Raw genomic sequence first — 229,167 nt, 5'->3', positions numbered from 1 at the left:
CTCTCCGGCCAGCACGTCGCGGATAATCCCGCCAAAGGTTGCCGTCAGCACGCCCATGACCACGGCGGACACAGGCGCGACGCCGAGGTTAAGCGCCTTGGCCGCCCCCACCACCGCATAGGCCGCCAGCCCCATGGCGTCCAGCCACAGCATGGCCAGCATCCGCTTTCCGGGCTTGCCATCCGGACCCGGTGAGGCATGGCGCGGAGCCAGTATCCACACGGCCAGCCCGGCCAGCGCGCAGATCAGGATGTAGTCCGGCCTTTGGACCCAGAACACCGGTGCTCCGATCAGGAGGTCACGCAGTGTCCCGCCGCCAACGCCCGTAATGGCGGCGAAAAAGGTGAAGGTAATGATGTCCTGCCGTCCGCGCGCCGCGGCTATGGCGCCAGAGGCCCCGAACAGGGCCACGGCGGCGTAGTCCAGCCAGAAGAGGGCGGTGTTGAGGGCACTGACGGCAGGGTCGGGGACGGTCATGTGCCTTGCTTACTGTATTTTACCCGACGATGCGATTCCCACTCGCGTCAATCATCAATTCGCCGTCCTCCTTGCGGAAGGGCCCGTCCGGCCAGCGTTCCAGCAGATCAAGCACCTTTTCCGAAGGCCGGCACAGCCGCGTGCCTTTCGGTGTCACGACGAAGGGTCGATTGACCAGTATCGGATGGGCCAGCATGGCCTCGATCAGGTCTTCATCACTGACGCCGGGCTCCAGCAGGCCCAGTTCGGCCGCCGGTGACTTGTGTTCGCGCAGGGCCTGACGCGGCGTCAGACCGGCTTCAGCAAACAGGGTCAGCAACGGTTCGCGCTGCCAGCCGACGCTGAGATAGGGAATGACGTGAGGTGTATAGCCCGCCGCTTCGATGACGGCGAGGACGTTGCGCGACGTGCCGCAGTCGGGATTGTGATAGATGGTGACGGTCATGAGGCCATCCTCTCTGGGGTGGTTTTGCTCTCTTGGGAAATCTGGGCTGGGGACGACTTTAGCAACCAGCCAAAACCGAGGATGGCCATAGCGGCGCCTGCGCTTTGAGCCGCGATAAAACCGGGCACGGAGGCGAGGGCGATGCCCGCGAAGCTGTCGGTCAGGCTGCGCGCCACCGTCACGGCGGGGTTAGCAAATGAGGTAGAGCTTGTGAACCAGTAGGCTGAGGTGATGTAAAGGCCTATGGCGGGGGGGGTAAAATCGGGCCTAAAGCGCAGGCAGCCGAAAATTGTACCGATCAGGCCAAAGGTGGCTACGGCTTCAGACAGCATAAGGCCGGAACCGTCGCGCAGTCGGGTCGCCGACTGTATCAGGGCCTCGCCGAACATGGCGTGGGCGATCCCGACGCCGATGACCGCTCCGGCGAATTGCGCGACCATATAGGCTGCTGCCAGAGCCGGTTTGATGTCGCCGCGAATCATAAAAGCCAACGTCACCAGCGGGTTGAAGTGCGCGCCGGACAGCGGCCCGAACAGGCTGATCAGTACGATCAGGCCTGCCCCCGTTGCCAGCGCATTCGCCATAAGTGCCAGGGCAGAGTTGCCGCCTGACAAAGCCTCGCCCATGAGGCCCGACCCGACCACAATCGCCAGTAGCCAGGCGGTGCCCAGTGCCTCAGCCGCTAATTTGCGTAAAGCCATCTCCATGCGTCGCCCCTCAGCACGCACAGGTGAGTTTGGCGATCACAGGCTGACACAGTTCGGGCGCGCCGCCGCAACAGTTTTCCATCAGAAACCCCAAAAGCCCGCTGACGCCATCCATATCGGCGAAGTAGCGAATACTGCGTCCCTCGCGCACGCTGTGGATCAGGCCCGCCTGAGTCAATATGGCCAGATTGGCAGACATGGTGTTCTGACGTACCTCCAGACGGTCGCCGATTTCACCTGCGGGCAGGCCCTGACGCCCCACCTGCACCAGCAGACGGAAGACATCGAGGCGTGTTTCCTGACTGAGCGCGGCAAGGGCATCGAGGGTTTGCTTTTTATCCATATATCATGATTATTTGATATATTTGACAGAGTCAAGAGAGACGATGGTGCTGCCTCAGATACAAAAAGAGCGCCCGATGCGGCGCTCTTCATCTTTTATTTGCCGTCACCCGGCTTTTCGGAGAAGTATTTCTCGAACTTACCGGTTTCGCGCTCGAAATCCTCGCGGTCAGCGGGCGGCGTGCCCTTGACCGAGATGTTGGGCCAGACGCGGGCGTATTTGGAGTTGACCTCCAGCCACTTGCCATCCGGCTCATCCTCGGTATCCGGCTTGATGGCGTCCACGGGGCATTCCGGCTCACAGACGCCGCAGTCGATGCACTCATCCGGATTGATAACCAGGAAGTTTTCACCCTCATAGAAGCAGTCCACCGGACAGACTTCGACGCAGTCCATAAACTTGCACTTAACGCAGGGATCGGTGACGATATAGGTCATGGAACTCAGGTGCCTTTAGTGGGGATAGGTGCCACAAAACAGGGTCTGTAAAGTGTTTGGGGGTCATGACTTTTGCGGCGCGCACTGTCAAGGCTTTAGCCGCACACCAACCGCGATTTTTACTAAACCGCCCAAGGGCTTTGGCTTAAGCCTATGCTTTGCGCCTGAGAGTGAAACCTATTCGCAGGGTTCATAGAGGCCCTGCGCTTCGCTGGCCGGGCCGCGACGTTCCCCCATGTCGAGCACGTGCACATCAACCAGCCGCGCCCCGATGGCGAATGTCAGCCGGTCGCCAATTCGGACTGTGTGGCTGGCCTTCTGAATGCGAGCGGTCTGGCCGAAGCGTTCCAGCCGCAAAAGGCCGCTTTCGGCGAACTTCGCCGACAGGGCGCGCGTCTTGAAAAAGCGGGCGCGCCACAGCCAGACATCAATACGGCAGGTTTCAGAGGCAGAATCCATCCCCCATTCTAACCCTGCGATTGCAAAAAGCATTGCATATTTTGCGCCGATGTCGCAGGTCAGCAATCGATTGTTTTACGCTCAACACCAGGGGATTCGTTGTGACAAGCCTGTTGAAGTCAGAAGGTAATCTGCTGATCGCGCTGATCGTGGCGGCGATTGCCATTCCGCTGGAACACAGCCTTGTCGGCTCCGGTCAGAGCGTGGCCCTGATCGCGTCTATCGCCCTGATCGGGGTGATCATTCTGGTGTCGTTGCGCGTGGCGCACCACGCCGAGGTGCTGGCCGAAAAGGTCGGCGAACCCTATGGCACCATGATCCTCACCCTGTCGGCCGTATTGGTTGAGGTGGTCATCCTCGCCATCATGCTGGGCCACTCACACAACCCAACGCTGGCGCGTGACACCATCTATTCGGCGGTGATGCTCGACATCAACGGCATTATCGGTGTGGCGGCCATTCTGGGTGGCCTCAAACACGGTGAGCAGCCCTATAATGATGCCTCGGGCAAGACCTATATCGTCATGATCATGACCGGTATGGGCGTCTCCATGCTGGTGCCCGAATTTATCCCGGTGGCGCACTGGAAGGCCTATTCGGTGTTTTCCATCGGCATCATGGTCTTCCTCTACGCCATGTTTCTGCGCCTTCAGACCACGAAGCACAGCTATTTCTTCAGCTATACCTATGCCGGGACAGGCGATGAACACCATACGCACGGTGGCAAGACGGCCTATTCGGCGGCCATCCTCGTCGTGGGTCTGGTGCTGATTGGCGTACTGGCCGAGGTCATGTCGAAGACTCTCGGCACCGGCCTCGAAGGCACCGGCATCCCGCCGGTCTTTCCGGCGCTGGTGGTGGCGGCCATTTCGGCCAGTCCTGAAATCCTGACGGCCTTGCGCGCTGCGCTGGCCAACCGCATGCAGCCGGTGATCAATATCGCGCTGGGGGCCTCGCTCTCGACCGTGGTCCTGACCGTGCCCGTGATCGAGTTGATCTCGCTGTTCAACGATCAGAAGATCCACATGGCCCTGACACCGACACAGAGCATCATGACGGCCCTGACCCTGCTGGTGGCAGCGATCAACCTCAATGACGGTCAGACCAACGCCATTGAGGGCACCACACATTTTGTGCTGTTCTGTGCCTTTATCATGCTGTCGTTTCTGGGGCTGTGATCAGAGGTCGAATTCGTTCCAGTCTTCCGAAGCGTGCCGGACACGCACGATGAGCAGCCCCTCCCCCTCAACCTGATAGAAGATGACATGCGACCTGAAAGGAAGCGTGCGCATCGGTGGGCTCAGCTCTTTTCTCAAGCGTCCCATGCCCGGATAGTCCGCCAGCAGGCCGAAAGTGTAGTTGAGATCGGCATAATAGGACTCCGCTTGCTGAAAGCCGAACCGCTCGCGACCGAACAGATATAGCTGGATCAGGTCCATTTCAGCGGCGGACGTCAGCCGGTAAGTCACGGCTTATCGAACCCGAGGTCCGCCGCCCGTTTGCGGGCCCTGTCGAGAATATCGTCAACTGTGTGGGGACTGATACCGCTGGACAGGCCTTCGTCGATCTTTGCCTGCAAGGCGGCGATCTTTTCGGCCCGCTCCTGATCCCGGCGAATGAGGTCGCGCACATAGTCGCTGGTGTTGGCATAACGACCGGTGTCCGCCTGCGATTCCGCCCATGATTTCATCTGTTCGGGCAGGGATATGTTCATGGTCGCCATGGCTGCACTCCTTGGGCAGGAGGGTGCGGCCTATGGCAAGGTTTGTCAACCGCCGCGCAGCACCGCAAAGGGTGAATAGGGGTTGACGAAGGGCGCCTGTTCTTTGGCTTTTTTGGGCGTGCCGGATTTGCTGCGCCAGCCCTGATAATCCGCGGCAGCGTCCCCTTCGCCGAAGCGATGCGTCCCGGCCTTGGCAAAGCCCAGCGCGGCCATCAGTTTATCATTAAGCCCCTCGGTGGCGCCGGGCTTGAGATAGATCACCCCCTTGTGCCACACGCCTTCGCTCAGGGCCTTGTCCAGCGCATCCAGCGTCTTGAGTCGGACAGGTTTATGCCCGGCAATGGCCACCAGCCCCTTGAGGCTGAGGGCGCGTTGCGGATGGTCCTTCGCCCCACCAAAAGCCTGCATCAACCGTGGTGATAACTTCGGCAAACGCCAGACGAAGCGATTGCCGTGTATGCCCAGCCCTTTCAGCAATTTGCGCTCATCCGCCGTCAGCTTGTCTTCCCCACGCAAGGTCACGCCGCCGTTTTCATAGATCTGCCATGCCACGGCACGCACGGCGGCGGGGGTCGCTTCATTGTGGGCGGCTTCATAGACCCGGTGCAGGGGTTTCAACTGATGCAGAGCCTGCTGCCGCACAAAATCGGTCAGCCGTTTGCGCGCGCGGTCTTCCAGCGCCGCCTGATCGGACTGACATTCCAGACGGATGACCGGGTTGAAGTAATCTGACGGGGCGATATGACCGACCGTTTCGCCCTGCCACAGAACCTGCTTGCCTTTGAGGCGCAGGGCCTTGGACGGTGTCTGTGCCAGGGCGTGCAGCCGCTCGCGGATCAGGGGCGTCACCGCGCGGTGCGCTGCCTGACGGATCGTCTTGTCCTCAATCAGGCTTTCACCGGTCGCCTGCACGAAGTTCAACCCCTTAAGCTGTCCCACGCGCTGGCCTTCGAGTAAGACGTCGCCATTGTCCATAATCTCCGGCTTAGGGGCTTCAAAGGCATTGAGCGCCTTCAACAGCGCACTGGTGCGCTGATCGACGAAGCGCTGCATCAGGGCTTCATGCAGCCGGTCGGAGAGGCGTGCCTCCAAATCGCGCGTCGCTTCGCGCCAATGCTCCGCCGCCTTCAGCCAGCCGGTGCGATTGGCGATGTAGGACAGGGTGCGTACCCCCGACAACCGCCCCGACAGGGTGTCGATATCGCCATCCATGCGGTCGAGGTGGCTCAACTGCTCATCGAACCAGTCGTGCGGCACAAACCCGTCAGGGCGGTGGCGCGACCAGAAGAGGAAACCGACCGTCTTGAGGTGTTCGTCCAGCGATACCTTGCGGAAATCAGGAAGCTGACACACCTCCCACAGGATGCGGAGACTGACCGGATTGCGTACCTTTTGCGCGATGTCCTCTTCGGCACTCAGATGGCGCAGCACCTTCTCATCCAGCGCTTCGCGTGCCAATTGCAATGCCGGGGCGGGCGAAGGCCGCGTCAGGCTGCGCAGCAGGTTGCAGAGCGACGAAAAATCCAGTTCGTGATTGCGCCATTGCGCCGCCGTCAGGCTAAGGAAGCGGTGGTTTTCAATGGCCGCGATCAGGTCGTCGTCCATCTCATCGGCATCACCGGTGACCCCAAACGTGCCTTCTCGGCGGTTGCGTCCGGCGCGCCCGGCGATCTGTGCGGCCTCCTGCGCCGTCAGGGCCCGCGTGCGCCGGCCATCGAATTTCGACAGGCCCGCAAAGGCCACATGGTCGATATCCATGTTGAGCCCCATGCCGATGGCGTCGGTGGCGACCAGAAAATCGACTTCGCCGCGCTGGAACAGATCGACCTGGGCGTTGCGCGTCTTGGGGCTCAGGCTGCCCATCACTACGGCCGCCCCACCGCGTTGACGCCGGATCAGCTCGGCAATGGCATAGACCTGCTCGGTCGAAAAGGCGACGATGGCCGTGCGCTTGGGCAGGCGGGTCAGCTTCTTTGACCCGGCATAGCTCAGTTGCGACAGGCGCTCACGGAACTGCACCTCGGCATGGGGAAACAGCGAACGGAACAGGGGCGCAAAGGTTGCCGCCCCCATGAACAGCGTCTCGTAGCGCCCGCGCGCATGCAAAAGCCGGTCGGTGAAGACGTGGCCGCGCTCGGTATCGGCGCATAGCTGGATCTCATCGACGGCCAGAAAATCGACGCGCCGCTCCAGCGGCATGGCCTCGACCGTGCAGATGAAGTAGGAGGGCAGGCGCGGGATGATCTTCTCTTCGCCGGTGATCAGGGCCACGGCATTGACGCCCTTTTCCTTCACCACGCGGTCATAGACTTCCCGCGCCAGAAGCCGCAGGGGCAGGCCGATCATGCCGGTGGCATGGGCCAGCATCCGTTCAAGGGCATAATGGGTCTTGCCGGTATTGGTCGGCCCTAAAACGGCCACCAGCCGCGAGTCCGCGTTTGGGTCGGTGAAGGTGGTAATGGGGGGAGAACGATCGGGCACGCAGCCGTTTTAGACGCTTAAAGCGCCCTTGGAAAGGCACAAGACGGTGTCGAAAGCGCGTAAATTCAGAGGTTAACGGCTGGAGTCCAACGCCGTGAACACCATGAAAACGAATCATGACCGAATCAGTGACATCGCGCGATGCCTGATTTGTTCTATACCAGATATGGTAGCCCAATAGCGCATTAACCATATCTAACTCGCTGAATGCGCTGAGTCGCGCTTTGAGTCGAGTCGGTTGCGTTCTCACACAGGTTTTTAGGCCAGGCAGGGTTTGAAACGGCTTCTCAAAGGCGCGGGCTGCGTGCTAAACCCGACGCGCGTGGCCCCTTAGCTCAGCCGGATAGAGCAAGGCTTTCCTAAAGCAGAGGTCGCAGGTTCGAGTCCTGCAGGGGTCACCATTTCTGTGCTGACACATTTCAGCATAGTGTCCGGACACTGCGACGTATCTAAACGGACACTCATTTTTAAAATTTACATTTTCCCAGTAAAACAGATTAACATTTTGCTGACCACACGGTAAGTCCCGGTAATCCGTTCGTCGTTATGCCAATGATTACCTCCGTCTCGTCTCCTGTGCACCCGGACATGCCCTACCTGACGGTTTGTGGCGCGGCGGTTCTCGTCTTTATTTTAGGGACGGTCGAGAAGCTGATGCGCCTGCGCAAGGCCACGCGGGGTACGGACGACTTTTTCGCGCGCTATGAGCGTCTGGGGCTGGGCATGGCCTTTCTGACCGAAGGTCTGGCCGTGGCGGCTATCATTACGGGCTGGGCCCTGCTGCCGGCGGTTGTGGGGCTGGTTGGTTATATTGTGGTTGTGGCGGCCTATAGTCTGAACGATGAGGGTGAGGACCGCGTTTCGCTGTTTTCGGTGGAGACGCTGCGGACGGACCTGGCGCTGGTCGGCTTGCTGGTCATTCTGCTGACAACCGCCTATTCGCTGCGACTGGCGCACGGAAGCGCATGAACCTTCGGCAATCCCAGTCTGTGATCCTGCTGTACCGGCTGCGACTGCGTGCGCGCCGCCTTAGGGACGTCAACCAAAAGGCCGGAAATGCCTCGGTTGCGCAGATTTACGCGAAGATTGATCACTGGCTGGAAGGGCAGATGGCGCACGCCATGGCCGCGAAGCGATAGGCGATACGCCGCCGTGTGGATTGCTTCGCACGCTTTTTTGGCAAAATCCGGGGATAATGCGCATTTGCCGCTTCACAAAGCCGCCAAGGCTTGCTAAGTGGCGCGCCTCCTGATGCGTGCGGTCGTGGCGGAATTGGTAGACGCGCAGCGTTGAGGTCGCTGTGCCGCAAGGCGTGGAAGTTCGAGTCTTCTCGACCGCACCATCCGGGTCAAAAAAAGGTTTTGAGGCGCAAACCTCAAGACCTTTTTTTGTGTCTGATTGCCGGCGAAACTGGTTGCAATCCCTAGGGATTCGGCCCAGTGTCTGGCTCCGTGAAAAGATGTATGCCCAAGGGGATATCGCGATGAACAGGGAGGGGGAGAGTTGTCACAAAAGCCCGAACCTGAACTCGATACCCTGGCGACGCCGCCCGATGAGTTACGCGGGTCGCTGAAGGCGCTGGCCGACGCCGTGGCGCGCGAAACGGCGGAGGCGGATGAGCGTCCCGAACTGATCACTCCGGAACAGATCGAAGACTTCGCGCTTCAAGACGATTACGCCCTTAATCCGGAATATATTCAGCTCGTTATCGACGCTGCCGATCGCAATGACGGTCTGCGTCTGCGTGATCTTCTGGACGCCCTGCACCCGGCCGATGTCGCCGATCTGCTGGGCTTCCTGTCCGAAGATTACCGCGAACAGGTCATTCCCTGGATTCCCGCTGATGCCCTGCCGGAGGTGCTGCCGGAACTGGATGACGGTATCCGTGAGGAGATCGTCGAGAACCTGCGTCCGGTCGATCTGGCCGAAGTGCTTCAGGAACTTGATTCTGACGATGCGGCGGCCGTGTTCGAAGACATGGAGGCCGAGCAGCAGCAGGCGGTTCTGGCGGCCATGGACCCCGAAGACCGTGAGGCCATGGTCACGTCTCTGGCCTTCGAGGAAGAGACCGCCGGTCGCCTGATGCAGCGTGAAGTCGTGGCGGCGCCCGACTTCTGGAATGTCGGCGACGCCATTGATCATATGCGCGCACACGGGGCGGACCTGCCGGAACTCTTCTTTGATGTCTATGTGATTTCGCCGACGCATAAGCCTATCGGCGCGCTGCCTGTGTCGCTGCTGATGCGCACGCCGCGCGAAGTTCGTCTGTCGGCCATTATGGAACCGATCACCGAGATCGAGGTCCATATGGATCAGGAAGAGGTGGCCTATATCTTTGAAAAATATCACCTGATTTCGGCCCCGGTCGTCGATCAGGGCGGGCGGCTGGTCGGTCAGATCACCGTCGATGACATCGTGAACATCATTCAGGAAGAAAACCGCGAAGACATTCTGGCTCTGGCCGGTGTGTCCGATGAGGAGGGGCGTGACTCCACGGTGTTTGAGGTGGTGCGTTCACGCCTGCCGTGGTTGTGTGTCAACCTGTTGACGGCCTTTGTCGCCTCGTCGCTGATCGGCATGTTCCAGAGCGAAATCGAAAAGCTGGTGGCGCTGGCCGTGCTGATGCCCATGGTGGCCTCTATCGGCGGCAATTCCGGCACGCAGGCCCTGACCGTCTCCGTGCGGGCCCTGTCGGCGCGCGAACTGACCACGGCCAACGCCTTGCGCACCGTCTGGCGTGAGGTGCGGGTGGGGTGGTTCAATGGCGCGGTGATCGCCTGCATTCTGGGCTGTGTCGCCGGAACGGTGTGGCAGAACCCCATGCTGGGGGTAACCATCGCTCTGGCGGTGCTGATCAACCTAACCGCGGCGGCGCTGGCCGGGACGCTGGTGCCGCTCACCTTGTCGAGGCTGGACCGTGATCCGGCGGTGGCGTCGCCCATTTTTGTGACCATGGTCACCGACTGCATCGGATTTTTTAGTTTCCTGGGGCTGGCGGCGATAATTCTGTTGTAAAAACGTAAGAGCCTATGGATAGCTACTCAGGCGGAATTAACCTTTTTTCTTAATCCTGTCGGGGGCGCAAGCGTCCGAATCGGTTGAAAAAATGGTTCGGGGGTGTTCGCAGCGGCGCGATGCTTGCTGGGCCCTTTACCTACCTGCGTAAGTGTACCGTTTTGGTTCAGGAAAAGTGATGAGAGCGCGCCATAAAATCTCCCGCGCCGGAGTCGAGCTGATCAAGAGTTTCGAAGGTCTGCGCCAGCAGGCTTCGCAGTTGCCCGACGGGCGCTGGATGATCGGCTATGGCCATACCTTTTCTGCCCGCGAAGGGGCGCGCGTCACCGCTGAAGACGCCGACGCTCTGCTGCGCTTTGACCTTTTGCCGATCGTTGAGGCGGTCAATAATCTCGTCCACACGCCGCTGACGCAGAATCAGTTCGACGCGCTGGTGTCGTTCTGCTTCAACATCGGTATCGAGGCGTTTGGCCAATCGGACGTGCTGCGTCGCGTCAACGAAGGCCGTGTCACCGAAGCCGCACAGGCGATGGACAACTGGACCAGCGCCGAATTCAACGGCCAAACCTATGTGCTGGCCCCGCTGATCCGCCGACGTGCCTCCGAAAAGAGCCTGTTCCTGACCCCCGATATGGAGGGGATGGAGCTTGATCCGCAGCTGATGACGCCGGGCATGGTCATCCGCCCGGCCGAAGCGCCGGCGGCACCGCAACCCGCGCCCGCCGCACCGGCCCCCAAGCCCGTCATCACGCGCGTCGCCGATATTGCCGAAACACCGACGGCTCCAGCCCCGACGTCGCCGTCGATGGATGTTCAGGCCGCCTTGCTAAAGGCCGAGCAGGAGGCGCGGATTCAGGCCGAGTTCCGCCGTCTGGAGCAGGTGCGCCTCGAAGAGACGCAGCGCCGGGAGGCTGAGCGGGCTGCCGCCGAGGAGGCCCGTCAGCGCGAGGCCGAACGAGCCGAAGATGCGCGTCGCGCTGAGGCGGCGCGTCAGGCCGAAGCCCGCCGTCTGGCCGACGAAGCGCGTGCCCGCGAAGACGAGCGCCTACGCGAGGAAGCCCGCCGTCTGGAGGCCATTCGTCTGGCCGAAGAAACCCGCGTTCGTGAGGAAGCGCGCCTGCGCGAAGAGGCGCGGTTACGCGAAGAAGCCCGCCTGCGTGAGGAGTTGCGTCAGCGCGAAGAAGCGCGTCTGCGCGAAGAGGCCAAGCTGCGCGAAGAAATCCGCCTGCGTGAAGAGGCGCGCTTCCGCGAAGACACCCTACGTCAGGAGGCCATGCGTCAGGCTCAGGCTCTGGCGGCGGCCCGCGTCGCCGAAGAGGCGCGTCTGAGCGAACTGCGCCGTTTGGAGGACGCGCGGCTTGAACAGCAACGTCTGGAACGCCAGCGGCTTGAGGAAGAGGCGCGCCTGCGTGAAGAGGCGGCGCGTCTGGAGCGCGAGCGTCTGGAACAGGCTCGCCTGGAGCAGATGCGCCTCGAACAGGCCCGTTTGGAACAGGCGCGTCTGGAACAAGAACGCTTGGAGCGCGAACGCCTCGAGCGCGAGCGTCTGGAGCGTGAACGCGCCGAACGTGAGGCGCAGGCCAAACTTGAGCAAGCTCGTCTTGAACAAGACAGACTCGAACAAGAGCGCCTGGAACAGGAACGCCTTGAGCGGGAACGTCTGGAACGCGAACGCCTGGAGCGTGAGCAGGCGGAAGCTGCCGCCCGCGCCGAACGTGAACGCGCGGCGGAGGCGCAAAAAAACGCGGATCAAACCCCCAAGCCCGCCGTCGATCCCGATGCCGAGGCTGTGCGCAAGGCGGAAGCGGCAGCGGCGCTGATGCGCCTTTATTCGCCGTATGCGACTATGGCCGGGCCATTGGCCAAGCCTAAAGCGGCACCTGCTACACCTGCGCCAGCACCCGTTCAGGCACCGGTTCAGGCCCCGCCGCACAATCCGCCGCCTGCGGTCGCCGCACCGACGTCTGCCCCGGCCGCGTTTGACATATCTTCGCGCCGTGACCCGGAACCTGCACCTGTTACAGCTCAGGAAGCGGACGATGAGGCAGAGGATGCGCCGCTGGTGATGCGACTGCATAGCAAGGTTGAACCGGGGGTGCGTCCCAACCCGTCGCTGATCGCGCCGCCCACGGTTGTGGCGTCTCCGGTCAGTGTCCAAACCGATGCGGCCGCCGCTTCGGCTCCTGCTCCGGCTCCGGTAGCCCCGCAGCCTCAGCTCGTGCCTGAGCCACCCAGAGAAACACCCAAAGACACACCGATGCATTGGCGCGAGCAGTTGCAACACCCGGCAACGGGCGTGGCCACGGCTGCGGCCGCCGTGCAAAGCGACGCCCTGAGCTTCAATAGCCACGCAGCGCCGCAGACCTATGTCCATGCCGAAGAGGTGGTGGAAGACGACGAATGGCTGGCCGAAGATGGCCGCATCGCGGTTTCGACCGAAGAGGCAGAGGCCAATGAGCGTAGCCTGTGGCAGATGATCGCCTCGACCCTACAATGGATCTTCATTTCGGTGATCGGTCTGGCCGCACTCGGCGGCGCGGCGGGGGCCTATCAGAAGGCCATTAATCTCGAAATGACCGAACCCGGCAATGCCGACGTCTTCACCACCATGTCGATTACGCTGGCGGTCGTGGGTATTGTCTGCGTCTGCGTCTCGGTGTGGTTGATCTTCCGCCGCTTGGGTGGGTTGAAAGACTGAAGTCTTAACTACGGTTAGACACGGATGCGGCCTGAAGGCCGCCACACGGACACTCGCAAAGGTTTTACTATCTGTGCGTCAGCCATAAGCTAAAACAGAAAAGGCCCTGCCGAACCGGCAGGGCCTATATTCTTGCGCGATAGCCGTGTCTTACGACAGGCGGGTCGCCACCTGCGTGATGGCCTGATCGACCAGCGGATCGCTCTTCAGGCCGTCAACACGGCTGATGAGGATGTTTTCCGCAATCTGCGTCGCCAGATCGGCGGCCGCGGCCTTGACCTCAGACGCGGCCTTGGCCTCGGCCTGAGCGATCTTGGCTTCGGCCTGCGCCTGACGGCGCTTGATCGACTCGTCGAGCTTCGTCTTGGCCTCGGCGGTGAGGCGCTGGGCCTCTTCCTCGGCAAAGGCAATCAGTTCCTTGGCCTTTTGCTCGGCCTCAAGGCGCTCGGCCTTGATCTGGTTGAGCAGGGCCTGCGCTTCCTGACGGATACGCACAGCCTCATCCAGTTCGGCGCGGACGGCATTGCCGGTGTCGGCCAGAGAGGCCCACAGCTTTTGCGGCACCTTCATGACGATCAGCAGCAGGAAGAAGCAGCCCAGACCGATACGGACCCAGGTTTCCGGATTGGCCCAGAAGGACGGTTCAGCGTGTTCCATCGGGTGCTCCTCAGCTCTTCTTCAGGGCGGCAGTCAAGGCGGTCTTGGTCGGGGCCTTGCCCGTCAGCTTTTCGACCAGTGCCGACGCGGTGTCGGTGGCGATCTCGGTGACGTGGGCCAGGGCTTCGTCGCGCTTGGCGCGGATCGAGGCCTCGGCTTCGGCCAGAATGCCGTTCAGACGGGCGTCTTCCTTGGCCTGAGCCGCAGCCATTTCAGCCGTCGCTTTCGCCTTGGCATCGGCAGCCAGCTTGCGGGCAGCGGCATGGGCCGCCGCGGTTTCAGCGGCCGCGTCCTTGGCTTGAGCTTCGGCCTCGTCGCGGATGGCGCGGGCATTGGCCAGATCTTCGGCGATCGTCGCGCCGCGCGTGTCGATGACGTTGCGCAGGCGAGGGGCGAACACCTTGGCGATCAGGATGAACAGGACGGTGAAGATAACGACCAGCCACACCATCTGACCCGCCCAGTGTTCCGTCTGGAACTGCGGCAGGCCGCCGGAAGCGTGGTCTTCGCCGTGGCCGGTAGAGGTGGTGTGGGCGTCGCCGTGAGCCGCTTCGGCAGAAGCGGTGGCTTCGGCGATGGGCTCAAGCGTGGCCACCGTGGTCACGGGTGCCTCGGCACTCGTCTCGCTGGCCGCGGGGCTTGCGGTTACGCTCATGATTTGATCCTTTTGATCCGGGCCACAGGCACGGACTATGGGTCTGTTTTGACGGGCGCGCAGCGTTTGAAGATGCGCGTAAAGACGAACGGATCAGACTGTGACGCCAGCCTGATCCGTCGAAAGTCCGGTCTTCGTCGGGCGAACGCCTGCGGCGATCCTGCCCGCGAAAGCAGGATTAGCCGTTCAGGATCATGATGGCGATAACGAACGCCAGAATGCCGAGGGCTTCGGTCAGGGCCATACCGATGAAGAGGTTGGTCTGTTGCGACTTGGCCGCCGACGGGTTGCGCAGCGCGCCCTGGAAGAAGTTGCCGAACAGCAGACCGAGACCGATACCGGCACCGATCATACCCAGCATGGCCAGACCCGCGCCGAGGAACTTGTAAGCAGAAGCGTCCATAGACTTTAACTCCGTAGGAAGAAGAGGATAAACGTAAGGTAAGGTGATGACTTAGTGGTGATGCAGGTTCACCACGTCATTGAGGTACACGCAGGCCAGCACCGCGAAGACGAAGGCTTGCAGATAGGCCACCAGGAATTCCAGCGCCGTCAGGGCCACGACCGCCGTCAGCGATACGAAACCGCCGAGATAGCCGAGCGCACCCGCCGAGGCCAGAGCCACGATGAAGCCCGCGAACACCTTCATCACGATGTGACCGCCGACCATGTTGCCGAACAGACGCAGCGTCAGGGTGATGGGGCGCATCAGGAAGGAGATGATTTCGATAGGGATAAGGATCGGCAGGATCAGCAGCGGCACGCCCGAAGGCATGAACAGCTTGAAGAAGCCGAAACCGTTCTTGATGAAACCGACGACGATGACCGTACCGATGGTAAGGATGGCCAGCATGGCGGTGACCGCCAGTTGCGACGTCGCGGTGAAATAGGTGGTCATCCCCACAAGGTTACAGCTCAGGATAAACAGAAAGAGCGTGAACACGAACGGGAAGAAAGCGCGGCCTTCGTGGCCGATGATGGACTCCGACAGGTCGTCGATCAGGCCAAATAGGCCTTCGGCCATAACCTGAAAACGGCCCGGAATGATCGAGGCGCGCGCCGTGGTCAGGGCGAAGAACAGCACCACGCAGCCCACACCGATCAGCATGGCCAGCACGGAATTGGTGATCGACAGGTCAACGGGGACACCAGCGACGTCGATGGTCGGCAGTTCGACGACCTTCTGGATCTGAAACTGGTGCAACGGATCGGCCATAAGCCCTACCTCATCAATTCAAATAGCGATGGGCCAAAGGGCCCTGAAAATCTCAACGACGTCCGCTGCGGGCGACGGCATAGACCCCGGCAACCAGACCGACAATCGCGCCGACAATAATGCCGAAAGGGCGCGTATGCAGGTATTCGTCACTCAGCCAGCCAGCCCCCAGTCCGATGAAAATGCCACCGAGAAGTTCGCCCAGAGCCTGATAGCCCTTTCCGGCGCCCGCTTCGCTTTCGGCGTGGTCGGTCTCTTTGCGGCGCTTCTTCTGCTCAATGGCATTAAGCCGCCGTTCGAGGTCGTCCAGCTTCGACGAAGTCTCATGATCGGGGTCATTATTCATATTCGGACCTTTCGGAAGGACATTCGCACACAGACAAATATCCCCCTTCGGACGGCGCGGAACCTAATCGGACAGACCGCAAAGGTCAAGCAAGCCGATGACATAAAGTTGATCTAATTGCCCCGTGCAAACACTACAGGGCATCACTATTTGCGAAAATTCGTTTCCCGTGCGGGGCCTTATCGCGGCAAACCCTTGTAACAATGGTTTGCAAGCCCCCTTCCGGCGGGGCTTAAGACTTTGGTCGGTTGCCTCAGGCGACCAGCGCCTCGGCGGCCTTCAGATCGACGCTGACCAGTTGTGAGACGCCGCGTTCGGCCATGGTCACGCCAAACAGGCGGTCCATGCGCGCCATAGTCACCGGATTGTGGGTGATGGCGATAAAGCGCGTCTGGGTACGGGTGCGCATTTCATCGAGCAGCCGGCAATAGCGATCCACATTGGCGTCATCGAGCGGCGCATCGACTTCGTCCAGCACGCAAACCGGGGCCGGGTTGGCCAGAAACACGCCAAAAATCAACGCGGTCGCGGTCAAGGCCTGCTCGCCGCCTGACATCAGGCTCATGGTCGAAAGGCGCTTGCCGGGCGGGCAGGCATAGATTTCCAGCCCGGCCTCCAGCGGATCGTCTGATTCGACCAGCCGCAGTTCCGCCGAGCCGCCCCCAAACAGGGCAACAAACAGAGTCTTGAAGTGTTCATTGATCACGTCAAACGCCGCCAGCAGACGTTCACGGCCTTCGGCGTTCAGTTCGTCGATCCCGTCGCGCAGCTTACCAATGGCTGTGGTCAGGTCGAGCCGTTCGCGGCTGATGCCTTCCAGCCGTTCCTGATACTCGGTCGCCTCTTCTTCGGCGCGCAGATTGACCGCGCCCAGAAGATCACGCTCCTTTTCCAGCCCCGACAGCAAGGCTTCGGCACCGGCGGCATCCGAGGGCGTGGCGATGGCCTCTTCTTTCAGGCGCTGGCCCAGCGCTTCTGGAGTGTCCTGCGTCTGATCGAGGATTTGCGCTTCGATCTCGGCCTTGCGGGCGGTCGCGGCCTCCAGTCGGGCCAGCGCCCCGGCGCGGTGTTCGCGCGCCTGCGCCGCCGCCTGTTCGCGCGCCTTTTCTTCGGCATCGGCCTCGCGTTTGGCGGTTTCGGCCAAGGCCAGCGCATCGCGCGCCTCGGACAGGCGCTTTTCGGCGGAGGCGAGCGAATCGAGCAGGCTGAGACGACGGGTTTCAAACGTCGCGGGCGCGGCCTCGGCTATGGCCAGCGCCGCTAGAGTCATTTCCTGTTCGCGCGTCAGCTTTTCGACGCGGCTGCCCGATTCGCCGTGGCGTCGCGTCCAGTCGCTGAGGTCGCGGCTCAGATTGCGTTCGCGCGATTCGCGTTGCTGCCGGTTGCGCGCGTCGTCGTCCAGCGCCGACCGTGCCGCCAGCACGGCCTGACGCCGGCTATTGGCGAGGTTGCGCGCCTCAACCAGAGCGTCGTTCAGGGCGTCCAGCGTTTCCGGCGTAGATTGCGCGTCGGCCAGCGCCTCATAGGCGGTCTTGGCCTCGCCCAGATCGCTGCGCAGACGTTTGATACTGCCGTCCAGCGCCTCCATGCGCGTTTCGTACTGCGTCTGGCGACGGCCCAGCTCATCGGCCTGAGCTGTTTTGGTGCGCAGATCGCGTTCCAGTTCGGGCAGGCGGGTGCGCGCCTGACGAAGACGATCTTCAAAGCGGCGTTGCGCGTCGGCGGCGCTTTTCAGCGCGGTTTGCGCGGCCTCAAGCTCCGGCTTGAGCGCGTCGATTTCGGCCTCCAGTTCGTCGAAGCGGGTGCGTTGGGCCAGACGCACAGCGGCGGGCTTTGGGGCCTTGGCGCGCACGATCAGCCCATCCCAGCGCCACAGATCGCCCTCTTTCGACACCAGCCGCGCGCCCACGGGCAGGTGTGCCTGAAGGCGGTCGCCCTCGGCCTGATCGACCACGCCAATGGTTGACAGGCGCAAGGACAGGGCGGGCGGGGCATTGACGTATCGCGTCAGCGGTGTGACCCCCAGCGCCGACAGATCGCTCATCACGGCCTGCGAATCGAAATCCTCAGCCCAGAAGGCCAGCGCGTCGAGCGCCCCGCGCTTCGACAGGCCGAGATTGAGATCGTCGCCCAGGGCCGCCGCCAGCGCCAGTTCATAGCCTTTTTCGGCGCGCACGGCGTCCAGTACCGGGCTTTTACCCTTGGCGGTATTGGCGTTCAGAATCTGCGCCAGACCCCGTGATTCGGACGTCAGTCGCCCCAGCCGGTCTTCGAGGTCGCGCGCACTTTTGCGCGCCTGAGCCTCTGCATTGACTACCGTTACCCGCTCGCTTTCCAGCGCTTCGGCCTCGGCACGCGCGGCGTCCAGCGTTTGTTGCGCGGTGTCCGCTGCCTGTCGCGCCGTCTCCAGCGCCGCGTGATCAAACACACCCAGCGCCTGCTTTTCGCGCTCGGCCTGATTGGTCTGGGCCAGCAGGCGCTCAAAGCGGGTCTGCGCCTCTTTCAGGCGCGTGGCCTCCAGCCTTTGCCGCTCGGTGAGGGCGGCCAGTTCGGCCGCCAGTTCCTCAATGCGCTGATCGGCCTCGACGCGCTCGCCCTCGGCCATCAGCACGGCGGCCTTCAGTTCCGGTTCGCGCGATGGGGCGTCTTTGATCTCTTCGCGCACGCGCGCCAGCATGTCGGTCAGGCGTTCAATCTGCGCATGACCGTCGCGCGCCAGCTCCAGCTCACGCGCATGGTCGGCCTGCTGACGGCGCAGGTCGTTTTTCAGCCGCTCTATCTCGGCTTGCGCCTGCTGGGCTTCGAGGTCGAGGCGTTCTTTCTCGATGCTCAGACGGTGGTTGACCGTCGCCGCAATGGCTTCTTCTTCGCGCAGCGGCGGAATGGCCTCGGCGGCCTTCAGGGCCTGAACCTGAGCGGCGGCGGCTTCGCGCGTCGTCCCTTCGACGGCCTGCGACAGGGTGTGCATTTCGCCCGTCGTGGACTGAAACACAGCCAGCGCCTCCAGCCATCGGGCGTGCAGAATGGCCTTTTGCAGGGCGCGGATTTCGGCGGAAATCTTCTTGTACTTGTCGGCCTGCCGCGCTTCGCGTTTCAGGCGTGACAGCGCGCTGTCCAGTTCGCGCGAAATATCGTCCAGCCGCGCCAGATTGGCCTCGGCGGCGCGCAGGCGCAGTTCGGCCTCATGACGGCGGGTGTGCAGGCCCGATACGCCCCCGGCTTCTTCGAGGACGCGGCGGCGGTTTTGCGGTTTGGCGGCGATCAGCTCGGAAATCTGCCCCTGACGCACCAGGGCCGGGGAGTTGGCCCCGGTCGAAGCATCGGCAAACAGAAGCTGCACGTCGCGCGCACGCACCTCCTTGCCATTGACCTTGTAGGTCGAACCCTGACCACGATCAATGCGACGGGCGATATCGAGCACGGGCTGATCGGTGAAGGGCTGAGGGGCGAGGCGGGCCGAATTGTCGATGGTGAGTGTGACTTCGGCCCAGTTGCGCGCCGGGCGTTTGTCCGATCCGGCAAAGATCACGTCCTCCATGCCGGCGCCGCGCATGGCCTTGGCCGAGGTCGCCCCCATCACCCAGCGCAGCGCCTCCAGCAGGTTCGACTTGCCGCAGCCATTGGGGCCAACAATGCCCGTCAGTCCGGGTTCGATGCGAAATTCAGACGCATCGACGAAGGACTTGAAGCCGGAAAGTTTCAGCCGTTGGAATTGCAAGCAGGGACCGGAGGAATAGCGAATCAGACGAGATGTAAAGGTTAATGGGCTTTAACGCTTTTGCCTAAAGGCTTCTTATTAGAGCGAGGGTGGGGAGACCCGAAAGGGGCGCAATCCCTCTGTCCCTTGCCCTATTTTCGCCCTTCCGCCAACCTACCACCGATAGATGCAAGGGATGGAGGGGATGATGAAGACGAAAATCCTGTTGACGCTGGCTTTTGTGGTTCTCGGTCCGATCACGGCGTGGGCACAGGACGATGCTATCTGGAGCACGACCGATGTCACGGTGGTCAAACGCCTGCCCGGACCCGCCCTGTGGAAGGTGGTGCGCGACGATAAGGTGGTGTGGATCATCGGCTCCGCCCAAATTGAGGGTAAGGCGGGCTGGGACAGCACGCGCATCGAGAACATACTGACCGGGGCCGAAACCCTGTACACGCCGCCGACGGCGAGCGGGGGCGTGTCGCTTATTTTTCGTCTGATGAAGGACAAGGATTTACCGGGGCGCACGACGTTAAAAGACCTGCTGCCCGAAGCTGAATATGCGCGGTTTCAGGCTACGGCCCGGCGTTATGGCATCAAAACGAACGATATAGAGAAGGACAAGCCGCTGTGGGCCGGGATGCGTCTGTCCATGAAGATCAACCAGAAATACGGCTATTCATCTTCGGCGGTGGTGGATCGCCTGAGCAAGGTGGCCAAAAAGAAGAAGGTGAAGGTGCGCGCGGTGGCCAGCTATGAAGCCAAGCCATTGCTGAACCAGATTGCAGCCATTGATGCCGAGGAGAGCCGTCGCTGTCTGACGATGACGCTCGACTCCCTCGATTACGATATTCCCAATGTGCCGATGGTCACAAAGGCCTGGGCCTCTGGCGATGTGGCGCGGCTCAAACCGATCTGGCGCAATGGCCCGAAGGGCGACTGTCTTCAGGGACTGGGCGCGGACCTGTCGGCGCGGGTCAGTGGCGACACGATCGCGGTGATCGAAAAGGCGATGAGCGGTTCGAAGCGGAGCGTGCTGATCCTGCCTATGGGTATGTTGATCAATGACGACCGGCTCGTGTCCGGCTTGCGGGCCCGCGGCTATCAGGTGCGCGAGCCCCTTTGAGCCCGCTTACTTCACGGCCTTGATGGCGGCTTCGATGGCGGCATAGTCGCTTTCGACGCGCTTACCATTGACGAAGAATGTAGGGGTCGATTCGACGCCGTCCCTTGTCATATTGGTTTCCATGCGAGCGGAGATCGCCTTGAACAGGTCCTCGTTTTTCAGGCAGTTGTCGGCTTCGCTCTGGTTCAGGCCCGCCTTGGCCGCCAGCGAGCGGAAGACCGGTTCGGCTTCACCCGTTTCGTAGATTTTCGACTGAGCGGCGAAGAAGCCGTCGATGACGGTGAAATAGGCCTTTGTGCCGCCCTTCTGACCCAGCCAGTTGGGCTTATCCGCCGCGCAATGGCCCAGCATATAGACGCCAAAGGCCATCTGAGCCGGATTGGTGGCGACTTCGCGATAGACGTACTTTACCTTGCCCGTCTTGATGTAGTCGCGCTCGAACTTGGGCCAGTTGGTGGTGTACCAGTGGGCGCAGTGGGTGCAGGTAACCGAGCCATATTCGACCACGGTCACACGGGCATTGGCCGCGCCCTTGGTCATCTCTTTCAGAGGGGCGACCTTGGCTTTTCCCGTGCTCTGGGCGTCGGCGGCCACGCTGAACAGGGCGGTGGTGAGCACCGCCAGCAGGAAGACCGCCACGGCCTGCTGCCAGAAGGGCGCGCGGCGGGCACGATCATAAAGGCGACGAACGGTGGCGGTCATGGCTGGGTCCTTTGGTCCGGTAACGGATTGGATATCGCTTCATCTATGGCGGCGGCTACGGCGTCGAAGTCAGTCGAGTCGCCGGTAAACAGCACACCATTTATGAAGAGATAGGGCATGTTAATATCTGCGGGCATTTCAGATAGGTGGGTTTCCGCTGCGGTCATACGTTTGAGAGACGTAGGGTCATTAATGCAGGTTTCGAAATTGTGATCGGAAAGACCAGACTGGCGTGCAATGCGACGAACAATGACGATGGGGTTTTCTGCGGCAAGGATTTCACTCCGTGAATTCATCAACCGCGCGAGGGTTTTGAAATACCTGTCTTTGCCCGTGCAGCGCGCCATCATCATTCCGGCAGCCGATATATCACTGGGAGGGGTAAGATATTCTCTGAAAATATACTCTACTTGGCCCTGCCGGATGTACGCTTTGTCCAGCTCCGGGAAAACCTCTCTGTAAAACTGAGCGAAGTGAGCGCTGGTTATCGAACCATAGACGATCAAAGTTACGGGTGTGTTCAAACGCCCAAGGCTCATATCTTCCGGACTGATCGCGGGTATTTGCGGCTTAGCCAGAAGAGGAGTGGGGAAAAACAGTATCGTTCCAACGCACAATCTAGCGAAGCCTTTGCGCCGTATTCTGGCGAAAAGGCTATTCGCGGGATTGGGGCCAGATGGCACGGGCATGTTTACTTCTTGGCGGCAGGGGCTTTGTCAAGCGCGGCCGTGAAGGCTTCGACGCTGGTGTAGTCGCCCTCAAACTTCTGACCATTGATGATCAAGGTCGGGGTGCCGGTGATATTGTCGGCCTTGGCGTACTTTTCCATATTGGCCTGGATGCGTTCCAGACCCTTAGGGTCGTTGACGCACTTGGCAAAGGCCTCGTCGGACAGGCCGGCCGAATTGGCCACGCGCTTGAGGATGCCCTTGGCGTCGCCCGTGGTGAACAGTTCCTGCTGCGAACGCATGATGGCGTCGATCACCTCGAAATACTTGTCCTGGCCGGCGCAGCGCGCCACCAGAACGCCCGCTGCCGAGACGTCCGCCGGAGGGGTGAGGAATTCGCGGTAGATGTACTTCACCTTGCCGGTGTCGATATATTTGGCCTTCACCGTCGGGAAGACTTTTTCGTTGAAGGTGGCGCAGTGGGTGCAGGTCACCGAGGCGTATTCGACAAGTGTGATGGGGGCGTCGGCCTTGCCCAGAACCATGTCGTCGGCCCCGGCGTTCGTCTGGCTGCCGCCACAGGCGGCGAGGGCGAGTGTACCGAAAGCAGCGGCAGCCAAAAGCGCGCCGCGAACGAGGGTGTGACGGGTCAGGTGCATGGATCGGGCCCTTATGTGAGAATCTGGATCAGGCGTCTGTTGGCCTTATCCCGACTTCCTACGGCGAGAGCGTGGCCTTTGGCAAGTTACTTCCGTCGGGCACGGTCCTTGAGCAGCACCGAACGGCCCAGTCGCAGCAGTTCGCGCCTTAGCTTTTCATCCACTACGGGCTTCACGCTTTCCTGCAAGGCCAGTTCTTCGGCGGCGCTCAGGGGTTTGGGGGCGGGCGGCGGCACCGGACGCGCGAGCTTCTGCACCGGCCCCTGAATGAGGCGCAGGCGTTCGACCGTCCCCGCCCCCAGGAACAGATTGACGCGATCGAGAATGACGCGGCTCTGATGCTGAATGACCGAAGCAAACGACCCTTCGACGCGCAGATCGAGCGTGCCGCCCGCCCTAGCGCCGGGTCGGGCACGGATGACCTTCACCGGTTCGGTAATGCGCGCCACCGTATCGCCGACAATCTCCGGCCAGCGGCTTTTGAGACGGCCCGCCCCGGTGTCATAGGCTTCAAATCGTTCATTGAGTGCCTTCATCATCGGCGCTATCTGTCGGTTGACGGGCGGCGTCGGCTGCGGCGCACGGCGCGTCCGCGTGGTCCGCAGGATGCGCACGGCTTCTTCATAGGACGGCAGGTCACGTTTCATGGTGTTGAGTATAAAGCGCATCCCAAAAAGTGTGCAGCGGTTTTTGGAATCAGATGCGCGACAGGGAGAGTATACTGAGGCCGATGTCTCGCCTGGGCGTCAGAGAGTGCTGGACTGGTACGACCGCAATGCGCGCGTTTTGCCTTGGCGCGAAGGGCCGGGGGCCGCGCTTAAGGCCGATCCGTACCGGGTGTGGATGTCGGAGGTGATGCTTCAGCAAACCACAGTCCCGCACGCCACGCCCTATTTTGAAAAATTCACCACCCTGTGGCCAAGCGTGGTCGATCTGGCCGCCGCGCCCGATGAGCGGGTGATGGCCGAATGGGCGGGGCTGGGCTACTATTCGCGGGCGCGCAACCTGCTAAAATGCGCACGGGCCGTGGTCAGCGAACATGGCGGCGTTTTTCCGGCGGATGAGGCGGCCTTGCTGAAACTGCCGGGTTTCGGCCCCTATACGGCGGCAGCGGTGATGGCCTTTGCGTTTGGAAAGGCCGCCAATGTGGTCGATGGCAATATCGAGCGGGTGATGAGCCGCCTCAATGCCGTCAAAACACCTGTGCCGCAGGCGCGGCCTCTGTTGCGCGAACTGGCGGCGCTTTGGGTGCGCGAAGACCGCGCGCGCGACTGGCCACAGGCGCTTATGGACCTGTCGGCCAGTGTCTGTCGCCCCAAATCGCCGTCCTGCCTGATCTGCCCGTTGCGTGAGGATTGCGCCGCCTTTGCCGAAGGCCAGCCGGAGGTCTATCCCCTAAAGGCCGCCAAGGCCCCGAAACCCGTGCGGCACGGCGTGGCCTTTCTGATCACGTCAGAAGACGGGTTTGTGGTCGAGCGTCGCCCGGACAAGGGCTTGCTGGGCGGGATGCTGGGCCTGCCGCATCTGGAGTGGCGTTCAGAGGTGTGGAGTGAGGGGGAAATCGTCTTCCCATCCGTCCACCACGGAAATGAGGCGTGGGAAAATCTCGGCAGCTACGCGCACGTTTTTACGCACTTTGCCTTGAATCAACAGGTTTGGCGGATCGAACTGACCCCGGACGAAATGGCGGCCTTTCTGCGCCAACATAATGTCTCCCAGCGCTTGAGTTGGGCTGAGGCGAAATCGCTGCCCACTGTTTTTGCCAAGGCGTTGAAGCTCAGATAAAAAATGCCCCGCCGGTGAGGGCGGGGCAAGGGGAGGGTTCACGAGGTACGCTTACTAGAGCGCATTCCGAAAAGTGTGCAACGGTTTTCGGAATCAAATGCGCGACAAAACAAAATGTTAGAGCGGAATTTCGATTCAGGCTGAACGAAATCCGCTCTAAAACCGGAGCGGTTATCCCGCGGTGTTGCTGCCATTGCCGGCGATCGTGCACTTTTCAGGCACGCCGGGATTGGTGGCGGCGACATGGCAGGGCACGGCGGGATTGAGGGCCGTGCGGGCCTTGTTGAGGACGGCAATATAGCCGCGCTTGTTGGTACAGGCGATTTCCAGCACCACCTGCCCGTTGTTTTCAAAGGCGTAGCGCGCGTCGCCGATCACGCAGTCGGCCTTGATAGACTTATGATTGGCGCTGAGGGTTTGCAGGTGCGCCTTGAGCTGATCACGGCTCATATAGGCGCAGTCGGTCTTTTGTACGGCAGCCCCGAAGCAGTCGAAGGTTTCGAGCTTACCTTCCGTACCCGCATCGAGGATCAGGGCGATCAGCCCGGTCTTGGCTTCCGGGCATTTGAATTCGGCAAGGTCGCGGTTGGTGGCTGGGTCGCGGCCGATACGGCGGAAGTCTTCGATGGTGCAGGCAATACCGGCTGCGCTCAGCGCCTGCGCATAGGCGTCCTTATATTTGGCCTTGGCCTCGTCCTGTTTGGCCTTACCGGCAGCGGCCAGAGCGGCGGCGTCGGTAAACTTGCAACCGCCGATATTGGCCGCCTTGTCACAGCCGACCTTGCCCTTGAACTGGGTGTCGAGATCGGTGACCAGCACGAAGCCGGGCTTACCTTCACAGCCCACTTCGTAATATTCGGCGTCCTTGGTGGCGCCGATAAACCGCGCATTGTTCAACGTGCAGTCCGGGGCATTCTTGCGCACCAGCGAGCCGACGGTTTGCGGCAACAGCTCCGGCGTCGTCAGTTCGCATTTCAGCGCCGTGTCGGCGGTTTTCAGGCAGTTGAGGAAACCCACCGTCTGGTCGCTGGCCTTCCAGGTCGGCACCGTGAAAATGCCCCCTGCCGTGTTTTTACAGCCAATTTCATAGGTTTCGCTGTTTTTCGCAGCGTCGGCACGGATAAAGCGCGCGCCTGCGATCTGACAGGTCGGAATCTTCGACTTGGCGGTGTCGGTCAGCCAGTAATGGGCCACGCGATTGCCGCGTAGCTTGCACACCGGACTGCCGGGGGATGTCTTGGCTATGGCGGCGGCTTCAAGGCAGCCCATCGGATCGCCAAACGGCGCCTTTTTGGCCATGTAAAGAAGGTAACCGCGCTGGTCCCTACAGGCGACTTCAAAGTTTTCGATGGCGACTCTCTTGCCATCGACCGTGGCTTCGGCGGCAGCGGGGACCGTGGCTTCGGTCACTTCGCAGGGCAGGCCAAAGGTCTGCACCAGCTTGCTGACGGTCTTGACGTTTTCGGCAGCGGCTTCGGCGGCCAGCATTTCCTTGCGGCTTTGCTGCGCATTGGCCGATGAGGCGATCAGCCCCAGACCGGCGCAGACAGTCAAGGCCACCGCCCATCGGCGAAGAGTGTGCGTAATCATCCTGACGTTCCCGTGGTTACGGCTTTGCGCCGTTTATTTGTCAGATGATTAAACGCGCAGATTATTTCAAAATCAAGCGGAAACGATCAATATTGCGACTTTAGAGCGAAATGATTTTAGGTGGAAGCGTCATTTCGCTCTAAGTTTCTGTTTTGTCGCGATGTTTTTGCGGAAAACCGCTTACACTTTTCCGCACATCGCTCTAGTCGCAAAATAGACAAAACCCGGCCTTTCGACCGGGTTCTGCTGGTGATTGTAAAGGACGATCCCGCCTGCCGCGCTACGTTCTGGTTCTAGGGGCTTGCCCCTAGTGACCCTGCCGGATGCGGGCGCGCAGATCGTCGATGGGTTTGAACCCGGCATCGGTCTTGAAGCGCCAGTATGTCCAGCCATTGCAGGACGGAGCCTGTTCCAGCATGGCCCCGACCTTGTGGATCGAGCCGGTCAGTTCGCCGTGCACCAGCGAGCCGTCGGCGCGGACCCGGGCGGTGCGCTGACCCTTGGGGCAGTAGAGGGTGTCGCCGGGTTGCAGCAGGCCGGCCTCGACCAGCGCGCCGAAGGGGACGCGCGGTTCGGCCTTTTTGGAGCCCATGGTGGCGAGGTCGGACTCATTGGCGCGCTGCACGCGGGCAATGCGCTCACGCGCGTGCTTGGCATAGGTTTCGTCGCGCTCGATGCCGATGAAGTGGCGCCCCAGACGCTTGGCGGCCGCGCCGGTGGTGCCGGTGCCAAAGAAGGGATCAAGCACCACATGGCCGGGCTTGGAGCAGGCCAGCAGGACGCGGTAGAGCAGGCTTTCGGGCTTCTGAGTCGGATGGACCTTGTTGCCGTCCGCGTCCTTCAGGCGTTCTTCACCGGTGCACAGCGGGATGGCCCAGTCGGAGCGCATCTGCGTGTCTTCGTTGAAGGCCTTGAGGGCGTCATAGTTAAACGTGTAGCGCTTCTGGCCCTTGGCCTTGGTGGCCCAGATCAGGGTTTCGTGGGCATTGGTGAAGCGCGTACCCTTGAAATTGGGCATGGGATTGGCCTTGCGCCAGATGACGTCGTTCATTACCCAGAAGCCCAGATCCTGAAGCGCCACGCCCAGACGGAAGACGTTGTGATAGGAGCCGATGACCCAGATGGCTCCGTCGTCTTTCAGCACGCGCTGGCATTCGCGCATCCATTCGCGGGTGAACCGGTCATAGGCTTCGAAGCTGGCGAACTGATCCCACTCGTCGTCCACCGCATCGACCTTGGAATTGTCCGGGCGGTGCAGATCCCCGCCCAGTTGCAGATTATAGGGCGGGTCGGCGAAGACCAGATCAACGGACTTGTCCGGCAGGGATTTCAGTATGTCCACGCACTCACCGACATGGATGGTGTCCAGTTCCAGCGCGGTGCGCTGCATGATGGCTTTTTGCGGCATGTGGCGTGTCATGGCTTAACCCCGGATCGTGGCGGCCCGCTTCTCTGGGCCGGTAAGAAAAGACAGGTTAGAATCCTGTGGGGTTAATAAAAAGTTACAACTTGACTCGCGGCGAATCGGGCGAGTCTAATTTGACTCAATTTTCTGGGGGTGAGTCTTTTAGGACTCAGTTTTGGATTCGTTTTGTTCTCTCAGGCGTCCACAACGGCCGTTTCAGACGCGGCAGACAGGACCGAGCGTACCGTGGCCCAACTCAGGCGATGGATAGGCGAGGGGCCATGCAGGCGGATGGCGGTGATATGGGCTTCGGCCTGATAGCCCTTGTGCGATTTGAAGCCATAGGCGGGATAGAGGGCATCCATCTCGATCATGATGCGGTCGCGCGCCGTCTTGGCGAGGATCGAAGCGGCCGCGATGGACAGGGATTTGTCGTCGCCCTTGACCACCGCCGTGGCGGGTATGGCCAGCGGCGGGCAGCGATTGCCGTCGATCAGGGCATGGATGGGCTGCGGGCTGAGGGCTTCGACGGCCTGCGTCATGCCCATCATCGTCGCCTTAAGAATGTTGTGGCAGTCGATATCGGCGGCGGAAATCTCGATCACCGACCACGCCAGAGCGGCCGCCTTGATGTCGGGCTCCAGCGCGAAGCGCTGCTTTTCGCTGAGCTTTTTGGAATCGGCAATGCCCGCCGGGACGCGCGCCGGATCAAGGATGACGGCGGCCACGCACAGGGGCCCGGCGCAGGGGCCGCGTCCGGCCTCATCGACCCCACAGACCAGACCGTCAAACTGAGACTCAAACGTGAAATCGGGCATGGATGGCTCCATACCCGATTCCGCTGAGGCTTAGAAGGTGGCGGCCACGCTTTCGGTAACGCCCCGCCCCTTGGGGTCCGGGCCAAAGCGGTTGGCGTTGGGCGTACCATCCTGCACATGGAACCACAGGGTCACCAGACTGGCCAGCCAGGTGGGCAGAAGCACATAGAGCGCGATGGGGGCCATAGCGCTGTAAACGGCCATATTGGCCTGCGCGTCGCCCGATTCGAGGCTTGAAGGATCAAGGTTCTGAAAGTTTTGCCCCATCTGGGCCACGGCATCCGCGGCAAACACAAGGGTGAGGATCAGCGACACGATCATGACCGCCGGATAAAACAGAATCCACAGGCCGGTGCGGTTTGTATCGTGGAAGCGGCGCACACCCACGGCGATGGAGGGGATAAGAACGCCTAGTCCGAAAATCAGGGCCAGACCGGCGGCAAGACCCGCGACCAGCCCGCCCGACATCTGCACGATGTTCAGGAAGAGGCTGACCACAACCTGAAACAGATAAAACAACCAGTATTCCGAACGACGGGCGCGGCCCTGAAAATCGAAATAGCGCTTCAGCGGTTGAAACATCAGATCGAAACTGAACATGGGTGTCCCTTTGGCCGTGAGTGGTGTCTGACGATAACCGCAGCCGCACGGGCTGGCAAATGAAACCCGTGTCAGGTTTCAGCCGCTTTGAGATACGGGGCCAGCCAGTCGGGGACGGAGAGGCTGACCGTTTCGCTTTCGCAGGCCAGATCACCGTCCAGCCGGTCGAGCCGCATCAGGGCCAGCGACTTGCCATTGGCGGAGGCCAGAATCTCCCCGGCGCGACGCTCGCCCAACAGGACTTCGCTGCCGAAAGCGAAGGCACCGGTATGGCTCAGGGGGATCAGGCGGTTCTTGATCGTGCCGCGCCGCTTCATCCGTGACGTCGTTTCCTGACCGACAAAGCAGCCTTTTTTGAAGTCGATGGCCTTGATCAGGTCCATATTGATGTCGATGGGGTAGAGGTAGTCTTTGGGGAAGTCGAGCCCCGGTTCGGCCACGCCCTGTGTTAGACGAAACTCCGTGTAGGTCGTGAGGTCTCCCGTCGCCTCAAACGTCCCGTAGGCGCGATAAAGCCCCGGTGCGCGGGGGTCGGGCAATCCCTCGGACACAGAGGCATAGACCTGCGCCTCGGGTTTGGACAGGGTGACCTTCGCCCGCAGCTTGAACATATTCAGCCGGGTGAACAGTTCGTCGCGCACCCCCGCATCGACATCTATCCATACGGTATCCGAATCCCGTGGACAGATGAACACATCGGCGCTCAGCTTGCCTTGCGGGGTCAGGAACGCGCCATAATATAAGGGCTTGTTCTCTCCGGCGGCGACGGCGTCGAAGATGGTTTCCACGTCAATGGTCGTCTGGCCATTGAGGAACTTTCCCCAGTCGGGGCCGCTCAGGGCGATCAGGGCACGATGCGAAAGAGCAATAAGGTCGGTCATGTTTGCTGTGAGCCATAGATTCGGGATAGGGTATGTAGCATGAGCCGTCCGTTTCCGATCCTGATCGTCGCGCTTGAGGAACCGAAAAGGGCTCTGGCTCTAGGTGGGGTTCTGGCGCGCCTGCTGCAAGAAGTGCCGAACGCGGCCGTGACCCTGATCACGCGCAGCGACAGCGCCGCCCTGTTTGCCGATTTCAGCCATATCGAGGCGATCATCCCTTTTGATTGGGCAGTTGTCTCCATGGCGGGGCTGAAACTGTGGTGGCAACTGCGGCAGCGCCAATGGGGGCTGCTGCTCGATACGGGGCCGACCCTGTGGTCGCGTTTTCTCAATGCAAAGACCCGTGCCGTCGCGCCGGATCAGCACACAGACGAACACCCGGTGATCACCGCGTCGCGTCTCCTTAAGCTGGAAAAGCCCGAACTGCCGTGGCTGCATGTGGCCGAAGCGCGGGCCGTGGGGGCGGAATTTTTTCTCGATGACACACCCGGTGAGGAGGGGCCTTTGCTGGCCATCGCCCCCGGTGCGCGCTGGCAGGGCGCGCAATGGCCGGCGGAGCGCTTTTCGGTGCTGGCGACGCGCCTGATGAACGAAGACGGCCCTCTGAAAGGGGCGCGTCTGCTGATACTGGGGCACGAAAGCGACCGCGAAGCCGCAACGGCCCTGCGCATGGCCGCACCCAAGGCCCGTGTGATTGAACTGACGGGTAAGCTCGACCCGCTGACCGCCTATGCCTGCCTGCGTCAGGCCGATGTGTTTATTGGCAATGATGATATCTGGCTGCATCTGGCGGCGGCCGCCAATGTTCTGAGTTTCGGGCTCTACGGCCCCTCAGATGATCGGGTTGAGGCGCCGCTGGGCCAGAATGTGCATATTCTGCGCACGCCGCGGCATTTCGAAGAAATTCGCGCCCAAGACCCGAATCTCGATCAGGCGCTGTGTCATATGCTCGACCTCAGCGTCAACCGGGTGTATGAGGCCGTTCAGACCACATTGACGGTATCTCATCAGGCTCCCCGTCTCCCCTGAGGGAGAGGGCTGGGGTAAGGTGGAGCCGTTGTTTCCCCCTCATCCGGCCTTTCAGGCCACCTTCGCCCGCTAGGGAGAAGCGAAACGGAGACGCCCCATGCCGACCTATGACCTGATCATCCGCAACGCTGACATCATCAACCACGCCGGTCGCGGGCAGGGCGATATCGGGATCACCGCCGGCAAGTTCGTGGCCTTTGGCGACCTGTCTCAGGCCTCGGCAAGCGAAGTGTTCGATGCGACAGGCCTTCTGGCCATGCCGGGCGTCATCGACACGCAGGTGCACTTCCGGGAGCCGGGGCTGGAGTGGAAGGAGGACCTCGAAACCGGTTCGCAGGCTGCGGTCATGGGCGGGGTCGTGGCCGTGTTCGAAATGCCGAACACCAACCCGAACACCACCGATCCGGTGACCTTTGAGGACAAGCTGAAGCGCGCGCATCACCGTATGCACTGCGACCACGCCTTCTATGTTGGCGGCACGCACGAAAACGCCGCCCATCTGGGCGAGCTTGAGCGCATGAAGGGCTGCTGCGGCGTGAAGGTGTTCATGGGGGCTTCGACTGGCACCCTTTTGATTGCCGATGACGAGGGCGTGGCCAAGGTGCTGGCCAGCGTCAACCGCCGCGCCACCTTCCATTCCGAGGACGAATACCGTCTGGCCGAACGTCGCGCCCTGGCCCGCGAAGGCGACTGGACCAGCCATGACTTCGTGCGGGATGCCCAGTCGGCTATCCAGTCCACCCACCGTCTGGTGCGTCTGGCGCGCGAGGCGGGCAAGCGTATTCACGTCCTGCACGTCACCACCGCCGAAGAGATCGAGTTCCTCTCGCACAATAAGGACATAGCCACGGTCGAGATCACACCGCAGCACCTGACGCTGGTGGCACCCGAAGCCTATCAGCGCCTGAAAGGTTATGCCCAGATGAACCCGCCGATTCGCGATCAGTACCACGTCGATGGCCTGTGGCGTGGCATCAGCGACGGCGTTGCCGACGTGCTGGGCTCTGACCACGCGCCGCACACCATCGAAGAGAAGCAAAAGCCCTATCCGGCCTCGCCGTCAGGGATGCCCGGCGTGCAGACCCTGTTGCCGGTCATGTTGACCCACGTCGCCAATGGCAAGCTGTCGCTGGAGCGGCTGGTGGACCTGACTTCCGCCGGGGCGCAGCGCGTCTTCGGCGTGGCCGGCAAGGGGCGGATGGCCGAAGGCTATGATGCCGACGTGACGCTAGTCGATCTGAACCACAAGCGGGTCATCACCCACGATCAGATGCGGTCGCGCTGTGGCTGGACGCCGTTTGACGGCTTCGAAGCCCACGGCTGGCCTAAGGCCACCATCATCCGCGGTAAGGTGGTCATGCGCGATGACGAGATCATCCGGCCGTCGCAAGGCGAGGCCTGCCGCTTCATGGAGATATTGTAAATCGCCATCCTTGGCCGACTAGTACGCAGTCTGCGCTTGCAGGTACTTTTGTACCTGCGGCGCTTGCCGGCTATTATTCGACTCAAGGCTGACAATTTACGTATGGACGTCTATTGAATGCAAAAAGCCCCGCCGGGTGATCGGCGGGGCTTTTCGTTGGGCGTTAAAACACCGATCAGTCGTTGGAACCACCCGCCGGAGGCACGTAGGTGCCGTTGCCGGGGATTTCACACTGGATCGGGTATTTGCGGCTCTTGGCGATGTTACAGGAGACGACTTCCTCGAACCCCGTGCGGGCCTTCACGACGGCACCCACATAGCCACGCTTATTGGTGCAGGCGATTTCGACCAGAGCGGCGTCATCGTCACCACGGCCCAGATAGGTAACCTGCTGAACGTCGCAATCCTTCTTCGCCGCCTTGATCAGGACGTCCAGATGCTTGTCCAGCGTGGCGCGCGGCACGAAACCACATTCTTTACGGCGTGAGATCATGGTGAAGCAGTCCATGGCTTCGAACTTGGCCGTCGAGCCGGTGTTCGGGATAAAGGCCGCCAGACCAAACTTCTGCTCAGGGCATTTGAATTCGATCAGGTCGCGCTTGGTGGCGGTTTCCGTGCCGATCAGGTTGTATTCGGCAACCGTGCAGGTGATACCTGCCGCCTTCAGCTTTTCACCGTAGGCGGTGCGCGCCTCGGCCGTCAGGCTGGCGGCGTCCGTGTATTGGCAGGGGCCAAGCGTACCGGCACGGTCACAGCCGACACTGGCGATGTACTTCATCGTCGTCGTCGTCTGCAAAACGAAGCCAGGCTTGCCGGCGCAGCCGATTTCATAGAAGTCCTGACCTTCGCTGGTGACGCGACCGATCCAGCGGGCCTTTTCCACCGTGCACGACGGCTGCGCTTGTTTGACGGGCGCTTGCAGGGACTGCATGGCCTGCGCCTCAGTGGTGTACTGACAGGCCGAGTTGCCCTTGGTCATCAGGCAGTTCGAAAAGCTCAGCTTGGCGCTGGTGGCCGTAAAGGGCACGTCCATCACGAAGCCAGGGCGGCCGTCACAGGCCACTTCATAGCGGTCAAAGCCATGATCCGTGACCGCACCCATCCAGCGGGCATTGCTGACGGTACAGGCCTCGTCATACTGCTGCGCCAGAGGCGTCATCCACGCATAGTGCTTTTCATTGCCCGGCAACACGCACTTGGCCTGCTTGTTGTTGGCAGCGTTTTGCGAAAAGGCCTGGGTACAGTTGAACTTATCGACCTTGTTCGTCGTGGTGTCCTTGCTGAGCAGGTAGCCCCCTCCGGCCTTACAGGACACTTCGGTGACCTGAAGCTTGACCGGCTTGCCATCGGCCCCCTTGCTGCTGGACTCGCCGACATAGTAGGCATCGGCCGGTTCGCAGGGCACGCCCGCCGCCTGAATCAGGGCCGGGGCATCCGCCACGCCCTTGGCGCGTTGCTTATCGTTAAGCTTGACCGCTTCGGCAGCCGAGGCCGCGCTGCACCCCAGCGCGAGGGCGGCTACGGCCATAGCCGCGCCTCTGAGGAAGGTGGAAAGAGACATCGGTTGCGTTTTCCTTGAATGCGAACCTGTGAATGAGACGACGGCCGGATTTTAGCGGCTCTTTATAACAGGATTGTCTCTACAGGATGTGGCGGCTTGAAGGCAATGCCGGGAACGCGTGGCAAACGGCACTCGGCATAAAAAAACGCTCCGATTTTGAGGCTTGCCTGACCCAGCGGCAGACGTGCCATATAGGGGCGGGTTTATAACACAATAAGGGAACGAAACGGCATGTCGGTAAAGGTGACAGACGCGGCGGGCATCCGGCGCATCAGGCTCGATCGGGCCGCCAAGAAAAACGCCCTCGATCACCCGATGTACACCACGCTGTCCGAAGCGATAGAGGGGGCGCCGGGCGTTGTCCTGCTCGAAGCCGAGGGCGCTGACTTTTGCGCCGGTAATGACATTGTCGATTTCATTTCGCTGGCTTCGCACGAGGGCGCGGTCGAAGTCCTGCCGGTCTTTCGTTTCCTCAAAGCCCTGACCTATGCGCGCATGCCGATTGTGGCGGCGGTGCAGGGGCGGGCCGTAGGGGTGGGGACCACCCTGCTGCTGCATTGCGATCAGGTGCTGTTGTCCGAAGACGCACGCCTCAGCCTGCCCTTCCTCAAGCTGGGCCTGACACCCGAAGGCGGTTCCAGCCTGCTGCTAACCCAGCGAATCGGCCATGCGCGGGCCTTTGAGTGGCTTAGCTCCGGGCGGGTCATCCCGGCGGCCGAAGCCCTGAGCACCGGTGTCGCCAATCGCGTGGTAACCCGTGAGGCTTTGGAAGCCGAATCTCTGAGCGTTGCTGAAAAACTGGCCGCCCTGCCTCTGGAGGCGCTCATTCAGGCCAAGGCCCTGATGCGGCAGCCTGACGTCATCTGGGACCAGATCGTGCGCGAGGGGGACATTTTTCTGGCGCGCCTGAGGAGCCCGGAAGCGGCCGCGGCCTTTGCAGCGTTTCTCAAAAAAGGCTGAGTTGTAACAATCGCCTAACCTTGTTTATTTGACGGGGCATGGGTTTAGGACTAAAGGGTGCGACCGTTTTTGCCGCATTGTGGCATAGGTTGCATATAAGTCAGGTCTGGCCGTGGATAGCTATGCCTTTGATCGTCTGATTACCGTGGAGGCGCTGGCTGAGCGTGAGGCCGCTGATGCGCTGGTCAACCGCGTGTTCGGACCCGGTCGCTACGCCAAGACAGCGGAACGCCTGCGCGAAGGCAATCAGCCCATCCCGGGCCTGTCGTTCGTCATGCACCGGATCGAACAGGGCGGGCAGAGCGAAACCGCGATTATCGGTTCGGTGCGTCTGTGGCCGGTCAAGGTGCGCGATGACAATCAGGCGCTCAAAGGCGACATGGCCTTTCTGGGGCCGATCGCCGTTGACGAAGATCACCAAAGCCTGGGTATCGGACGCGCGCTGATCCGTACCGCTATCAAGGCGGCCTTTGACGCGGGCGTGACCGCCATCCTGCTGGTCGGGACGCCGGCCTATTTTCAGAGCTTTGGCTTCACGAAGGCCGAAGGGCTGAGCCTGCCGGGCCCGGTCGATTTGCGCCGCCTGATGGTCCTCTATAACCCCGCCTATAAGGGCGAACCTCTGACGGGTGCAGTGGACAAATGAACGGCTGGCTGACCGAGGCCGCGCGTTTTCCTGATAAAGACTATCCCGTTGAGTCGTGGCAGCCGTCCCTGTGCGGGGCCATGGATATCCTTATCCGCCGCGATGGCGTCTGGCTGCACGAAGGCCGGCCCATTGCCCGCCCGGCGCTCGTGCGGCTGTTTTCAAAACTGCTGCGCCGTGACGCAGAGGGCTATGTGCTGGTCACGCCCGTTGAGAAGCTGGCCATCCGGGTTGAGGATTTGCCGTTTCGCATCGTCGATTTCGAAGGCAGGGTTTTCCGCAGCGATCAGGACGACCCGCTGCCCCTGTCGGACGCGCATCCGCTGGTCATTGATGTGCAGGGCGAAGAGTGGCAGCCGCGGATGCGGGTGCGCGGCGATCTTTGGGGGCGACTGACGCGCGCCTGCGCGGCCCGTCTGTTCGAGACGGCGGCACTTGACGGCGATAAGGTGCGGCTGGCGCTGGACGGACAGAGATTTGAAATCCCGGTGGTTTCAGCATAGGTTCCGGAGTCCGTAACAGAAATAAGGCTGTCCCGGTGCACATCGCGCTCCCTCCGGAAATGACCGCGCCTGCGGTTCAGCAGGTCTTTGCCGCGCTCGAAGCGGCAGGGGGGGCGGGCTGTGTGCGTTTTGTCGGCGGCTGCGTGCGTGACGTGGTCATGGGCCGCACGCCGGGCGATCTCGACCTTTCGACGCAACTGACGCCGGACGCCACCGAGGTGGCGTTGTCAGCGGCGGGTATCCGCCATGTGCCGACCGGCAAGGCCTTTGGCACGATTACCGCGGTGATCGAGGGCCAGCCGTTCGAAATCACCTCCCTGCGCGAAGACGTCGAAACCGATGGCCGCCGCGCCGTGGTCAGCTATACGACGGACTGGAGCCGTGACGCGCAACGCCGTGATTTCTACCTCAACGCCCTCTATGCCGATATCCGCGGCGAGGTGTTCGATCCGACGGGGCAGGGGCTTGAGGATGCGCAGGCCGGGCGTGTGCGCCTTATCGGAGACGCAGAGACAAGACTTCGTGAAGACTATCTGAGAATATTGCGTTTTTTCCGTTTTAGCGCCAGTCATGGGCGGGGCTTGGATGAGGCGTCCTTAAACGCCTGCGTGGCCTTGCGGGAAGGGATAGACAGCCTGTCGGGTGAGCGTATCCAGCAGGAATTGTCCAAGCTGCTCAGTATTTCCGACCCGGTAAACGTCGTACAGCGCATGATCGAAACCGGGGTCATGGCGCACGTTGTGCCGGGTGCCCCCGTGAATGCCGAGCGCGTGGTGGCAGGTTTCCCTCTGACCTCAGATGCGATTCAACGATTGATTATCTTGATCGGAGGTCACGGATGGGCTGAGGTGCTAAACGCCTTAATCCAGCGTCTGCGCCTGCCCAACCGGGTGGCCGACCGTCTCAGCGCGGCCGCTGCCGCCTATGCGGAGGCCGATGTCAGGGCGTCACTGGCGGCTCTGAGGCGCGGGCTCTATCGCCATGGCCCGCAGGCGCTGAGCGACGCGCTTATGCTGCGGGGGGCCGAAGCGCGGGTGAGTCTAGAGACGTGGCAAGCCCTCGATCAAAACCTCAAACAGATCGACGTGCCGGTTTTTCCGCTGAAGTCGGTGCGGCTGATCTCTGTGGGCCTTGCGCCCGGCCCGGAACTGGGGCAGGCGCTGCGCCGCATTGAGGACGACTGGATCGCACACGATTTCTCACCAATCGTGATTGAGGACGCCATTGACGCCATAGCCAAACAGGCAAACATAAGAGGCCAGTAAAACCCCGTTGCTGTTTGCCTTATGTCCTACGTTGCTATCCTTGAAACCGGTGTGCCGCCTGAAAATCTCAGCGAAACCTACGGCACCTATGCCGACATGTTTCGCACGCATCTGGCCGCGCCGGAGCGCCAGTTTCGCGTGTTCCGCACCATGGAAGGCGAATTGCCGGGACCCGATGACAAACTCGCCGGCGTGGTGATCACCGGCTCGCCCGCCGGGGTCTATGAAGATCATGCGTGGATTTCGGACCTCATCGGCTGGTTGAGAGGGCTGGATGCGCAGGTGCCGGTGGTCGGAATTTGCTTCGGTCATCAGGTGATGGCGCAGGCCTGGGGCGGCCACGTTGAAAAATCAGATAAGGGCTGGGGCGTCGGCCTGCACGAATATACCATCCATGACAATATCTTATGGCGCGAACTGGCCACAACAAACCTGTCGTCGATCTGCGTCGCGGTCAGCCATCAGGATCAGGTGGTCAGAAAGCCCGACACGGCAGTGGTGCTGGCCGGGTCGGACTTCACGCCCTATGGCGCGCTCGCCTATACCGACCGCAAGGCGATTTCGTTCCAGTGCCATCCGGAATTCTGTGAAAACTTCGCTGGCGATCTGTGGATGAGCCGCCGCGGCTGGCGCATTTCCGAGCATCTGGTCGATCAGGCGATGGACAGCCTAAAGGCCGGCACGACGCGCGACCATGTGTTGGCAGCGATTTCACGGTTTCTGGCGGCGTGAAACCATATTTTGAAGCCTGTGCAGCTCTGCAATACATTTACCTGGAAGACAGCTATGTCATTGGGATTGCTGAGCAGGATCCCGATCTGATCTTCCTGTTGGATGCGGTCCTGACCGAAAACCATCCGGCCTATCAGGTGCCGCCTTCTGAAATATACTACTGCTTCAAGCGTTTAGCCCTTCGATTTGAAGATGTTTCAGATGTAGATTGGAAGGCTCTGCGCTTGAAAAATGCCCTCTCTACGGATGCCGATGGCGAAGTCGATTACGGCAACATCGACACGCTTCTTTTAACAGGCAACAGGGCTCATATCGAAGGCTGTTGGGGACAGGTTGAACTTACCTTTTCCCGGATTACGGTCGATTATCTGGAGCCGTAAGACTTCTCAATTGTCTGCCATTGCCCCACTTACGGCCACTTCACTGCTGGTGGCATGGACGACAGGATGGACTCAACATTGCCGCCGGTTTTCAGGCCGAACAGCGTCCCGCGATCATAGAGCAGGTTGAATTCAACATAGCGGCCGCGCTGTATCAACTGTTGATCACGCTCGTCTTCTGTCCAGCTTTGCTCTAAGCGTTCACTCACAAGTCGCGGATAGATATCGAGAAACGTCTCGCCCACTGCGCGGGTGAAGGCAAAATCCGCCTCATGATCGCCGGTGTTGAGGTGGTCATAGAAGATACCGCCAATGCCGCGCGGTTCGTTGCGGTGAGGCAGGAAGAAGTATTCATCACACCATTTTTTGAAACGCGCATAATAGTCCGGCGCGAAGTGATCGCAGGTCGCTTCGAACGCCGCGTGGAAGGCTTTGGCCTGCGTGGCGTCTTCGCGACGATCGGCGGCCAGAAGCGGCGTCAGGTCGGCGCCGCCGCCGAACCAGCTCTGTGTCGTGGTGATAAAGCGCGTATTCATATGCACCGCCGGGACGTGCGGGTTCCACATGTGCGCGATCAGGCTGATGCCGGTGGCGAAAAAGCGCGGGTCTTCGGCGGCCCCCGGTATGGTTTTGGCGAAGTCCGGGCTGAAGGTGCCGTGCACGGTTGAGATGTGCACGCCGACCTTTTCGAACAGCCGCCCGTGCATCATCGACATTTCGCCGCCACCACCATCGCCGTGTTCCGCGTCAGAGCGTGTCCAGGGCTTACGCACAAAGCGGCCGGGCGTCGGTCCGTACAACGTCTCAGGGGCCGCGTCCTCCAGCGCCTCAAACGCGGCACAGATGCGGTCACGCAAGGCACGGAACCAGACGGCGGCGGCCTGCTGGCGCGTGCTCAGGCTATCGGCGGAAAGCGGGGCGGAGAGGGGGGCGGTGGCGGTCATGGTGGTCTTTTAGGCTATTGGCGGGTTTGGGGCAAACCCTTGCGTCTGGCGAAGCGCCTCGCCCAGCGCCATGGCGGCGGCATTGATGACGTTGATCGAGCGCATACCGGGTCGCATGGGGATCAGCAGACGGGCATCGGCGGCGTTGTGGACCTCATCCGGCACACCCGCGCTTTCGCGCCCCATCAGCAGGATGTCGTGCGGCCCGAACTGAAAGTTTTGGTAGGGCTCGGCGCCCTTGGTGGTAAAGAGGACAAGACGGGCCCCCTGCGGCCAATCGTCGCGCCCGTTCAGGAAGGCCGCCCACGAATCATGCCGCGTCACATCGGCCTGACCGCCATAGTCCATGGCCGCGCGACGGATGGCGCGGTCGCTGAGGGGGAAGCCGCAGGGTTCGATGACGTCCAGTGCGACATCAAGGCACGCGCATAAACGTAACGCACTGCCTAGATTCTGTGGAATATCCGGTTGAAAAAGGGCCAGACGCATTTTATGCCATATTTTGGACAGAGGATTTTTTCGGCGCGCAAATGCCGCTATAGACGGAAAGACCTCTGACAGGTAAGAGGAGCTATCTGCGTCTTGTCGGGGAAAACCACCGGCGGGGTCGCAGGTCAATAAGAATTATGGCCGCCCTGTGGCGGCGAGCATTGAGGTAAGCGTCCCGCCCGTTCAGGTCGGGTCGGCGCATTGAGCGCAAGACGAAGAGGTGTCAAGGTGAGCGAACCTGCTACGGATCATGGCGGTCATGGGGACCCGAACCGCCGCGATTTCATTTACATAGCCGCGGGTGCGGCCGCCGTAGGCGCAGTGGCGATGGTTATTCCGCCGCTGGTCGATCAGATGAACCCCGCGGCAGACACCCTGGCTCTGGCTTCGACGGAATTCGACCTGTCGAAGGTACAGGAAGGTATGCAGGTGGTGATCAAGTGGCGCGGTAAGCCCTTGTTCGTTCGCTATCGCACGCCCAAGGAAATCAAGGAAGCGCAGGACGTGAAGCTGTCGGACCTCAAGGATCCGCAGGCCGACGCCGACCGCGTGAAAAAAGGGAAGGAACAGTATCTGATCCTCGTGGGCTCGTGCACGCACCTGGGCTGTGTGCCGACGTTCGGGGCTGGCGATTACGGTGGGTGGTTCTGCCCCTGCCACGGTTCGCACTATGATACATCGGGTCGCATCCGTAAGGGGCCGGCACCGTTGAATCTGGCCGTGCCGGACTTCCAGTTCCTGTCCGACACCAAAGTGAAGATCGGTTAAGAGGGGCATCATGAGCGACCATCCGTCAACCTATGAGCCGAAGACCGGCGTCGAGAAGTGGCTCGACCAGCGACTGCCGATCGTTCGACTCGCCTATGATTCGTTTGTCGATTATCCGACGCCGCGCAACCTGAACTACTGGTGGACCTTCGGCGGCATCCTGTCCGTTTGTCTGATGATCCAGATCGTGACCGGCATCATTCTGGCCATGCACTACACGGCGCATATCGATCTGGCCTTCAATTCCGTTGAGCGCATCATGCGCGACGTGAATTACGGCTGGCTGATCCGTTATGTGCACGCCAACGGCGCGTCGATGTTCTTCTTCGCCGTCTTCGTCCACATGTTCCGCGGTCTTTACTACGGGTCGTACAAGGCCCCGCGCGAAGTCCTGTGGATTTTGGGCTGCCTGATCTTCTTCCTGATGATCGCCACGGCCTTTATGGGCTACGTCCTCCCCTGGGGGCAGATGTCTTTCCACGGCGCCGTCGTTATCACCAACCTGATCGGTTCGATCCCCGTCATCGGCGGCCCGATCCTCACCTGGCTGCAAGGCGGCTTCGCGGTGGATCAGGCGACGCTCAACCGCTTCTTCTCGCTGCATTATCTGCTGCCCTTCGTGATCGCCGGTGTGGTTATCCTGCACATCTGGGCGCTGCACGTCGTCGGTCAGAACAACCCGGCGGGCGTCGATATCAAGTCGAAGGAAGACACCGTGCCCTTCACGCCGTATGCGACGGTGAAGGACGGTCTGGGGATCATCTTCTTCCTGATCCTGTTCTCGATCTTCGTCTTCTTCATGCCGAACGCCCTGGGCCACGCCGATAACTACATCCCGGCCAACCCGCTGGTGACCCCGGCGCACATCGTGCCGGAATGGTATCTGCTGCCCTTCTACGCCATCCTGCGCGCCATCCCGGACAAGTTCGGCGGCGTGATCGCGATGTTCGGTGCCATTGCCGTGCTGTTCGTCCTGCCGTGGCTTGACACGTCGAAGGTGCGCTCTATGCGTTACCGCCCGGTGATGCGCTGGTTCTTCGTCATCTTCGTCGTGGTCTGCCTTGGCCTCGGCTGGTGCGGGGCTCAGCTTCCGGATGCCCCTGTGGTGCCGGGTCTGCCCAGCTTCACCCTGTTCGACGGTGAGTTTAACTCTTACCTGTGGCTGACGCGCGCCCTGACGCTCTACTACTTCGCCTTCTTCCTCCTCATCATGCCCTGGGTCGGCCTGAAGGAAGATCCGCTGCCGGTTCCGGCATCCATCAGCGAGGCCATCCTCGCCGAACACGCGAAGAAGAAGGGGGCTTAAGTCACATGTCCGCTATCATGACAAAAGGCCTTAAGGCTCTGGGACTGGCCGCCATCGCCGCCACCCTCGCCCTGTCGGCACCGGCTTTTGCGGCCGGTGGGGCCAAGCATCCGCACGCCCCCAAGGAAGGCTTCAGCTTCGAAGGGCCGTTCGGAACCTTCGATCAGGGCCAGCTCCAGCGCGGCTTTAAGGTGTTCCGCGAAGTCTGCTCCAACTGTCACTCGGCGACCCTGATGTCGTTCCGTAACCTCGGTCAGAAGGGCGGCCCCTTCTACGATCCGAAGTACAAGAACCCGAACGACAACCCGATCGTCAAGCAGATCGCCTCAGAGTTCGAAGTGCCGGATGTTGACACAGACACAGGTGACGCCATCACCCGTCCGGCGACACCGTCCGATCACTTCCCGGCCAAGTTTGCCAACACCTATGCCGCAGCCGCGTCCAACGGTGGGGCTATCCCGCCCGATCTGTCGGTGATCACCAAGGCGCGCCACGGCGGTGCCCGTTACGTCTATTCGCTGCTGACGGGATACGTTGGGACTCCGAAGGGGCTGACCGTAAATGAGGGGCAGCACTACAACCCCTATATGGCAGGGGATCTGCACAGCGCCTGGAAGGGGGATCCAAAGCATGTTCCTCCCGGTGGCGTGCTGGCCATGGCTCCGCCGCTGAAGGACGATCTGGTCACCTATGACGACGGCACCAAGGCCACGACGCATCAGATGGCTGCCGATGTCGCAACCTTCCTGGAATGGGCCGGTGACCCGCACGCCACGCTTCGCAAGAAGACCGGTGTGGGCGTGCTGATCTATCTGCTGCTGTTCGCCGGTGTGACCTATGCGGCCTATCGCAAGCTCTGGCACGGCAAACACTAATCGCCAGCCTGGCTCTACGGCGAGGGGCTGCGAAGCCCCGTCTTTCAAGCTTCCGGTGCTCACGTACTGTATGTACGCTGCGCTCCGGGTCTTGAAAGTCAGGTCTTCTCGCCGCCTCGCAGTGAGCCATGCAAGACGATTAGTCGCGCATTTTCAAAGCCCTCGGTTCGCCGGGGGCTTTTTCTGATAGAGCGGAATGATTTCTAAGGGAATCCGTCCGCTCAAGCCGCCATTGAGACGGCGGCCAAGGTGGCGGAGCCCGTACCCGGCGAGGGGCAAAACAAAAATCTGGATCATTATGTTTCCATCGGAAATCATAATGATCCAGTGGCTTCAAAAAGTGATCGCTCACCAGGTGTAAAAGGGCACATCCCTTCGTGATCACGTGCTACAGATCAGGCCGAGGCAGGGGACAGTATCGAGTCGTCCATGGATTGTCAGACCCAACCCGTTTCCAAAGGCACCAGCCGGTTTCCTGATGCGCAGGCCCTGCAAAAGATGATGGCCGCGCGTTTGGCTCCGTCCTTTGCGCCGCATGAAGTTCTGGCCGAAGCCCTGCTGCCCCACGTTCTGGGCAGCAGTGACGACGGTTCGCACGACGTGTCACACCTCCAGCGCGTGTTCAAGGTCGCCATGACCCTCTGTGCCGCCGAAAGCGGTGAGGCCGAAATCGTGGCGGCGGCGGTCCTGCTGCACGATTGCGTTCAGGTCGAGAAAAATTCCCCCCTGCGCGCCGAAGCCTCGCGCCTGTCTGCGGAAAAAGCGAGCGACATACTGGCGGCAATGGGCTGGGAATCCGCGCGCATGGAGGCCGCTGCTCACGCCATACTGACCCATTCATTTAGTGCCAATGTCGCGCCGGAAACGCTGGAAGCCAAAATCGTGCAGGACGCCGACCGCCTCGACGCCATCGGCTTTGTCGGCATCGCACGTTGTTTCTACACGGCCGGGCGCATGAACAGCGCGCTTTACGATCCGTTTGACCCGAAGGCCGAAGAACGCGAACTGGATGACCTCAGCTTCGCGCTGGACCACTTTGAAACCAAGCTGTTCAAGCTGAAATCCGGTTTTCAGACCGTCGCCGGCCGCGATATGGCCGACCTGCGCCACGCCCGCATGAAGGCGTTTATAGAATATCTTCACGAAGAAATCTAAGACTTGGGGCCGCAGGCCCCAAACCCCGATACCTCACCGAGACGTCTCCATCTACTCCCCGTAACGGGTGCAGGGGCCGTGCCCCTGCGAACCTTACTTCTTACACATTGAACCGGAAGTTCATCACATCGCCGTCCTTGACGATATATTCCTTGCCTTCCTGACGGAACTTACCGTTTTCCTTGGCACCCGCTTCGCCGTTGAACTTCACGAAGTCCTCATAGGCGATCGTTTCGGCGCGGATGAAGCCCTTCTCGAAGTCCGTATGGATGACGCCGGCGGCCTGCGGCGCGGTATCGCCGACATGGATGGTCCAGGCGCGCGCTTCCTTGGGGCCGACGGTGAAGTAGGATTGCAGACCCAGCAGCGCATAGGCTTCGCGGATCAGGCGGTTGAGGCCCGGTTCTTCGAGGCCAAGGGTTTCCAGAAACTCCTGACGCTCATCGGCATCGAGCAGCGCGATTTCCGACTCGATCTGCGCTGAAATGACCACCGACTTGGCGTGATCGGCGGCGGCGCGTTTGGAGACGATCTCCGACAGGTCGTTGCCGGTCGAAGCCGAGGCCTCATCGACGTTACAGACGTACAGGGCGGGCTTGGAGGTCAGCAGTTGCAGCATCTCCCACGCCTTGGTGTCTTCCTTGCTGATCTTGCCCTTTTCATAGGCGACGCGGGCCGGGCGGCCGTCGCGCAGTTCGGTCAGAGCCGCGTTGATCAGCGATACGGTGAGGGCTGCGTCCTTGTCGCCGCCCGACTTGGCGCGCTTTTCAAGCTGCGGCAGGCGCTTTTCCAGCGATTCCAAATCGGCGATCATCAGCTCGGTTTCGATGATTTCCAAATCGGCCAGCGGGTCGATGCGGCCTTCGACGTGGGTGATGTCCGTATCGACGAAGCAGCGCGCCACAAAGGCAATGGCGTCGCAGTCGCGGATATTGGCGAGGAACTGGTTGCCAAGCCCTTCGCCCTTCGACGCGCCACGCACCAGACCGGCAATATCGACGAAGTTGATGCGGGCCGGGATGATTTCCTTCGAGCCAACGATCCTGGCCAGCACCTCAAGGCGCGGCTCCGGCACGGCCACTTCGCCGGTGTTCGGCTCGATGGTGCAGAAGGGATAGTTGGCAGCCTGGGCCGAAGCGGTCTGGGTCAGGGCGTTGAACAGGGTGGACTTGCCGACATTGGGCAGACCGACGATTGCGACTTTCAGGGCCATGGGATTCCAAGCGGAGAAGAGAGAAATTGGCCCGCTGCCTAACGCATTTTCCCCGGCAAGGCCAGAGCTTTAAAGACAGAGGTGCTTGCGTAACCGAAATGACGCGGAGTAGGCTGTGGTATCTATTGCAAGGATATGACCATGCTGCGCACCGACCGCCGTTCGTTCCTCTCCCTGACTGCGGGCCTTGCCGCGGCGACGGCCCTGCCGGCCGTTGCGCAGACCTCCGACACGGCGCAGATCGACGCCATTGTCGAAGCCTTTATGGCGAAGTTGGCCCTGCCGGGCGTCGCCGTCGCCGTTATCCGGCCCGGTCAGCCCGACTATGTGAAGGGCTACGGCGTCCGCACCCTGGGCAAGCCGGACAAGGTCGATGTGCATACGCAGTTCGGCGTCGCGTCGAACACCAAGGCCTTTACGGCGGCGGCTCTGGCCCTTCTGGTCGAAGAGAAAAAGGTCGAATGGGACGCGCCGGTCGTGCGCTATATCCCCGAATTTAAAATGTACGACGCGGCCCTGACACCGCTGGTGACGGTGCGGGACCTGCTGTCGCACAGGGCTGGTCTGGGGCTGGGGCAGGGCGATCTGATGCTGTTCCCGGCGTCAGACCACACGCGGGAGGATCAGCTCAAGGGCGTGTCGTTCCTCAAGCCGCAATATCCTTTCCGTTCGGGCTATGCCTATAACAATGTCATGTTCACCATCGCCGGTCTGGTCATCGAGCGGGTGTCGGGTCAGACCTATGAGCGCTTTGTGACCGAGCGTCTGCTGACGCCCTTGGGCATGGCCGATACGGTGCTGGGCTGGCCGAATGTGACGGGGAACAATGTGGCCGGGCGGCATGCGCGCCTGACCGGCCCGCTGCGCGGCATGGGTGAGTACAAGGTGGTGCTGCCGGAAGAGACCCTGTCCTTTTCACCGGCGGCGGGGCTGGTCACCAGCGTGACGGGCATATTGCCGTGGCTCCATACGCAACTGAAAAAGGGCGTGATGCCCAATGGGCAAAGGCTGTTTTCCGAGGCCTCGTCGCGCGAAATGTGGAAGCCCAACACGATGGTCGGAGCCGGAGCCGGTCCGACGCCGGAAATGCCGACGGCAGCGCTTTTCCGCACCTATGGTCTGGGCTGGTTCATTCAGGATTATCGCGGCCTGCGGCTGGTGTCGCATTCCGGCGGGCTGGTCGGGCAGGTGACGCAGCAGGCCCTGTTGCCGGAAAAGGGCATAGCGGTCGCCGTCTATACCAATGTCGAGGATGGAGCGAGCGGGCAGATTCGCAACGCCATTCTCGACCTGCTGATCGGGGCGCCGACCTATGACTGGCTGAAGGCGGCTGTCGAAGGCACGGCCAAGGCGGCGGATAAGGCGCTGGCCGATGCACCCAAGGCGCAGCCGGGCGGCCCGTCCCTGCCCCTATCGGCCTATGCCGGCACCTATCGCGATGCCTGGTATGGCGATGTAACGGTGGCGGTGAGCGGCAAGGGCAAGACGGCGCGCCTGACGTTGGATTTCACCCGCACGCCGCGGCTGAAAGGGCCGCTGGAGGTGTTCGGACCGGACGTCTTCCGCACGCGCTTCCCGGTCTGTTGGGGCGAGGACGCTGTGGTGACGTTTGAGGTAAAGGACGGCAAGGTCGCGGGTATGAAGCTGGTGGCCTATTCGCCGCTGGCCGATTTCAGCTTCGACTATCAGGACCTCGATCTGCGGAAAATATAGGCGAGTTACGGGGTGAAGGGGGCCGCGCCCCCTTCGTCTTAAACCGTCACCGGCAGGCTTTGCATCAGGCGTTCGGCGGCGCGTTCGGCTCCGTCTTCCTGCGCCACAATGGCGGAAGCGGCTTCGGCCTTATGGGCAAAGGCAGGGTCAGACAGCAGACGATCCAGCAGACGAATGGCCGAATGTTTGTGCCAGCGGTCGAAGGTGATCGACAGGCCGGCCCCCAGACGCTCAATACGGCGGCCATTGTCGAACTGATCGCCGAAGACCGGCGTGACCAGTTGCGGACGCCCGGCGCGCAGGGCCTGAGCGGTGGAGCCTATGCCGCCGTGGTGGATATTGACGCGGGCGCGCGGCATCAGCAGCGAGTGCGGCGCGTAGGGGACGCAGAGAATATCCGGTCCGAAGTCGTCATTGAGCAGCGGGCTTTGCCCCCCGACCAGCAGCACGGCGCGCTGACGCAGCGCCTTAGCCGCCTTGACGGCGGTGCGGTAGAAGTCTTCGCCGTCATAGACGGCGGTGGAGCCCAGACTGAAAACCAGCGGCGCCTGACCGGCGGACAGGAAGGCCTCCAGCTGCGGCGGCAGTTCGCTGCGGCGGCCGTCTTCGGAATCGAAGAAGGGGAAGCCGACGATCTCGGTATGGGGTGGAAAGTCCGGGGCGACGTCGCCGATCAGGGGGGAATAGAGGCCCAGTGTCATCTGATCCGACTGCACGCCGCCCAGGCTGATTTCCATATGGATGCCGTACTTGGCATAGATGGCGCGGATGGGGGCGAGGCAGCCCGACAGCTTCTTTTCACCAATCCAGAAGATGGCGCGATTATATTGCCGGCCCAACTCGGTGCGTGGCGACAGAACCAGAGGCGCGTCTTTCAGCTTGGGCGGATCATAGGCCGACAACATCACGGCCGGTTGCAGTGCGACCGTGGAGAAGGGGCGGCCTTCGAGACGCGCCGCCAGATGCGCCGTATAGGCATAGGAGGAGGAGACGACCAGATCGGCCTGCCGCACAATGGGGCGCAGCTCGGACAGGCCCTGCTCGATATAGGGGGCCACGAGGTGCTTCAGCATGAAGCCGTGGTCCTGCGAGAAGTGGCGGATGATCTGCGCGGCGTCGATGCCCAGATTCTGGCGGTAGGTCTCCATGCTGGGGCCGCAGGCGAGGAATTTCAGCCCGGCGGCCTCGACCTTACCCTCATAGTCGGGGTGAGAGGCCAGCACGACGCTGACCCCACGGCGTTTCAGCGCAAGGCCCAACGCCATGAAGGGATGCAGATCCCCCAGCGAACCAAAGGTCGTCAGAACGATTTGAGGCGCGGTAGGCATCGTCTAACCTTCTAAGTCCTACTGAACGACTTTTTTAGGATCGAATTTCGGAGCCGGGCTCAAACGCATCACTTCGGTCATGTATTTTTCACTTTCCCCCAAGAGCGCCAGAGGTAGCGCCTTGACGCAGGCGTCACACAAACGCTCAACCCAGTCCTCGGCCTTGTAGAAGTCCGACAAGACCCAGCTATGTACCAGTTCCTTTTGTCCGGGGTGCCCGATCCCCATGCGCCCGCGCACAAAGTTCGGCCCCAGATGTCCCATAATGGAGCGTAAACCATTATGGCCCGCATGGCCACCGCCCATTTTCAGCCGGAAGCGCCCCGGAGCCAGATCCAGTTCATCATGAAATACAAGGATATGGTCGGGCTTGATCTTGTAGAAGGTCGCCGCTTCCAGAACGGCATTTCCCGACAGGTTCATGAAGGTTTGCGGCTTCATGGCCAGTATTTTCGCCGGGCCCTTGGGCGTATCGACGGTCCCTTCGGCGACTTCGGACTGAAATTTTTTGCGCACCGGGCCGAAGTTAGCGCTGTCAATCAGGCGATCAATAAACATGAAGCCGATATTGTGCCGGTTCTTCGCATATTGCGTACCTGGATTGCCAAGACCAACGACAAGAAACAAGGCGGGCTCCGATCAGCTCAAATCGATTCCGTACTCAATGAACGGTGATCTAATCAAAAAAATGGCAGAACGAACATGCCGAAATGCACAGACCCGGAGCGGATTCGTCGGGTTGCACACAGAAATAAGCCCTGTCCTTGGGGTAAGGACAGGGCTTTATCCTATTCCGTGTAAAAGCCGTTATCAGGCTTAGGCGGAAGCTTCTTCGCTCTTTTCAGCGGCCGAGGCGGTGATCGAGGCGATCACGACGTCCTTGGCCGGAACGGCGGTGACGTCTGACGGCAGGCTCAGATCGCCAACGTGGACCGAAGCACCGATGTCGAGACCCGACAGGTCAACCACAACGTCTTCCGGGATGTGACCGGCGGGAACCTGGATTTCCAGCTCGTGGAAGGCCACAGTCAGGGCGCCGCCCTTTTTCAGGCCCGGCGAGGCTTCGTGATTCTTGAAGTGAACCGGCACGTTGATCTTGATGGTCTGGGTTTCATCGACGCGATAGAGGTCGAAGTGAACCGGCACATCGGTGACCGGATGGAAGTCGATCGCCTTGGCGATGACCTTCTGGGTCTCTTCGCCGTACTTCAGCGTGACGAGGTGACCGGCCAGCTTGCCCGTGTAGAGCGCCTTGCGGAATTCGTTGAGCTTCACGGCGATAGCCACCGGAGCCTTGTCACCACCGTACAGGATGCCCGGAACCTTGCCTTCATTGCGGGTGGCGCGGGCGCCGCCGGTGCCGGTGCGCTCACGGATTTCAACGTCTAGTACGATATCGGCCATTAGCCTGTTCCTCAAACAAAATGCGCCGCGTCAGTTTCAATGCCCGCCCTCTGAAACCTCCGTAAGGGAGGCGCGGGCAACACAATGGACACGGCGTGGGGAGACCCCGAAAATCTCAAGAGGGCGCGTAGATACACGCTAACGTCCCAATACGCAACGGGTCAGAAAGCGGAAAAATCGGCTTTTTCCCGCTCAAGGGCGGGTTTTTCAGATAGCTACGCTTATAAAGCCAAAAATCCCCCAAGGACTTCAAGTGCCGTCCTTGAGGGATTTTCAGGATAATAGCCGCTGCCACAGGGGAAAACCCGGTTTCCCCCTGACCGATCAGGATGACTTCTTCTTGGCCGGCGTGGTTGTCTTTTTGCTCGACGTCTTCTTGGCCGACGTTTTCTTGACCGGTTCCGGTTTGATGTAGGGCTTGGCGTTGGCATACCTCAACTCTTCGGTGCCGTCGGCCCTCAGCTTGACCTCACGGTCCGGCGACAGGTTGAGCGCGTTCGAAGACAGTTCGCCGATGCAGTTGCCTGTATCCATCATGATGTGCTGCCCAACGCAGAACACATCATCGAAGTGGAAGCGCGAGGCGGCCAGACACTGGTTGAGGTTCAGTTTTGATTCGCCAAGGCAGCGCGGCGATTGCTGCTCGTTCAGCAGGGCCACGACGGCGGCCTCGTTGGGGCCTGTGCCCTCACCCAGAATAGAGATGGCAGCGATGGCCAGCGCCCGGTTCACGCCATAGGTATAGGGCGTGTTGAACAGGGTTTCCTGATCAAACGACACCGGGGCGGTGCCGGTCGTGCTGAGCGGCTGAGCCGGAGTGCTGGTCGCCGCAGTGGCGTTATAGGCGGCGGCTTCCGCGGTCGCCGTGCCCGTATTCGCGCGCGTGGTCAGGCCCTTACCGGTGAGAGCTGCGGTCAGGAGTTTAGCGCTTTCGTCGCTGGCCACGCCGCGGCTGGTCGAAGACGACAGCTTGGTGGCGGCCAGACGGCCCGCGGGATCGCTGAGGACGCCCTTGGACCACGCCTGTTTCTGGATCGAATAGGCGGCCTGCTTCATCGCCGTACCCTTGGCGTAGAGCATTTCACCGTCCGAAGACAGGGCCAGAATAACGCGACGGGCGGCGATATTGGCACCGGGGATACCCGCAGCATAGGCCGGGTTGCTGAACAGCTTGTTCACCAATTCCTGACGTGCGGCGTCGTCGGAGGCATAGGCGCGCAGTTGCGAGCGGAAGGCCGGCTCCTGCATGGCGACGATGGCGGCGTAAGCGATAGCCCCGCGCGCCAGTTGCTTGGGCTCATAGGAAGCGCCCTGGCTCAGCTTGGCCTGCACCATGGAGGCGTCGTTGAAATCCGGGCTCATGCCGCGTGCCTGTTCGACGTAGGTCACATAAACCGAGGCGGCATCCGAAATGGCCGGGGCCAGCGACACGGGCGGGCCAGCGGGCGCGGGCGGCGGCGGGGGAGGTGCGGGCGGTGGCGCGTCGGTCTGACAGGCGGCCAGGCTGAGGGCCATAATCGACGCGGTGACGGCCAAGAAGAGCGGCCTGCGGCCGGTTCCGGTCGTGAATTTCATACTAAACTCCCCAATACGGATGCCCGGAACAGCGGGCAATATACGAGACGTCGGTTGACGGGGCGCAAACCCCAGGGCGCAGACAAACAGAAGGTCGCGCGGACAAACGTCCGCATCTGTTTCTTATGTCAGGTACTCTGAGCGGGCCGCAGTTCCCACCGGACGGCGAGGGCATGATACCGGCAAAACGGCCGACCACAAGGCTGTCAGGAATAATTCAACTGCCAGCAGAAGTCCTCATAAAAGCGCCAAAAATATGGCTTTTTCGCTCGCGGCGGCCTCTGAGTCGCGGCGAAACGAAAATAACATTTCCGTGAGAGGAGCGCTTCTCATCACGGTTAATATTGGCCTAATGAAAAATAAAAAAGGCATCCGCAAGGACGCCTTTTTCGCCGGGCGCTTAGTCAAAGAGTTTGGAGACAGACTCTTCGTTGGCGATGCGGCGTATCGCTTCGCCGATCAGCGGAGCGACGCCGACGATACGGACCTTGGGGTGGTTGCGGACATGCTCCGGCGCTTCGATGGAGTCGGTGATGACCAGTTCTTTGAGCACTGAGTTTTCTACGCGCTCCATCGCCTTGCCCGACAAAACGCCGTGGCTGATATAGGCCGAAACCGAGGTCGCTCCACGGTCGATCAGCGCCTTGGCGGCGTTGACCAGCGTGCCGCCGGAATCGACGATGTCGTCGAACAGGATACAGTTGCGGCCCGTAACGTCCCCGATGATGTTCATGACTTCGGACTCGCCGGCGCGCGGACGACGCTTGTCCACGATAGCGAGATCGCCGCCCAGACGGTCGGCCAGCGCGCGCGCGCGCACCACGCCGCCGACGTCCGGCGACACCACCATGATTTCATGGGCGTTGGGATAGTTGGCCTTGATGTCCTTGGCCATGAAGGGAATGGCCACCAGATTATCGGTCGGGATGTCGAAAAAGCCCTGAATCTGACCGGCGTGCAGATCCATGGTCAGGACGCGGTGCGCCCCGGCACGCACGATCAGATTGGCCACCAGCTTGGCCGAAATAGGGGTGCGGCCCCCAGTCTTGCGGTCCTGACGGGCATAGCCAAAATAGGGGATGACGGCGGTGATGCGCTTGGCCGACGCCCGCGTCAGAGCGTCGATGCAGATCAGCAGCTCCATCAGGTTGTCATTGGCCGGATAGCTGGTGGACTGAATGACGAACACATCCTCACCGCGCACATTTTCGTCGATGGTGACGAAGATTTCCTTGTCGGCGAAGCGTTCGATGCGCGCCTTGGTCAGGGGCATGTCGAGATAGTCGCCGATGGCCTGAGCCAGCAGTCGGTTGGAATTGGCCGATAGCAATTTCATGGGGAACCTGTGGGGCGGCAGGGTGGGAAACACGTGCGTGTTTTACATGCGGCGGCTTTTAACAGGTGCGACCTGTGGGGCAAGCCCGATTCGTCGCAAATCCTTAAAATTTTGACTGGATTTACGGCTCTTTTGGCGTGCCCGTGATGAACCACGCCCGCTTAATCGTTTCACCCTCGATCTCGTAGATGCCGACCACATCGACGAGCCGCACACCCTCCGGGAAATCGCGGGTGACGGACTCCGTGTCGATGACGGTGTTGCCGATCACGCTGCGACTGATCAGGCGGGCGTAAAGGTCTGGCTCCTGAAAGCGGATCAGGTGGCGTTCCCGAATAGCCCTATGTCCCTTGGCCAGCAGGGTCTGCGGATGGGCGTAGATTTCCGCATCCTCGGCCCAGAAGGACAGAAACCTGTCCACATCCCTGGCATTATAGGCGTTAAGTTGCCCTTTGACGATGTCTTCCGCTGAGCGTGTCATGGACGCAGCATGATGGCGCTGATCAGACGGCCATAATCCGGCTCCTGCCGCAGGAAGCTCCGGCGGTTGGAATGGAACAGGGTCTCTTCGGCGCAGGTGTCGTGGCCTGTGGTCGCAACCTGCGTCAGGCCCAGCCGCTTCAGCCGCATCAGGCAGAAGCCCGGCAGATCGAAATAGCGCTTGTCGGCGGTCTTGCCCGCAATAAAGAAGGCGCCGCAGTCGGCATCCTGCGCGCGGAAGGTCTCTTCGTAATCGGCAGACACCTCATAGGAGGCCTGCGCGATGCACGGGCCGATCACGGCTCGCAGGTGCCGGGCTTCGGCGCCTTTGGCCAGAAGTGCCGCGTATTCGGCTTCGATCATGCCGCCCAGCGCGCCCTTCCAGCCCGCGTGGCAGGCCCCGACGACACCATTGACCGGATCGGCCCACAGGATGGGGGCGCAATCGGCCGACAAGGCCCCCAAAATCAGGCCGGGGGTGGTGGTGACCAGACCATCAGCCTCCGGACGGTCTTCCGTGGGCCACGGGCCATCGACCGTCACGGCGATTTTGGAATGCACCTGATAACAGTTGAGCAGATGCGCCTCCGGCTGGCCAAAGCTGGCGGCGACGCGGCGGCGGTTTTCAAGGATATTGTCGCGCGTGTCCTTGGAGCCTTGCCCGACATTCAGCGACTCGTAGGGGAAGGGCGACACGCCGCCCAGCCGCGTGAAAAAGCCGTGCTGGATGTTTGGCAGGTCGAGGAGCGGGTGCAGGATACGGGGCAGGGTCATTGTAGCGCCTGTGAAATTAAGAGCCCCCACCACCGCATCTCAGCTTCGCTTCGTGCGGTCCCCCTCCCAGTAAACTGGGGAGGTATGAAGGCTAGGCTTTACTAGGCCCCGATTTCGATAGGCGCAAGGCCTGCCAGAGGCAGGTCGCGGGGGTAATGGATGGCCAGCACCTTGAACAGTTCGCCCATCTCTTCCGCCGCGATCAGGCGATGGACCTGCCGCGCCAGCCGGTCGGTGTCTTCCGGGTTTTTGGCGCGCAGTTCGTCAAAGCGCTCGATAATGCCGAGGCGTTGCAGGAAAACGCCCTGCGGCGTGATCTGACTGACCCCCAGCCCCATGTTCAGCGCCGTAACCGCCAGCGACGGAAAATCCGCCCACTGGGTCAGGTCGTGCGCGCCGGGTTCGGCCAGCGGATCGGTCTTTTCGTGGCGATAAATCGCCTGAAGCGTGTCGCCGGGTTCGGGGCGGTCGCGGCCATAGTCGATAAACAGCGCCGCGCCCGTCGCCTCGTGGATCAGCGCGCCCACCGCCTCGATCAGGCGGTTTTGCGCCACAGAGACTTCGCAGACCTGACCGATTTCGGCGGCGAAGGGGGCGATGAAATCCTGCGGTGCGGGGACAAGACCGATGACCAGTTCGCCCTCGTGAAGACCAACGCAGCGCTCATACCAGCCGTCGGGGGTCAGTTGAAACTGCCGCGCCGGCAGACAGTCGAGTACCTCATTGGCGATGATGAGCAGAGGCGCATCGGTCGGCACGTGGTCGAGGCTGTCGTAATGGCGCACCTCACCCAGTCTGGCCGTCTGTACCGCGCGAAGCGGCGGCGAAGGCTCGATCAGACCGATCTCCACGGCCTGCGCGAAGGCGGGCAGGGCGCGAAAAGTTCTCAGCAGGTCGCTCATCAGCGTGCCGTCACCGGGGCCGATTTCAAGGACGCGAATCTTTGCGGGCGCGCCCATATCCTGCCAGGCCTGCATGGCCCACAGGGCGAGACGTTCACCGAACATCTGCGACACCAAGGGGGCCGTGATAAAGTCGCCCTCTTCGCCCAGAGCCGGGCGCGTGGCGTAATAGCCTTCCTGCGGATCGAACAGGCAGGCCCACATATAGTCGGCGATGGTCAGTGGGCCTTCGAGCCTAATCTGCTCGATCAGGCGGGTCTTAAGCGAGGCCATCAGGCGCTTTCGTCTCATTTGTCGCCGTAAATCCGGCGGGCAGGGTCTTGCCGCGCAGGGCCAGCCAGATAGCGATGCCGCCGCCAATGATCATCAGCAGCGACAGGGTCTGCCCCATGGTGATGACGTACTTGAAGAAGGGCAGCATCTGGGCGTCGGGCTCGCGCACAAACTCGACCAGCACACGGGCAAGGCCGTAACCGGCGACAAAGGTGCCCATGATCAGGCCGGGCTGACGCAGTTTGCGCCAGACGTGCACCAGCAGATAGCCGACGACAAACAGCACGATGCCTTCCAGCACGGCCTCATAAAGCTGGCTGGGGTGGCGCGGCAGATAGCCAGCCGGGCAGACGCCGCCGTATTGCTGAAGGATATACTTGTTACAGAACACCATGCCCCACGGCCCGTCGGTGGTGCGGCCCCACAGTTCGCCATTGATAAAATTGGCGATGCGGCCAAAGAACAGCCCGATTGGCGCGGCACACGACAGAAGATCGCCCAGGGTCCACGGATTGATGCGGTGACGCCGACTATAAAGTACGCCCGCGATACAGACCCCGATAAAGCCGCCGTGGAAGGACATGCCGCCTTCCCACACCTTAAAGAATTGCAGCGGGTTTTTCAGGATGGGCGCCAGATCGTAGAACAGCACATAGCCAATGCGCCCGCCCAGAATGATGCCGAGCGCCATCCAGATAATCAGGTCTTCGAGGTTTTCACGCGACAGGGGGGCGGGGTAGGGCGCCCACAATGACTCCTTGCGGATCAAGCGCGTCAGATACCACCAGCCCAGCGCGATACCGGCGACATAGGCTAGCGCGTACCAGCGCAGGGCCAGCGGGCCTGTGTGCAAAAGGACGGGATCAATATCGGGCAGGGTCATGCTCAGAAACCTGTGAACTGTATTCAATGACCTAAAGGAATCATCGAAGGGGGGCAAGAATCGTGAAAAACTTTCTTTCAGTCGCCATTCGCACTATATGCGCACAGTGTGACAACTCATTTGAGGCTCTTTCCGGGCCTTTATCCGCAAGGATTTTCCCATGCAGTCGAAAAACCCCTTCCTCGACGAATTCGCCAAGCTCTCGACCAGTGCCATGTCTCTGGCTCAGGCCGCCGGTGACGAGGCCAAGGCCGCCTTCCGCGCCCAGGGCGACCGCTTCGTCGCCGATATGGACCTTATCCGCCGCGATGAATTCGAGGCGATGAAGGAGGTCATGCTGGCCGAAATCGCCGCGCTGAAGCTGGAAATCCAGAGCCTCAAATCCAAGGCCGAGTAATCCCGCCCTCTGGACCTCTCTCAGGACACCCGTATCTCTCATGGACCTGCCTCAGGCTGATTATACCGACATGACTTCCGACCCGCTCGAACTGGTCGAAGCCATCCTCACCGACGAAGGCCTGACCTTCGAGCGGACGCCCGATGGCGAGGTGCTGTTCTCGCTGGCCGGGTTATGGAAGTCGCACGACATGTGGTTCTCCTGCCGTCCGGAAGGGGAGTGCCTGCAACTGTGTTCGTCGCTCGACCTGCGCTTCGATCCGGCAAAGGTGGCGCCGATCCATCAGTTGCTGTCGTTGGTCAATCAGCGCGTCTGGTTCGGCCACTTTGAAATCTATGAGGACGAAGAGGGAATGCGCGAAGCGGGGCGTCTGCCCGCCGATATCGTCTTCCGCCACACCCTGTTGTCGAGCCCGATGGAACGCCCCGGTCAGGTACAGACGGCGCATATGATCAATGTCGCCGCCGAAGCCGTGGATCGCTTCTATCCGGCCTTCGACTTCCTGTTCAAGGGCGCGCCCACGGCCGAAGCGGCGCTGGAAGCCTGCCTGTTTGAGACAATCGGAGAGGCCTAATCGTTCACACAAAAGTTGCCCTTCGGGTACTTTTGTGTGGTCTTATACCAAGGGTCATTGGAAAGGACTCTTGGTATTCCATTCGAGAATGTCTCATGTCGCTGACACATATGAGACATTCTTGGGTTTTCAACGGCCGGATGCGGTCAGCATCTTCGGTCGTTGGTATTACGCTGAAAAATGCCTCGGGGCGGCCCGTCGGCATTTTTCGCATTTAATTCAAGATTTATTGAGGTCCATCAATGCTGGCGAAACCCATACTTCTCATTGGCGCGGGGGCGCTGGGGTCGGCCATGCTCAAGGGGATGCGCGCCGCAGGCCATATCGCGCCGTCCGACCTGATCATTCTCGATCTCAATCCCGGCGAAGAAGCGCAAGCCTATGCGGGTCTGGGGGCGCGGCTTAACCCGTCGCCGGAAGTGTGGCGCGACGCCTTCACCGTCATCATCGCGGTCAAGCCGCAAAGCTGGCGCGGGGCGGCGCAAATTCTGGATGGCAATCTCAACCCGGAGGCGACTTTGATTTCGGTGATGGCCGGGGTGCGGACCGAAGACCTCAGCAGCGTGTTTGCGCCGCTGAAAGTCGCCCGCGTTATGCCGACCACCGGTGTGGCGACCGGTAAGGGCGTGGCCAGCCTCTATGCGGCCGAGGGCCTGGCCTTGCAGGCCGCGTCCGACCTCTTCTCGCCGATGGCGGCGACGGTGGTGCTGGACAACGAAGACCTGATCGACGCGGCGACCGCCGTGTCCGGTTCGGGGCCGGCCTATGTTTACGCCTTTGTGGCGGCGCTGGAGCAGGCGGCGCTGGAAACCGGCCTGACGGCCGCGGATGCCAAAACGCTGGCCCGCGCCACCCTGATTTCGGCGGCCAATCTGCTGGATCAGACGGGCGAAGACCCCGAAGACCTGATCCGCAAGGTCGCCTCGCCCGGCGGCACCACCGAAGCGGCGCTGAAAGTGCTGCGGCAGGAGGGGCAGGGGCTCACCGAGCTTGTCACGGCGGCGGTACTGGCGGCGCAGAAACGCTCCAAAGAACTCGGATAATACCAAGGTCATTGAAAATGACTCTTGGTATTCCATTCGAGACTGTCTCATGTCTCTGACACGTATGAGACAGTCTTGAGTTTTCAACGGCCGGAGGCGGTCAGCCTCTTCGGCCGTTGGTATAATAAAAGCCCCACCGGATGGCGGGGCTTCGTATTTTATTTCAGGCTGAGTTTCGCTTCGACCTCTTTCCAGTCCACGATCTTGAAATTTTGCCGGGCACGGGTGGTCGAAAGGGCTTCGCCTTCGGTGTCCATATCGTCCTGCATGACGACGATACCCTTGGCATAGGGGCCGACCTGTCCGCCCAGGGCCGCGACGCCATCCGTCCCCGTCACGGCATCGATACCGTTGCCGGGGAAGACCGAGAAACGGCCCTGATAGACGGGCGTACCCTCGACGCGCCAGACGGCAAAGGCCGAGTCGCCTTGCGACGAGGCAATCAGATAGGTCTTTTGGCCGTCCCGCAGCAGGGTCAGGCCTTCGACATCAGCTTTGAGCACGTCCGACGGCAGGCTGACCAGCGCCTTGCGCTGCGACCCTGTTGCCGGATCGAGGCTGTACGCCCAGATACCGGCGTTTTCTTCGGCGATATAAAGCGTCTGCGTTACGTCATCGACCACGCAACCTTCGGATTGCGTGCCGACATTGAAGCGGCGCGTTTCGGTCAGGACCGGCTTGCCCGCAGCAACGCTGACCGTGGCCTGCGCCACATCGCCGTTCTTGCCCACCATAATGGCGACCAGATCGCCTGCCGTTGTTTTACCGAGGCAGAAACCATAGGCCTCAGAGGTGGCCAGCGGCGCAAAGCCCCAGTCGGTGGTTTTTAGAGTCGCCGGATCGAGCTTGAAGAAACGCACGCCATTGCCGACGCGATCAGAGGCGGCAACCACCACCGGCAGTTCCAGCGCGTCGTTACGCAGATCGACATTGTTCATCGGACCGACGGTGAGGAAGTCGATCACCTTGCCATTCAGATCATAGCTGTAAAGGCCCGCCTTCTTGTCGGTGCCATAGATCACCACGCGGTTGGAGTCAGACGGATCGACCCAGATTTCGGGATCATCAGCGGAGTCCAGATTGAGCGTGCCGACCGCTGTGGTTTCCGTCACCGCTAGAACCGGCGTGCCCGTGCCCTGCGTCATCTTGGCCGAGTCGGAGATCAATTCCGGGTGCAGGCAGCCGCTAAGAAACGCGGGGAGGACTGTGAGTGAAATGGCCGCCACAAAAGCTTTGCGGTATTGTAATAAAAGTGTCATTTCAGGCCTGTCTTGTTAATATCATTACGCGGGTAGCAGAATTTTCAACCTATATCTACAGGCAGAGCCGCAACGTCTGTTCGATAATTATGACACACTGCGTATGGATATACGCCTTCCTTGTGCATTGTTGTAAAAGTGTCATTTGCGGAAAGTATGAGGCCTTATCGTTTTTTTACACGGGGCCTCACCATGTTCTCCAAAATTTCCTCGCGACACCTGTCTGTGGCGCTTCTGGCATCAACGGCTCTGGTTTCCGGGCATGCGCTGGCCGGTACGGTTAGCGGCAATGTTGCCGACGCTTCGGGGACGTCCGCCTTGCAAGGTGCCGAGGTCTCTCTGGTTGAATTGAACCGCACTGTTTCGGTTGGCAACGACGGCAGCTTCCGTTTCGCCGATGTGCCGGCGGGCGAATATACCCTGCGCATCCGCTACACCGGGGCGCAGGAACAAAGCCGCAAGATTACGGTGACTGAAACCGGAGATGTGACGGCTGACGTCGCACTTAAGGCGGCTTCGGATGCCGAAGTGACCACCGTTCTGGTGGTTGGGCAGCGCGCCAATATGCTGAATGCGATTTCGCGTCAGCGCGCCGCCGATGGCGTGCAGAGCACGCTGTCCAAGGACTCGATGGGGCAGTTTCCTGACCAGAACGTCGCCGAGGCCATGCGCCGTGCGCCGGGTGTCAACGTCTTGAACGATCAGGGTGAGGGCCGATTCGTCTCGGTGCGCGGTCTGGATCCGAACTTCAACTCGGCTTCGATCAACGGTAACCGTATTCTGGCGACCGGCGGCGAAGACCGTATGGTGGCGATGGACGTGTTGCCGGCCGAACTGATCGAATCCATCGACATCAAGAAGTCGCTGACGCCGGATATGGATGCTGACACGATCGGCGCCTCTATCGAGATCAACACCATCTCGGCCTTCGACCGCAAAAAGAATATGCTAACGGCTTCGCTGGAAGGGTCTTACAATGACTTGAACAGCAAGACCTCGCCCAAGGCGGGTGCGGAATTCGCTTACCGCGTCACCCCGGATTTCGGCCTTGCCGGTGGCTTGAGCTATTATGACCGCAAGTTCTCGACCGACAATATCGAGGCCGCAGATTGGGACAAGGCGGGTTTCGCCCGTACGCTTGAATATCGCGATTACGACGTGGAGCGCGAACGCTATGGCGCGACGCTCAATTTTGATTACCGCCTGAACACCAACACCTCGCTGTATCTGCGTACCTTCTATTCCAAGTTCGACGACACGGAATCGCGGCGTCGTCTGGTCTTCAAGATTGACGACCTGGCACCGAAGGTTTCAGGTGATACCGCGACCTTTGTTTCGGGCAATAAGTCTTCCGAGCGTATCGAAATTCGTCGTGACCTGAAAGATCGTCGCGAATGGCAGGAAACGAGCAATGTCGCCTTTGGGGGCAAAACCTACGTCGATGCGTGGAAATTCACCTATGACGTGAGCTATTCGGAAGCCAAGCAGAGCGAGGCCGGTTCGACCGATCCGATCCGCTTCCGTCAGCGCTTTGACAAGACAGCGAATATCCTCGGCGTCACGTTCGATTACAGCGACCTGACGCGCCCGTCCTATACTATCGACGCGTCTAAGCCTGGCGCGGCTTTGTTCAACGACCCGACCAAGTATTCGATGGCGGTTTTTGAAAAAACCACCAAGGAAGCCGCGCGCGACAAGGAAACCGCCGTGCGTTTCGACGCGGCGCGCACCCTGAACCTGGAATCGGGTTCATTCGAACTGAAGTTCGGTGGCAAGCTGCGTCAGCGAGATAAATCGCAGGACATGACCTATGACATCTATAACGGTTACACAGGGGCTCTGACCCTCGCCACTGTGGCGGGGTCGCAAACCTACGGTCTGGCCCAGATGGGTGTGGTGCCTGATCTGGCCAAGACGCAGGATTTCATCAACGCCAATCTGGCGAACTTTACGAAAAACGCCGACGATACCTTCCTGGCCTCGATAGTCGAAGACTATAAGGGCAGCGAAGACGTCTATGCCGGTTATGTGCAGGGCCGTTATGAGAATGGGGCTCTGCGCATTATCGGTGGCGTGCGCGTCGAGCAGACCAAGCTCGATATGTCGGGTGCTCTGGTTGATGCGGACACGCTGAAAGTTACGCCCACTCAGGTCAAAAAGGACTATACGGACGTCCTGCCGAGCGTGAATGTGCGCTACAATGTCAGTGACAAGCTGGTGGCGCGTGTGGCTCTGACGCAATCCATTATGCGCCCCAGCTTCGGCAAATTGGCGCCGAGGTACCAGATTGCGGAAAACGATGATGGCGAAATCGAAGCGACGTTCGGCAATCCCGATCTGGACCCTTACCGCGCGACTAATTTCGATGCTTCGCTGGAATACTACTTCGCCAAGGAAGGCGTGATTCAGGGTGGCATCTTCGCCAAGAAGATCAAGGACTTTATTGTCACCTACAAGACCAGCACGGCGGGCGTATACCGTGGTGTGAACTATGACGAGGCCGAATACGCCATCAATGGCGAAGAGGCGGATGTGTTTGGCGTGGAACTGGCCTATTCACAGGCCTTTACCTTCCTGCCGTCGCCTTGGGATGGCCTGCTGGTCAGCGCCAACTATACCTACACGGACGCCAGTGGCGATATCCGGACCGAAGACGGTGGCGTGCGTTCCATCCCGCTGCCTGCGTCGGCTAAACAGACCGCGAACCTTGTACTGGGTTACGAGAAGGGGCCTCTCAGCCTGCGTGCGGCGGGTTCGTATCGTGCGGGCTATCTCGACGAGGTGGGCGATCTTGATGACGCAGATCAGGACCGTTACGTTAAGGATCACTTCCAGCTTGATCTGTCGGCCAAATATCGCCTGACGAGCCATGTACGCTTGTTCGCTGAAGTCGTGAACGCCAATGACGCGACCTACACGGCCTACAATAATGTCGGCGGTCGCCAGCGTCTTCTGCAATATGAAGAATATAGCTGGACCACAAAGGTGGGCATAAAGCTGAACTACTGATTGAGGGCGGGGGCGGTCGAAAGGCCTTGATCCCGGAAAACGCCGCTCCTGCCGGAGCGGCGTTTTTTTTTGATCCGCCGCCCGGTTTTTTGTGTAATTCATCACCGATCCTTAAAGTGTAATCCTCTGAAAATATCATTATTAAACATAGGCTTAAATCCATATGGCAGCTTAACGGAACTGACGAATGCTCTTAGGCCCGCGCGTAGGGCAGGGCTTTGCGTCCCTCGCCTTTTGCGCTAGGGTTGCGAACTCTGAAAGGGAGGGGACGTTATGAAGCTATCTGTTGATTTTGCCTTTGCGGGCATCGAAATCATCAAGAAGAATCCGCTGGCTGTGCTGGTCTGGGGTCTGGTCTATCTGGTGGTCAGTGTGGTGTCGTCGCTGCTTATAGTGGCGGTGGCGGGGCCGGCCCTGACGGCGCTGCAAAACTATCAGACCGCGCCCGATGCCGACCCGATGCAGGTGTTCGGCCATCTTGGGGCGCTTGTGCCGGTCTATCTCATTGCCGGTGTTCTGGGGCTGATCTCTTCCGCCATCATCCAGTGCGCCGTCTTCCGCAGCCAGTTGCGGCCGGGTACCGGTGGCTTTGCCTCTTTGAGACTGGGGGGCGATGAGTTCCGGCAAATACTGGTCGGGATATTGTGGGCTCTGGCGCTGGTGCTCTTTTACGTCCTGTTCGGGATCGCGCTGGCCATATCGATTGGCCTTATCTCGCTGATCGGGCAGGTCAGCGAGATTGTGGCCGGGATACTGATCTTCCTTCTGGTCGTTGGGGGCCTTGTGGCTTTTCTGTATGTCGTCAGCCGCTGGTCGCTGGCGTCGGTACAGTCTTTTGCGGAAAAGAAGATCAATATTTTCGGTAGCTTCAAGCTGACTCAGGGTCAGGGCTGGACGCTGCTGGGCGGTTATCTGCTGCTGGGTCTGGTGATGATTGTCATTATGATCATCGTCTATAGCCTGGTCTTTGCGCTGGTGGTCGGGACCAGCGGCGGCTGGATGCAGGCGATTACGCAGATGAGCCGTCCGGACATGAGTTCCGTCGCGGCTCTGATGACGCCTGTCTTTTTCGCACAAACCCTCGTCAGCAGTCTGCTGATGGGCGGCTTCTATGCCCTGATCTACGGGGCTTCGGCAGCGGCCTACAGCGCCCTAAGCGACAAGGGCACGCGCTCGGTCGAAGTGTTCTGACCTTGATGTGAGGGCGGTCGCACGATAGGCTTGCCGCAAAGGAGCCTTGCATGTTCGACCGTCGCACCCTGCTGTTATCATCTTTGGCGCTGTCGGTGGCGGGGCCTGTGACCGCCAGGACGCGCAAGCCTGTGCCGGTGATTTTTCACACCGATATTGGCGGCGATGTGGACGATACCTTTGCGCTCCTTTACCTGCTGCGGCGGCCGGAACTGGCGCTCAAGCTGGTGGCCACCGATGCGGGCAGCCCGCAGTACAAAGCCCGCCTGACGGCCAAACTGCTCACCCTGGCCGGACGCAGCGACGTGGCCATTGCCATGGGTCGTCCGAAGGGCGAGGAGACAGGCGCACAGGCCGAATGGGTCGGAGATTACCGACTTGAGTCCTATCGCGGCGTGGTGCGCAAGGACGCCGCTCAGGCCATGATCGACACGGTGATGACCTCACCCGATCCGGTGACGATCATCAGCGTCGGCCCGGCAACGGAACTGGCCGAAGCCTTGCGGCGCGAACCGAAGCTGGCGCAAAAGGCGCGCTTTATCGGCATGTTTGGCTCGGTGCGTATCGGCTATAAGGGCGTTGCGCCGGCCGATGCCGAATATAACGTCAAGGTCGATCCGGCGGCGCTGCGCACGATCTTCGAGGCCGACTGGCTCAGCTGTGCAATTACGCCGCTCGATACCTGCGGTCTGGTGACGCTGGATGGCGCCGGCTGGCAAAAGCTGTGGCAGAGTCGTGATCCCTTCGCCGTGGCCTGTATCGAAAACAGCAAGGTGTGGCTGCCCAATACGCCGTGGATGGCCAAGGATTTTGACCTGACGAAGCAAAGCTCGGTGCAATTCGACGCTGTGGCAGTCGAAATGGCCTTTGATGAGTCGAAACTGGTGATGGAGACTCTGCCGCTCAGCGTGTCGGATGAGGGGATGACCCTGATCGACCCCGCCAAAGGCCGACCTGTGCGCGTGGCGACGCAGTGGACGGACCTGCCCGGCTTCAAACGGCAACTGGTCGAGGGGCTGACGCGCGGCGCTTGAGGGCGGCAGCCGGCGATGTTACTATCAGTTAGTAACAGATAGGAGTTTGCCATGCCGACCTCGGTTGCCCTCAGCCCGCACTTTGAAGCCTTTATCAAGGCGCAGATCGCCACAGGCCGCTACAACAATGTCAGCGAGGTGATCCGCGAAGGCCTGCGCCTGCTGGAAGACCGCGAGCTGGAGAAACAGCGACAACGCGAAGCCTTGCGCGCTGAGATCGCCAAAGGGATGGAAGGGCCGTTTATTCCTGCCGAGCAGGTGTTTGATGAGGTCTTTTCCATGCTCGATGACATGGAAAAAGATCGGGACCGCGCGTAATGCGCGTCACCTTTTCACCTATGGCCCGAAATGATCTGAGGGAGATTGCGCGGTACATCGCACAGGATGCACCTGGGCGGGCACGGACGTTTACTCTGGAATTACAACAGAAAGCGCTGAGGCTAGTATCGTGAATTTGAAGTTCGCTTCATTTTGGTATCGAAAACCGGGCGAACTTCAAATTCGAAAACGATACTAGATACAATAAGTTGCTAGTGTCCTGTTGAATCTGAAATTCGCCAGAGAGCGATATCAAGCCCATGCGAATTTCAGATTCAGGACACTAGGCGAGAATCCGCGGTCCGGCGCAGCCAGATATGAATTGGGGCAGGGCGTGCGGTTCCTGTCGCACGGCAACTACAACATCTATTATCGCATCGGCGAAAACGTCGAAATTTTGCGCATCCTGCACGGTGCGCGGCAAGTCGGTGAAGACGATATCTGACAGGCGTTGGTCGATAAGACCGACGCCTGTTCAAAAAAACACCCGTTGGCCCGTCTTATTCGTAGGTGGCCCAGGTTTCGCCGGTCTTGCGGCTATAGCTGATCGCGATGCTTGAGACTTCGCACAGGTTGAAGTTTTCCCACTCCGCCGACTCGCCGTCATCATAGACGACCTTGAGGTCCCACAAGCAGGCCTTTTCCTTGCGGCTGAAGGTGATGTCCACCTTGGCATTGTTGGGCAGCACATCCTCTTCCATCACATCCTCGTCCCAGCTATCCGACTTGCTGGGCGACACATAGACTTCGGAAATCGTGTAGCCGGTATGGTTGATCAGCGTGAAATTCTGCTTGCCCTGAGCCAGAGCCACGGTGGTGGCCAGCATATAAACAACGAGGGCCGAAAGCGCGGCCATCAGCCACAAAACACTCTGGCGGCGCGTTTGAGCATTTGAAAACATTGAAATTCTCCCGAATAAATTTAGTCGAAACGCAAAAAAACAGTCTCGCAGCGTTCAATCGCCGCGATCCGGTTAACTTTATTTATAACGGCTTTTAATGAAGCGACCGTAACATAGTTATCACAGTTCGGCCGTCACAGACAGGCAACAACTTCCCAAACCACAGTCTGGCGCAAAACTCAGGATGGGGGCGGTGGCAAGACCTGCACGGCTACACGTGTCGCCCGTAAAAGTTTGGCTCCATTCAGTTAACAATGGATGTGTCCAGCCGGGGCGTATCCTTGAGGAGGCCATTGAGGCGGTTACGGATCATCGAGAAGGTAAAGCCAAATCCCGGCAAGGTCGTCAGTAATATCCACCAGGGCGGGTTTTGGGGGTCGAACATCCAGATCATAAAGACCAGTATCGGCACGCTCACGATTTGCATGAGCGCGAGGGAATAGCTGCTCAGCAGGGCTTTGCGAATGGCGATGGCTTGCGCCTCGTCCTTCAGGCGATAGGCCGGTCGATGCCGACCGTGCCGATAGAAGAGGGTGTCCTGACCCAGTCGCTCGAATTTATCGTCGATGAATTTCATCTAACCCCCCGCGCCCCCGGCCTTGGTAAAGCTCTCGACCAATGAACCGCACACCAGCCGCCAGCCATCAACCAGCACGAAGAAGATCAGCTTGAACGGCAGCGACACCACTACTGGCGGCAGCATCATCATCCCCATGCTCATCAGCACCGAGGCGACGACGAGGTCGATCACCAGAAACGGCAAGAAGAGGAAGAAGCCGATCATAAACGCCGTCTTCAGTTCCGAAATCATAAAGGCCGGCGTGATGACCGTGATCGGCAGGTCCATATTGTCCTTGGGCTTTTCGACCTTGGACAGGCGGATAAACAGGTTGAGATCGCCCGCATCGACCTGAGACAACATAAAGGTCTTGACCGGTTCGGAGGCCGCATCAAAGGCCTGCGGCATCTCCATCTCCTGATCCATCAGCGGGCGGATGCCGGCGTCATAGGCCGCCTGATACGTTGGAGCCATCACCACCGCCGACAGGAACATGGCCAGCGAGATCAGCACCGCATTGGGGGGACTCTGTTGCAGGCCGAGCGCCGTTCTGAGCAGGGACAGCACCACCACAATGCGGATGAAGGAGGTGGTCATGATGACGATGGACGGTGCCAGCGACAGGACGGTCAAAAGCCCCAGCATCTGCACGACGCGCGCCGTCAGGGTGCCGCCTTGCCCCAGGTCGAGATTGACCGATTGCGCCAGCACGTCGCCGGGGAAGATCATCAGGGCGAAACCGAGAATGCCGCCCAGCAGGGTCAGGGCATAGTCGCGTTTGCGCATCGGCTTGCCGAACTGACGGAAAAGATCGGGCATCCGCATCACAGCACCGGCCGATTGACGGTGGGCGCAGGGGCGGGGGCGGGTTTTGGTTTGGGCGCGGGCAGTTGGCGCGGCTCGATCAGTTCCTGACCTTCGCCCAACAGCAGCAGGCGCTCCTCATCATCGACGCGCACCAGCACCAGACGCCGTGCCGGATCGAGGACAAGGGTTTCAACAACGCTCAGGCGGCGCTCCCCGCGCTCTCCCTGAAAGCGCGCCAGCAGTTGCGGTGCATAGCGGCGCAGGGCGTAGGCGAGGCCCAGCACCAGCCCCAGAACGATGGCCAGCGCAAAGGCCGCCCGCAACAGACTTAAAAAGACATCCATCGGGCCAACCCCTCCATACGCGACCACCGCCCCGATATGCAGCACAAGGTCTTAAAGCCTCATTAACCAACAAAGGGGCATATTTTGCCTGCCGCTCTGCATAGGCTGAGTCGCAGCGGACAGGTAAGGCATCGCGCATGAGCACGGAAAATATCGGCCTCCTTGGGGCGCTGAAAGAGAAGATGACCTGGCTGGGTCAGCGCCAGAAGCTGGTGGCGCAGAACGTGGCCAATGCCTCGACGCCGGGTTTCAAGCCGCGCGACCTCAAAGCGCTCGATTTTGCCTCCGTCCTCAAAGGGCAGCAGGAACAGACCGGACTGGGGCTCAGCGTGACCAATGCCGGGCATATGAATGTTGAAGGCGGCGGAAGCTTTGCGCCCAAGGCGGTGGTTTCGCCGGATTCCGAAACCACTATGGACGGCAATTCGGTCGTGCTGGAAGAACAGATGCTCAAAATGGCCGAAAGCCGGATGCAGTATGAGGCGGCGCTCGGTTTCTATCAGAAGTCGCTGGGCCTGATCCGCATGGCAGGTAAGGCACCGGGTAGATAGGTTAGAGGGCGCACACAATGCCGATTAATAAGACGACTGACACGCATCCGACCCTTTCGGTCGCCGCCAGCGCGCTCAGGGCGCAGCAGGCGCGGATGCGGATTATCGCGGAAAACATCGCCAATGCCGACTCGACCGGTCAGACGCCGGGTGCCGACCCTTATCGCGGCAAGATTCCGGTGTTTGAGGCAGCCAAGATCGACGGCGCCATGGGCGTCAAGCTGGCGGCTGTGCGGCCCGATGAGACGCCGTTTGAGGTGGAGTACGACCCCAGCCACCCGGCCGCCGACGCCAATGGCTACGTCAAACGTCCGAACGTCAAAAGCCTGATCCAGAGCATGGACATGCGCGACGCGCAGCGGGCCTATGAGGCGAATCTCAATGTCATCGAGACGACTCGCTCTATGGAGCAGAAGACGCTCGATATCCTGAAGCGTTAGAGGCTCGATAAATGAACCCCATGCTCGTCGCCAAGGCCTACGGGGCCGTTCAGAAGCAGGTCTCCGGCCTGCACGAAGAGGGCTCGCGCACGCACGACGTGGGCGCGTCTTTTTCCAAGGTCCTGAACGGGGCCATGGAACAGACGCTGAAATCGACTCGGAACGCCGAGTCGCAGATGATCGCGCATTCGCAGGGCAAGGCCGAACTGATCGACGCGGTGACCGCTGTAGCCACCGCCGAGGCGTCGCTGGAAAGCGTTATCGCCATCCGAGATCAGGTCATCAGCGCCTATCAGGAAATCCTGAGAATGCCGATCTGAAAATAGTGATTGGGCCGTCGTTAACGACAAATTAACCACGCTATCGGCAAAATCTGCCCAGCGGATCGGTGGGGTCCGTGGCTTAAAGTGTAGGGCGATTTTCATGACCGGTACGGAAGTTCTCAGCGTCGGACGCGATGCGATCTGGCTGACCATTCAGCTCTGTGCCCCGGTTCTGATTGTGGGTCTCATCGTCGGTGTGGTCATCGGCCTGTTTCAGGCCCTGACCCAGATTCAGGAACAGACCCTGATCTACGCCCCCAAGATCATCGCGGTCTTCGTGACCCTGCTGCTCGTCTTGCCGCTGATGGGGGCGCTGTTGTCCGGCTTCATGAAGGAAATCGCCACCAAGATCGCGGGCATCTGACGCGCTGTCTGAGCGGCAAGAATCGCGTCATAGGTGGCGGTTATGATCCCCGTTACGCCCGCTCCGGATTTTCCGACCGAAGTCACCTCCTTCTTCGGTACGTCGCAGGTGGTGTTTACCGCCATGCTGATCTTTGTGCGCGTGGGGTCGGTGGCAATCCTCATTCCGGGGCTGGGCGATCAGGCCGTGCCGCCGCGTATGCGTTTGTCCTTTGCCTTTGTCTTCACCCTGATGCTGGTGCCGGTGGTGCAGTCGCAAATGCCCGCCTTGCCGCCCAAGTTGGGGGCCATGGCCGGGCTTATCCTCCATGAGGCGGTGATCGGCCTGATGCTGGGGATGCTGATGCGCACCTTTCTGGGGGCTCTGGCTATTGCGGGGGAGGTGGTGTCGTTGCAAACCACCCTGTCCTTTGCCCAGACCGCCAATCCGGCGCAGGCCCAGCCCTCAACCTCGATCGGCACCTTTCTGGCCATGCTGGGGCTGGTGCTGATCTATGCTACCAATCTGCACCACCTGTTCATCGCGGGGATGCGCGACTCTTACTGGGTGTTTCCGCCGATGCGCCCGGTGATGGTGGGCGATGCGACGCAATTGATGATCCGCACGGTGGGCGATACCTTCATGCTGGCCATTCAGATGACGACGCCCATTCTGGTCTTCGGCCTGATTATCAATGTCGCGGCCGGTTTTATCGGCCGCATCATGCCGGCCTTTCCCATCTTCTTCGCGGTCACCCCGGTCAGCGTTCTGCTGGGGCTGGCCATCTTCGCCCTCAGTCTGGGCGGCACCGGTCTGGTCTTCCTTCAGCATTATGAGGAGTTCCTGCGCCTCTTTGTAAGAGGTGCTTAGGTGGCAGACGAAGGCGAAGACAAGACAGAAGAGGCCTCGGCCCGAAAACTCGAAGAGGCGCGGAAAAAGGGTGACGTTGCCAAATCCGCCGACATCCCTCAGGCCCTGTCGCTGATCGCGGCGTGCGCCTTGGTCATGCTCTATGGCGACAAGATCGCCCTGTCGCTGACCGAGACGTTGCGCGTATTCGTCGCTGCGCCACACCTGTTGCGCGACTCGCTGATGGGGGATGGCGGTCTGACCATCGCCAACCACCTGATGGGGCAGCTCCTGCCGATCATCGCCCTGATCCTGCTGGTGGCCGGTGCCGCCGGGGCCATAGGCAGTCTGGCCCAGACCGGCCTGATGTTCAGCACCGAAAAGCTCAAGCCCGACTTTTCCAAGCTCAACCCCATGGCGGGCTTCAAGCGCCTGTTTGGTGTTGATGCCCTGATCCAGTTCGCCAAGACGGTGATCAAGCTGATCGCCGTGGGCGTGATTACCTGGATGATTCTCAAAGGGCGCGCGGTCGATGTGGCGGGTCTGGCCGGTGCGTCGCCACTGATGGTCCTGCCCTATGCCAAGGAGGTGTTTTTCTCACTGGCGGTGGCGGTGTGCCTGTTCATGGCGCTGGAAGGCGGGGCCGATTACTTCATCCAGAAGTTCCGCTTCTCTCAGCGCATGAAGATGACCAAGACCGAGGTCAAGGACGAATACAAGCAGACCGAAGGCGATCCGCACGTCAAGGGCCGCCTGAAGCAAATCCGCATGGAAAAGTCGCGTCAGCGCATGATGGCCAATGTCCCCAAGGCGACGGTGGTGATCACCAACCCGACCCACTACGCCGTGGCCTTGCGCTATGATGAGGAAACGCCCGCGCCCCTGTGCGTGGCCAAGGGGGTGGATACGCTGGCCTTGAAAATCCGCGAGGTGGCGGGCGAACACGACATCGCCATTGTCGAAGACCCGCCGCTGGCGCGCGCGCTTTATGCCGCCATCGACGTCGATGAGATCATCCCCGAAACGCATTTTCAGGCCGTGGCCAAGATCATCTCCTTCGTCATGGTGCGCAAGCGTCGGGGATTTTAGAGTGAAATCCGGGCAGGATTCGCAAATTAGGTTAAACTCCAGCGATTCGTTTTGGTGAGAGGTTTTCGCCTTGTCTTCGTCGCCCGCCCAAACATCGGCTCATACGCCCGCTGCTGCGTCCAAAAACCTGCTGGAGCGGTTGCGCGACTTTGCGTCGCCTCTGGCCCTGACGGTGGTGGGAATCATCGTGGTTTGCGCCTGCGCCGCCTTCTGGTTCATTGCGGGGGAATTGCCGGTGGGCGTCGTTTTGACCATCCTCGTCATCGTGATGGGGGCAGTGGTGTCGGTGGCGCTATTCGCCTTCGGGCACGACGATGACACGGGAGCCCAAGGGCCGGGCGTCACGGCTTTGGTCGAGGCGCTGGCCGAACCGGCGGCGATCGCCAGCTTTGACGGCCGTCTGAGCGCCACCAACCCCGCCTGGCGCGATGCGGGCGGCAATGAGAAGCGCCTGCCGGCCGGAGAGGGCAGCGCTGCCCTATTCGTTGCCATGCGCGAAGCCCGCGCGCAGGGCCACAGCCGCGCTCTGGTGCGGCTGGGCAGCTTTGATTTTGAAATGCTGCTGTCGCGGCTGGGTGATGAGCGCGTGCTGGTGCGTGCGGCCTCGCAAGGCGTGCTGGGGACCGGGCTTTTGCTCAATCATGAACTGCCGGTTGCCGAGGGCATGGACACAGCGGAAGAGGCGGAAGCCGTTGTGGCGCAACCCTCCGTGGCCCCGGCTTTTGACGGGTCGGACGCGCCCTTTGGTCAGGCCTTGCTGGAAGGCGACACCCTGCTGACGGCGAAAATTACCCGCGTCAATCCGGTGTTTACGCGCCTGATGGGCGGCTCGGTGGCGGATTTGACCGGCAAGGTGTGGGGCGACCTGATCGACGCCGCCTCGCGCGAAGAGGCGCAGGCCAAGCTCGATGCCAAAAAGACCGCTTTTGAGGTCAAGCTGCTGTCAAACAAAGACCTGCCGCTTCAGGTGCGTCTGGCCCACACGCCGGGCGGCTTCATGCTCTATCTGTTCGACATCAGCGAGCAGAAGCAACTGGAGCAGTCTCTGGCGCAGGTGCAGAAGATGCAGGCCATCGGGCAGTTCGCCGGCGGCGTGGCGCACGATCTCAATAACCTTTTGACCGGGCTCAAGCTGCGCGTCGAAGACCTGCTGCACAACCACCCGCTGGGCGATCCCTCCTATGGCGGGTTGAACGAAATCCGGCAGATTTCGACGCGCGCCGAGGATCTGGTGCGAAAGCTGTTGGCTTTTTCGCGCAAGCAGACGGTCAAGCGCGTCACGCTTAATCTGGGCGAACTGATCTCTGAATCCGAGGTGCTGCTGCGCCGTCTGATGCGTGAGGATGTGAAGCTCGAAACCGAATATGGCCGTGACCTGCCCGACATCCACGCCGACAAGGGCCAGATGGAGATGGCGGTGATGAACCTCGTCGTCAATGCGCGCGACGCGGTGCACGCCTCCGGTGGCGGGCGCGTCAAAATCCGTTCGGCGGCGCTCGCTCAGGCCGAGGCCGTGGCGCAGGGCTGGGCCGAGGCGCCAGCGCAGGGCGCGGCCCTGATCGAGGTGTCGGACAATGGCCCCGGCATCCCCCCAGAGATCATGACCAAGGTCTTCGAGCCGTTTTTCACCACCAAGCCACTGGGTGAAGGAACGGGACTGGGGCTGGCCACCGTCTATGGCATCGTCAATCAGGCCGATGGCCATATCGCCATCACCTCGGTGGTGGCGCCCGCAGACGGTCACGGCGCGACCTTCAAAATCTTCCTGCCGATCAAGGTGCACGTGGCAAAGCCTGACACGCCGAAGGTCGAAGCGGCGCCAGCGTCTCCGCCCAAGGTCACGCCGAAGGACATGTCCGGTGCCGGACGCATCCTGTTTGTCGAGGATGAAGAAATCGTGCGCGGCATCGCCGCCCGCCTGCTGCGTCAGCGCGGCTATGAGGTGACTGAGGCGTCGGATGGCGAAGAGGCACTCGACATCATCCAGAGCGGCGACAAGTTCGACCTGCTGATTTCCGACGTTATCATGCCGGGGCTGGACGGGCCGTCCATGCTCAAAAAGGCGCGGCCCTTCCTTGGCAATGTGCCGGTGATGTTCATTTCGGGCTATGCCGAGGCCGAATTCTCGGACCTGCTGGAAGACGAGGTGGGCGTGTCCTTCCTGCCCAAGCCGCTGGATATCAAGACGCTGGCCGAACGGGTCAAGGCGCAACTGGCGGCGTGAGTTTGGCGTTCGCCTCATACCACGCCAATTCGCTCTCAAGACCCTCAACAAGGCGGGCCAGCCCCGCCGCCGGGTGCGCGAGGCTGATGTCGCGTAACTGCTGGGTCAAACGCGCCAGCCTGTCGCCGGGGAAGGCGATATAGGGCAGGGCGCAGCCGGGTATTGTCAACACAGCAGATTGTCCAGCCGTTGTCAGAAGCTGGGCCTGACCCGGATTGCCGGTTGCGGGGTCGAGCCCCTCGATCATGGGCAGGCCAAGATCGCGGCTGCCCGACCATGTCAGACGTCCCGCCTTGTAGGGTTCGCAGACATACAAGACCGTAGCCGCCATTTTCAGACAAAGGCACAAAGCCTGTACAGCATCAATGCCATAGATAGTCTTTGGCTTTTTTGCCCCTAAGCCTTCGATGAGGTAGGTACAGGCCCATCTGGCGTCCGTCTCCGCAAAGGGCCACCAGACATAGAGATCAACACGCTTGTCTTCGTCCAGTTCAAACTGGCGATGCAGGATGGCGTCTTCTTTGCGATGGTCCATCGCCCCCCCTCAGACAGCGGCTATTCTCCGACCGCCGGATCGTAGGTTTTGATCAGTTCCAGCGATTCCAGCAGGATGGCGCGCATGGCGTGCAGGGCCCCGTCGGGATCGCCCTTTTCAATGGCGATCAGCACGGCTTCGTGCGCCGGGATGGAGGCGGTGTGGCCGGAAATCTTGTTGGTGACGCCGATCGACAGGCGCAGCGCCGTATTGATCAGTTCGCGGAGCTGCCAGAAGAAGGGGTTGCCCGACGCGCGCAGGATGGCGACGTGGAATTCGATATCGGCGGCCAGCGCCTGATCGTGTTCGGCGGCGTGGTCGCGCATACCGTTCAGGCCGTCGCGGATGGCCTTGATGTCCTTACGGTCGGCGTGCTGCGCGGCCAGGGCGGCGGCGACCGGCTCGATAGCCAGACGCACCTCGGTAAATTCGCGGTAGATGGTGTTGGAAAAGGGGCGCTCCATCAGCCAGCGGGTGACATCCGGATCGAGCAGGTTCCAGCGGCTGACCGGTTCGACCTTGGTGCCCTGACGCGGGCGCGCGCTCAACAGGCCCTTGGCCGTCAGCATCTTCACCGCCTCACGTGCGACGGTGCGGCTGGCTGAAAACTGCTGGCACAGTTCCGCCTCGGTCGGAAAACCGCTGCCGTCATAATGGCCGGAAACAATCGATTGGCCGAGGGTTTCCAGAAGTCCGTAGGTGAGGCTGACGCCGTGCTGCGTACGCATATAAGGGGCCTGTAGGCATGTCTGAGTCTTGTTATAGGATGAGTAATCACCGATATTTCCGCCGCTTGTCCAGCTTAAATGACAAATAAGACATCAAGGACGCTCATCCACACGTGAAGTCGATGTGAAAACGATTGAAAATGATAGCGTTATCATTTTTGACCTTGCGCCCTAAGGCGAGGATGATTAAGACAATTGTATAATAAAAAATGCCGCCTTTTCAGGAGCGGTGTCTGTTGCGAGGGAACAGTGCGGTGCAGACGCACCGTCTAAAAAAGGCGGGCGGCTGTTTTATCCCTCAAGCGAAGTTCAGACGCGGACCGTGTGTCCGTCATAAGCGCCGGTGCGTCGCATCGGTCAGTCAGGGGAGCCGTGCATGGGTTTAAGAGTATCGCGCCGTCTGTTGATGTCCGCCGCTGTGGTCAGCGCGGCCCTGTGTCTTGTGCCCGCCGTTGAGGCATGGGCGCAAAACAAGCCTCTGCCGCAGGTGGTCAAAAAGAACGGCAAGTCGGCGTTGATGGTCGATGGCGCGCCGTACCTCATTCTGGGGGCGCAGGCCAATAATTCGTCCAACTACGTGGCGCAACTGCCCAAGGTGTGGCCGGCGATCAAGGAGATCCAGGCCAATACGCTGGAAATTCCGGTGGCCTGGGAGCAGATCGAACCGAAGGAAGGTCAGTTCGACTTCTCCTACGTCGATGAACTGGTGAAGCAGGCGCGTCAGAACAATGTGCGTCTGGTGCTGTTGTGGTTCGGGACGTGGAAAAACACCTCGCCCAACTATACGCCGGACTGGGTGAAGCTTGATAACAGGCGCTTCCCGCGGATCACCAAAAAAGACGGGACCCTGTCCTATTGCCTGTCGCCGATGGAGCGCACGACGCTGGAGGCCGACAAGAAGGCTTTTGTCGCCCTGATGACGCACCTGAAAAAGATCGACGGCGACCAGCACACGGTCATCATGATCCAGCCGCAGAACGAGTCCGGCACCTATGGCAGCGTGCGCGACTATTCGCCCAAGGCGGAAAAGGTCTTCAAGGGGCCGGTGCCGCAGGCGCTGCTCAAAAAGAAGGGGCTCAGCAAGGGCGGCACGTGGAGCGAGGTGTTCGGCAAACACGCCGACGAATATTTCCACGCCTGGCATATCGCCAGCTATATCAACGAGATCGCGGCCGCCGGTCGCGCCGTCTATGACCTCCCCATGTACGTCAATGCGGCGCTGCGTGAGCCACTGATCGAGGTGGGGCCTGAGACCTATTCGTCGGGCGGGCCGACCCACAATGTCATCGACATCTATCAGGCGGCGGCCCCGGCCATAGATATCATCGCGCCCGATATCTATAAGCGCGACTCGGCCAATTACGAGGCGGTGCTGAACCTCTATTCGAAGTTCGAGAATCCGCTGTTTGTGCCCGAAACGGGTTCGGATACCGAATTTGCCCGCTATATTTTCAGTGTCTTCGGCCGCGGCGGCATTGGCTTTGCGCCGTTTGGTATCGACTATACGGGCTATACCAACTACCCGCTGGGCGGCAAGGACATGTCGCCGGAAGGCCTGAAACCGTTTCGGGAAAAGTACGCCCTATTTGCGCCGATGATGCGCGACTGGGCGAAGATCGCCTATGAAAACCCCGTCTGGGGCGTGGCTGAGGCCGATGACCGCAAGCCGCAAAAGATCGACCTGGGCGGTAAGTGGACGCTCGACGTGCTCTATGGTGAGTGGCAGTTCGGTCTGACTGAATGGACGTGGCTGGGCAAGATCGACCCCGTGCCGGGGCGTGAAAAGCCCAATGGCGGTGTGGTCGTGGCGCAGTTGTCCGAAGACGAATTTCTGGTCACCGGCGTCCACGCCCGCCTGAATTTCGGGCTGGGCCCCAAGAACAAAGGCAAGAACCTGATCTTCCGTTCGGTCGAGCAGGGGCACTTTGAAAACGGCCAGTGGGTCGTCGATTTCGTGTGGAATGGCGACCAGACCGACTACGGCCTGAACCTGACCGGCCAGCCGGCCGTGCTCAAGGTCAAGCTGGCCACCTATTGATAATGAACCTCCTCTCTCTCGTTCACGCAGAGGGAGGGTCGGGGTGAGGGGACGCACAGGTCGTCCTGCATGCCCCCTCATCCGGCGCTGACACGCCACCTTCTCCCTCAAGGGAGAAGAGATATTCGGGAGAAAACAGATGAAACCCTATATCTACGCCTCGACGCTGGTCGTCGCCCTGATGGCCTCCACGGCGCTGGCCGGGACCTACAGCCGCACCGATACAGGCATTGTGGTCAGGCCGGATACCGGCACGGCGAAGGAAATCCGCCTCAATGTCATCAGCGACTCGATCATTCAGGTGGTCGGCGTCGATGACCCGGCGCGCGAACAACTGCCGTCGCTGATGGCCGTCGCCAAGCCGGACGGCAAGTTCACCGTGTCCGACGGCAAGGGTACGGTCACCCTTAAGGCCGCCGCCGCCTCGGCGCAGGTGGACCTGACGACCGGCCGCCTGACCTTCTTCAACGTCAAGGGCCAGCCGGTGCTGAAAGAAGTCAAGAGCGCCATCACCCCGGTGACGGTTGAGGGTAAGTCCTATGTGGCCACCAGCGCCCAGTTCAACCCCGGCACGACCGAGGCCTTCTACGGTCTGGGGCAGCACCAGAACGCCCAGATGAACCTCAATGGCGAAGACATCGAGCTGCGCCAGCACAATATGGATATCGGCATCCCCTTCGTGGTGTCGGACAAGAATTACGGCGTGCTGTGGGACAACAATTCGGTCACGCGCTTTGGCAATCCGGTGCGCTTCGGTCTGGCCAGCCGCGATCTGAAACTGACGGCGCTCGATGGCTCCACGGGCCTGACCGCCAAATACTATGTCGATGACAAGCTGATCCTGACGCGCGTTGAGCCTGACATCCGCTATCAGTTCCTGAGCGATGTCGATAAGTACTGGCCGACCGATCCGGCGCTGAGCAAGGCGGCCACGACGGGCAAAAAAGTTAAGGTCGTCTGGGAAGGTTCGGCCACCTCGGACACGCCGGGCGTGCATAAGATGCGCCTGTTTGCCTCTGACTATGTGACGATGAAGGTCGATGGCAAGACGATCTTTGATCACGGCATCTGGCGTATGGGCTGGAACGCCTGGTACAACAATTTCGAGCAGACCTTCGCCAAGAACAAGCCGGTGAAGCTTCAGGTCGAGTGGCTGCCGGCGGGCGGCCTGATCTCGCTGCACCATTCCAACCCGGAACCGGCGGCGGACAAGCACTCGCTGCGCTTCACCTCTGAGGCGGGCACGGGCCTGACGTACTATTTCATCTCTGCCGACAGCCTTGAAGGCGTCATTTCCGGTTATCACACCGTCACCGGCAAGCCGCCGATGATGCCGAAATGGGCCTATGGCTTCTGGCAGTCGCGCCAGCGCTACGAGACGCAGGATCAGCTTCTGGGGGTGCTCAAGACCTATCGCGACAACAAGTGGCCGATCGACAATATCGTGCAGGACTGGTTCTACTGGCCCGAAGACCAGTGGGGCAGCCACAAGTTCGATCCCGTACGCTTCCCTGATCCGCAAAAGCTGGTCGATGAGGTGCACAAGCAGAACGCCCGCATCATGATTTCGATCTGGGGCAAGTTCTATCCCAATACCGACAACTATAAGGAGCTGGACGCCAAGGGCTATATGTGGCGCCGCAATGTCGAACTGGGTGCTAAGGACTGGGTGGGGCCGGGCTATCTCAACAGCCACTATTCGCCCTATAATCAGGAAGCGCGCGACATCTATTACCGCCAGATGAAGGAAGGTCTGGCCAAGTACGGCTTTGACGCCTGGTGGATGGACAATACTGAGCCGGACGTGCGCTCCAATACCAGCCCGGAGGAGTTTGCCGAGCTGATCACCCCGACCCAGATGGGGCCGGGCGCGCTGGTCCACAATGCCTATTCGACCATGAGTTCTCAGGCCGTCTATGAGGGCCTCAAAGCCGATCAGCCGGACAAGCGTCAGTTCATCCTGACCCGTTCGGGCTTTGCCGGCGTGCAGCGTAACGCCGCCGCCCTGTGGTCGGGTGATGTCGTCGGCACCTGGGACAATCTGTACGATCAGATTTCGGCGGGCGTGCAGACCGGCTTCTCCGGCGTGCCCAACTGGACGCACGATATCGGCGGCTATGCGCAGGAAACGCGCTTTCAGGGCAAGGATGTCGGGGCGCTTCAGGAAAACCGCGCCGCTGGTGGCACGGGTACGGCTGAGGACCTGAAGGAATGGCGTGAGCTGAACCAGCGCTGGTGGCAGTTCGGGGCCTTCTCGCCGCTGTTCCGCTCGCACGGCGAAGGGGTGAAGCGCGAAATCCATGAAATCTCGCCGCCGGGTTCGCCCATGCGCGCCAATATGGTGTGGTTCCTTGAGCTGCGTTACCGCCTGATGCCGTACATCTATTCGGCGGCCGCGGACGCCCATTACGAGTCGGCCCCGATCATGCGCGGCTTTGCGCTGGACTTCCCGATGGATGCCCGGGGGAAGGACGTCAAGGACGCCTATATGTTCGGTAAGTCGATCCTCGTTGCGCCGGTCACCACGTATCAGGCCACCTCACGCAGCGTCTATTTCCCGGCGGGAACCAATTGGTACAACGCCTATTCGGGCGAGATGGTGAAGGGCGGTCAGACGCAGACCGTCGCGGCGCCGCTCGATCAGTTGCCGCTGTTCGTCAGGGCGGGGGCAATCCTGCCAATGGGTCCGGTCATGCAGTATGTCGATGAAAAGCCGGACGCGCCGCTGACGATCAATGTCTATACGGGTGCCGATGGCCGCTACAGCCTCTATGAAGACGATGGCGTGTCGAATGGCTATGAGAAGGGCAAGTTCACCCGCATCCCGTTCAGCTATAATGACAAGACCGGCGAACTGACCATCGGGGCGCGCACGGGCCAGTACGACAAGATGGTGGCGGCGCGGACCTTCAAGGTGCGCTTCCTGAAGGCGGGCGACAAGACGACCGACTTCGACGCTCCGGCCATCAGCGTCGCCTATTCGGGCAATGCGGTGAAGGTGAAGCGGCCTTAGGTCTCCGTTCCTTATACCTCCCCGGCTTGCCGGGGAGGACCGCTGCCGCAGGACGCGGTGGTGGAACCTGAAACGCGGCTGATCAGCCGCTAAGCCCCTCCGTCACCGCGCTTCGCGCGGTGCCACCTCTCCCGGCACGCCGGGGGCGTAAGACGGCAGAGCCTCTCCCACGCTGAACACGTCCGGGGCCTGTTTGGGGCCGGGGCGGTATTTGACGCCCTTGAGCCAGATTTTCAGCGCTTCCCAGTGGATACCCCACACGACCTTTAAGGTCATCAGCGGCATGGTTAGGAAGTATTTCATCAGCACGCGGTCGTTCAGCGCCTCGCGTTGGGCATTAAAGCTCGCCACCAGCATCTTTTCGCGGCCTTCGGGGCGCACCTGCTCCAGTAAAATACGCAGGCCAAAGCGCGCTTCCGGCGGCGTCAGATCGAAGCTGTAGGCCATGTCCATATCCATGAACGGCGAGACGTGCAGCCGCTTGTCCGCTGCCTGATGCAGGCGGCCCTTGTCCTGCACCGGCAGGACGTAGCAATGGCGGTCGCCGAAGGTGTTGTTGACCTGATAGACCACGGCGCGCAGGTCGCCATCGGCCTTTTCGACGAAATAGAGGCTGATCGGGTTGAAGACGAAGCCCATAACGCGCGGCATGGCCAGCAGGAACAACCGGTCACCGGGCTCATAAAGGCCCTGAGGCGTCAGAAAGGCAATGATCCGTTCACGCAGCGGCGTGGCCGTGTCGCCCCGGACCGGACCGTGGTCACGCTCGTAAAAGCCCAGTAGATTAAAACGGTTGAGGCCGAGCGTCTTTAAGGGTTTGAGGCTTTGGTCGAGTTGGTCGAGATCGAACAGGATCTGAAACACCGAATATTCCAGATGGTGCACCTTGGGCGCAAAGCGGTGGTGCATGACGGGGCCGGCATAGAGGGCCGGGCGCATCATTCCGCCGCCTCCAGTTGGGCGCGGGCCGGTTGCCAGAAGATGCGCGAGCGGCTCCAGTCGAAGGCCCACGGGCGCGAAACGCCACTGATGGCCTCGGCAACTGCCAGACCCGATTGCAGGCCGTCCTCATGGAAGCCCGCGCCGAAATAGGCCCCGCAGAACCAGACGCGGTTGACGCCCTGTAAGGCTCCCAACTGCGTCTGGGCGGCGATGGCGGCCTGATCGAACAGGGGGTGGTCGAACATCATGCGCTTGATCACCTTGTCTTCGGCGATTGGTGTTACGGGGTTGAGCGTCACGAACACGTCCAGACCCGGCAGGTTTTGCAGCAGGTTCATCCAGTAGGTGACGCACAGCATACGCCCTGCCGTCATCTCATCCTTGCGGCCGATATAGTTCCAACTGGCCCAGGCGTGGCGGCGGCGCGGCATCAGGCTGGCGTCGGTGTGCATCACCACTTCGTTGTCGGTGTAGCGGAAGGCCGACAGCACCTTAGCTTCCTGCGGTGTGGCATTGTCGCCCAAGATACGCAAAGTGTCGTGGGCGTGGGTGGCGAACACCACTTCATCGAAGTGATGAACCTCGCCGTGCGTATCGGTCAGAGTGACGCCCTCGGCGTAGCGTTCGGCCTTCGCGATGCCACAGCCGGTGCGGATGCGGTGTCTGAACGGGGAGGTCAGGCGCTCGACATAGGCCTGCGAGCCGCCGGTGACGGTGCGCCATTGGATGCGTTCGGCCAGATTGAGCTTCAGCAGGCCGTGGTTTTCAAAGAAGGTCATGAAGGCGCGGAACGGATAGTCCATCACTTCGGCGGCGGAGGTGGACCAGATGGCGGCGGCCTGCGGCACCAGATGGTCCTCGATAAACGCCCGTGAATAGCGCCGGCTGATCAGATACGCGCCCAGTGTCAGCTTCTCATCCTGACGCGCCTTGTGATCGAGCGGGGCGGTCTTGTAGAAGCGCACCAGATCCCACATCAGGCGCAGGAAGCGCGGGCGCACCACATTGCCCCATTGCGCCAAAAGCCCGGCCAGAGACACCGAGGCGTATTCCAGCCGTCCCTTGTCGATAGAAACGCCGAACGACATGTCCGAAGATTGATGCGGCGCGCCGATATAGTCGAGCAGGGCCGTCAGATTGGGGTAGCAGGGCGTGTTGAAGACGATGAAGCCCATATCGACCCACAGCGGGGTTTCGGGGCTGCCGATATTGACGCTGTGGCTGTGGCCGCCGGGGCGGTCTTCTTTTTCAAACACCGTGATGTCGGCGTGCGGATGAAGGTGCCAGGCGGCGGATAGGCCGGAAATCCCTGTGCCCACAATGGCGATACGGGGGCGGCGGGAAGCGTCCGGGGTGGCGCGGCTGGCGTCGTACATTCTTTATGTCCTTGCTAATATAAAGACGCTTACGCCGGGAGTCGGGCGCTGGATCAGCCTATCTGATTTTCCGGAAATGACATGCTTTATAATATCAACGGCCAAAGGGGCTGACCGCCTCCGGCCGTTGAGACTACGCGCCTGCCTCATATGTACGGGCTACATGAGGCAGGCGCGCAGCGAATACCAAAAGTCACCTTCGCTGCCTTTTGGTATAATCCAAACCTGTGGCTGCGGCGTAGAAGCCACATGACCACAGCCAAGTCCACATCGACTCTTTACGGGCGGCCTCAAATGTCCTTTGACCGCGACGATTTAATCGGGTCTTCTGCGCGCATGATCGTCGCAGAGACTGGCCTGAGCCGGGGAGGGCGTCCCATGGGTGTGCCCGAAGCCCTGATTTTACGCATCGCCGAAGGGCGTGACCGTGCGGCCTATGCGCAATTGTTCAGTCAATACGCGCCCAAACTCAAGGCCTTCATGATGGGGCGCGGCCTGACCGCCATCGAAGCCGAGGACCTGGCGCAGGATGCCCTGCTCAATGTGTGGCGCAAGGCCTCCTACTTTGACCCGTCCAAGGCGTCGGCGACGACTTGGATCTATTCCATCGCGCGCAACCTGCATATCGACGGCGTGCGCAAGCAAAAGCGCGCCCAGACCCTGCCGGAGGACCTGTGGGCCCCGGAACCGGAACAGGCCCCGGATACGCACCTGATCGGGGTGCAGGACGCCAAGACGATTGGCGCCCTGATGCAGACCCTGTCGCCGGAGCAGCGCGAAGTGGTGCGGCTGTCGTTTTTTGAGGACCTGTCGCATGGCGACATCGCGCAGGCCCTCTCCATCCCTCTGGGGACCGTGAAATCACGTCTTCGGCTGGCGCTTCTGCGGCTGCGGGCGGCCTTTGAAACCCGTGCTGAAAGTAAAAGCGTATGACGTCCATTAATCACCACCTCGATGAGGTTATCCTGCTCGGCTATCACCGTGGCCGTCTGAACGCCGGTCAGTCCCTGCTGGTCGAAACGCATCTGGAAATGTGCGCGCATTGCCGCACGTCGCTGCGCCTGTTCGACGCCATCGGTGCGTCCATGCTCGAAGACATCGTGCCGGTCGATATGGCCGATGACGCGCTGGAGCTGGCGCTGGCGCGTATCGAGCGTCCCGAAGAGGTCCCTGAACCGCGCGTTGCGCCGGAATTGCCTGCCTATCTCAAGGGTATCGACCTGCCGGAATCCGTGCGCGCGGCGGCCTTCAAGCCGCGCTACTGGGGCGCGCCGGGCGTGTGGATGGCGCACCTCGATGCCCCGAAAGACGGGCGCGGCCTGACCTATCTGATGCACGTCAAGGGCGGGATGCAGATGCCGGTCCACGACCATCAGGGGCTGGAGATGACTCTGGTCCTGACCGGCTGTTTCAGCGATGACCGCGGGGCCTATCACCCCGGCGACTGCGTGTCGTGCGACGAAGGCGATCACCATTCGCCCCTGATTGCGGCGGACGATTGCCTGTGCCTGATCGCGGCGAACGCGCCCATAGCGCCAAAGACGCTTCTGGGTAAACTGTTGCAGCCTTTCGCGCGTATCTGATCCGACCCCCCCATTGCTGAAGGTGAGGCATGAAGATGTTTCTGAGCGCGCTCGTCCTGACCCTGATCGCTTTTGCGGTGATTGATACCGTGTGGCTGAGCCTCACCGCCGGTCCGTTGTACAAGCCGTTGATGGGCGATCTGATGGCCACGCGCATCAATATGGTGGCGGCGGTGGCCTTCTATCTCCTTTACGGCTTGGGGGTGACGTGGTTTCTGACCTTCCCGGCCCTGTCGGGACAGTTGCCGGTGCATGGCCTGCCCGCCGGCTGGTCACTGACGATCAGCGCGGCGCTGCTGGGGCTGATGGCCTATGGCACCTATAATCTGACGGCGGTGGCCGTGATCCGCGACTGGTCCCTCAAACTGGTTGTGATCGACATGATCTGGGGGGCGGTTCTGACGACCGTCGCATCGCATCTGGTCGTGTTTGCCGGGCGGCTGCTCAAGATATAGATTTTTTGCAGCGCGCGTTTTCATTATAATAAAAAACTCAGACGGAGGCGGCCCTATGTCCAGCACCTCGACATCCCTTGGACCCCATTTCGTAGCCAAAAGCGCCGATTTGCACGTGGTGCCGAAGGCCCTGCGGCAGCCGCTCAAGACGCTGCGCCATAACTGGCACCGCGGCAATCTCGACATCATCCTGCCGAACGGTACACCGTTTGAAATCCGCGGGAGGGAGCCCGGCCCGCACGGTGTGTTGAAAGTCAATGATTTCCGCTTTCTGCGCCGCGTGCTGTCGGCCGGTGATGTCGGTTTCGCCGACGGTTACGTCGCCGGGGAGTGGGATACGCCCGACCTGCCGGACCTGCTCGAAGTCTTCACGCTGAATATCGATCGCCTGACGCGCTTCTTTATCGGCAATCCGTTCATGCAGATGATGAGCCGTCTGCTGCACAGCTTCAATCGCAACACCAAGGAAGGGTCGCGGCGCAACATCTTTGCCCACTATGATCTGGGTAATGCCTTCTATTCGCAGTGGCTGGACGCCACCATGACCTATTCGTCCGCCCTGTTCAAAGGCACCGAAGACCTTGAGCGCGCGCAGACGGCCAAGTATGCGGCGCTGGCGCGGCTGGTCGATCTCAAGCCGGGGCAGCACGTGCTGGAAATCGGCTGCGGCTGGGGCGGCTTTGCCGAATACGCGGCGAAACTGGGCGCCAGGGCCACCTGCCTGACCATTTCACCGTCGCAGCACGACTATGCGGTCGCGCGTATGCAGCGGCTGGGCCTGTCTGATCAGGTCGAAATCAAATTACTCGACTACCGCGATGTGACGGGCCAATACGACGCCATCGTCTCCATCGAGATGTTCGAGGCGGTGGGGATGGAATACTGGGACACCTATTTCCGCAAGGTGTCGGACTGCCTCAAGCCGGGCGGCAAGGCGGCGTTGCAAATCATTACGATCCGCGATGAACTGTTCGAGGATTACCGTCAGCGCCCGGACTTCATCCAGCGCTATATCTTCCCCGGCGGCATGTTGCCGTCGCCGTCAAAGCTGCGCAGCCACAGCGGCAAGGCCGGCCTGTCGGTCCTGTCGGATCCGTCGTTCGGCCACGACTATGCCCGCACGCTCAATATGTGGGCGCGTCGCTTCGATGCGGCCTGGGCTGAGGGGCGCATCAGCGGCTTCGATGAAGCCTTCCGCAAGATGTGGCTGTTTTATCTCGCCTATTGTGAAGCGGGGTTCCGCACCGAGCGCACCGACGTCGTGCATTTCGCGCTTCAGAAGGCCTGACCAACCGGCACGGTGGCGTCCCCCTGCGCCCGCCACTGCCTGTGCAGGGTGAATTTAATCACTTGTCTCCCCCCATGCGGCGGGCTACCAAACCTCTCACTGAAACGGAGCCGGAATCGTTTGCGATTCCTGTTATACCCGGTGTCATTGAAAATGACTCTGGGTATTCGTTTCGCGAATGTCTTATGCCTTTGATACATATAGGACATTCGCGAGCTTTTTAACGGCCGGATGCGTCAGCATCTTCGTCCGTTGGTATTAGAGAGGCAGCGGTTTGGCCAAGGGCGGCACAGCGCAGAAGCGAAACGGGGCGATTACCCTCGTGCGGCACGGTGAACCGGCCCTGTCGCGGCGCGTCAAGCTGACGGCGGCGGGCTATCGCGACTGGTGGGGGCGCTATACGCTGGCCGGTCTGCTCGAAGGCCAGATTCCGCCGCCGCAACTGGTCAAATGGGCCGAGGAAGCGGGCTTTGTCTATTCCTCGACCCTGCAACGCTCCATCGAAACGGCGCGCGCTGTCTGTAAAGGCAAGCCGTTTGAATCGCTCGATCTGTTTATCGAAGCGCCGCTGCCGCCGCCCAATTTCCCGACCTTCCTGACCTTTTCGCCCAAATACTGGGGCGGGATTTCGCGCTTCTGGTGGTGGGCGTTCAACCACCATGCGGGCGAAGAAACGCGCAAACAGGCCGAGGCCCGCGCCGCGCAAGCCGCGCGCCTGCTGCACGACAAGGCGCAGACCGGTGAAGACGTGCTGCTTCTGGCGCACGGCTATTTCAACTGGATGATTTCGCTCGAATTGGGAAAATTAGGCTATAGCCAAACCTGCGAGCAGGGGTTTAAGTACTGGGGCTGCCGCCGCTATGAGCGACGCGCCTGAGCAGCCCTTGCTCAACGCCGCCCCCCTCCGTAACCTGATTGCGTAACGAAAGGCCTATCATGACCGAACCCGCCGAGACCCTGTCCTTCGAAGAGGCGCTGGCCCAGCTTGAGCGCATCGTGGCAGAGCTTGAGTCCGGTCAGGCCCCGCTGGAGAAGTCTCTCGAACTCTATAAACGCGGTGCGGCGTTGAAGGCCCTGTGCGAAGACCGCCTTGAGGCCGCCCGCCTTCAGGTCGAAAAAGTCACCCTGTCCAAGACCGGTCAGGTCGAAGGCACGGCCCCGGCGGAGTTCAACTGAGGTGATGCCGGTCGCCGCCAATTCCGACCTGCCGCCGCTGCATGAACGGATGCAGGAGACCGCCGATCTGGTGACGATGGCGCTCGATGAGCTTTTGCCGCGCGCCGAAGGGTTTGAATCGCGCCTGACCGAGGCCATGCGCTACGCGGCTTTGGGGCCGGGTAAGCGTCTGCGGCCGTTTTTTGCGCTCGAAACCGGGCGTCTGTTCGATGCCGATGCGCAGGCCGTGCTGCGCGCAGCGTGCGCGCTGGAATGTATTCATGCCTATTCGCTGGTGCACGACGACCTGCCGTGCATGGATGACGACGATATCCGCCGCGGGCAACTGACCGTGCATCGCGCCTATGATGAGGCGACGGCGGTGCTGGCCGGGGATGCGCTTCAGACCGTGGCGTTTGAGATTCTGGCCTCCGAAGACACCCACGAAGACCCGCGCGTGCGGGTGGAACTGATCTCGCGGCTGGCTCTGGCGTCGGGCGCGCAGGGCATGGCCGGCGGTCAGATGATCGACCTGATCGGCGTGTCAGACGATCTGGGCGGCGTGGCGCGGATGCAGCGTATGAAGACCGGCGCGCTGATCGTTCATGCTTTTGAAATTCCGATCATTATTGCCGATGCTCCGGAGAAGGAGGCCAATGCCCTGATCCATTTCGCGCAGGATCTGGGGCTGGCCTATCAGATTGCTGATGATCTTCTGGATGTCGAAGGCGATCCCGATCTGCTGGGCAAGGCGGCGGGCGGCAAGGACGCGGCCAAGGGCAAGACCAACTTCGTCACGCTTCTGGGGCTGGATGAGGCCAAGGCGCGGGTGCGGCTCCTGTCCGAACAGTGCAAGGCGCGGCTGGATATTTTCGGGACCGATGCCGACATCTTGCGCGACAGCGTGGATTTTGTGCTGAAACGGCAGAGTTGATACTGAAGAGGTGGGGGATGGTGAAAAATTGGGTGATCGGCTTAGTCGCTATTGTGGTTATGGCGGCTTCGGCGGAAGCGGCGCCGCCGGTTCTCAGCGTTGAGCAATCGCACAGCGAATTTGAAAGTTTTTTGTCAGCGCTTATTGAAGACAACGCAGATTTCACGTCGACAGACTATGCCAAAACCTGCGCGGATGCCGGACGTGATCTGGTTAAAATTCAGGAAGCCGAGACGAAGCTGAAAGCGAATACGGATCAGCTTAAAGCCAAAGGTAGTGATGTCTCTGTTTTGAATGATGATCTTTCGGTTATGTCTCGTTTGCGCGAAAACTACATCACTGCGCAAAAACGCGCCTGCCGTCGGGCCGAAAACAAGGGGCGCGAGGCGCAGATTTTTGCTGATGGTCAACGCTTCCGGGACGATTATCAGGCCTCCATCAAAGCGTTAGAGGCGGCAATGGAGACAAAAGATCGGAAGAAGGTTTGTCAGGCGTCTCTTCAGTCATTGACGGCGCTAATGGGGCTTCAGCGGGTCTTGAAGGAGTCTTTATCTATTGATGCAGACCTGCTGACGCCAGAGGAAAGCGCACTCATGGATAACGACCAGAAATGGCTTGATAAACAAATCGCAGATACCAGTGACCTGATGGCGATGACTTGTTCTCCAGAAGCGTAAATCACGGCGGACATATAAGCCTTCCGCTGGACAAAACCTTGCCGCAGTTTTATGTCGGTTACGCTAGAGACGAACAAAACCATTGCCGGTTCTGATCCGGCCTGTGAGTGCACCGCTTATGCCCCAACCCGAAACGCCGGTCCTGGACACGCTGACGGTCCCGGAAGCGATCCGCCATCTGTCTGCCGCTGAGTTGAAGACGCTGGCCGATGAGGTGCGCGCCGAAACCATTGATGTGGTGTCTAAGACGGGCGGGCATCTGGGCTCAGCGCTGGGTGTGGTCGAACTGACCGTGGCGCTGCACCATGTGTTTGAAACGCCACGCGATATTCTGATCTGGGACGTCGGGCATCAGTGCTATCCGCACAAGATTCTGACCGGGCGGCGCGAGCGTATCCGCACCCTGCGTCAAGGCGGCGGCCTCAGCGGCTTCACCAAGCGCTCGGAAAGCCCCTATGATCCGTTCGGTGCAGCGCACGCGGCGACCTCGATTTCGGCGGCGCTGGGTTTTTGCGCGGCGCGCGACCATAAGGGCGAAACGAATAAGGTCGTGGCGGTCATCGGTGATGGCTCGATGTCGGCCGGCATGGCCTATGAGGCGATGAACAATGCCGCCGAAACCACGAAGAATCTGACGGTTATCCTCAACGATAACGACATGTCGATTGCGCCGCCGGTGGGCGGCATGAGCGCCTATCTGGCCAATCTGGTCTCCGGCGGCGCCTATCAGGCGGTGCGCCGCTTCGGCAAGAGCGTGGCCGAACGCCTGCCGCGTCCGCTCTTTGAGATGGTGCGCAAGGGCGAGGAGTTTTCGCGCACCTATGTGACCGGCGGCACCTTCTTTGAGGAACTGGGTTTTTATTACGTCGGGCCCATCGACGGGCACGACATGGACAATCTTTTGTCGGTCTTAAAGCGCGTGCGCGACATCACCGACCGCCCGGTGCTGGTGCACGTGGTGACGCAAAAGGGCAAGGGCTACGCCCCCGCCGAGGCCGCCTCTGACAAGTATCACGGCGTGGCCAAGTTCGACGTCATCACCGGTGAACAGGCCAAGCCCAAGGCCAATGCCCCCAGCTATACCGAAGTCTTTGCCGCCGAGCTGATCAAGCAGGCGCAGATCGACCCGAAGGTGGTGGCCATCACCGCTGCCATGCCGTCGGGCACGGGGCTTGACCGCTTTGCCGAGGTGTTTCCCACGCGGTGCTACGATGTGGGCATTGCCGAACAGCACGCCGTGACCTTTGCCGCCGGTCTGGCGGCGGATGGCATGAAGCCGTTTTGCGCGCTCTATTCGACCTTCCTGCAACGCGGCTATGATCAGGTGGCGCATGATGTGGCGCTTCAGGACCTGCCCGTGCGCTTTGCCATCGACCGCGCCGGCTTGGTCGGGGCCGACGGGGCGACCCACGCCGGAACGTTCGATATCGGCTATCTGGGGACGCTGCCCGGTATGATGATCATGGCCGCTTCGGATGAGGCGGAACTGGCGCGCATGATCGCCACGGCCACCGCCTATGATGATGGCCCTTCGGCGTTCAGATACCCGCGCGGTGAAGGCATGGGCGTTGAAATCCCGGCCGTGCCGGAAACCCTGGCTATCGGGCGCGGGCGCATCGTTCGCGAAGGCTCAAAAGTGGCTATCCTGTCGCTGGGGGCACGCCTGCCGGAGGCTTTGAAGGCCGCCGATCTTTTGGGGGCGCGCGGGCTTTCGACCACGGTGGCCGATGCGCGCTTTGCCAAGCCTCTGGATAAGGAATTGATCTTGCAACTGGCGCGCCATCACGAATGCCTGATCACGGTCGAAGAAGGCGCTATGGGCGGTTTCGGGGCCTTTGTGCTGCACTATCTGGCGGCCGAAGGTGCGCTGGATAACGGTCTGAAAATCCGCACCCTGACCCTTCCGGACCGCTTCCAGGACCATGACAAGCCGGAAAAAATGTACGCCGATGCGGGCCTTGACGCGCAGGGCATTGCGGCTTCGGTCATGAAGGCGCTGGGGTTCAGCGAGGCCGATATCGCCAGGGCGGCGGTTCAGGGTTAAAAAAGAAACGGCGCCCTGTTGGAGCGCCGTTTCTCGTTCAATGCCTTAATTGCTGAGCACAATCGCAGCGATCAGGCCCGTGGCCACGGCCGCCAGCACGTAGCGGTCATCGACCTGACGCCACTCATAACCGCGCGGCGGCGCGTAGAGGTGGCGGTGGCGGCGGTAATCTATGGCATAGCCGCGATCCCAGTCGCGATAGGCGACATAACCACCGCGCCGCCAGTCTGAGCGCTCACGCCAGCCATAGTGGCGGCCGCGGTCATAGCTGCGGTACGAGTCGTAACGCCCGCGCCGGTCGTCATAGCGATCGTAGCGATCGTAGCGGTCATAACGCTCGTAGCGATCGTGTCGATCATGGCGGTCGTGGTCACGCGGATGCGCCGCCGCGACGTCGGCCATCAGCAGGGAGCCAGCCATCATAGCCAGCAAGGACGTAGTCATTATGCGTTTCATAACGGTCTCCTGTCTTGCCCCATCCCTATGCTCACAGACTAATCCTGCCTGCCTGAACCGCGCATGAACGGATATGTGGCGAGTGTATTCAGTCGCCACGTCATTAAGATGAAGACGTGAGGGGACGTTGAGTGATGCTCGCAAAGCATCTCTGTCCTTATCTCATTTTTGTTTTTTGTGAATTGCCATCGATTGCACGCCCTGGCCCCGGTTTACAGACGTAAAAGCTTCGCTAACCTGACTTTTACAGTAAAAGGACGCGCAGGGTGACCGAGCCGCAATCGCAAGACGCCATACGGCGATCCAAAGGTTTTCTGGGGCTGGTCGAAAAGGCCGGCAATCTGCTGCCTGACCCGGTGATGATCTTCGTCTGGCTGATCCTTGGGCTGATGGTGCTTTCGACCATCGGCGCGCATTTCGGCTGGTCGGCCTCCATCCCCTATAGCGGCGAGGAAGCCCCGCACTGGGCGACGCTCGACAACGGTGTGGTGACCTATACGGCGACCAGCCTGTTTACCGCCGAAAATATCGGGCGGCTGCTGGTTGATATGCCCAAGACCCTGACCGGTTTTGCGCCACTGGGCGTCGTGGTCGTGATCATGTATGGGGCCGCCGTGGCCGAACGCTCAGGCCTGTTTTCGGCGCTGATCCGCTCCTCGCTGCGCAATGCCCCGCGCGCCATCCTGACCCCGTGCGTGATCATCACCGGCATAGTGTCGCACCATGCGTCCGATGCGGCCTATGTGGTGTTTATCCCTCTGGCCGGGCTGATCTATGCCTCGGTCGGCAGGCACCCGCTGGTGGGGATCGCCGCGGCCTTTGCCGCTGTGTCGGGCGGCTATGCCGGCAATATCACACCGGGGCAGATCGACGTGTTGCTGTTCGGCTTCACGCAGGAGGCTGCCCGCATCATCGACCCGGCATGGACGATGAACCCGCTCGGCAACTGGTGGTTCATCCTCGCCATTGTCGGCCTGTTCACCCCGGTGGCGTGGTTTATCACCGACAAGGTGGTCGAACCTCGTCTGGGCAAATGGGGCGGTTCGCCGGACACCGAACTTCAGGCCGAACTGGCCAAGTCCGAAATCACACCCGCTGAGACAAAAGGCCTGAAACGCGCCGGGATCGTCGCGGTGCTGGTCGTCGCCGGGTTCGCGGCTCTGGCCCTGTGGCCCGGCTATACCCCGCTGATCAACGAAGACGCCACGGGCCCGGCGCAGCTTCAGCCCTTCTATGCCGCCCTGATCGCCGGCTTCTTCCTGCTGTTTATCACCACGGCTATCGCTTTCGGGACGGCGGCAGGGACCATCAAATCCGACAACGACGTGGTGAAGATGATGGGCGAGGGGATTCGCTCGCTGGCCCCCTATCTGGTCTTTGCCTTCTTCGCCGCGCACTTTGTCGCCATGTTCAACTGGTCACGGCTGGGGCCGATCACCGCCATCAATGGGGCCGAAATCCTCAAGGCGTGGGATTTGCCCGCTCCGCTGCTTCTGGTCAGCGTGTTGCTGTTCTCGTCGATACTCGACCTGTTTATCGGCTCGGCCTCGGCCAAGTGGTCGGCGCTCGCCCCCGTGGTGGTGCCGATGTTCATGCTGGTCGGTATTTCGCCGGAAATGACCACGGCGGCCTACCGCATGGGCGACAGCTATACCAATATCATGACGCCGCTGATGTCCTATTTCCCGCTGATTCTGGCCTTCACGCGCCGGTGGGATAAGAGCATGGGGGTAGGGTCGTTGCTCGCCCTGATGCTGCCCTATGCGCTGAGCTTTATGGTGGCGGGGATCGGCCTGACGGCGGCCTGGGTGGCGCTGGACCTGCCGCTGGGGCCGGGCGCACAGGTGCACTACACCCCGGCGGGGTAGGTTTCAAAGAGCGATGTGCGGGAAAGTGTGAGCGGTTTTCCGCAAAAAAAATCGCAATATAACAATAACTTATAGCGAAATGGCGATTCTGCTCAAAGTCATTTCGCTATAAAGATTTGAAACCACAGATTTCACAGATTTCACAGATTATTTTTATCAGGCGGGCGCTTTCGGGTCTGTGTCTTTTCTCATGGACGCACTTTGTGCGTCATCTGCGTAATCTGTGCAATCTGTGGTTCTTCAAAAATGCGGCCACCCAAGCAGGCCCTGTTATGGCTCGTTAGCGGTGTCCGTGGTCAGTTCACTCCACAGCGCCGCCATATCGCGCACGGCGGCCTGAGCGTGATCGACCACCCCGGCAAACAGCGGAAAGCCCAGAGGCATTGTGTCGTAGCGGCGATAGAGGGTGTGCGTGCGGCCCTCCATCAAACGCCGCGCATAGCGTTCGGCCTGAGCCGCCAGTGGATCAAGCCCGCCGGAGACGATCAGGGTCCTGGGCTGACCATTGATCACCTCCTCGCGTAGCGGCGACAGGGCGACATCGCTCAGGCCCGTGCCCGCGCCGGCATAGTGGCCGATCATGATATCAAGATCGGCGGCGCTGATCGGCCAGCTTCGGGCGAAGCGGCTCGTTTTCAGGTCCGGGTCTGCGAGGTCGAGCAGGGGGGTGACCAACAGCTGCGCCACGGGCAAGGGCTTGAAATCACGTCGCAGATCCAGACACAGGCGCGCCGCCATGTTGCCGCCCATGCCGATGCCGCCGATGGCCGCCTGACCCGAGGTCGCGCCTAAACGGCTCAGATTGGCCAGCGCCCACTCCCAGGCCAGGCGCGCGTCGTCATACCCCGCCGGAAAGCGGTGCTCGGGGGCCAGTCGGTAGGCGGGTAAAAACACCGGACAACGCGCCTCATGCGCCAGCAGGCTGGCAAAGGCGAGGCTCAGCTCCGGCCCACCCAGCACACCGCCGCCGTCGTGGAACAGCACCAGCAGCGGGGAATTGTGGTCTATGCGTTGTGGCCGGATCAGTTGGCCGTTGACCAGCCCGCCATCACCGGCGGCTTCGACCTTAACCCGCACCTCAGACCCCGCGCTCATCAGGGCCGCCGCCTCCTGCCAGTCTTCCCGCGCCCCTTCGACCGAGGTGCCGACAAGGCTGAGCGGCGTGCGCTGATCCTGACGCGCGAAAAAGGTCTTCCACAGAAAAGTGATCTGGGTGTCGAGCGTGCGCCCGTCCACGTGCACAATGCCGCCGCCGGAGAGGAATTTCAGCACGGCAAACGGCAGGCGCAACACCTGACGCAGAAGCAGGCGTCTCAGGACGGATTGACGGGGTGGCGACAAACGCATGGGTGACCTGAATAGACAGAGGTTTGCCACAGTGTTAGGTCGGATCAGTCGGAACAGCAAGACGGCGGAGCGAGGGGCCATGCGTCGGGGGGATTTTTACAATACCAGGCCGCGGTTTTACCGGCGGCGGAACCGGGTCACGACGCTGTGGGGCAACGGTGTGGTGTCCTTGCTGGGAGGCCTGAACCTCATTGCGGTGTCCTTGTTTTGCGGCTGGGGCCTCTTTCTCAGTGGCGGGCTGTGGTGGGAGGCCGTGCAGAGGTGGCGGCAAAGCGGGCAATGGGAGACGGGCCTTGTTTTCGGCGGTATCGTGACCCTGCCGCTTCTTCTCCTGTGTCTGCGCTACCTGATCAGGGTGTGGGGACTGTGGTGGCTGTCTGTGTTCGCGCGTCTGGGGCGTCGCCTGATGATGTTCAACAGTCGCCGTATCTGGATCAGGGGCTTTACAACGGGCTTTGGAAAGTCTTGATCAGAGGTTGAGGTGCGCTTCCTGCGAAAACGCTATGCGCTGACGGGGCCGTTGTGGATGGGGCACGGTCTGAAAACCAAGTTTTACGTAGCCGGGCGTTGGAAGGCGTTTCGCGAATGGGATGTCGGGTTGCTGACCGGGCGTGATCTTCAGACTCTTCTTCTCTATGAACTCTGGCGCTATCAGGATCGCACGGGTGACAAGCGCTGGCAGCTGAGCCGCAAGGCCTATGCCGATGACCGGCCGGACGTGCCCTATCCCGAAGGTTACGACTGAGCCCGCCGGGTCGTTGCATCTGGCACAATAATACCCTGACTGAACAAGCAACTTCGGCTCAGTCACAGTAAGTATTAATAATGAACTTTGGGATCACAATTCGGTAACGATGATTTATTGCCGCAGAGAGCGGTCTATATGGGATTTTTATTTGACCGCTCTCAAAAGCTGCGTCTTACTCTCTGTCGCAATTCGTGATCTGGCTGCTGACTGCTCGGAGACGGGATTTCCTGTTTTCCTGAACTCAAACTGCGCTACCGAGACCGACGATTGTGGGGAGATTTGCTCCCGAACACCTCGATACTGCTTTTGACTAAGGAGAGCACATGGCCGAAGGTACGGTTAAGTGGTTCAATGCCACCAAGGGTTTTGGTTTTATTCAACCGGCCGAAGGCGGTAACGACGTCTTTGTCCACATCACCGCTGTTCAGCGCGCGGGCCTGCAAGGGCTGGCGGACGGTCAGAAGCTCTCCTACGAGCTTCAGACCGAGCGCGGCAAGACCGCCGCTGTCAATCTGCAACTGCTGTAATTCAGTGGTTTCAGCTGCTACACAAAGCCGTCCCGTTCGCGGGGCGGCTTTTTTACACCTTCGGTGTCGCCGCGATCAGGGCCTTGATCGCCTCGGCATCCATTCCCCCAATGCGGTAATCGCGCAGGCTTTTTGACCCCTTGCGTTTTGCAAGTCGTCTTCCCTGATCGTCGAGTAGCAAGGCGTGATGGCGATAGACGGGCGTCGGTAAACCCAGCAAACCTTGCAGCAGAACCTGCGTGTGGGTGGCGGCAAACAGGTCGTGGCCACGGTGGATGTGCGTAACACCTTGCCGCGCATCGTCGATAACCACCGCCAGATGGTAGGCGACGCCGATATCCTTGCGCCCCAACACCACATCGCCATTTACCTCAGGCTGTGCCCTCTGCGGGCCGGTTTCGCCGTTGGGCCCCTGACCGGTTTCGACAAAACCCAGGCGGTCCCACTTTGCGCCCAGCGCTTCGCGCGCCGCCGCCAAGGACAGACGCCATGAGGGTTCGCGCTCAGCTGGTCCATTCTCCGCTACAGCATCCCCTTCCTGCGGGGCGCCCTGCGCCGCCTGCGCCAGTTCCTTGCGCGTCTTGTAACAGGCATAGACCAGCCCGCGTGCCCGCAAACTCTCCAGCGCCGCCTCATAGTCGGCCAGATGATCGGATTGCCGCAGAACCGGCTCAGGCCACGCCAGCCCCAGCCCGCGCAGGTCTTCATAAATCGCAGTCTCGTATTCCGGTCGGCAGCGCGTGCGGTCTATGTCTTCGATCCGCAACAGGCACTCCCCGCCCGCCTGACGCGCCGCCTCAAACGCCATCAGGGCCGCATAGGCGTGACCCAGATGCAGGTAGCCGGTCGGCGAGGGGGCAAAACGGGTGCGGTAGGTCATGGGGGACTTATAAGCGCATCCCAAAAAGTGTGCAGCGGTTTTTGGGACAGGATGCGCGACTCTTATAAGCGCATCCCAAAAAGTGTGCAGCGGTTTTTGGGACAGGATGCGCGACTCTTAAATGTCCCTGTCATGCAAAGTTCACTGTTTTCTTTTTGCGGAATCGGGTTCTTACTGAGCTTGTGGATAAGCTTCTCAGCAAGAAGGAGTTCGGTCTTCCGGTACGATTATCCCGTTGCATCCCCGATCGCATGGAGGCGTCCATGCAGGTCCTAAAAAATCCGCCCTCTGACTGGCGGGCCCTGGTCCTGAATGCCGATTTCAGGCCGCTCTCCTATTACCCGCTTTCGACCCGCCCGTGGCAGGATGTCGTCAAGGCGGTATTCGAAGGCCGCGTCGATGTGGTTTCGACCTACGATGTCGAAATCCGCTCGCCCTCGATGACTATGCGTTTGCCCAGCGTCATCAGCCTCAAGACCTATATCGACCAGAACCGGCCGCCGGCCTTCACGCGCTATAATGTCTTCCTGCGTGATCAGTTCAGTTGTCAGTATTGCGGCTGCCGCCACGACCTCACCTTTGACCATGTGCTGCCGGTTTCGCAGGGCGGCAAGTCCACCTGGACCAATATCATCACCGCCTGCGCCCCCTGTAACTTGCGTAAAGGGGGAAAAACACCCCAACAGGCACAGATGGCACTGGCCAAAAGTCCACACCGCCCGACAATGTATCAGCTTCAGGAGCTGGGACGGCGTTTTCCGCCTCACTATCTTCACGAAAGTTGGGTAGATTACCTGTATTGGGATACGCTGCTCGAACCCTGACGGGGGCTGAGGGGCGTATATGGGTATTCTTCGGGCTGATTAAGACATGTCGCAGCGCGTGCGCTTTGAGTTGGATCGCCGGAATTTCGGTGTGATACGCTTTCCCCGTGACAAGGGTCAGACCCTGGTGCCGTTGAAACCCATCGAGGCGGCGTTAGCCCGAACGCTGGACGTGCAGGTTGAGGCGCGGCGTGAGCGCCTGTTTGGGCCCAAGATACCGCGCTTTGCCTATATGGGTGAGGTGCTGTCCCTGCGGGTGCTCGATTCCGGTGATGCGGTGCTTGACCTGTCGCACGCTGATGATGAGGCGCGCGAAACGATCATCGAACATATGCGCCTGTCCGAGGATTTTGAGAGCTTCTGAGGGCAGGCGTCACGGTCGTCTGGGAATAACGGCGAGTAGATAGGCAAGCACGCGAATTCCTGCTAAGCAGGGCGCATGTGGAAGCGACTGAGCCGTATTGCCGGATTGCTGGCCTTCGTTCTGGCGACGATGGCGGGACCGGTCGTGGCACAAGCGCAAAACGCCAGGGTTGCCGAGCCCATGCCCTGTCACGAGATGACGATGGGGGAAAACGCAACGTCGCACAACAAACACCCTGCCGAAAAGTCGCATTCTGATTGCGGCAGCGCCTGTCAGTGCCCGGTCAGCCACTGCGCCGCCGGAGCGCTGAGTCTGCCGCCGGTGGCGTCCCCCATGGTCTATGAAGGGTACATGCGCACAGGCTTTGACAGCGATCAACGGTTGCGCTTTGCCCTCAGCGACGATCTGATGCGCCCGCCGCGCGCCTGAAAAACCGGACTCGTATGGCGCCCAGATCGGGCGCAACTCGTCACGTTTTTCAGGAAAAACACTCATGAAATCCATGCTTTTAGCGGGTTTCTTCAGCCTGTGCGCCTCTATGGCCCTGGCCGAAACCCGCACCTATGACCTGACTATATCGCAGGTCCAGTCCACGGTGGGTGGCAAAGCCGTCCCCAAGATCGCCGTCAACGGCACCATTCCCGGCCCTGTCCTGCGCTTTACCGAAGGCGATGAGGCGGTCATTCGCGTCACCAACCGCTTGAAAACACCGACCTCGGTCCACTGGCACGGCCTGCTGCTGCCGGGCGTGATGGACGGCGCGCCGGGCTTCAACGGCTTCAAGGGCATAGCCCCCGGTGAGACCTTCACCTATCGTTTCCCGATCCGCCAGTCGGGCACCTACTGGTATCATTCGCACTCTTTAGGGCAGGAGGCGGACGGCCTCTATGCGGGCATCGTCATCGCCCCCAAAAAACCGGACCCCATTCAGGCCGACCGCGACTACGTGGTGCTGCTGTCCGACTATCATCAGGACAGCGCCGCGCGCATTCAGGCCAATCTGAAAGCGTCATCCGACTATTATCAGTACAAACGCCGCACCGTGGGTGACCTGCTTAAGGACGCCCATCAAGAGGGGTTTGGTAAGGCTCTGAAATCAGCCGGTGAGTGGGGGAAGATGCGTATGCTCCCCACCGACCTGTCCGACGTCACCGGCTACCGCTTTCTGGTCAACGGCCTGACCAATGCCCAGAACTGGACGGGCCTGTTCCGGCCGGGTGAGCGGGTGCGCCTGCGCTTTATCAATGCCTCGGCCATGACCATGTACGATGTACGCATTCCGGGCCTGAAACTGACGGTCGTGGCCGCCGATGGCCGTCCGGTGGAGCCGCTTGAGGTCGATGAGTTCCGCTTTGGCAATGCCGAAACCTATGATGTCATCGTCACGCCGCGCGAAGACCGCGCCTATACGATTGCCGCTGAATCGCTCGATCGCGAAGGCTTTGCGCTGGGGACGCTCGCCCCGCGCGAAGGGATGACCGGCGACATCCCGGCGCATCGCCCGCGCGCCGTGCTCAGGATGGGTGACATGAATATGGACGTCATGATGCGTGATGACCCCAATATGGATATGAGCCAGATGGACCACGACAGCGGATGGGCCGACAGCGGCGCGCCCAAAGGGGCCGTGGTGCTCGACTATGCGCAGTTGAAAAGCCTGACGCCTCAGAGGGACACGCGCGCCCCCACGCGCTTTATCAAGGTGGTGCTGGGCGGCAATATGGAGCGCTATATATGGACCATTAACGGTAAAACCTTCTCACCCGAAGACGGCATTGCGCTGGGCTATAATGAGCGGGTGCGGCTGATCTACGTCAATGAAACCATGATGGCGCATCCCTTACATCTGCACGGCATGTTTGTGCAGCTTGAAAACGGACAGGATGCGGATCGCCTGCCGGACAAACATACGGTGATCGTGCCGCCGGGTCAGACCGTGTCGGTGTTGCTCTCGGCCACCGAGCCCGGTGACTGGCCCTATCACTGCCACCTGATGTTCCATATGCAGTCGGGTATGATGACCACCTTGCGCGTCGCTGCACCGGAAGCGGGTTTTATACCCCCGGCGGCGCAACCCGCTCCGGACCACACGTCACACGGGGAGGGCCATCATGCACATCAGTAAAACAGTGACGCTTTTCATTTTGCTGCCCTCAGTCGCTGTGGCCCAACACGACCATTCGTCCACCTATCACGCCGTATGGCTGGAAACCGCCTACAGCCGGCACGATGGGCAGGACACGGCGCATTGGGACGCCGACGGCTGGGTCGGTGGCGATACGCACAAACTGTGGCTGAAAAGCGAAGGCAAGGTGCGTAACGGCGATAGCGAAGGTGAAGTCTGGGCGGTCTACAGCCGCAATGTCTCGACCTTCTGGGACGCGCAGATCGGAGTGCGTCATGATTTCGGGGCAGGGGATCGCACCTGGCTGGCGGTGGGTGTCAATGGTCTGGCACCCTATTTCTTCGAGACCGAGGCGCATCTGTTGCTGGGTGAGGACGGGACCGTCGGCGCGCGGCTGCGGCAGGAAAACGACCTGCGGCTGACCAACCGCCTGATACTGTCGCCCTCGTTGGAACTCCATGCGGTCAGTCAGGCCGATCCGCAGCACGGCACGGGCTCCGGCCTGACCGATGCGACGGCGGCCCTGCAACTGCGCTATGAGGTCAACCGTCGCTTTGCGCCCTATGTGCAGCTTGATCATCAGCGCAAGCTGGGGGACACGGCCAAACGCGCACGGGCAGCGGGGAAACAAGATGAAGAAAACCGCGTAAGTGTCGGTGTACGCTGGCTATTCTAAAAACAAAAAAAGGCGTCCGGAGCGATCCGGACGCCGCAATTCCACAGGGTTTACAAGCCTACAGCTTGTATTCCAGACCCACCCACACCTTGCGGCGCGAGGCGGGCATGGACGAATCCGCACGGTCGAAATCGGCATATTTGACGCTGACCGTCAGGTTCTTGGTCAGGGCCGCCGAGGCCAGCGCGTCCCATTCCTTGCCCACGGCGCGGCTGTTGCGATCCGTTTGGAAGTCGTGATAGCTGAGCGTCAGGGTCGGCTTCTTGAAGGGCCCGATCTGGGTCGGATGCGCGTAAGTGGTCGTAAAGCTGAGGTCATTCAGACCATCCGGCAGCATCTTGTTGCCATTGGTCGAAAAGGCATCGGCCCAGCCGCGGACATTGTGGGCGCTGCCGATGGGGGTGATGAAGCCGCGCGCCCCATTGCCTTCATTCTTCTCGTAGGCCGCTGTGACCTTCCAGCGTCCATGATTGACGCCCACCTCGCCGTTCACAGCCTTGAGGCTGAAATCGCTGGGGTTATTGCCGTGATCGACCTGCTTGGCGATGACCCCGGCATAGGTCAGTTTCGTCGTCTTGCTGAGCGGCTTTTCGCCACTGAAACGCAGGCCTGTGGTCAGGGTCGAGTTATAGGCCGAATTCTTGAAATCGAGCGCATAGACAAAGCCCTGCACCTTCAGGGCCGGGGTGGCCGCATAGCCGACATTGAGAATGTGGCTGTCGGAATCCCAGTCGGCATATTCGCCCGCCGTGCGGTTGATCTTGGTCAGATAGGCATAGGTCGTGGACCACTTGCCCTTCTTGACGTCCACTCGCAGGGCATCGAAAGTCATTTCGTCCTGACGCCAGCCGGAATTGCCGATGAAACGGTTGTCGTCGATCAGGATGCGCTGACGCCCGGCCGTCACCGTCGTCGCGGCATTGGGCGTCCAGGTCAGTTGCAGGCGGTTCAGTTCGGTGACTTCCGGGTCATTGACCGAGGCGTAGCTCGTCTTGCCATTATAGCCCGAATTGTAGTCATCCTTGAGCGCGCGCACGTCCTCGAATTCGACGAGGATCTTGACCTTGCCGAACTGACCGCTCTCGAAGCCGACGCGGTTGCGCCACGTCAGGGCGTCAGCGTCATTCAATCCGGCTTGCGACACGCTTTCGCTGCGCAGGCGCGATTCAAGGATGGGTTTGGACTTGGCGAGGGCTTCGGAAAAGCTGTCGGCGTGGGCACCGCCGGCGATACCGGCCAGGGCGAGGGTGCTGAGCGAAACGCGAACAATCATAGACGTACTCCAACTGGCGTGCGCCTTCCGAAACGTATGAACAAGGTCCGGACACAGATGCGCGCACTTTCAATGAAAGTAAGCGTCTCATAAAAATGGTAATTTTTTGCAAACGCCGTTACGGGAGCGTTCGCGTCGATTCCCGGACGATCAGGGTGGTGTCAAAAACGACCCGTGCAGGGGCGCCGGTGTCGCGTTGCAGCAGGCGATCCACCGCCTCATTGGCCATATCTTCGATGGGCATTTCGACCGTCGTCAGGGCCGGGGCCGAGGTGCCGACCCACGGCGCGTCACCAAAGCCGATGACCGACAGGTCTTCGGGCACCCTCAACCCACTGCGCGCGGCGCGTCGGACGATGGCCAGCGCAATCTGATCCGTACCGGCGAAAATGGCAGTGACCTCGCGGCGGTCGATGGCCGCCCCCACGGCGGGCTCCAGATCGTCGGAAAAGGCGGTTTCCACATGAAAGACGCACTCGGCATGGTCGCTTAAAGCGGCGCGGAAGCCTTCGCAGCGTTCGGTCATACTGCTGAGGCTCATCGGGCCAGATACGAGGCCGACCTTGCGGTGACCGCCCGCCAGCAGATGCGTCGCCGCCTGTTGTCCGCCGCCGAAATAGTCGGCCAGTACCAGCGACAAACCCGTCGCCTTACGGTCCATCACCACGGTCGGCAATCCCGGCGTTACGGTCTGGGCGTCGAGGTCGCGCACCGGAAACCACACTAACCCGTCGGCCCCGCGCTCGATCAGGCTGGCTATTGCCTGCTGCTCCAGTCCGATATCGCCTTCGGTATCGGCGATGATCACGTAATGGCCGCTGGCGCGCGCCCGGCGCATGACGGCCTGCGCCAGGGCGGTGAAGAAGGGATTGGCAAAGTCGGGCAGGATAAGCCCCAGCGTCCCGGTGCGCCCGGTGCGCACGGCGCGCGCCGACAGGTTCTGACGATAGCCCAGATCGGCGGCGACCCTGAGGATATGGGCGCGTACCTCACGGCCCAGCGAGCCCGTGCCATTGATGGCATAGGACGCACTGGCCAGAGAGACGTCGGCGGCTTTGGCCACGTCTTTCAGCGTGATACGCTTCGCGGTGCGCCCCTCATCCGCCATGCTCAGACCTCGTCCTTTCCAGAGGCAAGGATGCAGACCAGCGTGATCAGCGCCGCCACCAGAAGGTAATAGCCGACATGGCTCAGCCCGTAATTGGCCTGAAGCCAGGTGGCGGCATAGGGGGCCAGCGACGCCCCGACAATGCCCGCGAAATTGAAGGTGAGGGAGGCCCCTGTATAGCGCACATTGGCCGGGAAGGGGGCCGCCAGCGCCGTACCGATCAGGGCATAGGTCATGCCCATCAGTGCCATGGCAGCGACCGAAAAGACGAAGATGCCGCCCTCATTGCCCATCAACGGCGCCAGTGCGAACGAGAAGACCGCAATTAGCGCCGTGGTCAGGATCAGGATTTCACGGCGGCCAAAGCGCTCCGCCAGCTTGGCCGACAGGGGAATAAACAGACCAAACGCGATCGAGCCCAGAATCTGCACCTCAAGCGCCTTCACAAATGGGATTTTCAGCACTTTCACATTGTAGGAGAGAAGCCACGCGCTGCCGATATAGAAGAGAACAAAGGTGACGAGCGCCACAAAGGTGCCGAGAAACAATGAGCGCTTGTGCCGGCCGAAGATTTCGACCAGCGGCACCTTGACCCGTTCTTCCTTGTCGATGGCGGCCTGAAACTCCGGCGTCTCGGTGATCGACAGACGCACCCATAGCCCGACCCCGATCAGGGCCAGAGAGGCGATAAACGGCACGCGCCAGCCCCAGCTCAGCAGGTCTTCCTGCGAGATGAAGTGCAGCAGTACCCAGAAGGCCCCGGACGACAGCAGCAGGCCAATAGGCGCCCCCAATTGCGGGAACATGCCGTACCAGGACCGTTTGCCTTCCGGCGCATTTTCGGTGGCCAGCAGCACGGCGCCCCCCCATTCGCCGCCCAGACCAAAGCCTTGCCCAAAGCGGCACAGGGACAAAAGGAGCGGGGCCACCACGCCGATCTGCGCATAGCTGGGCAGGCAGCCGATCAGGACCGTGGAAATCCCCATGGTCAGAAGCGCGGCCACGAGCGTCGCCTTGCGCCCAATGCGGTCGCCGAAATGGCCAAACACCATGGCTCCGACCGGACGCGCGAAAAAGGCGATGGAGAAGGTGGCGAAGGATTGCAGCAGGGCCGAGGTCGGGTCGCTGGTCGGAAAGAACAGGGACGGAAAGACCAGCACGGCCGCCGTGGCATAGACGTAGAAGTCGAAAAATTCGATGGTCGTGCCGATCAGGCTGGCCAGTAGGACCTGCGCCGGTGAATTGACGGGTTTGTGGCCGGTGATAGCCGCCGGAGTGGCATTGGACATAGACGGAATCCCGAAATCCCTGTGATATGGTTATGTTCCGCCTAACGCATTTTCCGCCGTAGCGGAAGCCTCCGTTACCGGCGCGACGTATGGCGCGCTTATTTTGTGCCCCTTACAGTCGCGCATCGGATCAGATGGAGATGTTTCATGACCCCACTATGGAAATCGGGCACGGCCTTGATCGCGGTTTCGGCACTGCTGACGGCCTGTTCCGCCGAACCCTCTCAGCCCGCGGCTGAAGAGGCGACGCAAAGTGCCGTGAGCGAAACCCCGGCATCGGTCGTCTCGTCAAGCGCTTCCGCCTTTGACTATGCCGGGCGCTGGACGGGCGTGGAGGGCACCTACATGACGATTACACCACAAGCGGACAAGGCTTATCAGGTGGTGATTGCCGATCTCGACGGGCCCAAAACCTATGCGGGGACGCTGCAAGCCGAGGGTCTGCATATTGAACGCAATGGCACGCCGCAGGTCATCGTGCCCGGAGATGGCGAAGCGACCGGCATGAAATGGCTGGCGGAAAAGTCCGACTGTCTGGTCGTGGCCGCCAACGAAGGCTATTGCCGCGATTAGAGCGGGATGGTTTTAAATAGAAGCGTCATCCCGCCCTAAATTTCTGTTTTATAGCGATATTTTTCTCGAAAACCACTCACACTTTTCGACATATCACTCTAAAAAAGCCGGCTCCGTTTCTGGGACCGGCTTCTTTTCGTGGCTGTGCCGTCTGTTACGAGGCCATCAGTTTGATAGCCGTGTTGATCAGCTCGACCGGGCGGAACGGTTTCTGGATTTCAGCGTCGGCCCCGGCGGCCATGGCGGCCGACGTGGCGCGGTCCGAGCTGACGCGCGCGTCCAGCCCCGCCGACATGGCCAGAATTCGCACATTGGGCCAGGTCGATTTGATCACACGAATGCCCTGAAGGCCGCCCATGCCCGGCATGAAGATATCCGAAACGATCAGATCGACGTGGGCGATGTCTTCGTTGTCCAGCGCCTCTTCCATGCTGTGCGCAATCGAGACGCGGTAACCGTTATCCGAGAGGGTTTGCGCCGTCAGCGTCGCCACCGTATGGCTGTCGTCAATGACCAGAGCGTGTTTGCGCTTGCGGCCCTCAGACGCGTCGGCCTGCGCCGACTCGACGATGGCGCGCATCTGCTGCCGCGAAAAGGGCTTACGCAGGACGTAGTCGACATTGGTGCTGCGCGCCAGTTTCAGCGTGCTGTCCACCGAAGCGTCGCGTGACCCGGCGGTCATGATGGCGATGGTGGCGTCCAGCGCGCGGTCGCGGATTTGCGTAATGTGGTCAAGGCTATTGTCTTCGCCCAGAAACACATCGACGAAAATCAGGTTCGGACGTTGCTGCAACAGCACGTCGTGACATTCGGCCAGAGAGCGCGCGACCACATAGTCCCAGTCTTCGTCCTTGAGCATCCGCCCGACGATATTTGCCTGGGTCATGCTGTCTTCGATAACCAGCGCCAGTCCTTCAGCCATTCTTGCCTCGTTTGAGATGAGCCGCACAGGGTGCGAACTAGGGAATGGCATACCCAATACAATGTTATTCTTAATAATTCCCCCTGTGGAGCCTTCTGTGGAGCCTTTGGGCCTTATCCGGGCAAAAAAAAGCCGCGCGAAACCGCACGGCCTTAAGTCAATACAGGGAGGAAAGCCCCGAAGGGCGACGGTGCAGGACACCGCGTTCTAATGTCGTACAATTGGTGGAACAAACATTCAAGAGTAAAATTATTTTTCAATATTGAAAAACAGGATTCTTTTTTTGCGCGTCATTAAACCGAAGTTAAACGCGATCGGATAGCATGGTTATTGAGCAAAGCTCCCGTTCGACAAAAGACGACCGGCCACAGGGTAGGGGACACACGAAGCGTGAACTCCATCAACACCAATGTCGGGGCCATGCAGGCCCTGCAAATGCTGAACGCGACCTCGAAAGAGCTGAACGCGACGCAGGCGCGTATTTCCTCCGGCCTGAAAATCGCCAGCGCCAAGGACGATGCGTCGGGCTGGGTCATGGCGCAGGGGCAGAGAGCCCAGATACGCGCGCTGGATGCGGTCAAGGAGTCTTTGTCGCGCAATGGCTCGGTCGTGGATGTGGCCATGACCGCCGGCGAGAGCATTTCAGACCTTTTGATGGAACTGAAAGAAAAAGCGCTGGCCGCCTCTGATCCGTCGCTGAACACCACGGCCCGCCGCGCGCTGAATGACGACTTCGTCGCCATCCGCAACCAGATTGCTCAGTCGATCCGCAACGCCACGTTTAACGGCGTCAACCTGCTGAACGGATCGCGCACCTCGATTGCGGCTCTGGCCAATGCCGATGGCAGTGACACCCTGACGGTCATGGCGCAAAACCTGTCTCTGGGCGGCAGCATCCTGACCTTAAGCAGCGGTGCGGGTTTTGCCAGCGCTATGTCGGCGCAGGGACTGATCGCTACGCTGGACAGCTCGATCAGCAATATCTCCGTGGCGATGGCGCGTCTGGGGGCATCCTCCAGAGCGCTGGACCGCCACACGACCTTTATCGGCAAGTTGCAGGATACGCTTGAGGTCAATGTGGGGCGACTGGTCGATGCCGACATGGCCAAGGAGAGCAGCAAGCTTCAGGCGCTTCAGCTCAAGCAGCAACTGGCGATCCAGACCCTGAGCGTCGCCAACCGCTCGCAATCCTTCTTGCTGCAATTGTTTGGGCGATAGAAGCCGGGGCTGGCGTCCACCCCGGCAGGCTATGAAATACGCATAATATAGATTATGGGAAATAAAAAGCCGTAAGGCGGCGGTGCTCTTAATGCCGAAGCCGTGACACCGGCTCAGACAGTTTGAGCGCCGCCTGCATATGGCCCGACGCGGCACAGGCCGCCGCATCGACCACAGCGTCAAAGGCATCGGCCAGATCCATTTGCCGGGCCGCCAGGGCTTTGAGCATCTGACGCACATAGAAGCCAATGACGGCCATGGCGTAGTCGGTCTTGCCGTCGATCTGGCTGGCGATGATTTCGACCAGTTCAAGCTCGGCTTCTTCAGGCGGCAGGTCCCGGCGCGTAAAGGCGCATAGCGTGGCACCGACCGAACGTTCAATCAACGACGGATGGGTCTGCATGGCACTCACTCGAAAACAGGCTGAAATTATGCCCCTGCTTTTATAAAAAATCTATCCACAGGCGAATTTACCCTGTTGGCCTCAGCCAATGTGCGTCAGCCCGCCCATATAGGGTTGCAGCACGCTCGGAATAGCGATGCGGCCGCCCTCGTCCTGATAGTTTTCCATGATGGCCACCAGCGTGCGGCCGACCGCGAGCCCTGAGCCATTCAGCGTATGCAGGAAGCGCGTGCCCTTTTCGCCGGTCTTGCGCGTGCGGGCGTCCATGCGGCGCGCCTGAAAATCCCCGCAGTTGGAGCAGGACGAGATTTCGCGGTAGGTGTTCTGCGACGGCAGCCACACCTCAAGGTCATAGGTCTTGCGCGCGCCAAAGCCCATATCGCCCGTACACAGCAACATGGTGCGGAAGCTTAAGCCCAGTTTTTTGAGGATGGCTTCGGCGCATTCGGTCATGCGCTCGTGCTCCGCCGCCGACTGTTCCGGCGTGGTTATCGACACCAGCTCGACCTTCTGGAACTGGTGCTGACGGATCATGCCCTTGGTGTCGCGGCCCGCCGAACCCGCTTCGGCGCGGAAGCAGTTGGTCAGGGCCGTCAGACGCAGCGGCAGTTCCTCTTCCGCCGTGATGGCTTCGCGGACGAGATTCGTCAGCGACACTTCGGCGGTGGGGATGAGGTAACGGGTATCAGCAAACTGCCCTGATTTCAGACGTTCGATGAAACCATCACGCTCGGCCTCGATAGTTTGGTGAGCAAATTCTTCGATAGCAGCCCTCATAGCCTCATAATAAGTCTGCTCACCAACTTGTCTCTTAATTAGATCATCTGCAATTTTATCTAATTCAACCTGACGTACTTGCGCAGCCATATTGGCAGTACGTGTCGCATCTGCGGAAATAGCATCAAAATCTGTGCTGGTTGCTTTGAACAAATCCTCTTCAAATTTCGGCAATTGTCCTGTGCCGAACAGCGCGTGGTCCTTGACCAACACCGGCGGATTGACCTCGGTATAGCCGTGCTCGGTGGTCTGGGTGTCGAGCATCCACTGACCGATGGCGCGCTCCAGACGCGCCAGTTGCCCCTTGAGCACCACAAAGCGCGAGCCGGACATTTTCGCTGCCGCTTCAAAGTCCATCAATGGGCCAGTTGGCCCCTTGAGCGCTTCACCCAGATCGGCGTGATCCTTGGCCAGGAAGCTGAGGATATTCGGCGCACCGTGGCGGCGGATTTCGACATTGCCCGCCTCGTCTTCGCCCAGCGGCACGTCGTCAAACGGAATATTGGGCAGCGAGGCCAGCAGGGTGCGCAGGTCCTCTTCGGTCTGACGCTCGGTCTCCTGCGCCTCGGCAATCGCGCCTTTCAGGCCCTCGACCTCGGTCATCAGTTCCGCAGCCCGCGCCTCGTCCTTTTGGGCCTTGGCCTTGCCGATTTCGCCGGACAGCTTCTTCAACTGCGCCTGATTGGTCTCAAACGCCGTCTTGGCGGCGCGCAGGGCCTTATCCAGAGCGAGCAACTCATCGACATCCGCTTGTGCCGACTCGCGGCCCCGCGATGACCAGCCCTTGACATAGGCTTCAGGTGTTTCGCGTAAGGCTTTGATATCGTGCATGGAAGTGTCCTCAAGGTCTCGATGGACAGGTCGCCCTACCCACCGCTTCGCGGTCCCCCTTCCCCGCTGCGCCGGGAGGGAGGAAAATCCTTCCCCGTTTACGGGGAAGGTGGATTTCTCGTCAATGCTTCATTGACAAGAAAGACGGAAGTGGATGGGTTAGCTTACGATCGACGGCTCTTTGCGCCGCCATTCGATCATCCGCACGCACAGGATCGAGATTTCGTACAAGAGCACGATCGGGATGGCGAGCATGAGCTGTGAAATAGGGTCCGGCGGCGTGACCACGGCGGCGACGACCACGATCCCCAGAATGGCGTAACGCCGACCCGACGACAGCATTTTCGACGACACCATACCGGTCAGGCCCAGAAGCGTCAGGACAATCGGCAACTGAAAACAGGCCCCGAAGGCCAGCATCAGGGTGGTGACCAGCGACAGATATTCCGACACCTTGGGCATCAGTTGCACGGTCACGGCCCCTGCCCCCAGAATCTGCTGGCTCAAGCTGAACCACAGCACCATCGGCAGGATGATGTAATAGACGAGCAGCGCCCCCAGAACGAACAGCACAGGCGCGGCGATCAGAAACGGCAAAAAGGCCATGCGCTCGCGCTTATAGAGGCCGGGGGCCACGAAGCGATAGAGGTGCCAGGCGATCACCGGAAAGCTGAGGATAACCGCGCCAAAGCCCGCCATCTTCATCTTGGTGAAGAGGAATTCCAGCGGGGCCGTGGTGATCAGCGCCACGCTGTTCTTCGCCTGCGGCACCTCTTTGAGCCCCAGAATAATCTCGATCAGATCGAACGGCCCGGCCCCGTGGCCACCGTGGGCGCGCGAGGCCTCGAACATGCGGTTGGCCATCTCATAGGGATGGGTCAGGAAGATGTAGATGGGCTCAGCGAAGCCAAAGCACAGCAGAAAGGCTGCCACAAAGGCCACAACCATCCAGATCAGGCGCGAGCGCAGCTCGATCAGGTGGTCCATCAGCGGCGCGCGCGACGCTTCGATTTCGGCCTCGTCCGGGTGGAGGTCGTCTTTGGTCACCAGATCGTTCATGACGGGAGAGCCTCAGTCGTCTTTTTGGCGCGGCTGCGTTTGGGCTTGGGCGCAGCCGGTTCGGCTTCGGACATAAGCGGTGCATTTTCAGGGGCTTCTGCGGTTTTCTTTGCGCGCGGCTTGCGCGGCTTTGGGGCTGGCTCCGTTGCCGCAGGGTCCGCCGCCGGATTGGGCACGACGGGCTCATCGGTCAGGGACGGCTTGCCGAAATCCGCCGGGGTGTGGCCATGATCATATGCATCCGGCGACGGCACATCGACGCTGTCGCTGTAATAGTGGCCCTTGGGCGGGATGGCGTCGTTGATCTCGCCTTCGATGCGCCGCATGTCTTCGCGGATGTCGTCGATGACCGGCGAGGTCACATTGCCGGAGCGCAGAGCCTCAACCTCCTTGCGCAGGTCGTCGAGTTCCGACTGACGCGCCATGTCGTCGAAGGAGGTGCGGAATTCGTCGGCCATGGAGCGCATCTTGGCCACAAAACGACCCAGTTGCCGCAACAGCTTCGGCAAATCCTTGGGCCCCACCACAATCAGGGCCACCACCGCAATGAGTACGAGCTCAGAGCCCCCAATACCGGGCAGCATTCAAATTACGCCTTAGGGTCAGAACATGAAAAAGCAACCGCCCCTTTTCAGTGAGAGGCGGTCACGCAGAAAATAACGAAAAAGGCTTAGGCCGCGTCCTTGTCGGTGACGGTCTTGGCCGTTTCGGGCTTGGCTTCGTCCTTCTTGGCGTCCTCGTCCTTGAGGCCGTCCTTGAACGCCTTGATGCCCTTGGCGGCATCGCCCATCAGGCCCGACAGCTTGCCACGGCCGCCAAACAGCAGCAGCGCGACAACCGCGACGATGGCCCAGTGCCAGATGCTCATGCTACCCATGTCAGATCTCCATACGCGCGGCGCGGCCTTGCGGCCGCGCATCTTCGGGATACAAGTATTGCTCTCTTATAGGCGTATTGTAGGCGTACATCAAAGCGAAAATAAGCCCAATTACACCGTCTAATCGCGTTCGCCGTCGGCGCTTTCAAAGAAATCCTGTGCAAACTCGACCTGTTCCATCTCCTCAAGGCCGATGGGGTCTTCGGCTTCCCGCGCGCCGCCGGGTTCGGGGATAACGAAATCAGCGGGGACATTGAGATCAAGCAGACCGGCCGCGCGCATATCTGCCGCGCCGGGCAGGTCGTGCAGGCTGGGCAAAGAAAACACCTCAAGAAAATGCTCGGTCGTGCCATAGGTGACCGGGCGGCCTGGCGAGCGCCGGCGTCCACGCAGGCGGATCAGATTCATCTCATGCAACACGTCCAGCGTGCCGCGCGACAGGCCGACGCCACGGATCGTCTCGATCTCCGCCCGCGTGACCGGCTGGTGATAGGCAATGATGGCCAGAGTCTCCAAAGCCGCCTTCGACAGACGGCGCGGTTCTTCGCGTTCTTCGACCATCAGGTAGCCGAGATCGGGGGCAGTGCGGAACTGCCATTTGTCGGCGACGACTTCCAGCGTCACACCCCGGTCGGCGTAACGCGCCTTCAATGCCGCCAAAGCCTTACCGACATCCGCCCCTTCGGGCAGACGCCGCGCCAGATCGGCCGCCGACAGGGGGGCGGCGGCGGCAAACAACAGGGCCTCAATGGCACGTTCGATATCGAGTTTGGCAGACAAATCGGGGGTCATCGTCCCTCCATCAGCGGCGGGCGGCGGCGCAGGTAAAGCGTGTCGAACGTGCCCAGTTGCTGCACCTGCATCAGGCCTTCCTTGGTCAGTTCCAGCCCGGCCGACAGGGTAGAGGCAACGTAAGACGCGCGGCGCGGACCGCCCTCGCCCACCGGCTGCGGCGCAATCTCATCGAGCGGCGTCCAGTCCGATAACTGCGGCAGCACATCGCGCAGATGGTCGCGGGCGTCCTCCAGCGGGAAGGCCTCGACGCGCATGGTGGGGTCGTAATGGCGCGCGATTTCGCGCTGCCTCTGGGTGACATAGGCCCCCATCAGGTCGAACAGCGACACATCCAGCCGCGACGACGGCAGGATGACTGTGGCCTGCGGGTCACCGCGCGCAAACACATCGCGTTTGAGCTGAGGCCGCGAGGTGATGGCCTCCACCGCCTTGCGGATCGCCTCCAGCTTTTTCAGGCGAAAGGCCAGCGCGGCGGCCAGTTCTTCCGGTTCCGGCTCATCGCTTTTCTTGCGTTCGGGCACCGGCAGCAGCAGACGCGATTTGAGATAGGCCAGCCACGAGGCCATCACCAGATAGTCGGCGGCCAGCGAAAAACGCAGGCGTCGTGCCTGCTGGATGAAGGCCAGATACTGCTCGGCCAGCCGCGTGATCGAGATTTTCAGCAGATCAACCTTCTGCTGTCGCGCCAGTTCCAGCAGCACGTGCAGGGGGCCTTCGTAGCCATCAAGATCAAGCAGAAGGGCGTCGTCGGCCTCGATTTCCGGTGCGGGCGCGGCATCGGCCGTGAAATCGAGGCGGTGCTGAAACACCTCGTTCTCAAGCCCCGGCAAAGCGCCCGCGCGCCCGTTCACGACTTAATAGACCTCCTGATAGGCGGTCGGATCGACGAAATCCTCGTACTCTTCGCGAACGGTGACCGGACGGTGCAGCAGCACCTGAAGGCGGCCACGCGCCTCTTCGACGTTCAGCGGTTCGACCTTGTGCTTGAGGCGCAGGAGCGCGCGTTCAAGGCGCTGCTGAACCTTGCCGCGAATGGTTGGCACGAAGACCGACACAGCCTTCATTTCCTCAAGGTCGCCGCTGCAATGCAGGACGATGTCGCAACCGGCGCGCAGCGAGGCCCGTGCCCGGGCCCCGACGGGTCCTTTGAGCGCGCCCATACCGATGTCGTCGCTGAGCAACAGACCGTCAAAGCCGATCTCTTCGCGGATGACCTTGATCACCTTTTTGGAGATGGTGGCCGGGTTACGGCGGTCGAGCGCCGTGTAAACGACGTGCGCCGTCATCGCCAAAGGCATGTCGGCATTGACGGCGAAGGGCAGGAAATCGACCTTTTCCAGCTCATCACGACGCGCCTTGACGACCGGCAGTTCGTGATGCGAATCGACCTGAGCGCGGCCGTGACCGGGCGCGTGTTTGATCACCGGCAGCACGCCACCGGCCAGAAAGCCTTCGGCGGCGGCCCGGCCCATGACGGCCACAGTCTCAGCGGTCAGGCCATAGGCGCGGTCCCCGACCACATCGTGCGTGCCCGCCTGCGGCACGTCGAGAACCGGCGCGCAATCGACATTGACGCCCAGGGCGCGCAGGTCATGCGCCATCAGTTGCGCCCCCATCCGGACGTATTCACGCTGTTCAAACGGCGAATTGGCCACGGCCTCATAGGCGGCGGCGGGCGGATAGGACGGCCAGTGCGGGGCTTTGAAACGCTGCACGCGGCCGCCTTCCTGATCGACCAGGATCAGCACATCGGGGTGCCCGGCCGCGGCTTTCAGCGCATTGATCAGAGCGCGGACCTGCTCCGGTGTGTCGATATTACGCTTGAACAGGATGAAGCCCAGCGGCTTTTTGGCGGCAAAAAACGCTTGTTCAGCGGCGGTCAGCTCAAGCCCGGCACAGCCATAGATGGCGGCGGAAACCTTGGCTTTCTGTTTGATGTTCAGCATGTTTTACCGGACTCTTACTTTACGAAACAGGTCTTGCCCGCCGATTTCAGCGCGTTGCAGAACTGCTGCGCCTTATCCTTGGAGGCAAAGCCGCTAAAGGAGGTTCTGTAAAAAGTCGATCCGTCACGATCGACCTTTTCGACCACCTTGCGCGTGCCACCGACGAACAGGCCGTAGGACGAGGCCAGGGCGGCAAATTCGCGGTCAGCGATAGCCTGCGACGAGAAGGCGCCGATCTGCACCGATGCGCCGCCGGAGGTCGTAGCCACAACGGGTTTCGGTTCGGGCTTGGCTTCTGCGGTCTTGACCGGTTCGACGGGTTTCGTGGCCACAGGGGCCGGTTGCGCGGGCTTGGCGGCTGCGGGCGCAGGCTGTGTCGGTTGCGTCGGCTGGGTGGCCGGCGGCAGCAGGTTCTCATTGCCGCTGGGGGCCGCCGGTGCCGCCGCCGAAGCGGCTTCGCGGGCCTGCGGGGCCTCGGTATCATTGGCAAAGACCGGCGCGGTCCCTGAGGCATGCGCTTCCTGATTGACCGAGGGATCGAGCAGGTCCTCATCGCTCAGCGGCTTGGCCTCCTCGATATTGCCGTCCTTATAGGCCGTCAGCGGGTCGCCGACATCGCTGACCTTACGCGTATTCAGGCCCGAATTATAGAACAGCACGACCGCCAGCAGCAGCACCACCAGCACGATAAACGACGCGATCAGGGTGATCGGGGTCTGATCCCGCTTCGGCGCGGGACGACGGCTGTCGTAGCTCAGATGATCCTCGGTCGGCGGCGTGTAGGTGCCGCGTTCGTTGTCTTCCACCATGACCTTAAAAATCCTGTAGTTGCGCCTTTACGAATCATGCGCAGCGAAGCACGCCATTTTGGCAGGCTTAAGTCCATACGAAAAGAGAGGCCCGTCTAAAAAGCGGTGCGCGATCTTTATGCACACCTGTTTTTGAGAGCGCGCCGCGATTTCAGCGTTAGCGATAGCGTTTTTGCGTCGCGACTGTCGGTTGCGATTTGATAACTCTTTCATGTTATTCTCTAACGCGGAGGACAGGATGGACCAGCTCACAGACAAAGACAGGCTGATCTTCATGGCGCACAGCGATCTGCGCGTAATGGTCCTGCGTCCGGTCGGCACCCTGTCGCCGGAAGACCTGATTGAGCAGTTTTTCCTGTCGCTCAAGCGCGTGGAACGGCCGTGGCTTTATCACCGCCTGGTCGATATGCGGCGCTATGACCGCGATTTCGGCGCCGAGCACATCAACACGCTAGCCAAACGCTGGCAAGCCGTGCGCGGTCGCCATAGCTGCTATGCCCATGTGGCGCTGGTTTCGCCGGTCAGGTGCCCGCACTGGCACGTCGCGGCACCGCTGCCCGGCTTTCCCAATGAGACCCTGTGCCGTTTCACCAGCTATTCGTATGCCTTCAACTGGTTGACCGCGACGGATCGGCACGCCTATCTGTCCCAGATTGCAGAGGTGCCCGCGGATCAGGCGCGCAAACCCCGGCCGGCGTCTTTTTCGGGCGATCTGGTCCTCGATTAGAGCGCATTCCGAAACGAAGTTCGGCGAAGCCAAAAGTGTGCAACGGTTTTCGAAATCAAATGCGCGACAAAGCAAAATGTTAGAGCGAGATTTCGATTCAACCTGTACGAAATCCGCTCTAGCCCCAAAACTTTGCATTCAGGCGTGTTCGGGGAGCGCCGCCTGCGGCCTCAGCGCGCCCTTCCACACCAGATAGGCAATCCCGGCGATCAGGACGACAGACGTGATAAGGCTGCCTTCCGGGCCGAACTTGCCGCCGGTAATCCACCAGGCGGCATCTGTCGATTTGAGATCGGTGACCAGCGGCAGGACATCAAGGTTCTGACCGCTGACTTCGACGCCGAACCCGGCCCCCAGAAGGAAGTTCCATGCGCTGTGCCACGCGCAGACGCCCCACAACGAGCGTTCCTGAATGGCATAAAGGCTAAAAAAGATGCCGACCAGAATGATATTGGTCAGGCCGAGGAAAAGTTCCTTCGACGGCGTAATATTGGCCGCGTGCAGCAGGGAGAAAACCAACATGCTGACGCCTATGCCCCAGTAGATACCGTGACGTGACGCCACGACCTGCATCAGATAGCCCCGCATGGCAATCTCTTCGGTCGCCCCCTGCACCATAAAGCCCGCAAAGATGGCGGCGATGGGCACAAAGGTCATCAGGCCGGGCTTACCCCACGCGCCGAGACTTTCGATCGTGTATCCCCCGGCCAGCCAGATACCGCCAATGGCCGCAGCAGCAAAGCCGAAGCCGATCCCCAACCCCCTCAGATAGCGTTTCAGACCGTCCCGGTTGAAGCCGAGCGCGGCGATCCCTCGCCGCTCGAACAGAAAGGTCCAGAGGAAAAAGATCAGGGCGATCGGCGCAAAAAACACCAGCATCAGCGCGTCGGCGCGCCAGTCGATGCCCGTCTCTAAAGGCAGTTTCAGCCACGTCATCGCTATCACGACGGGGATCTGCCCCAGAATGATAAAAACGATGGTGAGCACAATCGCCGCCCACGTCCAGGTGCGGCGCGCCTTTACCGGACGCGGTGCGTAAAGATCAATACCTGCCATGCGGAACCCCCTGTGTAACGCCCCACAGTCTCATTAAATGAAACCCAGGGCAAGCCTCAGCCTGTGCCCGCCAGAGGTTCGAGAACGCTCAGATGATCCGCCTCCTGCGCCGGCTTGTCCCAGCGGATGCGGCTGATGCGCGGGAAGCGCAAGGCGAAGCCCGACTTGTGGCGTTTGGAGCGATTGACCGCATCGAAGGCCACTTCAAACACCAGTTCTTTCTTCACTTCGCGCACCGGCCCGAAGCTGTTGAGCGTGTTGTGGCGCACCCATTTGTCGAGTTCCCTCAACTCGGCGTCGGTAAAGCCAAAATAGGCCTTGCCGATGGGCAGGAGCTGATTGCCGGACCACAGACCGAAGGTGAAGTCCGAATAGAAGCTCGACCGCTTGCCCAATCCGCGCTGCGCGTACATCAGCACCGCATCGACCAGTTTGGGGTTGATCTTCCACTTGTACCACGGCCCCGTCGGTCGCCCGGCGACATAGGCGCTGTCGCGGCGTTTCAGCATCAGCCCTTCGATGACCGAGGCGTTATTGACGCTGGCGCGCAAGGCTTCCAGTTCGGCAAAATCGCCATAGGGCAGTTGCGGCGACAAACGGATGCCGTCGGGCTGATGACGCTCAAGGGCGGCCTGCAACAGGGCGCGGCGCTGGTCATAGGGGCAGGCGCGCACGTCCTCGTCCTCCAGAAACAGTACATCATAGGCGACAATCGCCGCCGGATAGTCGGCCATATATTTTGCCGAAGGGGCTTTGCGCCCCAGCCGCTGTTGCAGATCGTTAAACGTCCCCGTCTCGTCGCCGCGTTGGACCAGAAGCTCACCGTCGAGCACAGCGTGGAAATTCAAATGCGCCAGAACGTCCGGAAACGACCCGGAAATATCGTCACCCGTCCGCGTAAACAGGGCGCGACCGATGCCTGAATGCACGATCTGCACGCGAATGCCGTCATACTTCCATTCGGCGGCATAGGTGTCGGGCGTGATCAGGGCGTGGTCCCTGGCCTCCAGCGGGTGGGCCAGCATGACCGGCGTAAAGGTCAGGCGCTCGCTGACGACCGGTTCCGGCTTCCGCCCCTCCAGCCAGTCAAACAACGGTTGATAGGGTGGGTCTATGCCGTGCCACAGGCTCTCGATGCGCTCGACCGGCTGATCACCGAATTTCGCCAGCACCTGTTTGAGCAGGCGCGCCGAGACGCCAATGCGTAGCGCCCCGGCCCCGATCTTGAGCAAAGCCCAGCGTTCGGGTGAGGTCATGCGATCGAGCAACCCCGCCACATAGTCGGGCAGTTGCGCTTTGGGCGTCTGGCGCAAGGCCCCAACCACCTCATGCAAAGCTGGCAGGTCGCCCTGTTTCGCTTCGGCGGCGGGCCACAGATGGGCGACGGTTTCCGACAGTTCGCCGACATAGTCGTGGCTGAGGGCCAGAAGCGTCGGATCGACCCGGGCGCGGATCAGTTCCAGCACCATTGCGCGCCGGAAATTGGGCAGGGACAGGTCGCCAGCAATGATCGCCACCGCATAGCCGCGGTCGGGATCGGGCGTGGTACGCAGATAGTCGAGCAGTAGCCGCGTCTTACCCAGCGTCGATGGCTCGTAATAGAGGCTTTCCAGCAGACGGGAAAAAGCTTTCATTCCGCGTCATCCTCATAACCGATCAGGTGCAGGGCGCGGGCCTTCAGACCCATCTGCGTCGCCTGATGCACCAGCGCGTCGTCGCGGCCATGCGTCACCCACACCTCCGGCGCACCGACATCTCTCAGGGTCTGGATCAGTTCGTCCCAATCGGCATGGTCGGAAATCACCAGCGGCAGTTCGACGCCCTTCTGTTTGGCGCGCGCCCGTATGCGCATCCAGCCGGAGGCTGCCGCCGTCAGTACCTCCGGCAGTCGCCGTGACCAGCGGTCCTTGAGCGCCGAGGGCGGACACAGGACAATCTTTCCGGCCAAAGTCCGGGCGTTTTCCGCCGTCACCGGCTCCAATGGCCCCAGATCAACCCCAAACGATTGATAAAGGTCGCACAATCGCTGCATGGCGCCGTGCAGATAGAGGGTTTCGACATAGCCCGCCGCGCGCAGGGCGCAGATGACACGCTGACACTTGCCCAGAGCGTAGGCCCCGACGAGGTGACAGCGATCCGGAAACTGCCGCAGCGAGTCCAGCAGGCGCGCAATCTCCTCCTCCAGCGGCGGATGGCGAAACACCGGCAGGGCAAAGGTCGCTTCGGTGACAAACACATCGCACGGCACCGGCTCAAACGGCGCGCAGGTCGGATCGGCCCGGCGTTTATAATCGCCGGAAAAGACGATGGTGGACCCCTCATATTCGAGCCGCGCCTGCGCCGAGCCCAAAATATGCCCCGCCGGGTGCAGGCTGAGGCGCACGCCATTGAGGTCAACGCTTTGCCCGTAGGTCAGCGGATGTTCGGCCTCGCTGAAATGGTTGTCGCCATAGCGGCTGCGCATGATGGCGAGCGTTTCCGGCGTGGCGAAGACGTGCTGATGACCGGCGCGGGCGTGATCGGCGTGGCCGTGCGTCACGACGGCGCGTTCGACCGGCTGCATGGGGTCGATAAAGAAGTCACCGGGCCGGCACCATACGCCTTGCGGCCGCACTTCGATCCAGTCACGCGGATGGGTCATTGATCACCCCGGCGATCCTGAACGTAACAGGCGGCATAACTGCCTTTTTATGACCGTTCACGTTAAAAGCCTCCCATGACGATACCTGATGCCTTCCAGTCGTGGTTTAGTTCTCAAGGCTGGACCCTGTTGCCGCATCAGCGTGAGATGACGGCGCGCTTTGCCGCCGGGCGCTCGACGCTTCTGACCGCGCCGACCGGCACCGGAAAGACGCTGGCAGGGTTTCTGGGGTCCCTCATTGATATTACGCAGACGCGGCCAAACGGTTTGCATACCCTGTATATTTCGCCGCTGAAGGCGTTAAATTACGATATCGAACGCAATGTCACGGCGATGATCGAGGCGCTCAGCCTTCCCGTGCGTGTGGAAAGCCGCACGGGGGATACGTCGCAATATCGCCGCCAACGCCAGCGCGCCAACCCGCCGCACATCCTGCTGACGACACCGGAATCGCTGATGCTGCTGCTCTCCTATCCGGAGGCGGCCCAGATGTTTGGTACACTCAAAGCCGTCATTATCGACGAAATCCATCAGGTGGCGGCGTCACGGCGCGGCGACCTGATCGCGCTGGCGCTGGCGCAGCTTGAGGCCTTCAGTCCCGGCTTTCGCCGCATCGGGTTGTCGGCCACGGTGGCCGAGCCTGAGCGGTTCTGCGACTGGCTGGGGCACGAGGCTAACGCCGTCGAACATCTCGACAGCCGCACCCTGGGTATGGCCGAGGCCGCGCCGGAGGTGGCTATCCTGCCGACGCGCAAAGCGCCGCCCTATAACGGCTTCATGGCGCAGTACGCGGTGTCGGAAATCCTGTCCGAGATCGCAAAGGCGCGCACCGCCATCGTCTTCGTCAATACCCGCGCGCAGGCCGAACTGCTGTTTCAGTTCCTGTGGGAGGCCAATGAAGAGGCCCTGCCCATCGCCATCTACCACGCCTCGCTGACGCGTGAGATGCGCCTGAAGACCATCAGCCTGATGGCCGCGGGCAAGCTGCGGGCATTGGTCGCCACCTCAGCCATCGAACTGGGGATCGACTGGGGCGATGTCGATCTGGTCATACAGGTCGGCGCCCCCAAGGGCGTCAGCCGCCTCTTGCAGCGCATAGGCCGGTCAAATCACCGCGTCGATGTGCCGTCAAAGGCCTTTCTGTGCCCGGCCAACCGCTTTGAGGTGCTGGAATGCGAAGCCGCCATTGCCGCTATCCGTGCCGGGAAACTCGACGGCGATGTCCCTCAGCCGGGGGCGCAGGACGTGCTGGCGCAATTCATCCTCAATGCGGCGTGCAGCGCGCCGGTGACGCCCGAAGCCCTCTATGCCATTGTCCGCACCGCGTGGTCCTATCGCGACCTGAGCTATGCGCAGTTCGAGACCCTGTTCCGCTTTGTCGTCGATGGCGGTTATGTGCTGAGAAACTACGACCGCTGGCACCGCCTGAGCGAAACCGAACAGGGGTGGATACCGGCCTCCGCCCAGATCGCCCGCCGCCATCGTCAGAATATCGGCGTCATTATCGAGGCCGGAAAGCTCAGGGTGCGGCGTCTGCACGGGCGCGGCGGGAAGTATCTGGGGGAAATCGAGGAGCAGTTCGGGCAGTCGATGCGACCCGGCGATACCTTCTTCTTCGCCGGTGAGGTGCTGGCCTTTGAGCGCATCCACGACATGACGCTCGATGCCCGCCCCAGCGCCGCCAAGGAGCCCTTGCTGCCCACCTATTCCGGCGGGCAGATGCCGCTTTCGACCTTCCTGGCTGACGGGGTGCGCGGCCTGTTGCAGTCGGAGGCGACGCTTGGCGAATTGCCCAAAGAGGTGCACGACTGGCTGAGGCTGCAAACGCGCTTTTCGCGCCTGCCCGACCGTCAGGACCTTTTGATCGAGAGCTTTCCGCGCGGCAAGCTCTATACGCTGGTCCTCTATACGTTTGAGGGCCGGCGCGCCAATCAGACGCTGGGGATGCTCCTGTCGCGACGCATGGAGCGCTATCAGCTTCATCCCTTGAGTTTCACCGTCACCGATTACGGACTGGCCATCAACAGCGTCGAACAGGTAACCGACGGCATGATCCATGACCTGTTTTCGACCGATATTCTGGCCGACGAGCTGGAGGAATGGCTGGCGGACTCGCCCATGCTCAAACGCTCATTCCGCCGCGTGGCGACCATTGCCGGCTTGGTCGAACAGAACAACAATGCCGCGCGCAAGACACTGAAACAGGTAACCTTTTCGACCGATCTCATCTATGATGTGCTGCGCAAGTATGAGCCCGATCATGTCCTTCTGCGGCTGTCGCGCGCCGATGCCGAACGCGAACTTCTGGACCTCGACCGTTTGACCGACCTCATCCTGACCTTCCGCGACCGCATCGCCTTTTGCGACCTGCCGCGTCCCTCGCCCCTGTCCCTGCCCGTTATTCTGGATGTGCGGACCGAGCGCCTGCCCGGTGGCGGTATCGAGGCCCTGTTGCAGCAGGAAAGCGCCGAAGCGGCGGCCGAACGCCTGATGCAGGAGGTGGTCGATGGCCTCGACAGCTGAGGTAGAGTTTGCGGGCCACAAGATGGTGCTCGATGCCGAACTGGCGCTGTGGTGGCCGGCGCACCGCCTGTTGGCCGTATCGGACCTGCATTTCGAAAAATCGACCTTTCTTGCGCAGTTCGGATCGGCCATCGCCCCTTACGATACGCTGGACACGCTAACGCGCCTCGAAGCCCTGATTGTGCGTTATCAGCCGCGCACCCTTATTCTGCTTGGCGACAGCTTCCACGATCGCGGCGCGTGGCAAAGGCTGGAGGCCCACACGCGAACCCATCTGCTGAGCCTGTGCGGCACGGTCGAGTCGTGCCTGTGGGTCGAGGGTAATCACGATGTCGGCCTGATCCGCGACGACTGCCTCACCTTTGTGGACGACCACGTGGTCGAGGGCATCGCCTTCCGCCACGAGGCCGAAGCGACGGACCAGCCGCAGATTATCGGCCATTTCCACCCCAAGCTGACCACGCGGGTGCGCGGTCACAAGGTCAGCGGCAAATGCTTTGCGCTTAACCGCAAACGCCTGATCCTGCCCGCCTTCGGCAGCTTTACCGGCGGGCTCGATATCCAGCATGAAGCCCTTAGCGAAGCGGCGCAGGGTGAGGCCTTTACCCCTTATCTGATTTATGGGCGGACCATCCTGCCCATCCGCACATGAACCTCACGCACCGTCGGATCGCATCCTTATACGTCCACTGGCACGCTGATTGAAGATATGGAGACCTCAATGAAACCGCGCCACTACGCTCTGCCCCTCGCCCTCGCCTCTACCGCCCTTCTGGCCCTCAGCGCTCAGGCCGTCACCGCCATGCCGGTGGGTAATCCGAACGTGCCGCAACCGGCCAGGCCGGTGGAACTCACGCGCTATCTGGGCCTGTGGTACGAACTGGGGCGCTATGAGAACCGTTTTGAAAAGGACTGCGATCAGGTCACGGCGCAGTACAGCCTCGCCGAAGATGGCAAGATCAACATTCTCAACACCTGCGGCTGGCGCAAGGGCGAACCGGGCAAGTCGTCGAAGGGCAAGGCGAAGATCGTCAGCGACAGCGGCAATGCCAAGCTGAAAGTCTCCTTCTTCGGCCCATTCTATATCGGCGATTACTGGGTGCTGGACCACGCCGAGGACTATAGCTGGTCGATCGTCGGCGAGCCGTCGGGCAAGTATCTGTGGATTCTGACCCGCGCACCGTCACCGGCCGTCAAGGTGCGCGAAGACCTGCGTAACCGGGCGCGTGAGTTGGGCTACAATACCGACCTTATCCGCTGGACGTCGCAGACGCCGAACAGGCCATAGACTCTATGTAAACCCGTGCGGGGGTCGGGTTTTTAGGCTCGACCCTTTTCAGACTATTGGTTATCTCTTTCGCTTTTCCGCCGTACGAAAGCGTTGAGTCATGACCGTCACCGCGCAGGACCTGCAAAATCTGAAGCCCAATGTGCAGCGCGCGACAAGGATGCTCAAGCTTCTGGCCAGCGAGCCCCGCCTGATGATCCTCTGCCGGCTTTTTGAGGGTGAGGCCAGCGTTTCCGATCTCGCCGACTATCGGGGGCAGCCTATTGCCGGCACCTCACAGCATCTGGCCAAGATGCGGGCGGAACATCTGGTCTCCACGCGCCGTGACGGTCAGACCATCTACTACGCCTTGGGCGATCCGGCGACACAGAAGGTGATAGAGGCCCTGTGCGAGGTCTATGGCCCCAAGGCGTAAACGCCGAAATCCCTGCATAAGACATTGAAACAGAGGCCAAATGCCTCTAGTCTTTGCGTTTCAGGATCGATTTGCCATGACCGACACCCTCCCCGCCAAAGTCAAGATGACCGACATTGCGCGTCTGGCCGAAGTGTCTCTGGCCACCGTTTCGCGCGCCCTGGCCGACAGTCCGCTGGTGCCGGAGCCGCAGAAACAGCGCATCATCGCCATCGCCGAAGCGCACGGCTATGCCGTCAATCAGGCGGCGCGCAACCTGCGTATGCAGACAACGCGCACCATTGGTCTGGTCCTGCCGCTGGGCCACGAAACCGGTCAGCAGATGACCGACCCGTTCCTGCTCGAACTGGTCGGTTACCTCTCCGAAGAGGTGTTTCGTCGCGGCTATGACCTGCTGTTTTCCAAGAATCTCTCACCGCAAAGCGGCTGGCTGAATTCGCTGGTGAAGTCGCACCGCTTCGATGCGATGCTGGTTCTGGGGCAAAGCGATCAGCACGACGAAATCAACGCCATCTCGGCCCACTATAACCCGATGGTGGTGTGGGGCGAACGGTTACCGGATCAGGGCTACTGCTCGGTCGGCGTGGACAATGTCCACGGCGGACGGCTGGCGGCGGAGCATCTGCTGAGCAAGGGCCGCAAGCAAATCCTGTTCCTTGGACCCGCTCAGGTGCCCGAAGTGGCGGCGCGTCTCAAAGGCTTTAGCGAGGGGCTGGCTCTGGCCGGGCATAAACTTACCCCCGCGCAGATCATCGAGACGCACTTCACGCCGGATTCAGCCTATGAGACGGTGAAGGGGCTGGTCGCTTCGCGTCGGCGCTTCGATGCCATCTTTGCGGCGTCGGATGTTATCGCGGTGGCGGCGATCAACGCGCTGATCGACGCGGGACGGCGCGTGCCGGAAGACGTGGCCGTTTGCGGTTTCGACGACGTGGCCATGTCCAAAACCATGTCTCCGGCCCTGACCACCGTAAAGCAGGACCTGCGGCTGGGGGCGCAACTGATGGTCGATCTGTTGTTCCGGCGGCTGGCGGGAGAAAAGACCTCGTCAGCCGTTCTGGCCGCCGGACTGATCGAGCGGGCCTCAACCTGATCAGTACTCGGCATTAAGCGCGTTCAGACGCGCACCGGCCGGGTCGCGGCGGTGGTTGAAGACCAGCGCCACAAACAGGACCAGGGACAGACCGGTGGCCAGCACAAACCCGTACTGCGCCCCGCCAAACAGGTCCGACACCGCCCCCATCGCCAGAGGGGCGACGACGGCGCTGAGGCAGGTGAAGAACAGGATCACCCCGCCGGCCGCGCCATGCTGCGCCTTGCGGAAGCCCGATATGCCCTTGGAATTGATCGTCGGGTACATGACCGACATGAACAGGCCCGACAGGGGCAGGCTATAGACCGCCACCGCCTGCCCGCCGATCAAGGCCGCCACGAAGCAGATCAGAATGGCCCCGGCGCACAGCAGCAGGACCAGCGTCCATTTCAGGCGCGCCAGCATCCACACCCCCAGAAAACGCCCGGCGGCGCGCAGCACGAAGAAGACGCTGAGGGCATACAGCGCCAGCCACACGGCCGGGCCCTGATAGCCTTTGAGCAGGGTCGGCATCCACACATAGATGGCGGTTTCCACCCCGACATAGAGCATGGCGAGCGCCGAAAAGGCCAGAGCATAGGGATCACGCACAAGGCCCAGCGAAGCCTTCAGGCTGAAAGTGTCGCTCGCGCTCGTCTGCCGTTCGGGATAGCGCACCACAAAGGCCGTTATGATCAGCAGTGTACACAGCGTCCCGGCAATCACATAGAGCCACTTCCACGACGCGCCTGACACCAGAAGCTGCGTGACGATCAGCGGGCCAATGATGGCGCCCACGCCGAAAAAGCCCTCGACCATATTCATGACGCGCGTATGGCTTTCGGTGGAGGTGGAGATGTCGCCGATCAGGGCCAGGGCTCCGGTTTTAAACACCCCGATGGCCAGACCTGAAATGAACAACAGGCAGGCGAAAAAGAGAAAATCATTGCCGACGGCAAACAGGAAAGAGTTGAGCGCAAACAGGCTCAGCCCCAGAATGATCGTCCATTTGCGCCCCAGACGATCGGCCAGAAACCCCAGCCCCAGACCGGCAATAGCGATGCCGCCCATGGTGGCGTAATGAAACGCCCCCGCTTCGGTCATGCTCAGGCCGTAATCGCGGATGACTTCGGGTATGATAACCCCCACCGCGTCCGTCGTCATGGCGAACATCATGAACATCAGATAGGTCAGCCCGGTAATCAGGGCGATATTGGCCGGGCGGGCCAGATGAGGCGCAGGTGTCGTCATGGAGCGGTTCCCTGTATTTTGTTGTTATACGTCCAGAAGCCGTAAGCGAGAAAAAAGAACGGAAGCGGGCCGCAGAGGGGATGCGACCCGCTCCCGATGCCTTCACGCTAAGGCATTTTTTGACGCTCATGTGTATCCAAAAAGTGGTGCCCACTTTTTGGCATGAGGCTTTTTTGACACCTCATGTGTATCCCAAAGGTGGTACCCACTTTTTGGCATGAGGCTTTAGAACCGATACTTCAGGCTGATCGTCGAGGTGCGGCCATTGATGGCGCGGGCGCGCACATAGTTGGTCGCATTGTTGGTGATCGCGCCTTCTTCGACCTCGGTGATCCCCAGGACGTCAAAGGCATTGTTGACGTTCAGCGAAACGGTCAAGTCGTCCGTCAGGCTGTAATCGGCAAACAGGTTGGTCTGCACATAACCCGGCATGACCAGTTGGTTGTCGTCCTGCGCATAGGCGTCGGTGGTGCCGACAAAGTTCGCCCCGAATTCCAGCTTGTCCATCTTGTAGGTCGGCGTGAACTGGAACACCCACTCGGCCTGACGACGCGGACGCTTACCGACCGCAGTCGGGCTCAGGGCGTCCTTGGTGATCTCGGCCTTGGTGTAGGTGGCCCCACCGTTGAGGCTGAGATTGCCGATGCGATAGGCGCCTTCAAACTCGATGCCCTTGGCCTCGTACACGCGGTCAAAGAACCTCTGCGAGGTGGCTTCGAAATTCTGCTCCTCGGTTTCGGCAGCAAAGGCCGTCACGAAGACACTGAGCGGGCCGCTGCGGTACTTCACACCGGCTTCGGTTTGCTTGACGAAGTCGATGGCGTCTTCACGCGACACCGAACCGTCGTCGCGCACCTTACCGAACAGCAGGCGGTCAGCATTGGCGCGCGCGCCCTTCGAGTAGCGGGCGAAGTAGGACAGGTGGTCCGTAGCGCGGTAATTGGCCCCCAGCGAGTAGGAGGTGTAGCTCCAGTTATAATTGACCGGCTTGGCCGCCGCATAATTGACGAACGAGACGCTCTTTTCCGGATTGGAGATGACGCCGTCGCCATTGACGTCGAAATTGGCCATCTGGGTTGAGGCGGCATAGGTGCCGCGCGCCTTGCCTTCGTCCTGACGCACCGAGGCTTCGAGCGTCAGCTTGCCCCACTCGCCGCTGGCAATCACATAGGGGGCCACAATGTCGTACTGCACATCATAATGACGGGTGCAGCAATTGCCCCACACCGGCACGCCATAGGCGAACAGGCCGTTTTGCGACAGGTTGGTGTTGCCGGCATAGAGGTTGAGCAGGCGCGCATTATCACCGGCCACTTCCATGGCATAGCTGTTCCACACCCAGTCCATATTGATCGTCTGCGACGAATTATAGAGACCGAAGGTCAGGTCGATCTTCGAGCCCAGGGCGTCAAACGTCTTTTGCAGCTTGAGGTCATTGGCCGAATTGTCGAGGCTGTTCAGGCGGGTATTGAAGGTGTGCATGATCATGGCCAGCCCCGTATAGGTCGAACCGGCATTCGGCCCATTGGCCACCACAAGCCGCGTCCCCGCCGTTCCCAGAGCCGAGTTAATACCCGAAACAATCTCCGCCGAAGTGCCCACCGTCGCCGGGAAGGGCGCGATAAAGTTGGCCTCGGTCTTGGCGAAGCGGAACTTGTCGTTCAGCGTCCAGCCACCGCCGATATCGAACTGCGCTTCGCCATTGAAGACGAGGCTTTTCGGGGCCATGCCGTCGCGCACATTGGTCACGGAGCGATTGTTGCTGCCGTTCAAACCGGCGTCCTGCATGAAATAGACCGAATGGATGGTGTCGGACTTGGCATCCAGCCCCGGTGCCGACGACCATTTCGGGTCGCCATTGGTGCCCGTCACCTTCATCGGCATGGGCAGGTAACCGATCGACTTGTCATTCAGATATTTGACGCCCAGACGCACGAAGCCGTTATCGAACTTGCGCGTAATATTGGCCTTGATCTGCCCGCCCTGATTGGCGGTGTAGCCGGCCTTGCGCGGCCCTTCGCCGGAGCGGTAGAAGCCGCCGATATGGAAGTCGATCTTATCCGACAGGGCGCCGCCATATTCAAAATCACCGCGCGTCTGACCGAAGTCGATACCCTGCGTCAGTTGCAGCGTGCCACCTTCCTTCGCGCCGGTCTTGGAGATGATGTTGATGATGCCGCCCGGCGAATTGGAGGCCAGGGTTGAGGCGGTGCCGCCGCGGATGGCTTCGACGCGGCCAACCGTCAGATCGGTACGCAGAAAGATGTCGGCATTACCAAAGGCGATGTCGCCGAACTCCAGAATGGGCAGGCCGTCTTCCTGAAGCTGAAGGAATTTGGCCCCGCCCGCCGCGACCGGCAGGCCGCGCACGGCGATATTGGCATTGCCTTCGCCGCCCGTCGATTCGGAGCGCACGCCGGGGATGTTGCGAAAGACTTCGGCGGCCGAACGCGGGGCAAACTTCTGCATGTCTTCGACCTGAATAGCGCTGACCGAGATCGAGGTGTCGAGCTTGTTGGCCTTGCGCGCCACACCGGTGACGACCACCTCGGTGACGCCTGAATCGGCAGACTGATCCTGCGCCGAAGCGGGTGAACCCAGCACAGCCATGAGCGCCACCAACGAAACGCCGCCGGTCGTCCATATCGACTTTGACATATTATTCCTCCTGATGAAGCGCGTGGCTTCGCATTTTTCATTACGTCCGGACGGGATCTTTGAGTCTCGCTCCGGGCCTGGTTCGGAAAACATCATTTATTGTAAACGTTTTCAAGTTAATTCTTTCTAAAATCGCCGATTCAGACCCAAAAGAGCCGGGATTTGGCATTTTTGCCACAGCTAAGCCTTTCAAATTCGTCAAATCGGCATAGGTCAGCGATATTTAACTTGTAATCCTTTTCATTTTGAATGTATCTAAAGGCAGGACGCGGTTGCGATCCCTCTTCCCTACCCTTGGGCCGCCGACGTGTGTTCGGCGGCCCGCTTTTTCAGACCGGGAACCCCTGATGCCCGATACGATCCATGCCTCTGCTGATCTGTCCTGCGACCCGCTGTGGCGTCAGGCGGAGGCCTGCCTGCGCACGCTTTATTGTGGCGATCCCCGCTTTGAACACAGCCTCAGCGATCTGAAAGTCCGCGTGGCCGATGCGCGCAGCACGCGTCCGACCGCCCTGCGTCACCTCGATATCGCCCGCGCCGATACGCCCAACTGGTTCCTTAAACCCGGCCGCCCCGCCTATTGCACCTATATTGACCGCTTCGCCGGTACGCTTGAAGGCACGGCGCAGCACCTCGACTATCTCGAAGGCCTTAAGGTCGGCATCTTCCACCCCCTGCCCCTGCTGAAACCGCGCGAAGGCAATTCGGATGGCGGCTTTGCCGTGGCCGATTACCGTGAGGTCGATCCGCGTCTGGGGACCATGGAGGATTTGCGGGCGCTGGCGGCTGAGTTGCGGGCGCGCGATATGTCGCTGGTGCTCGACATGGTGTGCAATCACACGGCGCGCGAACACCCCTGGGCGCAGAAGATGCTGGCCGGTGACCCAGCCTTTGCCGACTTCTATATCGTGCTCGACTCAGCGAATGAGGTCGCCGAATGGGAAGCGGCGCTTCAGGACGTTTTCCCGGACACCGCGCCGGGCAGCTTCACCTATGACGCCGAAGCCGGTGGCTATGTGTGGACGACCTTCTACCCGTTTCAGTGGGACCTGAACTACGCCAATCCGCGCGTCTTTGTCGAAATGGCCGACAGCCTGTTCTTTCTGGCCAATGCCGGGGTGGAGGGTTTCCGCCTCGATTCGACGGCCTATCTGTGGAAGCGCAAGGGCACGATCAGCCGCAACCTGCCGGAAACGCACCTGATCCTTCAGGCGCTACGCGCCCTGCTGACCCTTGTGGCGCCTTCGACCTTCCTGCTGGCCGAAGCCATCGAATCGCAGGCCTCGGTCCTGCCCTTCTTCGGTACGCCGCAGGCGCGTGAATGCGATCTGGCCTATAATAACGGCGTCATGACCGCCCTGTGGGGCGCCCTGGCCGATCAGAAGGCCGATGTGCTCAAGACCACCATTGAACGGGCCGGGGAAAAGCCGGGGCATGGCCACTGGCTGAACTATGTGCGCTGCCATGACGACATCATCTGGCTGGCCCTGTCCGATACGGCCGCGCCGGAACGCCTCACACACTGGTCCGATTTCTTTGCCGGCAAGGGCTCCTATGCGAAGGGCGAGGCGTTTCAGGCCCCTGAAGGCTTCCCGGCCTCCGGTTGCGGCATGGCGGCCAGCCTGTGCGGCGGCAAGGATGACCCGCAGATGCCCGCCCGCCTCAAGCTGCTCTACGGCCTCACCTACGCGCTCGAAGGCGTGCCGCTGCTGTATATGGGCGATGAAATCGCGCTGGAAAATTTCGACGCCTATCGCGACGATCCGGACCTGAAGGACGAGGTGCGCTGGCTGCATCGCCCGGTGATGGACTGGGACAGGGCCGAGCGGCGCCATGTGCCCGGCTCTGTTGAACACGACATGTACGCCTTCCACCGGCAACTGGCCGACACCCTGTCGCGGCTCGCTTTCACGCCGGGGCAGGCCGTGCGCACCGATGCCGATGAGCGTCTGGTGATTATCGAACGCCCCCTCGCGGCGGGCCGTTTTGTCTGCGTCGCCAATCTCAGCGCAGACCCCGTCATCCATACGGTCGCGGGGAGCGTACTGATAGGTTCAGACAATAACACCCTCCCGGCCTATGGGCTGCGCTGGTTTATCGAAGAGGCCTGATCATGCCCTATTTCGCAGCCCTTGAGGTCGGCGGTACCAAGGTCAATGTCGCTGCCGGTTCCGGCCCCGACGACCTTCAGAACCTGCGCATTCCCACGCGCGCCCCGCAAGAGACGTGGCCGGAGGTGCTGCGGGCGCTCGACACCCTGTCGCAGGGGCGCGCCTTCGACGCCATTGGCATAGCCAGCTTTGGCCCCATCGACGTCAATCCCCAGAGCCCCACCTATGGCCACTTTCGCAAGACGCCCAAGCCGGACTGGAGCGGTTTCGACCTGCTGAGCCCGTTGACCGAGGCCTATCCCGAAGTGCCGATCGGCCTCGATACGGACGTCAATGGCGCGGCCCTCGGTGAAAAACGCTGGGGCGGGGCCAAAGACCTCGACACCTTCGTCTATGTGACGGTGGGAACGGGTCTGGGCGTCGGGCTGGTCGTCGCCGATCAGCCGGTGCACGGCCTGCTGCACCCCGAAGCCGGGCATATCCGCGTGCGCCGCCACCCGGACGACACCTATGCCGGCCATTGCCCCTTCCACGGCGACTGCTGTGAAGGCTTAAGCTGTGGCCCGGCCATCGAAGCGCGCACGGGACACAAGGCCGAGACCCTGCCGCCCGACCACGCCGTGTGGGGTATGGTGGGCGACTATCTGGGGCAGTTGTTCTGCAATCTGGCCCTGATCACCTCGGCCCAGCGGATTCTGGTGGGTGGCGGGGTCGGGCTGAATGAGCCCGTCCTTAACGCCTCGCGTCAGACCTGCCACCGGCTGCTCAATGGCTATCTGGAGGCGCTGGAGTCTGCCGACAGTATGGACCGCTATATTCAGGCCGCACATCTGGGCGATCGTGCGGGGATGCTGGGAGCGATCGAACTGGCCCGCCGGGCGTTGGACTAAGCACATTTTTACGCGTGCCCCAAAGCCGCGCAGTGCGGCCTTACGCGGCGTGGCTTTAGGCTGGCCTCCTCATCCGGAGGTCCGTCATGGCGCTTCGCCCCTACTGGAGCGGCAATCTGCGGCTGTCGCTCGTCACCCTGCCCGTCAATGTCTATTCGGCGCTGAACCGTTCGCGTCAGATTCCCCTGAAGGAAATCTACCGCAAGACGGGCGAGCGCGTGCACCGGCTCAACGTCACCGAAGACGGCACCGAGGTCGAGCGCGACGAGATCATCAAGGGCTATGAGGTCGAAAAGGGCGAATACGTTCTGATCGAGCCCGACGAGATCAAGGATTTGAAAATCCCGTCCTCGCGCACGCTCGATATCGTGCAGTTCGTGCCCGCCGAAGAGATTGACGATCTCTATTTCGACGCCCCCTACTTCGTCGCGCCGCAGAAAAACGCCGATGAGCAGACCTTTGCGGTCATTCGCGACGCGCTGAGGCAATCAAAGACGACCGGCATAGGGCAACTGGCCATCGCCGGACGTGAGCGCCTGTGCACCATCCGCCCGTGCGGCTCTGGCCTGATCCTGCAAACCCTGCGCTATGAAGACGAGTTGCGCGATTCCGACCCCTATTTCGACGACATCACGAAAAAGGCCGCGGCCTCCGAGGAACTCGATCTGGCGCGCGAACTGATCAAGCGCAAGACCGCGAAGTTTGATCCGGGCCGCTTCCACGACCATTACCGCGAAGCCTTGCAGGAGCTGATCGAGGCCAAGGTCGAAAACCGTGAGCCGGTGGCCGTTGAGGAAGATCGCCCCGTCGCCAAGGTCATCAACCTGATGGATGCCCTGCGCAAAAGCCTCAAAGACCCGGAGCCGGCACCACCAAAGGCCGAAAAGCGTGCGCGCAAAACCCCGGCCAAACGCAAAAAGGCCCCGGCAAAGACGGCCGCCCGCAAGAAGGCCAGCTAGATGGGTCTCGACCTATACAATCAGAAGCGCGACTTTGCCAAAACCGCCGAGCCAGAGGGCAAGCCGGGGCGCAAGGGCGGCAACCGCTTCCTGATCCAGAAGCACGATGCCACGCGCCTGCACTACGATTTCCGGCTGGAACTGGACGGCGTGCTGAAATCGTGGGCGGTGACGCGCGGCCCCAGCCTCAACCCGCAGGACAAGCGGCTGGCGGTCGAGGTGGAGGATCATCCTGTCGCCTATGGCACGTTTGAGGGCACCATTCCCAAGGGCCAGTACGGCGGCGGGACGGTGATGATGTGGGACGAAGGCACGTGGGAACCGCTGGACGACCCGCATAAGGGGCTGAAGGCGGGCAATCTCAAATTTCGACTGCACGGCAAACGGCTCAGCGGCGAATGGGCGCTGGTGCGTATGAAGCCGCGACCACAGGATCGTGGTCGCGCCAACTGGCTGTTGATCAAGCACGACGATGCGGCGGCGCGCGAGGATGCGGCCGAGGCGTGGCTTGAGACGCAGGCGACCAGCATCACCACGGGACGCCGCATGGAAGAGATCGCCGCCAATACGCACAGCGAGTGGCGATCACGACCGAAGGACGCGCCACCCAAACGCCAGAAGATCGAATCCATACTTGATTTTATAGAGCCGGCGCTGGCGACGCTCGCCGTCGCCCTGCCCAAGGGCAAGGATTGGGTGCATGAGATCAAGTTCGACGGCTACCGCACGCAGGCCCTGATCGAAAATGGCGAGGTGCGGCTTCTGACGCGCACGGGCCTCGACTGGACGCACCGGTTCCGGCCCCTGCCCGACTGTCTGGCGCAGATGCCGGTCACCAGCGCCGTACTGGACGGCGAAATCGTCACCGTGAACGAAGGAGGCCGCGCGGATTTCAAGAGCCTGCAGGCCACCCTGTCCGGTGAAACCGATGTGCCGCTGCAATATTATGTCTTCGATCTGCTGCATTTGGATGGCGAGGACCTGCGTGATCTCCCACTGGTAGAACGTAAGGCTAAATTAAAAAAACTGTGTAAAGACAATGATTTCGGCGGACGTATTCACTATAGCGAACACTTCACGAAGGACGCCGCTGACCTAAAAGACCGGCTGTGTGCGCTGGATCAGGAGGGCCTGATTTGCAAACGCGCCGATGCCCCTTACCGCTCCGGGCGCCATCGCGCGTGGCTGAAGGTCAAGTGCCACAAGCGGCAGGAATTTGTCATCGGTGGCTTCACCCTGCCCAAGGCTGGCGGCAAGGGGATTGGGGCTTTGCTGATCGGCTATTATGAGGCGGGCCACCTGACCTATGCCGGTAAGGTGGGGACGGGCTTTACCCACGACAGCGCCATCGACCTGCGCCGCAGGCTAGAGCTGATTGCTCAAAAAGATAATCCGTTCAGTGACATTCCGCCAGAATTTAAACGCGGGGCGCATTGGGTAGCGCCGCACCTTGTGGCCGAGGTGCAGTTCGGCGAATGGACCTCCGATGGCCGCCTGCGCCACCCGTCGTTTCAAGGCCTGCGTGAAGACAAGCCTGCGCAGGACATCCACCGCGATCGCCCGCTCAGCCCAACCGAAGTGCGCAAAGCCAAAGACGTACCCGCGGCGCGCGAGCCCAAACGCCGCGCGCCGGTGTCGAAAACATCCGCAAAAGACGAGGTCGGTGGCGTCACCATCTCGTCGCCAGACCGTGTCGTCTTTCCGGGCACGGATATCACCAAGAAGGACGTGGCTGAGTATTATCTCAGCGTCGCCGACCACATACTGCCGCACATTGCCGGGCGTCCCATCTCGATGATCCGCTGCCCGGAAGGTATTGGCGGACAGTGCTTTTTTCAGCGCCACCTCACCCAGGCTACCATCCCACACGTCAAAGATACCGGTATTCAGGTCAATGGCCGCGAAGACGACTATGTAATGATCGAAGACGAGCGCGGCCTGATCAGCCTGACCCAATGGGGCGTGATGGAGATTCACCCCTGGGGCTGCATGGCCGCCACGCCCGACCGTCCCGACCGCCTGATTTTCGATCTCGACCCCGATCCCGAAGCGGACTGGGCCGACGTGGTGGCCGGGGCGGCGGAGGTCGGCGAACGCATGGCCGAGTTCGACCTCCGGAGCTTCCTCAAAACCACGGGGGGTAAGGGCCTCCACGTGGTCATTCCCATTCAGCCTGAACACGACTGGGACGCCATCAAGGCCTTTACGCGCGCCGTGGCCGAATCCATGGCGCACGACAGCCCGCAACGCTTTGTGGCGCAGGCCTCAAAAGCCAAGCGTAAAGGCCGGATTTTTGTCGATTATCTGCGCAATGACCACACTGCCACGGCCGTGGCCCCCTATGCGCTGCGCGCGCGTCCCGGTGCGCCCGTGGCCATGCCGATAGAGTGGGAGGCGCTTAGCCCCGACCTCGATCCGGCGGGCTTTACGCTGGAGAACGCACCTGCCCATCTCAAACGGCGCAAGGCCGATCCGTGGGACGATATGACTCGACTGCATCAGCGGCTGTCGTCCGACATTCTGAAAGCGCTGAAGATTTTATAGGCCCCAGATATAGCTATTCGCTCTCCGCCGCGGGCCTCTGCTAAACCTTGCGGTCCAGCATTTCACGCACGCGCGCCGCCAGTTCCTCGATACTGAACGGTTTGCCGATCAGTTCGACCCCGGCATCGACCACGCCATTGTGCACAACAGCATTGCGCGTATAGCCCGAGGTAAAGAGGACTTTCAGATCAGGGCGCGCCTTCTGGGCCGCATCGGCCAGCTTGCGGCCATTGATTTCCGGCATCACGATGTCGGTAAACAGCAGCCGGATTTCCGGATGGGCGTCCAGTAGCCGCAACGCCGCCGCCGCCGAGTCGGCCTCCAGCACGCGGTAGCCCAACTCGGTCAGGGCATCGCAGCTAAAGCGGCGCACCACGGCTTCATCATCGACCACCAGAATGACATCGCGCGCTTCCCCCGGCAAAAGCACACCCTCGGACGGCCCGTTGTCAGGCGCGACCACATCCACACCAGTCAGGCGCGGCAGATAGATCTTGACCGTCGTGCCCTGCCCCGGCTCCGAATAGATGCGGACGTGGCCGTTCGACTGCTTGACGAAGCCATAGACCTGACTGAGGCCCAGCCCGGTCCCCTTGCCGACGCCCTTGGTGGTAAAAAAGGGATCGAAGGCACGGGCGATGACGTCCGGCGGCATCCCGCACCCCGTATCGGTAACAGCGATCAGCACATACTGACCGGTCGCCACGCCAATCTCTTCGGCCACATAGCGCGAATCGAGGTGGGCGTTCTGGGTTTCGATGGTCAGTCGCCCGCCGTCGGGCATGGCATCGCGGGCATTGACCCCCAGATTAAGCAGGACGTTTTCTAACTGGTTGGGATCGACGTGCACTGGCCACGCTCCGGCGGCCAGCACGGTCTCAAGCTGAATGGCCCCGCCCAGCGAATGGGCCAGCAACTCCGACATACCCCCCACCAGCCGATTGACATTGACCATTTCGGGCCGCAGCGGCTGCTGACGCGAAAAGGCCAACAGGCGCTGGGTCAGGTTGGCAGCACGCTTGGCCCCCTCCAGACCCTGCGTCACATAGTGGCGGGCACGCACGTCTTCGGTGCCGATACGGCGGTTGAGCAGTTCAAGCGATCCCATAACAACGGCCAGCATATTATTGAAATCATGAGCAATACCACCGGTTAGCTGACCCACGGCTTCCATTTTCTGCGACTGCCGCAACTGCTCCTCAAGCTGACGCTTGGCCGTCACGTCGATACCGACGCCCGTGCGGCGCACCGCCTTGCCGTTCTCGAAATAGGTATGGCCGCGCGACAATACCCAGTGCAGCGAGCCATCCGGGTGGATCAGGCGGTATTCCAGTTCGATATCGCCGTGACGGGCCAGGCCTTCGGCCATAGTTGTGCGCAAGGCCGCCCGGTCATCGGGATGCACGTTAGAGAGAAACACCTTGCGGCTGACGCCGCTCACGCCCGCTTTGGGATCGAGCGCATAGACGCTGGCAATGCCCTCATCGTAATGGAAGAGGTCGCTGGCCACATCATAGGTCCACACGCCGATGCCATCGACGGCCCCCAGTGCCAGACGGGCAAAATCGCGGCTGTCTTCCAGTTCGCGGGCGCGCCGGATGTCGTCGCTAATGTCGCGCGCCACGCAATAGACAAGGCCGTTTTCTTCGTTCGCTGTCCACGAAAAGGTCCGATACTGGCCGTCGCGATCACGCAGCCGGTTTTCAAAGCGCCACGTACTGCCGCCCGCCGCCAGAGAGCGCAGTTGTGTGCGCGTCGTTTCGTGATCGTCGGGGTGTTCAAGCCACTGGGCGGTCTGACCGATCAGGTCTTCGGCCGTCCAGCCCAGCAGCCGGGTCCAGGCGGCGCTGACCTTCAGCCAGCGGCCTTCGCTGTCGGTAATCAGGAACGGGTCCTGCGACAGGGACCACAGCCGGTCGCGCTCCTCCAGTTCGCGCACGGTTTGCAGCAGGAGGACGTCCTGCTCCAGACGCTGCGTGACGTCATAGGCAAACTGATAGGCGCCGATAATCTCGCCATCGAGCCCGTATAGCGGGGCGGCGCGGATTTCATAGGCGTACCGTCCGACAGTCTCTTCGCCAAACTCTTCTATCGTGAGTACGGATTCACCCGCCAACGCCTGATCCCACAGGGCCCGCACATGGGTCACCGCGTCGGGGTGATCGGCCAGCCGTTCCAGCAGGTTGTCGCCAACGCGCGGCGTAATGCCGAACAGACGCTGAAACTCGGCAACGGTGGCGCGATTAATAGCGCGCCAGTTATAGTCGGTGTCGATGACGTGGATAAAGGCTTCGGTCGCTTCGACCACATCGGCCAGAATCTTGCGCTCGGAAAGAGCGTGCGTCACCCGGTCTTCCAGCGTGGCATTGAGCGCCTTCAGGGCGTCTTCGGCGCGCTTGTGCTCCGTCACATCATAGCCACCGACGAAGATGCCCGTCACCGCACCCTTGTCGTCGAAGACGGGCTGATAGATGAAATCAATATAGCGCGTCTCGCTCTGGTTGGAGAGATTGACCGGAAAGCTGCGCGACACAAAAGGCTGCCCGCTGCGGTAAACCTCATCCAGCAACTCATAGAACCCCTGCGCCGCCAGTTCCGGGAACACCTGACGCACACTGTGCCCAATATAGTCGCGCTCACCGGCAATGGTGCGATAGGCCTCGTTGACATAGGTAAAGACGTGGTCCGGCCCTTCCAGCGTCGCCACAAAACCCGGCATGTGGCGCAATGACCGCGCCTGACTTTCACGCTCGGCGGTGGCGGCGCGTTCCGCCAGAACCTTGCGCGTTGTTTCGACCACGATGGCCAGAATACCGGCCGGGCTTCCGCCCTCATCGCGCACCGGCGAATAGTCGATATCAAACCAGATTTGTTCCGGCTGTCCCGACCGGTTGAGTTCAAAATGCAAATCGCGATAGGCCAGTGTCTGACCCGCCAGCCCGGTCCGCACAACATTATCGTTGAAGTCTGACGCCTCCGGCCACGCTTCGCGCGCTCCCATGCCGAGGATTTGCGGATGTTTGCCGGCCGCAATCTGCGCATAGCCGTCATTATACAGCAATATCCCCGCTTCACCCCACAACACGGCCATAGGCACGTGCGAGGCGACGATCAGGCTGACGCAGGTCTTCAGGCAGGCCGGCCACGTTTCGATGCCGCCCAGTTCGCTCTGCGACCAGTCTTTTTCTGCAATCAGGCGTCCGCACGCCCCGCCGATGGACAACAGACTGCGGGCATAGCCGCCAGCGGATAGGGGCGCAAAGCGTGCGTCATCACGGGCGGACATGGAAACCTTGGGGAACAGAGCCAGCAGGCCCCATGGCTAAACGCCAGAGTATAAGTTTTCAATAATTGCTATGTGACTCGCAGCGGCGGAAAAGACCGCGCGCTTCATCTTGGTTAGGGACAGTCCTTTCTGGAGTTTCTCATGCCCCTTGCCCACCCGCTTCGCGCCCTGCCCGCCGCCCTGCTGCTGATGCTGGGTACACTGCCCGCCGCCGAGGCCCGTGAAGGCCGCGCCTACTATTTCGGCAGCGACCTGTCCTATGTGAATGAGATGGAGGATTGCGGCGCTTCCTACAGCCGCGACGGCAAGCCAGAAGACGTCTATGCGCTGTTCAAGTCGTCCGGGGCCAATCTGGTGCGCCTGCGCCTGTGGAATGATCCCAAATGGACGCCCTATTCCAATCTCGCCGACGTGACCAGGGCCATGAAACGGGCCAGGGCCGCCGGTCTGCCCGTCCTGCTCGACTTCCACTATTCCGATGACTGGGCCGATGGCGACAAGCAACTGGTACCCGCCGCCTGGGCCCATCTCAGCACCGATCAGCAGGTCGAAGCCCTGTATAAATTCACCTACGACACGCTGATGACCCTCAACGCGCAAGGGCTGATGCCGGATCAGGTTCAGGTCGGCAATGAAACCAATGGCGAGATGATGGGCTCGGTGACGTGGAAACAGGGCGATCCGGTCAAGCCGATCAACTGGGAACGCAATGCCCGCCTGTTCAATGCCGGTATCCGCGCCGTAAAGGACGCAGGCCTCAAGGCGGGCAAGACGCCGCGCATCATGCTGCACATCGCTCAGCCGGAAAACGTCGAGGGCTGGTTCCTCAAGGCGACCAAAGCCGGGATCGAAGGCTATGACCTGATCGGCATCAGCTATTATAAAAAGTGGTCGAAAATGGACATGGCGGGCCTTGGGGCGGTTATCAATCGCCTGCGCCACACCTATCCGGGTAAGGATATTGTGGTGGTCGAAACCGCCTATCCCTATACCGACAAGCATATGGACGAAAACGTCAATCTGATGGGCGAAGATTCGACCTTCCCCGCCTATGGCTTTTCGCCCGAAGGTCAGGCGCGCTACCTGCACGACCTGATGCAACTGACGCTCGACAATGGCGGCGCGGGCGTTGTCTATTGGGAACCGGCGTGGGTGTCCACGAAGTGCAAAACGCGCTGGGGCAGCGGCTCCAACTGGGAAAACGCCACCTTCTTCGACTTTGCGGGCAAGGCCCTGCCGGCGCTGGACTGGCCTAAGGCCGATTACATCTATCCGGTCGAAATGACTTTCCAGGTGAAGGACGAAGGCCAGTCGGCCCTGTTCGTCAGCGGCGACTTCACCGGTGGTCTGGCCGTGCCGATGACGCGCGAAAACGGCTGGTTCGTCTACCGCAGTTGGCAGCGCCCCGGTTCGACCCTGCTGGCCGGGGCTGCCACCACGCCCGAAGCCCTGAAAGACGCGCCAGCTTCGGAAATCACCGTGCCGGCGAAGGCTGCGGTGGCGACCCTATCGACAAAATAATCACACACCGCCGTCTGCGCGTCTTTTATCATACAATTATCTGGTCAAAAACGCGCGGACGTGTTTACTCTGTGAGACAACCCCGCCTGTGGGCAGGTGACGAAAATGGGGAAACCGGTTTTCGTCACCGGCTGAATCACGAGAGACGGGGGACTCAGGGAGTGCCACCGTGCGTATTGAAACCGGCTTTTGCCAAAAAAAGCGCGCTGACGCGGCGGAAACGCGCCGCTCGTGCATTTTATACCGTAGAGGCGTCTGCCGGGCGGGGCTGTTATGAGCGCGCACGACGAACGTCTGGCTTTCATCGGGACGCATATCCTGCCGCATGAGGCGGGGATGCGTCAGTGGCTGTCGCGCGCCGGGCTTTCGCCGTCGGAGCGCGACGATCTGGTTCAGGAGGTCTATTACCGCCTGCTGCGCCAGACCAGCTACGCCCATATCACCGACCCGCGCGCCTATCTGTACCGGATGGCGCGCAATCTGATGCTGGAGCAGATCAGGAAAAACCGCGTCGTGTCGATCACCACCGTTCAAAACCTCGATGAGCTGGGCCGGGCCGATCTGTCGCCCACGCCGGAGCAGGCCGTTTCGGCGCGCCGCGAGTTGTCGCGCGTCATGGCCTTTATCGAGAGCCTGCCCGCCCGTTGCAAGGCGGTGTTTGAGCTGCGCAAGGTGCACGGCCTGTCTCAGGCCGAAACCGCCGCGCGGCTGGGCCTCAGCGAGAACGTGGTGGAAAAGGAAACGGCACGCGGCCTCACCCTGATCCTAAAGCAGGTCGCCGAAGGCGATGCGCCCGCTCTGGTGCCGATGCAACCCACCCGGACCCGGCATGTCGGCCATTGACGAACAGGCTGCGGCCTACATAGCGGCGCGCGCCGCCGGGCGCTGGGATGAGGCCGATCAGGCCGCGCTTGAGGCGTGGCTGGCGGCCGATACGCGGCGTCAGGGCGCCTTTTTCCGCGCCGAAGCCGCCTGGGCCATGCTGGATCGCGCCAGCGTAATGGGCGCAGGCATCGCCGCCGATACGGTCCATACGTCTCCTTTTCGGGCCTTGGCTCCCCGCCCGCCTACCCTCACCCGTCGCCAATGGCTGGCCGGGGGCGGCCTGATCGCGGCGTCGGTTGCCGGCGCGGCCCTGATCCTGCCCGCATTGACCCATCAGCGGCTTCAGACCGAGGTGGGTGAACTGCGCAAGGTGCCGCTGAAAGACCAAAGCATCGCCAGCGTCAATACCGATACCACGCTCGATGTCGCGCTGGGGGCCAAACGCCGCGACATCCGCCTGATCCGTGGCGAGGCGTGGTTTCAGGTCGCCAAGGACAAGACCCGCCCCTTTGTGGTCGAAGCCGATACGGTACGCGCCCGCGCGGTCGGCACGGCGTTTGGCGTGCGCCGCTACCCCGACGGGGCCGAGGTCATGGTCAGCGAGGGCGTGGTCGAGGTGTGGAACACACAGGCACCGGACACCCCTACACGTCTTGAAGCCGGGGGCCGGGTCTTTGTGCCCTATGCGCCGCAGCCGATCCGCGCGGAATACGCTCCCGAAACCGTGGATCGTCGTCTGGCGTGGCGCGAGGGGCAGATCGCGCTCGATAATGACAGCCTGACCCACGCCGCCGCTGAGTTCAACCGCTACAACAGCCGCAAGATCGTGATTGCCGATCCGGCGCTGGGGGACGAGAAGCTGGTGGGCTGGTTCCGCGCCGATCAGCCGGACACCTTTGCCCGCTCGGTGCATCTGGCGCTCGACGTGCCGGTGCGCATCGACGACACGCGCATCGTCATCGGCACGGAATAAAATAAATAAGATAAAAATATCGAATGAGGCGGCGGAAAGCGTTTCGGGCTTCATCTTGGATAACAGGAGGGGTGACTGCCGCCAGACCGGCACACCCGATAAAAAGCAACCGCAGTCCCACTCCACGGCGCGGTCCTACGGGAAACACCACAATGATCCAGTTCTCCGGTGCCTCACGAGCCGCCCTGATTGCCGCGCTGAGCGTCAGCGCCGCCTATAGCGCCCCTGCCTTTGCGCAAAACAAGGCCTTCGCCATCCCTGCGCAACCCGCCGCCAAGGGCGTGCAGGCCTTCGCCCAGCAGTCCGGCCTTCAGGTGCTGGCCAGCGCCGATGACCTCAATGGCCTACGCACCAACGCCGTTGAAGGCACGCTGCCCGTTGATAAGGCCCTGATCCAACTGATCAGCGGCACCGGCCTCAGCCTCAAATCAAACGATGGCCGAGCTGCGGTTCTGGTGCGCGCCTCTGCCGCCAGCATCGAACGCACCGCCGACACCGCACAGGCCGAAGCCCCCGCCGATGAGCCGGAAGAGGTGACGGTCGTCGGTATCCGCAAGTCGCTGCGCGACGCCATCGACCAGAAGCGTTCCAGCGCCGGGGTCGCCGAATTTATCTCGGCCAAGGAAATCGGCGTACTGCCCGACGTCACCATCGCCGAATCTCTGGCGCGCCTGCCGGGTGTCACCACCTCGCGCGACCGTGGCAATGACAGTCAGGCCTCGATCCGTGGCATCGGCCCGCGCATGGTGCTGGGCACGGTCAATGGCCGCGAAGTGGCGACCTCCGAGCCCGACCGCAACGTCCGCTGGGAAATCTATCCTTCCGAAGTGGTCGCCGGGGCTGCTGTCTATAAGTCCTCCGAAGCGCGTCTCCTGTCGGGCGGCATTTCGGGCACGGTCGATCTGCAAACCATCCGTCCCCTCGCCTATTCGGGGCCGCAGTTCGTGGCCCGCGCAGGGGCCGTCTATTACGACGGCGGCAAAGCGTTTCCGGGTTATGACGGTCTGGGCTGGCGCGCCTCTGGCTCATGGGTGAAAAAGGTCAATGACCAGTTCGCCTTCGTTATCGGCCTGACGGGTCAGAAGCAGAAGAACGGCTATGAGAGCTTCCGCGGCTGGGGCTTCAACGACGACTCGATCCGCGCCGGTAACTCGACCGGCCCGGTCGTCGCGGGCGGCCCCAAGGTGCCGACGCCGTGGGGCGCGGGGTCCGAAGCCAAGTTCCTTGATGCCGATCGCTATTCGGCCTCGCTGGGGGCGCAATACCGTCCGAACGCGCAGTTCGAACTGACCTACGATCTGCTCTATTCGAAGTACAAGATCAAGGAAGACCAGAACCAGACCTGGTACGGCGAAAACAACTGGGGCAACTGGGCCGGTGGCAATACGGGCAGCTTCAGCAATCCGGTCATCGTCAATGGCGATCTGGTCGGGGCGACGACCGCGTGGTCGCGTCTGATGCCGGTTGTGGCACGCTATGCCGAAGACAAGTCGCTGCTGGTCACCGGTCTGAACGGCAAGTGGACCAGCGAAAAGTGGACCGTCACCGCCGATCTTTCCTACTCGAATGCCGAGCGTGAAAACACCTGGCGCGCCATCAAGATGGAATATTATCCGTCCAGCATGACGTGGCTTTTGAGCGAAGACCCGTTCATCACCGTCACGCAACAGCCGGAGACGGCCACCCTGTCCACCGTGGCCGGGACCAATGATGTGGGTAAGGTCAAGGACGAACTGACGTCTGGTCAGCTCGATTTCCGCCGCGACTTCGGCGGTGACTTCTGGACGTCGCTACAGTTCGGCGCCCGCTATGCCGACCGCACCAAGTCCGAAGCCACCGGCTATACTCAGGCAGCCGGCCCCGTTACGGCCAGCATCAACGCCTCGACCCTGACGGCCTATAAGCTGGAGAATTTTAACGTTCCGGCCATGTTGAAGGGCGATTTCGACGCCCTGCGCGTCAGGCTCTACGGTCCCAACGCCTTCAGCCTGTCGCCGGATCAGATCGCCTACAATTCCGAAGTCTCGGAAAAGGTTGGCGAAGCCTATGTGCAGGGCAATTTCGCCTCGACCTTCATCGACGCTCCGGTCACGGGTAATGTCGGCCTGAGGGTCGTCAATGTCGATAGCCAGTCGTCTGGCGACTCGCGCACCAGCGTCTGGGTCGAAGCCACGCCCGGCAACTGGGTCGAGCGCGTGACCCTGACCCCCACCACGGGCGGCGTCAGCTACACCAAGGTCCTGCCCTCGGCTTCGGTCAAGGTGCAGGTGATCGACAATGGCTTCCTGAAACTCGGTCTGGCCCGCGTCATGTCGCGCGCGCCGCTGAACGAACTGAAGGCCAACCGCGCCATCTCGACCTCGGCCCCCTATACGGGTTCGGCCGGCAACCCCTATCTGAAGCCGTTTGAGGCCGATCAGATCGACGCCTCTTATGAATACTACTTCCGTCCGGACTCGCTGTTCGCGGTGGCGGGCTATTACAAGAACGTCAAGAACTATGTCGGCTATAACCAGCGCACCGAAACGATCAACGGCAATGTCTATACCCTGACCTCGCCGATCAATTCGAGCAAGGGCGGCTTCATTTCGGGCGTCGAATTCACCTTCCAGACGCCGTTCGACACCTTCTTGCCGAATGTGTCGTGGCTGGACCGCTTTGGCATCTATTCCAACCTGGCTCTGGTCAATTCCAACATCAAGGAATTCGTCCCGGCGGGTAACCCGCTGCCGATGAACGGCGTGGCCGATACCACGGCCATTCTTGACCTGTGGTATTCGGACAAGAAGTTCGAAGCGCGTCTGGGGGCCAAGTACCATTCGGAATACACCGCCATCCTCGGCTGGGATTCGACCAATCTGGTGCGCGTGATGCCGGAAACGACGCTCGACTTCTCCGCGGGCTATAATATCAACTCCAGCGTCTCGCTGCGCTTCCAGGCGGGCAACCTGCTGGATACGCCGATGAAGGTCTATACAGACTATAAGTCAAACCGCGTGGGCGACATGTCCTATTATGGCCGTCGCTTCCTGTTCGATCTGACGTACAAATTCTAATCGATTTCAGAGACTTTAGGGGCCGGGTTTTCGCTTGAAGACCCGGCTTTTTTATTTGTAAGATAATTTCAAAACCAGAGGGAACCGTCATGACCGATCTCAACCGTCGCCGCCTGCTGCAAACCGCTGCCGTCACCGGAGCGGCCCTGACGGCACCGCACGCCGTAGCGGCCGCGAAGGCGACCGAGCCCGTCATCGACTTTTTCCCGCAGGACGACCTCGGCCCGCGTGAGCGGGTCTCGCTCGATCTCGACTGGCGCTTCACCTTTGGCCACGCCAGCGATATGAGCCGCGATTTCGATTACGGGCTGGCGCTACGTACCCACGCCAAGCAAGGCGCGCGCGTCGCCACCTGCGTCGGAGCGGACTTCGACGATTCCAACTGGCAAAAGATCGACGTGCCGCACGACTGGGCCGTCGCCCTGCCCTTTGCGCAAGGCGTCAAAGGCCCCATCGCCAATGGCGAGGATGAGCCCGACATGCTGGCGGCGCATGGCTATAAACCCATCGGACGCGACTTCCCCGAAACCTCTATCGGCTGGTATCGCCGGGCGGTGCCGGTGTCGCCGGCGGATAAGGGCAAGCGTCTGTGGATCGAGTTCGACGGCGTGTTCCGTAACGCGCTGATCATCTTCAATGGCTTTATCCTGAAACGGCATGAGAGCGGCTACACCTCGTTTCAGGTCGATATCACCGACTTTATCAATACGGACGACACGCCCAATATCCTGACCGTGCGCGTTGATGCGACCGAAGGCGAAGGCTGGTTCTACGAAGGCGCGGGCATCTTTCGCCACGTCTGGCTGGTGAAGACCCACGCCGTGCATGTCCCGCAATGGGGCGTCTGCGTGCGCGGAAAGACCGACGGCACGGTCGAGATTGAAACCACGGTACGCAATGCCTCCGCTCAGCCGCGCAGCGTCAAACTCACCTCGACCATCGGGGGTAAGGAAGCGCAGGACGGGGCAACGGCTGAGGTGACTGCGGGCGAGTCCACCACCGTGCGTCAGACGCTGAAACTGGCCAACCCCATCCTGTGGTCGGTCGATACACCGCACCTCTACCGCCTGGAAACAACGGTTGAGGCGGACGACGGTATTCAGGACAGGGTGGTGACGTATTTCGGCCTGCGCGATATCCGCTTTGACGCCGAAAAAGGCTTTCTGCTCAACGGGAAGCCGGTCAAACTTAAAGGGACCAACAACCATCAGGACCACGCCGGGGTCGGCGCCGCCATCCCTGACGCCCTGCAAGTCTGGCGTTTGCAGCAACTGAAAGACATGGGCTCCAACGCCTATCGCTGCTCGCACAATCCGCCGACGCCCGAAGTGCTGATGGCCTGCGACCGGCTGGGCATCCTCGTCATCGACGAAACGCGCAAGATGTCGTCCAGTGAGGACGGCCTCTATCAACTCGACGCCATGATCCGTCGCGACCGCAACCATCCGTCGGTCATCGCCTGGTCGATCTGCAACGAAGAACCGCTACAGGGCACCGAACGCGGCATCGAAGTCGCCCAAACCATGAAGGCCCTGTGCAAGCGCCTTGACCCCACCCGTCCGGTGACGGCGGCGCTCGACAATTCCTACGGCAAGGGCATCACCTCGGTCGTCGATGTGCTGGGCTTCAACTATCGCCATCACCTGATGGAAAAGTTCCACGCCGACTATCCGAACATCCCCATCTATGGCTCGGAAACCGGCTCAACGGTCTCAACGCGCGGCGAATACGTCAACGACCCGTCGCGCTCCGTACTGCGGGCCTATGATACCGAGCATCCATGGTGGGCCTCGACCGCCGAAGCCTACTGGCCGCTGTTCGATGAGAAGGCCTTTATTGCCGGTGGCTTTATCTGGACCGGCTTCGATTATCGCGGCGAGCCGACACCCTATAACCGCTGGCCGGCCATTTCGTCGCAATTCGGCATTCTCGACACCTGTGGTTTCCCGAAGGACAATGCCTTTTATTACCGCGCCTGGTGGAAGAATGAGCCGCTTCTGCACCTGTTCCCACACTGGAACTGGGAGGGCAAGGAAGGGCAAAACATCTCCGTCTGGGTGCATTCGAATCTCGATGCCGTCGAACTGTTCGTCAATGGTAAGTCGCAGGGCAAGAAGACCGTCGTCAAAAACCGCCACCTCGAATGGGATGTGGTCTATCAGCCGGGCAAGATTCAAGCCTTTGGCTATAAGGGTAACAAGGTGGTCATGAAGGCCACGCGCGAAACCGTCGGACCGGCGACGAAGCTGGTCCTGACGGCCGATCGCACCACGCTCAAGGCTGATGGCCGCGATGTGGCGGTGTTCAAGGTCGAAGCCTTTGACGCGAAGGGCCGCCCGGTGCCGAAAGCCGATAATCTCGTAAAATTCTCGCTGTCCGGTGGCGGGGCGGTGATCGGCGTCGGCAATGGTAATCCCGCCAGCCATGAGGCCGACAAGGCCTCTGAACGCAAGCTGTTCAACGGTCTGGCGCAGGCCATTGTGCAAACCGGACGTTCGGCCGGGCGGATCACGGTGACGGCCTCGGCAGAGGGGTTGAAACCGTCGAGCGTGACCCTGATCACCGCTTAGAACGGCACGGGTTGTCTGACCTTTGCCCATCACCTGCTGAGACAGGTCAAACACCAACGCCCTGAAACAGGCCGTTGTCCGCCGTTTTTTACCCTTGGCCGCACTTTTTGCTGGCCACGTCTTGAGTCTGACGCCATAATTTATCAGACAAATAAACAGACGAAAAAGGGTAAGATATGTCTGGATCGCTCAGGAAGATAGTGATGGGTTCGGTGGCGGCGGGGGTCATGATGCTCGCCGCGGCGCCGGTACTGGCGCAAACCGCGCCCGCGGCGGAATGGGAGCAGCCTGAGGTGGTGGCGGTGAACCGCGAGCCGATGAAGGCGACCTTCTTCAATTTCGAGAGCCGTGATCTGGCGCTGAAGGGCGACAAGGCGGCCTCAAAGCGCTTCCTGTCGCTGGATGGCACCTGGGATTTCAAATTCTCCAAAGGCGTCGATAACCGCCCCAAGGACTTCTATAAGACCGGCGCGAACCTCAGCGGCTGGGACACAATTCAGGTCCCCGGCATGATTCAGGCGCAGGGCGACGGCAAGTACGGCCTGCCCGAATTCTGGAATATCAAATACCCCTTCCCGGCCAATGAACCCTTCATCCCGCACGATATGATCGAGGTGGGCTCGTATAAGCGCAGCTTCGAGGTGGCCGCTGACTGGGCCGGGCAGGATGTGTTTCTGCATATCGGGGCGGCGGGCGCGGCCTACTACATCTGGGTCAATGGCGAGAAGGTCGGCTATTCGGAAGATTCCAAGCTGCCGTCCGAATTCAACGTCACCCAATTCCTCAAGCCCGGTCAGAACGAGATCGCGCTGGAAATCTACCGCTACGCCGACGGCTCCTATCTGGAGGATCAGGACTTCTGGCGGCTGTCGGGCATTGAGCGCTCGGTCTATCTCTATGCCGAACCGAAGACGCGCCTGCGTGACTTCACCGTGCGCGCGACGCTCGACAAGACCTATACGGATGGCGTCTTTGCGCTGGAGGCCGAACTGGCCGGTCAGAAGGGTGCGGCCACGGTGACCGCCACCGTCTATGACGGCGAGACGCAGGTGCTGAAAACCTCAGCAAAAGCAAATGTTGGCAAGCCTGCGCAACTGAGCGGCACGCTCAAGGGCGTCAAGGCGTGGACGGCGGAGACGCCCAACCTCTACCGGCTGGTGATCGAGGTCACGGACGCCAAGGGCAATCTGATCTCAGCCACCGCCAAAAAGATCGGTTTCCGCACGGTGGAAATCCGCAATGGCGAGGTGCAGGTCAATGGCAAGCGCATCCTGATCAAGGGCGTCAATCGCCACGAGCACGACCCCAAAACCTACCGCGTCATGACGCCGGAGCTGATGCGCAAGGATGTCGAGCTGATGAAGCAGGCCAATGTCAACGCCCTGCGCACCTCGCACTATCCCAATGATCCGTACCTCTACGACCTCGCCGACGAATACGGCCTCTACATCATGGATGAGGCCAATATCGAGAGCCATGAATATATGGACACCGCCGACAAGAAGGCGGCGCAGGCCAACGACCCGAAAATCCGCGAGCAGATCCAACTGGGCTACAAGCCGCACTGGGCTAATGCCCACCTTGACCGCATCTCGCGCATGGTCGAACGCGATAAAAACCACCCCTCTATCATCTTCTGGTCGCTGGGTAACGAGGCCGGGACCGGACCCAACTTTGAAAACGCCGCCAGGTGGATTCGCCAGAACGATCCGACGCGCCTGATCTCCTATCTGGGCCACGGCACGCTCTACGGCGACCATCAGCCCAACCCCTATGTCGATATCTACGCGCCGATGTATGACGATATCGACCGCATCAACGACTATGCCGAAGACCCGCGCTACACCCAGCCGCTGATCCAGTGTGAATACGCCCACGCCATGGGCAACAGCCTCGGCAATCTTGAGGATTACTGGGTCGCCATCCGCGCCAAAAAGAAGCTGCAAGGCGGCTTCGTCTGGGACTTCATTGATCAGTTCGTGGACGGTACGGACTCCAAAGGCCGTCACTACTGGGCATCAGGCTTTGATGTGAACCCCGAACGCGGCGACAATTCCGTGGTGGGCGACGGTGTGGTGCAGGCCGACCGTACCCCGGACCCGGAATATTACGAGCTTCAGAAGGTCTATTCGCCGGTCACCTTCGAAGGCGCGCCGCAGTCGGGTAAGGTCACGGTCATCAACCGTCATAATTTCCGCGACCTGTCGGGCTTCGACTTCACCTGGACCCTGCTGAAGGACGGCGTGGTCGCCGATCACGGCACGCTGAGCGGCGTCAAGGCCGCTCCTGACTCGTCCTCGGACGTGGCCCTGTCCCTGCCGGCCCTGCCGCAGGACGGCGCGGAATACATCGTGACGCTGGCCGCCATCGCCAAGAGCGACAGTATCCGCGGCGTGCCGGCGGGTTCGACCGTCGGCTGGAGCCAGTTTGTGCTGCGCCCGGCCTCGGTTCCGGTAGAAGCGACAGCCTTTGTCAAGCCACAGCAGAAGGGCAAGGCCATTACCCTCAGCGCCGCCGGCCGCACGCTGAGCATCGACGCCGATACCGGTCTGATCGCGCTGGCCAGCAACGGCAAGACGCTGCTCAAGGGCGGCATGCCCAACTTCTGGCGCGGCCTGACCGATAATGACGAAGGTGCCAATGTGGCGCGCAGCCACGGCATCTGGAAAAGCCTGACCGAAAACCGCCGCGTCCGCGACCTGAAGGTCGAGACTGACCGTGTACAGGTCCTGTTCGTGCACGGCCCCGGTCAGGTGAAGGTCACCGTCACCTACCGCCTGCGCACCGACGGCAAGGTCATGGTCACCACCGACTTTGATCCGGTCAAGGATGACCTGCCCGATCCGCTGCGCGTCGGTCTGCGCTTTGACACCGATCCGTCTCTGGCCAATCTCGAATGGTACGGACGCGGCCCGCAGGAATCCTATGTCGATCGTCAGACGGGCTATGCCATCGGCCGTTATAAGGGCACGCTTGCTGAGCAGTTCCACGACTATGCCCGCCCACAGGAAACGGGCAACAAGACCGATGTGCGCTGGATCGCGGTTTCCGACGCTTCGGGCAAGGGGGTGAAGGTGACCGGGGCTCAGCCCCTCAGCGCCAATGCCCTCGCCTTCCCCTACGAAGACCTCTATGCCCGCCCGCGCGGCGAATGGCGTGCCGCTGACGTCACGCCGCGTGGTGACGGGACGCTGCTGATCGACCTGGCCCAGATCGGCGTTGGCGGTGATACCGGCTGGTCGCAGGAGGCGCGCTCGCTGGTCAAGTACCGCATCCCGCTGAAGCCGCAGAGCTACAGCTTCACCATCGAGACGACGGTGCCTTAAGGGGTCAAGATGCAGGGGCCGTAAGGCCCCTGCACCCCGATTTGTGTGGCATGGAGCCATTATATAGTTACCGCAGGCGTGCCGCTCTGACACACGAAACGTTCGCCTTTCCCCAAGGGGAAGAAAAGACATTTTCTCAAATAAATACATGTATTAAGTCGGCACACCCTAAGGTTATCGCCACCTTAAGAGACATGATTTTCAATTTCTTAATAATCGCAAACTCAGGTGAACTAATTTTTTATTAAATATTAATTTCTCCTGAACGAGAATGTTTTAATTTTTCATTCACCCATCTTAAAAATGAAAGATTAACGGCGTTTATCGGCCTGTCTATTGCTGAACTTCTGTGGCCCGCTTGGGGGCAAATACACAGGAGACTCAGATGAAATACCTTTCCCTAATCGCCGTCGCCGGTCTGGTTCTGGCCGGTTCGGCTCAGGCGCAAACCGCCTCGAACAATCAGAACAACTCGTCCAACATCAAGGCGCAACTGAACGCCAAGATCGACAATGTCACCAATGACGTATCGGCGACCGCTGCGGCCATCGGCAACAGCTTCACCGCCGAAGGGTCGAGCCTGAACGGCCTGAACAACTATCAGCGCTTCTTCGGGGACGCGACGTCCAACCTTTCGACGACCATCACCAATGTGACGGGCGATGTCAGCGCCACTTCGGCCGCCATTGCCAATACGGCGACGGTGAAAGCCGACTGGTCGGGTGCCGTGTCGAACACCCAGTACGTCAATTACGACCCGTCGGCGGTGCTGAACGCCACGGTCTATAATGTGGACAAGTCGGTCAGCGCCACGGCGGCGGCCATCAGCAACTCGGCCACCTTCACCACCGACTTCAGCAGCCTGAACTCGACCCAGGTCAATACGGCTGCGGTCAATGCCTATGCCAACACCACGATCGCGGGCGTTGCGGGCAAGGTGGACGCCACGGCGGCGGCTATCGGAAACACCCTGACGGTCAAGGGTTTCTGATGATCCGGAAGGGAGCCCGCCGCGCAGGCGGGTTCCTCTTTCCCGTTATGGAGCCATAGACATGCGAACATCCGTCCTTCTCACCGGCCTCGTCTTTACCGGCCCGTTACTGGCCCTGCCCGCCGCCGCTCAGACCTCGGACCTGCGCGCGCTGGAAAACGGCTATGGCAATGGCCGACGGCTGGAAAACCAACCTTTCACCCCCACCACGCGCGATGCCAATGGCAACCGCCTGATCGTCAACGGTATCATCCAGTACGACGACGCCAATAGCCGCTACAGCCAGTCGAGTTCCAACGGCGGCAGCCTTCTGTCGAACAATAGTCTCCTGACGCCGCAGGGGACGGCCACGGCCACGGCAATTGGCAACCTGTTGTCGGTCACGGTCAGCGGCAGCCACAACACGGTCATTCTCAACAGCCGTCAGGACAATTCCGGCAATGTCTCCGCCGTCCTGAACGGTCGCAAAACGACCGGTGAATAACACCTCCCCGCTTTCACCCCTACCCGGATACGCGCAGATGCCCCCCACCCTTCGCCTCTTCTTCGCCCTGAGTTGCGCCGCAGGCCCGCTCGCGCCGGGTCTGGCCGCCGCAGCGCCTCCGCAAGCGGAAGTGACTCTCAATGAAACCCCGGTGACGCCCGCCCTGCGCTGCCTCGCCCACCGCCCGTCTCTGAACGGCCTGCCGCGCCTGGCCGTCGGGCGCATTGGCGACCTGACGGGCAAGGTCGATTTCGATACAGGCGCCAGGATCACGCAAGGTGCGTCGCTATTTGCCGTCAGTGCACTGGGCTATGCCGGGGTCCCGGTGGTCGAGCGCCTCGACAATTCCGTGGCCGAGATCGAACTGAACTATGCGCGGCAAAAGCTGCTGTCGGATACGCCGGAGCGCGCCGGGCAAAGCGGTGACAATTTCCGCCCCATTCTGGCCGGGCAGATCGCCGGGTCTCACTATTATATCGTCGGCGGCATTACCGAACTGAACTACAATATCCGCTCCGATGGCTACGACGCGGCCATCGGCTCGCAGGCCCTGCCCGGTGCGCAGGGCCAGATTAGCGGCCGCACCTATGTGCTCAATGTCGCCGTCGATCTGCGGCTGGTCAACACCCAGACCCAGCAGGTGGTGGACACCGTCACCTTCCAGAAGCAGGTGATCGGCGTCACCAACGACCGTCGCCTCAATGGGGGCAGCGAGGATATCGGCCTGCTGCTGCAAGGCGGCAACAGCCGTCAGGAGCCGCTTCAGATGGCGGTGCGCGAACTGGTCGAACGCTCGGTCTATCACCTGATCGCGCCGCTATGGACCGCCGCCGATGGGCGCGCCTGCCTCAGCGAGGCCGGTCTGAAAACGGTGCAGCCATGAGACGTCTGGTCCTTACCCTGCCCCTGCTGCTTTCGGCCTGCGCCAGCGTCACCGCCGACCCGCAGACGGGCCTCTACGCCAAGCCTGTGGGCAATGCCCCGGCCACGCCCAACCTGACGCCCTACAGCGCCGATCTGACCTGTCTTCAGCAGGCGGCTGTGGTCACGCACAAGCCCCTGCCGCGTGTGGCCGTGGGCCGTATCGACGACCTGACCGGCAAGCGCGACTTCTACACAGGGGCCAATATCACGCAGGGCATCGCCCTGTTCACCCAGTCGGCCCTGTCGCGCGCCGGCCTGCCTCAGGTGGAGCGCGGCGACCGCGACATCTCAGACTATGAACTGAAGGCCGCCATGGACCACGTCCTGTCCGACACGCCGGATCAGGCGGGCAACGATCCGGACAATTTCCGCAAGGTCTATGCCGGACAGATTGCCGGGTCCGACTATTATATTTCCGGCGGCCTGACGGAGCTGAACTATAACATACGCTCGGACGGCGTCGATCTGCGCGCCGGGGGCACGGGCAGCGATGATCCGGCAGGCAGTTTCGTATCGCAGCGCTTTGTGATGAATATCGCGCTTGATCTGCGCCTGATCGACACGCGCTCGCAGGAAATCCGGCGCGTCACCGCCTATCAGAAGCAGATTGTGGGGCGTGAGGTAAAGCCCGGCCTGTTCACCCTGCTCGACGGGACCATGCTCGACCTGTCGGGCGGGTTCAGCGAAATGGAGCCCATCCAGCTGAGCGTCCGTACCCTGGTTGAACGCAGCGTCTATGACTTCGCTGCCGGGCTTTACGGCATAGACCCGTCGGTCTGCCGCAATGGCGGCGTGGCGACGACGCAAAGCCCGGACAGTCTTAACGCTGTCGAACCCCGCCCGCCCTATCAGGGGCCGTATCTGGACCGCCGCCGCTGGAGCCACGTGGACTCAGACGGAGGCTGATTTCGCCCGCACCTCGCCTGTCATGACCAGCAGACACAGACCAAACCCCAGCGCCGGGGTGAGCAGCATCAGGAGCCGCAGATCGCTGAGGGTTGCAGCACTTTGGGCGATATTCGGCTGATAGCCGGTGTGACTTAAGCCCCAGCCGAACAGGCCCGCCCCCAGACCCATCGAGATTTTGGAGATCATGCCCGCGACGCCGAAGATGAAGCCATCGGCGCGCACCTGAAGCGTCTGCTCGCCATAGTCAACTGTGTCAGGCAGCAGCGACCAGAAGGCAAAGAACAGGCCCAGTGAGCCGCTATGAACGCAGACCAGACAGGCGATGACGCCGAAAGGCCCGGCGGTTGTGCCGATGGCCCACAGCGCCCCCAACCCGCTCAGGCCCACACAGCAGGCCGCGATCCACACACCGCGTCGCCCGATACGCCGCGCCAGAAGCGTCCATAGCGGAATAACCACAAGGCCCGCCATGCCCATCACCGCCAGGGCCAGCGCGCCGCTGCGGTCATCGTGTAGCTGATATTTGAAATAGTAGAGGACGGATTTGGTGAGGACCGTCCCTGAGACGGCAAAAGCCAGCGCCCCCAGATTGAGCCGCCAGAAGGCACGATTGCGCAACAGGCTGCTGATCAGGGCTTTCAACGCCGGCGGTGGCGCGCTCGTCTGCGGCGCAGGTTCGCGTGTCACCGAAAACACCAGCGGAAACAGGGCGGTGGCGACGATGGCAAAGGCGACAGCCGTCAGGAAATAGCCCCCCTGCCCGGAGGCCGGGGTGATCAGCGACACCAGAACCGCCGCCAAAGCCCCGAAAAACATGCGAAAGCCCGACAATTGCGCGCGGCGGTCAGGATCGCTGGTGATACGCCCGGACAGGGCCGCATAGGGCACATTGACCAGCGCATAGAAGGTGCGAAAGACCAGATGCGTGCCCAAAAGACAGAGGGTCAGCATCGTCCCTTCCAGCGGCGGGCGATAATAGAGAAGGCAAAAACTGAGCCCCAGCAGCGGCCCGCCGAACAGGAGATAGGGGCGATAGGCCCCGAACCGCGTGCGCGTCTTGTCCGCTGCCGCCCCGATCAGCGGGTCGATCAGCCCATCCCACACTGAGGCGATCAGATAGATCAGACCCGCCGTTGCCGGCGGCAGGCCGACCACCTCGGTATAGTAGAACAGCAGAAACAGGCTGAGGCTTTGCCAGTAGAGGTTACAGGCAAAGTCACCCAGCCCGTAAACCGCGGCCCCACCCAGGCCTATCTCGCTGCTTTTTCGCGTCATTCAGGCTTTCAGCACAAAGTCAGCCGGGGTGCCGCCGACCGCCGAAGGGGAGATCCACACCTTAAACGCGCCCGGCTCGGCGGCGGGCTTCAGATCATGGTGCACGAAGGCCAGATCGGCGCGGCTGAGGGTAAATGCCACCCGCTTGCGCTCCCCGGCCTTCAGGCTGATCCGCTTGAAGCCCTTGAGCTGACGGATCGGCTGGACGAGGCTCGCCACCCGGTCATGGATATAGAGCTGCACCACCTCATCGGCGTCGCGCGTGCCCGTATTGGCGATTTCGGCGCTAACCGTCAAAGTGGCGTCCCAGCCCAGTTCCGCCGAACTGACTGTGGTCGGGCCGTATTCAATGGTTGAATAGGTCAGGCCGTAGCCGAACGGATAGAGGGCTTTGTTGGTGACTTCGCGGTAGCGGGTCTTATAGGCCATGTCCTTCGGATCGAGTTGCGGACGCCCTGTGATGCGGTGATTGTAGTAATAGGGCTGCTGGCCCGACGCCTGCGGAAAGCTGACCGGCAGGCGACCGGAGGGGGCGTAGTCGCCGAACAGAATATCGGCAATGGCGTTGCCGGTTTCTGACCCCAGGAACCACGTCGCGAGGATGGCGTCGGCCTCACGCGCCGCGCCGGTGAGCGCCAGCGCCCGCCCGTGACGCAGCAGCAGCACGGTCGGCTTACCCGTCGCCTTGACGGCTTCGATCAGCGCCAGTTGCGGCGCGGGCAGCGAAATATCGGTGCGGGCTTGCGCTTCGCCGGACATGTTCTCGGCTTCACCCATGGCCAGCACCACGATGTCAGCGGCTTTGGCCGCCGCGACGGCCGCGTCTATGCCGCCCGGAATGGCCGCTTCGAAATCCACGCCCTTGACCACGGTGATCGCCGCCGGGTCTGTCACCACGGCGCGCAGGCCTTCCTCAATGGTGACGCCCTTGGCCCGGTCCGGGAAGACAGACCACGGGCCCGGCAGGTTGTGGCGATCTGCGCCCAGAGGCCCTATCAGAGCGATCTTCTTGCCCGTTTTGGCCAGAGGCAGAATGTTGCCTTCGTTGCGCAACAGCACGATCGAGCGGCGACCCGCTTCGCGCGACAGGGCAACGATCCCGGCGCTGCGCACATCGGTCTTTTCGCGCTTGGCGTCCATCGAGCGGTACGGATTGTCGAACAGGCCCAACGCCTTCTTGACGCGCAGAACGCGGCGCACCGCCTCATCCAGCACCGCTTGCGGCACTTCGCCATCCTTCACAAGTGATGGCAGGTGTTTGAAATAAAGACCTGATTGCATGGACATATCGCACCCGGCCATAATGGCTTTTTTGGTGGCGTCACGCCCATCGGCGGCATAGCCGTGCAGGATCAGTTCTTCTTCGGAGGTGTAGTCGGACACCACCAGCCCTCTAAAGCCCCACTGATCGCGCAGGATTTCGGTCAGCAGGTGGCGGTTGGCCGTAGCGGGCACGCCCGAAATGTCGTTGAAGCTCGACATCACCGACAAACACCCGGCGTCCAGCCCGGCCTTGAACGGCGGCAGATGGGTTTCCCACAGGGTGGTTTCGGGGATATCGACCGTCGCATATTCCATGCCGCCCTGCACCGCGCCATAGGCGGCAAAGTGCTTGAGGCAGGCCAGCATGTTGCGCCCGTCCTTCAGGTCATTGCCCTGAAAACCCTTGACGCGGGCGACGGCCAGCACATTGCCGAGATAGGTGTCTTCGCCCGCCCCTTCGACGACGCGGCCCCAACGCTGATCGCGGGCAATGTCCACCATCGGCGCAAAGGTCCAGTGCAGGCCGACGGCGGTCGCCTCAATAGCCGCGGCGCGCGCCGTGCGGTAGGCCAGATCAGCGTCCCACGCCGCCGCCTCGCCCAGCGGCACCGGGAAGGTGGTCCGCAGGCCGTGGATGATATCGGCGGCAAAGATCAGCGGAATCTTGTGCGGCGATTCCTCGACCGCCACCTTTTGCAATTCACGCGCCCCGGCGACACCGATGCCGTTGAACAGGCCGGTGATTTCGCCGCGACGGATGCGCGCCTTCACCTCATCCCTGGTCTGGGCCACGGCGGCCGGATTGACATTGCCGAAGTCCGGGCGCGTCAGGTCGGCATAGAGGCTGAGCTGACCGGCCTTTTCTTCGAGCGAAAGCGACGCGATCAGCTTTTCGATAAAGGGGTCCGGCGCGACCACGGCCTTGGCGAGGCCGGGGGCGACGACGGGAAGGAAGGCGGCCGTGGCTACGGCGCCCCTGAGGAAGAACCGGCGTGAGGGCGTGAAAGCGGTCATGGGTTATCCTTGGTATCTGCGGGGGAAAGATTCAACGTTTATGTTTCAACAGCCACGCATAGAGGCTGGGGGTGGCATAGGCGGCGTCCCAGGCATTGTGATTGCCGTCGGGATAGAGGGTGTAGTTGACCTCACCGCCGCAGGCGCGGACGGCATCGGCAAACTGGCCTTCGGGCTGATAGAGGACGATATCGTCCTTTGCGCCGTGAAAGGCCCATACCGGCACGTCTTTCAGAGCGCAGGCTCCGTCGCGATAAAGCGAGTCTCCGGATACCGGCGCAATGGCGGCAAAGCGTCGCGGATAGGCAATCGCCCAGTTCCACGTGCCTCGCCCGCCGCGCGACAGGCCGGTCAGGTACAGACGGCTATGGTCGGCAGGCAGGCCTTTCAGGGCCTGCGTCAGCCATTCCTCCAGCGTCGCCGGGTTCCATTCGACCTTCTCGCTCAGTTGCGGTGCCAGAATGATAAAGGGCGCCTTGTCCGGGTTGGCGCGGCTATAGGCCCACGGCCCGTGCACGGTCGTCAGTTTGACATCGGTGCCGATCTCACCCGTGCCGTGCAGGAAGACCAGCACCGGGGCCTTGCCCTTCAGGTCGGGCGGTAGAGACTGCATGTACCCGACCGTGCGGCCGTCTTTCAGCGTCAGGGATTTGGGCGTCTCACCACGCGGCAGGTCCACCGACGGCAGGCTGGCGCAGGCAGTGAGAAGCCAAAGACCAAACAGAGCGACAAGGATTTTTGAGGAAAACCGTGTGAAGTTCATGCGCCATCTCCCAGAATAATCTCGGCTTTTGCCGTTTTGATGATCAGTTCGCCGTTTTGGAGTGTCACGAGTTTGCCATCCACCCGCACTCGGGCATCCCGCCCCATCAGGGAAGGGACGTCAATCACATAGCCTCCGGGCGGCGGGGCATCCGAGTCAATATTGATTCTCAAACCTGAACCCGCCTTGCTGACCGTCAGCGACAGCGTGCCCCACGGCGTATGCAGCCGCTCCAGCCGCGTTTCGCCCTTATCCGCCCATTTCGGGTCAAACCCTGACAAAAGCACCATCTGCGCCGTCTCGGCCCGCTCATAGGCGAACAGGTCGAGCGCCACGCGCAGATAGTCGGATTCGACCCAGCCGTGCGGCAGATCGCCTATAAACAACGGTTGACGATAGGGGACGGTCACCACCTCTCCCCACTGGAACCACGCCCTGGGGGCCTGATCGGCGAAGAACATAGTGAGCGCCTGACGCGCCCGTTCGGGCTGTTTCAGCCGCAAAAAGGCCCCGACATTGCGCAGTTCGTAGGGGGTATAGCTGTTGGGCGTCTGACGGCGGGGCATCAGAATATCCGTCCAGTAGCGCTCAAAGGTCTGACGTTTCAGCGCCTCAGGGATGTCGTCCGTATGCGCGCCGGAGGTCAGGCCCATGGTCGTCGAGGTCGGGTCGAAATCGCCCCGGTCAGCGGCTCCGGCCGCCACGTCCTGTCCATAGTGCGCCGCCGTGGCGAGGATCGAGGCTTTCAGATCACGGGCAAAGGCCTCGCCCTGCGCAGAGATACGTTCGGCCTCTGCCGTCTTGCCCAAAGCGCGTGCCGTCACCGCGGCCCCGCGATAGCCTTTCAGGGCCCAGAAATTGTCCCAGTAGCTATAGGCCGCCTTGTCCGAATAGCCCTCGTGGCTGATCGACGGCGGCATCAGGCCGCGATAGCGCGCCTCGGTCTGCGGCGTCAGATTGGCCTGACGCAAGCCTTCCTGATAGGCGATGGCACCAGACACCTGCGGCCAGTAGGGCGCGATCTCGGCTGGCGCGACGCCGAAGCGGATCAGTTCCCCGGCCAGCCACGGCAGTTGCCCGTTGGAGTCGTTTTCCGGCGTCGGATCGGCCCCGCGCGCATCGACGCAGCACGGCACCTTGCCATTATCGAAGCTCATCGGGGCATAGGCCTTGAAATAGGCCAGCCCCTCCTTGTGCAGGCCCATACGCAGCAGGCCTTCGGACATCATGGCCCCGTCGCGTATCCACGAGCGGTCGTAAGACCGCGCACCGGGCTTCAGCCAGTCCCCATCAAGCAGGATCAGTTGGTAGGCGAGCGCCAGACGCGCGCTGTCGGCAATGGGCGGCGCACCGGCCGGCAGGACAAGGCGGGTATCCCCCAACCGCTGACGCCAGTCGGCCCTGACGCTTTCGGCCTGTGCTTCGGCCCACTTCACCACATCCCCGGTGATGACCGGGCGCGCTGTCTGCCCGCCCAACGGAAAGGCCACAATGATGCTTTGCGCCTTGCCCGGTGCGAGGTTCAGGTCATAGCCAATCACGCCGGAGGCCAGACCATCCGTATCGGCGGCACTGGCCCCCTGCGGCCCGCTCAGGAAGCCGGACGCCGTAAAATCCTTGGGTGGCGTCAGCAGCCACAGCGGCTGATCATCGACGCTGACCGTATCGCCGTCACGACTGAGACGGCGGATCGGCGCATAGCCCCCCGGCCGCGTCAGAAACTGCGTCGGCGGATTGACCTGCATCGGCTGCACGTGCAGCTCCAGCCGCACCGTCTGCGCCGTCTCGGAGCGCACCTCGTAACGCACCAGCGCATAGGGGGCCTTGCCCTCGCCAAAGGCCAGAGGGGCAACGCGCATCTGCACGCCCTCCCCCTGCCATTCGACCGTCGGCAGGGGCAGGCGCTCGGCGTCCATGCCCTGTGTGACCGTAGCCTGCGCCCAGGTCAGACGCTTGCCGCCGACCTTCAGCACGGGCATCAGCGACGGGCGTTCCGGCCCCAGCTCGACCGCCCCGTCTTCGGACAGCAGCGCCGCGCGCGGGCCGCCATGCGCCACGCCCACCACGGTCCAGTAGGCTTGCTCCGTAAAGCCGCGCGGATAGTCGCCACGCGGCGCGGTACGTGCCAGTTCGCTCAGCAGGGCATTCGGCTTAAGCCCCATCTCCAGCGGCAGCAGGGCGGCCTCATTGAGTTGCCCCTGCCCGCTGACGCGGACATAGCGCGCATCGACCTCACCCAGTGTCACATAGTCTGTCCCGCCGTCCGAACCCGCAACGGTGCGCAACTCACGGAAGCTGCGTCCGTCGTCGGACACAGCCACCGTATAAAGGGCGGGCACCTTGCCCCAGTCGAGTTTCAATCCGCCAAAGGCGCGCACACGCGACAGATCAAGCGTCACCGACGCCGCCCCGGTGCCGGTGCGGGGGTTACCGTCCACCGCCGCCGTCACATCGGCTTTTAAAGGCGCTTCGGTCTTCGGTTCCGGAGCCTCGGCGCGCCAGCGGATCGGCCCGACCTCCAGCCAGCCGGAGGCCGCCCCCCTGGCCGTCTTGACGACGACTATCTCCATGCGCTTGCCACCCCGGAAGGTGCGATCCTTTGTCGTCCCCCAGGCGAAGTCGATATGGCGCGGGCGAATGCGCAGCACCGCACCCTGCGGTGTCGGCACAAAGGCCGGGCGCGTCACCCACCACACATTGTCGCCGGAGGCATCGGTGAACTTGATCTGAAGATCGTTACCCGCCCCCTCACCCTTTACCGGGATGTCGATGACGAAGTTTTCCGGGGCCGCAAAGTCGAGCTCATGCACCATAAAGGCATAGCCCGCCCCTTTGAACCCATAGTCCAGCCGGGCAGTGTCACCGCCGCTGGCCTTTGAGGCTACGCCCTCTGACGCCCCCGCAGTCCACGGTGTCGGCGCGATCAGGGCGGTTTGCGCCGACACAGGCATCGCCAGCAGCCCGGCGGCCAGAATCAGCGCCCCTATGGACAGATAACGGCGCATCAGGCCACCGCCTCAAACCCGGCCAGTTTCAGGCCGCGCTGAAGCGGCGCGCAGCCCTTCATCAGCCGCCAGAACAGGCCAGAGCGCAGGTTTTCGATACTGCACAGGATCGGCCCCTGATCAATGCCGATATAGTCGTTGGACACCCATCCGGCGCGTTGGGTCTGATGGCCTTCGCGCGACGGATAGTCGGTCACAAAGGTCGGGTTGAAGCTGTCGAAAAAGCCATATTGGCCATAGATATCCGAGCCGTAGCGCGCCTGCATGGCTCTGGCGGCGGCCAGAGACTCCACCGGCGTAAACATGATCGAACCCAGCGCCGCCGTGGGCGCAATCGTGCCGTCGTCGAACGGGTGCAGATCGCCCGGCCCGCGCGCCGAATAGCTGCGGAATTGCCGCTCGACGCCGTCGATCACCAGCTTGACATCCGCCGGGCCGTCGCAAGCCGTAAAGCCCCAGATGTCCGGCCCATAGTCCCTGAACCCCATCGGGTTCTGAATGGCATAGTTGCGCTGCGCCAGCGTGGCACGGCGGGAATTTTCAAAATAATCCAGACCTTTGGCGCGCATATAGGCGTCGGCTATGCCGCGATAGTCGATCCAGACGTGGTTATACTGATGGCCGAACAAAGCGTGGAAGCCCAGATGCGGCTCCCCGTGATTGGGGCCAAAGGTCTCATCATAGGTCGAGCACCACACCTGATAGGCCTTGGGGTCAATCGGGTGGGTCGGCGAGGCCATAGCCAGCAGATAGACCATCATCCCTTCGTTATAGCCGCGCCATTCGGCCTTGATGAAGCCGTCTTCGGGGTGCCAGCCCATGGTCTGCCGCCCCGACGGGCGCATCATGAAGGTCCAGTCCACGCGCTCATAAAGGGCAGTGGACAGGCGGCGGATATCGCGTTCAACAGGCGTGTCGCGGTCGAAATACTGACCGGCGCACAGGGCCCCCATCAGCAGAAGCGAGGTGTCGATGGACGACAGTTCGCAGGTTTTATAGCGCGTACCGTCGTCAAAACGCAGGAAGTGATAGAAATAACCCTTATAGCCCGCCGTGCCCGAAGCGGCCTCGCCCTGCGGCAGGTTATACAGGAAATTCAGGGTGTTAAAGGTGCGCTCCGCCGCCTGTTCGCGGCGGATATAGCCCGACTCCGCACCGATAATATAGGCGTTGAAGGCAAAGCCGATGGCGGCCACCGACGAAAAGGTGCGCGTGGGCCAGCGATCCGGCGTCAGGCCGGTACGGTGATCGGTCACGTCCCAGAAGAACTGAAACGTCCGCCGGTGCAGATCGCTCAACAATGGGTCATGGCCCGGCGCGTTTGAAAGACCCGGCAGAGACGCACAGGCCCCCAGCGGCAACAGGCTGAGGCCAAAAAGACCCTGACCAAAGGCGCGGCGGGACGGATGAGACAAGGTCATAAAAACTCCCTTCGACACGGTGTCTGCGGGTGACACCGGCGGTCCATCAGGGACACCAAAAAAAAAACCGGGGGCTCCAAACGGGAGGAGAAGCCCCCGGTATAAGGCAAGTCAGCGCCGCATAAGCCGAGGAAGTGAGGCTGGCGGGCAGATGTCCGGCGGCGCGTCAGGGGATGAGACACCGCTGGGCATGGGGAGCGGCGCGGCGGAAACCACCGCGCCGAAAGCGTTACCACTTATAGGTCAGGCCCACCTGAAAGGAGCGCGACGGACCGACCTGAGCGTTATCGTCGGGACGGAAGGACGCGCCCATGCCGTTATTGAAGCCACCGGTCCAGCCGGAGTAGCGATAATTGGTTGTATCGAACAGGTTGTAGACCTGCCCATCCAGAGTGACGACATTACCATTCGGCAGGTTGAAGTCCTTGGAGATGCGCAGATCCACCTGACGGAAATCACGCTTCGGGAAGAAGGCCGCATCAATGATGCGCAGCGCCGGCCCCGTATCGTCGATGGAGGCAAAGGGCACACCCGAAGCGCGGGTAGCGATCGCGGAAATACGCGTATCCCACGGCCCTGAGACGATGAAGGTCCCGACGAAGCGCCACTTGTCAACGCCCTCCGCCGCGTGCCACCCGGTGTCGCGGGGATTGGCGTAGTCAAAGATGAACTGATCATTGTGACCCGTCATCTTGGCGTCTGTCATGGTCAAGGTGGCGGAGAAGCCGTATTTCGTGGCCGGCGTCCACGCCTTGTCAGCGGTCAGGTAAAGCGCGTTATACTTGGCCTCGCGGTCGCTGACCGAGACGATAATGTTGCCATAACCCGGTGCACCATTGGCCTCACCCCAGGGCTGACAGGCATATTGTGAGCCAAACTGGCACCACGACCCGTCGGCACGGCGGTTACCGAGCACATAGTTGAAGAGGTTCTTCGACTTGATGTGCGATACCGAAACCGAGGTGTTCACATCGCCGAAGCGCTTACGAACGCCGAGATTGAACTGATCGGAATAGGGAACCTTCACATCGTTGTTGAGCAGGATCAGCTCACCCTTGAGGTTCTTGGCCGCCGCCAGATCGACCAGCGCCTGCGGATTGCCGAAATAGCCGGGGTTCCACGGGGTCGTGCTGTTGAAGTCGATCTGCGCCACGTAAAGACGGGTGCGGCGTTCTTCCAGTTGTGCCGAGTCAAAAATGTTGCGGTCATAATATCGACCGGCACCACCAAAGATGACCAGATCACGGTCGCCATTGACGTCATAGGCAAAGCCCAGACGCGGCTGGAAGGCCCCCTTGAACGATTCACGGTTGGAACCGGTCGAGATATAGTCGTTGACGTTAAAGGCCTTGTTGAAACCGACAGCGGCCTTGAGCGCCGTGACAGCGGCCTGAGGCGTGACATACTTGTTGTTGAGCATATTGTCTTCGTAATCCCAGCGCAGGCCGAGATTGAAGGTCCAGTGCTCATCCAGCGTCCAGTCGTCCTGAATATACAGGCCGTACTGCATGTTCTCAGACGTGATGCGCGGGTCACCCGAGGCAATCTTTACCGCATACGGCGTATTGGTGCCGCCCAGCGTGTAGGTAGCCGCATTATAGAAGTATTCCGGGTTCAGACGGCGGTCATTTTCTTCGGCGACGTATTCGTACTTAGCCACCTTGATGCCGGCTTTGATGACGTGCGTGCCGTTCCATTCCACACCCGAAAAGGTGATGTCATTCTTGAACGTGGTGTTTTTCTGCGACTTTTCCTGCGAATAGGGCACGCCCCCAAAAGTGGCGCGGACATCGCCGATATTGGTGCCGTTCGTCAGAGTAATGGCCGGCGTCGTCGTCAAGGGGCTGTTGCGCCACTGAACATCCTGATAGTCCAGCGACATCTCGTTGAGGACATTGCCACTGCGCATCTTCCACTTCAGCGTGGCACCCTGAATCTGCTGATTGAGCGTATTGCCGCGCGTCTGCGCCGTGAAGCCGCCAAAACCACGCACATCGTCTTCCTTACGATCGCGCACGATCAGATCAACTGTGTTGTTTTCATCGACAAACCACGTCAGTTTGCCGAACCACATGTCCTGCTTGAAGTCCTTCGGGAAGCTGCCGTTGTAGGCCGAGGCCAGGGCTGAGGCGAGCGCCGTATTGCCGCCCAGACGGTCAGCGGCCGGCATGGTGACGGCGTCGGTCGGACGCGAGTCTTTGCGGCCTTCATAGGACACATAGAAATGCAACTTGTCGCGGATGATCGGGCCGCCGATGTCGAACCCGTATTCTTCGTTCTTGTAGTCTTTCTTTTCACCCGTCTCGTAATAGGGCTGACCGATCATGTCCTTGGTTTGAAGCGTGCCAAACACCGTCCCGTGGAATTCGGTGCCGCCGGTCTTGGTGACGGCGGTGATGATGGCGGAACCGGCCTGCTCATATTCGGCCTTGAAGTTCTGGGTCGAGACCTTGAACTCCTGCACAGCCAGTTGCGGGAACGGGTTGCCGCGCGAGGCGTCCTGCCCTGCGACACCGCCTTGCAGCACCTGATTCTTCTGGCTCATGCCGTCGATGAAGACGTTGACCTGATTGGCGCTGGTGGCGCCGGCCTGAAAGGTTTTGCGCTCGGGGTCATTCGAAACCGAAACGCCGGGGGCGAGAGCGGCAAAGTTCAGGAAGTTGCGGCCGTTCTGCGGCAGGTTTTCGATCTGGGCGCGCGAAATGGAGGTGGAGACTTCCGACTGACGCGGATTGTTGCGGCGCGAGGCGACGACGGTGACTTCCTGCACCGGCGCTTCGGCGGTGGCGAGGTCGGCATCGACTTCGATCGTCTGACCAACGGGCAATACGGCCTGCTCGGTGCGCGTTGTGCCGTCCGGTCCGCGGAAGGTGACCGTATAGGTGCCCGGACGCAGGCCGACGATCACATAGCGGCCATCGGCACGCACGGTGGCGGTCGCCTTGGCGCCCGTATTGGCGTCAGTCGCGGTCACGACCGTGCCGGCCGGAGCGGCCGAAACGCGGCCCTGAAGCGTGGCGTCGGATTCCGCGGCGAAGGCCGGGGCCGCCATGACGAGGGCGGCCGCCAGGGCGAGGCCCGAAACACCGAGGCTCAGGCCCCGCGTGCGAGACATATGAAGCATATCCTGTTCTCCCAAAGAACTGTTTTATTTGTATAAAACGCGATACTCGCAGCGTTTGCAGAAACGCTTTAACGGCGGCGGCTGGACGCCCGCACCACCAGTTCAGGTCGCACGATCAGGCTGGCGGCCGAGGCCGAAGCCTCCGCCGAACCGCGCTCGATCAGGGCGGAAAGCAGCTCAAGACTGCGCCGACCGATGTCGAAGACCCCGGCGCGCAGCGTCGAAATGGGCGGTGAGGCGTAGCGCGTCACCGGTATGTCGTCGAAACCGATGATGGCGATGTCGTCCGGAATCGACACGCCTGCCTCACGCAGGCCCAGGGTCGCCCCCAGCGCCATCATGTCATTGGCGGCAAACAAGCCGTCGGGCATCTGTTCCTGCGCCAGAAGGGTCTGTACGGCGGCATAACCTGCCCCATCGGTGAAATCGCCGGGCAGCACCTGCGGCGACAGCCCCGCCTCTTTCAGACCATCGAGATAGCCGCGCAGGCGGTCCTGCGCCTCCAGATTGCTCTCCGGCCCCGCAATGTGGGCGATGCGGCGGCAGCCCTGTTCGCGCAGGTGGCGCACCGCCTCCAGTGCGCCGGAATAGTTATCAACGACCAGGCTCGGCAGATCGGCCTGACCGCCCACCCCGCCCATCATGACCAGCGGCAGATTGAACGGCAACTTACCCGACAGGTCGTCGGCATCGGCATAGGGGGCCATGACCAGCAGACCATCGACACGACCGGCCATGGCGCGCGCCGCCTTGACGGCCTCCTTTACGTCGCCGTGCGATCCCGACACCAGAATGTGCAGACCGCTGGCGCGCGCACCGACATCAATGCCGCGGATGATCTCCGAAAAGAACTCGCCATAGATATCCGGCAGGATGACGCCGATGGTATTGGTACGGCTCATGGCCAGAGCCCGCGCCGCGCCGTGCGGCACGTATTTGAGCTTGCCGGCAGCCGCCAGAACGCGCTCACGCACCTCTTCGGTGACGTTGTCGAGGCCATTAATGGCGCGTGAGGCCGACGCGATGGACACCCCCGCCGCCTTGGCTACGTCATTGAGCGTTACGCTTGCCGCCATGAAACTCTGCACCCTGTCGTGTTATGTAAGCGCTTACAGCGTCGTTTGGCGTTTTGTAAGCGCTTACAACAGCGCTGTCAATTCATCATGTAAGCGCTTACAGAAGGTGCGACATTCGCGCCACACTCCGAAAAGAGCCGGTCAGCCCCCGTGATCGTCCTTGCGATTCAGCACGCCGCGCACCCGCGTGGACAATTCATCGGGCATGTAGGGTTTGTAGATGGTTTCAAACTCACGCGCATTGGTGTGGCCGTGCACATCGTCGGCAAAACCTGTTGTAATCAGGATCGGCAGGTCGGAAAACAACTGCCGCGCCTCCTTGGCCAAGGCGACGCCGTTCATCTTGCCCGGCATGACGATGTCGGTGAACAGAAGGTCCACCCCATCCGGCCCTTTGAGATAGTCGAGCGCCGCCGAAGCGTTTTCGCGCGCCACCACCTCATAGCCATCGGCCTCCAGTATGGCGCAGGCCAGTTCGCGCACTTCGCGATTATCTTCGACCAAAAGCACACGCTCGCCCTTACCCCGCGTCTGAGAGGTGCGTTCAGGCACCGGGACCTTATCATCGGCGCCCGACACCACCGGAAAATAGAGGTGGATCGTGGTGCCCAGACCCGGCGTGCTATCGACCTCAAAGCCGCCATCCGATTGCTTCACGAAGCCATAGACCTGAGCCAGCCCCAACCCCGTCCCCTTGCCCACCTCCTTGGTGGTAAAAAAGGGTTCGGTGATGCGGCTCAACACTTCCGACGGCATCCCTTCGCCGGTGTCGCTGACCGACAATTCGACCTGATCGCCCTCCGGTCCGGAGCGGTTGGCGGTGCGAATCGTCACGCGCCCCCCTTCGGGCATGGCGTCGCGCGCATTGGCGAGAATATTGATCAGCGCCATTTCAAGCTGCACCGTATCAATACGGGCATTGGCCAGATTAGGGTCCAGATCAAGCTCGATCTCGATAAAGCTGCCCAGGGTACGCGACAAAAGGTCATTCAACTCACTGACCACGCGGTTGAGGTTGACGACGCGCGCCTCCAGCGGCTGCTTGCGCGAAAAGGCCAGCAATTGCTGCGTCAGGACGCGCGCCTTCTGAGCCGCCTGCATCACCGCTTCGTGGTAGCGATTGAGCTTATCGGGCTGCTCGGTGACGGTGCGCGCCATCTGAAGATTGCCGATGATCACCTGAAGCAGGTTGTTGAAATCGTGGGCAATACCGCCGGTGAGCTGACCGATGGCCTCCATCTTCTGCGCCCGACGCAGCGCCATTTCGGCTTCACGCCGACGGGTGACATCGAGCTGCGAGCCGAAATAATAGAGCAGCTTGCCGTCGCGGTCGAAGATCGGGCTGACGAACAGTGCGTTCCAGAAAGCCGTGCCGTCCTTGCGGAAGTTCTGGATTTCCACCGCAATGTCGGTGCGGTCGCGTATGGCACGGCTGAGGTTAGCGATCATTTGCGGATCGGTCCCCTCGCCTTGCAGGAAGCGACAGTTACGCCCCAGCACCTCATCCATCTGGTAGCCTGTGGTGTTGAGGAAGGCCTGATTGGCAAAGACGATGGGGTTGTCGGGCCGGTTGGGATCGGTGACGATCATCGGCATCCGCGTCATTTCGATGGCGGCAAAAAACAGGTCGTGGCGGTCGCTCGACCCCACGACGCCGTGGCGTGCCGCTATGCGTTCAGGCGAATCCGAAATACCGCCTTCGGTGTCGCGTCTATCCACATGTGCCAGCTTTTCGAATACAAAGCTCTGAACGTTTTCCAGACTTTGCAACGCTGTCTCGGCAATACGCAGGCTTTTCGGGTCGTCCTTGTGCCGCATCTGCATCAGTTGCAGGCTGCCCTTGGCCGCACCGAACATATTATTCAGATCATGCAGGGTCTGACGGTCTAAACCGGCGTGGGGCGCGTTTTTGGGGGTATGATCGTCCGACATATATCCATCCGCCGGACTCCAAACAAATCCGGGCGTTACACTTCTTTCTGTGTTTCGTTCTGACCGGATGGACATAAGAAAAAAATATGAGTCGCGGCCGCTGAGATGTGGATCAGGGGAGAGGACGACGGCTTCGTTCCACTGCCCACAACACACCACTGACCAGCAGCCACCCGAGGAACCACGGCCAGGCGGCGCCGCGACGGCCCTCGCCGTTTGCTTCTGCCGGTCGCGCATCGTCAGCCACCAGAGCCTGAGTGGCTTCGCGCGCCTCCAGCGCCTGTACGCCCGGCAAGGCCTTGTCCGACAGGACGTGGAAAGGCACGGCCTGCACCGTATCTGAGGTCGTCACGCGCAGCACATGCCAGCCGGCCTGCGTAGGCCAGAGGGCCGCGCAACGCGCCTCCCCCGTGGCCATATCGACGACGGGGTGGCTAACGCCGCCTTGCGGGTCCAGCACCTCGGCCGCGCCGCTCAGGCCGCACAGGCTGACGCGCTGATGCACATGGGCCGCTGTGACGGTCGGCAGGGCCGCATTTGAACGGCGAACGAGAGTTGAAAAGAGACCGCTCCACAGGGCCTGATGCCGCCCGGCCTCGCCGCTGAGCGTCAGGGCGAAGCTGTCGGTCACGCTCCACAGGCCGACCCGCCCACGCCCTTCGGCCCGCCACAATCCCAACGACTGCCCCTTATTGTCCACGGCCAGCGGCACCGCATCGGCGCTGTCGAGGCGCAGGTTGAGCCGCGTCACGGTGGGGGCCTTGTCCTGGCTGCCCGATGGTACGGGCAGGGTCACCGTCTCCGGATCACCGGTGCCGCTGAGCCGCAGGCCCAGCGCGGCCCACTGGGCGCGCGTCGCCTCCGACGGCAGGGCTGTGGGCCGTAGCAACAGGCCCATACCGCCGCGCACAGCGCTGATCACGGCGGCACGGCCACCGTCGCCCAGTCCGTCCCAGCCACGCTCGTCTATGACCAGCAGATCGGTCTGGCTCAGTGTGGCGGCATTCAGGGGCTGCGGCGCATCGCCCGCCGCCACACCGCCGCCCAGCGCGAATTGCGCCTGCATGTCGATAGCGGCATCAGCGGCCCAGCGGCGCAGATATTTGATCTCCGGCCCCGGCGCACCGCCAATCACCCGCACCCGCGCCGTCAGCGCCTCATCAACCCACACCGGCGCTTCGGCGGTTTCCACCACAGCTTTTGTGGCATCGCGCACCCGCACAGTGAAAGACACCGGCCCTGCCGCCTTGGCCGTGCCCGTGAGGACGGCCAGACCGCTGGCATCCTGCGTTTGCGTATCGACCACCGCGCCCGCCGGATCGAGCAGCTCGACAACGCCCCCCTTCACCCCATTGACCGTCACGCCGATCTGAAACACGCCACCGGGGGCCACCCGCTCCGGCGTATCGAGCCGCACCACGCCGCGCGGCAGGGCTGACGGCACAAAGCGCAGGGCCCGCCCTTCGACCGCCGGGCGGTCGCGCGGCGTCAGCCCTTCGCCGACTACGGTCAGCCGCGTCGCCTCGGGGTGCAGGCGCAACGCCGTGGCCAGATCGGGCACACGCTCGGCCCCCGGCACATTCGCTTCCGGCAGGGCGACGACGCGGTCGCCCGCCTGCGCATCGACCGCCTGCGCGCCGCGCGTGGCAACGATCAGCGTGCCGGGCTCAGCGGCCAGACGCGGCGGAAACAGGGTCAGATACAGCAACACCGCCGACAGCGGCGTCAGGGCCAGAAGGATCACAAGCCGCGGCCGGGAGCGTTCGGCCGCCTCGGCCTTTCGCCACCACAGAGCCAGCCGTGCCGTGGATAAACCCACGGCCATGAGAAGTATCAAAGCCACGATCACAGACGGGGTCATCTCGGTCGCTCCAGGGCATCCAGATAGCGGCCACCGGACGCCGTCACCGCTGGGCGGCGCGCGACACCGGTGGGCGGGCGGCTCAGGACGCGCCACAACTGCCCCCGCAGCGTCTGACGGCACGCAGCACAACCGGGATCGGCGCGCACCGCCTCGACCGCCGCCAGCAGCGACAGCGGATCGCTGACCCGGCCTTCATTGGCACGCAGCCAGCGATCGAGTGCCTCCAACGGCAGATCGGTCTTCGCCCCCGGTGCCTCGCCCAGAGCCGTCCACAGGGCCACGACGGGGGCATCGGGCGACGGGGCCGCCGTCACCGCGAAGGGCACGGGCGCAATGCCCTCACGCTTGCCCGTCATGCGGCGGTTGTTGTCGATGGGCGGCAGTTCCGGCCCGACGCGCGACAGGAAGATGCGCGTCGCCTGCTGCACCTCCTTGATGTAGCCCAGCGCCTTGTAGGCGTGCGGCAGGGCGGTTTGCGGATTGCCCTGCCGCAAATGCAGTTCCGACTGCCACATCTCATCCAGCGCCTTTTTCAGCGTGGCGCGCGTTTCCGGATCGAGCAGGGTCGCCGCTTCGGGCTCATCGTGCGTATGGCCATACTCCGCCGTCACATTGCCGCCGTCACCAAACACCGGTGCGGCATCGGGTTTCGTAGCCTGCCCTCCATGATCGTGTCCCCCATGATCGTGGCCGTCGTTTTCGGAATGCCCCTCTTCAAGACCCGGCGGAGCTTCGCGTTCGCCCTCAGCCTCTTCGCCCAGAAACTGCCCGTAGCGCAGGCGCAGCAGACGCTGATCGACGCCTATGGAGTCGGAGCGGCTGAGGAAGGTATCGGGTTTGAGGCGTGGCTTCTCCTTCAGCAGGGCCTCGATGTCGATAATGATCTGCCTCTGGCTGCGGAAATAGGCTGGCAGGGTCTGGCGCGCCAGCGCCTCCAGCCCCGTGCTTTCGGCCCCCAGATCGGACGGCCAGCGCAGGATCAGGCTGGGGGAGCGCACCTCCTGCGGCGAGGGCGCGCGATTGTCGTGCACGGTCAGCTGCACGATCAGGTCGTCGCCCACGGCAAAACCGAGTGATTTGAGGTCGAGCCGCGTGGCAAAGCGCTTATCCGCCGCGCTGCCCGTGCCGCTTAGGGTCATTGTCCGCTCGCGGAAGGTAATGTTTTCGCCCTGCCCCTGCGCCTGAATGATGCGCAGTTCGGCGGTGGGGGCTACGCCATAATCATCGCTGGCGGCAAAGACCAGCGGCCACTGGGTCTGGCCCGGCGTGACCAGCGTCAGGGCGCGGTCCGGAAGGACAGCCTCGACCTTCGGCGGCGCATCCGGCGTGACTTCCAGCCGATGCAGCGGTTGCGCCGGCAGGCCATCGGCAGCGAGGCGATAAAGCCGCGACCGTTCGGCGCTCAGGGTAGCGGTCCATGCGCTGCCATCGCGGCGCAGGGCCACGCTCTGACCATCGTGGAAGACCAGCCGCACATTGGCGGCGTCCGGCGCAAAGCGCAAACGCCAGACCAGCCGGGTGTTTTGCGGCACCTTGAGATCGAGCGTCGTTTCGCGGTGTGCCGCCTGCCGCGTATAGGCGGGCGGGGTGATGGCGACCTCGGCGGAGATCAGTTTCGGCGCGCCGATGGCCGTTGTCGAAATCATTGATTGGTCGGTATTACCCGCTTTCAAAGCAGAGATTATGCATAATATCGCCACCAATAGCGCCGTTAGACCAAGACTAATCATAGGCCAGTTGAAGTCCCAGTCTGGGCGAAGTTTTGATGGGCTTGCCGAAATGCGTGCTTTGAGACGCTCACGTTGAAGCGACTGAAGAACACTAAGGTCTTTGTCGGGGCAAAACAGCAGGTCGGCGCTGTCTTCCATGTCCGGTCGCAGGTTGAGTTCACGGATAACCCACGCCTTGTCAAAACGACGCGCGCGAGACAGGGCAATAACCACCGTAATCGCTATAATCCCGAGCACAAAGACCAAAGGCGATACATGCAACCATCGCTCAGCGAAAAAGAAGGGACACTGCGCCAAGGGCAAGCCCACGAGGAGGTCGTTTAGAAAGCCCCGCAAACGCGCCGGGCCGGTAAAGCGCTGAGGTGTCATGGCGCGGCCCTCCGGCGGGCGGCGGTGGCCAGCAGGCGCTCAATCCCGAACAAGACCGCCACCAACAGGGCCAGCCACGGCGTCAATTCCTCAGACGGGCGGGTGAAAATGGAGCGCCCCACGACCGGGATCAAATCACGCGCTTCGACGCGGGCGGGTGATGGCGGCGGGCTGAGGACGGCGGCCAGTTGATCCGGCAAGGTGGGCTCCAGCAATTCCGGAAAAACCGCCGGATTCAGGGGCCGCGTCAGGCGCAGCCACTGCCCCCGCCCTGCGCCCTGCGCCTCCATCAAAGGTGCGCCGGTCGCATTGCGCCACACGACACGCCCCTGCGGCGACGCGGGCAAGACCGTCTGCGCCCCCACGAGGACCGTTCCGCCGGATTTCACCCGCGCCCTGACGGCAGGCGGGACGTTGCCACTGCCCAGCCACACCAAAACCCGATCCTTTGGCGGCAGAGCGGCATCCGCGCCTGCGGCTTCGAACGGCGTCTGCCAGGCGGCGGAGACGGCGCGGAACCAGCGCACATCGGCGGCGCGGTCCGGCGCACAGCGCAGGCTGAGAACGGGCAGTTTCCCCGCCGTCGCCTGAGCGGCGGGCATGGCTCCTGCCACGATGCGCCAATCGACCGGGCGGCTGAGGATCGGGCGTTCGGCATCCAACCCTTGCAGGGTTTGCGGCACCACAACGGTCAGCTTTACCCCTTGCGGTAATTGCGCATCGAGCTGCCGCAGACGGCTGCTCACCTCGCCCGACGCCCCCGGTGTGTCGCTTAAGCGCGGAAAACCTGCCGTCAGCCAATGCGCCTCGGCGTCTTCCCCTGCCGCCTGCTGCGCCGCCTTCGGATCAGCCCCCGGTACCACAGCCACATAGGGCTTATCGCTCATCTGCGCGGTCAGAACCGGCCGCGCCAGCAGCACGGCCAGCATCGCGATCAGCAGCAGCCGCACCAGCAACAGCGGCCATTCGCTGAACCGGATACGCTGGCGCGGTTTGGGGCGCGGATCGAGCCAGCGCAGGGCCGCGAAGACCACCGGGCGCAGCTCGTCACGCCGCATCAGGTGGATGACCAGCGGCACGACCACGGCCAGCAGGGCCGCCAGTCCCAGCGGAAACAGGAGCGCGGGCATCAGGCCGTCTCCTTTCCTGATGGTTTTTGGCCAAAGAGTCGCCACAGCGGTGCATCCACCGGCTCATCCAGCCAGTAGTGCGTGTGCCGCACCCCCGCCGCGAACAGCCGCGCCTCAAAGGCCTGACGGGCGGCGGCAAAGCGCTTGAGGAAATCAGCGCGCAGGGCCTTGCCGTCGCCCAGCACCTCGGCCCCGCCTTCCGGATCGTCGAAACGATAGCCGCCCTGAAACGGAAAATCGCGCTCCTCGGCCGTCAGGGTCTGCACCATCAGCACGTCGCGCCCGGCCGCCGCCAGGCGCGTCATCAGCTCAGTGCAGCCCTCATCAAAGCCGTCGCTGAACACCATGACCATGTCCTGCGCGCGGATACGACCCCACACCGGCGACAACTGCGCCAGCGACGGAAACCCGCCCTCGGGCTTCAATTTGAACAGCTCCAGCCGCAGCCGGTCGCGCGCCTTCCGCCCCGCCGCAGCCTCGACCACCGCCACGCCGCGATCGCTGAGGGTGATCAGGCCAAAGGCATCCCCCTGACGCAGGGCCAGTTCACCGACACAGGCCGCCATGGCCTTGGCGGCCTCAAGGCGGCTCCAACCGGGTTTCGCCGCATCTGACTGCCCCATCGACGCCGACAGGTCGAGCACGATCCACACCCTGAGCCGGCTTTCGCGCTCAGATTCGCGCACGAAAAACTTGTCCGAGCGCGCATAGAGCTTCCAGTCGATCTGACGCAGTTCGTCGCCCGGCTCATAGGCGCGGTACTGCGCAAATTCCAGCCCAGCCCCGCGTGAACGCGAGGCGTGCAGCCCGATCCCCGACGCCCCGGACGCGCGACGCGCGAACAGGCGCAGGCCTTTCAGCCTGTGGCGCACCTCCGGAGGGATCGGGTCATACACCATGCGCTCAGAGCTTTACGGCGCTCAAGATTGCGGCCACGACCGTATCGGGGGCCACGCCCTCGGCCTCCGCCGCGAAGGACATCAGCAGGCGGTGGCGCATGACGGGGGCCGCCAGCGCCATCACGTCGTCGCGGGTGGCCGCCAGTCGCCCCTGCAACAGGGCGCGCGCCTTGGCCGCCAGCACCAGAGATTGCCCGGCGCGCGGCCCTGCGCCCCATTTGATATAGGTGTTGACGGCCTGCGGGGCGCCCTCACCCGGCCGCGTGGCGCGCACCAGCCGCGTGATCCAGCGCAGCAGGTCTTCGCCCACATGTACATCGCGCACCAGCTTTTGCAGCACCCCCACGTCCTCGGCGCCCATCACCTTGGGCACGGCCCCGCCGCCCGCGCCTGTGGTCTGGCGCAGGATGTCATGTTCTTCGGATTCCGTCGGGTAATCGACGCGGATATGCAGCAGGAAGCGGTCAAGCTGCGCTTCGGGCAGTGGATAGGTCCCGGCCTGCTCCAGCGGGTTTTGCGTCGCCAGCACAAAGAAAGGCGACGGCAGGGTGTGCGTCACCCCGGCGTAGGACACGGTGCGCTCCTGCATGGCCTCCAGAAGGGCAGCCTGCGTCTTGGGCGGCGTGCGGTTCAGTTCGTCGGCCAGCAGCAGGTTGGTAAAAACCGGCCCCGGCTGGAAACGGAAATGGCGGTGACCGGTGCCGTGATCCTCCTCCAGCAGTTCAGTCCCTAAAATGTCGCTGGGCATCAGGTCGGGGGTGAACTGCACGCGGCGGAATTGCAGTTCCAGCGCCTGCCCTAGGGAGCGCACCAGCAGCGTCTTGCCCAGCCCCGGCACGCCTTCCAGCAGGCAATGCCCGCCGGCCAGGAGCCCGATCAGCAGTTGCTCGACCACATCGGCCTGACCGACAATGGCCTGAGCGATGGCCTGACGCAGGTGACCCAGGCGGGCCAGCCTTTCCCTGATCTCGGTTTCACTGATCGACATGGTATCCGTAATCCCCATATTTGAGCCTCATCCCGAAAAGTGCCCGCTCGGACCTTGAGCCGCAGCACTTTTCGGATCAGATGAGGCGATCAACTCGACAAAGCGTAAATCACAATATTGACGCCGAATTTGGTATTGTCTTCGGCCAGAAAGCGCTTGTTGCGCCAGTCGTAGTCCCATTCGCAGCCATAGTCCTTGTTGGAATAGAGGACGCCCAGACGGCCATTGATCTCTATGCCTTTCAGATAGTCGTGCACCAGATCGTCGCCCCAGCCGTTCAGCTCAAACGAGGTGTTGGGCGGGCCGTCGAACTGGAAAAAGCTCTTATAAATGGCGTGCGTATTGGGTAGCTTTTTCAGGGCCTGCGGGCCGAAGATCGTCGCCATCTGCCGCTCGAACGACTTGGCGAACAGGCCGTCAATGTCGTGATTGCAGTCATCGACAAAGACAAAACCGCCATTTTTCACGTAGGTCTCGAAATTGCGCCGCTCCGCCGGGCTGAAATCGACCAGCTTGTGCCCGGCCAGATAGCAGAAGGGCGCGCTGAGCATCTTCGGATCGGACAGGTCGATTACGTGCTCCTTCGGATCGACGCGCAGGGTCGTGTAGTCGATCAGGGAGGTGATCAGATTGGCCGGCATACGCTGATCGACGTCCCAGTCACCGGAGGCGTATTTCAGGCGCGTGAACCAGAAATCATAGCTGGCCGCCTGCGCCGGACGCACCAGCGCCGCCGCCAGCCCCCCGGCCAACAGGGACAGAAACGCCGCACGATTCAGTCCCCTCTCCCTTGAGGGAGAGGGCTGGGGTGAGGGGGGAGTCACAGACGGCATACCGAGTCTTTTGACCTCCGCCTCACCCGGCGCGTTGCGCCACCCTCTCCCTCAAGGGAGAGGGGATGGTTGCAACTACACCGCATCCGACAAGGACGTGAAGGTAAAGTCACGCAGCTTCATCGGCGGGATCATCATCACGAACGGCGATTCATCGTCACCGACGCGCACCGGCTTACCCAGCTCTTCGATATTGTTGAGCATGATGACGGGCGACTCGTTAAAGCGGAAGTTCTTGATCGGATACTTGATCTGGCCGTTTTCGATATAGAAGGTGCCGTCGCGCGTCAGGCCGGTCAGAAGGACGGTCTGCGGATCGACCATACGGATATACCAGGTGCGGGTGACCAAAATCCCTTTTTGCGTCGAACGCACAAGGTCCATGGTCGATTTGGTGCCGCCTTCCATGATCAGGTTGCCGGGCGAAGCCTCAGCCGTCTTGCCCTGCTTCTGCGCCCAGTAGCGGGAATATTCCAGATTGACCACCTTACCCTTGTCGATGATGGGCAGGCGTTTGCGCGGCAGGCCTTCGCCATCCCACGGCAACACAGCGGCTTCCGGATGCGCCGGATCGGCATAGAGGGTGACGCGCGGGTCATAGACCTGCTCACCCAGCTTGTTGCCGCCACCCTTTTTCGACAGGAAGCTGCGGCCTTCGTCGGCCGAACGCGCGTCGAAATAGTTCATCATGAACGAGATCAGGCCGGCTGAAGCGGCCGGTTCCATGATGACGGTATATTTGCCGGGCTCCAGCGCCTTGGCGTCGGCGGACTCGGCGGCCTTCTTCATGGCGATCTGGATTTCGGTGTCCGGCTTGAAGGCCGTCACGTCCTGAAGGTTGCGCGCCACCCAGCCCGAACCGCGACCGTCTTCGGTACGCACCGTGCAGGTATAGTCCATCGAGGTCGATTTCTGATAGCCGAAATTGCCGTTGGAATTGGCAAAGGCCTCAAAGCCCTGACCGTCCGACAGGAAGCCCGCGGCGATCAGCTTGGCCTGCTTGCACGGGGTGATCGACTTGGCGGCCACCTCAGCGCGTTGTTCCGGGGTAACGGCCGCCGTCGCTTCGCTGAAGGTCTTGGTCGGCGTGTAGGTCTGCTTGCCCACGGCCGGCATGAATTCCGGGTTTTCCGGGGCCAGCTTCGCCAGGTCTTCGGCCCGGCGTACGACGCGCTCCAGCGAGGCGTCGTCAAAGGCGTTGATGGTGGCGATGCCGACGCGCTTGCCGAAGGCCACCTGAACCCCCAGCTCGGTATTGGTGATGATGCCGCTGGTCGAGACATTGTTCAGCGCAAAGCGGATATTGCCGTTGATCGATCCCGACAGGGTGGCGGTGCATTCGTCGGCCTTCGACAGCTTGATAACCTTGTCGAGAATGGCCTTGGCTTCGGCTTCAGTAAGGATGCCCATATCTGTAATCTCCCAATCGGCCGATTAACCGAGCGAACGCGCGGTGTTGATGACGTTGATGCCGTTGAAACGGCTGGTGGAGGAACCGTGCGAAACCGCCGACACCTGACCCGGCTGCCCCTTGCCGTCGAAGAAGGAGCCGCCCAGACGATAGTCGCTTTCGTCGCAGATCGCTGAGCAGGCGTTCCAGAATTCCGGCGTGCGGATCTGATAGGCCACGTCCTCGATCATTTGGGTGATCTTGCCGTTCTTGATCTCATAGAAGAGCTGCCCGCCAAACTGCGCGTTATAGCGCTGCTGGTCGATCGAGAAGGAACCATCGCCCACGATATAGATGCCGTTTTCGACGCCCTTGATCATGTCGGCGACGCTGAGCTTTTTCTTGCCCGGCTCCAGCGAGATATTGGCCATGCGCTGGAACTGCACCGACGACCACGAGTCAGCGTAGCAGCAGCCGTCCGATTCCGTCTTGCCCAGAATGTGGGCCTGATCGCGGATGGCCTGATAATCGACCAGCTTACCGTCGCGGATGATGTCCCACTTCTTCGTCTTGACGCCTTCGTCGTCGTACCCGACGAAGCCCAGTGAGCCGAACTGCGTCTTGTCGGCGACGATATTGACGTTTTCCGCCCCGTACTGGAACTTGGCCTCGCGCTTGTCCAGCGTAGCAAACGAGGTGCCGGCGTAGTTGGCCTCATAGCCCAGAACGCGGTCAAGCTCGGTCGGGTGGCCCACCGATTCGTGGATGGTCAGCCACATATGGCTGGGGTCAAGCACCAGATCGTACTTGCCCGGCTTGACCGACGGCGCTTTCAGCTTTTCGCGCGCCTGTTTGGCGCCCGCGATGGCGTCTTCCTTCATGTCGTAGCTGAGACCGTAGCCGGTGACGCCCGCCGGATCGGTAAACTTCTGTTTGGCGTCGCCATCGAGATATTCGTAGCCCAGCCCCATCGGCGCCGAAAGGCCGTCGCGCGTGCGGAACTTGCCCGATTCCTTGTCGATGGCGGTGACCGTCATCGGCACCCAGATGCGGTGCACGTCCTGATCGATGTAGGAGCCATCGGTTGAGGCAAAATACTTCTGCTCATTGACGAGGAACATCATTGAATTGACGTAGTCGGCCCCGGCCTTCAGCGCGGCGGTATTGACGTCGATCAGGCGCTCGGCCTTTTCCTTGATCGGCACCTCCATGCTGTTCTTTTTGATCGGCGTCTTCCACGACACCTCACCGACGCCCTTGACGGGGGCCAGCTTGACCGGAACCGTCTGGATCTTGGCATTGGCCTTGGCGATGGCGACGGCCTGTTTGGCGGCCTGGGCCACGGCTTCGGTGGTCATGACATTGGTCGCCGCAAAGCCCCAGGCCCCATCGGCGATGACGCGGATGCCGACGCCCAGCGACTCGGTATTGACCACGTTTTCGACGCGATCTTCGCGGGTGATCACGAATTGACGCAGATAGCGCCCGACGCGCACGTCGCAATAGCTGGCTCCGGAGGACGTCGCGGCGTTCAGACCGGCATCGGCCAGCGTCTTCTTCACCTTGACGTCGATCGTCTCCTGAAGCACTTCGGCGGCGACGGCCCGCCCGTAAAGCGACGGCACGAGCAGGCTGCCCGCCGTCAGGCCGGTCAGGGCCAGAAAGTTGCGTCTGTGCACGGCGTATCTCCTTAAAAGATGTCCGGAATGAAAGGATGCTCCGGAACGCCACGCATCGCGCCCGCCCCGTTACGACTGAGACGATCACCCCGTCAAATGAGCGTCAAGTTGCTTTTTGGTAATAAAGGCGGATTAGGGATATTTTATACAGATTTTTAGTCGTCACCCCTTTGGCGTGGGGGAAGGCTCAAAAAACGGCGAGGACGCCGCCGCCTAATTCAGCCGCTTCGCCGATAGCACCTTCACCGGATTTTCGAGATTCTGCCCGTCCCAGCCGCCTTCGATCTTCTTTTTGGTGATCTTACCGTTGAGGATTTTTTTCACCACGTCCATCCCCGACACCACCTTGCCAAAGGCGGCATAGCCCTGATTGTCGCCTTCCGGATCACGCCCGGCGTCCATATAGGACATGTCGCCGACCGAGATGGTGAACTGGTTGCTGGCTGTGCCCACCGCATAGCGCGCCGTCGAAATCGTGCCGTCGGTGTGCGACAAACCGGTCTGAGACGTCGGCTCGTGCGGTATGGGCGTAAAGCGATGGCCCGCCGCTTCGACCTGAATAAAGCCGCCCTTGCCCGACTTCATGGCGCGCCAGAACTGCGCGTCGGTCATCTTTCCGGAGTCCACATATTGCAGGAAGTTGGCGGTTGAAATCGGCGCGCGCTTGCCGTCCAGCTCAACCACAATATCGCCCTTGGTCGTCTGGATCAGGACGCGCACCGACTCCGGCGGCACGGGCAAGTCACGGTACAGAGGCTTGGGCTTGGCCGGGGCTTTCGGCGCTTCGGTGTTTTCGGCGGGCTTTTGTTGCGCCGGGAAACAGCCTTGCAGGAGTGTGGCCCCCATCAGTGCCGTCATACCGATCATCCATTGCCGCCGCTGCGTCATGCTGTGCTCCCTTTGTCATGACAAAACTATCGGAAAGCGGCCGGACTTGGCAACCGGGTAGAACCCGACGATTCCGCTTTACCTTCGGGCAATCGGTGGTAACGCTTAGAGATTATAACACCAATGACCGAAGATGCTGACCGCATACGGTCGTTGGGATAGGAGGAGCGCGCCATGATCCAGGGCCCCAAGCTCGATAGCCTGTTACCGCCCCTGTCGCCGGAGGACGTCGCCGGAATGGACGACGAACTGACGCGGCTGCGGCGACTGATGGAGCGCGGAGAGTCGGCCGGTCTGGCCGGTGGCCCGATCCTGTTGTGGTGGGGTGGCGTTCTGGGCATAGGCCACCTGTGCCTGAGTCTGGCCTATGCCGGCCTTCTGCCCGCCCTGCCCTATGGCCTGTTCTACTTCATCGCGGGTCTGGTCGGCACGGTGGTCATCGCCGTGCGCGTGCGCAAGCACAGCCTGTTGTCCAACTGGCGCACTGAGGCCGTTTCGGCGGCGTGGCTGTTCGCCGCAGCGGGCATCTTCGTCTATTCGGTCGGCAATGTGGTCGCCGGGACCTATAACCCGGTGTCCAATATGGCGTTTCTGGCCATTGTTTTTGCTCTGATCAGCGCCGTGACCGGGGCCGCCTGCCGCCGCGACTGGATGCTTGTTCCCTCCGCCGGATGGCTGCTGATGGCGGCCTTGAGCTTCACCTTCGGCGATAACGGGGCGTTGCGGACGCTGGTCTTTGCGCTGGCGTCGGTCCTGCTGATGGGCGTGCCGGGCTGGGCCCTGACCGATCAGGCGCGTCAGGCCCGACAGGTGAAACAGGCATTGGGCCTGCGGCTCACCGGGTCTTGACTTTAAGTTTAACTTAAATTTATATACCCCCAACATTAATTTGCTGGAGGGGTTCGTTACACATGTCTGCACACAAATTACCGCTCGACCTGATCGGCATAGGCACAAAGGTCGCCGTCGCGGGGCTTCTCGCCGGACTGGTGGCAGAAAAGGCTGCCCCCCTGAACGACATGCACCCGGACCCGTCCGTTCAGGTGTCGCTTCTGTCGATCAGTATGGTTTTGCCGTCCTTCTGGATCAGCCTGCTGGCCCCCATCTGCTATTTGTGGGCCCTGTGGTCGGCCTCGGATGTCTTCATGCGCCTGCATAAGGGCGAAGGCTTCGGCGCTTCGGTCGTCAAGGGGCTGAAAGATGTCGGTTCAAACCTGATCTATGGGGCCATCGCCGCCATCTTCATAATGCCAACCCTGAGCGCGTTGACCGAGGATCGCTTTCGCGGCCTGCGTTACGATTTCGCTATCGAGCCCCTGACCATCGGCCTGATCGGCCTGATTCTGTGGCTGATTACGCAGGCCGGGGCAAAGCTGCAAACCGATATGGAGAGCTTCGTATGAAGGCCCTTATTCTTAAAATCATGATCGGCCTGCCGATGGGGATCATGGTGCTGCTGATGGTCGTTCAGTTGCCGAAACTGTGGGCCCATATCGGCCATCGGCCTGACATTTTCGGTCTGAAGCTGTTGCAGGGCGGCTTACCGCTGTTGCCCTATAGCTTCTTTGCTATTGCCCTGTGGTTCGCCGCCGACATGGTCGCCCGCGTTCGTCCGGATAGACCGCTGGAGCCGGTCCTGTCCAAAGGGCTGCGCCGCAGCGGGGCGGGGTTGATCCTGGGCGGTCTGGCTATAGGGCTTAACGTCACGCCTTGGATATGGCGTGAGGTCTATAACAATACCGGCCGGCAGCCCGGCGTTGCAAATGACGTCCTGCTGACCCTGATCTTTGTAACTCTGGGCCTGATCCTGCTTGGCCTAAGCCAGCGCATCCGCACGCTTCAGGCGGCGCGCGAGGCCCTATCGGCGGAACTGGAGCAGTACGTCTGATATGCCCGTCAATGTAACGCTTGATGTGATGCTGGCACGGCGCAAGATGCGGGCCAAGGATTTAGCCGCACAGGTCGGCATCTCGGAAACCCAGATGTCGCTTCTGCGCACCGGCAAGGTGAAGGGGATGCGGTTCGACACCCTGTCGAAACTCTGTTTCCTTCTCGGCTGTCAGCCCGGCGACATCATGGAATACCTCCCCGACGAGGCCGATCTGACGGCAAAGGGTGTTGACTGAGCGCACGTGCCCCATTGCGGTCACGGAGTTAGGGCTTAAATGACTTTCCGAAGAGGAGCCCCGCCATGTTCAAATCGGTTTGTCTCGCTGCGCTGATCCTGAGCGCGCCCGTGGCCTTCGCGCAGGAAACGATCAGCGAAGGCGCCACTGTCAAGGACGGCGAAGAATGGGTCACCGACGTGGTGGTGACCGCGCGCCTGCCCGGTCCCGCCCTGTGGCGGGTGCGCAAGGGCGACAGCGAGGTCTATGTGCTGGGGGCCATGCCCGTGATGACCAAGCGCATACCGTGGGATTCGAAGCGCGTAGAGCGCGTTATCGGCCTGTCGAATGTGCTGCTCACCGCACCGGAGGCCAAGGGCGGGCTGATCGGCGGTGCGCGCCTTCTGATGGACCGCCGCCTGCCGCTGGGCAAAAAGCTGGATGAGGTCTTGCCGGCCGATCTGTCGAAGCGCTTTTATACGCTGGCCGATACCTATGGTCTGGACCGCGAAAAGTACAAAAAACTGTCGCCCATCTGGGCCGCAGCCACCCTGCGCGAAGACGTCTATGACAAGGCGGGGATTGCCACGCGCGACCCGGAAAAGACGCTGCTGCGCTTTGCCAAGGCGCAGAAGCTGAAGACCAGACCGTCAGGTAGTTTCTCGGTGGCCAAGACTCTGGGGCGCATCGACGATTTCAGCGCCCAGCAAGAGGCGCATTGTGTCGCCGCCACGCTGGATGAGATCGACTTTGCGGTAAAAAATGCCCGCGCCGCCACCGAAGCCTGGGCCATTGGCGACCTCAAGGCCGTGCAGCGTTTGTCGCCGGATTCCGCCCTGCTGGCCTGCCTCGAAGGCGCGCCTTCCACCAAGGCCATGCTGGGGCAGTCTGTGGAACAGACGGTCAGCGCGATCAACACGGCTTTGGGGACGCCGGGTAAGTCGCTGATTGTGCTGCCCTTGTCGGCGCTACTCACCCCCGGCGGGGCCTTACAGCAACTGGAGCAGCAGGGCGCGACCGTAACCACGCCCGCGCTTTGACGTCATATGAATGTCATTGGACCCCGCGCCAGCCGCGCCCTAGACTGATCTCATGAAACTGCTGCCCCTCCTCGCTGCCGCCCTGCTTGTCGCCTCACCGGTTTCTGCTGAGACCCTGCGCCTGATGAGCTACAATATCCGCTACGCCAATCCGCAGGACGTGCCGCCGTGGCCGGAGCGCGGCCCGCGCATGGCGGCGCAGATCGCCTTCCTCGCGCCCGACGTGCTCGGCGTGCAGGAGGCCCTGCTGCCGATGGTCGATGACCTGTCGCAGGGGCTTGAGGACTATGACCACTACGGGGTCGGCCGAGATGACGGCGCGAAAGCCGGCGAAAGCACGACCGTTTTCTGGCGCCGCGACCGCTTTGAAAAAGTCTCAGCCATGACGCAGTGGTGCGGTCAGACGCCCGACACGCCATCGAAGGACGCTGATGCTGCCCTGCCGCGCACCTTCACCCGCCTGATCCTCAAGGACAAACGCAGCGGTCAGGTCTTTGACGTGCGCAACGCCCATTTTGACCATGTCGGCGTCAAGGCGCGCGAAAACTGTGCGGCGCAGATCCTGAGCCTGCCGACGGTGCCGGGCGCGCATCTGATCGTGCTGGGCGATTTCAACACCGGCATGGACAGCGCGCCCTATAAGCGCTTCACCGCCGACACCAGCCCGCTGAAAGACAGCCGCGTGGCCAGCCTGCGCCGCTTTGGCCCGACCGGCACCTTCAACGGCTTCGATATCCGTCAGACGGATGGCGAGGCCATCGACCATATTTTTGTGGATCGCGCCCTGAGCGTCACGCGCTTTGCCACCCTGACCGACAGCTTTTCGGGCAAGGTCATTTCCGACCACTTCCCCATCGTGGCCGATATCGAGCTGAAATAGGGGTATAGGGAACCACAGATGACACAGATTGCACAGATAGGCGCTTCGCGCCTGTGAGGTGGCAACCGAAGGGCTTTCGGCCCGAATCCCTTAATCTGTGCCATCTGTGAAATCTGTGGTTTGACCTTCTCACTTCACCTCAAGCCCGGTGAAAAAATTTCACACGAATTCGCTGCGGCGCTTCTTGACTCTCTCCGGTACCAACCCTAACTCAGGGGCGCGTTAGCACTCGGATATGCTGAGTGCTAACATTCATCTGAATAACATCGGAGACATCATATGAGCTTTCGTCCGCTGGGCGACCGCGTTCTCGTGAAGCGCGTTGAAGAAGAAGCCAAGACCAAGGGCGGGATCATCATCCCTGATACGGCCAAGGAAAAGCCGCAAGAAGGCGAAGTCGTCGCTGTCGGGCCGGGCGCCCGCAACGAAAAGGGCGAGCAAGTCGCTCTGGACGTGAAGGTCGGCGACCGCGTTCTGTTTGGCAAGTGGGGCGGCACCGAGGTCAAGCTGAACGGCGAAGACCTGCTGATCCTCAAAGAATCCGACATCCTGGGTGTGGTTGAGCGTTAATCCGCTCTGTCCCTCCCTATCCCGATAATACGCAACCAAAGGAACACCCGAAATGGCTGCTAAAGACGTACTGTTTTCCTCGGACGCGCGCGACAAGATCCTGCGCGGCGTCAATGTCCTCGCCAATGCTGTGAAGGTCACGCTTGGCCCCAAGGGCCGCAATGTCATCCTTGAAAAGTCGTTCGGCGCCCCGCGCTCGACCAAGGACGGCGTCTCGGTCGCCAAGGAAATCGAACTGGCCGATAAGTTCGAAAATCTGGGCGCGCAACTGATCCGCGAAGTCGCCTCCAAGACCAACGACAAGGCCGGTGACGGCACCACGACCGCCACGGTTCTGGCTCAGGCCATCGCCGTCGAAGGTCTGAAGTCGGTGTCTTCGGGCCGCAACCCGATGGACCTGAAGCGCGGTATCGACAAGGCCGTGGCCGTCGCCATCGCCGAAATCAAGGCCTCGTCCAAGCCCGTCACCTCGAACTCGGAAATCGCTCAGGTCGGCACCATCTCGGCCAACGGCGACACCGAAGTCGGTCAGATGATCGCTGACGCCATGGCCAAGGTCGGCAACGAAGGCGTCATCACCGTCGAAGAAGCCAAGACCGCCGAAACCGAACTGGACGTCGTCGAAGGCATGCAGTTCGACCGCGGCTACCTGTCGCCCTACTTCGTCACCAACCCGGACAAGATGGAAGCGGTCCTCGAAGACCCGTACATCCTGATCTTCGACAAGAAGATCTCGACCCTGCAACCCATCCTGCCGATCCTCGAAGCCGTGGTTCAGTCGGGCCGTCCGCTGCTCATCATCGCCGAAGACGTCGAAGGCGAGGCTCTGGCCACGCTCGTTGTCAACCGTCTGCGTGGTGGCCTGCGCGTCGCCGCCGTGAAGGCTCCGGGCTTCGGCGACCGCCGCAAGGCCATGCTGGAAGACATCGCCATCCTGACCGCCGGTCAGGTGATCTCCGAAGACATCGGCATCAAGCTTGAGACCGTGACCCTCGACATGCTGGGCCGCGCCAAGAAGGTGACGATCACCAAGGAAACCACCACCGTGGTCGATGGCGTCGGTGAAAAGGCGGAAATCGAAGGCCGCGTGGCTCAGATCAAGCAACAGATCGAAGAAACCACCTCGGACTACGACAAGGAAAAGCTGCAAGAGCGTCTGGCCAAGCTGGCCGGCGGCGTCGCGGTCATCCGCGTCGGCGGCTCGACCGAAGTCGAAGTGAAGGAAAAGAAGGACCGCGTCGATGACGCCCTGAACGCGACCCGCGCGGCCGTGGACGAAGGTATCGTTCCGGGCGGTGGTACGGCTCTGCTGAAGGCGTCGAAGAAGCTGGCCGACCTGACCGGCGACAACGACGATCAGACCGCCGGTATCGCCATCGTGCGCAAGGCCCTGCAGGCTCCGATCCGTCAGATCTCGGAAAACGCGGGCGTCGAAGGCTCGATCGTCGTCGGCAAGGTGCTGGAATCGAATGACGCCAACTTCGGCTTCAACGCTCAGACCGAAAAGTACGTGGACCTGGTCGCCGATGGCGTCATCGACCCGGCCAAGGTTGTGCGTACCGCTCTGCAAGACGCCGCTTCGGTGTCGGGCCTGCTGATCACGACGGAAGCCGCCGTGGTCGAAGCCCCGAAGAAGGAAGCGGCCCCGGCTATGCCCGGCGGCGGCATGGGCGGCATGGGCGGTATGGACTTCTAATTTGGCTCACGTCCCGATCCTACGGATCGGGACGTGGACAAAGGTCCATAACGAGAAAATTTTTCTCGAAGCGGTTCTTCGAAGAATTTTCGAGTCTTATGTGGAAAGAGCGGGTCTCACGACCCGCTCTTTTTTTGTTGCCATATATCAATTTTTATGAAATTATGGATATATGAAATTATGGAGGGGTTTATGAGGCAAGTTGAGATTGCAGATTCAGATTATGTACGACTCCAGAAGCTGGCCATACCGTTCGTCGATACGCCCGCCACGGTCATTGGGCGCCTCATTGACCAATACGAAACGATGCTGAATGCCCCGGCTGATCAGGAGGCACCGAAACCCAACGGAGTGACACGATATAGTGCCGCGCAAATCCCGCCTCTGGTTCATACTAAATTGCTCGATGCGCAATTCGCAGGTCAAAAGCCCCTCAAAATGACGTGGGATTCTTTGGTGCGTATGGCGCTTGAAAATGTATTTGCTCACGCCTCATCGGTTTCAGACCTGCGTCGCCTGTCAGGGGCGAATGTTGTCGAGGGGCAGAAGGAGGATGAAGGATATAAATACCTCCGAGAGCATAACTTTTCCTATCAAGGAGTATCGGCTGAAGACGCTGTAAACATTATCCTCCGCTGTGCAAAAACCCTAAATTGCCAAGTCGATATCGAGTTCGAATGGCGCAACAAAGAGGGGGCCTTCATGCCCGGTCAACGCGCGATCGTGTCTATTGAGGCTTAGGACCTATTAAATGGTTGCCTAAAGTTAGCCGGGCAGATTCACTCACAGCATGGAGGTATGCGGCGATGAGTAATTTGTTTCTTTAAAGCGAGACGCAGATGCGGCGGATAGAACCCTTTTTCCTTTATCGCATGGGGTTGCGCAGGTTAATGACCGCCGGATCATTTTCGGGATCATGGCCTGATGCGCCGAAAGCGTATGACCCGGACAAGACGATCACAAAGAGCCAGAATTAACACCCCTGCCGCGCCGCATGGATAATCCGCATGATTTCGATATACCGCGATTGGGGTTTGACACGGTAAATGACGATGTAATTGCGGTAGACAATCAGCTCACGCAGACCTTTCAGCTTCCCTGCTCGGCCCCGCAATGGAAAGAGCTGTAACTGTTCCACCCGTACGCGGAGTTCCTGTCCGAAACTGATGGCGCGCTCCGGCTTATCCTTGGCAATATAACGGATTATCTCAATCAGATCGTCGGCAGCCTGTGGACGCCACTCAACGACATAGACGTCAGGCCCCACGCTTCAAGCCTGCGATCTCAGCGTCCAGACGTGCCATAACCTCGGCATGCGGTATATTGGGGCGCGGGTCGTCGAGCGCTTCCTGCACCTGAGCAGAGACCCATTCCTGATAGGCCGTGTCTTCGGCCTGCGACTGTAGATAGTCCTGAATAACGTCGCTCAGCACATCATCAACCGCGCGCCCTTCGGCTTTAGCCGCCGCGCTGAACGCCGCCTTTAAATCGGCCTCTATCTCGAAACTGAATGTGGCCTTGCCCATACCGGTCCTCGCAACCGCTAACATTGCCTGCACAGGCTAACACAAAACCGGACAAGGCCAATACCGGTTTCAACCTGCCCTCACTTGCCAACGGTTCGCAGAGGCCGCTAGTGGCCAAAGCGTGTGAGGCAAACAGAAAGACGCAGAGCAGAGGGGCCTAGGGTCCGGACTCACTACAGCCACCAGATAACAGCGGCGGCGAGTGCGACGGCGCTCAAGAAGTTTTTGATGTTTCGGTCAAAGCGTGTGGCGAGGCGACGCCAGTCCTTTAGACGGCAGAACATGCGCTCAATGACGTTGCGCTGTTTGTAGATAGCCTTGTCGTATTCGTATTGGATTTTGCGGTTCTTGCGCGGCGGAATGATGGGCTCGGTACCGCGCGCGTCGAGCCATTCACGCAGGGCCTGGCTGTCATAGCCTTTGTCGGCGACAAGTTCGGCGGAGGGCGGCAGGGCCTCGATGCACAGCTTGGCCACCTTGCAATCGTGGACGTTGCCGGGTGTCAGGAGCAGGACGTGAGGACGCCCCTTCGCGTCGCAGAGGGCGTGGAGTTTGGTGTTGCGTCCGCCCTTCGTGCGGCCGATACCATGAGCCAAGGCCCCCCTTTTCCCCCTCCCGCGCAGCGGTGGACCTTGATGCAGCTGCTGTCGATGAACAGCCGATCCGGCGCATCCTCGGCACCCGCAAGCGCGCTGAAAATGCCCTCCCATATGCCACGTTCGGACCAGCGGACGAAGCGATTGTAGAGCGTCTTCTTCGGCCCATAGATATCGGCGCAATCCGCCCAGCGACACCACAACGCAGTGCATGGACGATGCCGCTCAGAACCCGGCGATCATCAACACGCGGCTTGCCCCGTACATCAGTCGGCAACAGGGGCTCGATCCGCTCCCATTGCGCATCGGAAAACCAAAAGAAATCAGCCATCTCACAACCTCTCGGACGAGGCAGTGAATCACAACATCCCACCCATGAAAACCCGCTTATTGGGTCCGGACCCTAATTCCCCAGGGCCATAAAGTCATAGACATTGGCCGGGCGGGTCACCACGATCGAGATCTTCTCTTCGAAAATCTGGATTTCGCCGCGCGCCACCGGGTGGTTGTTGGCCAGTATCCACACCTCATCGTGTTCACGCGCGTCCAGCGGGATGACCGCGCCGCGGCCCATGCGCAGAAGCTGCTGCATCGGCAGGACGGACCGCCCCAGAAGCACTGAGATTTCCACCGGTACGGAATTGACCTGAGACGACACGCTCGACTTGATCCCTTGAATGCCCATATAGAGCGCAATCCGATAAAGTGGGCACCACTTTTCGGAAAAATTGCGCTACCAACCAAAATCCCTGAGTGTGATGCATTTCTAAACGCATCACACGATAGGGAAGAACCCTCCCCCATCCGCCGCAGAATGGCCGAACATGCTGAACGACAGGTTAAGCCCCGCAGATTCCGATGACACTCAGCCCGATTTTGTGTCCCCGGACTTTTTCCTGAAAGACCCTGAGAACGGTCTGCCGGAATGGCGCGTCTCTGCGGGTCAGGTGTCCTATCCCGACGCCGTAGCCGCGATGGAGGCGCGCGTCGAAGCCATCCTCAGGGGCGAAGCGCGCGAACTGATCTGGCTGATCGAGCACCCGCCGCTTTATACGGCCGGCGTGTCGGCCAAACGCGAAGACCTGCTGGAGCCCGAGCGGTTCGAGGTTTTCGACAGCGCGCGCGGCGGGCAGTTCACCTATCACGGCCCCGGTCAGCGGGTGATCTATGTGATGCTGGACCTCAACCGGCGTACAAAGGACATCCGCGCCTTTATCAAGGCGCTGGAAGGCTGGATCATCGGCACGCTATGGCAGTTCAATGTCGAAGGTCATATCCGTGACGGGCGCGTTGGCGTGTGGGTCGAACGGCGCGACCGGGGGATTACCCCTATTCCCGAAGATAAAATCGCGGCCATCGGCATCAAGCTGCGCCGCTGGGTCAGCTTTCACGGCATCAGCCTGAATGTCGAGCCGGACCTCAGCCATTTCAATGGTATAGTGCCGTGCGGCATCTCGGAACACGGGGTAACCAGCCTGATTGATCTGGGCCTGCCGGTAACGATGGATGAGGTGGACTACGCCCTGCGTCAGCAATTTATCGAACGCTTCGGGCCGGTGGACTTGCGCGAATAACCGTCAAACCGCCTCGATGGGCTCGGCAAATCGCGTGGAACGCCCGTACCTGTTCGCCCCTCGTTCGCCGGGCATCGCGCCCAAGTCAATGGCCGCCCACAGCAGCACCAATGCGCCAACAAAGTCGAGGAAGTTATCCGGGCGTGGCCACACCATCATAAAGGCAATCAGGATCACCGCCGCCCACCAGCCGGAGCGCCCCCGGTCGTGCAAACGCTTCGACAACACGCACGCGGCACAAAACAGCAGTGCTGGATAGACCACCCACCCGGTCAGCACGCGCGGCGCGCCGGTAATGGCCGAGTCATAGATCATGAACAGCCCGACCAGCACCGCCAGGGCGATCAGGAACGGCGTTTGCCGCACCCGTCCGGTGGACGAAAAGAACAGCTCGCTCCAGTCGATTTTCTGGTTCATGATCCATCCCACGAAAAAAGCGGGAACACAAAGTCCCCGCCTTTTCGCTTAACACCGTCAACCGCTTGAGAAAAGACGCTTATCTGAGGCAGCGCTGCTTTTCTACCGCCGCTATTGCATCAGGCGCACCACGCTCAGCTTGCCACCGATGATGTTAAATGCCTGAATCAGCTCGTTGGCACTCTGGGCATCGAAATAGTGCTGGGCATCCGTGGCGCACGATTTCAGCGCGCTCAAAGCGGTGGGGTCCGTCACCCCCAGACCGATAACGAAGATTTCGATATTCTTGCCCTTGGCGTATTTACAAACATTATCCTGAACCGTGTAAGTCGGGGCAACCAGCTTCGCATCCGTCACCTGCCCCTTCTCGGCCGATACAGCTACCCCATTGGAGTCGGTATACATGGTGTTAGCTCCATCGGTCATCAGCACAATGACCTTCTTCGGCTCTTTGTTCTTGACGTCGTAAGCCAGACCTTCCTTGAACGGCGCCGGCGGAGACAGGGTATTCACGCCCCATATCAGTCCGCCGGGGATATAGGTACGAGGCTGATAACCGCCAATGCTGTGAACCAGACCATCTATCGATGCAGTTACGGTCGCTTTGTTATTACTAAGGGGCTGTATCGCCGTCGGGCACTGCTGCGAGGTTTCAAGGGCACCGGTATAGGCGGTGAGCGGGTCGGGCATCAGGGCCATCTTGGTCTTGGTATCGACCTGATGGCGCACACAGCCGTACCATTTGTAGTTTGTCGGACCGCTACAGGTCTCATAAGGCGCAACTGTCACGGTTGTACACACCTGATCCTTCCGGCAGGTAGCCGGCTTTATGACACCGTCTACATTGGTGGTACACGGGTACGTGGTTCCCGGCGTGCAGGTTGTCTTGGTCGTATTAGTCTTACAGGTCTTGGGCACGGTGTAGTCGGCGCCGACCGAAACCCAGGTCTGACCGCGATTGGCCACGCCGACATTGACATAGTTGGCATAGGGAACGACGGCGACCTTGACATAGTCCTTGTTGGCATCGGTCATGACGGTGTTGATAAGGTTCTTCGCCGCCGTCTTCAGTACGTCCAGACGCGTTTTCGTGCCATCGAGCTTATCGCTCATGGAGAAGGTATTATCGAGCACCAGCGACAATTCCAGCGTGCCATTGGCCGCCTGGATCGTCTTGCTGAGCACCTCATAAGGCATCTCCTTGATGTTCACGACGCCCAGAAGAAAGGTTTTATAGCTCCCCTTGGCCGTCACATAGTAGGTGCGCGTCGCCGTATCATATTGGAACTGGTCTATGGCTACCTTGTCCGGATTGTCGCCCAGTTCCTTATTGAGGCGTAAGGTCGCTGCCGTCCTGGCCTGCTCAACCGTAGACGGACGCAGGATCGCCACGGCCAGGGTCGCCGCATCCAGCGCATCCTGCGCCTTGGCCCGACGCGAAATGACGGTCGAAAAATCCAGCGCGCCGGCCATGGCCGCCGTCAGCAAAAAGAAAAACATACCGAACATAACGGCCGTGTTGCCACGGCGATCGCGGAAGAAGTCAGGCTGGCGCATGGTGTATCCGTGTATCTGTATCGGCTTTATCCCTGCAATTTACGCGCCAAAGCTTAAGATTCGCTCTATTGCAAAAACCCTGTAATGCCGCGCACGGAAACACCTGGAAATACCTGAAAGAAATCAGGAAATATCACCTACTTAGTCAGGCGCGTGCTCTGGATCGAGTAGAAGACCTTGGCCAGAGTCGAGGTCAACTGGCTTGAGGCCGTTACATCGTAGAAGTATTCCGGACGGCTGGCGCAGGATTTGAGCATGTCGGAATTACCCTCCATGACGCGGATCGTATAGACGGTGATCCCCAGATCCTTGGCCGCCTGACAGGCCAGCAGCGTGCGGGCATTGATCGTGGAGGCCGAGGTGCTCCACCGGTTCTGCGTGTTTTCACCGTCGGTAATGACGATCATGTACTTGTAGTTGGTCTTGTCGCTGTAGGGCTTGGCCGTATTGAACGGCAGTTCCGGCGACAGAAGCTCCATGCCCCACTGCACACCGATGGTGATATTGGTATTGCCGGCCGGCGTCAGCTTCTGGGCATGGGCTCGCACAGCGGCGATATCCGTGGTCAGCCCCATCACCGGCAAAAGGTTATTGGTGGCACATTTGGCTGCCGGATAGAGGGTGTCGGCATTGGACGCGATAGGAGATTGTCCCGACACATCATAGGGTTGTTTACGGTCGATGACGCAACCGTTCCAGCTGTCGGTGCCGACCCCCAGAAGGTCCGAATTGGCCGTAATGGTATCATTGCCCTTGATGGTGGTCGTCGATCCTGAGCCATAGCCCCCGGCGCTGGTCGGCGTCGCGGTGATCGTGCCGCTATACTGTGCATAGTAGTTATTGGGGCGGCCGTAATAGTCCGCCCATGGCCATGCCGTCGAATTGCTGGCGTTGTTGGTGCGCGCCCAGGTCGTCGTCGCATAATAGTCCGTTCGCGACACAACCGTGTAATTACAGTTGTTGTAGTAATAGTAGCCCGCCCTGCAAGATCCGTTACTTTGGGAATAGTAGGAGGTCACAAACACCCGGTAGGTGCCACCACTGGTCGTATAGGCATATATCAGCGCATTGGCTTTGCAGGCGGCGACATCCGCCGCACCGCTGCACATCAGGTCGCGCGTCGTCCCCACGGAGGTACAGCGATCCGCCGTCATGCTGCTGCCCGTGCAGCTATAGGTATAGGGCGTCTCGCCGAACTCCCCGGCGATGCCGGCGGCCGGAACGCCCTGAATATTCACCTGCGTATCGAACGGCACAATACCGACTCTGGCGTCCCACACATTCTGACCATTGACCAGCAGAGAGGCCAGAACGCTGTCCACTGCGGCCTTGAGGTTGGTCATGCGCGAATCCCGCGACATGGACCCCGTCGAGTCGAGCACCAGAGCGATTTCGGATTTACGCATTTCGGCTTCGGCGGTCGAGGTCGCGCCGATGCTGAGCGTTTTGATGCCCATCATACTCAGAAAGGTCGTGTTGATCTGGGCCCTGGCCGTATAAACCGCCGTCTTGTGCGAACCACTCGTTTCGAACGTCAGGCCTTTTGATGTCGGTGTAATGCCGCTGTCTGTCAGGTTGAGATTGAACACGGTGTCTGCGGCGGCCTTGGCGGCGGTTTCGTCTTTAGCCATCAAGGCCCCACGCAGCGCCGCTGCATCGGCTGCGTCCTGAAGCCGGTTGCTCTGCTCGTTGGCCAGACTGAACTCGACCCCACCCCCGGCGGCCGCCACCACAGTGGCCGCAAGCAGACCAAAAACAATCAGGGTGTTGCCGCGAGTATTACCCCAGAAACCCGCCTTCAGCGCATGGCCGCGGTTTTGGCGCAGACGACCGCCCGATTGCTTCAACATGTCATTTCTGCCCCAAAGGATGCACAGTTGCAGCAAATTTTATAAGAAATACATTAATGACGGAGAAAGAAGCATCCCTAACGCGCCGTTAAGCCCAATACGTGTTTACCGTAAACGGCGGGAAGCCTTACGGCCTTTTTCCCTGCGCCAGCCCAAGACCTTCACAGAGCGCCTGAATATCCGGGCTCAACTGTGCCTCCCAGCGGCGGCGACCGCCATCGGGATGCGGAAACTCGATGGCGCGGGCGTGCAGCATCAGGCGCGGCACGCGCAGACCGTCCAGACTAAGCGCGCCGCCGTAGCGGACGTCTCCCGCAATGGGACAGCCCAGATGCGCCATATGCACGCGGATCTGATGCATCCGGCCCGTAAACGGCTCACACTGTACCAGCGCCGAGGTGTCGGTACGGCTGAGCACGCGATAGGTGGTGCGGGCGGTCAGGGCGTCCGGATGATCGGCGGCGCAAACGCGACTATAGGCCTCCCGCCCGATCTCTTCGCGGCGCAGGGGCACGTCGATGACGCCTTCGTCCGCAAGATTTTGCGGATTGGCGACGATGCAGACATAGGTCTTGTGCACATCGCGCGCGGCTATGGCATTGCCGACAAAGGCCGCCGAGGTGCGCGTCTTGGCCGCCAGAATAATGCCCGACGTGTCGCGGTCCAGCCGGTGCAGCAGGCGCGGCTTGTTACCATTCGAGCGCGCAAAGGCCCACAGCATGTCATCGAGATTATGGAAATTGCCGCGCCCGCCCTGTGACGACAGGTTGGATGGCTTGTTAAAGCCCATAATCACCCCGTCTTCGTGGATCAGCATGGATTTGACCCACACGATCTCTTCGTCAGATAGTTTCAGCGGCCGGTCGATGGCCTTGGGGTTTTTGGGCGTCTGGACGGGGCGCGCCCAGCCCTTTGCTTCGCGCTCGGCAATGGCGGCTTTGTGCTGCGGCGACTGACGCGAGGCCTTTTTACGGTTGAGCTTGTCCTGCTTTTTCGGGGTCATGCGCGGCTCATACTATAGCCGTGTGCGCTTGCCCATAGGCCTTTCAGTCCTCACGTCGTTTGCCCGCCCCGCGACGGCCCCGAAAGCCGGAGCCGCTCAGCGAGCCAAACAGCGCCGCCAGAATGATCAGGGCCCCCAACGCAAAGGCGGCCCAGACGGCCAGCCATTGCCCGCTGATACCGATATTCAAAGCGCGCAATACCTGCCCGGCCTCGTAGGGGGCATAGAGGGCCAGCACCACCACAGCCGCAAAGACGGCAGCGACGATCCCAGCCCCTATCTTCAAAATCCGCACGACCTGGCTCATCCGTCACCTCACTTTGGAGAGCCGAGCCTATAGCCTCTCGTTAGCGATGACCAGCCATACGCACCGGCCCGACCGGACGGCGCAGGGATTGACGCAACGGCTGTGCTGACGGCTGCGCCAGCAGGTAAAACAGTACGAAGATACCCGCCCCCAGGGCCAGCAACTGCCACCAGCCGGAGCGATTGAGATCATGCAGACGGCGCGTAGTGACCGCTATATAGGGGACTAGCAGCAGTATCGGCGCGATGTAGAGCCAGCTCAGCCCAAAGGCCCCGTCTATCAGGGCGGCGGCACAATAGACGCCGACAAACAGCAACAGGAAGCCGCCATATTCGCCGCGCGACGCCCGGCCTTTGAAGTCAAAAGCGCGCGCAAGGCCGCTGCGCACCGCCGCCTCAAAGCCTGTCGTGCGGTGCGGCGCACCAAAGCGGTTCGGTCCGGTGGGGTGAATGACAAACGGCAGAAAAGCCGGCGCGATCCACAGCAGCAGAACGGCCAGTTGTTGCAGGGTTTCCGGTGACATAGCGCGTCTCCTTCATCAACGTGAAGGTCAGTCTGGACGTGAAATGGGCCGGAAATGGGGAGCGATTATCACAGAGCTGAGAGGGGAATGTAACTATCCCCGCAGGTTCGGTAACGCCTTGACCAGTTTATGAGGGATGAGAACCAACACCAGACTGAGGATGGCACTCACACCCATCTGCCAGCCTTGGGCCACTATCGAGCTGCCTGATATATCGGTGGCGATCATGCCCAGCCAAGGCCCCAGCCGGATCATGGCGGTATAGGCAAGATACAGACCGAAGAAGCGAAAAACCACAGCCTGCCACGCCTCGACTCCAGCACCGCTCTCAGAAGCCGCCTGCTGGGGCGGGGTAATTTGCCGGGCAATCCAGCCCGCCATCAGCCACAAACCGAGAATGAACGTCAAAAAAACGGCTATGGTCACAAGCGCCACGCCCCTCGACTGCGCATCCATTGTCGGCAAAAGAGGAAACGCGGCCGAAAACTCAAGCAATCGGCTGAATACATATATCGCCAACAGGCGGGCAGATATGAAGGCAATATCATAAGGCGTCACGCCTTTGGCAGATGTCTGATCGGTTTGCATAGCTATTCCCCCCTTTGCTGCTGTTTCTTTTCCCGCAATTGTGCCCAGTATTCAAGCCTTTGTCGCGTCTTGCCCTCGTGCCCCTCGCCTTTCGGATCGTAGAAGCGCGGGCGTTCCATACCATCCGGAAAATAGTTCTGACCCGAAAAGCCGTCAGGGTCATCCGGGTCGTAGATATAGCCTTCGCCATAGCCCAGTTGCTTCATCAATTTGGTAGGCGCATTGCGGATGACTTCGGGCGGGTCGAGCGTCGCGGTGTCCTTCGCCGCCTTCATCGCCGCCTTGAAGGCCGTATAGACAGCGTTCGATTTGGGGGCCGAGGCCATGTGGACAAGCGCCTGAGCAATGGCCAGTTCGCCTTCCGGAGAGCCCAGCACCTCATAGGTTTCGCGCGCCGCATTGGTCATGATCAGCGACATGGGATCGGCATTGCCGATGTCTTCGGAGGCCATGCGCTGCATCCGCCGCACGATGTACAGCGGGTCTTCGCCGCCCTGTAGCATCCGCGCAAACCAGTAGAGTGCCGCATCGGGGTCGGAACCGCGCACCGACTTATGCAGGGCCGAGATCAGGTTGTAGTGGCCTTCGCGGTCCTTATCGTAATTGGGACGGCGCTTTTGCAGGTTTTGCAGCAGGGCCTCGCTATTCAGCGGCGCCTCAAACCCCATCGAGGCCAGAGACTCGATCAGGGTCAGCAGATAGCGCCCGTCGCCGTCGGCCAGCCCTTTCAACGTCTCCTTCGCCTCGTCCATCAGCGGCAAGGCGTGCCCCAGATGCGTTTCGGCGCGGGTGATAAGCTTGTCCATCGCCTCATCATCGAGGCGCTTCAGCACAAACACCTGACAGCGCGACAAAAGCGCGCCGTTCAGCTCAAACGACGGGTTTTCCGTCGTCGCCCCGATCAGGGTGACCACGCCGGCTTCGACATAGGGCAGGAAGCTGTCCTGCTGGGCGCGGTTAAAGCGATGAATTTCATCGACAAACAGGACGCTGCGCACCCCTTGGTTGCGGCGGGCCTGCGCGTATTCAAAGGCCTTTTTCAGATCGGCGACGCCGGAAAAAACAGCCGAAATCTGCTGAAACTCATAGCCGACGCTGGCCGCCAGCAACCGCGCTATTGTCGTCTTGCCGACGCCCGGCGGCCCCCACAGGATCAGCGACGGCAAAAACCCGCGATCAACGGCGCGCGCAATGGCCCCGCCTTCGCCCAGCAGGTGGTCCTGGCCCACGATCTCGGACAAGGCCTGCGGCCGCAAGCGCTCAGCCAGCGGCTTGAACCCTTCGGGAGTTGCGGTCAGGGTCGGAGCGGACGGCGTCAGGCCAGCCGCCTGAAACAGGTCATGGGGCGCAGAAGACATGGAACATGTATAGAACATGTTGCCGGGACAGGAAAAGCCGTGAAATGGACCGTCGTCGGGTTTTTTCCGGGGGGTTGAGCCCCGACTTCTTCTCCCCGTGCTCAGGCGATAGAGGAGATATCAGCCCGACTTTTTATACGGCGTGCCGTCGGGCCATTTGCCGATGCGGGCGGCGCGTTGTTCGCGCATCTGCGCCTGTTTGTCGGCCCAGGCCTTTGACCACTCACCGTGCGGAGAGGCCGCGGGCGTTGCCTCTGGTTTCGCTTCTTCTGTCTGTTCAGGGGCTGCCTCCCCTCTCGTCACGGGGCTGCCTGTCTCCTCTTCTCTAAGCCCGTCAGGGCGCGACGGAGGCTGTGGATCGGCGCGAGGACGACGAGACGCAGCGGGCGTTTCGGTCGGAGTTGCCTCCTTGACCGGCTTCGATTTCGCCTTCAGCAGTGGCGTGTATATCCCCCGCAACATCCGCTCGACGGCCATGATGGCGCGGGCGGTGCGACCAATCTCGATAGCCGTGGTGGGGCGCGGCGCGGTTTCGAGCGCGGTCAGAATCTGATCCGCAAGGCGCATCAGGCGGTCATAGGCGGCGGTGTGGGCGGCGGGGATGTGAGGGGCGATCTGTGTCATGGGCTCAGCATGACAGAGGTTCACGCGGCGGGGACAGATTGTGAGAAAACGCGCTTAAGCGATTGAAATTGTGCATGTCGCAGCGGGGATAGATTTTTTTGCCACAGATAGTCACGGATGGCGGGCTTTGCCCGCCGAACACGGATGATGCGTGCTCCGGACTTCTCAGGCGCACAATGAATATCCATGAGGCCGCGCCAGCGGCCATCCGTGTCTATCCGTGGTAAAAATCGTACAGGCAGTTCTCACGCCTTGGTAAACAGGCGCACGCCAAAGACCGGACCAGCGGTCTTCCCCTCCTGCGGATTGAACTTGACCGTGACCTTTTGTTTGCCACGCGTCAGTTCGTGCGGGATGGGGTAATCGACGTCGATCCACGCGCCCGGCTGACGGCCCGACAGGCGCTCATGCGCGATGACCGTGCCGTCGATCTCGATGGTGAAGCTGCGGTTGAATTCCGAGCCCCAATAGGTCGCCTGAAGCACCAGCGGGCCAGAATCGTTTTTGCCGTCCTTGGTCGTCTTCATCTCAAAGCTGAAGAAGCCCCCGGTGCGGGCGTCGCGGCCATTACGGGCGCGATAGACCACCGGGTAGGAGTTGCCGCCGGTTTGCAGGTTGTGGTCGCGTTCGGGCTGCATTTCGCCCAGATGCGTGACATCGACCGAACGGTTGGCAATATCTTTCAGACGGGCCTGTTCGGCGCGATAGGCGACCTGGGCCTGCGCCCATTCCGCGTCGCTGTAGCGGTTGAAATAGACCGCTGTGCGGCGTTCGTACTGCGCATAGAAAGGACGGAAAGTCATATCCCCCGGACGTCCTGAGCCTTTGGATACATATACCGCTTCGGCCACCGAGACGGGTTGGAAGCTGCCGATCAGATCGGAGCCGACCAGTGCCGGGGCATCGCCTTCCCACGGCTTATCCGCCGGCCCCAGATCGGCGGCCAGCACCATCGGGCCGCGCAGCAGGGCCACGACCTTGTCATCGCCGGCTGCGGTCTCAAAACGCAGCTCCAGCGGCAGGTCGAGCGTCACCACGTCGCCCGCGCGCCATTTGCGGGTGATCAGGGCATAGCCGTCGCTCATCCTGGCCAGGGCCGGCTTGCCATTGACGCGCAGGCTTGAGGTTTTGGCCCAGCCGGGGATGCGCACGGCCACGGTAAAGGTCTTCGTGCCCGAAAGCTGGTTTAGTTTCAGCGCCACCTGCCCCTCATAGGGGTATTTGGTGGTCAGTTCGAACGCCGCCTTTTGCGCCGCCCAATTGACCTTTGACGGGATGAACAGGTTGACGAACAGCGTTTTGTCCTGCTGCCAGTAGATCGAATCCCCGTGCTTGGAATGGGTTTCGATCCCCGACAGCACGCAGCACCAGAAGGAGTTTTCCTCATCGGAGAAGCCGCGCGCTGTGCCCGACATCAGCGGCATCATATAGGTGAACATGCCGGTTTTCGGGTTCTGATGCGCCAGCATGTGGTTGAGGTGCGCACGCTCGTAATAGTCGAACCACGCCGCCTTCGGCGACCAGCTATACAGGTGCCGCGTCAGCTTCAACATATTGTAGGTGTTGCAGCTCTCGCAGGTCTGCTCGGTGATATGGGCCGAGATGGTGTCCGGTTCGAAGAAGTATTCCCGGTCGGCATTGCCGCCAATGACGAAGCTGTGGTGGTTGACGACGCGCTCCCAGAAGAAGCTGGAGGCGGTCTGATACTGCGGCTTCTGCGTCAGTTCATAAAGGCGCGCCAGACCGATCAGCTTGGGCACCTGCGTATTGGCGTGGTTGTTGGCCAGCTTGTCTTCACGGGCCGCCAGCGGGTCAAGCATCCGGTGGTGATAGAGCCGCTCCGACAGTTTCAGCCAGCGCGGATTGTTCGTGCGGCTATAGAGTTCAGCGAAGCTCTCATTGATGCCGCCGTGTTCACAATCGAGCACCTTCTGCGTCTGGGCGTCGTCCAGCGCCGCAAAGACCTTTTCGATATAGCCGCCCAGCTTTTCGGCCACCGGGATGCCGCGGTCGATGCCGCAATAGGCCTGCGCGTCCAGAAGCCCGGCAAACAGCTTGTGCCAGTTATAGAAGGGCACCCAACAGCCATTGAGATCGAAGCCCGCCGAGCGGATATCGCCCGCCATGATTTCGGGGAAGATTTCCTTGCCATCGACGATGGAGCCGTCCTTACGCTTGCGCATAAAGCCCGCCGCATAGCCGTCGCCCTGCGCCGCCTGCACCTTTTCGAGTTCGGAAATAATGTAGTGGATGCGGGTCACACATTCGGCATCACCCGTTTGGGCGTGCATCAGCGACAGGGCCGACAGATAGTGCCCCAGCCCCTCACCCGCGATGGTGTCGGATTCCCAGCCGCCGTAAATCTCCCCCTTCACCGGCAGACCGGCGAACTTGTGATAATTGTGCAGGAAGCGGTCGGGCGAGAGGAACAGCAGATAGCGTCGGTTGGCCTCTACAGCGTCAAGAAAGGGCGACGGCAGCAGGCGCACCTGCGTCAGCGGAATGGGCGTAGCGACGATGGGGGCTGAGGCCACGGCCGGGCCGCCGATGGCGGTCAGAAGCGTCAGGGCCCCCGCTCCACACAGCAAGGCGCGGCGATCGGTTTGAAAGGTCGTGCGGATCATCTGGCGTTTCCCTGTGTCAGGCGCGGTTCAGGTCTATGGTGACGGGTTCGGCTTTCAGCGGGACCGCATAGGCGCCCAGAGCCTTATCGGCCTTGAGGCTATAGGGCCTGGCCCCCTTCACCGTGGTTTCAAAATTCACGTAGGCGACGGGCGTTTGAGCGTCGGCAGCCGCCAGGGTCAGGTGCACCTTACCGCTGACGCTGTCATAGGCGACCTCCGCGATCTTACCGGCATCCAGCGTGATCCACAGACCCGCCGGAGCGATAAAGACGCGGCGGCGGGCGCTGTCCTTGGGCGCAAGACGGATCACGCCATCGGACGTTTTGACTATGCCGCCAAAGCCGGTCCAGCCGAACACCGGGTGTTTAACCAGATACGAGGCCGAGGTCACGGCGTGACCGAAGAAGCTCATGCCGTAGTCGCCATTGATGGCGTCCCACTTCATGGCGTCCGGGAAGGAGTGGAAGGCCGCCGAGGCAAAACCCTCTGCGTCGATATTGGTCAGCGAGCCCATCAGCCCGCCATAGGCGACGCGCAGCATGTAGAGGTCATCCGGCGTTTCGCGGTAGGCGTCGAACAGCGGCACGGCATTGAGCGACGAGCCGTAATGGTGCAACTGACGCTCAATCCGCGACAGCTTGCCGGTATAGAGGAAGTCCCAGAAGCGCCGTGCCGAGCCGTTATAGCCCCAGTGCGGGATGGCCGGATCATAGGCCATGATGACTTCGCGCGTGACATCGGCCTTATCCTGATGGCCGAAATAGCGCATCCACATATAGACTTCGGCCTGACCGGTGGAATCCCACGGCATTTCCGAGCCGAACGGATATTTCAGCGTCTTCCAGATTTCGACGCGGCCTTTCATCAACGCCTCGACCTCTGCGGCCAGTTCGGTCCAGCCTTCCCGCTTCAGATCGAGCAGGATGTAGAGGAAGACATCGCCTTCCATCTGTCCGAACTGCGTATAGTAAGGCGCCTTGCTCATCATGGCCTTGATGGTTTCCGCCGCCCGCGTCAGATAGGTCTGCCAGGTTTCGCCAGCCGTCATGCCCGTGTGGTAGCGGCCGAGGCGATACAGCGTCCACCACGCCGCCGCCGGGTGCGGATAGTTGTACGACCGCCCCAGATCGGCGGCGTGCTTGCGGTCCCAGGCTGACCACACCTTCCAGTTCAGAGACGCATCATAGGTGCCCTTGGGCATCCCTTCGGGGTCATAGAACATCAGCGACTTGCGCACGCCGTACTTATCGAGGCCGTCCGGCGTCTGGATTTGCCCCCACAGGGTGGTGTTGGCGAAGCGCTCGAACTTTTGCACCTCTTCGGGCTTCGGATTGTCGAGCTGTTTCATGATGGCCGCCAGCCACGCCCCGGCCCCGCCTTCGTCGGACAGGCCCGACACCCAGACGCGATTGTCCTGAAGCACCAGCGCGTTCTTTTCGCGGTCGTAAATCATGATTGACGGCGAGCGTTTGAACGGATCATCGGGGTTTTCGTACCACTGCTTCGTGGTCAGGAAGTGCCCCATATCGGCCACGGCCTCGGCTTGCGGCTTGGTCACCTTGTAATGGACGGTCTGCTGCGTGCCGTCGGCATAGGTCAGGGTCAGGCGCGCGCGGCCCAACGTCTTGCCCGCCACGCTGTATTTCAGCCAGCCACCCTTGACGCTGCCCGCAGGCGTGACCTCCAGCGCGCCCTGCGGATGCACCGCGAAGGCCGTGACCGCCTTGGGCGCATGGACGAACAGGTCGGCGGGCAGGTCGGTCGGCACCACATAGCCGGGGATGCCCACGGCGACCGGACGGCCCTGTTTGATCAGGGTCGGCTCGATCTCACGGATCGAGGGCGACAGTACGAATTTCAGCGCCACGCTGGTCGATTGCCCCGGCTTCAGCATCAGCGACGTGGGCGTGTTCCACTGTTCGACGCCCTTCCATTCGCTGTCGGCAAAGCCCTTGGCGTGCGTCATCCAGCTATAGAAGCCTTCGAACGTCATATTGCGCGGCTCGATATCGCTGTAGATGGCCGGCTTTTTGTCGGCGTCGCGCGTGTTGAGGATCGGCTTGTACAACTCGAACTTCGCCGTATCGCTGGCGGGCAGCACCAGCAGCGACGGCCCCTGCCCGTTCAGACGGTTGACCTGAAGATAGCCGGCATTCAGGCCGACGTAAGGGTCGTAAAACGAGGCGACATCATGAGCCTCATCGAGGTGACGCCCGCTGATGATATTGTCGAAGACCATGGCCATGCCCAGACCGCCGACTTCAATCGTCTTTTGGGTGGGGTTCGTCAGAGTAAAGCGCAGGACCAGCTTGCCCTCAGACACACTCCACGTCCGCACCACCTTCAGCGGCATATCGGCACCGAGGCTGGGGGTGATGTCCGCCGAGGCCAAAGCGCCTTTCGGCTTGGGCAGGGCCTTGACCTTGACGCGGCGATAGGCCGTCGAATGGTCGCTCCAAGTCTTGTCGCCTTCGGCGCGCACACGCAGGTCGAGATCGCCCAGACGGTAGCAGCCATCGCCCAGACGCTGGGTGAAACGGTGACGCGGGGCGAAGTCGAAGCCGCCCCCCACGCCCTTGGGGGCCAGCGAGACGAGGGTTTGGGAGGTTTCCTGAAGCTCGATATGAAAGTCCGGCGTTTCGTGAACGGTGGTTTGCGCCTCCGGGCTGTTCCAGGCCAGCCCTGCTGTATCCGCGGCCTGCGCCAGAGCGGGCGCGGCCAGTGCTGCGGCCATAGCCGTCAGACTGGTACGGCGGGTCAGGGTCGAAACGGCGGATGGCGTCATGGTTCACTCCCTCGGGTGAAAAAGAGTTTTATTCGCGAAAAATACTCAGGGTTATTCTTCGCGCTAAGGCAACAGGTTCGCCTGATCTTTGTCGGCGAACGTAAAAGAGGGCGTCCACCACCTCGCCAGGGACGGCAGATGGTGGACAACCCGGAGAGTGGCAGGCCCTGACAACCCGGAGGAAGTCAATAATGCCGTCAGGACCGAACGCCAGAGGGACAGAACTCTCATCACCGGAATTGCGAGGTGCCCGTCCGCGAAAAATGTAACCCCGCTTGGCGGGCGGGGTCAAATATAAAATATACGATTATTAAAAATAATTGTCGGAGTTATTGCGCTCGCTCACTGCGCGACTGCCATGGAGCCGCACCTACCGGCTTATGTCCTTTGATCTGTAAGACCGCAAAACCGGTGCAGAACGGCTAGTGGTCTGATTTTGACATTTGCTACCGCTTGCCGCACGCTCGATGGCAAATGTCAAAATCTTTAAGACCACTAGCAACTTTATGATTCTAGTGGAATTTTCAAATTTGACATTTGATTACAATGGTCGCGGCAACTGGGTATCAAATGTCAAATTCATTCCACTCGTGATAGCCCCTTCGGTGGCGTGAGGCCCACTTCCGCAACCTTTAAGAGAGCGTCGTTATGTCACGAATTGTTAACGGCAAAATTATATGTCTTAACACTATTATGGCATGGTGTGATCGGCTTTGATGTCAGAAATCACGCCCGCCAGAACCTTGTGGGGCGTGATTTTATGAAGACGTTCAAGGTGTTCCGTCTGGCAACGCGCCAGCGCGTGTCACACTCTGCGGCGGATGGCAGCCGTTTAGGCTTCCGTCTCGACAAGGCCGCCCATGCCTGCGTGATAGCATCGTTTCTGGTCCTGTCGGCCTGCGGTGGGGGCGGAGGCGGCGGGGGTGGCGGCAACGCCTCGGGCGGCGGAACGACCCCGCCTCCGGTCGTGGCCAAGCCGACCAACACGGAGGCCAGCCGCTTTCTGGCTCAGGCGACGTTTGGCCCGACGGATGCCGAGATTGCCTCCGTCACCGCAACCAGCTATGGCGACTGGATAACCGCGCAGATGGCTCTGCCGCTGGGGCCGACGCACCTGTCGGAAATGGATGCGCGGCTGGTCGATCTGAAAACGACCAATGCCAATGCCACCCTCTCCTCAACGCAGTTTTACGAGACCTTCTACAGACAGGCCGTCACATCGCCGGACCAGCTACGCCAGCGCGTGAAGTTCGCCCTGTCTGAAATCTTTGTCGCCTCCTACGTCAGCAATATCGATACGCGGACCCTGGCCTCCTACTACGACATGCTGGGCCGCAATGCCTTTGGCAATTTCCGCACCCTGCTCGAAGACGTCACCTACCATCCGGCCATGGGCCAGTACCTGACCTATCTGGCCAATCAGAAGGAAAACGCGGCCACCGGGCGCAATCCGGACGAAAACTATGCGCGCGAAGTGATGCAGCTTTTCACCATCGGTCTGGTGCAATTGAATGCCGACGGCACGCCCAAGACCGACCTTCTCGGCAATACCACCCCCACCTACAGCACCGCCGATATTCAGGGGCTGGCCAAGGTATTCACCGGCCTGTCGTGGTATCACCCGACCCCGACCAACTCGACCTTTGGCGGCGGCAGTCGCGTGGCTGAGGCCTACACCCAGCCGATGATTGCGTATAACAATTTCCATTCGACGTCGGCCAAGACGTTTCTGGGGACCACCATCCCGGCGTCTACGACCGCCGATACGAATGGCGAGGTCAAGGTGGCGCTCGATACCCTTTATAATCACCCCAATGTCGGCCCCTTCATCTCCAAACAACTGATCCAGCGTCTGGTCACCTCGAACCCCTCACCGGCCTATGTCGGTCGCGTCGCCGCCGTGTTTAACAACAATGGCTCCGGTGTTCGCGGGGATATGGGGGCCGTGGTGCGCGCCATCCTGCTCGACAGCGAAGCGCGTACCCCCTCGACCGACGCCACCTATGGCAAGCTGCGCGAGCCGGTGATCCGCCTGACCCACTGGATGCGGTCGTTCGAGACGACCTCGACCAGCGGCAAGTGGCTGATGACCTCAACCGCGGCCCAGACCTCTCTCAATCAGGCGCCCATGACGTCGCCGTCGGTATTCAACTTCTTCCGTCCGGGCTATGTGCCGCCCAACACGACGCTGGGCAGCAAGAACAAGGTCGCACCGGAATTGCAGATCGCCGATGAAGTGACGACGGCGGCCTATATCAACCTGATGCAAACGACGATCAATTCCGGCATCGGCAGCAGCAGCGACATCAAGTCAGCCTATACCAAGGAACTGGCGCTGGCGACCGACCCGGCGGCCCTCGTGAACCGCATCGACCTGCTGCTGTACGGGGGCGGCATGTCCGCGACCCTGAAGACGCGCATCACCAATTCGGTCATTGGCGTCAATGTTCCGGCCAATGGGACTCAGGCCCAGATCGACACCGCCAAACTCAACCGGGTCAAGCTCGCCATCTTCCTCGGCATGGCTTCCCCTGAATATGCCGCCCAGCGATAGGAACGGTGCACTCATGACCTCCCAGATCGATCGCCGCGCCTTCTTTCGCCTTGGGGCTGGCCTTGCCGGCCTGACCACAGCCACCTCCTTCGGCCTGCAACTGGCCGCCGTGGGCTCCGCCGCCGGGCAAAGCGCCCCGGACTATAAAGCGCTGGTCTGCGTCTTCCTGTTTGGCGGCAATGACGCCAACAATATGGTGCTGGCCACCGATAGCGACTCGTGGGGCCGCTATTTCGCCGCCCGCAATCAGGGCACCGATCCGATTGCCCTGATGCCGGTGGGCACTGCGCCCACACCTGTGGGCCAGGTCAATGCCGTCACGGGTCGGGCCTCGGCGCTCGGCAAACCTGAGCATTGGGGCGGCGTCCTGCCCATCGCGCCCAGGACCGCGCAGGCCATCCCGGCCGGCACCAATGCCACGTCGCGCACCTTTGGCCTGCACCCGCTGATGAAGCCCTGTCAAACCCTGTTCAATCAGGGGCGGCTGGCCGTGCTGGCCAATGTCGGCACGCTGATCCAGCCCACCACTAAGGCGCAATATCAGGCCCGCAGCGTGCCCCTGCCCGCCAACCTGTTCTCGCATAACGACCAGCAATCGACCTGGCAGGCCGGGGCCGCAGAAGGCGCACGCACCGGCTGGGGCGGGCGTATGGGCGATATGTTGATGAATATGAATGGTCAGAACACCATCTTCACCGCCATTACGGCGGGGGGGACGGCGGTGTTCCTGTCCGGGCAGTCCGTGGTGCAGTACCCACTTTCGACCAATGCCGCCCCGGCGGTGACAGTCAATGGCACCACGGCAACAACCCTGTTCGGGTCCTCCGCCGCGCCGGGTGAACTTAAGACCATCATCAATGACACCGTCACGGCGTCGGACTTTGCCAATGATCTGGGGCGCATCAATGCGCGTTCGGTCGGGGCAGCCAGCGTCGTCAACGAAGTGTTCAGCCGTGCCGTCGTCACCGCCGTGCCTTCGCCGCCCAACTACACCAATCCGGCGACGGGGGCGACCGAAACCAACAGTCTGGCGCTGCAAATGCGCACCGTCGCCCGCATGATCGCCGCCGCCCCGGCCTTTGGCGTCAAGCGTCAGGTCTTCATGGTGTCGCTGGGCGGCTGGGACAGCCACGACAACCAGAACCGCGATCAGTCGAACAACCTCGCCAAGGTGGCTCAGGCGATGAGCTATCTCGACAGTACGCTGGCCAATATCAACGGCGTCGATATGCGCGCCAATGTGACGACCTTTACGGCGTCCGATTTCTCGCGCACCTTCAACACCAATGGCGATGGCACCGACCACGCCTGGGCCGGTCCGCAACTGATTATGGGTGGCGCGGTCAAGGGCGGCGACATGTACGGGCAGTTCCCGACGGTGGGCATGGACGTATCCGGCTTCTCCAACCCCAACATGGTGGGAGCTTCCTTTATACCCACCACCTCGGTTGATCAGTATGCGGCGACGCTGGGGCGCTGGTTCGGCGTGTCGGACACCGACCTCAACACCATCTTCCCCAATCTGCGCAATTTCTCACAGCCCAATCTCGGCTTCCTGTAAATTCACGACCGCGCGGTGTATGCTGACTTTGACGGCGAATCGCAAAAATTCTCCGTGCAAGGATCATTGACGGACAGGCGTAACAAATCTGACAAACTTAACTGTTAGAGCCGCTTGACCAGAGGACGCCAGCGCCGGATCGGTGCCGGTGTGACGCGATACAGGGCGCGGTACAGAGTGTGAGCAAGGAGCGGCCCGTGCGGGCAGTTTTGACAGCAGCGGGAACGATGGGGGGGGCGCTCTGTGCCGCTCTGCCCGTGGCTGCGCAGGTGTTTGAGGTCGCCGACAATGGCGACTACCACACCCTGTGCGCCTCCGTACCGCCCGCGACCGTTCACGCGACATCCCTGCCCTATCAGGAGGTCATCGAGGCCGCCGCCGAACGCTATAATCTCAGCGCCGACTTTCTGATCGCCGTTATTCGTCAGGAGTCAGGTTTTAACCCCAAGGCCGTGTCGCCGCGCGGGGCCATCGGCCTGATGCAACTGATGCCCGCCACCGCCGCCGAACTGGGCGTCGATCCCTTTGATCCGCAGGGCAATGTGTTCGGCGGTGCCGCCTATCTGCGCCGTCAGCTGGACCGCTTTGACGGCCGCATTGATCTGGCGCTGGCGGCCTATAATGCCGGGGCTGGCGCGGTCAACCGTCACGGCGGTGTGCCGCCCTATGCCGAAACCCAGGCCTATGTCGCCCGAAGCCTTGACCGGCTCAGCGTAAAGACCGATCCTCAACCGACCGAGACCTGCTCGTAAGGATAGACCCATGAACGTCCGTAAATTCCTGCCCGCCCTCCTGCCCCTGCTGGCCGCGTCTCCGGCCTTTGCGCAGGATCCCGCCGGTTCCAGCCCGATCGTCAATGCGCTCGGCTGGATTCAGGGCACGCTGCTCGGCAATGTCGCCACCGCCGTGGCCGTGATCGCCGTGGCCGCCGTCGGCTTCATGATGCTGTCGGGCCGCATGAACTGGCGCTTCGGGGCCACCGTCATCCTCGGCATCTTCATCCTGTTCGGCGCGGCCACCATCGTGGCGGGCATCCGCACGGCCGTGGGCTGAGGCATGAGCGAAGAGACCGTCGCTCTGGTCAAGGCGCCCATCTTCCGGGCGCTTACCCAACCGCAAATGTTTGCGGGTGTGACCTACTCGTACTTCATCCTCAACTTCATGATCACCACCGAGGCCTTTCTGGTCACGCGGTCGTTCTGGGCTCTGGGGATTGCGCTTCTGGTTCACGCGGTCGGCTATCTGGCCTGCCTGCGTGAGCCGCGCCTGTTCGACCTGTGGTTCACCAAGGTGAGCCGCACCCCGCGCATCCGGAATTACAAGTTCTGGCGCTGCAACTCCTATCTACCGTAAGGTTTTCGCATGAGTAACGGCCTGTTCGGGCAAGTCATGAGTCTGGGCGCCAGGGAGCAGCGGATCGGTGATCGCCTGCCCTACGCCCATCTCTATAATGACCACACGGTTACCCTGCGCGACGGGTCGCTGATGCAGGCCCTCTATATCGACGGCTTTGGTTTTGAAACGGCCGATACGACCGACCTCAACAGCCTGCACGCCCTGCGGGAAAGCGCCCTGCGCGCCATCGGGGATTCGCGGCTGGTGCTGCACCACCACATCGTGCGCCGCAAGGTCTCGGTGACCAGCAGCGGTCAGTACGACGACCCTATTGCCGGTTACATCAATGCGCGCTGGCAGGACCGCCTGCAATCGCGAGAACTGTTCGTCAACGACCTGTTTATCACCATTCTGCGCCGCCCCGCGCGTGGTAAGGCCGGTCTGTCGGAAAGCCTTGGCAAGCTGTTTGGCGCGCAATCCGGAGCCGATCGCGACGGTCTGGGGGCGGAACTGCGCGACCTCGATGCGGCGCGCGACGCTCTGATGGCGGCGCTGGGGCGTTATGGCCCGCGGCTTCTGACCTCCTATGAGACGCGCGGCGGCCGCTGTTCGGAGCCGCTGGAACTGCTGTCGGCCCTGATGCACGGGGAAATGCGCCCGGTGCTCAAGCCCGATCCGCTGGCGCGCGACGATGTGGGGCAATACCTGCCCTATCAGCGCCTGAGCTTTGGCGTCGATGCCTTTGAAATGAAAAGCGCGGGCGGCGATAAATCGTTCGGCGCGCTCATTTCGGTGAAGGAATATCCGCCGCAGGCTGCGCCGGGGATGCTCGATGCCCTGCTGCACCTGCCCTATGAAATGACCGTGTCGCAGAGCTTTCAGTTCGTGGATCGTCAAATCGGACTGGAGCGCGTCAATCTGGCCCTGCGCCGTCTGCGCGCCGCCGATGATGACGGCATTACGCTACGCGCTGGCCTGATGGCGGCCAAGGATGAACTGGCGTCCGGGCAGACGGCTTTGGGCGAGCATCACCTGAGCGTGTGCGTGCGCGCACCGGGGCTCAGCGCACTCGATCAGGCGGCGGCGCAGGTCACCTCGGCGCTGGCCGATACGGGGGCGATGGCGGTCCGCGAAGACATCAATCTCGAACCGGCCTTCTGGGCGCAGTTTCCGGGCAATGAGGCCTACATCGCGCGTAAGGCGCTGATTTCGGTCTCGGCCTTCGCCGGTCTGGCCAGCCTGCACGGCTTTGCGCTGGGTCAGGCCACCGGCAACCACTGGGGTGAAGCCATCACCGTTTTTGAGACGACCGCCGCCACGCCCTACTTCTTTAATTTCCACGCCTCGGACCTCGGTAACTTCACCCTGATCGGGCCATCGGGATCGGGCAAGACCGTGGTGCTCAATTTCCTCGCCGCGCAGGCCCAGAAGGCGCGCCCGCGCACCATCATCTTCGACAAGGATCGCGGTTCGGAAATCTTCATCCGCGCCATCGGCGGCCACTACGCCACCCTGCGCGCCGGAGAACCCAGCGGTTTCAACCCGCTGCAACTGCCCGACAGCGCTATCAATCGCGGCTTCCTGCGCGATCTGTTGTCGCGACTGATCGCCGGCGAAGGCCCGGCCCTGCCGCCGGAGGACGAGGCCATCATCGCCTCGGCCATCGACGCCATGTACGCGCAGGCCCCGGCCTATCGCCGCCTGCGCTATTTTCAGGAGCTTCTCGGGGGCTTCCGTCGCCCCAGCCAGACCGATCTGGCGGCGCGTCTGGCCCCGTGGGTCGGGTCGGGCGAATGGGCGTGGCTGTTCGATAACGAGGCGGATCAGCTCGACCTGTCGGCGCGCGTTCTGGGCTTCGACATGACGCAGTTCCTCGACGCACCGATCTTGCGCGGGCCGATCATGATGTACCTCTTCCACCGCATCGAGGAGCGTCTGGACGGCACCCCGGCCATGATCCTGATCGACGAGGGCTGGAAGGCGCTGGACGATGAGGTATTTGCCGCGCGCATCCGCGACTGGATGAAGACGCTCAGAAAGCGTAACGCCATACTCGGTTTCGGCACGCAAAGCGCCGGTGACGCCCTCGACAGCCGCATCTCCTCGGCGATTATCGAGCAGGCGGCGACGCAGATCTTCATGCCCAATCCGCGCGCGCGTTTCGAAGACTACGGCGAAGGCTTCGGCCTCAGCGCGCATGAGGTCGGTCTGGTGCGCGCCCTGCCGCCGCATTCGCGCGCCTTTCTGGTCAAGCACGGCAACCACTCGGTCGTGGCGCGTCTCGACCTGTCGGGGACGCCGGAAATCCTGACCCTGCTGTCGGGACGGGAATCGACGGTGCGCAAACTGGACGAACTGCGCGAAACGCATGGCGACGCGCCGTCGGCATGGTTCGAAGCCCTGACCGGCACGCCGTGGCCCGGCTTTGGCCAAACGGAGCGTGTATCCGCATGATGCCGCCACCGCCCGCTACCTGTCCCGGCATGCCGCTCAGCGGCGATACGGGTATTTCAGGCGCGCTGATGAGCGTGGACTGTCAGATCGGGCGCGTGGTCGAAGACAGCTTCGGGCGTTTGTTCGGCACTGGCGGCTATCTGGGCACGGCCCTGACCATCTGCCTGACCCTCTATATCGCCTTTCTGGCCTTCGGACTGATCACCGGGCGCACGCGCCTGACTCTGACCACCATGACGCCGAAGGTGCTGGCCATTGGTCTGGTCCTGACTTTCGTGACGGCCTGGCCCGCCTATCAGACTGTGGTTTATAACCTGCTGACGCGCGGCCCGGACGAGATCGCCGCTGCGCTAACCGGTTCCAATGAGGGGGCCAGCGCCGCCTTTGCCAAGCGGCTCGACGTGCTGTTCGTGCACTTTGCCGATGCGGCCACCGCGTTTGAACAGACGTCGCAGGCCACCCCTGCGGCGAGCGCGGCCCCCAGTGTACAAAACCCGCAGCCCATCGCCCCGCCCATCCGTAATGGCAAGTCGTCGGCCTCGGACATGTTGTGGAGTTCGGGCCTGATCCTGCTGCTGTCCACTGTCGGTGTGCTGGTCCTGTCGCGCCTCATCCTGACGCTTTTGCTGGCCCTGGGGCCGCTGTTTGTCGTGTTTGCCCTGTTTACCCAGACACGCGGCCTGTTCGAAGGCTGGCTCAGAACCTCGATCGGGTTTGCCTTTATCCCCATGCTGGTGACGCTCGGAGGCTCAGCGGCTCTGGCGCTCCTGACGCCCGCCATTCTGGCCATATCCGGCGACCCCATGCAAACGGTGCGCGACATTCAGCCGATCGTCATTTTATTCATGGGTTCCGTGATTTATGCGGCTTTCCTTATCATGCTGATGGTGGTGGCCTTTAATATCGTCAAAAACTGGAACCCGCTGCGCGGGCGCGGCGACAGCGCCGCCGACGTGCAGGCCGCCGCCGTGACCTCGGCCGCTGTGATCGCCGCTGCCGGAGGCTCCACGCTTATCACGCAGAACAGCCAGTCTGCCGCCGTCGGGGGCCGCAGCTCCAGCCGCGACACGCGGGTGCAGACCGTGACCACCACCCTCTCCGCGACGCCCCAGGCGGGGCAACTGTCCGGCGGCGTGACGCGCCGTCAGGGGCTGGGCCAAAGGTTCCGCGCCGCACCCGGCTCTGCCGCCCCCGCCTCTTCCTCCGCCAAAACCGCCCCGACCCCGACGCCCCTTTCAAAGGCCCCCGGTTCATGAAGTTCGCCTCTACCCTTTCCCTGCTGATCGCCGTGCCTTTGCTCGCCGTCGCGCCCGCTCAGGCGCAGGACAGCCGCATCCGCACCATCACCTATGTCGATGGCGAGGTTATCCGCCTCGATACCTGCGTCAGCTTTCAGACCATGATCACCTTCGCCGACAACGAAAGGATCGAGAATGTCGCCGTGGGTGATGCCGCTCAGTGGCAGGCCACACCCAACAAGCGCGGCAATCTGATGTTCGTGAAGCCGTTTCAGCGCGGGGCCTTCACCAATCTGTCGGTCGTCACCAACCGCCGCACCTATGCCTTCGAACTGCGCACCAAGGACGCCGCCGCCTGCAAACGCGGGGAGGTGATCTACGATCTGCGCTTCACCTACCCCAAGGATGAAGAAGAGGCCCGCGAAGCCGCCGAAAAGGCCGCCGCCGCACCGGCGACCCCGGCCAAGCCCGTCTCCACCCTGCCGGAAAAGCGCAATACCAGCTACACCTATGCCGGAGACCCGTCTCTGGTGCCGATGCGCCTGTTCGATGACGGGCAATCGACCTATCTGATGTGGGGCGAAGGCGTGCCGTTTCCGGCCATCTATGCGGTGCTGGACGGCAAGGAGACTCTGGTCAATTTCGGCTATCGCGAAGGCTTTATCGTCATCGAACAGGTGGGCCCGGCCTTTGTCCTGCGTCGCGGCGACCTGACGGCCACGGTCTATAATGACGCCTATGTGCCGCCGGCGCTCGACGCCCTGTCGCCGCAGCCGCGTCCCGAAACCCTGCGCAAGGCCGATGCGGCCGCCACGACGAAAAAGCGGACCGGCTGGTTCGGGCGCAAGGAGGACTGAGTATGAAGACCCGTCTCCCCTCCCATGATCCGCAAAGCGATCCGCGCAAAACCCTCGACCGTTCCGACCTTGGCGTTGCCTCGGTCAATGCCCTGCCGCAGGTGGCCTCGAAATCGACCCTGAAAGACAGTCTGGTGCTGGCCGGTGGCATCATGGGTGCCGTGTTTCTGGGGGCGCTCACTCTGGTGTTCATGAACAACAACCGTCAGGCGGCGCAAACCCGGCCGCCGCAGGCGCAACCGGCGCAACCCGCGCCGCAGCCGTCGGGTCAGAACGGCACGGTGGTCGAACTGCCGCCCGTGGCCCTGCCCGAAGGCCCACCCGTAGCCCAGCCGCAACCGCCTCAGGCGGGCGGAGCCGCCCCTGTGGCCGACGCCAATAATGCCCGCGCCAATGCTCTGATCTACGACGTTTCGGCCCCCGACCCCGATCCGGCGGCCAATGCCGCTCAAGCCGCTGCCCCGGCACAAAAGGCCGAAGGCAATGTGATGGATGGCAATTCGGTGGCCGCCCTGACCAGCCTTGACCCGACACGTCAGGTGCGCGCCACGCGCATCACCACGCCGTCGCGCACCGTGTCGCAAGGGACCCTGATCCCGGCGGTGCTGGAAACGGCGCTCAATTCTGACCTGCCCGGCTATACGCGCGCACTGGTGTCGCGTGATGTGCGCAGCTTTGACGGCTCGCGCGTCCTGATCCCGCGCGGCTCGCGTCTGATCGGGTCTTACCGGTCAGGTCTGCAAAGCGGGCAAAACCGCCTGTTCATCACCTGGACGCGCCTGATCCGACCGGACGGCACGGCCATCGTCCTGACCGACCCTTCGACCGATAATCTCGGTCAGGCGGGTCAGACGGGTGATGTCGATACGCACTTCTTCAAGCGCTTCGGCTCGGCCATGCTGCTGTCGATCATCGGTGGCCTTGCCAACTCGTCGAGCAGTGGCGACCGCAACACCATCGTCATCGGCACGGCGCAGGGGGCCAATAACGCCGCCACCGCCGCGCTTCAGGCGGATTCCAAGATCGGGCCGACCGTGCGCGTGGCGCAGGGCACGCCGATTCAGGTCTTCGTTTCCCGCGATCTCGACTTTTCGCTATGACCGAAGTCCTACCGACCGAAGGCGTCTATCTGAAGGCCTATCTGGCCCCCTTCCGGCAGTGGCTCGACCGCGCCGAAGTGACCGAGGTCATGGTCAATCGCCCCGGTGAAGTGTGGGTCGAAATCAGCGGTCAGCCGCATATGCAGCGCTTCGACGCGCCCGACATCGATGACGGCCTGCTCAACCGGCTGGCGGCGCAGATCGCGCGCATCAGCCATCAGGGTATCAACCGCGAAAACCCCATGCTGGCGGCCACCCTGCCGTCGGGTGAGCGCGTACAGATCGTTGGTCCACCCGCGACGCGCCGCCACTGGGCCATCGCCATCCGCCGCCACCTGATGGTCAACCGGCCGCTGGAAGCCTATGATCGCGGGCCTATCCGCGCCCCGGCCTATGGCAATCCGGCCGACGAACAGCGCGCCGCCCGTGCCAATCCGGTCGCCTTCCTCAAACAGGCGGTGACCGAGCGCAAGACCATCCTGATTTCGGGTGGCACCTCTTCGGGCAAGACGACCTTCCTCAACGCGCTCTTGAGCGCTGTGCCCAATGAGGAGCGCGTCATTCTGGTCGAGGACACGCCGGAAATCGCCGTGCATCAACCGAACGCGCTGGGCCTTGTGGCGGTCAAGGGCGAACTGGGCGAAGCCAAGGTGACGGTCAACGACCTGTTGCAGGCGTCGTTGCGCCTGCGCCCGGACCGTATCATCGTCGGCGAAATCCGCGGTGCCGAAGCCGTGACCTTCCTGCGCGCCATCAATACCGGCCACCCCGGCTCCTTCACCACGGTGCACGCCAACACGCCGCAGGGCGCGCTGGAACAGATCGCTCTGATGGTGATGCAGACCGGCATGGCCCTGTCCCGTCCCGAAACCATCGCCTATGCGTCCGGCCTGATCGACGTTGTCGTGCAGTTGTCCAAGGCGGGCGGCGAGCGAGGTATTGCCGATATCATGCTGCCGCGCGCGCACCTAGAGCGGAATGATTTCTAGTGGAATCATTCCGCTCAAGCCGCCATTGAGGCGGCGGCCAAGGTGGCGCAGCCATCGCCCGGCGAGGGGCTAAACAAAAATCCAGTTCATTATGTTTCTACCAGAAATCATAATGATCTGGCGTCTGTGTAACCGTCCGGAAATATTCAGATATCAAGATTCGCCGTAATCCACCGTCACTGATGAGGTCAGTCTTCATCAATGTAAGTGGAACAGCATGACACATTCCGACCGCCCCGAAGCGCCCCATCATAAGGACGAGGGCAGCCTTCAGGACCTTATCCAGTTTGTCTCCCGTCGCCGAACGCTGGGTATGTTGGGAACCTTTGCCTTCGGGGCCAGTTCTGTGGCGGCGTGCGGCGGGGGTGGCGACGGTGGCTCAACCTCCACAAGCGTGAGCAGCAGTTCCGCATCGTCTTCCAGTGCGTCATCTTCCAGCAGTAGTGCATCGAGCAGCGGTTCATCCAGCGGCACCTGCACGACCTTCCCCACCGAAACCGAAGGCCCCTATCCGGGCGACGGTTCAAATACCGTGTCGGGCAGCGTCATCAACGCCTTGGCCCTTTCCGGGATCAACCGCTCCGACATCCGCACGTCGGTGGGGTCAGCCTCTGGCACCGCGCCGGGTCTGCCGCTCAAACTGACCCTTACGCTGGTCAATTCCGGTCTGGGTTGCGCAGCCCTGTCTGGCTATGTCATCTATATCTGGCATTGCACTCGCGACGGGCTCTATTCGCTCTATTCGTCGGGTGCGACAACCCAGAACTATCTGCGCGGCATTCAGGTCACGGACGCCAATGGTCAGGTGACGTTTACGACCATTTTTCCCGGCTGTTACTCCGGCCGTATGCCGCACATCCACGTCGAGGTTTACCCCAGTCTGGCGTCGGCCACTTCCTATGCCAACAAAATCAAGACCAGCCAGTTCGCGCTGGACCGCACCGTCTGCTCGACGGTCTATAACAGCGTGGCCGGTTACAGCGCCTCGATCAGCAATCTGGCGGCCATTTCGTTTTCAACCGACAATGTCTTCTCCGACAACACGGCCGCACAACTGGCGGCTCAGACCATTGCCCTGACCGGCGACACCACAAACGGCTATACCGGAACGGTCACACTGGGTATCACAATCTGATCTACTGAAGGATGGCTTTCAGTTCGGCATAGGGCGTGCGCCAGTCTATGGCGCGCGCCGACAGCCACGCATCATTATAATAGGTGTCGGCGTAGCGCTCACCGCCATCGCAGAGAATGGTGACGATGGAGCCCGTCTCGCCCTTTTGCGCCATTTCCTGCATCAGACGCACACAAGCCCAGAGATTGGTACCGGTCGAGCCACCGACGCGCCGCCCCAGACGCTCCGACAACCGACGCACGGCGGCGATTGACTGGGCGTCTGTCACCACCTCCATGCGGTCGATCAGCGACGGGATAAAGCTTGGCTCGACGCGCGGGCGGCCGATCCCTTCGATGCAGGAACCGCAACGGTCGATCATCTGGACGCTGCGGTCATAATAGTGGCGATGGAAGACCGAGCCTTCGGGGTCGGCCACACACAACCGCGTCGGCAGGCGGCGATAGCGGATATAGCGCCCCAGGGTCGCCGAGGTGCCGCCCGTCCCGGCCCCGGTCACCAGCCAGCTCGGCACCGGAAAGGGTTCGGCGGTCATCTGGCTGAACAGGCTTTCGGCGATATTGTTATTGCCGCGCCAGTCCGTGGCCCGTTCAGCATAGGTGAACTGATCGAGATAGTGGCCGCCGGTTTCATCGGCCAGCCGCTGCGCCTCGGCATAGACGGCATTGGGGTCATCGACGCCGTGCACCTCGCCGCCCTGAAAGCGGATGGCGTCGATCTTGGCCTGCGCCACCGACTTCGGCACCACGGCGATAAAACGCAGCCCCAGCAGGCGCGCGAAATAGGCCTCGGAGACAGCGGTCGAACCCGATGACGACTCGATCAGTGTGGTCTGCGGCCCGATCCACTCATTGCACAGGGCATAGAGGATCAGCGAGCGCGCCAGCCGGTGTTTCAGGCTGCCGGTCGGGTGCGAGGATTCGTCCTTGAAATAGAGGTGCACCCCCGGAAACGCCGCCACCTCATGATGGATCAGGTGCGTGTCGGAGGAACGGTTGAAATCCGCCTCGATGCGGCGCACCGCCTCGATCAGCCAGTCGCGCGGCACCTGTGTCATCCTGCTCATCCCGTTACTCCTGAAACCGGCACAAAGCGCGTGCGGGGTGAGGAGTCAAGAGCCACCTGCCTTATACCAACGGCCGAAGAGGCTGACCGCCTCCGGCCGTTGAAGACACGAGACTGTCTCATATGTGTCAGTGACATGAGACAGTCTCGAATGAAATACCAAGAGTCATTTTCAATGACCCTTGGTATTACGGCTTGAGCAGGTCCAGTGCCGCCGCCGTCATAGCCGATGCCCCGGTGACAATGGTCGCTTCCGGGTCGATCTTGAACAGGGCCGAGTGGTGCGAAGCCACCGCCGGGCCGCCAGCTTTCGCCGCATCGAACGCCGCCTGAGGCGTGCCGCCGACCGCAAAATAATAGCCCGGCACCTTGAGGTCTGGCTGAACGAAATAGGCGAAGTCCTCTGCCCCCATGCCCATCTGCTGGAACGGCACGACCGTATCTGGCCCCAGAGCCGCGGCAATCGCTCCGTTCAGACGGCGCGCCAGTGCCGGGTCATTGATGGTGGTCGGCGTGCCTTCGACGACATTGACCTCCGGCAGCTTGTCGTCGGGCAGGCCGTTAACGCGGCCCATATAGACCGCCACGCGCTTGACGCCATCCACCAGTTGCGCGCGCGTCACCTCATCATTGGCGCGCACCGTTACCTGAAGCTCAGCCGCATCGGAAATGATGTTGTGCTTGCTGCCCGCGTGGAAGGCCCCGACCGTGATGACGCCGGGGCTCAGCGGCGGGCGTTCGCGGCTGATCAGCCCTTGCAGGGCGATAACGATCTGGCTGCCGATATAGACCGGGTCCTTGCCCAGATGCGGCGACGCCCCGTGCGCGCCGACGCCATGCACGTGGATGTCGATGGAGTCAGACGAGGAATACTGGATGTTTTCAGACGCCGACACCTTGCCCGTCGGCATTTGCGAATTGACGTGGAAGGCCAGCGCATAGTCGGGCTTGGGGAAGCGGGTATAGAGCCCATCCTTCAGCATGGCCTTGGCCCCCATGACGCGTTCCTCACCCGGCTGGATGACCACCACGACCGTACCCTTCCATTGCGACTTGAGCCGCTGAAGCTGACGTACCGTGGCGACCATGGCCGTGATGTGCGTGTCGTGACCGCAGGCGTGCATGACGGGATATTCAACGCCGTCCATGCCGACCTGCTTCGCCGTCGAAGCGTTGGCAAGGCCGGAGGCCTCCTTGACCGGCAGGCCGTCCATATCGGCGCGCAGCATGACGACCGGGCCGGGACCATTGCGGATCACCGCCACCACGCCCGTGCCCCCGACCTTTTCCGTTACCTCAGCCCCGGTAGCACGCAATTCCTTAGCCATGCGCGCGGCGGTCTTGCTCTCCAGCATGGACAGTTCGGGGTTACGGTGGAACCAGTCCCACATAGCCCCGAGGTCCTTCTGATAGTCGGCGCGGATGGCGGCAACATAGTCCGGCTCGGCCATAGCGGGCATAGATAACCCCATCAGGGCAACGGTCAGTACGGGCAACAGTCGGCGCATGGACATCCCCTCAGAACAACAGATAAACTAGGCGGTGCGCCGTGCGCCTTGTCAAGGGCAGGTGCAGACGAGAAAAAGGCCCGGGGCACCACTCCCGGGCCTTTTTCGGCGACGCGGTGGTGTCAGATCAACACCGCGTCACCCCGAAGCCATCGCTGATAAAGGGGATAGATCAGGCGACGGCGTTCAAGCTTTTGATCCTGTGAGACGCCTCTTTGGCGGTCAGGAGATCGGTACGGCTCCAGTCGCTTAGGTCCAGCGTCTCCGGCACCGCCTGACGCGGTTTCAGCCAGTCGAGCAGGCCTTTTATGTCCGCCAGCCGCGCGTCTTCGGCCCCCAGCGCGGTGCTTTCGGGAATAAAGTCACCATAGGCGCGCACCGCGTCGTCGGCCTCGACCTTACCCTCTTCGGCAATGTGCGACAGGGCTTGTTTCGGGAAGCTGCGCGCCCAGTCAGCGGCCCCGCCCAGAGCCTGCACCAGACGCGACACGATCGCCTCATTGGCCTCCAGAAACGGATAGTCGATGGTCAGGGTGCGCAGTTCGACCAGCCCTTTGAGGCGGGCATCGCTGCGGATATCCGCCGCCTCAAACGCATGGACGATTTTCAGGCCCGCCGTGCGCGCCAGCTCGATCCCCTTGGCCCCGAACAGCAGACCGGCATCGGCCTGACCGCTCATAACCGCCTCTATTTCACGCCGGGCGATGTCGCCAAAGGGCGTGGACGGGTGCCCGGCGACAATATTGAAGAAGGTCACGTCGGCCGGTTTCAGACCGCTGACGTCCAGAATACTTTCCCAGGCGCGCAGTGAACGCACCCGCGCCGGCGAAAAGCTGCCCGCTTCGCGCGGCAGGGCCAGCGTGCGCCCTTTGAGGTGGGCAAGGTCGCTGAGGGATGACCGCGCGGGCGCCACAACCAGCACCGTATGCCAGGTGTGCCCGATAGCCAGAAGCCGCGAACGCTCATTCAGGCCATAGGACCACAGGGCGGTGGCCGCATCGCCTTCGCGCACCAGATTGGCCAGAGAATGATCGAGATAGCCCTGCCGCACCGACGGCAGAGAGGTTTCGCGCACCGAGACGAAATTGACCGGATCGCGTCGAAATTCCCGCTGCAACACGCCGCGATGCGCCAAAAGACCCATGGCCGTCAGGGTCGGGCAACGCGCATACCACACCAGTTGCGACGGCATCTGTGACGATGCCGAAGGCGAAACGGTCGGCGAGGCAGACGGCCTGACGGACATGGGAAGTCACCTTCGTTGAGGGGTACAGGGAGACTGCACCGCGGGAGGCAGGATACGCCAGAAGCGCCCTTTATTCCTACTCTAACGATTTTATTTTGTCCAAACCGTTTTCGCGTTTTAAGTGTGATAATTTCTCAATCGACAAATCAGAAAAGGTGATGAAGACTTAAACGCATCCTCATCACCAACTGGATTGATTTTAATTTTTGAGTGTTTTGTTTAAACCACAGATCACACAGATCACACAGATTTCACAGATTTCACAGATTTCACAGAAAGGCGATACGCGCCTGTGCTGGGGACACAAACACGGAAAATCTGTGTGATCTGTGTAATCTGTGGTTTCTGAAGCGGAACGACTCCATCGAAAGTCATTCCGCTTTGACTCAGTGTCCGGCCGCCTGCCCGGCCAGCATATTGCCGATGCCGATGATCACGGTCGAGCTGACCAGCAGCGCGATGCCACCCCAGACCAGCGCCTTGGTTTTGGCCGAAGTTCCTGCCCATTCTTTCAGCGCGAAGCCCCACAGGGTCGAAAACAGGATGATCGAGGCCATGTGCAGCGTCCAAGACGAGAAGCCGTATTCGCCCATCTGGCTTTCACCCATGGTGTAGAAGAAGAACTGGAAATACCACAGCGTGCCGCCCAGCGCCGCCAGCAGATAGTTGACCAGCAGCGGAATCTTGCCCTTGTCTTCGGCAGCGGCGCGCGGCTTGCCCACCCATTCGGAGGCCGATTTATTCTTGAGGATCAGATAGCCGGACCAGACGAGATTTGTGGTCAAACCGCCCAGCAAAACCATGCACAGAACCGGCAGCCCGACCCACAGCGGCCCGGTTCCGGCGGCGGCTGAGGCTTCGCGAACAGGGGCCCCGGCGGCGAGACCAAAGGCAAAGCACGATGACATGATGCCGCAAAAGACCGCCACGAGCAGGCCCTTGGTGAGATTAAACTCTTTCAGGCTTTCAGAGACTTCGGTGACTTCCTTTTCCTTGGCATGCCCGGCGCGCGCCACCAGCACGATACCACCCAGCACCACCAGCACACCGAACAGCGTCACCTGCCCGCTCAGCGTCTGGATCAAACCGATGATCTTGCCGGTGAAGATGGGTTCGCCCAAAGTGCCGATCACCGTAGTCAGGCCCAGCGCCACCGCCATGCCGAGGCTCAGGCCCAGATAGCGCATGGTCAGGCCGAAGGTCAGGCCGCCAAAGCCCCACAACAGGCCCCAGAAGACGCACCAGAACCACGTGGTCGGGGACGCCCCGCCCAGCACGCCAAACAGGTCAGACGTCTGAAAATAGGCAAATATCCACGGCGCGATCAGCCACGAAAAAATGCCGCCGGTCAGCCAGAATATCTCCCACGACCACAGTCGGATCTTCTTGTAAGGCACGTAGAAGGAGGCCGAGGCGAGACCGCCCAGCCAGTGAAAAAAGACGCCGATCAGCGGGTTGGGAGTCATAGGCGGACGCTTCCTTATGATTGATTTTGTCCGCTTATGCTAACTTCATGTCCCGATATACGCAATGCCGTTCTAAAAATTTCGCAAAGGGTCCTCAGACCCAGAGCCATTGGCAACGACCCTGGGTATCAGACTGCGGTTTTCAACCCGCCATAGTGGGCGCTCAGCACCGAATGATAGGCGCTCAATACGCCCTCAACATCCACATCGCGGCAGACGGCCTGCACCGGCAGATCGTCCCAGGGCCCCGGCGGGAAGCTGCGGCCTTCTTCTTTCAGAATGGTCTGGCCGATGGCGATCCCGTCCGTCACGGCGCGGACCGTGCCGCGCGCATAGCCGAACAGGTGCGGTTCAAACACGGCGATGGCGGCGGCCACATCGTGCATGGCGCAGCCGGCAAAGCCGTCGCGCTCCGTATAGAGCTTTTCATAACCGCGCGAGATGTCGAACAGGAACTGCCCCGTTTCACCCGCCGTGCGGCCCAGCTCACGCGCCGCCGCGGTGGACAGGATACATTGGGTGGTGACATCCAGACCCACAGCACGCAAAGGCCAGTTGGCCGTCAGGACCTTGTCCGCCGCGTGCGGGTCATTGATGATATTGGCTTCGGCCACGGGCGAGACATTGCCGCGACGCGGGCCCCAGCCGAAGGCGCCGCCCATGATCACCACCTCCTTGACCAGACCGGTGATTTCGGGATCAAGGTCAAGCGCCAGCGCCAGATTGGTCAGTGGCCCGACGGCCAGCAGCGTCACTTCGCCCGGAAATTCGCGGATCAGCTCGACGATGCGTTGCGGCGCAAAGGTCGCCTGCGGGTCGGCATTAAATCCCTCCAAAGCGCCGATGTCGCCCAGACCATCATAGCCATGCACGTGCGGCGCGGGCGTCGGCGCCGGCAGGACCAGCGGCGTATGCGCCCCACGATAGACCGGCACGTTGATGCCGAAACGCTGCGTCAGATAGAGGGCGTTGCGCGTGGTGATTTCCACCCCGCCATTGCCAAACACGGTCGTCAGCGCCAGCAATTCGGCCTGCGGCTGTGCCCCCAGATAGGCCAGCGCCATGGCGTCGTCTATGCCCGGATCGGTGTCGAAAATAATCTTCATCTTACTCATTTCGAAGGGTCTGCGCTCGTGTGGGTATAGGTGCAAAGGTCGGACTGCACCTGAAGGCACATGACGGTGCGGGTCGCATCCGACACGGCATCAGCGGCGCTGAGGCGCGCCTTGTCCTTATGCAGCGCCTCGACCTTGGGCAGGACGCCGGTGTAGCGATAGATATAGAGGGGGGTTTTGGTGACCTTGGCCGCCCGCACCATATTGTCGATATTGCGCTGACTATCATCGACAAAATAGACGGCATCGAACCTACCCAGGCTGCCCATCAGCAGCAGGAGCATAATGCCCTTGTCCTGACCGGCGACCATCATGACACCGTCCTGAACCGTCACATCCTTATAGGCGGCATTGCTCAGCGTGACCTTCAGCGCCGCGCCGGCTGCGCGGATTTCGCTGTCGCGCAAACGCCCCCGCCGGGTGCACAGAGGTTTGGCACAATCGGGCGCCTTCGACAGGTCATAACCCGCCCGCGACAGGGCACGTTCGGTCTGCCCGCGCAGGTTCGGGTCACGCGCCGTCAGGGCATAGACGGGAATCCCGGCGTCCTGAAGCCCGGCCAGCACCGCCGGACCATCGGCCTGAGTCGGCACCATGTTCGTCACCTGATACCACAGGGCCTGTTCGTAAAAGATCGGCTCGTAATCCGGCGTCTGGCCTGCCGGGGTGCGGGCCTTAATGGCCGCCATGCGTTCCGAAAGCCACGCCTCGGACCCCAGATCCTGCGGTACGGTCAGGATGGTATCGTCGATATCGACCACGAACAGCACGCGCTTTTTGGCGGCCTGATCGGCCAGTGCCAGATCGGCAGCGCTACGCAGGTCAGAGGTCGTATAGAAGCCTTCTGCCGGTACGGGCGGATGTTCAGCCGCCGCAAAGACCTGCGCCGAAAAGGCGGTGCTGCTGAGGGCCAAAGCGGCCAGCGCAGCCGCAAGAGTTGGGAAACGCATGGGATTTCCTGAAAATGAGTAGCCGGAGCGCCCTGCCCTGACTTGGCAAAACGCGCGGATCAGGCTTAGATCAGTGCCGTGTTTGTCGCAAGGCCAACTGTCTACAGACATAGTCTATAGACCGATTTGTGAAACGTTTAATTACCTGCCTCGCTGCCGGTGTCAACCAAAGGGATTTTCGTGAGCGCCTCCATTCTCGTCCTCGGCTCGATCAATGTGGACTTCTTTATCCGGGTCGATGCCCTGCCCAAACCCAATGAGACGATCATGGGCCACGATACGGCGGTGGCCATGGGCGGCAAGGGGCTCAATCAGGCGGTGGCAGCGGCGCACGCCGGTGTGAACACCCGTATGGTCGGCGCCGTGGGCGACGACAATTTCGGCGGCATGGCGCGCGATTTCCTCAAAAAGCGTGCCGTGGATGACGCCTCAGTGGTGGTGCTGGAGGGTGTCGGCACCGGCATGGCCAATATTCTTGTCGCGCCCGATGGTCAGAACATGATCGTCGTTTCCTCAGCGGCCAATGCCCGCCTGACACCCGCCCATGCCGAAGCCGTCGAGGCGCTGATCGCTTCGGCCGGGGCGCTGGTCGTGCAGCTTGAAACGCCGCTCGATACACTGAAAGCCGCGCTGGAAATCGCCACGGCGAACGGCGTGAAGACCATTCTCAACCCGGCCCCGGTCGATAGCGGCGTCTTTGACCTCCTGCCCCTGTGCGAGGTGGTGACGCCCAATGAGACGGAACTGGCCAAACTGACCGGCATAGACGGGCAGGATGATGAGTCGCTGATCCGTGCCATGCAGACCCTGCGCGCGCATGGGGCGGAAACCGTCATTACGACGCTGGGGGCCAATGGCTGCGCCGGTCTGATCGACGGTGAACTGGTCCGCCTGCCGGCCTTCAAGGTTGAAGCGGTGGATGCGGTGGGTGCCGGTGACGTGTTCAATGGCGCGCTGGCTGCACGGCTGGTCCTTGGCGACGACTACGTGTCGGCCATGCGCTACGCCTCGGCAGCCTCGGCTATTTCGGTGACGCGCCGCTCGGCCGATGCCGCCCCGACGGCGGCGGAGGTAGAGGCGTTTCTGCGCGACCGGGCCTGATCTCTACTTTATAAGGTACGACTCGTGAAACGCGCGACGGGTCGCGGTGCGCTGCGGATAGCCACCGACGTCGGTTTCCCTGTTGATAATGCGCCCCTTGCCCGCCTGCGCCTCCGCAATAATGCGGGCGTCGATCGGATCGCGCGCCCACGGTCGTGCGCCGACGCGGCGATAGACATGGCTTTCGATGTCGGCGGCGGGCCGTAAGGTTAAGCCCTGCGGCCACAGGCTTTCCCTGGGCACGGCGCGAATCCACGCCTTGGGGCGATAGGGGGCAGTGTCTTCATAGCCATCCGACCGCGCCTGATAGTAGGCGATCATCGGGGCCGGGCGGCCATCGGCATAGGTGGCGATATTGTCGGCGGCGTGCAGATCGAGGTCACCGGCCCCGCCGAATTTCAGCAAACCCAGATTGGGCCGCGTATTGACGCCCCCGCGCATCACATTGCCGCGCAGCAGAAGCTTACCGGCAATGGGGTCTCGTCCCTTCCACTGGTCCTCCACCAGCGTATATTGCGCGCAGGCCGAGCCCGGATTGACGAAAACATTGTTGACCACGACCGCCTGCGCCCCGCCCTTGATTAGCGGATGGCGCTCATTGTTGTGGGCATAGAGATTACCCATCAGCAGCGCCCCCGTCACATTGTCGTGCAGCAAAGAGCCCATCGAATGCGGGCCTTTGGCGTGGCTGGCGTGATGAAGACTTTCGCCGATCAGATTGTTTCTGAACACAATAGTGTGTGACGTGTTGCGCCGCCAATCGTCCGGTGTTGCCCCCTCAAAGCGCGGCCCTGAGGCCGACAGGGCCTCATCCACCGCCCAGGTAAAGCTGCACTGGTCGATCAGGACGTCGTGCGCCGCCGTGCAGGACAGGCCGTCCGGCTCAAAGCCTGAGCGCTCCGGCATACCGGCGGTGCCGGGGCGCACGGCGATGTGCCGGATGACCACATGATGGCTCTGGACGCTGATCCCGCCCCGGATCAGGGTAATCCCCGGTGACGGTGCGGTTTCCCCGGCCAGGGTGAGGTACGGCTCGCGGATGACCAGAGTGGTTTTATTGAGGTCAATCACCCCGCCGACTTCAAACACCACAAGACGCGGACCTTTGGCGTCAAGCGCCGCCTTCAATGATCCGGGGCCTTCGGGATCAAGAGTCGTCACCCGGATCAGCGCAGGCCTTTGCGCGCCGTGCACGGGAGAGGCTGCGGCGCTGATGAGGCCGCTCAGAATCGCCCGGCGATGAAGACGGTATGGCATTATGTTTTCCCTGTTTCGTTTTTTCCCCGCCGTCTTTGGCCGGAGTTCACGACATTCTACGGTCAGGGTAATCGGTTTCCGTTGCCTGCGGCAGCCTCAAACTGTGGGTGATTCCAAAAACGCAAACGGCGTTTATAAAATCGATTGCAGTTATCTCAATTTTGACACGAAGCGCGCGCATTCCGCGCCGGTATCCCCTTTCGGGCAACGCGACCCCATTTTTTTTGAAGCGTGCGTTAAGATGAAAACACCGGTCTTTTATGATCCGTCAGGCAAGCGCAACAAGGCCACGCTGATGGGCGTGATCGCGCTGGCGGCGGCGGCCACCCTGTTGTTTCTGGGCCTGATCCTGTCCATCCTGTTTGTGCCGGTGCCGCGTCAGCTCGACCTGCATATGGAGGTCTCACATGCGTCGCGCTGGACCTTCCAGACCCACGATGCGCGCCATCCGTATCGCTTTCGCAACCTGACCCGTCACGCGGATACGCCGCAGAAAATCATCGGCTTTTACGTGCCTTGGGATGACGGCAGCCGCACGGCCTTTGAATCTCACGCCAGCGACATGGACGTGGTGATCGGGGCCTTTGCCAGCGTCTCTGGCCCGCAAAACACCTTTAACTATCAGCCGGATGTGCGTTTTCATAAGGTGCTGGCGGCCGCTAAAAAGCCGCCCGTCCTGCTGACCATGGTGCAGAACACCTCGCTCAAAGGCTTTGAACGCGAAAACACGCATCGCCTGCTGACCAATGTCGCCGCCCGGACGCAACTGCTGGCGCAGATCGAAGACACCCTAAGACAGGAGAAATCAGGCGGTGTTGTTTTCGACTTTGAAAATCTGGAGCCTGCCGCCCTCAAACCCTATCTCGCTTTTTTGAAAGAGGCCCGCGCGCGTCTGGGGGCCAAGGGATATTCCGTCACCGCCACCGTACCCGTCGATGATCTGGACTGGAACCTGTCCGCCTTTGCGCAGGTCACCGACAAGCTGTTCCTGATGGTCTATGATCAGCATTCTATGGTCGATAAGGCGGGCCCGATCGCCGCGCAAGACTGGTTCGAGGGGCGTCTGGCGGCAGCCATGAAGGCCGTCCCGGCGGATAAGGCCATCGTCTGTATCGGCAACTACGCCTACGACTGGTCGAAATTCGGCACCACGGTCCTGACGGTGGGCGATGCCTGGCTGATCGCCCACGATTCCGAAGCCCCCGTCGCCTTCGACCGCGCGACCGGCAACAGCGGCTTTGCCTATCAGGAAAACGGCGTCAATCACGAAGTGTGGATGCTCGATGCCGTCAGCGCGTGGAATCAACTGCTGGCCGTTCACGCCACCGATGCCTATGGCGTCGCCCTGTGGCATCTCGGCTCCGAAGACCCTGGCATCTGGCAGGATTTTGCGCATTTTCAGGGCCAGACCACGCCTGATCTGACGACGCTGAAACCCGCGGGCAATGTAGATGTCGAAGGGGCGGGCGAAATCCTGCGCATCAGCGCCACCCCGACCTTTGGGCGCCGCACGGTCCAGTTTGACGCCCAGCGTATGGCACAAAATCAGGTCTATCAGACCCTGCCCACCCCCTATGTGGTGCGCCGTACCGGTTTCAAACCCGGTTATATCGCCCTTACCTTCGACGATGGTCCCGATCCGAAGTGGACGCCCAAGGTGCTGCAAATCCTGAAGGCCGAACACGTCCCCGCGACCTTCTTCGTGATTGGGGAAAAGGCGCTGGGTCACCCCTTCCTTCTGAAGACCATGCTGGCTGAGGGCAACGAACTCGGCAACCACACCTATACCCACCCCAACATGGCCAACATCCCCGCCGAATGGGCCAGGGTGGAACTGAACTCGACGCAGCGCGTGGTCGAAGCCTATACGGGGCGCTCCCTGCGCTGGCTGCGCGCCCCTTATTTCGGGGATGCGGAACCCACGACCGAAAACGAACTGGCCCCTGCCCTGCTGGGGCAGCAGATGGGCTATACCAGCGTCGGTTTGCACGTCGATTCCGAAGACTGGCAAAAGCCGGGCGTGCAGGCCATCATCGACAATGTCCTGAAAGGCGTCGCGGACGGGGCCGCCAGTGCCGCGTCCGAGGCCTGCAAAGAAGACGTCAACAACTGCCGCTCAGGTCAGATCGTGCTGATGCACGATTCCGGCGGTGATCGTCAGCAGACGATTGACGCCCTGCCGCACATCATCCGGGCCCTGAAGGCGCAAGGCTATCAGTTCACGACCGTGAGCGGCCTGACCGATCTGCCGGCGGCGCAGGCCATGCCGACACTGTCGGGGAGTGATCTGGCCGCCGTGCGCTTCGATGTCGGCGTGTTCATGCTGCTGGCTTGGGGGGCGATTGGCCTGCAATGGCTGTTTATCGCCGCCATAGTTCTGGGGGTTTTGCGCGCCATCATCCTCAGCGTTATGGCCATCTGGGCCGACTATAGCGGTCATATGGACCCGCCTTCCGAAACCGATGACGGCCGTATCGCCGACTTTGTCCATGCGCGGCAGGTCAGCGTCATCATCCCCGCCTTTAACGAAGCCCGCGTCATCGAAGCCTCGGTGCGCCGCGTTTTGACCAGCGTCGATGTCGATATCGAAGTCGTCGTGGTCGATGACGGCTCAAAAGACGAGACCAGCGCCATCGTGGCGCGCGCCTTTGCGGACGAACCGCGGGTCACCCTGATCACTCAGGCCAATGCCGGCAAGGCGACCGCGGTCAATAACGGTATCGCCAGAGCCAAAGGCGAAATCATCATCGCGCTCGATGCCGATACGCAGTTCGAACCGGAAACCATTGCGCGGCTGGTGCGCTGGTTCATCCGGCCTGAGATCGGCGCGGTGGCAGGCAATGCCAAGGTCGGTAACCGCTTTAACTTCGTCACCCGCTGGCAAGGCGTGGAGTATGTGACGGCGCAGAATCTGGAACGCTCGGCGCTGGCCACCTTCGGCGCTATGATGGTCGTGCCGGGCGCGGTTGGGGCGTGGCGGCGTTCGGCGCTCGAAGAGGTCGGCGGCTATCCGCACGACACGCTGGCTGAGGATCAGGACCTGACCATTGCCATTCAGCGCCGCGGCTGGGCCGTGGCCTATGATCAGGACGCCGTGGCGTGGACCGAAGCGCCCGAAAGTTTCGCCGCCCTCATCAAACAACGCTACCGCTGGGCCTTCGGCACGCTGCAATGCCTGTGGAAGCACCGCCGTATTCTGAAAGAAGGCAAGCCCAAGGGGCTGGCGCGTATCGGCCTGCCGCAGGCGTGGATTTTCCAGATCGGTTTTTCGGTGATTTCCCCGCTGATTGATCTGGCCCTGCTGATCAATATTGCCGCCACCGCCTGGACGATCAGTCAGCACGGACTGAACCAGACCGATGGCACGCTGGAGCGTATGCTGATCTACTGGACGGTGTTTGTGGCCATCGACGCCCTGTGCGGCTGGATCGCCTACATGCTGGAGCCACGCGAAAAGCGTTACCCCGTCTTCTGGCTGCTGTCGCAACGCTTCGTCTATCGTCAGATCATGTACTATGTGGTGCTGAAGGCGCTGGCCTCGGCCGGGCGCGGGCTGGCGGTCGGCTGGGGCAAGCTGGAGCGCAGCGGGCGCGTCACCCCGGCGTCAACCCCGCAGCCTTAGAGCGGATTTCGTTCAGGTTGAACCGAAACTCCGCTCTCATGCTTTGTTTTATCCCGCATTTGATTCCGAAACGAAGTTCGGCGAAGCCAAAACCGTTGCACACTTTTCGGAATGCGCTC

Annotated in this window: 207 protein-coding genes, 2 tRNA genes and 1 pseudogene (1 of these 210 only partly in view); 103 read left to right on the top strand and 107 right to left on the bottom strand. The window is 61.3% G+C overall.

All coding sequences use genetic code 11. The annotated features are described in order from the left end of the window. From ACK8OE_RS01050 to ACK8OE_RS01025, 6 genes are all read right to left on the bottom strand, one after another. On the bottom strand, positions 1–477 hold the 5' portion of the coding sequence (locus tag ACK8OE_RS01050; protein WP_410271030.1) for a trimeric intracellular cation channel family protein. It extends 216 nt beyond the left edge of the window; the window shows 477 of its 693 coding nt (coding positions 1–477); its start codon is at positions 475–477; its stop codon lies off the left edge, out of view. Positions 478–496: 19 nt separating this feature from the next. Continuing rightward, on the bottom strand, positions 497–922 hold the full coding sequence (gene arsC / locus ACK8OE_RS01045; protein ID WP_410271029.1) for an arsenate reductase (glutaredoxin): 426 nt from the start codon (positions 920–922) through the stop codon (positions 497–499). After that, complete coding sequence (locus ACK8OE_RS01040; protein ID WP_410271028.1) at positions 919–1,629, bottom strand: aquaporin; 711 nt, start codon at positions 1,627–1,629, stop codon at positions 919–921. The genes arsC and ACK8OE_RS01040 overlap by 4 nt, the downstream gene beginning before the upstream one ends. A 10-nt stretch (positions 1,630–1,639) precedes the next feature. Continuing rightward, complete coding sequence (locus tag ACK8OE_RS01035; RefSeq protein WP_410271027.1) at positions 1,640–1,972, bottom strand: ArsR/SmtB family transcription factor; 333 nt, start codon at positions 1,970–1,972, stop codon at positions 1,640–1,642. 95 nt (positions 1,973–2,067) lie between these two features. Further along, positions 2,068–2,409: a ferredoxin FdxA gene (fdxA, locus tag ACK8OE_RS01030; RefSeq protein WP_013478606.1), complete on the bottom strand. Its 342-nt coding sequence runs from the start codon at positions 2,407–2,409 to the stop codon at positions 2,068–2,070. Positions 2,410–2,586: 177 nt separating this feature from the next. Then, positions 2,587–2,868 carry an RNA-binding S4 domain-containing protein gene (locus ACK8OE_RS01025; RefSeq protein ID WP_410271026.1) on the bottom strand — a complete coding sequence of 94 codons (282 nt, stop codon included), beginning with the start codon at positions 2,866–2,868 and terminating at the stop codon, positions 2,587–2,589. Positions 2,869–2,969: 101 nt separating this feature from the next. Here ACK8OE_RS01025 and ACK8OE_RS01020 point away from each other — a divergent pair, with 101 nt between their 5' ends. Next, positions 2,970–4,046 (top strand): calcium:proton antiporter, encoded by a 1,077-nt coding sequence (locus tag ACK8OE_RS01020; RefSeq protein WP_410271025.1) that lies wholly within the window; start codon positions 2,970–2,972, stop codon positions 4,044–4,046. On the opposite strand, the gene ACK8OE_RS01015 is transcribed toward ACK8OE_RS01020, so the two are convergent. Genes ACK8OE_RS01015 through ACK8OE_RS01005 form a run of 3 tightly spaced genes read right to left on the bottom strand, consistent with a single transcriptional unit; the run spans position 4,047 to position 7,072 of the window. Then, positions 4,047–4,337 carry a type II toxin-antitoxin system RelE/ParE family toxin gene (locus ACK8OE_RS01015; protein ID WP_410271024.1) on the bottom strand — a complete coding sequence of 97 codons (291 nt, stop codon included), beginning with the start codon at positions 4,335–4,337 and terminating at the stop codon, positions 4,047–4,049. It abuts the gene before it with no gap. After that, positions 4,334–4,591 (bottom strand): type II toxin-antitoxin system ParD family antitoxin, encoded by a 258-nt coding sequence (locus tag ACK8OE_RS01010; protein WP_410271023.1) that lies wholly within the window; start codon positions 4,589–4,591, stop codon positions 4,334–4,336. Before ACK8OE_RS01010 ends, ACK8OE_RS01015 begins: the two co-directional genes overlap by 4 nt. A 45-nt stretch (positions 4,592–4,636) precedes the next feature. Further along, positions 4,637–7,072, bottom strand: a complete 2,436-nt coding sequence (locus ACK8OE_RS01005) for a helicase-related protein (protein WP_410271022.1) — start codon at positions 7,070–7,072, stop codon at positions 4,637–4,639. Between the two features lie 324 nt (positions 7,073–7,396). Between ACK8OE_RS01005 and ACK8OE_RS01000 the strand changes: the two genes are divergently transcribed. From ACK8OE_RS01000 to ACK8OE_RS00975, 6 genes are all read left to right on the top strand, one after another. Beyond that, a tRNA-Arg gene (locus tag ACK8OE_RS01000) sits at positions 7,397–7,473 on the top strand. A gap of 187 nt (positions 7,474–7,660) precedes the next feature. Continuing rightward, positions 7,661–8,041, top strand: a complete 381-nt coding sequence (locus ACK8OE_RS00995; protein WP_410271021.1) for a hypothetical protein — start codon at positions 7,661–7,663, stop codon at positions 8,039–8,041. Beyond that, positions 8,038–8,211 (top strand): hypothetical protein, encoded by a 174-nt coding sequence (locus ACK8OE_RS00990; protein WP_410271020.1) that lies wholly within the window; start codon positions 8,038–8,040, stop codon positions 8,209–8,211. The genes ACK8OE_RS00995 and ACK8OE_RS00990 overlap by 4 nt, the downstream gene beginning before the upstream one ends. A gap of 118 nt (positions 8,212–8,329) precedes the next feature. Continuing rightward, positions 8,330–8,414, top strand: a tRNA-Leu gene (locus ACK8OE_RS00985). Between the two features lie 248 nt (positions 8,415–8,662). Then, complete coding sequence (gene mgtE, locus ACK8OE_RS00980) at positions 8,663–10,087, top strand: magnesium transporter (RefSeq protein WP_410271583.1); 1,425 nt, start codon at positions 8,663–8,665, stop codon at positions 10,085–10,087. 178 nt (positions 10,088–10,265) lie between these two features. Continuing rightward, positions 10,266–12,785, top strand: a complete 2,520-nt coding sequence (locus ACK8OE_RS00975) for a glycoside hydrolase family protein (RefSeq protein WP_410271019.1) — start codon at positions 10,266–10,268, stop codon at positions 12,783–12,785. Between the two features lie 150 nt (positions 12,786–12,935). Here the strand turns inward: ACK8OE_RS00975 and ACK8OE_RS00970 are convergent, their stop codons facing one another. From ACK8OE_RS00970 to smc, 6 genes are all read right to left on the bottom strand, one after another. Further along, positions 12,936–13,442, bottom strand: coding sequence for an ATP F0F1 synthase subunit B (locus tag ACK8OE_RS00970; RefSeq protein WP_290798503.1), 507 nt, complete (start codon positions 13,440–13,442; stop codon positions 12,936–12,938). 10 nt (positions 13,443–13,452) lie between these two features. Beyond that, complete coding sequence (locus ACK8OE_RS00965) at positions 13,453–14,097, bottom strand: hypothetical protein (RefSeq protein ID WP_410271018.1); 645 nt, start codon at positions 14,095–14,097, stop codon at positions 13,453–13,455. Positions 14,098–14,275: 178 nt separating this feature from the next. Continuing rightward, positions 14,276–14,500 carry a F0F1 ATP synthase subunit C gene (locus ACK8OE_RS00960; RefSeq protein ID WP_013478623.1) on the bottom strand — a complete coding sequence of 75 codons (225 nt, stop codon included), beginning with the start codon at positions 14,498–14,500 and terminating at the stop codon, positions 14,276–14,278. Positions 14,501–14,551: 51 nt separating this feature from the next. Further along, positions 14,552–15,313 (bottom strand): F0F1 ATP synthase subunit A, encoded by a 762-nt coding sequence (locus ACK8OE_RS00955; protein WP_013478624.1) that lies wholly within the window; start codon positions 15,311–15,313, stop codon positions 14,552–14,554. Between the two features lie 52 nt (positions 15,314–15,365). Next, positions 15,366–15,659 carry an AtpZ/AtpI family protein gene (locus ACK8OE_RS00950; protein ID WP_410271017.1) on the bottom strand — a complete coding sequence of 98 codons (294 nt, stop codon included), beginning with the start codon at positions 15,657–15,659 and terminating at the stop codon, positions 15,366–15,368. 253 nt (positions 15,660–15,912) lie between these two features. Then, positions 15,913–19,377: a chromosome segregation protein SMC gene (smc, locus tag ACK8OE_RS00945; RefSeq protein WP_410271016.1), complete on the bottom strand. Its 3,465-nt coding sequence runs from the start codon at positions 19,375–19,377 to the stop codon at positions 15,913–15,915. Positions 19,378–19,561: 184 nt separating this feature from the next. On the opposite strand from smc, the gene ACK8OE_RS00940 reads away from it, so the two are divergent. After that, complete coding sequence (locus ACK8OE_RS00940; RefSeq protein WP_410271015.1) at positions 19,562–20,485, top strand: TraB/GumN family protein; 924 nt, start codon at positions 19,562–19,564, stop codon at positions 20,483–20,485. A gap of 6 nt (positions 20,486–20,491) precedes the next feature. Here ACK8OE_RS00940 and ACK8OE_RS00935 read toward each other — a convergent pair whose 3' ends face one another. The 4 genes from ACK8OE_RS00935 to ACK8OE_RS00920 form a co-directional block, all read right to left on the bottom strand. Further along, positions 20,492–21,187 (bottom strand): thioredoxin domain-containing protein, encoded by a 696-nt coding sequence (locus ACK8OE_RS00935; RefSeq protein ID WP_410271014.1) that lies wholly within the window; start codon positions 21,185–21,187, stop codon positions 20,492–20,494. Then, a complete protein-coding gene (locus ACK8OE_RS00930) occupies positions 21,184–21,876 on the bottom strand; it encodes a thioredoxin domain-containing protein (protein WP_410271013.1) in 693 nt (230 codons plus the stop codon). The genes ACK8OE_RS00935 and ACK8OE_RS00930 overlap by 4 nt, the downstream gene beginning before the upstream one ends. A 2-nt stretch (positions 21,877–21,878) precedes the next feature. Continuing rightward, the gene (locus ACK8OE_RS00925) at positions 21,879–22,514 is read right to left on the bottom strand and encodes a DsbA family protein (RefSeq protein ID WP_410271012.1); all 636 of its coding nucleotides are present in this window, start codon (positions 22,512–22,514) and stop codon (positions 21,879–21,881) included. Between the two features lie 86 nt (positions 22,515–22,600). Continuing rightward, entirely contained in the window at positions 22,601–23,161 is a 561-nt protein-coding gene (locus ACK8OE_RS00920) for a DUF721 domain-containing protein (protein WP_410271011.1), read from the bottom strand. A 106-nt stretch (positions 23,162–23,267) separates the two neighbouring features. Between ACK8OE_RS00920 and ACK8OE_RS00915 the strand changes: the two genes are divergently transcribed. Further along, the gene (locus ACK8OE_RS00915) at positions 23,268–24,299 is read left to right on the top strand and encodes an A/G-specific adenine glycosylase (protein ID WP_410271010.1); all 1,032 of its coding nucleotides are present in this window, start codon (positions 23,268–23,270) and stop codon (positions 24,297–24,299) included. 171 nt (positions 24,300–24,470) lie between these two features. On the opposite strand, the gene ACK8OE_RS00910 is transcribed toward ACK8OE_RS00915, so the two are convergent. From ACK8OE_RS00910 to ACK8OE_RS00890, 5 genes are all read right to left on the bottom strand, one after another. Next, a complete protein-coding gene (locus ACK8OE_RS00910; protein WP_410271009.1) occupies positions 24,471–25,889 on the bottom strand; it encodes a hypothetical protein in 1,419 nt (472 codons plus the stop codon). Positions 25,890–26,196: 307 nt separating this feature from the next. Continuing rightward, positions 26,197–27,309 carry a site-specific DNA-methyltransferase gene (locus ACK8OE_RS00905; RefSeq protein ID WP_290799468.1) on the bottom strand — a complete coding sequence of 371 codons (1,113 nt, stop codon included), beginning with the start codon at positions 27,307–27,309 and terminating at the stop codon, positions 26,197–26,199. A gap of 179 nt (positions 27,310–27,488) precedes the next feature. Beyond that, on the bottom strand, positions 27,489–28,112 hold the full coding sequence (locus ACK8OE_RS00900; protein WP_410271008.1) for a ribonuclease HII: 624 nt from the start codon (positions 28,110–28,112) through the stop codon (positions 27,489–27,491). A gap of 30 nt (positions 28,113–28,142) precedes the next feature. Beyond that, on the bottom strand, positions 28,143–28,712 hold the full coding sequence (locus tag ACK8OE_RS00895) for a DUF805 domain-containing protein (protein WP_290799465.1): 570 nt from the start codon (positions 28,710–28,712) through the stop codon (positions 28,143–28,145). A gap of 71 nt (positions 28,713–28,783) precedes the next feature. Continuing rightward, positions 28,784–29,593, bottom strand: coding sequence for a YgfZ/GcvT domain-containing protein (locus tag ACK8OE_RS00890; RefSeq protein ID WP_410271007.1), 810 nt, complete (start codon positions 29,591–29,593; stop codon positions 28,784–28,786). A 39-nt stretch (positions 29,594–29,632) separates the two neighbouring features. Here ACK8OE_RS00890 and ACK8OE_RS00885 point away from each other — a divergent pair, with 39 nt between their 5' ends. Together ACK8OE_RS00885 and ACK8OE_RS00880 are read left to right on the top strand one after the other, a co-directional pair. Continuing rightward, on the top strand, positions 29,633–30,622 hold the full coding sequence (locus tag ACK8OE_RS00885) for a glycosyltransferase family 9 protein (protein ID WP_410271006.1): 990 nt from the start codon (positions 29,633–29,635) through the stop codon (positions 30,620–30,622). 97 nt (positions 30,623–30,719) lie between these two features. Beyond that, the gene (locus tag ACK8OE_RS00880; RefSeq protein ID WP_410271005.1) at positions 30,720–32,045 is read left to right on the top strand and encodes a dihydroorotase; all 1,326 of its coding nucleotides are present in this window, start codon (positions 30,720–30,722) and stop codon (positions 32,043–32,045) included. A gap of 175 nt (positions 32,046–32,220) precedes the next feature. Here the strand turns inward: ACK8OE_RS00880 and ACK8OE_RS00875 are convergent, their stop codons facing one another. Next, positions 32,221–33,606, bottom strand: a complete 1,386-nt coding sequence (locus ACK8OE_RS00875) for a hypothetical protein (protein ID WP_410271004.1) — start codon at positions 33,604–33,606, stop codon at positions 32,221–32,223. Positions 33,607–33,837: 231 nt separating this feature from the next. Here ACK8OE_RS00875 and ACK8OE_RS00870 point away from each other — a divergent pair, with 231 nt between their 5' ends. The 6 genes from ACK8OE_RS00870 to ACK8OE_RS00845 all read left to right on the top strand — a co-directional run bounded on the left by ACK8OE_RS00870 (position 33,838) and on the right by ACK8OE_RS00845 (position 38,092). Next, positions 33,838–34,566, top strand: coding sequence for an enoyl-CoA hydratase-related protein (locus ACK8OE_RS00870; RefSeq protein ID WP_410271003.1), 729 nt, complete (start codon positions 33,838–33,840; stop codon positions 34,564–34,566). 112 nt (positions 34,567–34,678) lie between these two features. Then, entirely contained in the window at positions 34,679–35,212 is a 534-nt protein-coding gene (locus ACK8OE_RS00865) for a GNAT family N-acetyltransferase (protein WP_290799457.1), read from the top strand. After that, positions 35,209–35,715 (top strand): DUF1285 domain-containing protein, encoded by a 507-nt coding sequence (locus ACK8OE_RS00860; RefSeq protein ID WP_410271002.1) that lies wholly within the window; start codon positions 35,209–35,211, stop codon positions 35,713–35,715. The genes ACK8OE_RS00865 and ACK8OE_RS00860 overlap by 4 nt, the downstream gene beginning before the upstream one ends. Before the next feature lie 35 nt (positions 35,716–35,750). Continuing rightward, positions 35,751–36,980, top strand: a complete 1,230-nt coding sequence (locus ACK8OE_RS00855; RefSeq protein ID WP_410271001.1) for a CCA tRNA nucleotidyltransferase — start codon at positions 35,751–35,753, stop codon at positions 36,978–36,980. A 21-nt stretch (positions 36,981–37,001) separates the two neighbouring features. Next, on the top strand, positions 37,002–37,712 hold the full coding sequence (locus ACK8OE_RS00850; RefSeq protein ID WP_410271000.1) for a type 1 glutamine amidotransferase: 711 nt from the start codon (positions 37,002–37,004) through the stop codon (positions 37,710–37,712). Continuing rightward, positions 37,709–38,092 carry a hypothetical protein gene (locus tag ACK8OE_RS00845; RefSeq protein ID WP_290799453.1) on the top strand — a complete coding sequence of 128 codons (384 nt, stop codon included), beginning with the start codon at positions 37,709–37,711 and terminating at the stop codon, positions 38,090–38,092. The genes ACK8OE_RS00850 and ACK8OE_RS00845 overlap by 4 nt, the downstream gene beginning before the upstream one ends. Positions 38,093–38,121: 29 nt before the next feature. On the opposite strand, the gene hemF is transcribed toward ACK8OE_RS00845, so the two are convergent. Continuing rightward, a complete protein-coding gene (hemF, locus tag ACK8OE_RS00840; protein ID WP_410270999.1) occupies positions 38,122–39,036 on the bottom strand; it encodes an oxygen-dependent coproporphyrinogen oxidase in 915 nt (304 codons plus the stop codon). A 9-nt stretch (positions 39,037–39,045) separates the two neighbouring features. Beyond that, entirely contained in the window at positions 39,046–39,525 is a 480-nt protein-coding gene (locus ACK8OE_RS00835) for a tRNA (cytidine(34)-2'-O)-methyltransferase (protein ID WP_410270998.1), read from the bottom strand. A 228-nt stretch (positions 39,526–39,753) separates the two neighbouring features. Between ACK8OE_RS00835 and petA the strand changes: the two genes are divergently transcribed. The 4 genes from petA (at position 39,754) to ACK8OE_RS00815 (ending at position 43,629) form a co-directional block, all read left to right on the top strand. Then, complete coding sequence (gene petA, locus ACK8OE_RS00830) at positions 39,754–40,293, top strand: ubiquinol-cytochrome c reductase iron-sulfur subunit (protein ID WP_290799450.1); 540 nt, start codon at positions 39,754–39,756, stop codon at positions 40,291–40,293. 10 nt (positions 40,294–40,303) lie between these two features. After that, positions 40,304–41,599, top strand: coding sequence for a cytochrome b (locus ACK8OE_RS00825; RefSeq protein WP_126419926.1), 1,296 nt, complete (start codon positions 40,304–40,306; stop codon positions 41,597–41,599). 5 nt (positions 41,600–41,604) lie between these two features. Further along, positions 41,605–42,474, top strand: a complete 870-nt coding sequence (locus ACK8OE_RS00820; RefSeq protein WP_410270997.1) for a cytochrome c1 — start codon at positions 41,605–41,607, stop codon at positions 42,472–42,474. A 429-nt stretch (positions 42,475–42,903) separates the two neighbouring features. Continuing rightward, positions 42,904–43,629, top strand: a complete 726-nt coding sequence (locus tag ACK8OE_RS00815) for an HD domain-containing protein (protein WP_410270996.1) — start codon at positions 42,904–42,906, stop codon at positions 43,627–43,629. Positions 43,630–43,729: 100 nt separating this feature from the next. Here the strand turns inward: ACK8OE_RS00815 and ychF are convergent, their stop codons facing one another. Further along, positions 43,730–44,842: a redox-regulated ATPase YchF gene (gene ychF / locus ACK8OE_RS00810; protein ID WP_410270995.1), complete on the bottom strand. Its 1,113-nt coding sequence runs from the start codon at positions 44,840–44,842 to the stop codon at positions 43,730–43,732. 141 nt (positions 44,843–44,983) lie between these two features. On the opposite strand from ychF, the gene ACK8OE_RS00805 reads away from it, so the two are divergent. Further along, positions 44,984–46,555: a serine hydrolase gene (locus tag ACK8OE_RS00805; protein WP_410270994.1), complete on the top strand. Its 1,572-nt coding sequence runs from the start codon at positions 44,984–44,986 to the stop codon at positions 46,553–46,555. A gap of 38 nt (positions 46,556–46,593) precedes the next feature. Here the strand turns inward: ACK8OE_RS00805 and ACK8OE_RS00800 are convergent, their stop codons facing one another. The 9 genes from ACK8OE_RS00800 to lgt form a co-directional block, all read right to left on the bottom strand. After that, complete coding sequence (locus tag ACK8OE_RS00800) at positions 46,594–47,883, bottom strand: glycosyltransferase (protein WP_290799438.1); 1,290 nt, start codon at positions 47,881–47,883, stop codon at positions 46,594–46,596. 18 nt (positions 47,884–47,901) lie between these two features. Next, complete coding sequence (pth, locus tag ACK8OE_RS00795) at positions 47,902–48,510, bottom strand: aminoacyl-tRNA hydrolase (RefSeq protein WP_290799436.1); 609 nt, start codon at positions 48,508–48,510, stop codon at positions 47,902–47,904. Between the two features lie 189 nt (positions 48,511–48,699). Beyond that, positions 48,700–49,287: a 50S ribosomal protein L25/general stress protein Ctc gene (locus ACK8OE_RS00790; protein ID WP_126419941.1), complete on the bottom strand. Its 588-nt coding sequence runs from the start codon at positions 49,285–49,287 to the stop codon at positions 48,700–48,702. A gap of 324 nt (positions 49,288–49,611) precedes the next feature. After that, positions 49,612–50,862 (bottom strand): hypothetical protein, encoded by a 1,251-nt coding sequence (locus tag ACK8OE_RS00785; RefSeq protein ID WP_410270993.1) that lies wholly within the window; start codon positions 50,860–50,862, stop codon positions 49,612–49,614. Positions 50,863–51,262: 400 nt separating this feature from the next. Further along, the gene (locus ACK8OE_RS00780) at positions 51,263–52,198 is read right to left on the bottom strand and encodes a ribose-phosphate pyrophosphokinase (RefSeq protein WP_126419944.1); all 936 of its coding nucleotides are present in this window, start codon (positions 52,196–52,198) and stop codon (positions 51,263–51,265) included. Positions 52,199–52,319: 121 nt separating this feature from the next. Next, entirely contained in the window at positions 52,320–52,679 is a 360-nt protein-coding gene (locus tag ACK8OE_RS00775; RefSeq protein ID WP_410270992.1) for a nuclear transport factor 2 family protein, read from the bottom strand. Further along, positions 52,676–53,452, bottom strand: coding sequence for a peptidoglycan editing factor PgeF (gene pgeF, locus ACK8OE_RS00770; RefSeq protein ID WP_410270991.1), 777 nt, complete (start codon positions 53,450–53,452; stop codon positions 52,676–52,678). Before pgeF ends, ACK8OE_RS00775 begins: the two co-directional genes overlap by 4 nt. Before the next feature lie 101 nt (positions 53,453–53,553). Next, positions 53,554–54,645 (bottom strand): class I SAM-dependent methyltransferase, encoded by a 1,092-nt coding sequence (locus ACK8OE_RS00765; protein WP_410270990.1) that lies wholly within the window; start codon positions 54,643–54,645, stop codon positions 53,554–53,556. Further along, positions 54,614–55,510 (bottom strand): prolipoprotein diacylglyceryl transferase, encoded by an 897-nt coding sequence (gene lgt, locus ACK8OE_RS00760; protein ID WP_410270989.1) that lies wholly within the window; start codon positions 55,508–55,510, stop codon positions 54,614–54,616. Before lgt ends, ACK8OE_RS00765 begins: the two co-directional genes overlap by 32 nt. Before the next feature lie 160 nt (positions 55,511–55,670). Here lgt and ACK8OE_RS00755 point away from each other — a divergent pair, with 160 nt between their 5' ends. The 3 genes from ACK8OE_RS00755 (at position 55,671) to proC (ending at position 57,524) form a co-directional block, all read left to right on the top strand. Next, entirely contained in the window at positions 55,671–55,907 is a 237-nt protein-coding gene (locus ACK8OE_RS00755) for an accessory factor UbiK family protein (RefSeq protein WP_013478665.1), read from the top strand. Positions 55,908–55,947: 40 nt separating this feature from the next. Then, on the top strand, positions 55,948–56,481 hold the full coding sequence (locus tag ACK8OE_RS00750; RefSeq protein WP_410270988.1) for a YbjN domain-containing protein: 534 nt from the start codon (positions 55,948–55,950) through the stop codon (positions 56,479–56,481). A gap of 242 nt (positions 56,482–56,723) precedes the next feature. Continuing rightward, positions 56,724–57,524 carry a pyrroline-5-carboxylate reductase gene (gene proC, locus ACK8OE_RS00745; protein ID WP_290797399.1) on the top strand — a complete coding sequence of 267 codons (801 nt, stop codon included), beginning with the start codon at positions 56,724–56,726 and terminating at the stop codon, positions 57,522–57,524. Between the two features lie 158 nt (positions 57,525–57,682). Here proC and ACK8OE_RS00740 read toward each other — a convergent pair whose 3' ends face one another. After that, complete coding sequence (locus tag ACK8OE_RS00740; protein ID WP_410270987.1) at positions 57,683–58,783, bottom strand: phytase; 1,101 nt, start codon at positions 58,781–58,783, stop codon at positions 57,683–57,685. Positions 58,784–58,975: 192 nt separating this feature from the next. Between ACK8OE_RS00740 and ACK8OE_RS00735 the strand changes: the two genes are divergently transcribed. The 6 genes from ACK8OE_RS00735 to ACK8OE_RS00710 all read left to right on the top strand — a co-directional run bounded on the left by ACK8OE_RS00735 (position 58,976) and on the right by ACK8OE_RS00710 (position 64,780). Then, complete coding sequence (locus ACK8OE_RS00735) at positions 58,976–61,792, top strand: TonB-dependent receptor (RefSeq protein WP_410270986.1); 2,817 nt, start codon at positions 58,976–58,978, stop codon at positions 61,790–61,792. Positions 61,793–62,065: 273 nt separating this feature from the next. Beyond that, positions 62,066–62,983 carry a hypothetical protein gene (locus ACK8OE_RS00730; RefSeq protein WP_410270985.1) on the top strand — a complete coding sequence of 306 codons (918 nt, stop codon included), beginning with the start codon at positions 62,066–62,068 and terminating at the stop codon, positions 62,981–62,983. Positions 62,984–63,033: 50 nt separating this feature from the next. Beyond that, positions 63,034–64,017 carry a nucleoside hydrolase gene (locus ACK8OE_RS00725; RefSeq protein WP_410270984.1) on the top strand — a complete coding sequence of 328 codons (984 nt, stop codon included), beginning with the start codon at positions 63,034–63,036 and terminating at the stop codon, positions 64,015–64,017. A 51-nt stretch (positions 64,018–64,068) separates the two neighbouring features. After that, positions 64,069–64,335, top strand: a complete 267-nt coding sequence (locus tag ACK8OE_RS00720) for a type II toxin-antitoxin system ParD family antitoxin (RefSeq protein WP_290797416.1) — start codon at positions 64,069–64,071, stop codon at positions 64,333–64,335. Next, a complete protein-coding gene (locus ACK8OE_RS00715) occupies positions 64,335–64,469 on the top strand; it encodes a type II toxin-antitoxin system RelE/ParE family toxin (RefSeq protein ID WP_366509236.1) in 135 nt (44 codons plus the stop codon). Before ACK8OE_RS00720 ends, ACK8OE_RS00715 begins: the two co-directional genes overlap by 1 nt. An 89-nt stretch (positions 64,470–64,558) precedes the next feature. Next, positions 64,559–64,780 carry a type II toxin-antitoxin system RelE/ParE family toxin gene (locus ACK8OE_RS00710; RefSeq protein WP_290797419.1) on the top strand — a complete coding sequence of 74 codons (222 nt, stop codon included), beginning with the start codon at positions 64,559–64,561 and terminating at the stop codon, positions 64,778–64,780. Between the two features lie 55 nt (positions 64,781–64,835). Here the strand turns inward: ACK8OE_RS00710 and ACK8OE_RS00705 are convergent, their stop codons facing one another. The 4 genes from ACK8OE_RS00705 to ACK8OE_RS00690 form a co-directional block, all read right to left on the bottom strand. Then, positions 64,836–65,237 carry an argininosuccinate lyase gene (locus ACK8OE_RS00705; protein WP_410270983.1) on the bottom strand — a complete coding sequence of 134 codons (402 nt, stop codon included), beginning with the start codon at positions 65,235–65,237 and terminating at the stop codon, positions 64,836–64,838. Positions 65,238–65,481: 244 nt separating this feature from the next. Further along, entirely contained in the window at positions 65,482–65,814 is a 333-nt protein-coding gene (locus ACK8OE_RS00700; protein ID WP_410270982.1) for a hypothetical protein, read from the bottom strand. After that, positions 65,815–66,582 (bottom strand): flagellar type III secretion system pore protein FliP, encoded by a 768-nt coding sequence (gene fliP / locus ACK8OE_RS00695; protein ID WP_410271582.1) that lies wholly within the window; start codon positions 66,580–66,582, stop codon positions 65,815–65,817. It lies immediately after the preceding gene. Positions 66,583–66,620: 38 nt separating this feature from the next. Then, complete coding sequence (locus ACK8OE_RS00690) at positions 66,621–66,947, bottom strand: flagellar biosynthetic protein FliO (protein WP_290797427.1); 327 nt, start codon at positions 66,945–66,947, stop codon at positions 66,621–66,623. Positions 66,948–67,084: 137 nt separating this feature from the next. On the opposite strand from ACK8OE_RS00690, the gene flgB reads away from it, so the two are divergent. The 7 genes from flgB (at position 67,085) to cckA (ending at position 72,766) form a co-directional block, all read left to right on the top strand. After that, positions 67,085–67,498, top strand: coding sequence for a flagellar basal body rod protein FlgB (flgB, locus tag ACK8OE_RS00685; RefSeq protein WP_126420420.1), 414 nt, complete (start codon positions 67,085–67,087; stop codon positions 67,496–67,498). 17 nt (positions 67,499–67,515) lie between these two features. Further along, positions 67,516–67,938, top strand: coding sequence for a flagellar basal body rod protein FlgC (gene flgC, locus ACK8OE_RS00680; protein WP_290797432.1), 423 nt, complete (start codon positions 67,516–67,518; stop codon positions 67,936–67,938). A gap of 11 nt (positions 67,939–67,949) precedes the next feature. Next, a complete protein-coding gene (locus ACK8OE_RS00675; RefSeq protein WP_410270981.1) occupies positions 67,950–68,258 on the top strand; it encodes a flagellar hook-basal body complex protein FliE in 309 nt (102 codons plus the stop codon). A 103-nt stretch (positions 68,259–68,361) separates the two neighbouring features. Further along, positions 68,362–68,625: a flagellar biosynthesis protein FliQ gene (gene fliQ, locus ACK8OE_RS00670; RefSeq protein WP_107870319.1), complete on the top strand. Its 264-nt coding sequence runs from the start codon at positions 68,362–68,364 to the stop codon at positions 68,623–68,625. Positions 68,626–68,667: 42 nt separating this feature from the next. Continuing rightward, entirely contained in the window at positions 68,668–69,474 is an 807-nt protein-coding gene (gene fliR, locus ACK8OE_RS00665; protein ID WP_410270980.1) for a flagellar biosynthetic protein FliR, read from the top strand. Further along, on the top strand, positions 69,475–70,542 hold the full coding sequence (gene flhB, locus ACK8OE_RS00660) for a flagellar biosynthesis protein FlhB (protein WP_410270979.1): 1,068 nt from the start codon (positions 69,475–69,477) through the stop codon (positions 70,540–70,542). It abuts the gene before it with no gap. A gap of 70 nt (positions 70,543–70,612) precedes the next feature. Further along, positions 70,613–72,766 carry a cell cycle histidine kinase CckA gene (gene cckA, locus ACK8OE_RS00655; protein ID WP_410270978.1) on the top strand — a complete coding sequence of 718 codons (2,154 nt, stop codon included), beginning with the start codon at positions 70,613–70,615 and terminating at the stop codon, positions 72,764–72,766. Here cckA and ACK8OE_RS00650 read toward each other — a convergent pair. Both ACK8OE_RS00650 and ACK8OE_RS00645 read right to left on the bottom strand, forming a co-directional pair. Then, positions 72,744–73,301 carry a DUF6968 family protein gene (locus tag ACK8OE_RS00650; RefSeq protein ID WP_410270977.1) on the bottom strand — a complete coding sequence of 186 codons (558 nt, stop codon included), beginning with the start codon at positions 73,299–73,301 and terminating at the stop codon, positions 72,744–72,746. The two genes, cckA and ACK8OE_RS00650, sit on opposite strands and share 23 nt — an antisense overlap. Positions 73,302–73,321: 20 nt before the next feature. Continuing rightward, positions 73,322–74,029: a FadR/GntR family transcriptional regulator gene (locus tag ACK8OE_RS00645; RefSeq protein WP_410270976.1), complete on the bottom strand. Its 708-nt coding sequence runs from the start codon at positions 74,027–74,029 to the stop codon at positions 73,322–73,324. A gap of 376 nt (positions 74,030–74,405) precedes the next feature. Here ACK8OE_RS00645 and ACK8OE_RS00640 point away from each other — a divergent pair, with 376 nt between their 5' ends. Further along, positions 74,406–76,067, top strand: a complete 1,662-nt coding sequence (locus ACK8OE_RS00640) for a DUF5597 domain-containing protein (RefSeq protein ID WP_410270975.1) — start codon at positions 74,406–74,408, stop codon at positions 76,065–76,067. A 139-nt stretch (positions 76,068–76,206) separates the two neighbouring features. After that, positions 76,207–79,080, top strand: coding sequence for a TIM-barrel domain-containing protein (locus ACK8OE_RS00635; RefSeq protein WP_410270974.1), 2,874 nt, complete (start codon positions 76,207–76,209; stop codon positions 79,078–79,080). Positions 79,081–79,182: 102 nt separating this feature from the next. On the opposite strand, the gene ACK8OE_RS00630 is transcribed toward ACK8OE_RS00635, so the two are convergent. Both ACK8OE_RS00630 and ACK8OE_RS00625 read right to left on the bottom strand, forming a co-directional pair. Continuing rightward, complete coding sequence (locus ACK8OE_RS00630; protein WP_410270973.1) at positions 79,183–80,022, bottom strand: DUF1365 domain-containing protein; 840 nt, start codon at positions 80,020–80,022, stop codon at positions 79,183–79,185. Continuing rightward, positions 80,019–81,398 (bottom strand): NAD(P)/FAD-dependent oxidoreductase, encoded by a 1,380-nt coding sequence (locus ACK8OE_RS00625; protein ID WP_410270972.1) that lies wholly within the window; start codon positions 81,396–81,398, stop codon positions 80,019–80,021. Before ACK8OE_RS00625 ends, ACK8OE_RS00630 begins: the two co-directional genes overlap by 4 nt. Before the next feature lie 294 nt (positions 81,399–81,692). Between ACK8OE_RS00625 and ACK8OE_RS00620 the strand changes: the two genes are divergently transcribed. The 9 genes from ACK8OE_RS00620 (at position 81,693) to dxs (ending at position 89,534) form a co-directional block, all read left to right on the top strand. Next, positions 81,693–82,331, top strand: a complete 639-nt coding sequence (locus ACK8OE_RS00620; RefSeq protein ID WP_410270971.1) for a sigma-70 family RNA polymerase sigma factor — start codon at positions 81,693–81,695, stop codon at positions 82,329–82,331. After that, on the top strand, positions 82,328–82,981 hold the full coding sequence (locus ACK8OE_RS00615) for a ChrR family anti-sigma-E factor (RefSeq protein ID WP_410270970.1): 654 nt from the start codon (positions 82,328–82,330) through the stop codon (positions 82,979–82,981). Before ACK8OE_RS00620 ends, ACK8OE_RS00615 begins: the two co-directional genes overlap by 4 nt. Before the next feature lie 29 nt (positions 82,982–83,010). Then, positions 83,011–83,436: a DUF2177 family protein gene (locus ACK8OE_RS00610; RefSeq protein ID WP_410270969.1), complete on the top strand. Its 426-nt coding sequence runs from the start codon at positions 83,011–83,013 to the stop codon at positions 83,434–83,436. A 55-nt stretch (positions 83,437–83,491) separates the two neighbouring features. Beyond that, positions 83,492–84,724: a class I SAM-dependent methyltransferase gene (locus ACK8OE_RS00605; RefSeq protein WP_410270968.1), complete on the top strand. Its 1,233-nt coding sequence runs from the start codon at positions 83,492–83,494 to the stop codon at positions 84,722–84,724. Between the two features lie 274 nt (positions 84,725–84,998). Beyond that, positions 84,999–85,601: a histidine phosphatase family protein gene (locus ACK8OE_RS00600; protein WP_410270967.1), complete on the top strand. Its 603-nt coding sequence runs from the start codon at positions 84,999–85,001 to the stop codon at positions 85,599–85,601. A gap of 59 nt (positions 85,602–85,660) precedes the next feature. Next, positions 85,661–85,900, top strand: coding sequence for an exodeoxyribonuclease VII small subunit (locus ACK8OE_RS00595; protein ID WP_410270966.1), 240 nt, complete (start codon positions 85,661–85,663; stop codon positions 85,898–85,900). Between the two features lie 4 nt (positions 85,901–85,904). Next, positions 85,905–86,813, top strand: a complete 909-nt coding sequence (locus ACK8OE_RS00590) for a polyprenyl synthetase family protein (protein ID WP_172961221.1) — start codon at positions 85,905–85,907, stop codon at positions 86,811–86,813. A gap of 17 nt (positions 86,814–86,830) precedes the next feature. Continuing rightward, entirely contained in the window at positions 86,831–87,490 is a 660-nt protein-coding gene (locus ACK8OE_RS00585) for a hypothetical protein (RefSeq protein WP_410270965.1), read from the top strand. A gap of 118 nt (positions 87,491–87,608) precedes the next feature. Beyond that, positions 87,609–89,534 carry a 1-deoxy-D-xylulose-5-phosphate synthase gene (dxs, locus tag ACK8OE_RS00580; RefSeq protein ID WP_410270964.1) on the top strand — a complete coding sequence of 642 codons (1,926 nt, stop codon included), beginning with the start codon at positions 87,609–87,611 and terminating at the stop codon, positions 89,532–89,534. A 45-nt stretch (positions 89,535–89,579) separates the two neighbouring features. Here the strand turns inward: dxs and ACK8OE_RS00575 are convergent, their stop codons facing one another. Further along, positions 89,580–89,990: an RcnB family protein gene (locus ACK8OE_RS00575; protein ID WP_410270963.1), complete on the bottom strand. Its 411-nt coding sequence runs from the start codon at positions 89,988–89,990 to the stop codon at positions 89,580–89,582. 266 nt (positions 89,991–90,256) lie between these two features. Here ACK8OE_RS00575 and ACK8OE_RS00570 point away from each other — a divergent pair, with 266 nt between their 5' ends. Then, complete coding sequence (locus ACK8OE_RS00570) at positions 90,257–91,858, top strand: AbgT family transporter (RefSeq protein ID WP_410270962.1); 1,602 nt, start codon at positions 90,257–90,259, stop codon at positions 91,856–91,858. 270 nt (positions 91,859–92,128) lie between these two features. On the opposite strand, the gene ACK8OE_RS00565 is transcribed toward ACK8OE_RS00570, so the two are convergent. Beyond that, entirely contained in the window at positions 92,129–93,205 is a 1,077-nt protein-coding gene (locus ACK8OE_RS00565; protein ID WP_410270961.1) for an alpha/beta hydrolase fold domain-containing protein, read from the bottom strand. Between the two features lie 160 nt (positions 93,206–93,365). Here ACK8OE_RS00565 and ACK8OE_RS00560 point away from each other — a divergent pair, with 160 nt between their 5' ends. The 3 genes from ACK8OE_RS00560 (at position 93,366) to ACK8OE_RS00550 (ending at position 94,480) form a co-directional block, all read left to right on the top strand. After that, positions 93,366–93,674 (top strand): hypothetical protein, encoded by a 309-nt coding sequence (locus ACK8OE_RS00560; protein ID WP_410270960.1) that lies wholly within the window; start codon positions 93,366–93,368, stop codon positions 93,672–93,674. 12 nt (positions 93,675–93,686) lie between these two features. Beyond that, on the top strand, positions 93,687–93,950 hold the full coding sequence (locus ACK8OE_RS00555; protein WP_410270959.1) for a hypothetical protein: 264 nt from the start codon (positions 93,687–93,689) through the stop codon (positions 93,948–93,950). Between the two features lie 326 nt (positions 93,951–94,276). Next, positions 94,277–94,480 carry a cold-shock protein gene (locus ACK8OE_RS00550; protein WP_013478897.1) on the top strand — a complete coding sequence of 68 codons (204 nt, stop codon included), beginning with the start codon at positions 94,277–94,279 and terminating at the stop codon, positions 94,478–94,480. Between the two features lie 52 nt (positions 94,481–94,532). Here the strand turns inward: ACK8OE_RS00550 and gluQRS are convergent, their stop codons facing one another. After that, on the bottom strand, positions 94,533–95,360 hold the full coding sequence (gene gluQRS / locus ACK8OE_RS00545; protein WP_410270958.1) for a tRNA glutamyl-Q(34) synthetase GluQRS: 828 nt from the start codon (positions 95,358–95,360) through the stop codon (positions 94,533–94,535). A gap of 263 nt (positions 95,361–95,623) precedes the next feature. Between gluQRS and ACK8OE_RS00540 the strand changes: the two genes are divergently transcribed. The 5 genes from ACK8OE_RS00540 (at position 95,624) to ACK8OE_RS00520 (ending at position 99,349) form a co-directional block, all read left to right on the top strand. Then, positions 95,624–96,184, top strand: a complete 561-nt coding sequence (locus tag ACK8OE_RS00540; RefSeq protein WP_126420394.1) for an HNH endonuclease — start codon at positions 95,624–95,626, stop codon at positions 96,182–96,184. Between the two features lie 46 nt (positions 96,185–96,230). Then, positions 96,231–96,548 (top strand): hypothetical protein, encoded by a 318-nt coding sequence (locus ACK8OE_RS00535; RefSeq protein WP_126420393.1) that lies wholly within the window; start codon positions 96,231–96,233, stop codon positions 96,546–96,548. A 75-nt stretch (positions 96,549–96,623) separates the two neighbouring features. Further along, positions 96,624–96,977: a hypothetical protein gene (locus ACK8OE_RS00530; protein WP_410270957.1), complete on the top strand. Its 354-nt coding sequence runs from the start codon at positions 96,624–96,626 to the stop codon at positions 96,975–96,977. Between the two features lie 64 nt (positions 96,978–97,041). Next, the gene (locus tag ACK8OE_RS00525; protein ID WP_410270956.1) at positions 97,042–98,673 is read left to right on the top strand and encodes a copper resistance system multicopper oxidase; all 1,632 of its coding nucleotides are present in this window, start codon (positions 97,042–97,044) and stop codon (positions 98,671–98,673) included. Further along, positions 98,660–99,349 (top strand): copper resistance protein B, encoded by a 690-nt coding sequence (locus ACK8OE_RS00520; RefSeq protein ID WP_410270955.1) that lies wholly within the window; start codon positions 98,660–98,662, stop codon positions 99,347–99,349. Before ACK8OE_RS00525 ends, ACK8OE_RS00520 begins: the two co-directional genes overlap by 14 nt. 58 nt (positions 99,350–99,407) lie before the next feature. Here ACK8OE_RS00520 and ACK8OE_RS00515 read toward each other — a convergent pair whose 3' ends face one another. The 3 genes from ACK8OE_RS00515 to ACK8OE_RS00505 all read right to left on the bottom strand — a co-directional run bounded on the left by ACK8OE_RS00515 (position 99,408) and on the right by ACK8OE_RS00505 (position 103,019). Further along, positions 99,408–100,622, bottom strand: coding sequence for an alginate export family protein (locus ACK8OE_RS00515; protein ID WP_410270954.1), 1,215 nt, complete (start codon positions 100,620–100,622; stop codon positions 99,408–99,410). Positions 100,623–100,740: 118 nt separating this feature from the next. Continuing rightward, complete coding sequence (locus tag ACK8OE_RS00510; protein ID WP_410270953.1) at positions 100,741–101,730, bottom strand: LacI family DNA-binding transcriptional regulator; 990 nt, start codon at positions 101,728–101,730, stop codon at positions 100,741–100,743. A 2-nt stretch (positions 101,731–101,732) separates the two neighbouring features. Then, positions 101,733–103,019, bottom strand: coding sequence for an MFS transporter (locus ACK8OE_RS00505; RefSeq protein ID WP_410270952.1), 1,287 nt, complete (start codon positions 103,017–103,019; stop codon positions 101,733–101,735). Between the two features lie 147 nt (positions 103,020–103,166). Between ACK8OE_RS00505 and ACK8OE_RS00500 the strand changes: the two genes are divergently transcribed. Next, positions 103,167–103,592, top strand: coding sequence for a hypothetical protein (locus ACK8OE_RS00500; RefSeq protein ID WP_410270951.1), 426 nt, complete (start codon positions 103,167–103,169; stop codon positions 103,590–103,592). Between the two features lie 154 nt (positions 103,593–103,746). Here the strand turns inward: ACK8OE_RS00500 and ACK8OE_RS00495 are convergent, their stop codons facing one another. Beyond that, complete coding sequence (locus ACK8OE_RS00495; protein ID WP_126420324.1) at positions 103,747–104,514, bottom strand: response regulator; 768 nt, start codon at positions 104,512–104,514, stop codon at positions 103,747–103,749. Positions 104,515–104,904: 390 nt separating this feature from the next. Here ACK8OE_RS00495 and ACK8OE_RS00490 point away from each other — a divergent pair, with 390 nt between their 5' ends. Beyond that, the gene (locus tag ACK8OE_RS00490; RefSeq protein WP_126420325.1) at positions 104,905–105,732 is read left to right on the top strand and encodes a flagellin; all 828 of its coding nucleotides are present in this window, start codon (positions 104,905–104,907) and stop codon (positions 105,730–105,732) included. Positions 105,733–105,820: 88 nt separating this feature from the next. Here the strand turns inward: ACK8OE_RS00490 and ACK8OE_RS00485 are convergent, their stop codons facing one another. From ACK8OE_RS00485 to ACK8OE_RS00445, 9 genes are all read right to left on the bottom strand, one after another. Beyond that, positions 105,821–106,135: a hypothetical protein gene (locus ACK8OE_RS00485; RefSeq protein WP_290797560.1), complete on the bottom strand. Its 315-nt coding sequence runs from the start codon at positions 106,133–106,135 to the stop codon at positions 105,821–105,823. Between the two features lie 81 nt (positions 106,136–106,216). Continuing rightward, the gene (gene serS / locus ACK8OE_RS00480; RefSeq protein WP_410270950.1) at positions 106,217–107,743 is read right to left on the bottom strand and encodes a serine--tRNA ligase; all 1,527 of its coding nucleotides are present in this window, start codon (positions 107,741–107,743) and stop codon (positions 106,217–106,219) included. 159 nt (positions 107,744–107,902) lie between these two features. Further along, positions 107,903–108,802, bottom strand: coding sequence for a twin-arginine translocase subunit TatC (gene tatC / locus ACK8OE_RS00475; protein ID WP_410270949.1), 900 nt, complete (start codon positions 108,800–108,802; stop codon positions 107,903–107,905). Then, positions 108,799–109,386 (bottom strand): Sec-independent protein translocase protein TatB, encoded by a 588-nt coding sequence (gene tatB / locus ACK8OE_RS00470; RefSeq protein ID WP_410270948.1) that lies wholly within the window; start codon positions 109,384–109,386, stop codon positions 108,799–108,801. The genes tatC and tatB overlap by 4 nt, the downstream gene beginning before the upstream one ends. An 86-nt stretch (positions 109,387–109,472) precedes the next feature. Further along, positions 109,473–109,679, bottom strand: a complete 207-nt coding sequence (locus ACK8OE_RS00465) for a twin-arginine translocase TatA/TatE family subunit (protein ID WP_290797573.1) — start codon at positions 109,677–109,679, stop codon at positions 109,473–109,475. A gap of 120 nt (positions 109,680–109,799) precedes the next feature. Beyond that, complete coding sequence (scpB, locus tag ACK8OE_RS00460; RefSeq protein ID WP_290797575.1) at positions 109,800–110,471, bottom strand: SMC-Scp complex subunit ScpB; 672 nt, start codon at positions 110,469–110,471, stop codon at positions 109,800–109,802. Further along, a complete protein-coding gene (locus ACK8OE_RS00455; RefSeq protein WP_410270947.1) occupies positions 110,468–111,325 on the bottom strand; it encodes a segregation and condensation protein A in 858 nt (285 codons plus the stop codon). The genes scpB and ACK8OE_RS00455 overlap by 4 nt, the downstream gene beginning before the upstream one ends. Before the next feature lie 3 nt (positions 111,326–111,328). Next, the gene (gene nagZ / locus ACK8OE_RS00450; protein ID WP_410270946.1) at positions 111,329–112,420 is read right to left on the bottom strand and encodes a beta-N-acetylhexosaminidase; all 1,092 of its coding nucleotides are present in this window, start codon (positions 112,418–112,420) and stop codon (positions 111,329–111,331) included. A gap of 14 nt (positions 112,421–112,434) precedes the next feature. Beyond that, on the bottom strand, positions 112,435–113,229 hold the full coding sequence (locus ACK8OE_RS00445) for an SPOR domain-containing protein (protein WP_410270945.1): 795 nt from the start codon (positions 113,227–113,229) through the stop codon (positions 112,435–112,437). 238 nt (positions 113,230–113,467) lie between these two features. On the opposite strand from ACK8OE_RS00445, the gene ACK8OE_RS00440 reads away from it, so the two are divergent. Then, the gene (locus tag ACK8OE_RS00440) at positions 113,468–113,956 is read left to right on the top strand and encodes a hypothetical protein (RefSeq protein ID WP_410270944.1); all 489 of its coding nucleotides are present in this window, start codon (positions 113,468–113,470) and stop codon (positions 113,954–113,956) included. A gap of 138 nt (positions 113,957–114,094) precedes the next feature. On the opposite strand, the gene ACK8OE_RS00435 is transcribed toward ACK8OE_RS00440, so the two are convergent. Genes ACK8OE_RS00435 through ACK8OE_RS00425 form a run of 3 tightly spaced genes read right to left on the bottom strand, consistent with a single transcriptional unit; the run spans position 114,095 to position 117,653 of the window. Next, positions 114,095–115,012 (bottom strand): CPBP family intramembrane glutamic endopeptidase, encoded by a 918-nt coding sequence (locus ACK8OE_RS00435; protein WP_410270943.1) that lies wholly within the window; start codon positions 115,010–115,012, stop codon positions 114,095–114,097. Between the two features lie 56 nt (positions 115,013–115,068). After that, on the bottom strand, positions 115,069–116,646 hold the full coding sequence (locus ACK8OE_RS00430; protein WP_410270942.1) for a cisplatin damage response ATP-dependent DNA ligase: 1,578 nt from the start codon (positions 116,644–116,646) through the stop codon (positions 115,069–115,071). Then, positions 116,643–117,653: a ligase-associated DNA damage response exonuclease gene (locus ACK8OE_RS00425; protein WP_410270941.1), complete on the bottom strand. Its 1,011-nt coding sequence runs from the start codon at positions 117,651–117,653 to the stop codon at positions 116,643–116,645. The genes ACK8OE_RS00430 and ACK8OE_RS00425 overlap by 4 nt, the downstream gene beginning before the upstream one ends. A 75-nt stretch (positions 117,654–117,728) precedes the next feature. Here ACK8OE_RS00425 and ACK8OE_RS00420 point away from each other — a divergent pair, with 75 nt between their 5' ends. The 5 genes from ACK8OE_RS00420 (at position 117,729) to ACK8OE_RS00400 (ending at position 122,972) form a co-directional block, all read left to right on the top strand. After that, positions 117,729–120,176 (top strand): ligase-associated DNA damage response DEXH box helicase, encoded by a 2,448-nt coding sequence (locus ACK8OE_RS00420; protein ID WP_410270940.1) that lies wholly within the window; start codon positions 117,729–117,731, stop codon positions 120,174–120,176. Continuing rightward, positions 120,160–120,828 carry a ligase-associated DNA damage response endonuclease PdeM gene (gene pdeM / locus ACK8OE_RS00415; protein ID WP_410270939.1) on the top strand — a complete coding sequence of 223 codons (669 nt, stop codon included), beginning with the start codon at positions 120,160–120,162 and terminating at the stop codon, positions 120,826–120,828. The genes ACK8OE_RS00420 and pdeM overlap by 17 nt, the downstream gene beginning before the upstream one ends. A gap of 69 nt (positions 120,829–120,897) precedes the next feature. Further along, on the top strand, positions 120,898–121,464 hold the full coding sequence (locus tag ACK8OE_RS00410; protein WP_410270938.1) for a lipocalin family protein: 567 nt from the start codon (positions 120,898–120,900) through the stop codon (positions 121,462–121,464). 100 nt (positions 121,465–121,564) lie between these two features. Continuing rightward, on the top strand, positions 121,565–121,879 hold the full coding sequence (locus ACK8OE_RS00405) for an ArsR/SmtB family transcription factor (protein ID WP_410270937.1): 315 nt from the start codon (positions 121,565–121,567) through the stop codon (positions 121,877–121,879). A 76-nt stretch (positions 121,880–121,955) separates the two neighbouring features. Further along, the gene (locus ACK8OE_RS00400; protein WP_410270936.1) at positions 121,956–122,972 is read left to right on the top strand and encodes a LacI family DNA-binding transcriptional regulator; all 1,017 of its coding nucleotides are present in this window, start codon (positions 121,956–121,958) and stop codon (positions 122,970–122,972) included. Here ACK8OE_RS00400 and ACK8OE_RS00395 read toward each other — a convergent pair whose 3' ends face one another. Together ACK8OE_RS00395 and ACK8OE_RS00390 are read right to left on the bottom strand one after the other, a co-directional pair. After that, positions 122,973–124,202: an MFS transporter gene (locus tag ACK8OE_RS00395; RefSeq protein WP_410270935.1), complete on the bottom strand. Its 1,230-nt coding sequence runs from the start codon at positions 124,200–124,202 to the stop codon at positions 122,973–122,975. Between the two features lie 225 nt (positions 124,203–124,427). Then, positions 124,428–126,860: a TonB-dependent receptor domain-containing protein gene (locus ACK8OE_RS00390; protein ID WP_410270934.1), complete on the bottom strand. Its 2,433-nt coding sequence runs from the start codon at positions 126,858–126,860 to the stop codon at positions 124,428–124,430. Positions 126,861–127,207: 347 nt separating this feature from the next. On the opposite strand from ACK8OE_RS00390, the gene ACK8OE_RS00385 reads away from it, so the two are divergent. The 4 genes from ACK8OE_RS00385 (at position 127,208) to ligD (ending at position 133,364) form a co-directional block, all read left to right on the top strand. Further along, entirely contained in the window at positions 127,208–128,971 is a 1,764-nt protein-coding gene (locus ACK8OE_RS00385; RefSeq protein ID WP_410270933.1) for an alpha-amylase family glycosyl hydrolase, read from the top strand. 2 nt (positions 128,972–128,973) lie between these two features. After that, positions 128,974–129,861, top strand: coding sequence for an ROK family protein (locus ACK8OE_RS00380; RefSeq protein ID WP_410270932.1), 888 nt, complete (start codon positions 128,974–128,976; stop codon positions 129,859–129,861). An 86-nt stretch (positions 129,862–129,947) separates the two neighbouring features. Beyond that, complete coding sequence (locus tag ACK8OE_RS00375) at positions 129,948–130,820, top strand: Ku protein (protein WP_290797631.1); 873 nt, start codon at positions 129,948–129,950, stop codon at positions 130,818–130,820. Next, the gene (gene ligD / locus ACK8OE_RS00370) at positions 130,821–133,364 is read left to right on the top strand and encodes a DNA ligase D (protein WP_410270931.1); all 2,544 of its coding nucleotides are present in this window, start codon (positions 130,821–130,823) and stop codon (positions 133,362–133,364) included. It begins immediately after the preceding gene. A gap of 40 nt (positions 133,365–133,404) precedes the next feature. Here ligD and ACK8OE_RS00365 read toward each other — a convergent pair whose 3' ends face one another. Next, positions 133,405–136,650, bottom strand: coding sequence for a PAS domain-containing protein (locus ACK8OE_RS00365; RefSeq protein WP_410270930.1), 3,246 nt, complete (start codon positions 136,648–136,650; stop codon positions 133,405–133,407). 141 nt (positions 136,651–136,791) lie between these two features. Here ACK8OE_RS00365 and ACK8OE_RS00360 point away from each other — a divergent pair, with 141 nt between their 5' ends. The 10 genes from ACK8OE_RS00360 (at position 136,792) to hfaB (ACK8OE_RS00315) (ending at position 152,226) form a co-directional block, all read left to right on the top strand. Next, on the top strand, positions 136,792–138,171 hold the full coding sequence (locus ACK8OE_RS00360; RefSeq protein ID WP_410270929.1) for an arabinogalactan endo-beta-1,4-galactanase: 1,380 nt from the start codon (positions 136,792–136,794) through the stop codon (positions 138,169–138,171). A 273-nt stretch (positions 138,172–138,444) separates the two neighbouring features. Further along, positions 138,445–139,014 carry an RNA polymerase sigma factor gene (locus tag ACK8OE_RS00355; protein WP_410270928.1) on the top strand — a complete coding sequence of 190 codons (570 nt, stop codon included), beginning with the start codon at positions 138,445–138,447 and terminating at the stop codon, positions 139,012–139,014. Next, complete coding sequence (locus ACK8OE_RS00350) at positions 139,001–139,969, top strand: FecR family protein (RefSeq protein WP_410270927.1); 969 nt, start codon at positions 139,001–139,003, stop codon at positions 139,967–139,969. Before ACK8OE_RS00355 ends, ACK8OE_RS00350 begins: the two co-directional genes overlap by 14 nt. A 152-nt stretch (positions 139,970–140,121) precedes the next feature. Further along, entirely contained in the window at positions 140,122–143,025 is a 2,904-nt protein-coding gene (locus ACK8OE_RS00345; protein WP_410270926.1) for a TonB-dependent receptor, read from the top strand. Positions 143,026–143,114: 89 nt separating this feature from the next. Next, complete coding sequence (gene galA / locus ACK8OE_RS00340) at positions 143,115–145,595, top strand: beta-galactosidase GalA (RefSeq protein ID WP_410270925.1); 2,481 nt, start codon at positions 143,115–143,117, stop codon at positions 145,593–145,595. Between the two features lie 176 nt (positions 145,596–145,771). After that, positions 145,772–148,921 carry a glycoside hydrolase family 2 TIM barrel-domain containing protein gene (locus ACK8OE_RS00335; RefSeq protein WP_410270924.1) on the top strand — a complete coding sequence of 1,050 codons (3,150 nt, stop codon included), beginning with the start codon at positions 145,772–145,774 and terminating at the stop codon, positions 148,919–148,921. A gap of 385 nt (positions 148,922–149,306) precedes the next feature. Further along, complete coding sequence (locus tag ACK8OE_RS00330; RefSeq protein ID WP_290799191.1) at positions 149,307–149,912, top strand: hypothetical protein; 606 nt, start codon at positions 149,307–149,309, stop codon at positions 149,910–149,912. 61 nt (positions 149,913–149,973) lie between these two features. Then, positions 149,974–150,396, top strand: coding sequence for a holdfast anchoring protein HfaA (gene hfaA, locus ACK8OE_RS00325; RefSeq protein WP_126420354.1), 423 nt, complete (start codon positions 149,974–149,976; stop codon positions 150,394–150,396). A 37-nt stretch (positions 150,397–150,433) separates the two neighbouring features. After that, positions 150,434–151,279, top strand: a complete 846-nt coding sequence (gene hfaB, locus ACK8OE_RS00320; protein WP_410270923.1) for a holdfast anchoring protein HfaB — start codon at positions 150,434–150,436, stop codon at positions 151,277–151,279. Next, the gene (gene hfaB, locus ACK8OE_RS00315) at positions 151,276–152,226 is read left to right on the top strand and encodes a holdfast anchoring protein HfaB (protein WP_410270922.1); all 951 of its coding nucleotides are present in this window, start codon (positions 151,276–151,278) and stop codon (positions 152,224–152,226) included. The genes hfaB (ACK8OE_RS00320) and hfaB (ACK8OE_RS00315) overlap by 4 nt, the downstream gene beginning before the upstream one ends. Here the strand turns inward: hfaB (ACK8OE_RS00315) and ACK8OE_RS00310 are convergent. The 17 genes from ACK8OE_RS00310 to ACK8OE_RS00230 all read right to left on the bottom strand — a co-directional run bounded on the left by ACK8OE_RS00310 (position 152,212) and on the right by ACK8OE_RS00230 (position 178,872). Next, on the bottom strand, positions 152,212–153,504 hold the full coding sequence (locus ACK8OE_RS00310) for an MFS transporter (RefSeq protein WP_410270921.1): 1,293 nt from the start codon (positions 153,502–153,504) through the stop codon (positions 152,212–152,214). The genes hfaB (ACK8OE_RS00315) and ACK8OE_RS00310 overlap by 15 nt on opposite strands. Next, a complete protein-coding gene (gene bglX, locus ACK8OE_RS00305; RefSeq protein WP_410270920.1) occupies positions 153,505–155,781 on the bottom strand; it encodes a beta-glucosidase BglX in 2,277 nt (758 codons plus the stop codon). It abuts the gene before it with no gap. A gap of 31 nt (positions 155,782–155,812) precedes the next feature. Further along, complete coding sequence (locus tag ACK8OE_RS00300) at positions 155,813–156,544, bottom strand: phospholipase (RefSeq protein ID WP_410270919.1); 732 nt, start codon at positions 156,542–156,544, stop codon at positions 155,813–155,815. Further along, entirely contained in the window at positions 156,541–159,549 is a 3,009-nt protein-coding gene (locus ACK8OE_RS00295) for a discoidin domain-containing protein (protein WP_410270918.1), read from the bottom strand. The genes ACK8OE_RS00300 and ACK8OE_RS00295 overlap by 4 nt, the downstream gene beginning before the upstream one ends. Further along, positions 159,549–160,970, bottom strand: coding sequence for a glucoamylase family protein (locus ACK8OE_RS00290; RefSeq protein ID WP_410270917.1), 1,422 nt, complete (start codon positions 160,968–160,970; stop codon positions 159,549–159,551). The genes ACK8OE_RS00295 and ACK8OE_RS00290 overlap by 1 nt, the downstream gene beginning before the upstream one ends. A 229-nt stretch (positions 160,971–161,199) precedes the next feature. Beyond that, the gene (locus ACK8OE_RS00285; protein ID WP_410270916.1) at positions 161,200–164,085 is read right to left on the bottom strand and encodes a TonB-dependent receptor domain-containing protein; all 2,886 of its coding nucleotides are present in this window, start codon (positions 164,083–164,085) and stop codon (positions 161,200–161,202) included. Between the two features lie 77 nt (positions 164,086–164,162). Then, positions 164,163–165,170 (bottom strand): LacI family DNA-binding transcriptional regulator, encoded by a 1,008-nt coding sequence (locus tag ACK8OE_RS00280; protein WP_410270915.1) that lies wholly within the window; start codon positions 165,168–165,170, stop codon positions 164,163–164,165. A gap of 141 nt (positions 165,171–165,311) precedes the next feature. Next, positions 165,312–167,102, bottom strand: coding sequence for a histidine kinase famiy protein (locus ACK8OE_RS00275; protein ID WP_410270914.1), 1,791 nt, complete (start codon positions 167,100–167,102; stop codon positions 165,312–165,314). 112 nt (positions 167,103–167,214) lie between these two features. Further along, positions 167,215–168,963 carry a hypothetical protein gene (locus ACK8OE_RS00270; RefSeq protein WP_410270913.1) on the bottom strand — a complete coding sequence of 583 codons (1,749 nt, stop codon included), beginning with the start codon at positions 168,961–168,963 and terminating at the stop codon, positions 167,215–167,217. Then, positions 168,960–170,612 carry a DUF4175 domain-containing protein gene (locus tag ACK8OE_RS00265; protein WP_410270912.1) on the bottom strand — a complete coding sequence of 551 codons (1,653 nt, stop codon included), beginning with the start codon at positions 170,610–170,612 and terminating at the stop codon, positions 168,960–168,962. Before ACK8OE_RS00265 ends, ACK8OE_RS00270 begins: the two co-directional genes overlap by 4 nt. A 449-nt stretch (positions 170,613–171,061) precedes the next feature. Beyond that, positions 171,062–172,195 carry a BatA domain-containing protein gene (locus tag ACK8OE_RS00260; RefSeq protein WP_410270911.1) on the bottom strand — a complete coding sequence of 378 codons (1,134 nt, stop codon included), beginning with the start codon at positions 172,193–172,195 and terminating at the stop codon, positions 171,062–171,064. After that, positions 172,195–173,094, bottom strand: coding sequence for a DUF58 domain-containing protein (locus tag ACK8OE_RS00255; protein WP_410270910.1), 900 nt, complete (start codon positions 173,092–173,094; stop codon positions 172,195–172,197). Before ACK8OE_RS00255 ends, ACK8OE_RS00260 begins: the two co-directional genes overlap by 1 nt. A gap of 4 nt (positions 173,095–173,098) precedes the next feature. Next, the gene (locus ACK8OE_RS00250) at positions 173,099–174,082 is read right to left on the bottom strand and encodes an AAA family ATPase (RefSeq protein ID WP_410271581.1); all 984 of its coding nucleotides are present in this window, start codon (positions 174,080–174,082) and stop codon (positions 173,099–173,101) included. Positions 174,083–174,171: 89 nt separating this feature from the next. Further along, complete coding sequence (locus ACK8OE_RS00245; RefSeq protein ID WP_410270909.1) at positions 174,172–174,834, bottom strand: DUF4159 domain-containing protein; 663 nt, start codon at positions 174,832–174,834, stop codon at positions 174,172–174,174. 156 nt (positions 174,835–174,990) lie between these two features. Continuing rightward, positions 174,991–176,325: a TldD/PmbA family protein gene (locus ACK8OE_RS00240; RefSeq protein WP_126420371.1), complete on the bottom strand. Its 1,335-nt coding sequence runs from the start codon at positions 176,323–176,325 to the stop codon at positions 174,991–174,993. A gap of 24 nt (positions 176,326–176,349) precedes the next feature. Next, positions 176,350–177,984 carry a TldD/PmbA family protein gene (locus ACK8OE_RS00235; RefSeq protein WP_290799151.1) on the bottom strand — a complete coding sequence of 545 codons (1,635 nt, stop codon included), beginning with the start codon at positions 177,982–177,984 and terminating at the stop codon, positions 176,350–176,352. A 213-nt stretch (positions 177,985–178,197) separates the two neighbouring features. Then, positions 178,198–178,872 (bottom strand): peptidylprolyl isomerase, encoded by a 675-nt coding sequence (locus ACK8OE_RS00230; protein ID WP_410270908.1) that lies wholly within the window; start codon positions 178,870–178,872, stop codon positions 178,198–178,200. Positions 178,873–179,046: 174 nt separating this feature from the next. Between ACK8OE_RS00230 and ACK8OE_RS00225 the strand changes: the two genes are divergently transcribed. The 9 genes from ACK8OE_RS00225 (at position 179,047) to ACK8OE_RS00185 (ending at position 185,904) form a co-directional block, all read left to right on the top strand. Continuing rightward, entirely contained in the window at positions 179,047–179,721 is a 675-nt protein-coding gene (locus ACK8OE_RS00225; RefSeq protein ID WP_410270907.1) for a hypothetical protein, read from the top strand. A gap of 62 nt (positions 179,722–179,783) precedes the next feature. Further along, on the top strand, positions 179,784–180,275 hold the full coding sequence (locus ACK8OE_RS00220; protein ID WP_410270906.1) for a hypothetical protein: 492 nt from the start codon (positions 179,784–179,786) through the stop codon (positions 180,273–180,275). Further along, positions 180,272–180,760 (top strand): hypothetical protein, encoded by a 489-nt coding sequence (locus ACK8OE_RS00215; RefSeq protein ID WP_410270905.1) that lies wholly within the window; start codon positions 180,272–180,274, stop codon positions 180,758–180,760. Before ACK8OE_RS00220 ends, ACK8OE_RS00215 begins: the two co-directional genes overlap by 4 nt. A gap of 1 nt (position 180,761) precedes the next feature. After that, positions 180,762–180,998 carry a helix-turn-helix domain-containing protein gene (locus tag ACK8OE_RS00210; RefSeq protein WP_126420376.1) on the top strand — a complete coding sequence of 79 codons (237 nt, stop codon included), beginning with the start codon at positions 180,762–180,764 and terminating at the stop codon, positions 180,996–180,998. 65 nt (positions 180,999–181,063) lie between these two features. Then, positions 181,064–182,017: a TraB/GumN family protein gene (locus ACK8OE_RS00205; protein WP_410270904.1), complete on the top strand. Its 954-nt coding sequence runs from the start codon at positions 181,064–181,066 to the stop codon at positions 182,015–182,017. Between the two features lie 52 nt (positions 182,018–182,069). After that, complete coding sequence (locus tag ACK8OE_RS00200) at positions 182,070–182,897, top strand: endonuclease/exonuclease/phosphatase family protein (RefSeq protein ID WP_410270903.1); 828 nt, start codon at positions 182,070–182,072, stop codon at positions 182,895–182,897. 279 nt (positions 182,898–183,176) lie between these two features. Continuing rightward, entirely contained in the window at positions 183,177–183,467 is a 291-nt protein-coding gene (gene groES, locus ACK8OE_RS00195; protein WP_013478704.1) for a co-chaperone GroES, read from the top strand. A gap of 52 nt (positions 183,468–183,519) precedes the next feature. After that, positions 183,520–185,163: a chaperonin GroEL gene (gene groL, locus ACK8OE_RS00190; protein WP_013478703.1), complete on the top strand. Its 1,644-nt coding sequence runs from the start codon at positions 183,520–183,522 to the stop codon at positions 185,161–185,163. Between the two features lie 192 nt (positions 185,164–185,355). Next, positions 185,356–185,904 (top strand): T4SS efffector SepA family protein, encoded by a 549-nt coding sequence (locus ACK8OE_RS00185; protein ID WP_410270902.1) that lies wholly within the window; start codon positions 185,356–185,358, stop codon positions 185,902–185,904. A gap of 232 nt (positions 185,905–186,136) precedes the next feature. On the opposite strand, the gene ACK8OE_RS00180 is transcribed toward ACK8OE_RS00185, so the two are convergent. The 4 genes and pseudogenes from ACK8OE_RS00180 to ACK8OE_RS00165 form a co-directional block, all read right to left on the bottom strand. Then, positions 186,137–186,430 (bottom strand): type II toxin-antitoxin system RelE/ParE family toxin, encoded by a 294-nt coding sequence (locus ACK8OE_RS00180; protein WP_410270901.1) that lies wholly within the window; start codon positions 186,428–186,430, stop codon positions 186,137–186,139. After that, the gene (locus ACK8OE_RS00175) at positions 186,420–186,689 is read right to left on the bottom strand and encodes a hypothetical protein (RefSeq protein ID WP_410270900.1); all 270 of its coding nucleotides are present in this window, start codon (positions 186,687–186,689) and stop codon (positions 186,420–186,422) included. Before ACK8OE_RS00175 ends, ACK8OE_RS00180 begins: the two co-directional genes overlap by 11 nt. Before the next feature lie 173 nt (positions 186,690–186,862). Then, a pseudogene (locus tag ACK8OE_RS00170) lies at positions 186,863–187,616 on the bottom strand (IS5 family transposase). A gap of 72 nt (positions 187,617–187,688) precedes the next feature. Beyond that, positions 187,689–187,970, bottom strand: coding sequence for a FliM/FliN family flagellar motor switch protein (locus tag ACK8OE_RS00165; protein WP_013478892.1), 282 nt, complete (start codon positions 187,968–187,970; stop codon positions 187,689–187,691). Positions 187,971–188,109: 139 nt separating this feature from the next. Between ACK8OE_RS00165 and lipB the strand changes: the two genes are divergently transcribed. After that, positions 188,110–188,859 (top strand): lipoyl(octanoyl) transferase LipB, encoded by a 750-nt coding sequence (lipB, locus tag ACK8OE_RS00160; RefSeq protein WP_410270899.1) that lies wholly within the window; start codon positions 188,110–188,112, stop codon positions 188,857–188,859. 3 nt (positions 188,860–188,862) lie between these two features. On the opposite strand, the gene ACK8OE_RS00155 is transcribed toward lipB, so the two are convergent. The 11 genes from ACK8OE_RS00155 to ACK8OE_RS00105 all read right to left on the bottom strand — a co-directional run bounded on the left by ACK8OE_RS00155 (position 188,863) and on the right by ACK8OE_RS00105 (position 202,495). Then, positions 188,863–189,276, bottom strand: a complete 414-nt coding sequence (locus ACK8OE_RS00155; RefSeq protein ID WP_410270898.1) for a DUF805 domain-containing protein — start codon at positions 189,274–189,276, stop codon at positions 188,863–188,865. Between the two features lie 111 nt (positions 189,277–189,387). Continuing rightward, complete coding sequence (locus ACK8OE_RS00150; protein ID WP_410270897.1) at positions 189,388–190,833, bottom strand: VWA domain-containing protein; 1,446 nt, start codon at positions 190,831–190,833, stop codon at positions 189,388–189,390. Between the two features lie 137 nt (positions 190,834–190,970). Further along, positions 190,971–192,683 (bottom strand): pilus assembly protein TadG-related protein, encoded by a 1,713-nt coding sequence (locus tag ACK8OE_RS00145; RefSeq protein WP_410270896.1) that lies wholly within the window; start codon positions 192,681–192,683, stop codon positions 190,971–190,973. A 127-nt stretch (positions 192,684–192,810) separates the two neighbouring features. Continuing rightward, positions 192,811–193,686 (bottom strand): RluA family pseudouridine synthase, encoded by an 876-nt coding sequence (locus ACK8OE_RS00140; protein ID WP_410270895.1) that lies wholly within the window; start codon positions 193,684–193,686, stop codon positions 192,811–192,813. Between the two features lie 43 nt (positions 193,687–193,729). After that, on the bottom strand, positions 193,730–193,993 hold the full coding sequence (locus ACK8OE_RS00135; RefSeq protein ID WP_410270894.1) for a hypothetical protein: 264 nt from the start codon (positions 193,991–193,993) through the stop codon (positions 193,730–193,732). Between the two features lie 40 nt (positions 193,994–194,033). After that, a complete protein-coding gene (locus ACK8OE_RS00130; protein ID WP_410270893.1) occupies positions 194,034–194,516 on the bottom strand; it encodes a DUF805 domain-containing protein in 483 nt (160 codons plus the stop codon). A gap of 93 nt (positions 194,517–194,609) precedes the next feature. Beyond that, entirely contained in the window at positions 194,610–195,104 is a 495-nt protein-coding gene (locus ACK8OE_RS00125) for a hypothetical protein (protein ID WP_410270892.1), read from the bottom strand. Between the two features lie 2 nt (positions 195,105–195,106). After that, positions 195,107–196,462, bottom strand: a complete 1,356-nt coding sequence (locus ACK8OE_RS00120; RefSeq protein ID WP_410270891.1) for a replication-associated recombination protein A — start codon at positions 196,460–196,462, stop codon at positions 195,107–195,109. Between the two features lie 120 nt (positions 196,463–196,582). Then, complete coding sequence (locus tag ACK8OE_RS00115) at positions 196,583–197,086, bottom strand: hypothetical protein (RefSeq protein ID WP_410270890.1); 504 nt, start codon at positions 197,084–197,086, stop codon at positions 196,583–196,585. 245 nt (positions 197,087–197,331) lie between these two features. Further along, positions 197,332–199,710, bottom strand: coding sequence for a beta-L-arabinofuranosidase domain-containing protein (locus ACK8OE_RS00110; RefSeq protein ID WP_410270889.1), 2,379 nt, complete (start codon positions 199,708–199,710; stop codon positions 197,332–197,334). 16 nt (positions 199,711–199,726) lie between these two features. After that, positions 199,727–202,495, bottom strand: coding sequence for a DUF5695 domain-containing protein (locus tag ACK8OE_RS00105; RefSeq protein WP_410270888.1), 2,769 nt, complete (start codon positions 202,493–202,495; stop codon positions 199,727–199,729). Positions 202,496–203,255: 760 nt separating this feature from the next. On the opposite strand from ACK8OE_RS00105, the gene ACK8OE_RS00100 reads away from it, so the two are divergent. The 11 genes from ACK8OE_RS00100 (at position 203,256) to ACK8OE_RS00050 (ending at position 215,718) form a co-directional block, all read left to right on the top strand. After that, positions 203,256–205,049 carry a DUF1800 family protein gene (locus ACK8OE_RS00100; protein WP_410270887.1) on the top strand — a complete coding sequence of 598 codons (1,794 nt, stop codon included), beginning with the start codon at positions 203,256–203,258 and terminating at the stop codon, positions 205,047–205,049. A 13-nt stretch (positions 205,050–205,062) separates the two neighbouring features. Beyond that, the gene (locus tag ACK8OE_RS00095) at positions 205,063–206,610 is read left to right on the top strand and encodes a DUF1501 domain-containing protein (protein WP_410270886.1); all 1,548 of its coding nucleotides are present in this window, start codon (positions 205,063–205,065) and stop codon (positions 206,608–206,610) included. 197 nt (positions 206,611–206,807) lie between these two features. Beyond that, positions 206,808–207,362 carry a lytic transglycosylase domain-containing protein gene (locus tag ACK8OE_RS00090; RefSeq protein ID WP_410270885.1) on the top strand — a complete coding sequence of 185 codons (555 nt, stop codon included), beginning with the start codon at positions 206,808–206,810 and terminating at the stop codon, positions 207,360–207,362. Positions 207,363–207,372: 10 nt separating this feature from the next. Then, the gene (locus tag ACK8OE_RS00085; protein ID WP_126420310.1) at positions 207,373–207,663 is read left to right on the top strand and encodes a TrbC/VirB2 family protein; all 291 of its coding nucleotides are present in this window, start codon (positions 207,373–207,375) and stop codon (positions 207,661–207,663) included. Positions 207,664–207,666: 3 nt separating this feature from the next. After that, positions 207,667–207,963, top strand: a complete 297-nt coding sequence (locus ACK8OE_RS00080; protein ID WP_013478838.1) for a type IV secretion system protein VirB3 — start codon at positions 207,667–207,669, stop codon at positions 207,961–207,963. A gap of 9 nt (positions 207,964–207,972) precedes the next feature. After that, a complete protein-coding gene (locus ACK8OE_RS00075; RefSeq protein WP_410270884.1) occupies positions 207,973–210,399 on the top strand; it encodes a VirB4 family type IV secretion/conjugal transfer ATPase in 2,427 nt (808 codons plus the stop codon). Beyond that, entirely contained in the window at positions 210,396–211,655 is a 1,260-nt protein-coding gene (locus ACK8OE_RS00070) for a type IV secretion system protein (RefSeq protein WP_410270883.1), read from the top strand. The genes ACK8OE_RS00075 and ACK8OE_RS00070 overlap by 4 nt, the downstream gene beginning before the upstream one ends. Beyond that, positions 211,652–212,494 (top strand): TrbG/VirB9 family P-type conjugative transfer protein, encoded by an 843-nt coding sequence (locus ACK8OE_RS00065; protein WP_410270882.1) that lies wholly within the window; start codon positions 211,652–211,654, stop codon positions 212,492–212,494. Before ACK8OE_RS00070 ends, ACK8OE_RS00065 begins: the two co-directional genes overlap by 4 nt. Positions 212,495–212,496: 2 nt before the next feature. Beyond that, positions 212,497–213,594, top strand: a complete 1,098-nt coding sequence (locus ACK8OE_RS00060) for a TrbI/VirB10 family protein (protein WP_290795802.1) — start codon at positions 212,497–212,499, stop codon at positions 213,592–213,594. Then, the gene (gene virB11 / locus ACK8OE_RS00055) at positions 213,591–214,583 is read left to right on the top strand and encodes a P-type DNA transfer ATPase VirB11 (RefSeq protein WP_410270881.1); all 993 of its coding nucleotides are present in this window, start codon (positions 213,591–213,593) and stop codon (positions 214,581–214,583) included. The genes ACK8OE_RS00060 and virB11 overlap by 4 nt, the downstream gene beginning before the upstream one ends. Before the next feature lie 217 nt (positions 214,584–214,800). After that, complete coding sequence (locus tag ACK8OE_RS00050) at positions 214,801–215,718, top strand: intradiol ring-cleavage dioxygenase (RefSeq protein ID WP_410270880.1); 918 nt, start codon at positions 214,801–214,803, stop codon at positions 215,716–215,718. A 1-nt stretch (position 215,719) separates the two neighbouring features. On the opposite strand, the gene ACK8OE_RS00045 is transcribed toward ACK8OE_RS00050, so the two are convergent. From ACK8OE_RS00045 to ACK8OE_RS00020, 6 genes are all read right to left on the bottom strand, one after another. Then, a complete protein-coding gene (locus ACK8OE_RS00045; RefSeq protein WP_410270879.1) occupies positions 215,720–216,784 on the bottom strand; it encodes a PLP-dependent cysteine synthase family protein in 1,065 nt (354 codons plus the stop codon). A 187-nt stretch (positions 216,785–216,971) separates the two neighbouring features. Then, entirely contained in the window at positions 216,972–218,291 is a 1,320-nt protein-coding gene (locus ACK8OE_RS00040; RefSeq protein WP_410270878.1) for a M20 family metallopeptidase, read from the bottom strand. A 172-nt stretch (positions 218,292–218,463) separates the two neighbouring features. Further along, a complete protein-coding gene (locus ACK8OE_RS00035) occupies positions 218,464–219,537 on the bottom strand; it encodes an ABC transporter substrate-binding protein (RefSeq protein ID WP_410270877.1) in 1,074 nt (357 codons plus the stop codon). Between the two features lie 386 nt (positions 219,538–219,923). Then, entirely contained in the window at positions 219,924–221,003 is a 1,080-nt protein-coding gene (rhaT, locus tag ACK8OE_RS00030) for an L-rhamnose/proton symporter RhaT (protein ID WP_410270876.1), read from the bottom strand. A 128-nt stretch (positions 221,004–221,131) separates the two neighbouring features. Further along, complete coding sequence (locus ACK8OE_RS00025) at positions 221,132–222,109, bottom strand: nucleoside hydrolase (RefSeq protein ID WP_410270875.1); 978 nt, start codon at positions 222,107–222,109, stop codon at positions 221,132–221,134. Positions 222,110–222,114: 5 nt separating this feature from the next. Further along, positions 222,115–223,068 carry a DUF2608 domain-containing protein gene (locus ACK8OE_RS00020; RefSeq protein ID WP_410270874.1) on the bottom strand — a complete coding sequence of 318 codons (954 nt, stop codon included), beginning with the start codon at positions 223,066–223,068 and terminating at the stop codon, positions 222,115–222,117. A 180-nt stretch (positions 223,069–223,248) separates the two neighbouring features. On the opposite strand from ACK8OE_RS00020, the gene ACK8OE_RS00015 reads away from it, so the two are divergent. Continuing rightward, on the top strand, positions 223,249–224,169 hold the full coding sequence (locus ACK8OE_RS00015; protein WP_410270873.1) for a ribokinase: 921 nt from the start codon (positions 223,249–223,251) through the stop codon (positions 224,167–224,169). Between the two features lie 3 nt (positions 224,170–224,172). Here ACK8OE_RS00015 and ACK8OE_RS00010 read toward each other — a convergent pair whose 3' ends face one another. Next, positions 224,173–225,426 (bottom strand): pectate lyase, encoded by a 1,254-nt coding sequence (locus tag ACK8OE_RS00010; protein WP_410270872.1) that lies wholly within the window; start codon positions 225,424–225,426, stop codon positions 224,173–224,175. Positions 225,427–225,667: 241 nt separating this feature from the next. On the opposite strand from ACK8OE_RS00010, the gene ACK8OE_RS00005 reads away from it, so the two are divergent. Continuing rightward, positions 225,668–229,048: a glycosyltransferase gene (locus ACK8OE_RS00005; RefSeq protein ID WP_410270871.1), complete on the top strand. Its 3,381-nt coding sequence runs from the start codon at positions 225,668–225,670 to the stop codon at positions 229,046–229,048. The last annotated feature ends 119 nt before the right edge of the window (positions 229,049–229,167 follow it).

It is taken from the genome of Asticcacaulis sp. W401b (assembly GCF_046503825.1).
Lineage (GTDB): Bacteria > Pseudomonadota > Alphaproteobacteria > Caulobacterales > Caulobacteraceae > Asticcacaulis.
Note: the sequence above shows the minus strand (reverse complement) of the source record. Positions and strands in the feature narration are given on the sequence as shown.

What these genes read in the sequence shown, in the direction of transcription:
- proC (WP_290797399.1), top strand. Translation starts at nt 56,724, where the DNA reads ATGCTGGCGAAACCCATACTTCTCATTGGCGCGGGGGCGCTGGGGTCG.
- galA (WP_410270925.1), top strand. Translation starts at nt 143,115, where the DNA reads ATGACCGATCTCAACCGTCGCCGCCTGCTGCAAACCGCTGCCGTCACC.
- groES (WP_013478704.1), top strand. Translation starts at nt 183,177, where the DNA reads ATGAGCTTTCGTCCGCTGGGCGACCGCGTTCTCGTGAAGCGCGTTGAA.
- ACK8OE_RS00150 (WP_410270897.1), bottom strand. Translation starts at nt 190,833, where the DNA reads ATGCGCCAGCCTGACTTCTTCCGCGATCGCCGTGGCAACACGGCCGTT.
- ACK8OE_RS00360 (WP_410270929.1), top strand. Translation starts at nt 136,792, where the DNA reads ATGCCCCTTGCCCACCCGCTTCGCGCCCTGCCCGCCGCCCTGCTGCTG.
- ACK8OE_RS00605 (WP_410270968.1), top strand. Translation starts at nt 83,492, where the DNA reads ATGTCCAGCACCTCGACATCCCTTGGACCCCATTTCGTAGCCAAAAGC.
- ACK8OE_RS00925 (WP_410271012.1), bottom strand. Translation starts at nt 22,514, where the DNA reads ATGCACCTGACCCGTCACACCCTCGTTCGCGGCGCGCTTTTGGCTGCC.
- hfaB (WP_410270922.1), top strand. Translation starts at nt 151,276, where the DNA reads ATGAGACGTCTGGTCCTTACCCTGCCCCTGCTGCTTTCGGCCTGCGCC.
- ACK8OE_RS01035 (WP_410271027.1), bottom strand. Translation starts at nt 1,972, where the DNA reads ATGGATAAAAAGCAAACCCTCGATGCCCTTGCCGCGCTCAGTCAGGAA.
- ACK8OE_RS00205 (WP_410270904.1), top strand. Translation starts at nt 181,064, where the DNA reads ATGTTCAAATCGGTTTGTCTCGCTGCGCTGATCCTGAGCGCGCCCGTG.
- hfaA (WP_126420354.1), top strand. Translation starts at nt 149,974, where the DNA reads ATGCGAACATCCGTCCTTCTCACCGGCCTCGTCTTTACCGGCCCGTTA.
- ACK8OE_RS00240 (WP_126420371.1), bottom strand. Translation starts at nt 176,325, where the DNA reads ATGGGCATCCTTACTGAAGCCGAAGCCAAGGCCATTCTCGACAAGGTT.
- hemF (WP_410270999.1), bottom strand. Translation starts at nt 39,036, where the DNA reads ATGACCGCCACCGCCCCCCTCTCCGCCCCGCTTTCCGCCGATAGCCTG.
- ACK8OE_RS00820 (WP_410270997.1), top strand. Translation starts at nt 41,605, where the DNA reads ATGTCCGCTATCATGACAAAAGGCCTTAAGGCTCTGGGACTGGCCGCC.
- ACK8OE_RS00595 (WP_410270966.1), top strand. Translation starts at nt 85,661, where the DNA reads ATGACCGAACCCGCCGAGACCCTGTCCTTCGAAGAGGCGCTGGCCCAG.
- ACK8OE_RS00860 (WP_410271002.1), top strand. Translation starts at nt 35,209, where the DNA reads ATGAACGGCTGGCTGACCGAGGCCGCGCGTTTTCCTGATAAAGACTAT.
- ACK8OE_RS00265 (WP_410270912.1), bottom strand. Translation starts at nt 170,612, where the DNA reads ATGATTTCGACAACGGCCATCGGCGCGCCGAAACTGATCTCCGCCGAG.
- ACK8OE_RS00805 (WP_410270994.1), top strand. Translation starts at nt 44,984, where the DNA reads ATGCTGCGCACCGACCGCCGTTCGTTCCTCTCCCTGACTGCGGGCCTT.
- ACK8OE_RS00385 (WP_410270933.1), top strand. Translation starts at nt 127,208, where the DNA reads ATGCCCGATACGATCCATGCCTCTGCTGATCTGTCCTGCGACCCGCTG.
- ACK8OE_RS00145 (WP_410270896.1), bottom strand. Translation starts at nt 192,683, where the DNA reads ATGTTGAAGCAATCGGGCGGTCGTCTGCGCCAAAACCGCGGCCATGCG.
- ACK8OE_RS00900 (WP_410271008.1), bottom strand. Translation starts at nt 28,112, where the DNA reads ATGCCCGATTTCACGTTTGAGTCTCAGTTTGACGGTCTGGTCTGTGGG.
- ACK8OE_RS00965 (WP_410271018.1), bottom strand. Translation starts at nt 14,097, where the DNA reads ATGAGCGTAACCGCAAGCCCCGCGGCCAGCGAGACGAGTGCCGAGGCA.
- ACK8OE_RS00750 (WP_410270988.1), top strand. Translation starts at nt 55,948, where the DNA reads ATGGACCTGCCTCAGGCTGATTATACCGACATGACTTCCGACCCGCTC.
- dxs (WP_410270964.1), top strand. Translation starts at nt 87,609, where the DNA reads ATGCCCCAACCCGAAACGCCGGTCCTGGACACGCTGACGGTCCCGGAA.
- ACK8OE_RS00530 (WP_410270957.1), top strand. Translation starts at nt 96,624, where the DNA reads ATGTGGAAGCGACTGAGCCGTATTGCCGGATTGCTGGCCTTCGTTCTG.
- ACK8OE_RS00630 (WP_410270973.1), bottom strand. Translation starts at nt 80,022, where the DNA reads ATGATGCGCCCGGCCCTCTATGCCGGCCCCGTCATGCACCACCGCTTT.
- ACK8OE_RS00950 (WP_410271017.1), bottom strand. Translation starts at nt 15,659, where the DNA reads ATGAATAATGACCCCGATCATGAGACTTCGTCGAAGCTGGACGACCTC.
- ACK8OE_RS00535 (WP_126420393.1), top strand. Translation starts at nt 96,231, where the DNA reads ATGTCGCAGCGCGTGCGCTTTGAGTTGGATCGCCGGAATTTCGGTGTG.
- ACK8OE_RS00135 (WP_410270894.1), bottom strand. Translation starts at nt 193,993, where the DNA reads ATGAGCCAGGTCGTGCGGATTTTGAAGATAGGGGCTGGGATCGTCGCT.
- ACK8OE_RS00115 (WP_410270890.1), bottom strand. Translation starts at nt 197,086, where the DNA reads ATGACACAGATCGCCCCTCACATCCCCGCCGCCCACACCGCCGCCTAT.
- fliP (WP_410271582.1), bottom strand. Translation starts at nt 66,582, where the DNA reads ATGCGCAAACGCGACTATGCCCTGACCCTGCTGGGCGGCATTCTCGGT.
- ACK8OE_RS00755 (WP_013478665.1), top strand. Translation starts at nt 55,671, where the DNA reads ATGCAGTCGAAAAACCCCTTCCTCGACGAATTCGCCAAGCTCTCGACC.
- ACK8OE_RS00060 (WP_290795802.1), top strand. Translation starts at nt 212,497, where the DNA reads ATGAAGACCCGTCTCCCCTCCCATGATCCGCAAAGCGATCCGCGCAAA.
- ligD (WP_410270931.1), top strand. Translation starts at nt 130,821, where the DNA reads ATGGGTCTCGACCTATACAATCAGAAGCGCGACTTTGCCAAAACCGCC.
- ACK8OE_RS00935 (WP_410271014.1), bottom strand. Translation starts at nt 21,187, where the DNA reads ATGACCGCCACCGTTCGTCGCCTTTATGATCGTGCCCGCCGCGCGCCC.
- ACK8OE_RS00835 (WP_410270998.1), bottom strand. Translation starts at nt 39,525, where the DNA reads ATGCGTCTGGCCCTTTTTCAACCGGATATTCCACAGAATCTAGGCAGT.
- ACK8OE_RS00365 (WP_410270930.1), bottom strand. Translation starts at nt 136,650, where the DNA reads ATGTCCGCCCGTGATGACGCACGCTTTGCGCCCCTATCCGCTGGCGGC.
- ACK8OE_RS00485 (WP_290797560.1), bottom strand. Translation starts at nt 106,135, where the DNA reads ATGCAGACCCATCCGTCGTTGATTGAACGTTCGGTCGGTGCCACGCTA.
- ACK8OE_RS00200 (WP_410270903.1), top strand. Translation starts at nt 182,070, where the DNA reads ATGAAACTGCTGCCCCTCCTCGCTGCCGCCCTGCTTGTCGCCTCACCG.
- ACK8OE_RS00400 (WP_410270936.1), top strand. Translation starts at nt 121,956, where the DNA reads ATGACCGACACCCTCCCCGCCAAAGTCAAGATGACCGACATTGCGCGT.
- ACK8OE_RS00390 (WP_410270934.1), bottom strand. Translation starts at nt 126,860, where the DNA reads ATGTCAAAGTCGATATGGACGACCGGCGGCGTTTCGTTGGTGGCGCTC.
- ACK8OE_RS00085 (WP_126420310.1), top strand. Translation starts at nt 207,373, where the DNA reads ATGAACGTCCGTAAATTCCTGCCCGCCCTCCTGCCCCTGCTGGCCGCG.
- ACK8OE_RS00910 (WP_410271009.1), bottom strand. Translation starts at nt 25,889, where the DNA reads ATGATTACGCACACTCTTCGCCGATGGGCGGTGGCCTTGACTGTCTGC.
- ACK8OE_RS00870 (WP_410271003.1), top strand. Translation starts at nt 33,838, where the DNA reads ATGTCGGTAAAGGTGACAGACGCGGCGGGCATCCGGCGCATCAGGCTC.
- ACK8OE_RS00330 (WP_290799191.1), top strand. Translation starts at nt 149,307, where the DNA reads ATGAAATACCTTTCCCTAATCGCCGTCGCCGGTCTGGTTCTGGCCGGT.
- flgC (WP_290797432.1), top strand. Translation starts at nt 67,516, where the DNA reads ATGCCGATTAATAAGACGACTGACACGCATCCGACCCTTTCGGTCGCC.
- ACK8OE_RS00335 (WP_410270924.1), top strand. Translation starts at nt 145,772, where the DNA reads ATGTCTGGATCGCTCAGGAAGATAGTGATGGGTTCGGTGGCGGCGGGG.
- ACK8OE_RS00940 (WP_410271015.1), top strand. Translation starts at nt 19,562, where the DNA reads ATGATGAAGACGAAAATCCTGTTGACGCTGGCTTTTGTGGTTCTCGGT.
- ACK8OE_RS00520 (WP_410270955.1), top strand. Translation starts at nt 98,660, where the DNA reads ATGCACATCAGTAAAACAGTGACGCTTTTCATTTTGCTGCCCTCAGTC.
- ACK8OE_RS00010 (WP_410270872.1), bottom strand. Translation starts at nt 225,426, where the DNA reads ATGCCATACCGTCTTCATCGCCGGGCGATTCTGAGCGGCCTCATCAGC.
- ACK8OE_RS00615 (WP_410270970.1), top strand. Translation starts at nt 82,328, where the DNA reads ATGACGTCCATTAATCACCACCTCGATGAGGTTATCCTGCTCGGCTAT.
- ACK8OE_RS00740 (WP_410270987.1), bottom strand. Translation starts at nt 58,783, where the DNA reads ATGACACTTTTATTACAATACCGCAAAGCTTTTGTGGCGGCCATTTCA.
- ACK8OE_RS00930 (WP_410271013.1), bottom strand. Translation starts at nt 21,876, where the DNA reads ATGCCCGTGCCATCTGGCCCCAATCCCGCGAATAGCCTTTTCGCCAGA.
- ACK8OE_RS00095 (WP_410270886.1), top strand. Translation starts at nt 205,063, where the DNA reads ATGACCTCCCAGATCGATCGCCGCGCCTTCTTTCGCCTTGGGGCTGGC.
- nagZ (WP_410270946.1), bottom strand. Translation starts at nt 112,420, where the DNA reads ATGCTGAACATCAAACAGAAAGCCAAGGTTTCCGCCGCCATCTATGGC.
- virB11 (WP_410270881.1), top strand. Translation starts at nt 213,591, where the DNA reads ATGACCGAAGTCCTACCGACCGAAGGCGTCTATCTGAAGGCCTATCTG.
- ACK8OE_RS00500 (WP_410270951.1), top strand. Translation starts at nt 103,167, where the DNA reads ATGACCCCACTATGGAAATCGGGCACGGCCTTGATCGCGGTTTCGGCA.
- ACK8OE_RS00920 (WP_410271011.1), bottom strand. Translation starts at nt 23,161, where the DNA reads ATGAAACGTGACCTGCCGTCCTATGAAGAAGCCGTGCGCATCCTGCGG.
- ACK8OE_RS00645 (WP_410270976.1), bottom strand. Translation starts at nt 74,029, where the DNA reads ATGCGTACGCAGCACGGCGTCAGCCTCACCTACGGACTTCTGGAAACC.
- ACK8OE_RS00290 (WP_410270917.1), bottom strand. Translation starts at nt 160,970, where the DNA reads ATGACCTTGTCTCATCCGTCCCGCCGCGCCTTTGGTCAGGGTCTTTTT.
- ACK8OE_RS00550 (WP_013478897.1), top strand. Translation starts at nt 94,277, where the DNA reads ATGGCCGAAGGTACGGTTAAGTGGTTCAATGCCACCAAGGGTTTTGGT.
- ACK8OE_RS00355 (WP_410270928.1), top strand. Translation starts at nt 138,445, where the DNA reads ATGAGCGCGCACGACGAACGTCTGGCTTTCATCGGGACGCATATCCTG.
- ACK8OE_RS00040 (WP_410270878.1), bottom strand. Translation starts at nt 218,291, where the DNA reads ATGCGCCGACTGTTGCCCGTACTGACCGTTGCCCTGATGGGGTTATCT.
- ACK8OE_RS00110 (WP_410270889.1), bottom strand. Translation starts at nt 199,710, where the DNA reads ATGATCCGCACGACCTTTCAAACCGATCGCCGCGCCTTGCTGTGTGGA.
- pdeM (WP_410270939.1), top strand. Translation starts at nt 120,160, where the DNA reads ATGGCCTCGACAGCTGAGGTAGAGTTTGCGGGCCACAAGATGGTGCTC.
- ACK8OE_RS00065 (WP_410270882.1), top strand. Translation starts at nt 211,652, where the DNA reads ATGAAGTTCGCCTCTACCCTTTCCCTGCTGATCGCCGTGCCTTTGCTC.
- ACK8OE_RS00495 (WP_126420324.1), bottom strand. Translation starts at nt 104,514, where the DNA reads ATGGCTGAAGGACTGGCGCTGGTTATCGAAGACAGCATGACCCAGGCA.
- ACK8OE_RS00430 (WP_410270942.1), bottom strand. Translation starts at nt 116,646, where the DNA reads ATGAAAGCTTTTTCCCGTCTGCTGGAAAGCCTCTATTACGAGCCATCG.
- ACK8OE_RS00250 (WP_410271581.1), bottom strand. Translation starts at nt 174,082, where the DNA reads ATGTCGATCAGTGAAACCGAGATCAGGGAAAGGCTGGCCCGCCTGGGT.
- ACK8OE_RS00080 (WP_013478838.1), top strand. Translation starts at nt 207,667, where the DNA reads ATGAGCGAAGAGACCGTCGCTCTGGTCAAGGCGCCCATCTTCCGGGCG.
- ACK8OE_RS00540 (WP_126420394.1), top strand. Translation starts at nt 95,624, where the DNA reads ATGCAGGTCCTAAAAAATCCGCCCTCTGACTGGCGGGCCCTGGTCCTG.
- rhaT (WP_410270876.1), bottom strand. Translation starts at nt 221,003, where the DNA reads ATGACTCCCAACCCGCTGATCGGCGTCTTTTTTCACTGGCTGGGCGGT.
- lgt (WP_410270989.1), bottom strand. Translation starts at nt 55,510, where the DNA reads ATGACCCTGCCCGATATTGATCCCGTCCTTTTGCACACAGGCCCGCTG.
- ACK8OE_RS00525 (WP_410270956.1), top strand. Translation starts at nt 97,042, where the DNA reads ATGAAATCCATGCTTTTAGCGGGTTTCTTCAGCCTGTGCGCCTCTATG.
- ACK8OE_RS00590 (WP_172961221.1), top strand. Translation starts at nt 85,905, where the DNA reads ATGCCGGTCGCCGCCAATTCCGACCTGCCGCCGCTGCATGAACGGATG.
- ACK8OE_RS00020 (WP_410270874.1), bottom strand. Translation starts at nt 223,068, where the DNA reads ATGCGTTTCCCAACTCTTGCGGCTGCGCTGGCCGCTTTGGCCCTCAGC.
- ychF (WP_410270995.1), bottom strand. Translation starts at nt 44,842, where the DNA reads ATGGCCCTGAAAGTCGCAATCGTCGGTCTGCCCAATGTCGGCAAGTCC.
- lipB (WP_410270899.1), top strand. Translation starts at nt 188,110, where the DNA reads ATGCTGAACGACAGGTTAAGCCCCGCAGATTCCGATGACACTCAGCCC.
- bglX (WP_410270920.1), bottom strand. Translation starts at nt 155,781, where the DNA reads ATGACCGCTTTCACGCCCTCACGCCGGTTCTTCCTCAGGGGCGCCGTA.
- ACK8OE_RS00215 (WP_410270905.1), top strand. Translation starts at nt 180,272, where the DNA reads ATGAAGGCCCTTATTCTTAAAATCATGATCGGCCTGCCGATGGGGATC.
- ACK8OE_RS00705 (WP_410270983.1), bottom strand. Translation starts at nt 65,237, where the DNA reads ATGTTTTCAAATGCTCAAACGCGCCGCCAGAGTGTTTTGTGGCTGATG.
- ACK8OE_RS00270 (WP_410270913.1), bottom strand. Translation starts at nt 168,963, where the DNA reads ATGACCCCGTCTGTGATCGTGGCTTTGATACTTCTCATGGCCGTGGGT.
- ACK8OE_RS00955 (WP_013478624.1), bottom strand. Translation starts at nt 15,313, where the DNA reads ATGGCCGATCCGTTGCACCAGTTTCAGATCCAGAAGGTCGTCGAACTG.
- ACK8OE_RS00825 (WP_126419926.1), top strand. Translation starts at nt 40,304, where the DNA reads ATGAGCGACCATCCGTCAACCTATGAGCCGAAGACCGGCGTCGAGAAG.
- serS (WP_410270950.1), bottom strand. Translation starts at nt 107,743, where the DNA reads ATGCACGATATCAAAGCCTTACGCGAAACACCTGAAGCCTATGTCAAG.
- ACK8OE_RS00785 (WP_410270993.1), bottom strand. Translation starts at nt 50,862, where the DNA reads ATGAAATTCACGACCGGAACCGGCCGCAGGCCGCTCTTCTTGGCCGTC.
- ACK8OE_RS00995 (WP_410271021.1), top strand. Translation starts at nt 7,661, where the DNA reads ATGCCCTACCTGACGGTTTGTGGCGCGGCGGTTCTCGTCTTTATTTTA.
- ACK8OE_RS00765 (WP_410270990.1), bottom strand. Translation starts at nt 54,645, where the DNA reads ATGAGACGAAAGCGCCTGATGGCCTCGCTTAAGACCCGCCTGATCGAG.
- ACK8OE_RS00350 (WP_410270927.1), top strand. Translation starts at nt 139,001, where the DNA reads ATGTCGGCCATTGACGAACAGGCTGCGGCCTACATAGCGGCGCGCGCC.
- pgeF (WP_410270991.1), bottom strand. Translation starts at nt 53,452, where the DNA reads ATGACCCTGCCCCGTATCCTGCACCCGCTCCTCGACCTGCCAAACATC.
- ACK8OE_RS00255 (WP_410270910.1), bottom strand. Translation starts at nt 173,094, where the DNA reads ATGGTGTATGACCCGATCCCTCCGGAGGTGCGCCACAGGCTGAAAGGC.
- ACK8OE_RS00800 (WP_290799438.1), bottom strand. Translation starts at nt 47,883, where the DNA reads ATGCCTACCGCGCCTCAAATCGTTCTGACGACCTTTGGTTCGCTGGGG.
- ACK8OE_RS00025 (WP_410270875.1), bottom strand. Translation starts at nt 222,109, where the DNA reads ATGAAGATTATTTTCGACACCGATCCGGGCATAGACGACGCCATGGCG.
- tatC (WP_410270949.1), bottom strand. Translation starts at nt 108,802, where the DNA reads ATGAACGATCTGGTGACCAAAGACGACCTCCACCCGGACGAGGCCGAA.
- ACK8OE_RS00125 (WP_410270892.1), bottom strand. Translation starts at nt 195,104, where the DNA reads ATGCAAACCGATCAGACATCTGCCAAAGGCGTGACGCCTTATGATATT.
- ACK8OE_RS00435 (WP_410270943.1), bottom strand. Translation starts at nt 115,012, where the DNA reads ATGGCAGGTATTGATCTTTACGCACCGCGTCCGGTAAAGGCGCGCCGC.
- ACK8OE_RS00640 (WP_410270975.1), top strand. Translation starts at nt 74,406, where the DNA reads ATGGGTTTAAGAGTATCGCGCCGTCTGTTGATGTCCGCCGCTGTGGTC.
- ACK8OE_RS00620 (WP_410270971.1), top strand. Translation starts at nt 81,693, where the DNA reads ATGTCCTTTGACCGCGACGATTTAATCGGGTCTTCTGCGCGCATGATC.
- ACK8OE_RS00075 (WP_410270884.1), top strand. Translation starts at nt 207,973, where the DNA reads ATGAGTAACGGCCTGTTCGGGCAAGTCATGAGTCTGGGCGCCAGGGAG.
- ACK8OE_RS00185 (WP_410270902.1), top strand. Translation starts at nt 185,356, where the DNA reads ATGAGGCAAGTTGAGATTGCAGATTCAGATTATGTACGACTCCAGAAG.
- fdxA (WP_013478606.1), bottom strand. Translation starts at nt 2,409, where the DNA reads ATGACCTATATCGTCACCGATCCCTGCGTTAAGTGCAAGTTTATGGAC.
- ACK8OE_RS00105 (WP_410270888.1), bottom strand. Translation starts at nt 202,495, where the DNA reads ATGACGCCATCCGCCGTTTCGACCCTGACCCGCCGTACCAGTCTGACG.
- ACK8OE_RS00720 (WP_290797416.1), top strand. Translation starts at nt 64,069, where the DNA reads ATGCCGACCTCGGTTGCCCTCAGCCCGCACTTTGAAGCCTTTATCAAG.
- ACK8OE_RS00225 (WP_410270907.1), top strand. Translation starts at nt 179,047, where the DNA reads ATGATCCAGGGCCCCAAGCTCGATAGCCTGTTACCGCCCCTGTCGCCG.
- ACK8OE_RS00405 (WP_410270937.1), top strand. Translation starts at nt 121,565, where the DNA reads ATGACCGTCACCGCGCAGGACCTGCAAAATCTGAAGCCCAATGTGCAG.
- scpB (WP_290797575.1), bottom strand. Translation starts at nt 110,471, where the DNA reads ATGACCCCCGATTTGTCTGCCAAACTCGATATCGAACGTGCCATTGAG.
- ACK8OE_RS00260 (WP_410270911.1), bottom strand. Translation starts at nt 172,195, where the DNA reads ATGCCCGCGCTCCTGTTTCCGCTGGGACTGGCGGCCCTGCTGGCCGTG.
- flgB (WP_126420420.1), top strand. Translation starts at nt 67,085, where the DNA reads ATGAGCACGGAAAATATCGGCCTCCTTGGGGCGCTGAAAGAGAAGATG.
- ACK8OE_RS00005 (WP_410270871.1), top strand. Translation starts at nt 225,668, where the DNA reads ATGAAAACACCGGTCTTTTATGATCCGTCAGGCAAGCGCAACAAGGCC.
- ACK8OE_RS00735 (WP_410270986.1), top strand. Translation starts at nt 58,976, where the DNA reads ATGTTCTCCAAAATTTCCTCGCGACACCTGTCTGTGGCGCTTCTGGCA.
- ACK8OE_RS00070 (WP_410270883.1), top strand. Translation starts at nt 210,396, where the DNA reads ATGATGCCGCCACCGCCCGCTACCTGTCCCGGCATGCCGCTCAGCGGC.
- ACK8OE_RS00280 (WP_410270915.1), bottom strand. Translation starts at nt 165,170, where the DNA reads ATGGCGGCAAGCGTAACGCTCAATGACGTAGCCAAGGCGGCGGGGGTG.
- ACK8OE_RS00905 (WP_290799468.1), bottom strand. Translation starts at nt 27,309, where the DNA reads ATGACACGCCACATGCCGCAAAAAGCCATCATGCAGCGCACCGCGCTG.
- ACK8OE_RS00975 (WP_410271019.1), top strand. Translation starts at nt 10,266, where the DNA reads ATGAGAGCGCGCCATAAAATCTCCCGCGCCGGAGTCGAGCTGATCAAG.
- ACK8OE_RS00625 (WP_410270972.1), bottom strand. Translation starts at nt 81,398, where the DNA reads ATGTACGACGCCAGCCGCGCCACCCCGGACGCTTCCCGCCGCCCCCGT.
- ACK8OE_RS00300 (WP_410270919.1), bottom strand. Translation starts at nt 156,544, where the DNA reads ATGAACTTCACACGGTTTTCCTCAAAAATCCTTGTCGCTCTGTTTGGT.
- ACK8OE_RS00380 (WP_410270932.1), top strand. Translation starts at nt 128,974, where the DNA reads ATGCCCTATTTCGCAGCCCTTGAGGTCGGCGGTACCAAGGTCAATGTC.
- ACK8OE_RS00610 (WP_410270969.1), top strand. Translation starts at nt 83,011, where the DNA reads ATGAAGATGTTTCTGAGCGCGCTCGTCCTGACCCTGATCGCTTTTGCG.
- ACK8OE_RS00275 (WP_410270914.1), bottom strand. Translation starts at nt 167,102, where the DNA reads ATGTCGGACGATCATACCCCCAAAAACGCGCCCCACGCCGGTTTAGAC.
- ACK8OE_RS00815 (WP_410270996.1), top strand. Translation starts at nt 42,904, where the DNA reads ATGGATTGTCAGACCCAACCCGTTTCCAAAGGCACCAGCCGGTTTCCT.
- arsC (WP_410271029.1), bottom strand. Translation starts at nt 922, where the DNA reads ATGACCGTCACCATCTATCACAATCCCGACTGCGGCACGTCGCGCAAC.
- ACK8OE_RS00635 (WP_410270974.1), top strand. Translation starts at nt 76,207, where the DNA reads ATGAAACCCTATATCTACGCCTCGACGCTGGTCGTCGCCCTGATGGCC.
- ACK8OE_RS00155 (WP_410270898.1), bottom strand. Translation starts at nt 189,276, where the DNA reads ATGAACCAGAAAATCGACTGGAGCGAGCTGTTCTTTTCGTCCACCGGA.
- groL (WP_013478703.1), top strand. Translation starts at nt 183,520, where the DNA reads ATGGCTGCTAAAGACGTACTGTTTTCCTCGGACGCGCGCGACAAGATC.
- ACK8OE_RS01040 (WP_410271028.1), bottom strand. Translation starts at nt 1,629, where the DNA reads ATGGAGATGGCTTTACGCAAATTAGCGGCTGAGGCACTGGGCACCGCC.
- ACK8OE_RS00715 (WP_366509236.1), top strand. Translation starts at nt 64,335, where the DNA reads ATGCGCGTCACCTTTTCACCTATGGCCCGAAATGATCTGAGGGAGATT.
- ACK8OE_RS00990 (WP_410271020.1), top strand. Translation starts at nt 8,038, where the DNA reads ATGAACCTTCGGCAATCCCAGTCTGTGATCCTGCTGTACCGGCTGCGA.
- ACK8OE_RS00585 (WP_410270965.1), top strand. Translation starts at nt 86,831, where the DNA reads ATGGTGAAAAATTGGGTGATCGGCTTAGTCGCTATTGTGGTTATGGCG.
- ACK8OE_RS00465 (WP_290797573.1), bottom strand. Translation starts at nt 109,679, where the DNA reads ATGGGTAGCATGAGCATCTGGCACTGGGCCATCGTCGCGGTTGTCGCG.
- ACK8OE_RS00345 (WP_410270926.1), top strand. Translation starts at nt 140,122, where the DNA reads ATGATCCAGTTCTCCGGTGCCTCACGAGCCGCCCTGATTGCCGCGCTG.
- ACK8OE_RS00725 (WP_410270984.1), top strand. Translation starts at nt 63,034, where the DNA reads ATGTTCGACCGTCGCACCCTGCTGTTATCATCTTTGGCGCTGTCGGTG.
- ACK8OE_RS00565 (WP_410270961.1), bottom strand. Translation starts at nt 93,205, where the DNA reads ATGCGTTTGTCGCCACCCCGTCAATCCGTCCTGAGACGCCTGCTTCTG.
- ACK8OE_RS00675 (WP_410270981.1), top strand. Translation starts at nt 67,950, where the DNA reads ATGAACCCCATGCTCGTCGCCAAGGCCTACGGGGCCGTTCAGAAGCAG.
- ACK8OE_RS00875 (WP_410271004.1), bottom strand. Translation starts at nt 33,606, where the DNA reads ATGTCTCTTTCCACCTTCCTCAGAGGCGCGGCTATGGCCGTAGCCGCC.
- ACK8OE_RS00515 (WP_410270954.1), bottom strand. Translation starts at nt 100,622, where the DNA reads ATGATTGTTCGCGTTTCGCTCAGCACCCTCGCCCTGGCCGGTATCGCC.
- ACK8OE_RS00050 (WP_410270880.1), top strand. Translation starts at nt 214,801, where the DNA reads ATGACACATTCCGACCGCCCCGAAGCGCCCCATCATAAGGACGAGGGC.
- ACK8OE_RS00440 (WP_410270944.1), top strand. Translation starts at nt 113,468, where the DNA reads ATGGACCAGCTCACAGACAAAGACAGGCTGATCTTCATGGCGCACAGC.
- ACK8OE_RS00295 (WP_410270918.1), bottom strand. Translation starts at nt 159,549, where the DNA reads ATGCGCCGTTATCTGTCCATAGGGGCGCTGATTCTGGCCGCCGGGCTG.
- ACK8OE_RS00035 (WP_410270877.1), bottom strand. Translation starts at nt 219,537, where the DNA reads ATGTCCGTCAGGCCGTCTGCCTCGCCGACCGTTTCGCCTTCGGCATCG.
- ACK8OE_RS00885 (WP_410271006.1), top strand. Translation starts at nt 29,633, where the DNA reads ATGAGCCGTCCGTTTCCGATCCTGATCGTCGCGCTTGAGGAACCGAAA.
- ACK8OE_RS00210 (WP_126420376.1), top strand. Translation starts at nt 180,762, where the DNA reads ATGCCCGTCAATGTAACGCTTGATGTGATGCTGGCACGGCGCAAGATG.
- ACK8OE_RS00970 (WP_290798503.1), bottom strand. Translation starts at nt 13,442, where the DNA reads ATGGAACACGCTGAACCGTCCTTCTGGGCCAATCCGGAAACCTGGGTC.
- ACK8OE_RS00730 (WP_410270985.1), top strand. Translation starts at nt 62,066, where the DNA reads ATGAAGCTATCTGTTGATTTTGCCTTTGCGGGCATCGAAATCATCAAG.
- ACK8OE_RS00505 (WP_410270952.1), bottom strand. Translation starts at nt 103,019, where the DNA reads ATGTCCAATGCCACTCCGGCGGCTATCACCGGCCACAAACCCGTCAAT.
- ACK8OE_RS00420 (WP_410270940.1), top strand. Translation starts at nt 117,729, where the DNA reads ATGACGATACCTGATGCCTTCCAGTCGTGGTTTAGTTCTCAAGGCTGG.
- ACK8OE_RS00850 (WP_410271000.1), top strand. Translation starts at nt 37,002, where the DNA reads ATGTCCTACGTTGCTATCCTTGAAACCGGTGTGCCGCCTGAAAATCTC.
- ACK8OE_RS00165 (WP_013478892.1), bottom strand. Translation starts at nt 187,970, where the DNA reads ATGGGCATTCAAGGGATCAAGTCGAGCGTGTCGTCTCAGGTCAATTCC.
- ACK8OE_RS00690 (WP_290797427.1), bottom strand. Translation starts at nt 66,947, where the DNA reads ATGGATGTCTTTTTAAGTCTGTTGCGGGCGGCCTTTGCGCTGGCCATC.
- ACK8OE_RS00310 (WP_410270921.1), bottom strand. Translation starts at nt 153,504, where the DNA reads ATGACGCGAAAAAGCAGCGAGATAGGCCTGGGTGGGGCCGCGGTTTAC.
- ACK8OE_RS00395 (WP_410270935.1), bottom strand. Translation starts at nt 124,202, where the DNA reads ATGACGACACCTGCGCCTCATCTGGCCCGCCCGGCCAATATCGCCCTG.
- ACK8OE_RS00445 (WP_410270945.1), bottom strand. Translation starts at nt 113,229, where the DNA reads ATGGTGGAAGACAACGAACGCGGCACCTACACGCCGCCGACCGAGGAT.
- ACK8OE_RS01010 (WP_410271023.1), bottom strand. Translation starts at nt 4,591, where the DNA reads ATGGCGACCATGAACATATCCCTGCCCGAACAGATGAAATCATGGGCG.
- ACK8OE_RS00575 (WP_410270963.1), bottom strand. Translation starts at nt 89,990, where the DNA reads ATGAAACGCATAATGACTACGTCCTTGCTGGCTATGATGGCTGGCTCC.
- ACK8OE_RS00510 (WP_410270953.1), bottom strand. Translation starts at nt 101,730, where the DNA reads ATGGCGGATGAGGGGCGCACCGCGAAGCGTATCACGCTGAAAGACGTG.
- ACK8OE_RS00130 (WP_410270893.1), bottom strand. Translation starts at nt 194,516, where the DNA reads ATGTCACCGGAAACCCTGCAACAACTGGCCGTTCTGCTGCTGTGGATC.
- ACK8OE_RS00780 (WP_126419944.1), bottom strand. Translation starts at nt 52,198, where the DNA reads ATGAAATTGCTATCGGCCAATTCCAACCGACTGCTGGCTCAGGCCATC.
- ACK8OE_RS00230 (WP_410270908.1), bottom strand. Translation starts at nt 178,872, where the DNA reads ATGACGCAGCGGCGGCAATGGATGATCGGTATGACGGCACTGATGGGG.
- ACK8OE_RS00790 (WP_126419941.1), bottom strand. Translation starts at nt 49,287, where the DNA reads ATGGCCGATATCGTACTAGACGTTGAAATCCGTGAGCGCACCGGCACC.
- gluQRS (WP_410270958.1), bottom strand. Translation starts at nt 95,360, where the DNA reads ATGACCTACCGCACCCGTTTTGCCCCCTCGCCGACCGGCTACCTGCAT.
- ACK8OE_RS00100 (WP_410270887.1), top strand. Translation starts at nt 203,256, where the DNA reads ATGAAGACGTTCAAGGTGTTCCGTCTGGCAACGCGCCAGCGCGTGTCA.
- ACK8OE_RS00285 (WP_410270916.1), bottom strand. Translation starts at nt 164,085, where the DNA reads ATGTCTCGCACGCGGGGCCTGAGCCTCGGTGTTTCGGGCCTCGCCCTG.
- ACK8OE_RS00045 (WP_410270879.1), bottom strand. Translation starts at nt 216,784, where the DNA reads ATGAGCAGGATGACACAGGTGCCGCGCGACTGGCTGATCGAGGCGGTG.
- ACK8OE_RS00220 (WP_410270906.1), top strand. Translation starts at nt 179,784, where the DNA reads ATGTCTGCACACAAATTACCGCTCGACCTGATCGGCATAGGCACAAAG.
- ACK8OE_RS00895 (WP_290799465.1), bottom strand. Translation starts at nt 28,712, where the DNA reads ATGTTCAGTTTCGATCTGATGTTTCAACCGCTGAAGCGCTATTTCGAT.
- ACK8OE_RS00410 (WP_410270938.1), top strand. Translation starts at nt 120,898, where the DNA reads ATGAAACCGCGCCACTACGCTCTGCCCCTCGCCCTCGCCTCTACCGCC.
- ACK8OE_RS00890 (WP_410271007.1), bottom strand. Translation starts at nt 29,593, where the DNA reads ATGACCGACCTTATTGCTCTTTCGCATCGTGCCCTGATCGCCCTGAGC.
- hfaB (WP_410270923.1), top strand. Translation starts at nt 150,434, where the DNA reads ATGCCCCCCACCCTTCGCCTCTTCTTCGCCCTGAGTTGCGCCGCAGGC.
- ACK8OE_RS00960 (WP_013478623.1), bottom strand. Translation starts at nt 14,500, where the DNA reads ATGGACGCTTCTGCTTACAAGTTCCTCGGCGCGGGTCTGGCCATGCTG.
- ACK8OE_RS00880 (WP_410271005.1), top strand. Translation starts at nt 30,720, where the DNA reads ATGCCGACCTATGACCTGATCATCCGCAACGCTGACATCATCAACCAC.
- ACK8OE_RS00120 (WP_410270891.1), bottom strand. Translation starts at nt 196,462, where the DNA reads ATGTCTTCTGCGCCCCATGACCTGTTTCAGGCGGCTGGCCTGACGCCG.
- fliQ (WP_107870319.1), top strand. Translation starts at nt 68,362, where the DNA reads ATGACCGGTACGGAAGTTCTCAGCGTCGGACGCGATGCGATCTGGCTG.
- ACK8OE_RS00700 (WP_410270982.1), bottom strand. Translation starts at nt 65,814, where the DNA reads ATGAAATTCATCGACGATAAATTCGAGCGACTGGGTCAGGACACCCTC.
- tatB (WP_410270948.1), bottom strand. Translation starts at nt 109,386, where the DNA reads ATGCTGCCCGGTATTGGGGGCTCTGAGCTCGTACTCATTGCGGTGGTG.
- ACK8OE_RS00175 (WP_410270900.1), bottom strand. Translation starts at nt 186,689, where the DNA reads ATGGGCAAGGCCACATTCAGTTTCGAGATAGAGGCCGATTTAAAGGCG.
- fliR (WP_410270980.1), top strand. Translation starts at nt 68,668, where the DNA reads ATGATCCCCGTTACGCCCGCTCCGGATTTTCCGACCGAAGTCACCTCC.
- ACK8OE_RS00140 (WP_410270895.1), bottom strand. Translation starts at nt 193,686, where the DNA reads ATGACCCCGAAAAAGCAGGACAAGCTCAACCGTAAAAAGGCCTCGCGT.
- ACK8OE_RS00775 (WP_410270992.1), bottom strand. Translation starts at nt 52,679, where the DNA reads ATGACACGCTCAGCGGAAGACATCGTCAAAGGGCAACTTAACGCCTAT.
- ACK8OE_RS00650 (WP_410270977.1), bottom strand. Translation starts at nt 73,301, where the DNA reads ATGGACCATCGCAAAGAAGACGCCATCCTGCATCGCCAGTTTGAACTG.
- ACK8OE_RS01025 (WP_410271026.1), bottom strand. Translation starts at nt 2,868, where the DNA reads ATGGATTCTGCCTCTGAAACCTGCCGTATTGATGTCTGGCTGTGGCGC.
- ACK8OE_RS00425 (WP_410270941.1), bottom strand. Translation starts at nt 117,653, where the DNA reads ATGACCCATCCGCGTGACTGGATCGAAGTGCGGCCGCAAGGCGTATGG.
- ACK8OE_RS00375 (WP_290797631.1), top strand. Translation starts at nt 129,948, where the DNA reads ATGGCGCTTCGCCCCTACTGGAGCGGCAATCTGCGGCTGTCGCTCGTC.